206 protein-coding genes and 3 tRNA genes (2 of these 209 cut by a window edge) are annotated in these 230686 nt (G+C 40.9%); 92 read left to right on the forward strand and 117 right to left on the reverse strand.

All coding sequences use genetic code 11. From position 1 onward, the window contains the following. The 3 genes in view from RIC88_RS17980 to tpiA are tightly spaced (at most 53 nt apart) and all read right to left on the reverse strand, a layout consistent with a single transcriptional unit that may run on beyond the window. Window positions 1-2351: the beginning of a hypothetical protein gene (locus RIC88_RS17980; protein ID WP_350218954.1), read on the reverse strand. Its footprint begins 2587 nt before the window's first position; only the first 2351 of its 4938 coding nucleotides appear in the window; it begins with the start codon at window positions 2349-2351; its stop codon lies beyond the left edge, outside the window. A gap of 53 nt (window positions 2352-2404) precedes the next feature. After that, window positions 2405-3229: a 50S ribosomal protein L11 methyltransferase gene (gene prmA / locus RIC88_RS17985; protein ID WP_350218955.1), complete on the reverse strand. Its 825-nt coding sequence runs from the start codon at window positions 3227-3229 to the stop codon at window positions 2405-2407. Continuing rightward, complete coding sequence (gene tpiA, locus RIC88_RS17990) at window positions 3229-3993, reverse strand: triose-phosphate isomerase (protein WP_350218956.1); 765 nt, start codon at window positions 3991-3993, stop codon at window positions 3229-3231. The genes prmA and tpiA overlap by 1 nt, the downstream gene beginning before the upstream one ends. 67 nt (window positions 3994-4060) lie before the next feature. Between tpiA and RIC88_RS17995 the strand changes: the two genes are divergently transcribed. The 3 genes from RIC88_RS17995 (at window position 4061) to RIC88_RS18005 (ending at window position 6637) form a co-directional block, all read left to right on the forward strand. Then, window positions 4061-5443: a DUF5687 family protein gene (locus RIC88_RS17995; protein WP_350218957.1), complete on the forward strand. Its 1383-nt coding sequence runs from the start codon at window positions 4061-4063 to the stop codon at window positions 5441-5443. Continuing rightward, complete coding sequence (locus tag RIC88_RS18000; protein WP_350218958.1) at window positions 5440-6129, forward strand: ABC transporter ATP-binding protein; 690 nt, start codon at window positions 5440-5442, stop codon at window positions 6127-6129. Before RIC88_RS17995 ends, RIC88_RS18000 begins: the two co-directional genes overlap by 4 nt. Window positions 6130-6235: 106 nt before the next feature. Beyond that, entirely contained in the window at window positions 6236-6637 is a 402-nt protein-coding gene (locus RIC88_RS18005; RefSeq protein WP_350218959.1) for a tellurite resistance TerB family protein, read from the forward strand. Between the two features lie 7 nt (window positions 6638-6644). On the opposite strand, the gene uvrA is transcribed toward RIC88_RS18005, so the two are convergent. Further along, complete coding sequence (gene uvrA / locus RIC88_RS18010; RefSeq protein ID WP_350218960.1) at window positions 6645-9437, reverse strand: excinuclease ABC subunit UvrA; 2793 nt, start codon at window positions 9435-9437, stop codon at window positions 6645-6647. A gap of 178 nt (window positions 9438-9615) precedes the next feature. Here uvrA and RIC88_RS18015 point away from each other — a divergent pair, with 178 nt between their 5' ends. The 4 genes from RIC88_RS18015 to RIC88_RS18030 all read left to right on the forward strand — a co-directional run bounded on the left by RIC88_RS18015 (window position 9616) and on the right by RIC88_RS18030 (window position 12477). Further along, window positions 9616-10215 carry an RNA polymerase sigma factor gene (locus RIC88_RS18015; protein WP_089355120.1) on the forward strand — a complete coding sequence of 200 codons (600 nt, stop codon included), beginning with the start codon at window positions 9616-9618 and terminating at the stop codon, window positions 10213-10215. Then, the gene (locus RIC88_RS18020; RefSeq protein WP_350218961.1) at window positions 10190-10417 is read left to right on the forward strand and encodes an anti-sigma factor family protein; all 228 of its coding nucleotides are present in this window, start codon (window positions 10190-10192) and stop codon (window positions 10415-10417) included. Before RIC88_RS18015 ends, RIC88_RS18020 begins: the two co-directional genes overlap by 26 nt. A gap of 107 nt (window positions 10418-10524) precedes the next feature. Continuing rightward, a complete protein-coding gene (nth, locus tag RIC88_RS18025) occupies window positions 10525-11169 on the forward strand; it encodes an endonuclease III (protein WP_350218962.1) in 645 nt (214 codons plus the stop codon). A gap of 105 nt (window positions 11170-11274) precedes the next feature. Beyond that, window positions 11275-12477, forward strand: a complete 1203-nt coding sequence (locus RIC88_RS18030; protein ID WP_350218963.1) for a glycosyltransferase family 4 protein — start codon at window positions 11275-11277, stop codon at window positions 12475-12477. Between the two features lie 33 nt (window positions 12478-12510). Here the strand turns inward: RIC88_RS18030 and gldB are convergent, their stop codons facing one another. Then, the gene (gene gldB, locus RIC88_RS18035; protein ID WP_350218964.1) at window positions 12511-13491 is read right to left on the reverse strand and encodes a gliding motility lipoprotein GldB; all 981 of its coding nucleotides are present in this window, start codon (window positions 13489-13491) and stop codon (window positions 12511-12513) included. A gap of 97 nt (window positions 13492-13588) precedes the next feature. Between gldB and RIC88_RS18040 the strand changes: the two genes are divergently transcribed. From RIC88_RS18040 to RIC88_RS18065, 6 genes are all read left to right on the forward strand, one after another. Further along, window positions 13589-14203 carry a porin family protein gene (locus RIC88_RS18040; RefSeq protein WP_350218965.1) on the forward strand — a complete coding sequence of 205 codons (615 nt, stop codon included), beginning with the start codon at window positions 13589-13591 and terminating at the stop codon, window positions 14201-14203. Window positions 14204-14205: 2 nt separating this feature from the next. Next, entirely contained in the window at window positions 14206-14601 is a 396-nt protein-coding gene (locus RIC88_RS18045; RefSeq protein WP_350218966.1) for a hypothetical protein, read from the forward strand. Window positions 14602-14887: 286 nt separating this feature from the next. After that, window positions 14888-15796 carry a hypothetical protein gene (locus RIC88_RS18050; RefSeq protein ID WP_350218967.1) on the forward strand — a complete coding sequence of 303 codons (909 nt, stop codon included), beginning with the start codon at window positions 14888-14890 and terminating at the stop codon, window positions 15794-15796. Between the two features lie 192 nt (window positions 15797-15988). Beyond that, window positions 15989-17080 carry a hypothetical protein gene (locus RIC88_RS18055; RefSeq protein WP_350218968.1) on the forward strand — a complete coding sequence of 364 codons (1092 nt, stop codon included), beginning with the start codon at window positions 15989-15991 and terminating at the stop codon, window positions 17078-17080. Window positions 17081-17105: 25 nt separating this feature from the next. Continuing rightward, a complete protein-coding gene (locus RIC88_RS18060) occupies window positions 17106-20585 on the forward strand; it encodes a T9SS type A sorting domain-containing protein (protein WP_350218969.1) in 3480 nt (1159 codons plus the stop codon). Between the two features lie 176 nt (window positions 20586-20761). Further along, a complete protein-coding gene (locus RIC88_RS18065) occupies window positions 20762-31489 on the forward strand; it encodes an FG-GAP-like repeat-containing protein (RefSeq protein WP_350218970.1) in 10728 nt (3575 codons plus the stop codon). 46 nt (window positions 31490-31535) lie between these two features. On the opposite strand, the gene RIC88_RS18070 is transcribed toward RIC88_RS18065, so the two are convergent. Next, window positions 31536-33509: an alpha-ketoacid dehydrogenase subunit alpha/beta gene (locus tag RIC88_RS18070; protein WP_350218971.1), complete on the reverse strand. Its 1974-nt coding sequence runs from the start codon at window positions 33507-33509 to the stop codon at window positions 31536-31538. A gap of 33 nt (window positions 33510-33542) precedes the next feature. Further along, window positions 33543-34565, reverse strand: a complete 1023-nt coding sequence (locus tag RIC88_RS18075) for a radical SAM/SPASM domain-containing protein (RefSeq protein WP_350218972.1) — start codon at window positions 34563-34565, stop codon at window positions 33543-33545. Between the two features lie 27 nt (window positions 34566-34592). On the opposite strand from RIC88_RS18075, the gene RIC88_RS18080 reads away from it, so the two are divergent. Beyond that, window positions 34593-35792, forward strand: coding sequence for a lipoprotein N-acyltransferase Lnb domain-containing protein (locus tag RIC88_RS18080; RefSeq protein ID WP_350218973.1), 1200 nt, complete (start codon window positions 34593-34595; stop codon window positions 35790-35792). On the opposite strand, the gene RIC88_RS18085 is transcribed toward RIC88_RS18080, so the two are convergent. The 5 genes from RIC88_RS18085 to RIC88_RS18105 form a co-directional block, all read right to left on the reverse strand. Continuing rightward, the gene (locus tag RIC88_RS18085; protein WP_350218974.1) at window positions 35789-36070 is read right to left on the reverse strand and encodes a DUF427 domain-containing protein; all 282 of its coding nucleotides are present in this window, start codon (window positions 36068-36070) and stop codon (window positions 35789-35791) included. The two genes, RIC88_RS18080 and RIC88_RS18085, sit on opposite strands and share 4 nt — an antisense overlap. 45 nt (window positions 36071-36115) lie before the next feature. Beyond that, the gene (locus RIC88_RS18090; protein ID WP_350218975.1) at window positions 36116-37492 is read right to left on the reverse strand and encodes a sensor histidine kinase; all 1377 of its coding nucleotides are present in this window, start codon (window positions 37490-37492) and stop codon (window positions 36116-36118) included. 14 nt (window positions 37493-37506) lie between these two features. Further along, window positions 37507-38307 carry a hypothetical protein gene (locus tag RIC88_RS18095; RefSeq protein WP_350218976.1) on the reverse strand — a complete coding sequence of 267 codons (801 nt, stop codon included), beginning with the start codon at window positions 38305-38307 and terminating at the stop codon, window positions 37507-37509. A gap of 88 nt (window positions 38308-38395) precedes the next feature. Beyond that, window positions 38396-40642, reverse strand: a complete 2247-nt coding sequence (locus RIC88_RS18100) for a M1 family metallopeptidase (protein WP_350218977.1) — start codon at window positions 40640-40642, stop codon at window positions 38396-38398. A 24-nt stretch (window positions 40643-40666) separates the two neighbouring features. After that, window positions 40667-41254, reverse strand: a complete 588-nt coding sequence (locus RIC88_RS18105) for a HupE/UreJ family protein (protein ID WP_350218978.1) — start codon at window positions 41252-41254, stop codon at window positions 40667-40669. Between the two features lie 103 nt (window positions 41255-41357). On the opposite strand from RIC88_RS18105, the gene RIC88_RS18110 reads away from it, so the two are divergent. Then, entirely contained in the window at window positions 41358-41843 is a 486-nt protein-coding gene (locus tag RIC88_RS18110) for a DUF6702 family protein (RefSeq protein WP_350218979.1), read from the forward strand. A gap of 264 nt (window positions 41844-42107) precedes the next feature. Here RIC88_RS18110 and RIC88_RS18115 read toward each other — a convergent pair whose 3' ends face one another. The 3 genes from RIC88_RS18115 to RIC88_RS18125 form a co-directional block, all read right to left on the reverse strand. Beyond that, window positions 42108-42953, reverse strand: coding sequence for a DUF8428 domain-containing protein (locus RIC88_RS18115; protein WP_350218980.1), 846 nt, complete (start codon window positions 42951-42953; stop codon window positions 42108-42110). Between the two features lie 72 nt (window positions 42954-43025). Continuing rightward, a complete protein-coding gene (locus RIC88_RS18120) occupies window positions 43026-44387 on the reverse strand; it encodes a HAMP domain-containing sensor histidine kinase (RefSeq protein ID WP_350218981.1) in 1362 nt (453 codons plus the stop codon). Further along, a complete protein-coding gene (locus RIC88_RS18125) occupies window positions 44377-45063 on the reverse strand; it encodes a response regulator transcription factor (protein WP_350218982.1) in 687 nt (228 codons plus the stop codon). Before RIC88_RS18125 ends, RIC88_RS18120 begins: the two co-directional genes overlap by 11 nt. Window positions 45064-45176: 113 nt before the next feature. Between RIC88_RS18125 and RIC88_RS18130 the strand changes: the two genes are divergently transcribed. Next, on the forward strand, window positions 45177-46781 hold the full coding sequence (locus RIC88_RS18130; RefSeq protein ID WP_350218983.1) for a L,D-transpeptidase family protein: 1605 nt from the start codon (window positions 45177-45179) through the stop codon (window positions 46779-46781). A 6-nt stretch (window positions 46782-46787) separates the two neighbouring features. Then, window positions 46788-47705 (forward strand): hypothetical protein, encoded by a 918-nt coding sequence (locus RIC88_RS18135; protein WP_350218984.1) that lies wholly within the window; start codon window positions 46788-46790, stop codon window positions 47703-47705. 100 nt (window positions 47706-47805) lie between these two features. Here the strand turns inward: RIC88_RS18135 and RIC88_RS18140 are convergent, their stop codons facing one another. The 9 genes from RIC88_RS18140 to RIC88_RS18180 all read right to left on the reverse strand — a co-directional run bounded on the left by RIC88_RS18140 (window position 47806) and on the right by RIC88_RS18180 (window position 56680). Beyond that, entirely contained in the window at window positions 47806-48333 is a 528-nt protein-coding gene (locus RIC88_RS18140) for a ferritin (RefSeq protein ID WP_350218985.1), read from the reverse strand. A 45-nt stretch (window positions 48334-48378) separates the two neighbouring features. Next, window positions 48379-48714 carry a hypothetical protein gene (locus RIC88_RS18145; protein ID WP_350218986.1) on the reverse strand — a complete coding sequence of 112 codons (336 nt, stop codon included), beginning with the start codon at window positions 48712-48714 and terminating at the stop codon, window positions 48379-48381. Beyond that, on the reverse strand, window positions 48695-48880 hold the full coding sequence (locus RIC88_RS18150; protein ID WP_350218987.1) for a hypothetical protein: 186 nt from the start codon (window positions 48878-48880) through the stop codon (window positions 48695-48697). Before RIC88_RS18150 ends, RIC88_RS18145 begins: the two co-directional genes overlap by 20 nt. A 141-nt stretch (window positions 48881-49021) precedes the next feature. Next, window positions 49022-49474 carry a hypothetical protein gene (locus RIC88_RS18155; RefSeq protein ID WP_350218988.1) on the reverse strand — a complete coding sequence of 151 codons (453 nt, stop codon included), beginning with the start codon at window positions 49472-49474 and terminating at the stop codon, window positions 49022-49024. Continuing rightward, a complete protein-coding gene (locus RIC88_RS18160) occupies window positions 49471-51951 on the reverse strand; it encodes a TonB-dependent receptor domain-containing protein (RefSeq protein ID WP_350218989.1) in 2481 nt (826 codons plus the stop codon). Before RIC88_RS18160 ends, RIC88_RS18155 begins: the two co-directional genes overlap by 4 nt. Further along, window positions 51929-53347: an HTTM domain-containing protein gene (locus tag RIC88_RS18165; protein ID WP_350218990.1), complete on the reverse strand. Its 1419-nt coding sequence runs from the start codon at window positions 53345-53347 to the stop codon at window positions 51929-51931. Before RIC88_RS18165 ends, RIC88_RS18160 begins: the two co-directional genes overlap by 23 nt. Before the next feature lie 65 nt (window positions 53348-53412). Next, a complete protein-coding gene (locus RIC88_RS18170; protein ID WP_350218991.1) occupies window positions 53413-54534 on the reverse strand; it encodes an imelysin family protein in 1122 nt (373 codons plus the stop codon). A 59-nt stretch (window positions 54535-54593) separates the two neighbouring features. Beyond that, window positions 54594-55811, reverse strand: coding sequence for a DUF4856 domain-containing protein (locus tag RIC88_RS18175; RefSeq protein ID WP_350218992.1), 1218 nt, complete (start codon window positions 55809-55811; stop codon window positions 54594-54596). 236 nt (window positions 55812-56047) lie between these two features. Next, window positions 56048-56680: a response regulator transcription factor gene (locus tag RIC88_RS18180; RefSeq protein ID WP_350218993.1), complete on the reverse strand. Its 633-nt coding sequence runs from the start codon at window positions 56678-56680 to the stop codon at window positions 56048-56050. Window positions 56681-56805: 125 nt separating this feature from the next. Between RIC88_RS18180 and fumC the strand changes: the two genes are divergently transcribed. From fumC to RIC88_RS18210, 6 genes are all read left to right on the forward strand, one after another. Next, on the forward strand, window positions 56806-58209 hold the full coding sequence (fumC, locus tag RIC88_RS18185) for a class II fumarate hydratase (protein ID WP_350218994.1): 1404 nt from the start codon (window positions 56806-56808) through the stop codon (window positions 58207-58209). A 76-nt stretch (window positions 58210-58285) separates the two neighbouring features. Beyond that, window positions 58286-58900 carry an Ezrin/radixin/moesin family protein gene (locus tag RIC88_RS18190; protein ID WP_350218995.1) on the forward strand — a complete coding sequence of 205 codons (615 nt, stop codon included), beginning with the start codon at window positions 58286-58288 and terminating at the stop codon, window positions 58898-58900. A 76-nt stretch (window positions 58901-58976) separates the two neighbouring features. Then, on the forward strand, window positions 58977-59768 hold the full coding sequence (gene map / locus RIC88_RS18195) for a type I methionyl aminopeptidase (RefSeq protein WP_350218996.1): 792 nt from the start codon (window positions 58977-58979) through the stop codon (window positions 59766-59768). A 48-nt stretch (window positions 59769-59816) separates the two neighbouring features. Next, a complete protein-coding gene (locus RIC88_RS18200) occupies window positions 59817-61610 on the forward strand; it encodes a chloride channel protein (protein WP_350218997.1) in 1794 nt (597 codons plus the stop codon). A gap of 444 nt (window positions 61611-62054) precedes the next feature. Beyond that, a complete protein-coding gene (locus RIC88_RS18205) occupies window positions 62055-62483 on the forward strand; it encodes a TlpA family protein disulfide reductase (RefSeq protein WP_350218998.1) in 429 nt (142 codons plus the stop codon). A gap of 15 nt (window positions 62484-62498) precedes the next feature. Next, window positions 62499-63122 (forward strand): thioredoxin family protein, encoded by a 624-nt coding sequence (locus RIC88_RS18210; RefSeq protein WP_350218999.1) that lies wholly within the window; start codon window positions 62499-62501, stop codon window positions 63120-63122. 72 nt (window positions 63123-63194) lie between these two features. Here the strand turns inward: RIC88_RS18210 and hpf are convergent, their stop codons facing one another. The 4 genes from hpf to RIC88_RS18230 all read right to left on the reverse strand — a co-directional run bounded on the left by hpf (window position 63195) and on the right by RIC88_RS18230 (window position 65882). After that, the gene (gene hpf, locus RIC88_RS18215; RefSeq protein ID WP_350219000.1) at window positions 63195-63494 is read right to left on the reverse strand and encodes a ribosome hibernation-promoting factor, HPF/YfiA family; all 300 of its coding nucleotides are present in this window, start codon (window positions 63492-63494) and stop codon (window positions 63195-63197) included. Window positions 63495-63520: 26 nt separating this feature from the next. Further along, the gene (locus RIC88_RS18220; protein WP_350219001.1) at window positions 63521-64408 is read right to left on the reverse strand and encodes a phage lytic cycle repressor MrpR family protein; all 888 of its coding nucleotides are present in this window, start codon (window positions 64406-64408) and stop codon (window positions 63521-63523) included. Between the two features lie 63 nt (window positions 64409-64471). Next, a complete protein-coding gene (gene rpsU / locus RIC88_RS18225; RefSeq protein WP_350219002.1) occupies window positions 64472-64666 on the reverse strand; it encodes a 30S ribosomal protein S21 in 195 nt (64 codons plus the stop codon). A gap of 52 nt (window positions 64667-64718) precedes the next feature. Next, window positions 64719-65882 (reverse strand): acyl-CoA dehydrogenase family protein, encoded by a 1164-nt coding sequence (locus tag RIC88_RS18230; RefSeq protein ID WP_350219003.1) that lies wholly within the window; start codon window positions 65880-65882, stop codon window positions 64719-64721. A 130-nt stretch (window positions 65883-66012) separates the two neighbouring features. On the opposite strand from RIC88_RS18230, the gene RIC88_RS18235 reads away from it, so the two are divergent. Further along, window positions 66013-67323 (forward strand): UDP-glucose dehydrogenase family protein, encoded by a 1311-nt coding sequence (locus RIC88_RS18235; protein ID WP_350219004.1) that lies wholly within the window; start codon window positions 66013-66015, stop codon window positions 67321-67323. A 94-nt stretch (window positions 67324-67417) separates the two neighbouring features. Here RIC88_RS18235 and RIC88_RS18240 read toward each other — a convergent pair whose 3' ends face one another. Further along, window positions 67418-68161: a DUF547 domain-containing protein gene (locus RIC88_RS18240; RefSeq protein ID WP_350219005.1), complete on the reverse strand. Its 744-nt coding sequence runs from the start codon at window positions 68159-68161 to the stop codon at window positions 67418-67420. 170 nt (window positions 68162-68331) lie between these two features. Here RIC88_RS18240 and RIC88_RS18245 point away from each other — a divergent pair, with 170 nt between their 5' ends. The 3 genes from RIC88_RS18245 to RIC88_RS18255 are packed head-to-tail and all read left to right on the forward strand — an operon-like array spanning window position 68332 to window position 71989. Next, a complete protein-coding gene (locus RIC88_RS18245) occupies window positions 68332-69879 on the forward strand; it encodes a glycine--tRNA ligase (protein ID WP_350219006.1) in 1548 nt (515 codons plus the stop codon). A 1-nt stretch (window position 69880) separates the two neighbouring features. Then, a complete protein-coding gene (locus RIC88_RS18250; protein WP_350219007.1) occupies window positions 69881-70648 on the forward strand; it encodes a zinc-dependent peptidase in 768 nt (255 codons plus the stop codon). Window positions 70649-70657: 9 nt separating this feature from the next. Further along, on the forward strand, window positions 70658-71989 hold the full coding sequence (locus RIC88_RS18255; RefSeq protein WP_350219008.1) for a deoxyguanosinetriphosphate triphosphohydrolase: 1332 nt from the start codon (window positions 70658-70660) through the stop codon (window positions 71987-71989). Here the strand turns inward: RIC88_RS18255 and RIC88_RS18260 are convergent. From RIC88_RS18260 to RIC88_RS18290, 7 genes are all read right to left on the reverse strand, one after another. Beyond that, complete coding sequence (locus RIC88_RS18260; protein WP_350219009.1) at window positions 71986-72351, reverse strand: hypothetical protein; 366 nt, start codon at window positions 72349-72351, stop codon at window positions 71986-71988. The two genes, RIC88_RS18255 and RIC88_RS18260, sit on opposite strands and share 4 nt — an antisense overlap. 500 nt (window positions 72352-72851) lie before the next feature. Further along, window positions 72852-73844, reverse strand: a complete 993-nt coding sequence (locus RIC88_RS18265; protein WP_350219010.1) for an AAA family ATPase — start codon at window positions 73842-73844, stop codon at window positions 72852-72854. Between the two features lie 95 nt (window positions 73845-73939). Beyond that, window positions 73940-75259, reverse strand: a complete 1320-nt coding sequence (locus tag RIC88_RS18270; protein ID WP_350219011.1) for an NAD(P)/FAD-dependent oxidoreductase — start codon at window positions 75257-75259, stop codon at window positions 73940-73942. Window positions 75260-75310: 51 nt separating this feature from the next. After that, entirely contained in the window at window positions 75311-75907 is a 597-nt protein-coding gene (locus tag RIC88_RS18275; RefSeq protein WP_350219012.1) for a low molecular weight phosphatase family protein, read from the reverse strand. A 92-nt stretch (window positions 75908-75999) separates the two neighbouring features. Beyond that, window positions 76000-76419 carry an ArsI/CadI family heavy metal resistance metalloenzyme gene (locus RIC88_RS18280; protein WP_350219013.1) on the reverse strand — a complete coding sequence of 140 codons (420 nt, stop codon included), beginning with the start codon at window positions 76417-76419 and terminating at the stop codon, window positions 76000-76002. A gap of 67 nt (window positions 76420-76486) precedes the next feature. Then, window positions 76487-76810, reverse strand: a complete 324-nt coding sequence (locus tag RIC88_RS18285) for an ArsR/SmtB family transcription factor (RefSeq protein WP_350219014.1) — start codon at window positions 76808-76810, stop codon at window positions 76487-76489. Between the two features lie 9 nt (window positions 76811-76819). After that, entirely contained in the window at window positions 76820-77452 is a 633-nt protein-coding gene (locus RIC88_RS18290; protein ID WP_350219015.1) for an MIP/aquaporin family protein, read from the reverse strand. 59 nt (window positions 77453-77511) lie between these two features. Here RIC88_RS18290 and RIC88_RS18295 point away from each other — a divergent pair, with 59 nt between their 5' ends. The 4 genes from RIC88_RS18295 (at window position 77512) to RIC88_RS18310 (ending at window position 81095) form a co-directional block, all read left to right on the forward strand. Further along, the gene (locus RIC88_RS18295) at window positions 77512-78162 is read left to right on the forward strand and encodes a DUF4230 domain-containing protein (protein WP_350219016.1); all 651 of its coding nucleotides are present in this window, start codon (window positions 77512-77514) and stop codon (window positions 78160-78162) included. 65 nt (window positions 78163-78227) lie between these two features. Further along, window positions 78228-79043 carry a 1-acyl-sn-glycerol-3-phosphate acyltransferase gene (gene glsA / locus RIC88_RS18300; protein ID WP_350219017.1) on the forward strand — a complete coding sequence of 272 codons (816 nt, stop codon included), beginning with the start codon at window positions 78228-78230 and terminating at the stop codon, window positions 79041-79043. Between the two features lie 121 nt (window positions 79044-79164). Continuing rightward, window positions 79165-80091: a glycine N(alpha)-acyltransferase GlsB gene (gene glsB / locus RIC88_RS18305; protein WP_350219018.1), complete on the forward strand. Its 927-nt coding sequence runs from the start codon at window positions 79165-79167 to the stop codon at window positions 80089-80091. 107 nt (window positions 80092-80198) lie between these two features. After that, entirely contained in the window at window positions 80199-81095 is an 897-nt protein-coding gene (locus RIC88_RS18310; protein WP_350219019.1) for a coiled-coil domain-containing protein, read from the forward strand. 134 nt (window positions 81096-81229) lie between these two features. Here RIC88_RS18310 and RIC88_RS18315 read toward each other — a convergent pair whose 3' ends face one another. Then, window positions 81230-81820, reverse strand: coding sequence for a helix-turn-helix domain-containing protein (locus tag RIC88_RS18315; RefSeq protein ID WP_350219020.1), 591 nt, complete (start codon window positions 81818-81820; stop codon window positions 81230-81232). A gap of 150 nt (window positions 81821-81970) precedes the next feature. After that, complete coding sequence (locus RIC88_RS18320; RefSeq protein WP_350219021.1) at window positions 81971-82594, reverse strand: hypothetical protein; 624 nt, start codon at window positions 82592-82594, stop codon at window positions 81971-81973. A 340-nt stretch (window positions 82595-82934) separates the two neighbouring features. Between RIC88_RS18320 and RIC88_RS18325 the strand changes: the two genes are divergently transcribed. From RIC88_RS18325 to RIC88_RS18355, 7 genes are read left to right on the forward strand one after another with little or no spacing between them, the layout of a single operon-like run. Next, on the forward strand, window positions 82935-84251 hold the full coding sequence (locus tag RIC88_RS18325) for an aspartate aminotransferase family protein (RefSeq protein WP_350219022.1): 1317 nt from the start codon (window positions 82935-82937) through the stop codon (window positions 84249-84251). Beyond that, window positions 84251-85210 (forward strand): carbon-nitrogen hydrolase family protein, encoded by a 960-nt coding sequence (locus tag RIC88_RS18330; RefSeq protein WP_350219023.1) that lies wholly within the window; start codon window positions 84251-84253, stop codon window positions 85208-85210. Before RIC88_RS18325 ends, RIC88_RS18330 begins: the two co-directional genes overlap by 1 nt. 10 nt (window positions 85211-85220) lie before the next feature. Beyond that, a complete protein-coding gene (locus RIC88_RS18335; protein ID WP_350219024.1) occupies window positions 85221-85622 on the forward strand; it encodes a VOC family protein in 402 nt (133 codons plus the stop codon). Window positions 85623-85627: 5 nt separating this feature from the next. Beyond that, window positions 85628-88378 (forward strand): aminotransferase class I/II-fold pyridoxal phosphate-dependent enzyme, encoded by a 2751-nt coding sequence (locus RIC88_RS18340; protein WP_350219025.1) that lies wholly within the window; start codon window positions 85628-85630, stop codon window positions 88376-88378. A 24-nt stretch (window positions 88379-88402) separates the two neighbouring features. Then, window positions 88403-89989, forward strand: a complete 1587-nt coding sequence (locus RIC88_RS18345; protein ID WP_350219026.1) for a biotin carboxylase — start codon at window positions 88403-88405, stop codon at window positions 89987-89989. Between the two features lie 16 nt (window positions 89990-90005). Next, on the forward strand, window positions 90006-90704 hold the full coding sequence (locus RIC88_RS18350; protein WP_350219027.1) for a hypothetical protein: 699 nt from the start codon (window positions 90006-90008) through the stop codon (window positions 90702-90704). Window positions 90705-90708: 4 nt separating this feature from the next. Then, window positions 90709-92067, forward strand: coding sequence for an NAD-dependent succinate-semialdehyde dehydrogenase (locus RIC88_RS18355; protein WP_350219028.1), 1359 nt, complete (start codon window positions 90709-90711; stop codon window positions 92065-92067). A gap of 27 nt (window positions 92068-92094) precedes the next feature. On the opposite strand, the gene RIC88_RS18360 is transcribed toward RIC88_RS18355, so the two are convergent. From RIC88_RS18360 to RIC88_RS18370, 3 genes are all read right to left on the reverse strand, one after another. Continuing rightward, window positions 92095-93039 carry a mechanosensitive ion channel family protein gene (locus RIC88_RS18360; RefSeq protein WP_350219029.1) on the reverse strand — a complete coding sequence of 315 codons (945 nt, stop codon included), beginning with the start codon at window positions 93037-93039 and terminating at the stop codon, window positions 92095-92097. A gap of 2 nt (window positions 93040-93041) precedes the next feature. Continuing rightward, the gene (locus RIC88_RS18365) at window positions 93042-96002 is read right to left on the reverse strand and encodes an ATP-binding protein (protein ID WP_350219030.1); all 2961 of its coding nucleotides are present in this window, start codon (window positions 96000-96002) and stop codon (window positions 93042-93044) included. Window positions 96003-96125: 123 nt separating this feature from the next. Then, entirely contained in the window at window positions 96126-96566 is a 441-nt protein-coding gene (locus tag RIC88_RS18370) for a hypothetical protein (RefSeq protein WP_350219031.1), read from the reverse strand. A gap of 353 nt (window positions 96567-96919) precedes the next feature. Here RIC88_RS18370 and RIC88_RS18375 point away from each other — a divergent pair. The 3 genes from RIC88_RS18375 (at window position 96920) to RIC88_RS18385 (ending at window position 97642) form a co-directional block, all read left to right on the forward strand. Continuing rightward, window positions 96920-96992, forward strand: a tRNA-Gly gene (locus tag RIC88_RS18375). Between the two features lie 61 nt (window positions 96993-97053). Then, window positions 97054-97138 (forward strand) — tRNA-Leu (locus tag RIC88_RS18380). A 327-nt stretch (window positions 97139-97465) separates the two neighbouring features. After that, window positions 97466-97642, forward strand: a complete 177-nt coding sequence (locus RIC88_RS18385; RefSeq protein WP_350219032.1) for a hypothetical protein — start codon at window positions 97466-97468, stop codon at window positions 97640-97642. Here RIC88_RS18385 and mutS read toward each other — a convergent pair. After that, window positions 97639-100260: a DNA mismatch repair protein MutS gene (gene mutS, locus RIC88_RS18390; RefSeq protein WP_350219033.1), complete on the reverse strand. Its 2622-nt coding sequence runs from the start codon at window positions 100258-100260 to the stop codon at window positions 97639-97641. The genes RIC88_RS18385 and mutS overlap by 4 nt on opposite strands. Before the next feature lie 200 nt (window positions 100261-100460). Between mutS and RIC88_RS18395 the strand changes: the two genes are divergently transcribed. Both RIC88_RS18395 and RIC88_RS18400 read left to right on the forward strand, forming a co-directional pair. Further along, window positions 100461-101000: an RNA methyltransferase gene (locus tag RIC88_RS18395; protein WP_350219034.1), complete on the forward strand. Its 540-nt coding sequence runs from the start codon at window positions 100461-100463 to the stop codon at window positions 100998-101000. Between the two features lies 1 nt (window position 101001). Next, on the forward strand, window positions 101002-101187 hold the full coding sequence (locus tag RIC88_RS18400) for a DUF6702 family protein (protein ID WP_350219035.1): 186 nt from the start codon (window positions 101002-101004) through the stop codon (window positions 101185-101187). Here the strand turns inward: RIC88_RS18400 and RIC88_RS18405 are convergent. From RIC88_RS18405 to RIC88_RS18420, 4 genes are read right to left on the reverse strand one after another with little or no spacing between them, the layout of a single operon-like run. Then, complete coding sequence (locus RIC88_RS18405) at window positions 101184-101597, reverse strand: energy transducer TonB (RefSeq protein ID WP_350219036.1); 414 nt, start codon at window positions 101595-101597, stop codon at window positions 101184-101186. The genes RIC88_RS18400 and RIC88_RS18405 overlap by 4 nt on opposite strands. Window positions 101598-101610: 13 nt before the next feature. Continuing rightward, a complete protein-coding gene (locus tag RIC88_RS18410) occupies window positions 101611-102144 on the reverse strand; it encodes a 2'-5' RNA ligase family protein (RefSeq protein WP_350219037.1) in 534 nt (177 codons plus the stop codon). After that, window positions 102137-102937 (reverse strand): alpha/beta hydrolase, encoded by an 801-nt coding sequence (locus RIC88_RS18415; RefSeq protein WP_350219038.1) that lies wholly within the window; start codon window positions 102935-102937, stop codon window positions 102137-102139. The genes RIC88_RS18410 and RIC88_RS18415 overlap by 8 nt, the downstream gene beginning before the upstream one ends. After that, a complete protein-coding gene (locus tag RIC88_RS18420; RefSeq protein ID WP_350219039.1) occupies window positions 102934-103797 on the reverse strand; it encodes an alpha/beta hydrolase in 864 nt (287 codons plus the stop codon). The genes RIC88_RS18415 and RIC88_RS18420 overlap by 4 nt, the downstream gene beginning before the upstream one ends. 48 nt (window positions 103798-103845) lie before the next feature. Here RIC88_RS18420 and RIC88_RS18425 point away from each other — a divergent pair, with 48 nt between their 5' ends. After that, window positions 103846-106305, forward strand: a complete 2460-nt coding sequence (locus tag RIC88_RS18425; protein WP_350219040.1) for a zinc-dependent metalloprotease — start codon at window positions 103846-103848, stop codon at window positions 106303-106305. A 26-nt stretch (window positions 106306-106331) separates the two neighbouring features. Here the strand turns inward: RIC88_RS18425 and RIC88_RS18430 are convergent, their stop codons facing one another. Both RIC88_RS18430 and RIC88_RS18435 read right to left on the reverse strand, forming a co-directional pair. Beyond that, window positions 106332-106664, reverse strand: a complete 333-nt coding sequence (locus RIC88_RS18430) for a type II toxin-antitoxin system PemK/MazF family toxin (protein ID WP_350219041.1) — start codon at window positions 106662-106664, stop codon at window positions 106332-106334. Further along, the gene (locus RIC88_RS18435; RefSeq protein WP_350219042.1) at window positions 106651-106893 is read right to left on the reverse strand and encodes a ribbon-helix-helix protein, CopG family; all 243 of its coding nucleotides are present in this window, start codon (window positions 106891-106893) and stop codon (window positions 106651-106653) included. The genes RIC88_RS18430 and RIC88_RS18435 overlap by 14 nt, the downstream gene beginning before the upstream one ends. A 262-nt stretch (window positions 106894-107155) precedes the next feature. On the opposite strand from RIC88_RS18435, the gene RIC88_RS18440 reads away from it, so the two are divergent. Genes RIC88_RS18440 through yaaA form a run of 5 tightly spaced genes read left to right on the forward strand, consistent with a single transcriptional unit; the run spans window position 107156 to window position 112061 of the window. Further along, entirely contained in the window at window positions 107156-107980 is an 825-nt protein-coding gene (locus tag RIC88_RS18440) for a prephenate dehydratase (protein WP_350219043.1), read from the forward strand. Beyond that, entirely contained in the window at window positions 107973-109136 is a 1164-nt protein-coding gene (locus RIC88_RS18445) for a pyridoxal phosphate-dependent aminotransferase (RefSeq protein ID WP_350219044.1), read from the forward strand. Before RIC88_RS18440 ends, RIC88_RS18445 begins: the two co-directional genes overlap by 8 nt. Further along, a complete protein-coding gene (locus tag RIC88_RS18450; protein WP_350219045.1) occupies window positions 109133-110221 on the forward strand; it encodes a chorismate mutase in 1089 nt (362 codons plus the stop codon). The genes RIC88_RS18445 and RIC88_RS18450 overlap by 4 nt, the downstream gene beginning before the upstream one ends. 37 nt (window positions 110222-110258) lie before the next feature. Continuing rightward, the gene (locus RIC88_RS18455; RefSeq protein WP_350219046.1) at window positions 110259-111224 is read left to right on the forward strand and encodes a polyprenyl synthetase family protein; all 966 of its coding nucleotides are present in this window, start codon (window positions 110259-110261) and stop codon (window positions 111222-111224) included. 60 nt (window positions 111225-111284) lie between these two features. Beyond that, the gene (yaaA, locus tag RIC88_RS18460; protein WP_350219047.1) at window positions 111285-112061 is read left to right on the forward strand and encodes a peroxide stress protein YaaA; all 777 of its coding nucleotides are present in this window, start codon (window positions 111285-111287) and stop codon (window positions 112059-112061) included. Window positions 112062-112063: 2 nt separating this feature from the next. Here the strand turns inward: yaaA and RIC88_RS18465 are convergent, their stop codons facing one another. Together RIC88_RS18465 and RIC88_RS18470 are read right to left on the reverse strand one after the other, a co-directional pair. Further along, complete coding sequence (locus RIC88_RS18465; RefSeq protein WP_350219048.1) at window positions 112064-112564, reverse strand: dioxygenase family protein; 501 nt, start codon at window positions 112562-112564, stop codon at window positions 112064-112066. A 485-nt stretch (window positions 112565-113049) separates the two neighbouring features. Next, window positions 113050-113124, reverse strand: a tRNA-Pro gene (locus RIC88_RS18470). A 409-nt stretch (window positions 113125-113533) separates the two neighbouring features. On the opposite strand from RIC88_RS18470, the gene RIC88_RS18475 reads away from it, so the two are divergent. The 6 genes from RIC88_RS18475 to RIC88_RS18500 all read left to right on the forward strand — a co-directional run bounded on the left by RIC88_RS18475 (window position 113534) and on the right by RIC88_RS18500 (window position 118707). Continuing rightward, window positions 113534-114274, forward strand: coding sequence for a helix-turn-helix domain-containing protein (locus RIC88_RS18475; protein ID WP_350219049.1), 741 nt, complete (start codon window positions 113534-113536; stop codon window positions 114272-114274). A gap of 261 nt (window positions 114275-114535) precedes the next feature. After that, window positions 114536-115108, forward strand: coding sequence for a hypothetical protein (locus RIC88_RS18480; protein ID WP_350219050.1), 573 nt, complete (start codon window positions 114536-114538; stop codon window positions 115106-115108). Then, complete coding sequence (locus RIC88_RS18485; protein WP_350219051.1) at window positions 115095-116579, forward strand: ankyrin repeat domain-containing protein; 1485 nt, start codon at window positions 115095-115097, stop codon at window positions 116577-116579. The genes RIC88_RS18480 and RIC88_RS18485 overlap by 14 nt, the downstream gene beginning before the upstream one ends. A gap of 18 nt (window positions 116580-116597) precedes the next feature. Continuing rightward, a complete protein-coding gene (locus RIC88_RS18490) occupies window positions 116598-117590 on the forward strand; it encodes a cyclase family protein (RefSeq protein WP_350219052.1) in 993 nt (330 codons plus the stop codon). A gap of 9 nt (window positions 117591-117599) precedes the next feature. After that, window positions 117600-118016: a DoxX family protein gene (locus RIC88_RS18495; RefSeq protein WP_350219053.1), complete on the forward strand. Its 417-nt coding sequence runs from the start codon at window positions 117600-117602 to the stop codon at window positions 118014-118016. Window positions 118017-118023: 7 nt separating this feature from the next. Further along, a complete protein-coding gene (locus tag RIC88_RS18500) occupies window positions 118024-118707 on the forward strand; it encodes a hypothetical protein (protein WP_350219054.1) in 684 nt (227 codons plus the stop codon). Between the two features lie 217 nt (window positions 118708-118924). Here RIC88_RS18500 and RIC88_RS18505 read toward each other — a convergent pair whose 3' ends face one another. After that, complete coding sequence (locus RIC88_RS18505) at window positions 118925-119863, reverse strand: CPBP family intramembrane glutamic endopeptidase (RefSeq protein WP_350219055.1); 939 nt, start codon at window positions 119861-119863, stop codon at window positions 118925-118927. A gap of 61 nt (window positions 119864-119924) precedes the next feature. Between RIC88_RS18505 and RIC88_RS18510 the strand changes: the two genes are divergently transcribed. The 11 genes from RIC88_RS18510 to RIC88_RS18560 all read left to right on the forward strand — a co-directional run bounded on the left by RIC88_RS18510 (window position 119925) and on the right by RIC88_RS18560 (window position 129921). Beyond that, window positions 119925-120695: an NRDE family protein gene (locus tag RIC88_RS18510; RefSeq protein WP_350219056.1), complete on the forward strand. Its 771-nt coding sequence runs from the start codon at window positions 119925-119927 to the stop codon at window positions 120693-120695. After that, window positions 120692-121129, forward strand: a complete 438-nt coding sequence (locus RIC88_RS18515) for a PaaI family thioesterase (RefSeq protein WP_350219057.1) — start codon at window positions 120692-120694, stop codon at window positions 121127-121129. The genes RIC88_RS18510 and RIC88_RS18515 overlap by 4 nt, the downstream gene beginning before the upstream one ends. Before the next feature lie 87 nt (window positions 121130-121216). Beyond that, on the forward strand, window positions 121217-122416 hold the full coding sequence (locus RIC88_RS18520) for an Nramp family divalent metal transporter (RefSeq protein ID WP_350219058.1): 1200 nt from the start codon (window positions 121217-121219) through the stop codon (window positions 122414-122416). Between the two features lie 145 nt (window positions 122417-122561). Beyond that, window positions 122562-123299 (forward strand): 5-oxoprolinase subunit PxpA, encoded by a 738-nt coding sequence (pxpA, locus tag RIC88_RS18525; protein WP_350219059.1) that lies wholly within the window; start codon window positions 122562-122564, stop codon window positions 123297-123299. Continuing rightward, the gene (gene pxpB, locus RIC88_RS18530; protein WP_350219060.1) at window positions 123265-123954 is read left to right on the forward strand and encodes a 5-oxoprolinase subunit PxpB; all 690 of its coding nucleotides are present in this window, start codon (window positions 123265-123267) and stop codon (window positions 123952-123954) included. The genes pxpA and pxpB overlap by 35 nt, the downstream gene beginning before the upstream one ends. Then, complete coding sequence (locus tag RIC88_RS18535; RefSeq protein ID WP_350219061.1) at window positions 123942-124781, forward strand: 5-oxoprolinase subunit C family protein; 840 nt, start codon at window positions 123942-123944, stop codon at window positions 124779-124781. Before pxpB ends, RIC88_RS18535 begins: the two co-directional genes overlap by 13 nt. 353 nt (window positions 124782-125134) lie before the next feature. Continuing rightward, entirely contained in the window at window positions 125135-125836 is a 702-nt protein-coding gene (locus tag RIC88_RS18540; RefSeq protein WP_350219062.1) for a DUF4331 family protein, read from the forward strand. Window positions 125837-125863: 27 nt separating this feature from the next. Then, on the forward strand, window positions 125864-126424 hold the full coding sequence (locus RIC88_RS18545; protein WP_350219063.1) for a DUF4331 family protein: 561 nt from the start codon (window positions 125864-125866) through the stop codon (window positions 126422-126424). A 64-nt stretch (window positions 126425-126488) separates the two neighbouring features. After that, window positions 126489-127775, forward strand: a complete 1287-nt coding sequence (locus tag RIC88_RS18550; RefSeq protein ID WP_350219064.1) for a tetratricopeptide repeat protein — start codon at window positions 126489-126491, stop codon at window positions 127773-127775. A gap of 216 nt (window positions 127776-127991) precedes the next feature. Beyond that, window positions 127992-129107: a hypothetical protein gene (locus RIC88_RS18555; protein WP_350219065.1), complete on the forward strand. Its 1116-nt coding sequence runs from the start codon at window positions 127992-127994 to the stop codon at window positions 129105-129107. Continuing rightward, entirely contained in the window at window positions 129079-129921 is an 843-nt protein-coding gene (locus RIC88_RS18560; protein WP_350219066.1) for a tetratricopeptide repeat protein, read from the forward strand. Before RIC88_RS18555 ends, RIC88_RS18560 begins: the two co-directional genes overlap by 29 nt. Here RIC88_RS18560 and RIC88_RS18565 read toward each other — a convergent pair whose 3' ends face one another. Next, window positions 129922-130164 (reverse strand): hypothetical protein, encoded by a 243-nt coding sequence (locus RIC88_RS18565; protein WP_350219067.1) that lies wholly within the window; start codon window positions 130162-130164, stop codon window positions 129922-129924. A gap of 102 nt (window positions 130165-130266) precedes the next feature. On the opposite strand from RIC88_RS18565, the gene RIC88_RS18570 reads away from it, so the two are divergent. Both RIC88_RS18570 and RIC88_RS18575 read left to right on the forward strand, forming a co-directional pair. Next, the gene (locus tag RIC88_RS18570; RefSeq protein WP_350219068.1) at window positions 130267-130701 is read left to right on the forward strand and encodes a hypothetical protein; all 435 of its coding nucleotides are present in this window, start codon (window positions 130267-130269) and stop codon (window positions 130699-130701) included. 151 nt (window positions 130702-130852) lie between these two features. Beyond that, window positions 130853-134344, forward strand: coding sequence for a G8 domain-containing protein (locus RIC88_RS18575; RefSeq protein WP_350219069.1), 3492 nt, complete (start codon window positions 130853-130855; stop codon window positions 134342-134344). Between the two features lie 81 nt (window positions 134345-134425). Here the strand turns inward: RIC88_RS18575 and RIC88_RS18580 are convergent, their stop codons facing one another. Beyond that, a complete protein-coding gene (locus RIC88_RS18580; protein WP_350219070.1) occupies window positions 134426-134653 on the reverse strand; it encodes a hypothetical protein in 228 nt (75 codons plus the stop codon). 203 nt (window positions 134654-134856) lie between these two features. Between RIC88_RS18580 and RIC88_RS18585 the strand changes: the two genes are divergently transcribed. Continuing rightward, window positions 134857-135354, forward strand: a complete 498-nt coding sequence (locus RIC88_RS18585; RefSeq protein WP_350219071.1) for a hypothetical protein — start codon at window positions 134857-134859, stop codon at window positions 135352-135354. A gap of 150 nt (window positions 135355-135504) precedes the next feature. Here the strand turns inward: RIC88_RS18585 and RIC88_RS18590 are convergent, their stop codons facing one another. The 3 genes from RIC88_RS18590 to RIC88_RS18600 form a co-directional block, all read right to left on the reverse strand. Then, window positions 135505-136314 (reverse strand): anti-sigma factor, encoded by an 810-nt coding sequence (locus tag RIC88_RS18590; RefSeq protein WP_350219072.1) that lies wholly within the window; start codon window positions 136312-136314, stop codon window positions 135505-135507. Beyond that, window positions 136311-136865 (reverse strand): RNA polymerase sigma factor, encoded by a 555-nt coding sequence (locus tag RIC88_RS18595; RefSeq protein ID WP_350219073.1) that lies wholly within the window; start codon window positions 136863-136865, stop codon window positions 136311-136313. Before RIC88_RS18595 ends, RIC88_RS18590 begins: the two co-directional genes overlap by 4 nt. A gap of 146 nt (window positions 136866-137011) precedes the next feature. Next, the gene (locus tag RIC88_RS18600) at window positions 137012-138268 is read right to left on the reverse strand and encodes a DUF8457 domain-containing protein (protein ID WP_350219074.1); all 1257 of its coding nucleotides are present in this window, start codon (window positions 138266-138268) and stop codon (window positions 137012-137014) included. 19 nt (window positions 138269-138287) lie between these two features. Here RIC88_RS18600 and RIC88_RS18605 point away from each other — a divergent pair, with 19 nt between their 5' ends. The 6 genes from RIC88_RS18605 to chrA are packed head-to-tail and all read left to right on the forward strand — an operon-like array spanning window position 138288 to window position 144187. After that, on the forward strand, window positions 138288-138608 hold the full coding sequence (locus tag RIC88_RS18605) for a 2Fe-2S iron-sulfur cluster-binding protein (RefSeq protein ID WP_350219075.1): 321 nt from the start codon (window positions 138288-138290) through the stop codon (window positions 138606-138608). A gap of 1 nt (window position 138609) precedes the next feature. Next, window positions 138610-139197, forward strand: a complete 588-nt coding sequence (locus tag RIC88_RS18610) for a thymidine kinase (protein ID WP_350219076.1) — start codon at window positions 138610-138612, stop codon at window positions 139195-139197. Continuing rightward, window positions 139148-141310 carry a type IX secretion system anionic LPS delivery protein PorZ gene (porZ, locus tag RIC88_RS18615; RefSeq protein WP_350219077.1) on the forward strand — a complete coding sequence of 721 codons (2163 nt, stop codon included), beginning with the start codon at window positions 139148-139150 and terminating at the stop codon, window positions 141308-141310. Before RIC88_RS18610 ends, porZ begins: the two co-directional genes overlap by 50 nt. Then, a complete protein-coding gene (gene recO, locus RIC88_RS18620) occupies window positions 141310-141987 on the forward strand; it encodes a DNA repair protein RecO (protein ID WP_350219078.1) in 678 nt (225 codons plus the stop codon). Before porZ ends, recO begins: the two co-directional genes overlap by 1 nt. Window positions 141988-142038: 51 nt before the next feature. Continuing rightward, a complete protein-coding gene (locus RIC88_RS18625) occupies window positions 142039-143001 on the forward strand; it encodes an isopenicillin N synthase family dioxygenase (RefSeq protein ID WP_350219079.1) in 963 nt (320 codons plus the stop codon). A gap of 4 nt (window positions 143002-143005) precedes the next feature. Continuing rightward, the gene (gene chrA, locus RIC88_RS18630; protein ID WP_350219080.1) at window positions 143006-144187 is read left to right on the forward strand and encodes a chromate efflux transporter; all 1182 of its coding nucleotides are present in this window, start codon (window positions 143006-143008) and stop codon (window positions 144185-144187) included. 53 nt (window positions 144188-144240) lie between these two features. Here the strand turns inward: chrA and RIC88_RS18635 are convergent, their stop codons facing one another. The 10 genes from RIC88_RS18635 to RIC88_RS18680 all read right to left on the reverse strand — a co-directional run bounded on the left by RIC88_RS18635 (window position 144241) and on the right by RIC88_RS18680 (window position 153402). After that, window positions 144241-144768, reverse strand: coding sequence for an OmpH/Skp family outer membrane protein (locus RIC88_RS18635; RefSeq protein ID WP_350219081.1), 528 nt, complete (start codon window positions 144766-144768; stop codon window positions 144241-144243). Between the two features lie 69 nt (window positions 144769-144837). Next, on the reverse strand, window positions 144838-145371 hold the full coding sequence (locus RIC88_RS18640) for an OmpH/Skp family outer membrane protein (RefSeq protein ID WP_350219082.1): 534 nt from the start codon (window positions 145369-145371) through the stop codon (window positions 144838-144840). 24 nt (window positions 145372-145395) lie between these two features. Next, window positions 145396-148050, reverse strand: a complete 2655-nt coding sequence (locus tag RIC88_RS18645) for a BamA/OMP85 family outer membrane protein (RefSeq protein WP_350219083.1) — start codon at window positions 148048-148050, stop codon at window positions 145396-145398. Continuing rightward, window positions 148047-148781, reverse strand: a complete 735-nt coding sequence (gene uppS / locus RIC88_RS18650) for an undecaprenyl pyrophosphate synthase (RefSeq protein WP_350219084.1) — start codon at window positions 148779-148781, stop codon at window positions 148047-148049. Before uppS ends, RIC88_RS18645 begins: the two co-directional genes overlap by 4 nt. A 69-nt stretch (window positions 148782-148850) precedes the next feature. Next, the gene (porG, locus tag RIC88_RS18655) at window positions 148851-149588 is read right to left on the reverse strand and encodes a type IX secretion system protein PorG (RefSeq protein WP_350219085.1); all 738 of its coding nucleotides are present in this window, start codon (window positions 149586-149588) and stop codon (window positions 148851-148853) included. Beyond that, window positions 149545-150633, reverse strand: coding sequence for a hypothetical protein (locus RIC88_RS18660; protein WP_350219086.1), 1089 nt, complete (start codon window positions 150631-150633; stop codon window positions 149545-149547). The genes porG and RIC88_RS18660 overlap by 44 nt, the downstream gene beginning before the upstream one ends. A 157-nt stretch (window positions 150634-150790) precedes the next feature. After that, the gene (locus RIC88_RS18665) at window positions 150791-151684 is read right to left on the reverse strand and encodes an NAD kinase (protein WP_350219087.1); all 894 of its coding nucleotides are present in this window, start codon (window positions 151682-151684) and stop codon (window positions 150791-150793) included. 33 nt (window positions 151685-151717) lie between these two features. Then, window positions 151718-152380, reverse strand: coding sequence for a CBS domain-containing protein (locus tag RIC88_RS18670; protein WP_350219088.1), 663 nt, complete (start codon window positions 152378-152380; stop codon window positions 151718-151720). Window positions 152381-152396: 16 nt separating this feature from the next. Beyond that, window positions 152397-152951 (reverse strand): CvpA family protein, encoded by a 555-nt coding sequence (locus tag RIC88_RS18675; protein WP_350219089.1) that lies wholly within the window; start codon window positions 152949-152951, stop codon window positions 152397-152399. A 1-nt stretch (window position 152952) separates the two neighbouring features. Then, the gene (locus tag RIC88_RS18680) at window positions 152953-153402 is read right to left on the reverse strand and encodes a GatB/YqeY domain-containing protein (protein WP_350219090.1); all 450 of its coding nucleotides are present in this window, start codon (window positions 153400-153402) and stop codon (window positions 152953-152955) included. 52 nt (window positions 153403-153454) lie between these two features. On the opposite strand from RIC88_RS18680, the gene RIC88_RS18685 reads away from it, so the two are divergent. From RIC88_RS18685 to RIC88_RS18700, 4 genes are all read left to right on the forward strand, one after another. Continuing rightward, window positions 153455-154171, forward strand: coding sequence for a pyridoxine 5'-phosphate synthase (locus RIC88_RS18685; protein ID WP_350219091.1), 717 nt, complete (start codon window positions 153455-153457; stop codon window positions 154169-154171). A gap of 39 nt (window positions 154172-154210) precedes the next feature. Then, entirely contained in the window at window positions 154211-155560 is a 1350-nt protein-coding gene (locus RIC88_RS18690; RefSeq protein WP_350219092.1) for a DNA recombination protein RmuC, read from the forward strand. A 30-nt stretch (window positions 155561-155590) separates the two neighbouring features. After that, window positions 155591-155968, forward strand: a complete 378-nt coding sequence (locus RIC88_RS18695) for a co-chaperone GroES (RefSeq protein WP_350219093.1) — start codon at window positions 155591-155593, stop codon at window positions 155966-155968. A gap of 75 nt (window positions 155969-156043) precedes the next feature. Further along, window positions 156044-156880: a hypothetical protein gene (locus tag RIC88_RS18700; RefSeq protein WP_350219094.1), complete on the forward strand. Its 837-nt coding sequence runs from the start codon at window positions 156044-156046 to the stop codon at window positions 156878-156880. Here the strand turns inward: RIC88_RS18700 and RIC88_RS18705 are convergent. The 7 genes from RIC88_RS18705 to RIC88_RS18735 all read right to left on the reverse strand — a co-directional run bounded on the left by RIC88_RS18705 (window position 156837) and on the right by RIC88_RS18735 (window position 165338). Next, complete coding sequence (locus RIC88_RS18705; protein ID WP_350219095.1) at window positions 156837-157370, reverse strand: hypothetical protein; 534 nt, start codon at window positions 157368-157370, stop codon at window positions 156837-156839. The genes RIC88_RS18700 and RIC88_RS18705 overlap by 44 nt on opposite strands. Window positions 157371-157383: 13 nt before the next feature. Beyond that, the gene (hemB, locus tag RIC88_RS18710; protein ID WP_350219096.1) at window positions 157384-158352 is read right to left on the reverse strand and encodes a porphobilinogen synthase; all 969 of its coding nucleotides are present in this window, start codon (window positions 158350-158352) and stop codon (window positions 157384-157386) included. Next, window positions 158349-159383 (reverse strand): WD40/YVTN/BNR-like repeat-containing protein, encoded by a 1035-nt coding sequence (locus RIC88_RS18715; protein ID WP_350219097.1) that lies wholly within the window; start codon window positions 159381-159383, stop codon window positions 158349-158351. Before RIC88_RS18715 ends, hemB begins: the two co-directional genes overlap by 4 nt. Continuing rightward, complete coding sequence (locus tag RIC88_RS18720) at window positions 159380-160006, reverse strand: hypothetical protein (protein WP_350219098.1); 627 nt, start codon at window positions 160004-160006, stop codon at window positions 159380-159382. The genes RIC88_RS18715 and RIC88_RS18720 overlap by 4 nt, the downstream gene beginning before the upstream one ends. Before the next feature lie 172 nt (window positions 160007-160178). After that, complete coding sequence (locus tag RIC88_RS18725; protein ID WP_350219099.1) at window positions 160179-163406, reverse strand: S41 family peptidase; 3228 nt, start codon at window positions 163404-163406, stop codon at window positions 160179-160181. 388 nt (window positions 163407-163794) lie between these two features. Beyond that, window positions 163795-164580 carry a DUF6090 family protein gene (locus RIC88_RS18730; RefSeq protein ID WP_350219100.1) on the reverse strand — a complete coding sequence of 262 codons (786 nt, stop codon included), beginning with the start codon at window positions 164578-164580 and terminating at the stop codon, window positions 163795-163797. An 8-nt stretch (window positions 164581-164588) separates the two neighbouring features. Further along, the gene (locus tag RIC88_RS18735; RefSeq protein WP_350219101.1) at window positions 164589-165338 is read right to left on the reverse strand and encodes a DUF6090 family protein; all 750 of its coding nucleotides are present in this window, start codon (window positions 165336-165338) and stop codon (window positions 164589-164591) included. 191 nt (window positions 165339-165529) lie between these two features. Here RIC88_RS18735 and RIC88_RS18740 point away from each other — a divergent pair, with 191 nt between their 5' ends. Further along, complete coding sequence (locus RIC88_RS18740) at window positions 165530-166540, forward strand: hypothetical protein (protein WP_350219102.1); 1011 nt, start codon at window positions 165530-165532, stop codon at window positions 166538-166540. A gap of 1 nt (window position 166541) precedes the next feature. Next, entirely contained in the window at window positions 166542-167957 is a 1416-nt protein-coding gene (locus RIC88_RS18745; protein WP_350219103.1) for an MBOAT family O-acyltransferase, read from the forward strand. Window positions 167958-168152: 195 nt separating this feature from the next. Here the strand turns inward: RIC88_RS18745 and RIC88_RS18750 are convergent, their stop codons facing one another. The 20 genes from RIC88_RS18750 to RIC88_RS18845 all read right to left on the reverse strand — a co-directional run bounded on the left by RIC88_RS18750 (window position 168153) and on the right by RIC88_RS18845 (window position 187831). Then, window positions 168153-168911: a DUF6090 family protein gene (locus RIC88_RS18750; RefSeq protein WP_350219104.1), complete on the reverse strand. Its 759-nt coding sequence runs from the start codon at window positions 168909-168911 to the stop codon at window positions 168153-168155. A gap of 126 nt (window positions 168912-169037) precedes the next feature. Further along, window positions 169038-169733: a DUF6090 family protein gene (locus tag RIC88_RS18755; protein ID WP_350219105.1), complete on the reverse strand. Its 696-nt coding sequence runs from the start codon at window positions 169731-169733 to the stop codon at window positions 169038-169040. A gap of 35 nt (window positions 169734-169768) precedes the next feature. After that, window positions 169769-170530 (reverse strand): DUF6090 family protein, encoded by a 762-nt coding sequence (locus RIC88_RS18760; RefSeq protein ID WP_350219106.1) that lies wholly within the window; start codon window positions 170528-170530, stop codon window positions 169769-169771. Window positions 170531-170661: 131 nt separating this feature from the next. Next, window positions 170662-171390 carry a hypothetical protein gene (locus RIC88_RS18765; protein WP_350219107.1) on the reverse strand — a complete coding sequence of 243 codons (729 nt, stop codon included), beginning with the start codon at window positions 171388-171390 and terminating at the stop codon, window positions 170662-170664. Between the two features lie 148 nt (window positions 171391-171538). Further along, the gene (locus tag RIC88_RS18770; protein WP_350219108.1) at window positions 171539-172258 is read right to left on the reverse strand and encodes a hypothetical protein; all 720 of its coding nucleotides are present in this window, start codon (window positions 172256-172258) and stop codon (window positions 171539-171541) included. A 1-nt stretch (window position 172259) separates the two neighbouring features. Next, window positions 172260-172958 carry a DUF6090 family protein gene (locus RIC88_RS18775; protein ID WP_350219109.1) on the reverse strand — a complete coding sequence of 233 codons (699 nt, stop codon included), beginning with the start codon at window positions 172956-172958 and terminating at the stop codon, window positions 172260-172262. Beyond that, window positions 172958-173689 (reverse strand): hypothetical protein, encoded by a 732-nt coding sequence (locus RIC88_RS18780; RefSeq protein WP_350219110.1) that lies wholly within the window; start codon window positions 173687-173689, stop codon window positions 172958-172960. Before RIC88_RS18780 ends, RIC88_RS18775 begins: the two co-directional genes overlap by 1 nt. A 42-nt stretch (window positions 173690-173731) precedes the next feature. Then, on the reverse strand, window positions 173732-174433 hold the full coding sequence (locus RIC88_RS18785; RefSeq protein WP_350219111.1) for a DUF6090 family protein: 702 nt from the start codon (window positions 174431-174433) through the stop codon (window positions 173732-173734). A gap of 163 nt (window positions 174434-174596) precedes the next feature. Continuing rightward, window positions 174597-175064 (reverse strand): hypothetical protein, encoded by a 468-nt coding sequence (locus tag RIC88_RS18790; RefSeq protein WP_350219112.1) that lies wholly within the window; start codon window positions 175062-175064, stop codon window positions 174597-174599. Between the two features lie 279 nt (window positions 175065-175343). Further along, complete coding sequence (locus RIC88_RS18795; protein WP_350219113.1) at window positions 175344-175739, reverse strand: endonuclease domain-containing protein; 396 nt, start codon at window positions 175737-175739, stop codon at window positions 175344-175346. Between the two features lie 103 nt (window positions 175740-175842). Further along, window positions 175843-176646, reverse strand: coding sequence for an FKBP-type peptidyl-prolyl cis-trans isomerase (locus tag RIC88_RS18800; protein ID WP_350219114.1), 804 nt, complete (start codon window positions 176644-176646; stop codon window positions 175843-175845). Window positions 176647-176684: 38 nt separating this feature from the next. Further along, window positions 176685-178406 carry a hypothetical protein gene (locus RIC88_RS18805; RefSeq protein ID WP_350219115.1) on the reverse strand — a complete coding sequence of 574 codons (1722 nt, stop codon included), beginning with the start codon at window positions 178404-178406 and terminating at the stop codon, window positions 176685-176687. 152 nt (window positions 178407-178558) lie between these two features. After that, the gene (locus RIC88_RS18810) at window positions 178559-180403 is read right to left on the reverse strand and encodes an ion channel (RefSeq protein ID WP_350219116.1); all 1845 of its coding nucleotides are present in this window, start codon (window positions 180401-180403) and stop codon (window positions 178559-178561) included. Window positions 180404-180555: 152 nt separating this feature from the next. Further along, window positions 180556-182253, reverse strand: a complete 1698-nt coding sequence (locus RIC88_RS18815) for an ion channel (protein WP_350219117.1) — start codon at window positions 182251-182253, stop codon at window positions 180556-180558. 152 nt (window positions 182254-182405) lie between these two features. Beyond that, window positions 182406-184253 carry a potassium channel family protein gene (locus tag RIC88_RS18820; RefSeq protein ID WP_350219118.1) on the reverse strand — a complete coding sequence of 616 codons (1848 nt, stop codon included), beginning with the start codon at window positions 184251-184253 and terminating at the stop codon, window positions 182406-182408. A 40-nt stretch (window positions 184254-184293) separates the two neighbouring features. Continuing rightward, complete coding sequence (locus tag RIC88_RS18825; protein WP_350219119.1) at window positions 184294-185025, reverse strand: DUF6090 family protein; 732 nt, start codon at window positions 185023-185025, stop codon at window positions 184294-184296. Then, window positions 185022-185702: a hypothetical protein gene (locus RIC88_RS18830; RefSeq protein ID WP_350219120.1), complete on the reverse strand. Its 681-nt coding sequence runs from the start codon at window positions 185700-185702 to the stop codon at window positions 185022-185024. Before RIC88_RS18830 ends, RIC88_RS18825 begins: the two co-directional genes overlap by 4 nt. Beyond that, the gene (locus tag RIC88_RS18835) at window positions 185699-186433 is read right to left on the reverse strand and encodes a DUF6090 family protein (protein ID WP_350219121.1); all 735 of its coding nucleotides are present in this window, start codon (window positions 186431-186433) and stop codon (window positions 185699-185701) included. Before RIC88_RS18835 ends, RIC88_RS18830 begins: the two co-directional genes overlap by 4 nt. Before the next feature lie 65 nt (window positions 186434-186498). Next, window positions 186499-186975, reverse strand: coding sequence for a hypothetical protein (locus tag RIC88_RS18840; RefSeq protein WP_350219122.1), 477 nt, complete (start codon window positions 186973-186975; stop codon window positions 186499-186501). Window positions 186976-187072: 97 nt separating this feature from the next. Continuing rightward, a complete protein-coding gene (locus RIC88_RS18845; protein ID WP_350219123.1) occupies window positions 187073-187831 on the reverse strand; it encodes a DUF6090 family protein in 759 nt (252 codons plus the stop codon). A gap of 223 nt (window positions 187832-188054) precedes the next feature. On the opposite strand from RIC88_RS18845, the gene RIC88_RS18850 reads away from it, so the two are divergent. Next, on the forward strand, window positions 188055-191351 hold the full coding sequence (locus tag RIC88_RS18850; protein ID WP_350219124.1) for a WD40/YVTN/BNR-like repeat-containing protein: 3297 nt from the start codon (window positions 188055-188057) through the stop codon (window positions 191349-191351). Window positions 191352-191467: 116 nt separating this feature from the next. Here the strand turns inward: RIC88_RS18850 and RIC88_RS18855 are convergent, their stop codons facing one another. Together RIC88_RS18855 and RIC88_RS18860 are read right to left on the reverse strand one after the other, a co-directional pair. Next, the gene (locus RIC88_RS18855) at window positions 191468-191998 is read right to left on the reverse strand and encodes a cupin domain-containing protein (protein ID WP_350219125.1); all 531 of its coding nucleotides are present in this window, start codon (window positions 191996-191998) and stop codon (window positions 191468-191470) included. Window positions 191999-192145: 147 nt separating this feature from the next. Continuing rightward, window positions 192146-192475 carry a hypothetical protein gene (locus tag RIC88_RS18860; RefSeq protein ID WP_350219126.1) on the reverse strand — a complete coding sequence of 110 codons (330 nt, stop codon included), beginning with the start codon at window positions 192473-192475 and terminating at the stop codon, window positions 192146-192148. A 105-nt stretch (window positions 192476-192580) separates the two neighbouring features. Here RIC88_RS18860 and RIC88_RS18865 point away from each other — a divergent pair, with 105 nt between their 5' ends. Together RIC88_RS18865 and RIC88_RS18870 are read left to right on the forward strand one after the other, a co-directional pair. Beyond that, window positions 192581-193669, forward strand: coding sequence for an aminotransferase class V-fold PLP-dependent enzyme (locus RIC88_RS18865; protein WP_350219127.1), 1089 nt, complete (start codon window positions 192581-192583; stop codon window positions 193667-193669). Window positions 193670-193734: 65 nt separating this feature from the next. Then, complete coding sequence (locus RIC88_RS18870) at window positions 193735-196266, forward strand: TIR domain-containing protein (RefSeq protein WP_350219128.1); 2532 nt, start codon at window positions 193735-193737, stop codon at window positions 196264-196266. Here RIC88_RS18870 and bioA read toward each other — a convergent pair. The 14 genes from bioA to rocD form a co-directional block, all read right to left on the reverse strand. Next, window positions 196263-197546 (reverse strand): adenosylmethionine--8-amino-7-oxononanoate transaminase, encoded by a 1284-nt coding sequence (gene bioA / locus RIC88_RS18875; RefSeq protein WP_350219129.1) that lies wholly within the window; start codon window positions 197544-197546, stop codon window positions 196263-196265. The two genes, RIC88_RS18870 and bioA, sit on opposite strands and share 4 nt — an antisense overlap. Then, on the reverse strand, window positions 197543-197962 hold the full coding sequence (locus RIC88_RS18880) for a type II toxin-antitoxin system VapC family toxin (protein ID WP_350219130.1): 420 nt from the start codon (window positions 197960-197962) through the stop codon (window positions 197543-197545). Before RIC88_RS18880 ends, bioA begins: the two co-directional genes overlap by 4 nt. Continuing rightward, window positions 197955-198227, reverse strand: a complete 273-nt coding sequence (locus RIC88_RS18885) for a DUF6364 family protein (RefSeq protein ID WP_350219131.1) — start codon at window positions 198225-198227, stop codon at window positions 197955-197957. The genes RIC88_RS18880 and RIC88_RS18885 overlap by 8 nt, the downstream gene beginning before the upstream one ends. Window positions 198228-198259: 32 nt before the next feature. Further along, on the reverse strand, window positions 198260-198868 hold the full coding sequence (gene bioD, locus RIC88_RS18890) for a dethiobiotin synthase (RefSeq protein WP_350219132.1): 609 nt from the start codon (window positions 198866-198868) through the stop codon (window positions 198260-198262). A 63-nt stretch (window positions 198869-198931) separates the two neighbouring features. Then, window positions 198932-200035 (reverse strand): aminotransferase class I/II-fold pyridoxal phosphate-dependent enzyme, encoded by a 1104-nt coding sequence (locus tag RIC88_RS18895; protein WP_350219133.1) that lies wholly within the window; start codon window positions 200033-200035, stop codon window positions 198932-198934. A 26-nt stretch (window positions 200036-200061) separates the two neighbouring features. After that, complete coding sequence (gene bioB / locus RIC88_RS18900) at window positions 200062-201051, reverse strand: biotin synthase BioB (RefSeq protein WP_350219134.1); 990 nt, start codon at window positions 201049-201051, stop codon at window positions 200062-200064. 86 nt (window positions 201052-201137) lie between these two features. Beyond that, complete coding sequence (locus RIC88_RS18905; protein WP_350219135.1) at window positions 201138-202340, reverse strand: CHASE2 domain-containing protein; 1203 nt, start codon at window positions 202338-202340, stop codon at window positions 201138-201140. Beyond that, window positions 202337-203104 (reverse strand): hypothetical protein, encoded by a 768-nt coding sequence (locus tag RIC88_RS18910; RefSeq protein WP_350219136.1) that lies wholly within the window; start codon window positions 203102-203104, stop codon window positions 202337-202339. Before RIC88_RS18910 ends, RIC88_RS18905 begins: the two co-directional genes overlap by 4 nt. 68 nt (window positions 203105-203172) lie before the next feature. Continuing rightward, the gene (locus RIC88_RS18915) at window positions 203173-206361 is read right to left on the reverse strand and encodes a caspase family protein (protein WP_350219137.1); all 3189 of its coding nucleotides are present in this window, start codon (window positions 206359-206361) and stop codon (window positions 203173-203175) included. A gap of 65 nt (window positions 206362-206426) precedes the next feature. Next, window positions 206427-208337 (reverse strand): outer membrane protein assembly factor BamB family protein, encoded by a 1911-nt coding sequence (locus RIC88_RS18920; RefSeq protein WP_350219138.1) that lies wholly within the window; start codon window positions 208335-208337, stop codon window positions 206427-206429. A 120-nt stretch (window positions 208338-208457) separates the two neighbouring features. Then, on the reverse strand, window positions 208458-209075 hold the full coding sequence (locus tag RIC88_RS18925; RefSeq protein WP_350219139.1) for a response regulator: 618 nt from the start codon (window positions 209073-209075) through the stop codon (window positions 208458-208460). Between the two features lie 106 nt (window positions 209076-209181). Continuing rightward, window positions 209182-211122: a tetratricopeptide repeat-containing sensor histidine kinase gene (locus tag RIC88_RS18930; RefSeq protein ID WP_350219140.1), complete on the reverse strand. Its 1941-nt coding sequence runs from the start codon at window positions 211120-211122 to the stop codon at window positions 209182-209184. Between the two features lie 41 nt (window positions 211123-211163). Beyond that, window positions 211164-212948, reverse strand: coding sequence for a tetratricopeptide repeat-containing sensor histidine kinase (locus RIC88_RS18935; RefSeq protein WP_350219141.1), 1785 nt, complete (start codon window positions 212946-212948; stop codon window positions 211164-211166). 71 nt (window positions 212949-213019) lie between these two features. Beyond that, window positions 213020-214261 (reverse strand): ornithine--oxo-acid transaminase, encoded by a 1242-nt coding sequence (rocD, locus tag RIC88_RS18940; RefSeq protein WP_350219142.1) that lies wholly within the window; start codon window positions 214259-214261, stop codon window positions 213020-213022. 42 nt (window positions 214262-214303) lie between these two features. Between rocD and RIC88_RS18945 the strand changes: the two genes are divergently transcribed. The 6 genes from RIC88_RS18945 (at window position 214304) to ftsY (ending at window position 218025) form a co-directional block, all read left to right on the forward strand. Next, window positions 214304-214453: a C1orf53 family protein gene (locus RIC88_RS18945; protein ID WP_350219143.1), complete on the forward strand. Its 150-nt coding sequence runs from the start codon at window positions 214304-214306 to the stop codon at window positions 214451-214453. Between the two features lie 60 nt (window positions 214454-214513). After that, complete coding sequence (rpmB, locus tag RIC88_RS18950; protein ID WP_350219144.1) at window positions 214514-214753, forward strand: 50S ribosomal protein L28; 240 nt, start codon at window positions 214514-214516, stop codon at window positions 214751-214753. 144 nt (window positions 214754-214897) lie between these two features. Next, on the forward strand, window positions 214898-216556 hold the full coding sequence (locus RIC88_RS18955) for a M1 family metallopeptidase (protein ID WP_350219145.1): 1659 nt from the start codon (window positions 214898-214900) through the stop codon (window positions 216554-216556). Between the two features lie 87 nt (window positions 216557-216643). Next, window positions 216644-216826 carry a 50S ribosomal protein L33 gene (gene rpmG / locus RIC88_RS18960; RefSeq protein WP_350219146.1) on the forward strand — a complete coding sequence of 61 codons (183 nt, stop codon included), beginning with the start codon at window positions 216644-216646 and terminating at the stop codon, window positions 216824-216826. A 2-nt stretch (window positions 216827-216828) separates the two neighbouring features. Then, entirely contained in the window at window positions 216829-216978 is a 150-nt protein-coding gene (locus RIC88_RS18965) for a DUF4295 family protein (RefSeq protein WP_348279825.1), read from the forward strand. 93 nt (window positions 216979-217071) lie between these two features. Further along, entirely contained in the window at window positions 217072-218025 is a 954-nt protein-coding gene (ftsY, locus tag RIC88_RS18970; protein ID WP_350219147.1) for a signal recognition particle-docking protein FtsY, read from the forward strand. Here ftsY and RIC88_RS18975 read toward each other — a convergent pair. The 3 genes from RIC88_RS18975 to RIC88_RS18985 form a co-directional block, all read right to left on the reverse strand. After that, entirely contained in the window at window positions 218022-218375 is a 354-nt protein-coding gene (locus tag RIC88_RS18975; protein WP_350219148.1) for a LytR/AlgR family response regulator transcription factor, read from the reverse strand. The two genes, ftsY and RIC88_RS18975, sit on opposite strands and share 4 nt — an antisense overlap. 40 nt (window positions 218376-218415) lie before the next feature. Beyond that, window positions 218416-219603 (reverse strand): sensor histidine kinase, encoded by a 1188-nt coding sequence (locus RIC88_RS18980; protein WP_350219149.1) that lies wholly within the window; start codon window positions 219601-219603, stop codon window positions 218416-218418. A 65-nt stretch (window positions 219604-219668) separates the two neighbouring features. Continuing rightward, the gene (locus tag RIC88_RS18985; RefSeq protein WP_350219150.1) at window positions 219669-220307 is read right to left on the reverse strand and encodes a DUF6134 family protein; all 639 of its coding nucleotides are present in this window, start codon (window positions 220305-220307) and stop codon (window positions 219669-219671) included. 79 nt (window positions 220308-220386) lie between these two features. Between RIC88_RS18985 and RIC88_RS18990 the strand changes: the two genes are divergently transcribed. Beyond that, the gene (locus RIC88_RS18990; protein ID WP_350219151.1) at window positions 220387-221595 is read left to right on the forward strand and encodes a bifunctional alpha/beta hydrolase/OsmC family protein; all 1209 of its coding nucleotides are present in this window, start codon (window positions 220387-220389) and stop codon (window positions 221593-221595) included. Window positions 221596-221647: 52 nt separating this feature from the next. Here the strand turns inward: RIC88_RS18990 and RIC88_RS18995 are convergent, their stop codons facing one another. The 5 genes from RIC88_RS18995 to RIC88_RS19015 form a co-directional block, all read right to left on the reverse strand. Beyond that, window positions 221648-221956, reverse strand: a complete 309-nt coding sequence (locus RIC88_RS18995; RefSeq protein ID WP_350219152.1) for a hypothetical protein — start codon at window positions 221954-221956, stop codon at window positions 221648-221650. A gap of 72 nt (window positions 221957-222028) precedes the next feature. Then, complete coding sequence (locus RIC88_RS19000) at window positions 222029-222775, reverse strand: DUF1835 domain-containing protein (RefSeq protein ID WP_350219153.1); 747 nt, start codon at window positions 222773-222775, stop codon at window positions 222029-222031. A 3-nt stretch (window positions 222776-222778) separates the two neighbouring features. Further along, window positions 222779-223408 (reverse strand): lipoprotein signal peptidase, encoded by a 630-nt coding sequence (locus RIC88_RS19005; RefSeq protein WP_350219154.1) that lies wholly within the window; start codon window positions 223406-223408, stop codon window positions 222779-222781. Then, window positions 223408-226758 (reverse strand): isoleucine--tRNA ligase, encoded by a 3351-nt coding sequence (gene ileS / locus RIC88_RS19010; RefSeq protein WP_350219155.1) that lies wholly within the window; start codon window positions 226756-226758, stop codon window positions 223408-223410. The genes RIC88_RS19005 and ileS overlap by 1 nt, the downstream gene beginning before the upstream one ends. A 15-nt stretch (window positions 226759-226773) precedes the next feature. Then, on the reverse strand, window positions 226774-229095 hold the full coding sequence (locus tag RIC88_RS19015) for an efflux RND transporter permease subunit (RefSeq protein ID WP_350219156.1): 2322 nt from the start codon (window positions 229093-229095) through the stop codon (window positions 226774-226776). 213 nt (window positions 229096-229308) lie between these two features. Here RIC88_RS19015 and RIC88_RS19020 point away from each other — a divergent pair, with 213 nt between their 5' ends. Beyond that, on the forward strand, window positions 229309-230686 hold the 5' portion of the coding sequence (locus RIC88_RS19020) for a histidine kinase (protein ID WP_350219157.1). 554 nt of this gene lie beyond the right edge of the window; the window shows 1378 of its 1932 coding nt (coding positions 1-1378); its start codon is at window positions 229309-229311; its stop codon lies beyond the right edge, outside the window.

The raw sequence follows: 230686 nt of genomic DNA on the forward strand, positions 1-230686 counted from the left end.
TTGTTTTCCTTCACGCCAGACTTGTTGTCACTTGTATTGATGTGCAATGTTCCGGAGGTCTCTGTGAGTTCATTTTTTAGTGCAACTTGTTCAATGGCGCCAGTCCCTGTTGTATCACGGAGCGGAACAGTTAACCTCATGGAATCAATCCGTGGCATATTCACAATAAACTCTTCGTAATCGAACTGATGCCCGGCACCTTTGTACTGAAAATCGCCTGCATGGATCATTCCATCAAACTCAAGGTTTCTTCCTTTCAAAAGAGTAACAGTACTGTCTACCGGCTCGCCATATATTTTAAAGTCGGTGGTGAGGTAGAACCTATGTACTCCCCGCACTTTCAATTGTCCACTGTCAAGCACGATATGGGCATTTGAACCATTTTTTATTTTGGATGGAACCATGAGGTTATCGAAATCCACACCCTCTGCAGACGCGTCATAATAATGAAAGGCTTTAGGATAAAGTTTTAGCTTGCCGGTGGTGGCATTGTAGTCGGCAAACCCATACTGGGAAAGCACCTTGCCAGCACCTTTTGCAAACCGTTCGTCAATTTCATACTCTAACGCAAGTTCTCCCACATAAAACTCCTCAACGCCATATTTACGTGCATAAAAAACCGCGGCATTGATCGGGTGGAAGTCTAAGAACCGACCCAACTTCTGGTACCTGATCTGATCAAAGAAATCTTCGGATTCGAAAGTTGCCGGAAGCAGGTCTTTTCCGTTCATAATTTCCAGTTCGATAGAATCTTCTTCCATGTTCCATGTGATCAGATCCACATTCAGTGTCAGATCAAAGTAGGAGGATTTATAGGGTGTCAAGGTGGAGTTTCGGAGCACCATTAACTCACGGGTAAGGATGTCAAATTTTGCTTTTACAGCCTTATGAAAGATTGAGTCACTGCCATGAAGGATGGTCATGGATCCACTATTCATTGAGACCAGCGAATCCCCCAGGAAGAATTCCTTTGACTTTAGCACAACCGTATTGCCCTTGCCATCTAGTATTTTGAGTGTTCCAGGCTCTCTGGAAACAGATTTCCCGTAAAGGGTATTTCCTTTGATTTGTATGCCGCCAGTGTAGCTGAGCTGTTCGTCGTTAAGTTTCACTACATTGTCGGCATTGTTCGAGGTGAAAGTTGGGTAATTGCTTAATGCGCGTTTTTGTCGGGGTGTGCTTTTAAACTCAAACACCCCTTCAATTTTTCCCTCTCCTGTCAAATCACTGAATTGAAAAGAAGCATTTGGCGACCAAAAATCGGATCGATCCTTCTTTAAGTGGAATTGTTTCAGTTGAATAACCGCTCCTTTGAATTTACTATTCTGACCGGGCCAGTCTATTGATCCTTGCTCTCCGGCCAATGTTCTGTTTTTGAGGAGGAATGTCCCGTTTACACTTTTTATCCTCAATGAATCGTATGGAGTGGAGAGTACAACACGGGCATTTTTTATTTCGATAACAGGTCCCTCAGGCTCGGGATGGACATATTGATATTGTTTCAGAGTTAGGTAATTTGGAAGTGCTGGCGAGTAGCTTGGCCGTACTGCTTTTGGTTCTTCATAAGCAGGCTCCTCAGTTGCTTCACTTCCCCAGGAATTGCCCCAGCCTCCATCATCATTCCCCCATGAGTCATTGCTACTGCCCCATGCATCATCCGACGAATTATCTGCCCAGGGGTCATTGCTTGTGTCCCAGGAGTCGTTAGAATCGCCCCAGCTATCATTGTTTCCCCATGAGTCATTTCCCCAAGAATCTTCGGAGGTGTCTTCAACAATCACGGGCATTTCATCTTGTGTGATCAAAGCTCCAGTATCTTCTTCGATTATTGCCTCCTCGGGCTCAATGGCGATGTATTCGTCTAAAAGTTTGAATTCATACGATCCTTCTCCAGCCTTTACCGCAAGGTTTTTATCAAGACTCAGGTATCGGCGTGCGAAGTAAATGTTTAGGCCGAAAAGGAATTCTCTGTATTCAGATTTGCTGAGGGTATGCACCACCTGCTCATTGATCTCTAAAACCTTATCAAGCTGATCTCTTTTTAAATTTTCCTGTGCGACTGAATATGCCAGATAGGTGAAGAAGTGATAGAAATAAGGATAAAATTTATGTCCCTTTTTCTGCATTATAAGTGCGATTTTATGCACTTTATCTTGTTGTGCAGTAGTAAACTTTCCATCCCACGCATTTTGAAAATCGAAAGCGATTTTGTTGGCAGATTCAGTTCCAACAGCTCTTAGTTTGGCAATAGCTTGCGCCCGAAATTCCGTTTTGTTATCAGAAAATCGTTGAGCTTGCGCTGAAGTAATCAGCAGCGCAAATGCTAAAACGGAAAGTATGAGCGAGCGCATCAAGCGATAAAGATATTTATAAGTCCCCACTGTACAGCCAATTAACGACTGTTTTAGACGGATCGTTTTTCTAAGGCGAGCATTGCCCAATTATCTTTCGTCGTTGAGTGGATACTGGTTAAGCCATATTTTTTAGACTCTTTTTCCAGGTCGGCAATGTCTGCTTCATAAAACCCACTTAAGATTAACTGACCATTCTCCTTCAGCCTGTCCGAGTAATCGCCTATCTGACCCAGTAACACATTTTTATTAATGTTGGCAATGATGATGTCAAAATCGGAATTATCTACTTCTGTAATTTGACCTTTGATCAACGTAACGTCCTTCACGTTATTCAACGCAAAATTCTCCTCGCTATTTTCAATGCACCAATCATCGATATCAGTAGCGGTTAATGAAGAGGCTCCACGTTTTTTAGCCATGATAGCTAAAATGCCCGTGCCCGTTCCTACATCCAGCACTTTTTTGTTTGTATGGTCAAGCGTCATTTGATAGTCCAAAACCTGATAAGTGGTTGCATGGTGCCCGGTACCAAAAGACATCTTTGGGGTAACGATGATTTCGTATTCAAACTGAGGCTGAGGCTCATGAAAAGATGCCCGTACGATGCATTTATTTCCTACAATTATCGGGTCATAGTTCTTTTCCCATTCTTCGTTCCAGTTTATTTTCTCTTGCTCTTTCACTGTGAAAGAAACGTTGGGATATTGATCGAATAAGACCTGTACTTTTTCCGCATCAAATTGACCCTGTTCACAGCTTCCTTCAAACCCATCATCAAACTCCTGAAAAGAATCAAAACCTGCCTCGAAGAGTTCAGCGATTAGCACATCTGAGATCTCCGGATCACAGGTTGCCTTGATGGTGATAAATTCCATCAGTCGAAAGCTTTTACAATGTTGGTAAAGTCTCGCGACTTTAAACTCGCCCCACCAATCAAGCCTCCATCTACGTCCGGCTGGGAGAAAATTTCCCTGGCATTATCCGGTTTCACGCTACCTCCATATAAGATTGAAATGGAGTCTGCTACCTCTTGATCGTATTTTGCCGCAATTTGATTTCGGATAAACGCATGCATTTCTTGTGCTTGTTCAGCACTGGCGGTTTTTCCGGTACCAATCGCCCAAACAGGCTCATACGCAATGACCACTTTTCTAATCTCTTCTGCAGAAAGGCCAAACAATGCCTTTTCCACTTGCATAGTCACCAACTTTTCATGACCCCCAGCTTCACGAACTTCAAGTCGTTCGCCGCAACAAAAAATGGGAGTGAGGCTGTTTTCCAATACGAATTTTACTTTTTCAGCAAGTAGCTCATCCGTCTCACCAAAATATTCCCTTCGTTCACTGTGGCCGAGGATAACATGAGAAGCTCCACAGGAAACCAGCATGGCCGCAGAAACTTCTCCAGTGAATGCTCCGCTCTGATGTTGATGACAGTTTTGCGCACCAAGAAACACTTTCTTAGTCGACCCAATTAGATTGTGAATACCAGTGAGGTGAATGAATGGTGGAATCAGGATGACCTGAGCATCGTTTTGGACTTCATCCTCTACCATATGAATGACTTCTGAGGCTAGCTTTTTTCCCTCGGGAAGTGAGCAATTCATTTTCCAGTTTCCTGCTACAATTTTTTTTCTCATGTCAAGCGTAAGTAATTAGATTGCAATGATACAAAACCCAGTGTGTAACGACCGTTAAAATTTAGTAATGGACCTGTTCTATATTCGGCATCATTTTCAATCTATAAGAAGAAGTACGTCTTTTGACGGTGAGGTTTTTGCCTTCATTTTACTGTCCATTTTATTTGGTGGATCAGCTCTTTTTTCGTTCACCATGTTGGATGATTATGCCTTAGAGGCAAGCAGATTCTTTGATCAGGAGGAGGCGAATTATCATCTTTTTTTGATGCTTTATCTTTTCATTGATTTAGTAATCAGGCTGGTATTTAGACGACCCTTACCCAAACTGAAGTATTATGTGCTTTGGGGTGAAAGGTCTGTTCAGATAACCAATCAATATATGATTACCTCGCTGTTTGGCGTCATGCCTTTGGTGCTATTTATTACTTTGCTTGCTGTGGCCATCAAGGCATTTATCTGGTTGGGTTTTGCTGTGGGAATTACCATAATCTTATGGTGGTTAGCCAATCATTATATTGGTTTGATAACGCAATTTTCGAAGAAGTGGGTAAAAGGGATTATTAGCATCCTAATTCTATTTGCTCTACTGCTGCAATACTTGTCAATTGAAATAGCCTCTTCGGTAATCAGTTTTCCTTTAGCGATTACAGTATTAGTTGGGAGCATCGTACTGGCACGATCCCTGGTTCGATCCTCAATTGAAAGAAGAGAGATTGAGGACAAAAGCAGAACCGGAAGTTTTTTGGAATCCCTTCCTGTTCTCAGTTTTAAAAACCCGGTCTTTCAATTAGAATGGGCACTTATTGTAAGAAACAAACGCACGAGGAGCAATATTTTGCTTGGTTTGATAAGTGTATTGCTACTCCCATTTGTGATTGACAATGATTCTGAATGGATGGCAGTTACACTGGTTTATTTTATAACAACCGGATTTTTTATCATCCAACATGGCACCTACTCTTTAGGTTGGGAAGGCAGCTATTTTGATTTTCTATTAACCAACATTTCGCCAAAGCAATTTATTAAAACCCGATACCTTTTCTATGTTGGGACTTGCATTGTAGGATTTGTTTTCGCTTCCATTCCAACACTAATAAATGGATTAAACCTTCTGAATTTGTCAATGATTTTTCTTTATAATATTGGTGTGACCATTCCGATCACATTGTATCGGTCGACACTTAATGATACGAAGATTATTTTAACAGAAAATTCATTTATGAATTACAATGGAATGATGACCGGCCCCATCTTTGTAAGTAGTTTTTTGGTCATGCTCATACCACTTTTTATTTATGGAGTTGGACAACAGTTTATGGGGCTGAATGCCATCTACTTAATGGGGGGTGTTGGAATTGTGGGGCTAATTCTTTTTCAACCACTGACGGATCGAATTGCAAAAAAATATCACAGCCGAAAATATCATTTATCTCAAAGCTTTAAAGCATGATCAAAGTAAAAAACCTAAAGAAATCTTTTAACGGCGTTCCAGCTTTAAACATTGAATCTCTGGAGATTCATCCGGGTGAATGTATTGGAGTTGTTGGCAATAATGGGGCAGGAAAAACCACTTTCTTTAAATCTATGCTTGATCTGTTGAAGCCGGATGATGGATATGTGTCTGTAGAAGATGTACACGTGAATATCTCTGCTGATTGGCAAAACCATCTGAACGCGTTTATTGATGAGTCTTTTCTTATTGAGTTTTTGAAGCCAAAGGAGTACTTGTCCTTTATTCTGAAGATGAAAAATTCGCAATTTGATGTAGAGCAATTGCTTTCAAATTTTGCTGATTTTTCCAATAAGGATATAGAGAACAATAGGAAGTACATCCGTGATTTGTCAACAGGAACAAAAGTGCGGATTGGTGTTTTGTCTTTGCTTGCGGGCGACCCGAAATACATCGTCATGGATGAGCCTTTTGCACATCTTGACCCCACTTCTCAGGCAAAACTGCGAAAACTGATACGTGCTCAGAAAGAGCAAGGCAGATGTGTGATTGTGTCCAGTCACAATCTTCAGAATATAGCAGAATCGTGCGACAGAGTTATTTTAATTGAGGCAGGTCAGGTGAAGTACGATGTAGAGGTCAACGAAGAGAACATGAAAAAGCTTGGCGCATATTTTGACAGCTAGGGCTCTTTAATAGACACAGAAGTTGCGCTCATCGATTAGTCATTCACAGATTGATGTGAATTAATGAATTCTTATCAACTTGGGAGAAGATTAATCGATTGACCTAATGAAAGATGTTGTAAAATTCAGGGCGCTGGTGGGGATAGCGCAAGCAGATGGTGAGTTTGATGATTCTGAGAAAGAATTTATTCGTCATTTGGCTGATCTTGAAGGACTGACATTAAAAGAGCTGAAAGAAAACCTTAAGAATGCTGATAAAACAGGCAATCTTATCAAGGATTTGAGTTTTGATGATAAAGTGGATATCCTCATTTATACCGTCAAGCTCATGAAGATCGATGGGAAGGTATTGATGAGTGAAATAAAATTCAGCGAAAAGGTTGCAACGGCGCTTGGCTTTGAAGAAAAAGCGATCGGTTTTTTGTCAGGGATAATTGAAAGCAATCCTAATGTCACTCCAAATGTTGGTAGCATTAATCACCGAATGAGAAAGTACATGGTGGAGTAGCCAAATGCTATAATTTCTCTTTTAGGTACTTCGCCGTGTAATTATCCTTCAATTTCACTAAGTCTTCCGGCAATCCCGAGAAGCATACATGGCCTCCTTCTTCTCCACCTTCCGGACCCAGATCGATTATCCAGTCAGCATTTTTGATTACTTCAGTGTTGTGCTCAATGATCACCACCGAGTTACCCCCATCAACAAGTGCATTGATGGCGTCCAGTAGCTTTTTGATATCATGAAAGTGGAGGCCGGTTGTTGGCTCATCAAAGATGAAAAGGATGTGATCGGTGTTGTTTGTTTTGCTTCCTTTGGAAAGGAAAGAAGCAAGTTTCACCCGCTGTGCTTCCCCGCCACTTAAAGAGTTTGATCCCTGACCCAATTTCACATACCCAAGCCCAACATCAAAAAGTGGTTGCAGTTTATTAGTGATGGCGTTGTTTCCTTCGAAGAATTCAAGTGCTTCTTGAACGGATAAATTTAGTACATCGGCAATGTTTTTGTCGTTGTATTTGACTTCCAAAATCTCTTTTTTGAACCGCTTACCCCCACAGTTTTCACAGGTCAGGTGGAGGTCCGCCATAAACTGCATTTCAATCTTTACTGTACCTTCTCCTTCGCATACCTCACATCGTCCGCCATCTACATTGAAAGAGAAATGAGCAGGTTTGAAGTTGTTGGTTTTGGAAAGCGGCTGCTCTGAAAAAAGCTGACGAATTGCATCATAGGCCTTCACATAAGTTACCGGGTTCGAGCGGGAACTTTTCCCGATTGGGTTTTGATCTACAAATTCTACCTGCGTTATTTTTTTATAGTTGCCGGTCAGGTTTGAGAACTTTCCTGAGGCTTCACCGATTAAACCAAGCTGCTTCCCGATAGCAGGGTGAATGATCTTGCGAACAAGTGTGGACTTCCCCGAACCACTTACACCCGTAACAACTGTCAGCACCCCTAGTGGAATTTCCACGTCAATATTCTTGAGGTTATTCTCCCGCGCACCCTCGACTTGAACGGATGTTCTCCACGGTCTTCTTCTTTCCGGGACGGGAATCGTTTCTTTTCCTTGCAGGTATTTAGAGGTGTAAGAATTGGTCTCTCCATTCATATCGGAGGTCTTGCCCTGGAATACAAGCTCACCTCCAAACACTCCTGCATCCGGGCCAATGTCGATGATCTGATCTGCGGCTTCCATCACCTTCTCTTCGTGTTCTACCACAATCACTGTGTTGCCTACATCTCTCAATGTTTTTAGTACATCAATCAATCGATCAGTATCGCGAGGGTGAAGACCGATGCTTGGCTCATCCAAAATATACATGGAGCCAACCAACGCACTACCTAATGAGGTCGCCAATTTGATCCGTTGATATTCCCCACCCGAAAGAGTACTTGTCAATCGATTTAATGTCAGGTATCCAAGACCTACCTGATCGAGGTAGGAAAGTCGGTTTTTAATTTCTTCCAGTATTCGCTTGGCTACTTTTTCATCGTGCTTGCTCAGCTTTATTGAGTCAAAAAATGGACGGAGTTTGGTCACCGGCATCAACACTAAATCTGTGATGGATCGCTTATCAATCTTTACATAGCTGGCATCTTTCCTCAGCTTAGTTCCTCTGCAATCGGGACAGGTCGTTTTTCCTCTGTATCGGGAAAGCATTACCCGGTACTGAATCTTGTGAAGCTTCGATTCTAAATGAGCAAAGAACTTGTTGAGCCCTTCAAAATATTCATTGCCTGTCCAGAGGAGATCGTATTGCTCCTGAGTAAGCTCTGCTATTGGTCGGTGGATTGGAAAATCAAATCGGATTCCATCACGAAGTAAAGGCTCGGCCCACTTTTTCATGGTTTCTCCTTTCCATGGAGCAATGGCACCTTCGTAAACTGATAGGTTTCTATCAGGAATTACTAAGTCCGGGTCTATTCCTAAAACTCTACCAAAACCTTCGCATTTTCTACAGGCTCCATACGGATTATTGAAGCTGAAAAAATTAACCGATGGTTCCTCGAAGATGATTCCGTCTAATTCAAATCGGTCCGAAAAATTCTTTTTCCCTTTATCGACGATTGTTACAAAACAGTCGCCTTCTCCTTCGAAGAAGGCGGTTTGCACTGAGTCAGCCAAACGAAACTGAGTAGCTTCATCATTTTGAACTACGGCCCGATCAATGAGGATTTCAACATTTCCTTTTGGTGTCTCCTTGCTGTCCAGAACATCCTGAATGAACGCAACTTCTTTATCGATTAGCACCCGGTTATACCCTTTGCTCATCAGAATCTGAAATTCCTTTGTAAGAGACCGCTTGTTTTTTTGCTTGAGCGGAGTGGTGATCATCAATTTTGATCCTTCCTCATGAGAAAGGATATAATCAACGACATCTGTGACGCTATCTTTTTTTACTGCTTTGCCGGAAACAGGAGAAATGGTTTTGCCGATTCTGGCGAAGAGCAACTTGAGGTAGTCATAGATTTCAGTAGTGGTGCCAACTGTAGATCTCGGGTTTCTGGAAGAAACTTTCTGTTCAATCGCAATGGCCGGAGCTACCCCTTTGATATAGTCTACTTCGGGCTTTTCCATACGCCCTAAAAACTGTCGGGCGTAAGAGCTCAGGCTCTCCACATATTTTCTTTGCCCTTCTGCAAAAAGCGTGTCAAATGCCAAAGAAGACTTACCAGAACCCGATAATCCGGTGATCACCACTAGCTGATCGCGCGGTATTGCCACATCCAGATTTTTCAGGTTATTCACCCTTGCACCTTTGATGATGATGTATTCTTTGGGATCCAGATCGTCTATATTTCCAACCATTTTAGGGGTATGCTTGTCTATGAAACACTAACTAAAGAATTCGGTTTCACGACGCGCAAAAATAAGGTGCTTGTTTTTGTGAGTTGCGGAAATTTTATATTCTTGCCACTAAAATTATTTCTAACCCTAAACCCTACAATATGATATAGACCTCTACGTTAACAAACAGGTGAATTACATGAATAAGACAAGTTTGAACGATAGCGAATTGCTATCCCTCTACATTGGAGGAAACGAAGAGGCATTTGAGGAACTCCTCAATCGTCATAAAGACAGGGTTTTTACCACTATCTATTTAATTGTAAAAGACAGGTATACTGCCGAGGATCTCATGCAGGAGGTTTTCATTAAGGCAATACGTACCATCAAATCCGGCAGGTATAATGAGGAAGGAAAATTTCTTCCATGGATTCTTAGAATCGCTCATAACCTGTCCATAGACCACTTTCGAAAAGCGAAGCGCTATCCGATGATCGTGATGGAGGATGGAAGCAGCGTGTTTAATACGCTTGATTTCTCAGAGTCGTCTATTGAAGAAGAACATATCAAACAAGATACCTACAACCTTCTGAAAGCCTACATCAAAGATTTACCGGACTCACAACGTGAGGTGTTGGTTATGCGGCACTACATGAAAATGAGCTTCCAGGAAATTGCTGATGCAACTGATGTAAGTATCAATACGGCGCTAGGAAGGATGAGGTATGCTTTGATAAACTTGAGAAAAAAGTTTGAGCAAACCCAAAACGCGTATGACAAAAACCTTTACAGAAAATGATTTAGTAAGATTTCTATATGACGAGCTAAATGAGGACGAGCGATTGGAGATGAGAGAATCGCTGTGTGCTGACATGGAACTCCGAGCAAGACTGGATGAATTGGAAGAAGCAAAATCTGCTTTGGATGCTGTGACATTTAAAGCTCCGAGTGATGTTGTTTCCAGGATTCTTTACGCATCGAAAAACCTTCAGTCTATTTAGTGTAGAATAATATTCAGTGTCACACTGAGCTTGTCGAAGTGTCTATCACATAAAAAAGGTTTCGACAGGCTCAACCTGACAGTTTATTCTACTCTATTTTTGGTTATATGACCAAGAAGGAGCGGTACGAAGCATTCGTCAAATACTTTTCAGAATCTTATCCCCAACCGGAAACCGAGTTGCAATACTCCAATCCGTTTGAGCTACTTGTAGCAGTGGTGCTTAGCGCCCAGTGCACAGACGCAAGGATCAATAAAGTTACGCCTTCCTTATTCAGGGATTTTCCAACACCCGATCACATGGCAGCCAGTCACTTCGATGAGCTCTTTCCTTACATCCGCAGTGTTTCCTATCCGAACAATAAGACGAAGCACCTCCTTGCATTAAGTAAGAAGCTTGTGGAGGAATTCAACTCAGAAATTCCCACAACGATCAAAGAGCTAACTTCTCTTCAAGGTGTTGGACGGAAGACAGCCAATGTAATAGTGTCGGTGTTGTACAATCAACCGGCTATGGCAGTGGACACACATGTGTTTCGGGTTTCTAAAAGATTAGGCCTGGTCACGCAAACAGCCAAGACTCCATTGGAAGTTGAAAGGCAGCTTGTTAAACACATTCCGGAAGAATATATTTCAAGAGCACATCATTGGTTAATCCTTCATGGCAGATATGTATGCCTGGCCAGGAAACCTCAATGTGAGAAATGTGAGATCACACATTTCTGTAAGTACTTCGAGAAGGATTTTATCTGATTTCATCTTCAAACTCCATCAAAGAATACGTGTCAACGACACTAACGTTGTTTTCTTCGAAATCATAACTGATAATTCAGAAGAAGACGACAACTTTAAGGCGAGGTGAAAATTCTCTACGTCCACCAATATTTCAAAACTCCTGAAGAAGGGGGCTCCATCCGATCCTACTATCTGGCCAAAGGTCTGGTAGATGCCGGGCATGAAGTGACCATGATCACGGCTCATAATGCTGCCTATGAAGTAAAGAAGATAGATGGCATTGAAGTCCATTACTTGCCGGTGCTATACGATAATAGCTTTGGGTTCTTTCAACGCTTGTGGGCATTCTATCTTTTTGTAAGGTTTGCCCGTAAAGAAGCTAAAAGTCTCTCCAAACATGATCTGGCTTATGTAATGACCACTCCTCTAACAACAGGATTCATAGCGACCTATCTAAAGAAGGAATTAGATCTTCCTTACTATTTTGAGGTGGGAGACTTATGGCCGGAGGCACCTGTACAAATGGGGGTCATCAAAAATCGATTCGTAAAGAAGTGGCTGTACTCACTTGAAAAAAGATTCTACTTTGAAGCGGACAGGGTCATTGCTTTATCACCGGCTATTCGCAATTATATAGAGAGAGTGAGCCCAAACACCAAAGTGTATGTGATACCCAATATGGCTGACTGCTCTTTCTTTGATGCGGATTATAGCGTGGGTGACTTCAGCGAAAACAACAAGTTTCAAATCACCTATTGTGGTGCATTAGGAAAGGCGAATCAGCTGGAATATTTTATTGATGCCGCAAAGCAATCGAGAGAAGAAAACCTACCCGTTCATTTTAATATCATTGGATATGGTTCTGAGCTGAAGAAACTGAAGTCATTGAGTAAAAGACTTAAAAACGTATCGTTTTATCCACACTCCAGCAAACAGTGTGTAAAAAACCTGCTGGGGAAAAGCGATGCAGTATATGTTTCATTTATGGACGTAAAAGTGCTCGGAACAGGAAGCCCTAACAAGCTGTTTGATTCTCTTGCAGCAGGGAAGCTAACCATCATCAATTTTGATGGCTGGATTAAAAACCTGATCAGAAAGAACAAGTGTGGATTCCATCACAACCCATATTCTAAAACTGAGTTTGTGCGAAAAATCAAGGTTTTCTTAGAATCACCCGAGCTATTGGCGAAGTATCAACGAAACGGCCGGAAACTGGCGGAACTTTACTATGATAAAGACATTCAGATCACCAAGCTTTTAAAAATCCTCAACAATGAATACAAGTTTGAGGTGACAGATTCAGAGGTTTATATATTGACTGCATAACCCACCCCTAGCCCCTCCAAGGAGGGGAATAGATTAGCTGCTAGAAGGCTTGTATTTCGATTCAGTAAAGATCTTATTGAAGTCTGTTTCTGCCATGATTTGCTGGACGGTAGCTCCGGTTTTTTCTGCATAGGCATTTACAATTTGCCAGCCCAGCCACCTGCCAATTCGGCCCGGGCATTTTTCACCTATTTCATAAACATTTGGTCGCTCACCCAGAAACCGTTGCTTCATGGTGTGATCTGTCTCGTACAGCCATTCGTTTTGGACGAAGTTTGCCCAGATGATTTTGTCATTTTCAAATACATCTTCCCACTCTTTCTGGGTGTAACCAATTAGGATCCTTTCAGGTGTGCATGGAAGAATTTTGCTTAACAAATAGTATGATTTACCATAATCGATCATCTCAGCAAGCATGGCATCTCCTCTGCTGGTTGCAATAAATTGACTTGATATAAACTGTAGAATACTAGCTGACAGATGTTCGGTAGTATATCTGCTAAGGATGTAATCCGGGATTTGTTGCGGTTTGTAAGAAGCATTTTTTCCTATGAAGAAATCCATCCCTATCATAATGTGTTCATTAGAAATGAACAAATCATTGTATAGGCCGGTCACTGCTGTCTGAATTTTAGGAGTTGGCGCTGATGGGTAGTAAACTTTCAATCTACCTAGCCCATCCTCTAAAGTTTTAACTACCTGATCAAAGTTTTTGAATGCAGTTACTGATTCCTGATATAAAGTATCAATTGATGGATTCTGAATTAATCCAAACATCCGGTTTGCCAAAATGGAGTCAGCCGGGTATTGATCTGAGTGCAGAAAAAATTGAGCAAAATCAGAATGACCTTTAAGAAACGCCTCTATATCTTTTGATGAATTGCTTTCAAAGAGTTCTTGCTCAAGACGCTCAACCTCAAGTGAAACAGGTTTTGGCTGTACCGATTCACGACACGTTTGCCTTGTGCAGGAAACCAAGAAAACAACGCAAATAATTAGGAGGACTGCTCGCATACTATCTATTTTTGATGCCAAATTTAGACAGGCAATACCTGTTTTATACATTGCCTCTGGTTTTTGTCGCAATGTTCACCCAAACAACAATTAAAGAATGAAGAAATTACTTTTCTCACTCCTGATTCTTGCATCACTTGGTTCCATGGCTCAAGTTAAGCTGGGGCTAAAATTAGCACCAGTGGTTACAGCTAATCGGGCAAAGAACGATGCAAAAACAGTGGAAAATGATGGGTCGAAGATGAAATTTTCGATAGGATTAATAGCTGATAAGCCGTTATCAGAAACATATTTCTTGAGCTCGGGATTGATTTATCTTCCAAAACGTATGGCCTTCCAAAATGCTGACGGTACAATTGAGGATGAGTATAAGTTACAGTACTTGCAGATTCCAGTTACTTTAAAACTATTTACCAATGAAATTGCTCCTGATTTAAAAGGATATCTTCAGGTTGGGTCAGCTCTCGAAATAATGGTTTTTAATGAGGATCTAGATACAAATTCAACCATTGAAAAATTTACACCAATAGATATTCCTGTTATTCTTGGCGCTGGTATCGAGTTTAGGGCAGGTATTAATACCACATTGTTTGGAGGGTTTTCATATCAAAGAGGTCTGGTAAATGCTGTAAATGAAGCAGCAGTGGCAGAAGTAGAAGGCCTACAATTGAGAAGCACTGTTTTTTCAATAGATCTTGGGGTGAAGTTTTAACCATGGCGGGCTATCTATTATTGGCTAAATGGATAATAGTAGCATTTGGTTTATTTATCGTATTTGTAGGCTTATTAATGTTATTGGCCCCTGAAAGAGCCATTGCTGCACTTAAAAAAGCAGCCAGTACTAGCCTTATAAATTATTCAGAAATAACTTTGAGATTGATTCCTGCCGTTTCGCTAGTTCTGTATGCAGGTTTTTCGAGATATCCTGTTGTTTTCAACTACTTCGGATACTTTATGATAATAACATCCGCAGTACTTTATCTTATTCCCAGACGATTGCATCATCAATATGCTTTGTGGAATGCTTCATTACTCACACCAATGAAAGTTCGTCTTATATCACCCTTTAGTTTTCTACTTGGAGGGTACTTTATTTATGCTGTTCTTTAAAGCAGGACATCCTTAGAGCTGTCTGACGGTTCAAGTACCGATGGATAATGTATTGGCGTAATTCCCAACCGTCTTATTTAAAGTTTTTGATTACAGTATTTGCGATACTCATCATTTCGATTAGATTTACCTACTTAATCTAACTTAATCATTATGAACAAAATCAAATCGCTTTCAAAGCTTAAAAAAGGAATTTTGGTGGCCTGTCTAACCGCATGTTTTACTTTTGGATTTTCGCACAATGCGGAAGCAAAATTTTGGGGAAAGGTGACTGAATGCTATGACAATGAATTTAGTGAAGTATGTTGTACAGACACCTACAGGTTTTGGATTAAATGGAGCACTAAATGTGAATAATTTAAATAAAGGGTGCTTAATGGCACCCTTTTCAAATTTTATGAGATACATTTTTTCAACCATCATCTTATTTTTATCTATTGGCATATCAACAGCGCAAAAAAGGATTGTGATCGTTGACAGCCTAACCAAAATTCCTGTCCCTTATGCATCTATTGAGGTTGGTGCAGAGAAATTAACATCGGGGGTTACGGGAGTCATAGAGCTAAATCATACATCAGGGAAAATTGAAGTAATAAGTGATGGGTTTAATAAAATTGTAGGTCGCCTTGAATCAATAGGTGATTCAATTTTTTTACCTCCTAATGTAACCTATCTCGAAGAAGTTGTGGTTAACAGTAAATTAAAAAGAAAGCATTTTAAAACTGGATACTTGAAAGGTAGGGATATTCAATTCAAACTTAAAGATCAATATGAGATAGGTTGTTTTATACCCAATACAATTAATCGACATAGTCTATTCATAGAAAGCATTCAAGTTGATTTAGTAAATGGCAATAATGAAGGATCGTTTGAATTGCGCATATATAACGTAGAAAATGGATTACCTGATTCTATGACATATGCGATTTCTAATCTTTCAAAAAAAGATATGAAGAATGTAAGTATTGCCGATAAAATCTCCTTTTCCCAAAGTGGCGTTTTTATTTCAATCAAATTTAGTTCTAATGAAACTTCTAATACTCCTTTTATTTTATTGACTGATGAATATTACAGGTCTAAATCTTTTATAAGAGGTAATGTTTATGGGTTTGAATGGGTTGAGCTTGACCGGTTAAACTTTAGAAATGTTGCAGAATTAAATACGTGTATAAGTTTGACTTTAACAAACCATTAAATCGATCTAATATTGTGTAGGGCCTATTACATTATGGACATACTTCCTATTTGAGATAAAAAATACTAATCCAGCGTAATTTTTTAAATCATCAGGGATCTTGAGAAGATTTAAGATTTGTTTTGGGAAAAACAGGAGACTTGTGAGTCTTTATAAGTAAATTAATATGGTTTACCCAAAACCACTACACTTATGAAAACTCTCGCAACTTTATTTTTTTCGTTGATCCTATGCACAACTGGGTTGGCCCAATCGGTATGGATCGTTGATAACCGTCCGTCTACAGCAACGGGTGCGCATATTTTTGCTACGCCTGCTGAAGCTGTTACAGCAGCGACTGCAGGGGATATCATTCACATTATTCCGAGTAGTGTCACTTATGCGGATTTCACCATTACAAAAGATAACTTAACTGTATATGGAATAGGTTTTAACCCAAACAAGGAACAGCCGAATACTTCCAATGTCAATATTATCACAATCGGTACCGGTACGTCCGGGACACGAATTTCTGGGATGTCTGCTGGTGAAATTATAATTGGCAATGGTGACGGATCCATTTCAAATATCTTTATTGAGAACTGTCTTACCGACCGAATTACTATAACAGGAACTGGAGGTAACGGAGGAAAGATAGTAAGTAATGTGGTTATAAGAAATTGTATTATTGGGCGTGATTATACAGGTTTTGCTGCAGTTCTTGATCTTACCTTTGATGCTACCACTCCTTCATCAGTCTTGATTACTAATAATGTGATCATGGGGTCCTCTACTACCTCATCCGGAGGTTACGGATCTGTCAATACCCTAAATGCAATCATCAAGAATAATTTGTTTTTAGGAAATGATGTGAATGATTTTGCATTTAATCAAATATCTACTTCTACCATCTCAAACAACATCTTTTATGGACGAGCGCCCAGAACAGATGCCCTTACAGGAGATGTAACTAACAGTACTTTCAACAACAATATCTCATTTGGGAATACTGATAACAGCTTTGCTACAGGCACTGGTGTCGTGGAAAATGGGAGCATTTTCCTTGATCCTCAATTGTCTTTCAGCCCTGTTGATAATTGGGATTTTGCATTTGATCCTACTATTCCCGGAGGCTCACCAGCCGAAAACGCCGGAAACGATGCAACACATATTGGGATTACAGGAGGAACACTACCTTTCAGCACAACAGGAACGCCACTACCAATAATTCAGGTGTTAAACTTTCCTGAAATAATCAAGGAGGGGGATAATTTAAATGCGACCATAGAGGCAGAAGGAAACTAATTATTGATACCCAAATAAAATTATCATGGGTAATAATATTGCTAAATTATTTGCTCTGCTATTCCTGGTTCAAATCTCTGTTTCAAGAACCTATTCGCAGACTGTATATCCGGAGATTTATCAAATGGAGTATTTCTTTGATGTGGATCCAGGCTTTGGAAGTGCTACGGCAATAACCATTTCCACACCCTCCTCTCAGATCAGCTTGCCTTCCGAAATTTTAACGGATGCCGCGTCGCTTTCCACTGGCTTTCACGTTATTGGTGTTCGTGTTAGAAATGTAGCAGAAAACCCAACGTATGACGTGAATGGAGACGCAAGCGTCTTGCTAAAACCGTTTGAGAATATTGATATATCCCTACGTCCGAGTGACAGCCAATGGGGAATTACGGAAACGCGACTGATTTTCGTGGATGCTTCCCAAGCAGCTATTGTGAATGTGGATCAAATTGAATATTTCTTTGATACAGATCCGGGCGTAGGTTTAGCCACCCAAATAACAGCTTTTACAGCGGCTAATAACATATCAATTCCTTCTGAAAGTCTTAATTCCTCCGGACTCTCAACCGGTTTTCACATTCTTGGAATGCGCGCAAGAGCAGAAGGTGGAGATTGGGGGCTGACGGAAACAAGACTTGTGTTTATCGATCAATCTGATGTTGGGTCTTTGGTAAACATTGATCAGATAGAATATTTTTTTGATGTTGATCCGGGCGTTGGATTAGCAACACAAACCACAGCATTTACAGCAGCAAATAATATTTCCATACCTACCGAAAGCCTTAACTCTTCAGGACTTCCAACAGGTTTTCATTTGCTGGGAATGCGTGCAAGATCTGAAGGGGGTGCCTGGGGGACTACCGAAACGAGACTGGTTTTTATTGATCAATCCGATGTTGGTTCTTTGGTGAACATTGATCAGATAGAGTATTTTTTTGATGTGGATCCTGGGGTTGGATTAGCTACACAAACCACTGCATTTACAGCAGCAAATAATATTTCAATTCCCACTGAAAGTCTAAGTTCCTCTGGACTTTCTACAGGCTTTCATGTGCTGGGAATGCGGGCAAGAGCTGAAGGGGGCGCCTGGGGAACTACCGAAACAAGATTGGTATTTGTTGATCCATCAAATATCGGAGGAATTATTAATGTGAGTCAATTAGAATACTTCTTTGATGTTGATCCGGGTGTAGGTAGTGCGACTTCAATAACCTCTTTTACTCCGACTGATAATGTGTCAATTGTAGAATCATTGAATACTGCCAGTCTAGCCACAGGGTTTCACGTGTTGGGCATGAGAGGTCAAGCAGAAGGCGGAAACTGGGGGCTGACTGAAACACGGCTGATCTATGTAGATAAAAATGGAGCTGCAAGTGATATCGTAGCACTAGAATATTTTATTGACAATGATCCGGGTGTTGGATCTGCTGCCAATATTGTGGTAGCTACCCCCGGACTAAACATAATGGAAGATATTGTAGCTATGACTGACACTTTAGCCGTTGGGAATTATGAGATATTTTTCAGGGCTAAAAATCAGAATGACGTTTGGGGCATAACCGAATCCAGGCCTTTAGAGGTGAGCCCCAGTACATTTGAATCAACTCCTGCTACTTCTATTACCTCCACTTCTTTTGATGCGAATTGGGATCAGGGGCTTGATGTACTCAACTATGAAGTTGATGTTTCTGCACAAAGCGATTTCTCCTCCTATCTACCGGGTTTTGATAGCCTCGTCACAACAGAGACATCTGTCACCGTTGAGGATTTAGATTTTGGAACAAACTACTACTACCGGGTACGATTAAGAAACACGTCAGGCGTACTCTCGGAAAACTCTGACACGATCGCAGTTAAAACCATCATTGACACTGTAACTATAGCTGATTCAACCGCTCTAGTTCAAATATATAATGCGCTAGATGGGCCTAATTGGAACACGCCTGTAAACTGGGAAACTGCCAGATTAAGAGATTGGGATTTGGTCACCTTAGATGCTTCCACGCGAACACGGGTGGATCAGGTTGACTTAAATGGCCAGGGAGCATCTGGAGACATGCCTAATCCATTCACCGGTGAAGCTGTTGGTGGCCTTAACGCTATCTCAGCAATGAATTTACACAATAATCAGATTACCGGATTGATGGACTTTAGTACTACAAGTATTATCGACTTAGATGTTTCAACCAATAGGCTTGAGTTTGATGATTTGGAGCCATTAGTAGGAATTTCAAACCTGACCTATTCACCGCAACCGAATTTGTTTTTTGATGAAGATACCGGTGGGATACCAATTGAGCAGCCTCATTTATCAAATCCTTCATTGACAATATCTACCGGAGGTTCCACGAATGAATATTCTTTTTCAAGAAATGGACAGGCCATATCTCAAGGAACTGATTTTAATATCGTTGATGGGCAAGTTCAAATTGTAGCCATTGATTATGATAACATGGGTGAGTTTGCTGCTGAAGTAACAAACCCTCAACTTCCGGCTCTTACCCTACAAGTTGAGCCTCAAACTATTTGGGCTGTTGCCGATTTAGAAATGACGATCGTGGACGCAAACGACGATCCATTGGAAAATCCTGTTTCAGGGTATTTATTAGAAGCGATCAGACGTCAGCAAGGATTTGATACGTTGGAAGTTGCTACCAATGTTGCAAGTTCATTTACATTCCAGGATGTTGTTCTTGGGGATTATCTGTGTGGAATTGACCCAAGCAACAAAGAATTATTTATTCCGACTTACTTTGGTGATGAGGTTGAGTGGCAACTTGCAGATACATTGTTTTTCAGGGCCGGAAATTCAATCCAGGTACGAATGACAGAGGTACCGGAAGAACTGACCGAGGGGCCAGGGGTGCTTGATGTACTCATAGAGGAGGATTTTCCGGAGGAGGGAAGTCGTATTGATGCAAGAAGAAGAGCTGCTAAGAGAAAATGTGGCTTGAGGCGAAAGACAGGTGGGGGAAGAACCGGGCAAGACGATAATGATTTTGTGTTGGTGGCGTATGGTGAAACAGATGAAAATGGAGAGTTTAAGTTTGGATTCTTACCAGAGGGTGTTTATCGGTTTTTTGTGGAGTATCCGGGAATTCCATTAGATGATGCAGCTGAAGTTGAGTTTGAAGTTGGAGAGTTGGGGGTAAGTGATACAGAATTTAAACTGGAAGCATTTGTAAGCGAAGCAGGCATTGAGATAACCATAGATCGAGTTCTGGGATTAATCCTCGAATACTTCAAAGACCTTGAGGTCTATCCAAATCCAGTAATAGAAACGTTAAAAATAAGATACAGGCATCTTAAATCAGGAAGTGTAAACGCACAATTGGTAGATCTTAAGGGCAATGTTTTATGGCATGATAAAATGCAGCAAGGCTTTGATGGACAAAAGGAGATAGATGTATCTGGTCTTTCAAAAGGTATTTATCTTCTTCATATTTTTGACAATGAGGGTCGTGATGAAACTGTTGTCAGCTACCGAATAATTATAAACGAATAGCCCTCGAATTGTACTATCCTTTTTGCAGACATCTCATATTAAGGTGAACCCGCTCATCAAAAGGGTCAATTAATTGCTCAAAAAGTCCAATTTACGTATGAAATTACCCCTTTGTGGGTATTTGATTTAGGCAATGCTTCCGGTAAATTAGATAACAATATCTACCAACTATCACTATGCCGAGATTCACCACGCTGAGATTAAAGCGCTTCATTGGCTTTTCATCTCTTTTTCTTATTTCTTTTTTAGGGTATTCACAGCAAGATTCTCTTGCGCTTGTTGCTCTGTATGATTCAACCAATGGAGATGGTTGGAACAATAATACCAATTGGAAAACAGGGCCCATTCCTACCTGGTTTGGAGTCACTTATGGGGGAGGTAGAGTTACTAAACTAGAATTACCCTCCAATAATTTGACTGGAGGCTCATTGCCACCTTCGATTGGAGATCTGACAATGGCAACTACTATTGATCTGAACAATAACAACCTGATCGACCAAATTCCAGTAGAAATCGGAAACGCAATTGCTTTAGATACGCTGAACCTTTCGAATTCCGGGGTTAACGGAGTATTACCTTCAGAGATTGGCAACCTCGTCAATCTTACATATCTGGATCTTTCATTAAATAATTTAACTGACTCTTTACCTAATGAAATAACGAATCTAAGTGTACTCATTAATCTTCAATTACAAGGCAATCAAATTGACTGGTTACCTGATTTATCAATAATGTCAAGTTTATCAACGCTAGACATATCTTCGAATAATTTAGAATTTGACGACATTCTGCCACTTGTAGGTATTCCTTCAATTACCTACAGCCCGCAAGGCCAAATTGGAACCCAATTAGATACCGCGGTGGTGATTGGTGATACCTTCACGGTACAACGTCTGAGTCCGGGGGCAGGAAATATTTATCAATGGCAAAAAGATGATGTTGATATGCCGGGTGAAACATCCGAGATATTACAAATATTGAATTTTTCTTCAGGGGATTCAGCAAAATACAACCTGATAGTAACTAATGGAACTGCTCCGGCCCTGGCTTTATCAAGCAGGAATATAAATGTAATGGTCGAAGATACCACTTATTTTAAAGCCGTTCAGGTTAGCGCTTTTATTGGTCAGTCAGCAAATTTAGCCGTTGGCTGGGGAGATGTAAATAATGATGGTTTTGATGATTTAATTCCAACAGGATCAACTGGACTTTATTTGAATAATGGGAATGGTACTTTTTCAGTAGGAATTGGTGATTTAGTCACCAATGGAGGAGGTTTTGGGCCGACATCAGGTGACATTGATAATGATGGAGATATAGATGTTTTTGTGGCCAATGCGAGTAATCCACGACTTCACATCAATGATGGATCAGGAAACATGTCTTTATCTGGCGGAGGTGACCTTTCAACATTAACAGGTGACTTTCAGGATTATGTTTGGGGCGATTACGATAATGATGGTTTTATTGATCTATTCATTACTGCCGGATCAAATGTAGGTAGTGAGGTCAATTATCTAATGAGAAATAATGGTGATGGAACATTTTCAACCATATCTACAGGAGCGATTGCTACTGATTTAGAAGGATCGGTTAGTGCTTCTTGGTCAGATTACGATAATGATGGAGATATTGATCTCTACGTCTTAAATGCATCTGGTGTCACGCCAAATAGTTTATACCAAAATAATGGAGATGGATCCTTTACAAAGGTGGTGTCTAGCGAGCTCATCAATGACACCTTTGGATCTTTCAGTAGCAGTTGGGGTGACTATAATAATGACGGGTTCATGGATGTGTTTGTAACAAATAGCTTTAATGATCCGGTTTTATTTGAAAATAATGGAGCAGGTGATTTTATCAGAGTTGCGGGTGTAATTACGCTTGGGGACCCTTTTGGCAGTACCTGGGGAGATATAGATAATGATGGACTATTAGATTTATTAGTGTCAAGTTTCTCAAACACGAACCACCTATATCTTAATAATGGAGATGGAACTTTTACAGAAGCTATTGGAGGTTCCTTTTTAAGCTCCGGGGCACTGCCTCCTATGGCTTTTACTGACTATAATAATGACGGAAGATTAGATTTTGTCAATAGAAAAGGTGACTGGGTTCTTTATGAAAACACCCAGGAGGGGAATAATTACTTACAAGTAAAATTAGACGGAACTATTTCTAACCGATCAGGAATTGGTGCGAAGGTTAGAGTCAAAGCCGATATCGGCGGTCAGCCTACCTGGCAGTTAAGAGAAATCTCAGCCGGAACCGGGCTTTTTTCACAGAATAGTCTTACTGCTCATTTTGGAATGGGTGACGCTACCATTGCAGATTCTGTGATAGTTGAATGGCCATCCGGAGTTTTTCAAGAGATGACAAATGTCGGAATAAATCAACTCCTTAATATCATCGAACCTGACTTTGTTAACACCTCCGACTCCCTGGCTTTAGTAGCCATTTATGATTCACTTGGCGGGGGAAGTTGGAACGACACAACCAATTGGAAAATAGGTCCGGTTAATACCTGGGTTGGTGTAGTTGTTAGTGGAGATCGAGTAGTTAGGCTGGATTTGGCCGGGCAAAATTTGAATGGACAAATGCCGCCTGCTATTGGAGATCTCACTGCTCTAGAAGTACTGAATGTGGACAATAACTTCAGCCTGAGCGGACCAATTCCAGCAGAAATTAGCAATGCAGTGGCGTTGGATTCTTTAATTCTGTCTAATGCTCGATTCAACGATACAATCCCTATAGAGATAGGGAACCTTCCGAATCTAGTTTATCTGGATTTGAATAACAATTCCATTGCTGCAGTCCCACCTGAAATAACTAACCTAAGCATTTTAGATTATCTCGATTTAGGGAACAATCAGCTACAAGATCTTCCTGATCTCACCGCATTTAGTGGACTTTCATTTCTTGGATTAGCTGGAAATAATTTAACATTCGAGGATCTGGATGTTAATTCAGCTATTCCTGGGATTTCTTATTCTCCGCAAGATCCGATCGGCGTTGATAGTTTAGCTGCATTGGCTATCGGCGAATCAGGCACCTTAATCACTCAATTGCAAAATTATAATGGCAATAACAGCTATCAATGGTATAAAGATGCAACGCCTATTCCGGGTGAAACAGGTCCAACATTAACGGCCCCATCTTGGTCCGTGACAGATGAAGGAGTCTATTATCTGGAAGCAACCAATCCAGCGGTACCAGGTTTAACCCTGTCGTCTGGCAATTTTACCATTTTCACCAAAGAGCAAAGTCAGTTTACCTGGATCAACGACCCACTCTTTATTGAGGAAGGTCTTGCAAGTGCTGCATCGTATGGAGCTATAGTGAGTGATTATGATAACGATGGCTATGATGATCTTTTTACAATGAATCTGGATGGTATTCCAAGCTACTTGTACAGGAATCTGGGAGATGGAACCTTTGAACGAACGACTTCAGCCATTCCAAGTGGGGCGGATAATGGCGCGTATAGTTCTGCATGGGGCGATTACAACAATGATGGTTTCTTAGACTTATTTGTATCTGATTTTCAATTCAACAATTCTATTTCAGATGGGGTTGCTTCGATATATAGGAATAATGGAGACGGGACATTTACATCTATTTCGCTAGATGAATCAATTTTTGGATCCGCCTGGGGTGATGTTAATAATGATGGCCTTTTAGATGCTGCTGCTAATGTGAATGGAGATTCACTTTTCATATTTATGAATGTGGGGACAGATACATTGGTTAAACAAACTGCGGTTGCAGATTTATCTTTAACAAACGGAACAGTGGTACCATTTTTAGTTGACTTAAGTGGAGATGGCTATGTTGACTTATACATCACTGGAACGCCAAATCACCTTTATTTCAATGATGGAGCCGGTAATTTCATTGAGCAACCAACGAATGCTTTAATAACCACCACATTAGATGGTCCTTGGGGAGCTTCATTTGAAGATTTGGACAATGATGGAGATATTGATGCATTTATCCGATCCTATTTACCAAACGCGGATAGCTACATTTTTACAAATGACGGATCTGGTAATTTTACCGGTGCTACTTGCTTTGAAGTCTTTGGAGAATCTTGTAATCGTGGACGAGGAAGTGCCATTGCTGATATAAATAATGATGGATATGTGGATATCATTTTCAACGAAGGCTCTGGAACTGATACATTAGAAGTTTATTTTAACAATGCTAACGTTGGGTATACCCAATTAACCAATCAGAATTTTCTGGGTACAATATTCGCTCGAGGAATTCCAATATTCGATTATAATAATGACGGAGCGCTTGATATTTATTCATCAAGTAGTTTCCTAAATAGAGCAAACATGCTCTATGAAAACAATGGTAATGGAAACAATTGGCTAAAAGTCAAGCTGGAAGGAACTATATCTAATCGCTCAGCAGTAGGTGCACAAGTTTCGGTCTATACAGGAGGATTGCGTAATACCCGAAATGTAATTACAAACAGTGGGCTGCATTCTGGAGCAAGTAATTACTTACACTTTGGAATGGGAGGGAATGTCCAGGCGGATTCAATTGTGGTTAAATGGCCGTCTGGTCTGATAAATAGACTTAATAATGTTACGGCTAATCAGTTGGTTTATATTCTAGAGGAGTTGAAGGATCCAGTACTAGCCTCAGATTCATCTGCATTGGTCGCTCTATATAATGCTACCAATGGAGATTCCTGGGCTATCAATTCCAACTGGCTACAGCAAGGACAGTTTGTACAAGATTGGCATGGGGTAACAGTAGAAAATAATCGTGTAACAAGGATAGAATTGTACGCAAATAATTTGTTTGGGTCAATTCCACCAGAAATTGGAGACCTTGACTCATTAAGGTATTTGAATTTGGGCGATGAAGTTTTTGGAGGGAATAATATGAGTGGATCAATCCCTGATGAAATTGGGAATCTAAGTAATCTTGAATTTCTAGCTCTAGCCGGCAATCAACTTGCAGGCCCAATTCCGGAAGCAATAGGAAATCTATCTCAATTAAAGAAAATTGACTTTGCATTTAATCAACTGGAAGATCCAATACCTGATACGCTTAGCACCCTATCTAATTTGAGATATCTGGGGATTGCGTTCAATTCGTTCACCGATATACCATTATCCATTTATACTTTACCAGCTTTGGATACCTTATTAACCAGTGGTAACCAACTTGCAGGCCCAATTCCTCCTGAAATTGGTTCCATGAGTACCTTGAAGTTTTTGAATATTGGAGGCAACCTGTATGAAGGTCAATTGCCACCCGAATTTGGCAACCTCACACAACTACAAGGAATAAGAATCTGGGACATGCCAGGTATTACAGGTAACATTCCTCCTGAGTGGGCAGGCATGACAGCAATTGGAGAGTTCTCGCTTACTAACTTGTCTTTGAGCGGTACTATACCAGATTTTGTTGGAGATTTTGGAAATGCTTTCACTATCAACTTATGGGGGAATCAATTTTCGGGAGCTGTCCCAACAACGTTTTCAAATCTGTCTGCAGATGTTAGTCTTTTCGGAAACGCACTGACTTCTGTACCTACCTTGTCGAACCTTTTTTCATTGGATGTCAGAAAGAATAGGTTGCTGTTTGAGGATCTTGTTCCTAATGACTCCATTTCCATTCCTGATATTGCGGAACAGAATGAGCGCTACTTATTGGATGTGTCAGGGTCAATCACAGCGGGTGGAACAGTAACATTGACTGTTATTAACAGTACACTTGGGGACAATGAATTTCAATGGGTCAAAGATGGAGAGCTCTTAAGTGGTGAAAATGCACCTGCCTTAATATTGACAAGCCTTGATGGTTCTCACATTGGGGTTTACACCTGTTTGATCCAAAGACCGGGAGGGAATGGATCATATTCAGGTATTCCATCTGAAAGCGTAAGTATAGATATAAATGAAACCAGCAGACGATATGCTACAGCTGTTGATTCGGTAACCAGTGAAGCTAAGATTGTTGATTATCAAGCCATTGAGATACTAGGTTTACCAAATCGAGGATTTGATGACAATGATGATCCTAATGATGGTCAACTAGTTACTCTTGATGCCCAGGAACGTGGGTGGGCACCCGCCGCAGACGATACCGCTCCATTTATTGAAGTAAGTTTTGAGAATCCGACACCAATTAATTCGATCTGGCTATTTGGAAGTGCAGGGGTTTGGGTAGATGCATTAAATCCAACGACATCAGAATTCGAGCGAATTGTAAATTTTGTTCCTGGTGGAAATAACGGTAAAGAGACAGAGGTAAACTTCCCTACCACCAGCTATGGTGTTTCACAGCTAAGGATATACACTTCAACGGCTACTGGCAATACGGGCTTGGGCCCTTTCAGCTCTGTGGATGCCGTAGCTATAGGAGATAATGGATTAGAGATTTCTACTCCATATAATCTCTTTTTAAGTCAAAAAATAACAGAGACAATCTTCAATATTGGATGGAGTCATTACAATAATGATGACTCTACCAGTTTTTCAGTAGAACGATCAACAGACGGCACGAATTTTACGGAGGTAGCACTGATTGACGATGGTTTTAGTCGTCTTTCAGACAGGAGTGTTCCTATTGCAGACACCATTTATTATCGTGTCAGGGCCATTCGAGGAGCCATTGAATCTGAGTATTCTGAAGTTCTATTGATAGAAAACTGCCCAAGTGGCTTATCAGGGTTTCCTGTAGGTTCATGGACCGGGATAGCAGAAGAAGTAACGCCAATATTCAGTGTTTCAGGCTTTAGTGATAATGTACAAATCACTGATAATGGAAATGGAACATATACTATTGCTGACTTTATGGCCAATTATTTAGCTGATGGTTTTGGATTTACTGGACCAAATATTGGCACATTAAGTGAAGGATGCAATGGTCTTGATTTTCAAGGTGAATTAGTTGCAGGATGCGGTAATAATAGTGTCTTTTCGAATTTTGTTGAATTCTACCCAGCTTCCGATTCACTAATTATTGAGTTTACATGGGATTGTGGTGGAGATATTCGCTTAACATTTACTAAGAACGCTAGTGAGCCAGCTCAAGACCCTCCTTTTAATCTTTCTGTAAGTACTGTAAACAGTAACGCAGTGCAGCTTATGTGGCAGGATAATACATCGGAAGACCTATGGATCATTGAGAGATCAGAAAATGATAATTTGAATTATGTTATAATTGACGGTGTAAGCCCCAACCCTCAATCGGAGACAGGAGGGGCAGAGTATGAGACTTACCTAGACAATTCTGTTTTTCCAGGTACTACCTATTTTTATAGAATAGTTGCTCAGTCTGGCGGTCTTGATTCGGCTCCTTCTGAGGAAGTTTCCATTGACGTCATAAATCCATTGTTTAATATGTTAACAATCGGGCCAATTGTGAATGATCAACCATCAAACTCATATGCTGGATCATGGGGTGATTATGATGGGGATGGTGATCCTGATCTTTATGTTTCAAACTGGCATTCGGGTTTAGATCCGGCGATTGCAACAATGGAAAATTATCTTTATGAAAATGACGGTGGTGTTTTTAATAGAGCTTCACTATCTAATGAAATCACAGATTCTGAATTCATAAGTAGAGGTACTTATTGGGGGGATTTTGATAATGATGGGAACCTTGATGTTTTCATAAATGGAGAAGGATCAAGTAACTTCATTAATGATGCAAAAAGCTATTTGTTTTTCGGAAATGGCGCTGGTGGATTTGACACAAAACTTGAGTTTAGACCCCAAACATTCAATAGTACTCCGGCAGACATAAACAACGATGGATTATTAGATCTATTCATCACGGATATCGATATTATTCTTGAGAACCGAGGAGATAGGAATTTTGTGCCAATACGTGATGGATCTTCTATTATAAATGGAGACTTTTTCTCAAGTAGTTGGACAAACCTAACCCCGGATTTTAACAATGATGGTCTTCCGGATTTGGTCTCAAGTGGGAATCCTTTCATAGAAATTTATGAGAATAAAGGCGATTTTCTATATGAGAAAATTTATGAGGCAAACGATAACATAATCAGCGCAAGAGGAGCCACTTTTGGTGATTTTGATCACAATGGATATCTGGATATTGTAATAGCCGACCGGGCTCAAAGCAAGCTATTCCTTTTTGATGATACTGGGATATCTCAAATTCTAGATGACGGTGATTTCCTAGGTGAGGATATCACAGGACAGAGAGGATTAACCGTCATAGATTATGATAATGATGGCAATGAAGATTTACTTTGGGTTATTAACTCCGGCCAACCAGTGTTGTTTTCCGGGAACGGAGATGGCACATTTATCCGGGTGTCGGAATTTGAACAAATTTTTGCAAATACGACCATCTTTTCTTCAGTAAGTACAGCTGATTTTGATCAGGATGGATTTGTTGATGTGTTCATTTCCAGCACAGATGATTCAAGAAGTAATTCTCTTTATGCAAATAATGGAAGCAGTCTGAATAATTACCTCAGAGTAGATTTAGAAGGTACAGAATCGAATAGACTGGGTATTGGTTCACATATAAGAATTAAGCATGGTGGTCAGTGGTATATGAAGCAGGTTACCGGAGTGAATGGTCTATGGAGCTCAAATGAAATCACCACTCATTTTGGTGTAGGAAGTGCGACAACTATTGACTCTGTTGAAGTGAGATGGACATCAGGTAATGTGAATCAGTTTGCTGACATTGATGTAAATCAAACGATTTCATTTGTTGAAGATGTAACTCCACCAGTGGTTTCTGTGGACGTACTAGGTACTTCCATTAGTAGTCCTGAAATCACAGGAACTATTGATGATCTAAATGCAACGCTTGAACTAACAATTAACGGTAGTACATACATAGTATCAACATTCAATGCAGGCGACAGCACATGGTCACTACCTGCCGGAACCATTACGCCGGATCTAACTGATGGTGTGTATGATGTGCAAGCTGTAGCAACTGATGCAAATGGGAATGTCGGAGTAGATGACCTTGAGGGTGAGCTCACCATTACTCAATCCTTGAGAGCTTTGGTTGCCTCTAAACGCACTTCATCTTCTTTCCAGGCAAACTGGAGTGAGGCGTTGGATGTAGAAGAGTATCTATTGGATGTATCTTTAGATGCTGATTTTTCTACATTCCTTACCGGATTTGAAGACTTTTCCACAACAGAACGAAAAGCTGTGATTACGGGTCTTGATTTCAGCACGACCTACTACTATCGTGTGAGGTTCGTGAACACTGCTAGTGAAACATCGGATTATTCCAATGACACAACTGCAGTGACTAGGATAAAACCTGAGACTGTATCAGATTTCAATGCTTTAGAAGCTATCTATAACGCAACAAATGGTGAAAACTGGACCGATGACGGAGGATGGACAACTGAGCCAAGGCTTCAAAACTGGGACTTCATCACTTTAGAGGATCAGAGAGTTGCTGAAATCATAATTCCGGGTAATAACCTTACAGGAACATTCCCACTTACAGATTCTCTGACAAGGGTACGTTTTATTGATTTAGCTGACAATGCACTAACTGGAATAGAAGATCTTACAGGGTTGGATGCGCTTACTGATTTAGATGTCTCCCAAAATTTGTTTGAGTTTGATGACTTAGAAAAACTTCGGGAACTACCAAGTTTTACGTATAGCCCTCAAAAAACAAGACTTTCATTTAACGAAACCGAAGTAGCGGATTCCTTACTTGTCAGGGTTTTTAGTTATACCTCACTTTCCTATCATGTCGGTGGCGAATACAATACCTATGAATGGTTTAGAAACAAATCACTGATAGAAAACGGCAATGAATTTTTTGCTGCAGATACATTACTTGAAATACTTTCAATTGATTACAATAGTATGGGCAAGTTTGAAGCGGAAGTTCGAAATGATAGCTTGCCGGATCTTAGGATACCTGTTGATTCCATGTTTGTTTTTGCCGTTGCAGATTTAACCGTGGATGTTAATGACAATGACGGGGAGCTGATTCCTGAAGATGTAGATGGATATCTGTTGCTTACCACCCAGGTTGACAAAGGATTTGATACACTTAATATTGCCAAAAAGCAACCAAGTTCGTTTACGTTTAATGATGTAATTCTTGGAGATTACCTGGTATCAATTGATTCTGATCCAAGTAAATATATCCCTACATATTATTCAGATGCATTCGAGTGGATAGAGGCTGATACGGTTCTATTTAGAAAGGATAGTGCGTTTCAGGTTAGCATGACTGTAATTCCGGGTGAATTGAATGGTGTGGGTACGCTAGAGGTACTTATTGAAGAGGATTTTGGTGATGAAAATGGAAGAATTGATGCAAGACGAAGGGCAGCAAAAAGGAAGTGTGGACTTAGAAGAAAAACAGGAGGAGGAAGAACAGGTCAGGATAACGATCAGTATGAATTGATTGCCTACGGTGAAACTGATGAAAATGGAGAATTTAAATTTGGATTCTTACCAGAAGGTGAATACAGATTTTTTGTAGAATACCCGGGCATACCAATAGATGAATCCTCATTTGTTGAATTTATTGTGGGTGAGCAAGGAATCAGTGATACAGATTTTAAGCTTGAAGCTTTTGCAACAGCTGATGGAATTGAAGTTAAAATAGAACGAGTGCTTGGGTTTATATTCGAATACTTTAAGGATCTTGAGGTTTATCCTAATCCAGCGACAGACAGGATTAAGATTAGTTACAGGCATTTAACTAATAAAGAAGTTGCCGCACAACTTGTAGATTTATCAGGAAATGTTTTGTGGTCAAAAGAGATTAAAAGTGGTTATGATGGCTATCAAGAAGTAGATCTATCAAGGTTTAATGAAGGAATATATTTATTACATATTTATGATGAAAATGACCGTCATGGTACTGTTGTTAGCTATCGCATTATGATTAGAAGATAGAAAAAAACATAATTGATTTCTTAGTTATATGGAATTAGCACTTGGGTCAATACTCAAGTGCTTTTTTTGCTGTTGCCAGCAACCTTGAATTGGCTAGGAAATTTCTTTCCAAATCGGCCGCAAAGGGAACTGGTGTATCTAGGCTCGCCTCACGCATTACCGGGGCATCCAGATATTCAAAGCAGTGCTCTGAAATCCATGCAGCAATTTCACCACCAATACCTCCGGTTAGGCAGTCTTCGTGAAGCACAAGTACTCTTCCGGTTTTCTTAGCAGATGCTAAAACAGTTTCCTTATCCCAAGGAAGGAGTGTTCTTAAGTCTACGATTTCAATGGAAGCATCCAATTCATTCGCAATCTGATTGGCCCAATGCACGCCCATACCATATGTGATGATTGATAAGTCAGAACCCTCCTTGTTTACAATAGCCTTACCAACTTCTGTGGTGTAATATGCATCAGGAACATTGCCTGACAGGGATCGGTAAAGTGCTTTATGTTCAAAATACAAGTATGGATTTGGGTCCTCAATGGCAGCAGCTAACAAGCCTTTGGCGTCATGTGGATTTGAAGGATAAACAATCTTCAATCCCGGAGTATGGAAAAACCAGGCTTCATTGGATTGCGAGTGGAACGGTCCAGCGCCTACTCCTGCACCTGTTGGCATTCGTACGACCACATCAGCGTTTTGTCCCCAGCGGTAATGAATCTTTGCCAGGTTGTTGACGATCTGATTAAACCCTTCAGTAACGAAATCAGCGAATTGCATTTCGATAACGGCTTTCATTCCAGTGATACTTAAGCCAAGTCCTGTACCCACGATTGCTGCTTCGCAAAGGGGTGTATTTCTAATTCTTTCTTTACCGAATTGTTCCATGAACCCTTCGGTGATCTTGAACACACCACCATAATCGGCAATGTCCTGGCCCATGACGATTAATTCATCATGCTTCTCCAAGGATTGTCTTAGGCCGTCCGAAATGGCATCAACCAGTCGCTTTTCTGACTCCTTACCTTTTGGTTCAGTAATTTTTTGCTCATACGGAAAATAAACATCTGCTAGTTCAGTTTCGGTATTGGCTGTAATTGCATCTTCAGCGAAAGCCTCTTTCACAGCATCACTTATTTCTTTCTGAATCGATTTTCTGATTTCAGTGATTTGGTTATTTGTCGCAACTTTTTCTTTGATCAGGAAGCTTTCAAATGCTTTAACCGGATCTTTCTTAGCCCATTTTTCCATGAGCTCCTTTGGTACATATTTGGTACCTGAAGCTTCCTCATGACCTCTCATCCTAAAGGTTTTTGCTTCAAAAATGATCGGCCGTGGGTTTTTACGAATATCTTCTACAAGTGGCTCCAGCTCGTTTAAAACCTCCAAAATTGAATTTCCTTCTACACTATAAGCTTCCATACCATAAGCAGGTCCTTTCACTAAGAAGGAATCAAAGTTGAACTGTTCACGGCTTGGAGTGGAAAGGCCATAGCCATTATTCTCAATCACGAAAATGACAGGAAGGTTCCAAACAGATGCTACGTTTACCGCTTCATGAAAATCCCCTTCACTGGTTCCTCCATCACCGGTAAATACTAAGCTTACTTTTTCTTCTTTTCTCAATAAATGGGATAGGGCGATTCCATCAGCAATACCAAGCTGAGGTCCCAGGTGAGAGATCATCCCCACAATATTGTAATCCTGTGTTCCAAAGTGAAAGCTTCGATCACGTCCTTTGGTGAAGCCACTTAGTTTACCCTGAAATTGAGAGAATAGCTTCTGAAACGGAACTCCTCTTGTTGTGAAAACGCCAAGGTTTCGGTGCATAGGCAGGATGTATTCTTCCTTCTCCAGTGCAAGCGCCGCACCTACTGAAATCGCCTCCTGACCGATCCCTGAGAACCATTTACTGATTTTCCCTTGTCGAAGAAGAATCAACATTTTGTCTTCAATCAATCTTGGAGTTACCAATGCCTCATGGATTGCAAGGAGCTCTTCGTCGGTTCGGTCTTTTCGGTCAAATTTCATAAGTAGAGTGAATTGAAATGCGAAATAAGCACATCAGGCCCAAACCTTCAGCCCCTCAGTACAGTTTTTACAAATTTCTATCTCCGAGCGAGAGGTAAACAAGGCATTTCGAAAATTTTGGTAAGGTTTGGAATGCCAGATTTCTTCAAAAGATTTTTCAGCAATATTGCCCATACTATGATGCGCATCCTTGTCAAAACAGCAGGGAATGACCTGACCATCCCAGGTTATGACACATGATTGCCACATCTTCCAACACTTATTCTCGAGTGGGTTTTTGATAGAATAGGTGCCATCTTTATTGGACCGGTATCGGGAATATTTGTCAATGGATGGGATGAGGTCGCTTCCATTTTCATAATCATAGATTTGAGCTGTTTTAAAAGCCACTTTATCTACTCCATATTCTTTAGCTAGCTGTTTGATTTTAGGTATCTCATGCTCATTGGGTTTTACCACTAAAAACTGCCAGACAATTTTCGGGTTTTTAGATTTTAGGTTTCTTCTCCATTTCAAAATATTTTTTGTCCCTTCCAGCACCTTTGTGAGGTCTCCTTCTTTACGGTAAGATTCATAGGTTTCCTGTGAGGCTCCATCTATGGAGATGATCAATCGATTCAGTCCGGACTCGACTGTTTTTTTAGCATTTTCATCGTCCAGAAAATGAGCATTGGTGGAGGTGGTTGTGTAAACGTTGCGCTGATGAGCAATCTTGACCATATCCAGAAACTGAGGGTTTAAGTATGGCTCACCCTGAAAGTAAAAGGTGAGATACAATAAGTGATCACTTACGTCCTGCATGATTTTTTCGAACAATAAGACATCCAGTTTTCCAGTAGGACGTGTAAATGACCGCAACCCACTAGGACATTCAGGACATCTCAGATTACATGCCGTGGTTGGCTCAATCGCCATACTGATGGGCAAGCCGGAAATGTTGGTTTTTCCTCTTTTTGATGATCGCTGATAGCTCAGCCAGATTTTCCATGCGTTGGATACCCTTTTTGGCGTTAGTTTTGAAGCGATCGAGATGCTATCGTGCAGATTAATCAACATTTCAATAACAAAGTAAACACTTGGATCATGAGATTCGTATTTCTAGGCCTGCTTATTTTCCTTTCCTCAATTTGCCAAGCTCAATTCAAGCTTTCGGATGATGCTGAGATTGCAGTAGTAACATTCGGTCCTTATCAAGGAGAAGTATGGTCAGCTTTTGGACATAATGGCATACGAGTTATTGATCCCAAGTACAATGTTGATTGGTTTTATGATTATGGTTTGTACGACTTTAATCAGGAAAACTTCTTCTTAAACTTTGCCAAAGGGCTTTTAAAATACCGTGTTGGTGTAAGAAAATGGGAACATTCTTTTGCTTATCAAAAAAGCCTGGACAGGTATATAAAAGTCCAATATCTTAACCTGACGCAAGAAGAAAAGCAGAATGTTTTTGATTATTTGCAAAACAATGTAAAGCCTGAAAATGCGGAATATCTGTATAACTATGTATATGATAACTGCGCAACGAAAATCAGAGATGTCATTGACGAACTTTTTCCGGGTCGTGTAGCATTTGACCTTAGCTACAAGGAAGAGGATAAAACCATTCGGGATTTGATGGAAGATTATCTCGATTATCAACCATGGGGCGACTTAGGTATTGATGTGGGACTGGGTATTCAGGTAGATAAAGAAGCGAGCGCTACTGTGTATATGTTTCTTCCTGAATACATTCACAAAGGCTTTGCCGGCGCAACAATTTCCCGCGATAGTGTAATTGTTCCTTTAGTCAAGCAATCAGAAATTGCTTTTATGCCAGAGGATCAAAACCATACGAACAGGTTCTTTACCCCCTTCAATACTTTTGTGATTGTTTTCTTTGTCGTTGGGTTAATTACTCACCGAAATCTTAAATCAGGAAAGCGGACCAAGTGGGTTGATGTTCTCTTATTTTCAATTGTTGGTTTTGCAGGTTGGTGGGTTGTTTTTCTTTGGTTTGGAACCGAGCATTTATCGCAAGTGAACCTCAATATTTTGTGGGCTATTCCTTTTCACCTGCCTTTGATCTTTTTTGTAAGCAAAGAGAAGTATCGAAACTTCTTTAAGAAGTATTTTAAAGTACTGGCCTATTGGTATTGCTTGCTGCTTCTAGTTTGGGCTATCCTGCCACAACCGCTACATCAATCATTAGTGCCTTTGGTGCTGACAATGGTACTCAGGAGCTTTTACATCAGCTATGATTTGAGAAGGCCGAAAGTAGAGCAACCTGCGAATGACAAGGGTTAACCTTCTACCTTAACACCATTCCAGAAAGCCACATAGTTTTCTATGTTTTTAGCTAGCTCGCTAGCCTGTGGATAATACCAGGCAGCATCTTTGTTTTCTTCACCGTTCACTTCCAAAGTATAGTAGCTCGCCTGCCCCTTCCATGGGCAGTGTGTATGGGTATCGGTCTCTTTGAAAAACTCCTTTTTGATAGCAGATGGTGGGAAATAGTGATTTCCTTCCACAACTACGGTATCATCACTTTCGGCGACTACTTTACCATTCCATATTGCTTTCATACGATTGTCTTTTTACAATAATGGACTTTTAGGATGAAAGGTTTCTTACAAATTAGGTAAATGAATATCGAATGTCGTACCTATTCCTTTTTCAGAGCGAACTCCTATGTTTCCTTTCAGATGATCCACCGCATCTTTTACAAGATACAGACCTAACCCCGTTCCTTTTGACGATTGACTGGCTCGATAAAACATATCAAATATTTTAGGGAGATGTCGTTCATCAATTCCGGAACCATTATCAGAAATGGAGAATTCAAACCCGTTATCATTTCCAATTATTTGGACTGTAACCCTCGGGTCATCACCTTCCAGGTTATGATATTTGATCGAATTGGACAGGATATTCGTGAGGATGGTATGTAATCTGGCAGGATCCGTTCGAATAACAGAATTGCCCTCGCTTACGACTTCAAGCTCAGGGTTTTTTTCATTAGGATCAATCAAATGATCAAACTCCTTTTTGATCTCATCTTCCAGATTTAATTCTGCAACACTGAGATCTGTTTTTTGCCCCTTTCTGAGTGTAAGGATATCTCTTATCACATTGTCAACCTGACCTATCCTACTTTCAATTGCATCGTGATACTCATCTATTTTCTTTTGATCGTCTGTCAGCTTAATCATGGAAATTATACCTGATATAGTAGTCAATGGAGCTCTGAGGTCGTGAGAAGATCGGTATAGAAAAGTGTCAAGTTCGATGTTGGCCTTCTTGAGATTATGTTGTTCTATTTCCAAAACACTGATGATCATACCAAGCCCCATCAGGGATTGCAAAAAAAGTTCAAATGCCCCCATGAAAAAAGGCAGTTCTGCACCATATGGGATATTGTTTATTTCACAAAATGTGACAATAAAATAATTGAGCTGCATCATTCCATATAGGATAAATGAAAAGATGATGAAGCGGATTCCAATACCCGCTTTGCTAATTTTCTTGAGCATAAGCGCACAGGCAACAAAGACTCCTCCAGCCAGCAAGGATTTAATGCCCACCCGATAAAAAATGCGATAGTCTCCAGCATTTGGATCGTCATAATGCCTCATAACCAATAATATGCATATTGGTACAGCCAACGATAAGAAGATTCTCATGTGATTTTTGTTGACCCTGGTTGTTTGGCTAATTTCTTTGGTACCTGCATATAGCCAGGCTATTTGAAGGAAACTGGCATATAAAGTGGTGACCGAGACCAGAAGTCTGATTGGGTGCGTTAATGGAAGTAAAAATGCATTCGCAAGGGCAGCACACGAACCAATCATGGTTATGAGAAGGGCTAGCCAACTCATGGACCAATAGCGATAAAATTCGTTCTGGTATTGGCGATAAAACTTGCGCAAAATCAGCATAATCACCAGAGCCATTAAGCCCTGGATGGCATACTGAACTATGACAATCAAAACCGGCTGGGGAAGCATTTGTTTAAGGTATCTTAGTTTAACTGAAGTTGTTCAAACGTCCCTTCCGGTACCTCTTCTAACACTTCGATATTGGAGAGGTGATTTTTTCCCCTATTTCCAGAGAGCAAAATTTCTCCATATTTTTTATAATCTGTCCATGGGGTTATGAAACCAGGCTCCAGGGATGTAGAATCCGGATAATAAGCCCACTGCTTCACCAATTTTGAATCGGCATCTATCCAAACTTCATACACATTTTGTGGGGTAACCCCTACACCTTCAAATGCCAGGCTAACTACATCGGACAATTCCCCTGTTTTCGTGGTGTCTTCCCTTAAGTATTTTAATGTCACACCTGAATCTTTAAGTTTGAAAGGCATTACCAACCAATACGCATCATTCACCCACATCTCGTATCCCCTTTGCAAATAGATGTCCAATGAATCTGCAACTTCTTCACCAGCTTTCATGGCTTTTCCTTCTTTCGAGTTGATATTCATCAGGATGGTCAGGTCGTCCTTGGGAACTTCTATGCGCACATCTCCGGTCCATTTATCCCAGATATGATTTCTTCTTCCAAAGAAATTCCATTTGATGTATCGGGTGTTATCCCACGCTTTCCTCCCGCCCATCGCTTGCATGGTCTTATCTGCTAATAGTGTAGCTAGCAAGTCTGAACCCTCTTGGTCAAATCCTTCAGCAGGGGGGTTGTTGTACTCTACGAATTCGCCACCCGCTACTGCAGTAGAATCAGTACTTTCCGAAGAGGATGAGCCTGTAGAGCAAGAGGATAAAATGAAAATCCCTATAACGATTGATAACTGGTATTTCATGGTTGATTGAATGTTTTTCTAAATATATGAAATAAAAAAAGGAGACCGCCATGGTCTCCCTTTAGTTTAGGTTGGTTATGAGTGTTTTCTAGTCTTGTCCATCTTTAAACTGCTCAAACCGATCACCTTCATTTGATCTCGGATACACATTGTTATCCGTATATGCATCGGCAGTCATTTGATCAGGGTCAATCACAATCTTAGCCACTTCTTTGCTTTTCATAAAAACTTTTGTGACTTCTTTTTCATCGATCTTCCAGATTTCTGCCGGGATTTTTTCTAATTCTACAGTTCCGTCTACATAGGTCCATTGGATGATAACAGGTGTTACAAGGCCTCCCATATTCTTTAAAGTCAGCTCATAAAAATTCTTACCTTCGGCAGATTTTTTGATTTTGTCCTGATTCACCGACTCACGGTATTCACCAGTGTCTCCATTCCACTCCTGGAATACAAAGGGCTGTGGGTCTCTTCCAAAATCCTTTTTACCATCTTCTTTCCCATCAATGCCTTGTCCTGCACCTTTTATATTTCTGGTTTCCAAACTATTTTCTTCTGTTTGCATTTGAAACCACCTTACATTCGCAAGATTTATGTCTACATAGTCTGTACCATAGAACCATCCTCTCCAGAACCAATCTAAATCGATAGCAGAAGCATCTTCCATTGTTCGGAATAGATCTGCTGGTGTTGGGTGCTTAAATGCCCACCGTTGAGCATATGTTTTAAACGCTTTATCAAAAAGCTCGGGACCCATTACTGTTGTTCTTAGGAGATTTAAGGCTGTAGCGGGTTTTGCATAGGCATTGCTTCCAAACTGCCTGATCTGCTCGGAGTTTGTCATTATTGGCCTAACTAAACCATTTTCACCTCGCATGTAATCCACGATCTTGTGAGCTGGACCTCTTCGCGATGGATATTCATAGTCCAGGTAATTATCTGCAAACTCCTGCTCTGTCAGGTATTGAACAAATGTATTTAACCCTTCGTCCATCCAGGTCCACTGACGCTCATCGGAGTTGATGATCATTGGGAAAAAGTTATGCCCCACTTCATGAATAATCACAGAGATCATTCCATGTTTTGTACGGTCTGAGTATGTGCCATCAGGATTTGGACGTCCATAATTAAAGCAGATCATCGGATACTCCATGCCTTGCTCAGCAGTGTGTACTGAGATGGCCACCGGATAGGGATAATCGATGGTGAATTTAGAATAGGTTTTTAGTGTCTGGGCAACAGCAACTGTTGACCACTCTTCCCAAAGTGGATTTCCTTCTTTTGGATAGTAAGACATAGCCAATGGTTCATTGCCATTGCCAAGTTTTACCGCCATTGCATCCCAGATGAATTTTCTGGATGCACAGAAGGCATAGTCCCTTACATTTTCGGCTTTGAACCTCCATGTTTTGGTTCCGGAAGCTTTGGTCTTTTCATTCTTCTCTGCTTCTTTCTCCGTTACAATGATTACAGGCTTGTTATAGCTTTTCTTTGCTTGCTCAAACCGTTCCAACTGCTCTGTAGTAAGCACTTCTTTTGCGTTTTGCAAGGTGCCGGTTGCTCCGACGATAAAATCAGAAGGAACGGTTAGATCAACTTCATAATCGCCAAATGTTAGAGCGAATTCACCTCTACCTAGGAATTGCTTATTTTGCCACCCTTCATTGTCGATATACACGGCCATTCGAGGGAAAAATTGCGCAATGGTGTAGAGGTAGTTATCTTCTTCCTCAAAGTATTCCAACCCTGATCTTCCACCATCTTTCATCGTGTTGTTGATATTGTACATCCAGTCTATACTGAAAGTCATATTTTCACCTGATTTCAAAGGTTGAGCCAGATCAATACGCATCATGGTTTTGTTGATGATGTAGCTCATATCTTTGCCACCACTTTTCACGGATTTGATTTTGAATCCACCATCATAATCGGCATCTCCAGTCAGTCTAAATACAGCCAGGGCACTAAGTGAATCTTTCATATTGCTCTGACTGATCAGGGGGGAGTCAGAGTCATTCGCTCGCACATTTTGATCCAGCTGCACCCATAGGTATTCAAGGTTATCCGGGGAGTTGTTGTAGTAGGTAATTGTTTCGCTTCCGGTAATCGTCTGGTTGTTATCATCCAAGACGACTTTCATTTTATAGTCAGCTTTTTGCTGCCAATATTGATGGCCGGGAGCGCCGGAAGCAGTTCGATATACATTGGGTGTCGGTAGCATGGTGCCCAGCTGCTCAAACTTCTGCTCCCACTCTGTGTCTTTTTGTTTTCGATCTTGTGACATTGCCACTGTACTGACCAAAAACGCTACAATTAGTAGAATGCTATTCTTCATAGTTACGCTTAGTTAATAATTTTTCTAGTTCAAGTAATTTGTATCTAACATGAGCATTAGTGCAATTCCGCCTACTGCCGAGGAGATAATCATTTTCCAATCCTTGCGGCTTACGCCTCCAATTCCAACGAAAATGAAGCTAATGACCATGAATAATCCAACAACTATTATTTGACCTACTTCTAATCCTACATTAAAGGCAAAAAGCTGAAGGATAATTGTTTTGTTTGTTCCAAGAAGCGCTCTGAGATAATTGGAAAAACCAAGCCCGTGAATCAAACCGAAAAAGCCGGCATACCCGTAGTTCCGCCAGATTTTTCCTTCTGCGATTCTATCCTCTTTAGTGAAGAGGTTTGAAATGGCGGTAATCAAAATGGTAACCGGGATCAAAAACTCAATCAGTTCTGCATTGATCTTTATGATTCTCATGGTGGCAAGTGCAAGCGTGATACTATGACCTATGGTAAATGCTGTTACCAGTATCAGCACCTTTTTCCAGTCAGTAGACTGGTATAGCGCACAAAGAACAACTACAAAAAGGATATGGTCATAGCCCTTGACATCCAAAATATGGTCAAAGCCTAGTCCGTAATACAAGCCAAACTCACTCATGGGGTAGCGAATATAAATCATGGATCTGATCTCATGATTTGTTCAGCAAAGGTTTTGATGAGTGGTATTGATTGTAGGTATGCCATTTGCGTAGATTTGATGCATGATTACACTAGCACTCATCCTTTTTCAGTCGTATTTACACCCGTTTCACGTGAGTGTATCAGACATCAAATACAAGGAAGACCAGAAAGTGATTCAAATAAGTACACGTATTTTTCTGGATGATTTGGAGCTGGCCTTGCGAGCCTATACAGGAAATGGGAACCTTGATATAGTCGCCGAAGAAAGTTGGGATTTTGTGAATGAAAACCTGGAACGTTACCTACTCGACCGGATGAAGCTGTGGGATGAAAAAGAAAGAGCGTATGAGCTTAACTACATTGGGGCGGAAATTGAAGAGGATGTAATGTGGTGCTACATCGAGATTGAAAAAGTGAAGAAACTAAAGCAGGTAAAAGTCAGGAATAGCATCCTGCATGAAGTTTGGGGAGATCAGGAAAATCTGGTGCACTTTCGGGCCTTTGATGATGTGCATAGTGCGAGGTTGTTTGAAGGGAAGGATACGGAGGTGTTTGAATGGGAATGATTACTGAGGCTAAATCAGACCCTTATTGGGAGGCATTTGTAAATTCTGAACCATACCGGAATTAGAAAGAATATAAACCTGATTTAGACAATTGATAAAATACTTGTCGGTATTCAATTGATAGTAACTTCTTAATTTTAGATATTATCTTATCAATTTTGTATTTTCTACAATAATCGACATAAGTGTGGGATTTTGTGGGTAAAACAAAAAAGGCCAGGTAATAACCCCGGCCTATGCACCCCTAAATCATAGCTGATATAGCTATTTACCTAACCTGATTTGGGCAGATCCTACTTCATCATTGTCATGATACACTAAGATGGAGTAGATACCTTCTTTGAGTTTTTGTTCCGGCTGGAATTTTAACTCAATCCTTTTCTTACTCTTCAAAAGCATGCTTTTATCGGTAGACGCATAGTAAACCGGAGTTTCCGTCACGTTTACTGCCACTTTACCAGTAAGTTCCCTACCTGTTTGCTCTTTAACCACGAGTCGATAGTTAGAGTCCGAACCATAAGAAAGAGCATCAAAACTTACAGCCAACCTGCCCATTTTCTTAGCTCTAACTGTTAGTTTATCATTCTTTTTCTTCATCGGATCCATCCGATAGTTTTCAGTAGATAAAACATTATCTACGAATCGGTCATTTTCCGAATTATTCAGGCTAGCTATTAACTGGTTTGCCTTACTTAATTCACCAGATAATCGATCGTTCTCACTTGAAAGCTCAGCTATTCTTGCATTCAACTCTTGATTAAGCTTTTTGATGCTCTCAGATTCATTTTTGTAAACTGCAGTAGGCGTGTTTTTAGACATCTTCGCTAAAGCTTTTTCCTTCTCAGCTAATTTCGCTCTCATCTTTGCAAGATCCTTATCGAGGTTCTGATTTTTCCCCTGGTATGATGCCAATTGGGCTTTGAAGCTATTTATTTCTTTTTCCAATTTCATCTTTTCAGAAAGGGCCTTTTCAGACTTTAACTTCTCCCGATTCAACTGCCCTGATAAATCTTTACTCAACGAGATTTTCTCAAAAGCCACAAACATTGCAATGAGCAACAAAGCAGTAGAAACTATAGCTACTACTTTTGATTTACTTTCTGTTTTCATTTTCCGTTTCATTTAATGATGTAGTAAACGGACGTCCTATTAAAGCCTTCTTAAAATGAGATTAAAATCAAATTAAATTTTTCTCAGAAAAGTAAGCCTCATTCGAGTTCCGGGGTTTTCGTTCGTTACGTCTATCTGCGCATTGTGGAGGAGTATGATTTGCTTTACCAAAGCCAGTCCGATACCATATCCCATAAATTGAGACGATCTGCTGCCCCTGAAAAACGGATCAAAGATTTTGTCCTTTTCAGCCGGTTCAATGCCTATTCCCCTATCAATAATATCGATCGTAAGTTTGTTGGTGCCAATACCCAAAATTACTATTACCTTTTCCCCATTGGAATATTTGCATGCGTTTTCGATTATGTTGCTGATTGCAAGTACCAACATTTCCTCATTGCCATTCACAATAAAGTCATCCTCCGTTTCAGGGGTATTCTGGTACGTAATCTCAATGGGAGAATTCCGATCTTTTCTAACCTGATCCATTGCCATAAAGAGCACTTCATCAATACGAACCGTTTCAAGTTTTAATTCAGCTTCTGACGTAGAAAGCTGAAATAACCTCAATAATCCATTGGTTAGTTTTTTTAGCTTCAGCAGTTCTTCATTTACGGATTCAAGTACTTCCATGTACTCGTCTTTCGATCGTTCTTGCATCAATACAATCTCAATTTGCCCAAGGATGGTTGTGAGAGGCGTTCTAAGTTCGTGCGAGGCATAAGAAACGAATCCTTTCTGGGTTGTAAAAGCGTTTTCCAGCCGGTTGAGCATCCGATTAAAAGTGAGTGCCAGATAGGCCAACTCATCTTTCCCATTACCTTCATCCAGGCGACTGTTTAAGCTTCTTTCTGTTATGAGATTAACCTCTTCAATAATTTCATTGATCGGTTTAAACGCTTTGGAAATAAAGATCATTCCCGACATTACTACAATGATGAGGGAGATGGGAAATACGATCAAGAGCACAGTTCTTAAATATGAAAGCTTGCCTAGCCCATACCTATCGTATGCAGATGCAATGACAACAAAACGATCATATTCACTTATATATAGCGCTCCTACAAATTCTTTCGATTTTTCAGAAAATTCGATCTTCTCTTCCAATCTTACCCGATCTATCAATTGATGGTTTATACTATCATTGACAATGGATGGGTTGGAATAAACCAATTGATTGAGATAATCATAAACTACCACTTGCTCATCAGGTAGGGAGGCAGTGTTTTCGTCAATGATCCGGAGAAGCTGTTCATCAATTTCCTCTACATCCACCAGAAGCTTAGCGGTATTGATCGCTTTTTCATACAAACGATCATAAAATTGTTCTTTTCTAAAGTTGGCAGATAGCACATAAATGAGCAGAAATGCGAACAAATTGATCCCCGTAAGAATTAAAGTGAAAATGATCACCAGTCTGGTCTTAATCTTCATCCGGTTCCCTCAGTATATAACCCATCCCAATGACCGTATGAATTAGTTTAACCGATGCATCCTTATCAATCTTCTTTCGAAGGAAATTAACGTACACATCAATCACATTGGTACCCGTGTCAAAGTCCAGGTCCCACACTTTTTCCGCTATATCCGAACGTGAAATTACTTTACCCTTGTTTTGGATGAAGTATTCAAGAAGACCGTATTCCTTTGCCGTTAAATCTATTCTTCTATTCGCTCTCTTGGCCACTTTAGTGTCAAGGTTAAGCTCCAAATCCGCCACGGTAAGCAGCTTCTTATGTGTCGCCCCATCAGCCCTTTTCATTAGCACATTAAGTCTGGCCAGTAACTCACGAAATTCAAAAGGTTTTAGCAGATAATCATCAGCCCCCGATTCAAAGCCACTGATTTTATCTTCAATCGTACCCATTGCCGTAAGCATCAAAATGGGGGTATTACTATTCACTTCACGGATTTTTTTTGCTACTTCATAGCCGTTAATTCCCGGAAGATTTACATCTAAAATGATGGCGTTGTAAGATGTTGCCCTGGCCATTCTGCTTCCTATCGTACCATCGAAGGCCAATTCTACCTCAAACTGATTTTCTAAAAGACCTTGCTCTATAAGCCTGGCGACTTTCGCTTCATCTTCTACGATGAGGATTTTTTTCATCGATTTGCTAACATGATGAGCTTCAACGGAAAATGTTTGTGCATGTTGCTCAAAGAAGGTATAATGAAGTAAATAAATACCAATTCCATAGGAGGATGCTTACCTTTAAAGATATGAATCCATCTAAATTATTTATTATCCCTCTTTTACTGATTTTGTCAAGTTTATCCCCGGTAGATCAAGACGAATTGATCCGACAAAAAGTTGAAATGCTCACCGCCGGAATACCAGTGACGGTTGGTGATGATCCGATCTATTGCGGAACTGTTTTACCAAAATTTTACCAGGAGCGACAGTTCAAAAAAGCTTGGAGTGATAAAGAAGCAAAGGAATTGATCCAGACGATTTCAAATGCCAGTGAAGAAGGATTAAATCCGGGTGACTATCACCTGAAAATGCTACTGGAACTACAGGAAAAAGAAATGGACCAAATCATGAAGGCTGAGTTTGACCTATTGCTAACGGATGCCTTTTTACTGTACGCTTCTCATTTTCTCAATGGCAAAATAAACCCTGAAACAGTTGATAGTGAATGGCAGGCTATTCGACGGGAAGGTGATGCTAAACTGGTACTAGAAGAAGCTTTAGATAAAGGGAAGGTCAGAGAAGTGCTAAAGGACTTAGCTCCAAATCACATTGGATATAAAGGCCTGCGAAATGCCTTGAAAGAGTACCGCGCTATTGCTGACAAGAGAGGCTGGGAAATGATCCCGGCTGGTGAAACTTTAAAACCGGGAATGGTTGATAGTGTGAGAGTCCCTCTATTGATTGATCGCCTGAAAATTTCTTTAGATCTAAAGCAAACAGTTTCCGATCGTTATATCTATTCGGAGCAAGTAGCAGTAGCTGTTAAAAATTATCAGATCAGAAATGGACTGGAAACCGATGGGAACCTTGGTAAACTCACCACTTCATCATTGAACGTTCCAGTTGAAGAACGCATAAATCAAATAATTATAAATATGGAACGCTATCGCTGGGCGGCTGAAGAAATGGGTAGCCACTATGTGATAGTGAACATTGCAGACTATCAAATGCAGGTGTTCAGGGATAAGAAAAAGACCTTTGAAGAAAAGGTAATCGTTGGTAAGCCCTTTCGAAAAACCCCCGTATTTAGTAGCAAGATGTCATACATGGTATTGAACCCTACATGGACGATACCACCTACCATTCTTTTCAATGACATACTGCCTGAAACCAAAAAAGATCCGGGATATTTAGTAAATAAAAACATTCGGGTTTTAAGCGGGCAGGGTAGCAGCACGACGATCATTGATCCTTATACGATTGACTGGTCTTCTCTTTCAAAAGCTAACTTTCCGTACACGCTTCGTCAGGATTCAGGGCCCACCAACGCCCTCGGTGCAGTGAAGTTTATGTTTCCAAACAAGTACAACGTCTATATTCATGATACTCCAAGCCGCGAGTTGTTTAATAAAACTGATCGGGCATTTAGTTCCGGATGTATCCGATTGAACAACCCACTTCAATTTGCGAGCTATCTCATGCATGGACGGTCGGATTGGACATTTGAAAAAATTCAACAAATAGTAAAGGACGGAAAAGAGCAATCGGTCATGCTCAAAGAACCTCTAATGGTACATATTATGTATTTAACCTCATGGGTCAGCGAGGGTAAGGTACAATTTAGAAGTGACCTTTACGAAAGAGATCGTCATATCCTGAAAGCATTGGGAGATCCGCCTCCTACTATTTAAAAACCGATGAAAAAATATTTTCTCCTTGTATTCATTTTTTGTGCTATCCAGCAACTAAGTGCTTACTCTGACGAACGTGCTGGGTTTACTATTACAGTGAATGGAGAACTAAATCCCTACCGCATATTTTCTACTTTCATTATGCCGGGAGCAGAGGTCATAGTTAGTAGTACAGAAGCCATCACATTAAAAAGCAGCGAGGTTTCGATTAAATCAACCTCCTTTAATACCCGATGGAGAGCTACAGCTCCGAGCAAACCCGGGGCATATTCCATGGATGTAACCAATCAAGCGGGAAAGCTGATTAAAGTCAATGTGCTTGTGCTCACTCCACTATCTAAAATGAGTGGGGAATCTTTGAATGGGTATCGGATAGGGCAATATCCGGAACAACCTCTCAGAGGTAATCCGATTTACAATGCACCAAAAGGTTTATTTGAAGTCACGACTGAAAATCAAAACCTCATGCTTACTCCTCACTTTTCGGTTCGCCAATTTTTGTGCAAACAGGCAGGCGGTTATCCCAAATATATGATCGTTAGGGAGCGATTGCTTTTAAAATTGGAGTTCATGCTGGAGCGTGTAAACGAAAAAGGATATGCTATTGAAACGTTTGGGTTTATCAGTGGGTATCGCACACCATTTTATAATAAGTCCATCAAAAATGTTCAGTACAGTCGTCACGTATATGGCGGAGCTGCTGATATTTTCATTGATCAAAACAAAGACGGCAGTATGGATGACCTGAATAAGGATGGTAAAATTGATGAACAGGACGTTCGAATCTTTTATGATATCGTAGACAATGAGTACACAAAAGATCGCTATTCAGCCTTCGTTGGTGGGTTAGGCTTTTATCGCAAAAACAGTAATCACAATGGATTTATCCACGTGGATGTGAGGGGGAGTAAGGCAAGGTGGTAACAAAAAAAGCTTCCTGAGTAGGAAGCTTTACGTATCTCCATAATGTCTCCTTCGACAAGCCTGCCTACCGCAGGCAGGCTCAGGATGACATTTGTTTTTCTTACCCCTCGTCGTACTTGATCTCAAGGATACGCTCCTCGAACATTCCAAGAGCGATTTTATCCTCACCAAGCACATCAAATAATTCGAGTGCGCGTCTGGCTACATACTCTTCTTCAATCTGCTCCTGCACGAACCATCGCATGAATTCTTCCGTAGCAATGTCGTTGTATTTTCTGCATTCACCCACGATCTCATGAATCGCGTCAGAAACTGCGATCTCGTGCTCCAATGCTTTTTCGAAAACCTCTCTCAAAGATCCAAAGACATGCTGGCTTTCACCAACCGTTGGAGAAACAGCATCGCATTCCATGTCGCACAGGTAATGAAACAATTTCATTTGATGCTTCCGCTCTTCATCCGATTGCTGGAAGAAGAAGTCAGCGCTATTGTCATACCCTCTCACATCACACCATGCAGCCATTGCCAGATAAGCTGCGGATGAGTGTGCTTCCATTTTTATTTGTCTGTTTAGCACATCAACGATCTCGTCTTTCAATACGTGATGTCTTCTTAAGATATCTTTCATCTGAATTGTCTGTTTTCGGTTTTTGACTTCCTTTAATACAACTGATCAAAAGTTGAATACGTTCTTTCGTAGAATCCTTTGAACAGCACTATTAAGTGCTAAGGTATCGAACGTTCCGTTTAGAAGCTCTCTAAATTCCAGTATCTCACGGAGGGAAAGAAGCAAAAAACGATCACAGTGAGGAAGGTGCACAATCTCTACATCAGGAGCAGAGCTTTCCAGCAATTCCATGATATCAAAACCCATGATGCTCTTGCGGAACGCATATAAATCACACAGCTTAAATGCGATCTCTTCCTGATCGTACATCAGCAAAAACGAGTCTGTAAGCTCGCATTGGGTGATTGAGGCGCTTTTCGTTTTATAAATCTCTTCCTGCATTCTGGCACATTGCGTGTAATGTTGGACATGACTTGCAGTATTTCCCTTTCTTTTTCATGTACTTAAAACAGCACTCAGCTTTTAGCTTTTTACCCTTCTTTTTATTCTTTTGAAGGTGCTCTTCATAGAGTTTGGAAACCGGAAGCTGTAAAGGGATACTACTCATTCAATTAATCCTTATTTAGAATCTATCTAAATACAACGCAAACGTAAATCCAGTTCACCAATGTTCCAAGCTTATTTAGAATTATTCTAAAGACGACATCACGAGATAAGCATTGCAGAGCATTTTTTACTAAAAAAACTCTTAGTCCATTGAAAAATCCTGATTCCAAATCGAGGAATCATTGGGTGTGGTGATTTTGATGAAATTGTGCTTTGTGGTATTGTGGCACAGATTGCAGGAGCTGATCATTAGCTTGTAATTGTCTAAAAAGAGCACTTCGTCCTTTTGTCGAATGGCCTCCTCTACTTTGTTAATTTTTGGCAGCAACATTTGCGCTGTGAGATTACTAAGATTGTAGTCATCATGAATAACATCTCCCTCAATTAAATGCTCTGTCACCTCCTCCAGTTCATGGGTATAAAAGTCCGCCAATTCCCAGTTCTTATTAGTGCCTGCCAGCCAAAGCTTTTGTGAGAAGCGCTGATAATATCCCATGGTTTCGAGGACAGGGTAGTCTTCAACTTCCTTTTTCTCCTTTTTTTGAGAGCAGGAAAACAGAAATGCTGTCAGAAACAAGAGGTTTGCATATTTCATAACTTCAATTGCAGGGTTAAGTAATAATTTCTTGGCTCTGAGGGGATGATCCCCGGACCGGGATAGCCAGTCGCTCTTCGAGTAAAATACTTCTCATCCAATAAATTGTTTACTCCGGTTTCGATCTTGAAGCGATTAATGACATAGGAAAATGATAAGTCCATGATGCTGTAGGCCGGAATTTCTCCAATCAGCCCATTCCGATTGTTGTTCTCATCAGGAATTGGAGAGTTTTCTACATCCGTGTATTGTTCGGACAGATAGGTAAACTGAAAACTACCTAACAAATTCCTGTAGCCAAATCTTAAACCTGTTTTCATATTGACCTGAGGAATGAATTCTACTTTCTTACCAGCCACATTGTTGTCATCGGAATTTAAATATTCTGATTCTGTTAAAGCAGCATTCACAAACCAGTTCAATTTATATGTGTCTGTCGGAAGTTTAATCGTTTTAGCCAGGTTTACGTCAGCAAAAAATTCAAGACCTATAATGAGCGCATCTCCAATATTTCCCCGAACTCTTTTAGCCCGATCATCAAAAATAACCCCTATCCGATTTTTGTATAGCATGCTAAAGAGACCTACATCATAGGAAATTAATTCCTGCCATTTTCCACGAACACCCATATCAAATGTGTAGCCCTCCTCATCACTGATATTAGGGTCAATGGAAAAAGTTGGGTTCGTGATTCGGATATCGGAAAATGTCACGGATCGATAGTTCTCAGACACGTTTGCGTACAATTCAAAATTATCAGAAGGTGAGTAGCTAAGTCCTATTCCCAGTAATACAAAAGATCGTTCAAATGTGCGATTATCCGTACTATCTCCTAAAGGTGTCACATTACGAGCCAGATCAATATCCTCTACGTTGTAAGTTCCCCTGCTGGCCGTTCTAATGAACTCATATCGAAAACCTGGTGTGATTGAAAGACGGTCGTTGATGAAGAGTATATTTTCTCCGAAAATGGCCAGATTTCTATTCGGAAACTCAAAATCTGACTGATTTATATAATCGGGATTTACGCTGGTTGCAAAATCGAAATCAGCACCTGTGCCTCTGCTTCCCGGCCCCTGTCGACTCGTGTTATTGGCGTGATAATACTTGGAACCTAAAAGCAAAACCGCATCTTTTCTTCCAATTGCATAGCGGGTGAGGAAGCGCGCTTCTGCACCCCAATTTTGAAATTGCCCTTTGATCAAATCCCTGGAATACACATAGCTTCCATCGGACTCTTGTTCATCGTCCTGAGTGATGGGGTTGGCATTGAGTTCGCGTGGATCGCCTCTGAATCCAACCGCATTTCGCTCGGCATCCAGACCAAATAAAGTGAAGCTCAAATCGGTTCTTGTGGACAGTTTGTGTTCAAGCTTTAGCGCGTAAAGCTTCCAGTTTACTTCAAACCAATTCCGGGATCGGTTGCTGACCGTAAAGGCAGAATCTGATTGAAACCACGGATCGGTCAGCCCTCCAGGCTGCTGAGCCAGGTAATTCAGTGAGGTGAATTCCAACGTGGCAGATGTACGCTCCGAAAACGCATAGCCAAAGCTTCCAAAATAATTTTTAGAATCGAATCCTGCGTTGGGCCTGAATCCATCCCCGGATTTATAATTGAAATAGGTGTAATAAGAGAAATTACCCATAGTACCGCTCAGTGAGTTGAACGAATTGAACAATCCGAATGAACCTGCCGATTGCCGTGTTACCAACTCAATTGGCTTATCCGCTGGTTGCTTCATTTTGAAGTTGATCAGGCCACCAAATTGGGTTCCATACTGTAAGGATGCAGCCCCTCTTACCACTTGAATTTCACTAAGTGCTTCTGCCGGTGGAGTATAGTAGCTCTCTGGATATCCCAGCACATCGGCGCTGATGTCGTACCCATTTTGTCGGGTATTGAAATTGGACGTTCGGTTGGGGTCCAGTCCCCGCCCCCCAACATTCAGTTGCAATCCTGCATCGATGCTTTCATAGATGTTAAGCCCAACTACCTGTGAATAAATTTGCCGGGCGTTGTTAGTGGCTGCATTTCCTACCATCTGATCCAGCAGCACAACTTCTGATTTCTTTCCTGCATAAATGGCCGTTCCTTCTACAGGCTGAAGTCGATTCAATGCAAAAATTTCTTCCCGCTTTCGGCTGATCACTACCTCCGAAAGTTTTTGCTGAAAGACTTCCATTGGAATGGTGATTTCACGATCTCCATCCAGGACTATTTCACTTTCCAGCGTTTGATATTCCAGAGACATCACTACTATCTGATGATTCCCCGGCTCCAGGTTATGTATCTCAAAATATCCTGATCTGCTGGTATTGGTCAGCTGGCTGGAATTACGATCATAAACCTCCGCCTTGCTAATTGGATTTCCGCTTTCCGCATCAACGATGGTTCCGGATAAAGTGAACTGAGCCATCAGAGGGCCTGCCATTAAAGTCCATACAAATGCCAGCTTAAATCCCTTTAATCTCATCATTGAATGGAAGTATCCAGTTTTTGTGTTTGAAAGATTCTTTTTGGTTTGCCAAATCAACCGAAGGGTCGATGTATGGTTGGCTCCTGCGTCCATTTAATGCGACATAACTTTCCACATAGACCTCCACTTCCTTTCCCTGCGCAGCAAAATGATCGCGAAGATAGTGTGCATATTCCAGGATAAAATCCGGTTGAAATGACATTTGTTTCTCCTGAAAAGAGGTCAAAAAGTCATTGTTGTCAATGTAAAAAGTTTCATTGTTTGTCCGATCCACTATTTTGAAATTGGCATAACCTGCCTTTTCCATCAGCATCACCCGCCAGGAAAAGCGATAGCCTTCCTCAGTCCAGAATAACTCTCCCGGATATATCAGGTATCGCCAGGGAAGGAGAAGCTGGATGGTGAAGAAAATAGCGAGGATGGTCAGTTTCCATTTGGGGGTATTTGGTGTCTTATTCTTTGATGTCATCTTGAGAGAAGCGAAAGATCTATCCTCATCTTTAGAGCTCACTCCTTTTGAAAGAAGATTTCTCTTCGCCAACTGGCTGATCAAAATGACATTAAGAAATTTATTCATCCAATTTAAAATCCGCTCATGCATCCTCGCATCAAAAAAGATGAGTGCGCTTACGATCATGATGTATGGGAACATGCCGATTGGGAACAGTACTCGGGTGAGGACATGAAAGACAACCACCAAAACAAATGCAAGGAGTCTCGATCTTTTCCAAAGCAATAAGAAAGGAATGGTTAGATCATAGAGAGCTCCTCCCCAGCTAAATGCATAAATGACCCATTCCTGATGGAGTAAGTCTCCGAGGACCGGAATGTCGTACCGTCCGGGCAACCATATCTTCAACGGCATGGCTCGAAACAGCCAGTCCGAATTCAATTTGGCTAAGCCAGCATAGAAGTACACAATTCCTAACAGGAGTTTGATGCTATCGATACTCCATTTCGGAACTGATTCTGATGCTCCCTCTTTTTTAGCATCCCATGAAAAGTGTCGTTCAGCAGGCAAAAAGATCATCAGGAAGCTAAGCACACTTACAAAATAATAGTGATTGAGGTATGTAGTTTTATCCATCAGCTCAATGTAGGTAAAGCTGAGGAAGAACATCACAATGGCTATTCGATAGCGAAAGCCAACCGCAACCGCCAATGCAGACATACCACATAAGATGAACAGTACATAAGTGAAATCACCCAGTGGCTTCACCCACTCAAAACCGTAATAGGAAAAGAAGAAGGTCGGTTCTATGTATAGTTTTTCAATCCAACCATTCGCCCAAAACCGAATGATACTGATGACCATCATCAAGCCAAAGAAAATACGAAAGACTGCCAGTGGGGCAGCCTTTGTTGTTTGGTTTATATATGTTTGAATTGATGTCATTTGTTAGGGCCAATTGCCGGACTTGTTCCGGCATCTTCCGAATATCTCACAATAATGTAGGTGAGTTAATCACCATCGGCATCCACATAATCAACCCGAATGTTGAGTGCTTGAAGCATGTCCACCTTCATGTTAATGACATTCTTTTGGAGCTCATCGTATGCTTCTAGCATTAGCATATTGTCATTTTCAATCTGTAAAGAAAAATCAGCATCAAGTGCTTCAGCCTTGGTTTTTGCCAAATCAAATTGTGCATTAATCAATTCTCCAATATTCTCTCCTTCACTTACGCCCTGTGCAAAATCCAGATATGATTTTAGCCCCTCACCTTCTACTGCAAGGTTAGAATCCGGTGACTTTCCATTAAAAAATGCATTCATTGCATCCAATCCGGCCATGAAGAGCTCTTTTGATGTTCCACTGTAATAACCTTCCACTTTTTCAGGAGCAACAGTTCCGGTGAAAACGCCAGCCGGAATTCCGATTTTACCTGCTCTTAGATGCTTCTCGTAATAGAAGATGTAATCGTTTACCAGCTTGTTTACTGAAGAGGTTGCTTCTGAACCACTATTGTTAACAAAGGTGTCTCTATAGCCATTCTTCCAGTCATCCAATACTAATTGGGCAAGTGTCTCTAGACGATTCGTTAGATCCAGCAAAAAGATCTTAAATGGATGGTTTGCCATTTCCTGAGCATACAAATCCACTATGGCCTGATCAGTTTCACGAACTCCATAAATCAAATACTCAATTGCCGGGAAGCCCTGCTCATCCTGCTTGCTGATGTATGTCAGGTCATATTCTCCTGATTCAATGGTCTTAATTAGGTCCCCAGTGTTAGTCGGATAAATATTGGTGAAATTGATCAACGTGATAGCTTCCGCTTTTCCAATCTCAAACATTGCCACCTTTTGCCAGGCAAGGTTTGCATCAAGCCATGCACCTCTTAAAGAAGTCAAATTTTCAAGTGTCGGAGTAGTGGTGAAGATTTCAGCCTTTGCATTCAGCTCTCCTAAAGCAGAAACATACGATTCATAACCCGGGACAATGATATGATCTGCCCAGCTTTCCAACATGGCCTGGCGATCAAAATTGTCAGTTGCCGGCCCGTTTTCATCTTCGGAGCATCCGATTAGTATCAAGCCTGCAAGGGCAATCAAGCCAAAAATCACATATGTTTTCTTCATTCTTCCCAATTTTCTAAAACACTTAAAGGGAGTCTTTCAACTCCCTTATCATTCTTTTTTTAGCTCCCAGCTTCCTCCACAGTGAAGGAAAATTTAGCAGCAATGTCGTTTGAAATATCATCGAGTGTGGTTGTTGACACGTCCCAGAATCCATTTCCTGTCATCAAATCGTCCATCATTGCATTTACTTCCGCATTTGTGAAGTAAGGCGATTCGCTATTTGGCTGACGAGTAAACTGAAGACCGTATACAAACCCAAGACCTTCTGACAGACTATGAAAAACAGAAGCGTAATCCACCGTTTCCTGTTCCAGCCCAGCTTTTCCTTGCTGCAGGTAGTAAACCGCCCGAACAGCAACCACAGTTGATATTTTTTCTCGGATTATTTCAGCCTGGGCATCTCTTACCTCATAATCACCTGCAACAATTGCCGCTCGACCAAGCTTGAAGGCATTGTAGATTTCGTCAGCAATCCCAGCAAAATCTGCGTCTCCTTCAACTCTTCCAATGTATTTGTACAGGAAACTGTCATTCTCACCCAATGTTGCATTTGGATCTGCCTCGTTAGATGCTTTTGCATAAGCATAGCCATAGGCCTCATCCCACTTGTGCTCCATGTTGGTGTAAGATTTTCCTTCAGACAAGACTCCAGCATTATTATCAGGAACATTGTTACCTGCATCAAGTACCGAAGTACTCACATAATTGTTGACAATCTGATCGACGAACAATGCGCCAATCAATCCTTTAGCAAATGCCTGATTTAGCTCCAGGCCTTTACCATTTACGTAACGAACAGAGCTTCCACCTGCTTGTTGGATTTGACCAGCTACTCCCGCTTCTGCATCAACTTCCCAATTAGGAAATACCTCAGCAACTTGCTCAGCAATCCATCTGTCAAAATCAGCTTTAATCTTTGCTGAAAGTGGTGTGTTAGCTGAAAAGAAATCAGCAGATGCGGCGGTTTTGCTACGGACACTTTTATCAGAGGCATTTAGATCAGTATCTAAAAAATCATTCGCACCTTCTTCATGCGCAAACATTGCATCGATTGTAGCTTCTGAAAGTGTGGGGTCTCCAAGTGCCGAAGCAATCTCTTCCGCCATAAGGGTACGGGTGGTCTGACCACCGAAAGAGACGGTAGATTCCCCATCCCTGGTAAATGTGTAAGTGGCTGGCACATCGATAACGATTCTCGGATCGTCATCGCTTCCGCAACTAGTTGAGAATATTGTTATCCCGAGTAAAAGGGTAAAAATTTTAGTTTGTTTGATCATAATTATAAGCGTTGCAAAAATAAATTGTGTTGTCCTGTTTAGAATGATTCTAAACAATGCAAAATTGAGTTTGAGGCATATTTCTCGCAATCGCTATCGATGGGGAAATTTTATGTCACTAGTAGTAGTGAGTTGGCTAGCTATAGGTAGTGATTGTATCACTAGTGCTGGCTAACGATCTCGGCTATAGAACCTTAGTAAGCCGTTGATAGTTAAAAGTTGCTATCCCGAAATAATTAGTTTTTTACAATACCCGATTCTAAGGCATACACAATCAGTTCCGCCGGTGAATTCATATTCAGCTTGCGTAGAATATTCTTACGATGTGAGTTAATGGTATGAACGCTTAAATGCAGCTCTTCGGCAATTTGCGCAGTGGTTTTACCACGAGTAATGAGTTCAAGTACTTCGTACTCTCTTGGGGTAAGGTTTGTTGGCTCACAGTCCTCTACTTTTTCCGGGTTATCCACTACCAAATCCAAGATATTATTGCAGAAGAATCTATTGCCCTGGGCCACTGCCCTTAAGCCATTAATGATCTCCTCTTCGCTGCAATTTTTGGTAAGAATTCCCTTGATTCCCATGGTTAAAAGCTGCTGAATGGAATCCTTTGTTTGACTGTTGGAAATAACCAGGAAGCTACAGGCAGTATTTTCCTTGAGTTTCCTCAGCTTTGGTATCAGTTCCCGATCCTTGTCTGATATATCGATGACAATCAGGTTTGGCTTGAGTAATGTTGCCGCATCAATCAACTGATCCGGCGAATCAATCATTTTGACCAATTCAAATCCCGGCATTGCCTTGATAAGCGAAGTAATGCCCTGACGAGTCAAATACTGAAAATCTGCTAGGAGAACCGAAGTTGCCAATATTTCTTATTTAGAATAATTCTAAACAAAAGTATGTCAGGAAATTTGATTGCACAAAAAACACCACGCTATGAAATTCAAAAGCGATCTCACATGTTAGATTTGTACCAACAAAATTTTGAAACATGGAATACCGAATAGAACATGATACAATGGGCGAGGTGAAAGTACCTGCCGATAAATACTGGGGTGCTCAGACTCAACGATCCAGAGATAACTTTAAAATTGGTGGAGAAAAAAATCAAATGCCGATGGAGATCATCCATGCGTTTGCCATTTTGAAAAAATCTGCTGCGGAGACAAACATGGATTTGGGAGTTCTTACTAAGGAAAAAGCAGAGCTTATCGGGAAAGTATGTGACGAAATTTTGGACGGAAAGCTGGATGATCAATTTCCACTGGTTGTGTGGCAAACCGGATCAGGTACACAATCCAATATGAACTCAAATGAGGTAATCGCCAATCGGGCACACGTGCTAAATGGTGGGTCACTCTCGGACGACAAAAAGGTTATTCACCCAAATGATGATGTGAACAAAAGCCAAAGCTCGAATGATACTTTTCCTACTGCGATGCACATTGCGAGCTACAAGATGGTAGTGGAAAATACCATTCCAAAAGTGAAGAAGCTTCGTGATACGCTTCACAAAAAATCAGAAGCAAACATGGATGTGGTGAAAATCGGTCGCACGCATTTCATGGATGCAACGCCCTTGAGCTTAGGTCAGGAATTTTCCGGCTATGTTTCCCAACTGGACCATGGGCTAAAAGCACTTAACAATACACTCGATCACCTTTCCGAATTAGCCCTTGGTGGAACTGCGGTTGGAACCGGCTTGAACACCCCAGAGGGCTATGCTGAATTGGTAGCAGAGAAAATTGCTAAATATTCCGGAATGCCCATGCGAACTGCCGAAAATAAGTTTGAGGCACTTGCTGCTCATGATGCTATCGTGGAAACGCATGGGGCATTAAAACAACTGGCAGTTGCTCTAATGAAAATCGCCAATGATATCCGAATGTTATGCTCTGGTCCAAGAAGTGGAATTGGTGAAATCATCATCCCTGAAAATGAGCCGGGCTCATCTATCATGCCAGGAAAAGTAAATCCTACCCAATGTGAGGCGCTCACTATGGTATGTGCTCAGGTGCTTGGAAATGATGTTGCCATTGCTGCCGGAGGTATGACCGGACATTTTGAATTGAATGTTTTCAAACCGATGATGGTCTTCAATTTGCTCAATTCCGCCCGGTTGATAGGAGATGCATGTGAATCTTTCAATGATAATTGCGCAATTGGAATTGAGCCAAATCATGCAGTTATTCAGGAAAAATTGGAGAATTCCCTGATGTTGGTTACTGCTTTGAATACTCACATTGGATATGAAAATGCTGCTAAAATTGCCAAAAAGGCACATAAAGAAGGAACGACCCTTCGGAAGGCAGCCATTGAGCTGGGACTTGTTACGGATCAACAATTCACGGAATGGGTTAAGCCTGAAGATATGATTGGGTCGCTAAAAAGTTGATTCATTATCCATTATCAAGAGATTTTTGTACTTTAGTAACATTAATGATTGCAGAAAAAACCAATTTCACAGGAAGATGAAAAAATCAATATCACTTATCGCGCTGGCACTCTGCTGTGTATTTGCGTTTGAGGCTAACGCCCAAATGGACAAAAAAGAGAAAAAAGAGTGGAAGAAAAGGATTAAGAAATTAGAACCAGAGCAGTACAAGCAGCTACTGGATGAAAATAAGTCACTCAAGGGTCAGGTAACAAGCCTGAAAACTGAACTTGGAAACATTGATGACAGATTAGCTGAAAAAGATGAGCAAATCCTTACCTACCAATCTCAAATTGGAGATTTAAGAGAAGAGCTATCCAGACTTCAGAGCAAGCAGCCTGCAGATAATGTGGCATCAAAAAATACGGGCGGAAGCATTGATGAAAGTAAAGGAGTTGTTTTTAAAGTTCAACTTGGTGCTTTTAATCAAAAGGATTTGAAGAAATATGATAATTCCCCAAACTTCAGTGCCGAAGATGCTGACGGACTTCAGAAATATACCATTGGTGTATTTAGAGATTATTGGGAAGCAGACACTTTCAAAAAGTATCTAAGAGAAATGGGCGTGAAAGATGCATGGGTAGTTTCTTACAAAGATGGAGTTAGAGTACCAATTAAAGAGGTTCTGGAAGGCGTTACTAAGAAGTCATAATAGAAATTAAAGCGTTAAGAGCCCTGGTTCCTGATTAAAAAGGAACCAGGGCTTTTGTTTGTATTTTTGCAACCACATGATAAAACATAAAACACCGGAAGAAATTGAAATTATGAGGGAGAGTGCCCTTGTGGTTTCTAAAACTTTGGGACTCATGGCTGAAAAGATAGAGCCGGGTATTACACCTTTGGAGCTGGATAAAATCGCAGATGAATTTATCAGGGATAATGGAGGGGTGCCTGCATTTCTGGGTCTTTATGACTATCCAAAGTCAATAATTACTTCCGTAAATGAACAAGTGGTTCATGGAATCCCAACTGACAGGCCTCTTCAGGATGGAGATATTGTAGGAGTTGATATCGGAGTTTTGAAAAACGAATATTATGGCGATCATGCTTATACCTTCGCTGTGGGGGAAATCAAAGATGATGTCAAGAAGCTTTTACGTGTCACGAAAGAATGTCTGGATAAGGGAATCGAGCAACTTGTTGCAGGAAACCGAATAGGAGATTTAAGTTTTGCGATCCAACAGCATGCAGAAAAGCACGGATATGGAGTAGTGAGAGAATTAGTTGGGCATGGGCTAGGTAGAAAAATGCATGAGTCTCCTGAGGTACCAAATTTTGGTAAGCGTGGGAGAGGTAGCAAGATTCAGGAAGGGTTGGTGGTTGCCATTGAGCCAATGATTAATATGGGAACCAGAAGGGTGATCCAATTGAAGGATGGTTGGACGATCGTTACGGCTGACAAAAAGCCATCTGCACATTTTGAGCACGATGTTGCAGTTGTTAATGGTCAGCCTGAAGTTTTATCTACTTTTAAATACATAGAGGAGGCTTTAGAAAAGAAAAATGCTGTAATTGTTTAAGCCTTTCACAGCCTAATGCAAAGGCATACCTTTGCCATACTGTTAATAATGGCAAACCAAGAGAAAAGTACATTCAGCACGGTAATGATGAAGTTTCTGGTGTGGCGAATAAAGCACATCAGCGACAACAATTTTTTGCTGATTACTGCCGGTTTAATTGGAGTGTTTTCAGGACTTGCCGCAGTAATTCTCAAAAGTGCTGTTCACGCCATTATTCATTATCTGGAGCTAAACCTAAACCTTTTTAGCTTTAACTATTTATATCTGGGATATCCACTCATCGGTATTGTCCTTACGGTGTTTGTTGCCAAATACGTTTTTAAAGAAAATTTGGGACATGGAATCACTCAAATTCTCTACTCAATTTCTAAAAACTCCAGCATCATCCGGCGTACCAAGATGTATTCCCGAATGGTTACCAGTGCCATAACTGTTGGATTTGGCGGATCAGTCGGGTTGGAGGCACCAATAGTAGTGACTGGTTCAGCCATTGGATCCAACCTTGGTAGACTGTTTCACTTAGGATATAAAAACAGGACTGTGCTATTAGGCTGTGGTGCTGCAGGGGCTATATCTGCCATTTTTAATTCACCGGTCACAGGAGTAATCTTCGCAATGGAAGTGATACTTGTAGAGGTGAAAATAAGCAAGTTTATTCCTTTGCTCATTGCATCTGTCTGTGGTCAACTTGTCGCGCTGGTTTTGTTAGGAGAAGACATTCTTTTCTCTTTTAAGCTGACAGACAGTTTTGTTGCCAGAGAAACCGGATTTTATCTATTGTTTGGAGCAGTTTGCGGTATGATCTCATTGTACTTCACCCGGATCATGTACATTTTCGAGGGCAGTATTAAAAAACTGAAAAATGATTTTGGGCGCGCAGTAGTAGGTGGCCTTTCGCTGGCGCTGATAATCCTTACGTTCCCGCCGATTTACGGAGAGGGTTATAATACCATCAAAAGTCTACTCCAAGGTAATTCAGCTGATATTTTTCATCACAGCTTCTTTTATCAGCTTTCAGAGTATCAGGCTTCTTTAGTCATATTCTTATTTCTAATAATGCTGGTAAAACCGATGGCTACCGCACTAACTATTGGTGCAGGTGGTAGCGGCGGAATTTTTGCACCGTCACTATTCATGGGTGGCCTTACCGGGTACGTTTTTAGCTCTTCCACCAACTCGTTGCTGGGGACTTCATTAAGTACCAGCAACTTTACACTGGTAGGAATGTGTGGTGTGATGAGTGGTGTTTTGCACGCCCCACTAACGGCAATATTCTTAATTGCAGAAATAACCAGTGGATACATGCTTTTTGTCCCGCTGATGCTGGTTTCAGCGATTTCGTTTAGTACGATATCCTATTTTGAAAAACATAGTATTTACACTAAACGGCTGATAGAAACCGGTGATCTGATTCAATATGATAAAGATCAAATCGTGCTTAGCCTTATAGATCTCAAAAAAATAGTCGAGAAAGACCTGCTTATCATCAGTCCGGAATCTAACCTGGATGATTTAGTGAAACTGGTAATGAAGAGTAAACGAAACATCTTTCCCGTGGTTGATGAAAACAAGGAGCTTCAGGGCATTGTAACTTTGGATGATATTCGGGAAATGATGTTTGATGATGAATCACGGATGAATGTACTCATCAAAACCATCATGCAAAAACCGCCGGCAAGTCTTTCCCCTCACGAAAAAATGCAATCTGTAATGAACAAGTTTGAAGTCACACAAGCCTGGAATTTACCTGTCATAGACAATGGAAAATACGTTGGTTTTATCTCCAAGTCAAGGATTTTCAATGCCTACCGCAAAAAATTGATTCGGCAGACTGCTGAATAATTATCATGTGATAAAACTCTGATTTACAGTCAATTAATGCGTGATTGTTCTAGTTTATCAACAAATAAAAACAAAATCAACCTTTTACTAACATTCTGATTATCAGAATTTTAATTCCCTTGATATTCCCAGTGTGGATAACTTAGATGATTTGTGGATAACTTTTAAAAAATCATTTGGATAGCAAATTCTTTTGATAAACATTAATCATGGCACTTTTTCATCCAATCTAAACCACAAGTCTGGCAAAATGATACAAACATCCTTGCAAGGGGGCTTTTCAGAATTTGATAGATCTGTTTTCAAGTAAATCTCCAGATGCTATTTCTCGAATTAGTCCAAAAAACATTTAGACCGATTAAATAATGTTAAAAACCTGATTTCAGTAATTTCGTACTTCATATGGTGAAAAAGATAACAATAGCTTTTTGCGTCCTTTGTGCAATGCAACTTAAAGCACAGGAAGTAGAGGTTGTCAAGTTTACAGATCTTCAAAAGAAGATGCTATATACTGATGCTTCTTTAACCGTGTTTAATTTCTGGGCTACTTGGTGTGGGCCATGCATAAAAGAACTCCCTCATTTTGATGCGTTGGAAAGTGAAAACCAAAATGTAAAAGTTTATCTGGTGAGCATTGATTTTCAAAGCGAACTTGAGCGTGTAAAGAAATTTGTAATTAAAAGATCCCTGAAATCTGAGGTTCTTTTTCTGGATGAGAAAGACCCGGATGATTATATGGGTAAAGTGAGTCAGGATTGGTCAGGAGCTATTCCTGCAACGTTATTTGTCACAGACTTAGGTAAAACGTATTTCCATGAAAAAGCGTTTACAAAGGAAGAATTAGAGAAAACCGTTAAAAAATATTTGAATTAACTAATGTCCAGAACCATGAAACGAACATTTATTTTAATCCTTGGAGTTATGGCTGTGGTTGCCGTGCTTTTTATAAATGCATCTGAACCAGAAGCAGGCTATGGTGTGGGAGACTATGCTGCAGATTTCAAGCTCCCTAATACAAATGGTAAAATGGTTTCCATGTCAGATTACAACAGCGCAAAGGGATTTGTTATTATTTTCACTTGCAACACATGCCCTTATGCAAAGGCTTATGAATCCAGAATCATTGATCTGGATAAAGAGTATGCTGATAAAGGGTTTCCGGTTATAGCAATTAATCCAAATGATGTTTCCCAACAGCCGGGTGACTCAATGGATGAAATGAAGAAAAGGGCAAATAATAAAGGCTATACTTTTCCATATCTCAGAGATGACAGCCAGGAAGTAACCAAAGCATTTGGTGCATCCAAAACGCCACACGTTTACGTATTGAACAAAGAGTCAGCCGGTAAGTACAAAGTTGAATTCATCGGAGCAATTGATAACAGCCCTAATGATCCTACAGATGTCTCTGAGACATATGTGGAGGATGCAATCAACGCGATACTTGCTGGCAGTACCCCTGCGATTACTGAAAAACGAGCGATCGGATGTACGATCAAATGGAAAAGCTGAAAAAATTGACAATAATAAAGCCCTCACATTTATGAATGTGAGGGCCTTTTTTTGGTTTTATAGATTTACAGTTTAGTGCGCCAACACCTTCTCTTTGTGCTTTTTAAGTTGTCTTCTCAGCGCCTCAACAGCTGCATCGGCTCCAGCTTCAAAAGAGCGTGCTTTCTCCTTTGAGAAGAACTGGTTCTTTGGTCCATTCAGTTTAATCTCTACTATTTTATTCTCTTTAGAATCATCATTCTCAACCCTGAGAAAGACCTCCCCATCGATAATCCGATCATAAAAAGTCTCTAGTTTATCAACTTTCTTCTGAATGAAATCGAGCAGCTTACCGTCTGCGTCGAAGTGAATGGAATGCATCTGTAACTTCATGTCTGTCACTTTTAAAAGGTTATACATTAAGCTTTCGGGTGTGCCTGATCAAAGGCCGCCTTCAGCTTCTCTATTGAATTATGGGTATAAACCTGAGTAGCAGCAAGACTGGTGTGACCCAATAAATCTTTTACCGCATTCAAATCTGCCCCTTTATTTAATAAGTGTGTTGCAAAGGTGTGCCGCATAACATGCGGGCTCTTTTTGCTAAGAGTAGTTACCGCAGAAAGGTACATTTTTACCTTGCGGTAGATGAACATGGGATATAAGGGATCACCAGCATCTGTCACCAACAATTTATCCCCATTAATACCCATTTGGTTTTTTTGGCTTTGATAGATTCTTATTAATTGTATTAACGAATTTCCGATGGGTATGATGCGTTCTTTATTCCTTTTTCCCAGAACCCGAATCGTATTTTCGTAAAAATTAACATCTGTCTCTTTGAGCCCCTGCAGTTCTGCCAGACGAATACCTGTGGAATAAAGTAATTCGAGTAACAATTTATCCCGCTGACCTGAAAAATCATTCGAAAATTCGACACGATCCAAAAGGTTGGTAATCTCCTCTTCTTTAACAAAAGAAGGGAGCTCCTTTTTAGTCTTTAGTGGTTTTATTTGAGAGGTAGGGTTTAGCTCAATATATTCTCTCCCTAACAGGAACTTGTAAAAGGACTTGAGGGTAGCAATTTTTCTATTCACTGATTTTGCTGAAATCCCCTTATCCATTAGTGAAACTACCCAACCACGAATTTGCGGATGACGCACTTCAAGCAGGTCACTGATTTCAAAATCAGCTAGAATAAAATGTGAAAATTGTAGGAGATCTTTCTTGTAAGCTTGGACAGTGTGGGGACTGTAGCGTTTTTCAAAAGAAAGATATTTAAGGAAAGTCTCCACCATAAGCAGCATCATCCCAATATTTCGGGATGAATACTAAACTTATTAAAATCTTAGGTGAAGAAGAAGGAGATGAGGCTATTTATTTTCCTCGTCTCGAATTTGCTGAATGTACTTCGCTTTGATAACCTCTTCTCTTCTAGCAACTGAAGGCTTTTTGAAGTGAGTTCTTGATCTTAGCTCTCTAAGTACACCAGTTTTTTCGAATTTCTTCTTAAATCTTTTAAGTGCTCTGTCTATTGACTCGTTCTCTTTAACGTTGATTATTAACATTTCAGAATTTTTAATGGGCCGCAAATATAGCAGCTATTTTATATCAATACAATTATTGATTCAATAAGGTTCTTGAAATTACAACCTTTTGAATCTCAGATGTTCCTTCACCTATCGTACAAAGCTTAGCATCTCGATAGTACTTTTCTGCAGGATAGTCTTTTGTGTACCCATAACCACCAAAAATCTGAACTCCATCATTAGCTACTTCCACTGCGATTTCTGATGAGTATAACTTAGCCATTGCTGATTGTCTTGTAACATTCTCACCTTTATTCTTCAATTCAGCAGATTGGTATGTCAGCAATTTTGCGGCCTCTACTTTAACAGCCATGTCTGCCAGTTTAAAGGCGATTCCCTGGAAGTTGGAAATGGATTTTCCAAATTGCTCACGTTCCTTCGAGTATTTAGTGGCTGCATCTAAAGCACCTTCTGCAATCCCACATCCTAATGCAGCAATTGAGATTCGTCCTCCATCAAGCACTTTCAGCGCTTGAACAAATCCTTCGCCCACTTCACCAATTAAATTTTCTGCCGGGATTCTGCAATCTTCAAAAATCATTTCTGAAGTCTCAGATGCTCGCATTCCCAGTTTATCTTCTTTTCTACCCTGCTTAAATCCGGGGTTAGTTCTCTCCACTATAAAAGCGCTGGCATTTCTTGATTTTCCCGCTTCGCCCGTTCGTGCAATGACTACAGCAACATTTCCGGAATTCCCATGAGTAATGAAGTTCTTCGCACCATTTAAAACCCATTCATCTCCTTTTTTTTCAGCAACTGTTTTCATATTACCGGCATCTGAACCTGTATTTGGCTCTGTCAAACCCCAGGCACCAATCCAATCGCCTGTAGCAAGCTTTGGTAAATATTTTTTCTTCTGCTCTTCACTTCCGTGCTGAAGAATATGACCTGTACATAGTGAGTTATGAGCAGCCATAGAGAGTCCGATGGACCCATCAACTTTCGAAAGCTCAATGATCGCAGTAACATATTCGTGATATCCAAAGCCAGCACCGCCATATTCCTGAGGAACCAAAACACCAAGCAAACCTAACTCCCCCATTTTGCGAAAAACATCAATAGGGAATTCCTGAGACTCATCCCACTTCATTTTATGAGGTTCGATTTCTTTTTTACAAAAATCACGTACCATCTGGGCGATCATTTCTTTATTCTCGTTTGTGTTCTGGGGTTGAGTCATTGTTGCTGTTGACATATATTAAACGTTTGCTTAAAGGGAACGCAAAGTTACTAATCTTGTTTGTCTAAAAATATCTTCTGATAATTTTCAGGTAAGAAACAAGTTTTACTTTTGCGGCCTTATACATTCTGAAAATTAAATTAATATGAAAATAGCGGTTGTTGGGACAGGCTATGTAGGACTTGTAACAGGTACCTGCTTTGCGGAAACAGGGAATCATGTTACCTGTATTGATATCGATGAAAAAAAAGTCGAAAAGCTTAACAATAAACAGATTACCATTTACGAACCCGGGCTAGAAGCTCTCTTTGAGAGAAATATTCGTCAGGGTAGGCTTGAATTCACCACTAGCTTAAAAGAAGGTATCAAAGGAGCGCAAATAATCTTTCTTGCGCTACCAACACCTCCAGGGGAAGATGGATCTGCAGATCTTCAGTATGTGCTTAGGGTAGCAGAAGATTTGGGTCCAATGCTAGAAGATTTTACTGTGATCGTTGATAAAAGTACAGTACCTGTAGGCACAGCTGAAAAGGTGACCGCTAAAGTGAAAGCGGGTGCTAAAGTGGATTTTGAAGTTGTTTCTAACCCAGAATTCCTAAGAGAAGGTGTAGCAGTAGACGACTTCATGAAACCTGACCGAGTGGTGATTGGAGCAGAAGAACCGCGATCCATCAAACTAATGGAGAAGCTGTACGCTCCATTCGTGAGACAGGGGAATCCGATCATTTTCATGGATGTACGTTCAGCAGAACTTACAAAGTATGCTGCTAATTCATTCTTAGCAACGAAAATTACATTCATGAATGAGATTGCTAATCTGTGTGAGTTGATGGGAGCAGACGTAGATAAAGTAAGAAAGGGAATAGGCACGGATACACGAATTGGAAACAGGTTCTTGTTCGCTGGCATAGGCTATGGTGGAAGCTGTTTCCCAAAAGACGTTCAAGCATTAGCTAAATCTTCAACTGAGGTAGATTATGATTTCAAAATTCTGAACTCAGTAATGGATGTGAACGAAAATCAGAAGCAAAAGCTGATCAGCCCGTTGAAAAAATATTTCAATGGCTCACTGGAAGGTAAAACCATTGCGGTTTGGGGCCTGGCGTTTAAGCCATACACCGATGATATTCGAGAAGCTCCGGCACTTGAAAATATAAAGAAACTCTTAGGAATGGGTGCCAAAGTAAAAGCGTATGATCCTGAAGCAATGGACAATGTTAAAGATGTCTTTGGTGATGATATATATTTCGCTGAAGATCAATATGATGCAATTCAGGATGCTGATGCACTAATGATTATGACAGAATGGCCAATCTTCAGAACCCCTGAGTTTGAAAAAATTTCATTATTACTGAAAAACAAGGTGATTTTTGATGGAAGAAACCTTTACGATCTTTCGCAAATGGAAGAGCTGGGGTTCGAATACCATAGCATAGGTCGTAGAATAGTAAAGTAAGGATTCGAATACAAAATCAAAGCCCGGTCAGTGATCGGGCTTTTTTATTTCACAAAGCTCTGATAATTGGTTCGCTAAGATCGGTATGGCAAATCTATTTCTGCTCATTTAGTGCCCAGTCGTAATCCTTCCAATCAATATTTGCATTTGCATTGAGTTTCGTTGGAGAATACTTATTGATGTATTCTATCAAGGTTCCGTTATTGTTAAAATCCCCACCATACCAATTAAATAATTTAGAAAGAGTAGCCTGATTAGCACTCTTAAACTCATTTTTAGAAGGATTTGCTAAAAATTCTTTGGCTGCCTTTGTTAACTGAGCATCTAGATTTTCCGGAGTGTACGCTTGGTTCTGGAGCTTGGGACAAGATACTGCAGCACAAACAAGGGCAAAATGAATTCTCGGCTCGTCGAATTCTTTACGGATAATCCCATGCTCAATATTGTTCAGATCGTATTCCTCATCGCCTATATTAATAAATTTTATATCCCACGCGGTGCTGACAAAAGGTATTTTAATTGTAGAACCAAGGTCTTTTATGCTTTGAACCGGATAATGCTCTAAAATCAGCTCAAGTGTAAAAGCATTATACGCATTGATCCAATAGGCTAATTTCTGATCTTTGGTCCATGATTTTTCAGGAGCATTGCTTTCAAGCATGGTGAGGTAAGACTTCAGCTTTGTTCGATCCGCTTTCAGTCCCTTATAATCCACCATCCCTTTCTCATCAACATACTTTTGAAGTAAATCGTCAAAGGGTTTATGCGAAACTCCACTCTGAGCCAATACGCTAAAAGAAAATAATATTGTTAGAATATAGAGAGTTAAATTCTTCATTTCGATTCATTTTTAATGGCTAACAAACGTCTTTCTCAGTTGTTTGGATTCCATTCGCCGACTAAGTCAAGCAAGATGTACGCCAAAAGACATATCTTAATTTAAGTAGTTCTTACAAAAATCTAATCCTGCAAACCAAAAGATTGCCTGGAAATATATCTTTGCGGGCTATGAGCAATACACCTGACGGAGGATCTTTGAAAAGCATTGTTTCTCACTGCAAAGAGTACGGTTTTATTTACCCATCCAGCGACATCTATGATGGGCTTGCGGCTACCTATGACTATGGCCCTAATGGTTCGGAGCTGAAAAACAACATCAAAGAATACTGGTGGCAGGCTATGGTACGCATGCACGAAAATATTGTCGGAATTGATGCAGCCATATTCATGCACCCAACCACATGGAAAGCTTCAGGACATGTTGATGCGTTTAATGACCCACTGATTGATAATAAAGATTCCAAAAAGCGCTATCGAGCTGACGTTTTAGTTGAGGAATACATTGCCAAAATCGAAGGAAAGATTGAAAAAGAAGTGACCAAAGCTGCTAAACGGTTTGGTGATGACTTTGATGAATCGCAATTTGTATCTACACACCCTCGAGTAGTCGGTTATAAAGAGCAAATAACTTCAATCGAAAATCGATTGGGTAGTGCGCTGGGTTCAGGAGATCTGGCTGATGTAAAAGCACTTATTGAAGAACTTGAAATTGCTGATCCGGTTTCAGGCTCTAAAAACTGGACCGATGTACGTCAGTTCAACCTTATGTTCTCAACGGAAATGGGATCGTTAGCAGATGGGGCAGATAAGATCTATTTACGACCAGAAACGGCACAAGGCATTTTTGTGAATTACCTGAATGTGCAAAAAACAGCTCGAATGAAGCCTCCTTTTGGTATTGCTCAGATAGGTAAGGCATTCCGAAACGAAATTATTGCGAGGCAGTTCATTTTCCGTATGCGTGAATTTGAGCAAATGGAAATGCAGTTTTTTGTGAAGCCAGGAGAAGAGATGGAATGGTATGAGCATTGGAAAGAAAAGCGTATTAACTGGCATAAAGCTTTGGGATTAGATCAGGAGAATTATCGCTTCCACGATCATATCAATCTTGCACATTACGCAAATGCCGCGGCTGATATTGAGTTTAACTTCCCAATGGGATTCAAGGAGCTTGAAGGCATTCATTCTCGCACAGATTTTGACCTGAAAGCCCATGAAAAGCACTCAGGCAAGAAACTGCAATTCTTTGATCAAAATACCAATGAAAGCTACGTACCGTATGTTGTAGAAACTTCGCTTGGCTTAGACAGGATGTTTCTCGCAATCATGGCTTCCTCGTATACCGAAGAAAAATTAGAGGACGGAAGTGAAAGAACTGTTTTACGAATTCCACCGGCGCTTGCTCCAAATAAAGTGGCTATCCTTCCACTGGTAAATAAAGATGGTCTGCCTGAAAAAGCAGAGGAGATTCTAAATGAACTACGCTTCGACTTCTCATTCCAATATGATGCTAAAGATGCTATTGGAAGAAGGTACAGACGACAAGATGCAATTGGAACTCCATATTGCGTGACCATTGATCACCAAACATTGGAAGATAATACGGTCACAATCAGAGAGCGGGATAGTATGAGTCAGGAGCGGGTTTCTGTTCCTGAATTAATTAAAACACTTCATGATAAGGTGGATATGAAGCATCTATTGAAAAAAATCTAGTTTGGAATTATTACTCCTATTATTAATTCCGGTTATAGCAAGATGGATTATTCGCTTTAATCAAACAGGCAGTCTTTTCCCGGCCTTTTTCCTAAGTGCTAAACACAAAGATTTTTTGGTTCAGAATTTTGTCTATTATCAAAAACTGCCACCTAAATCGAAACAGATTTTTGAACGTAGGTTAGCACTTTTTATTAGCTCTAAAAAATTCATTCCAAGGCAAATGAACCATGTGACATGGGAGATGAAAGTGCTGATTTCTGCCTCTGCCATTCAGTTAACATTTGGTTTTCCAAAAGTAAACTTGAGCTGGTTTCGATACATCCTGATTTTCCCGGAAACCTTTTATAGCCAGGCAAACAAACAGCATCATAAAGGTGAGGTTAACCCAAAAGCAAAAACCATAGTGCTTTCCTGGAAATATTTTGTGGAGGGCTATCTGAAACCTGATGGACGAAATCTGGGGTTGCATGAAATGGCACATGCACTTCGGCTTGAAAACAGGATCATGAATGAAGAATACAACTTTCTCAATCACGAAGTTTTAGAGGAATGGGAAGTTCGTGCCAGGCGGACCATGGAAGAAATCAAGAATGGATCAGAAACATTCTTTAGAGAATACGGTAGCACTAATAATGAAGAGTTTTTCGCAGTAGCTGTTGAGAATTTCTTTGAACGGCCGGTTGAATTCTATTCAAAGCACCCAAAAACCTATCAAACACTCTGTCGATTGCTCCGACAAGACCCTGTTTTACTGGAAAACACCTAATTTTTCAAAATGAACTGGCTTCAACTCTTATCTCACAAACGCCCCGGCGAAACTAAAACGGTTGCGCATGATCAAACAAGAAGTCGATTCGAGCAGGATTATGATCGAATAATTTTCTCACATCCATTCAGAAAACTTCAGGATAAAACTCAGGTGTTCCCACTACCTGAAGATGATTTTGTTCATACCCGACTCACTCATAGCCTTGAGGTATCTGTTGTTGGCAGGTCTTTGGCAAAGAATGCCGGAACATTTCTATTGAAAAAATATCCTGAGCTGAGTAAGGCCGGCTATACGGAACAAGATTTTGGTGGTATTGTAGGGGCAGCATGCCTGGCTCACGATCTTGGAAATCCTCCTTTTGGACACTCGGGAGAAGACAGCATTTCGTCTTTTTTCCTGACCAATGAAAAGGGTCAATTCTATAAAGGAAAAGTGTCTGAAAAAGAATGGAAAGACCTCACCACCTTCGAAGGAAATGCTCAAGGGTTACGCATACTAAATAGCAAAGGAAATGGTGGATTAAAGCTAACCTATGCAACACTCGGAGCATTCACCAAATACCCTCTTTCTTCTTCATGTGAGAAAGAAAATGGCAGAAAAAGCCAAAAGAAATTCGGATACTATCAATGCAATGCAGACCTGTTCAACGAAATGGCTAGTGAAATGCAATTGGTTTCTGTGGGTAAAAATAAATGGTGCAGACATCCATTGGCCTTTCTGGTAGAGGCTGCAGATGACATCTGCTATCACATCATTGATCTGGAAGATGGTTGCCGGCTGGGTTTGGTTTCTTTTGAAGTGGTGAAAGAAATGTTAGCTGAAATTATCGGAGATTCTTATTCTGAAGAGAAGGTTCAAAAGATCAAATCCCAACATGAAAAACTGGGCACACTCCGTGCAATGGCCATTGGGCAACTGATTCAGGAATGCTCGGAAGCATTTATAGACAATGAAGAAAAAATGCTGGACGGTTCTTTCGATACCGATCTTACCAGCTTAATTCCATCAGCTCCGTCGATGAAAAAAATCATTGATTTATCTATTGAAAAAATTTACCGATCCAAATTGGTCCTGGAAAAGGAAGCAGGTGGATATGAGGTGATAGAAAATTTAATCGAATCGTTTGCAACAGCTGTCTATGCGGACAAGTTTGATAAGCCATTGCCAAAACATAAGTCCATTTTGAGATTACTGCCAGAAGAGTATGAAGTTCAGCTAGAAGAATCTAATTCTGTCTATGAAGCGTTGCAAATTGTCATTGATTTTGTCAGTGGACTCACTGATTCGCATGCTGTTCGTCTTTATAAAACGATCAAGGGCTACCGACTTCCGGTTTAGTTGTCCACAGACTTTCCGTCTTTATCCAATATTTCCCAATATAGAAGATAGCTGGCAGTGCTGTTTCTTTCCAATAGCGTAATAGAAGTAGAATATTTTCCTGGATTATCATCCACTTTAAATTTGAATACACCAAGCTTATCATTCAGGCTCACAAAATCATAATCCCACACTTCAACCTCATTCCATCCCTCATGGACATCTAATACCAGCCCTATTTCTTCCGTGTCCCCAGTATCCACTCTGTGATATCGTTCACCCTCCGGCCAAATTTTATGACCATCTTTTTTTAGATACATTTCGTCCTTATCAATTTCATCGGGGGTGGTGCACTGAACAGAGTTGATTCTGATTTTAGGCATGGGTGTAAGGTTTTGATAAAAAATATGTACTAACCCGTCATAATAGGTTGATGGATTTTAAAAATTTGAAATAACATGTGGAGCAATCTTCACCGGTTTTCCATGTATAAAATTAGGTGTTTTAAAGTTTAGACTTATAGGTGGTTTTCGATTATTGTCGGTTTCGCTAGACGCTTTATTCAGTGCTTACCCTGAGCATGGTGTCAATTCCTTTGTGCTTATTGCACTGTTGATGAGGAACTTGCCTTTAGATTCGTTAGCTCTTTCCAAAGTGGTTTGAAAATCACTCAGTCGTTACCCCAATCAGAATGATAAATAAGCTCTTGAGTAGATTTTCTGCTGGAAGATGGCCATTTTGTATGTTATACAACTAAAGCTTAAACCGTAGTTTTTCTGTGTCCCACTTTTTGCTTTCTGGAAAACGATTTTCCTTGCATTTCATATTTAAGTCGCATTTGCGTTTCAATACTTCAGTTACAAGACAACTTTAATATCACCTATTATTTCGAAATATTTACTTTGGATAGAATCGACTTGATGATATCGTGTGTATTTACTTCATCTGCCTCCGCTTCATAGTTGAGCAGGATTCTGTGATTCAACACATCATCGGCAATTTCCTTGATATCCTCTGGTAAAACATAATCACGCTGATTGAAGAATGCCATCGCTTTCGCTGCAAGGTTCAGGTTAATAGATGCCCTTGGTGAAGCTCCAAACTGGATGTATTGTGCCTCGTCTTTAAGTCCATAATCCATCGGGTTTCTGGTAGCAAACACCAACTCTATGATGTATTTCTCAATGGACTCTGAGATTGTCACCTGATTGATTTCCTGTCTGATGGAGAAAATATCTTCTTTGGTAAGAACGGTTTCCAGTTGAGTGTTGAAGCTCATGTTCGAGATTCTGCGCATCACTTCCATCTCATCAGTCTTGCTTAGGTAATCGATGTGTACTTTCAACATGAAACGATCGACCTGCGCTTCTGGTAATGGATAGGTTCCTTCCTGATCAATCGGGTTTTGAGTAGCCAATACCAGGAATGGTCTGTCCAGCTTATATGTAGTCTCTCCGATGGAAACGGTCTTTTCCTGCATCGCTTCTAATAGTGCCGACTGCACCTTCGCAGGGGATCGGTTGATCTCATCGGCCAAAATTAAATTGGCGAAAATGGGACCTTTTTTCACTTCAAACTCTGCTTTCTGCTGATTGTAGATCATAGTACCAACTAAGTCAGCAGGAAGTAAATCCGGTGTAAACTGAATTCGCTGGAAATCCAACTTCAAAACATCAGCAAGGGCATTGACGGTCAAAGTTTTGGCAAGGCCCGGCACACCCTCAAGCAGAATATGACCCTGAGTAAACAAACCGACCAACAATCGATTGACCATGTACTCCTGACCAATCACCACTTTACCTACTTCAGAAATTACTTTCTGGATTTTCTCCTGATGCTCTTTTTGAAGATCTTTATCTAGTACTTGCTCTTCCATGCTTTTTCCTTTTGAGTTTGGCTTGCAAAAATATTATTTGATTTGAAATAGAAAAGAACCATTTGAAGTATGGATGAATTATGGGATTTATGGTCTCATTCATCCTGCGAAGCTTTCCTACGCTGCTCCGCTGAAAATGTTCGAATGATCAAACGGGTTCCTTTGTCGTAGGTAAAGTAACTCCAAATCCAGTTGTTTAGTGTGATAAGCTTGTTCCTAAAGCCAATTAAGTAGAGAATATGCACAAACATCCAGATGAGCCAGGCAAAAAATCCTTTGAAATGCATGCCGCCTGGCATATCTACTACGGCCTTATTTCGACCGATGGTTGCCATTGAGCCTTTATCGAAATATTCGAATGGTTCCAGGTTTTTGCCTGAAAACAACCTTTTGAAATTTTTAGCTAAATGTGTGCCCTGCTGCATGGCCACTGGGGCCATCATTGGGTGACCATCCGGATAATCTTCGGTTTGCATCATCGCCACATCACCAATAGCGAATACCCTTTCTTGGCCTTTGGCACGGTTGAATTCATCCACTAAAATCCGGCCCTTTGTAAGACTTTCGGCATTTATCCCATTGATGATATTCCCCTTCACACCGGCTGCCCATATCACCGAATCGCTCTCCAGCTCACCTTCATTCAATTTCACGATTCCATTCTCAAATGACTTGACCATGGAATTTAACTTCACATTCACTCCGATTTTTTCCAGGGCTTTCAGCGCTTCTTTGCCTGACTTCTCGCTCATCCCATTGAGTAGTCTGTCCGAGCCTTCCACCAGATTGATTTGCATCATGCTAAAATCCAGGTCCGGATAATCTGACGGTAAAATATGATTCCGTAATTCGGCAAGTGCTCCGCTTACTTCCACACCGGTCGGACCGCCACCCACCACAGTGAAGTTCATCATCTTATCCAGCTTGTCTATGTCTTGTGTGAACTCTGCCTGTTCAAAAGTTTGCAAAATGTGACTCCTCAAATCAAGCGCATGGACAACCCGCTTTAATGGAAGTACTTTTTTCTGTAGCTCATCCTGACCAAAATAGTTGGTAACTGAACCATTGGCGATTACCAGATAGTCATATTTGAGGTTTCCGATTTTGGTTTGCACTTCCTGCTTTTCAAAATCCACTCCGGTCACTTTTACCATCCGAAAGATGTAATTGAAGTGTCCTTCAAAAGATTTTCGCAAAGGACCCGCAATGGAATCAGGCTCCAGTCCTGCTGTGGCTACCTGATAAAGCAATGGCTGGAACGTATGGAAATTATTCCGATCCAACATTACCACCTGGGCTTTTACCTTTTTGAGTGCTTTGGCTAGTTTAAGGCCTCCAAATCCGCCACCAATGATTACAATTCTGGGATGTTCGGTTTCCGGAACACTGAGCTTGAGATGGGTAGGTATCGCCATGAATATTTTGTTTGTTAAACAACACCGACACCCTTTAATAAATTCTGGAAATCAGTTTTTTATTTGAGAAAAAACATAATGCATTTCGGCAGCTATTTGAGCAGACCTTTCACCGTAAATCTTTTCCTCATTTCCGGTTCCATCCGACACTTTTGGGTCTTCGTAAATGAGTTTGATCCGGGCATCTGCCCCAAAGACAATCGGACACTCGGCATCCGCTTCTGAGCAGGTCATGATGGCTGCAAAACCCCGATTTGGATTGACTGGATCGTCAAACGTTTTGGAATAGCAAGTCATAGGATCGGCATTATCTGAATACCCAACTTTGTATGGAGGGTTTTCTCCTTGACCTTTTTGAATTTTGAAACCGGCTCGCTCGATGGCCGCAACTGCATTCGGGTGGAAAGCTGTGGCTTCCGTGCCTCCGGAATACGTCTGTACCTTCACTCCAAAATGGTAGGCCATCGTCTGAGCCCAAATCTGACTCAGGTGACTTCTACGCGAATTATGTGTGCAGATGAAGTTGAGCTTAGGCTCTTTTGCTGACTTTATATATTCGACAATTTCATTCAGGATGGATTTTCGCTCATCTGTGATTGTAACTGAGGTTGCTTGGTCTAGGTAGGATTTTATTGATGGGTAGATCATGAAAGGTTAAAAATAAATAGACTCTTAAAATTTAAATGAAAATAGGAGTGGATTAAAGAATCCACCCCTAGCCCCTCCAGAGAGGGGAATTTTCAGCAACAAGCTGCTGCCTGTTTTTCTGCATTTTGTTCCACATCGCCTAAGAAGTGATACACTTCCCATTCGTATCCGTCCGGATCGTTGACCCAGAATTTGTCCTGAATGGCATAGCAGCAGGCTGTTTCAGCTTCTTCCAGCTCTACCAACTTGTGGCCTCTCGCCAAGTTCAGCTTTTCATTAAGCTCCTCTTTGGTCTCAACCTGAATCCCGTAGTGACCCGAGGTGTTCACCTTCTCAGGATTTTGAATAAACGAAATGGTGAGTGCCGGAGCGTCCAGCTCATATTTGGCATAGTCGTCCTTCACTTTGGCCGCACTTTCGTTAAAGAATTTATCATAGAACGCCACTGTCTTACCAATGTCGCTGACAAATAAAGAGATGTGTGTTCGCGGAAATACTGTTTTTTGTTCCATTGTATTAGCAATTTAATTATTAAACATTTATATATCGTATTATTACGATGAATTAATTCAAATTTTTTTAACAGCAATTGGGATCGTAGCTATCCATTAGTCCCTGAAGTCGGCTTTTTACTTTATTCCATACTTCGGCATTGATGCAGTAGCACATGGAAGTACCCTCTACCGTACCAGCAATCAACCCCACACTTTTCAGTTCCTTCAAATGCTGCGAGATCGTCGCTTGTGCCAAACCTAACTCTTCAACCAAATCACTGTTGATGCACTGATTGGCTTTAATCAAATGCTCAATGATCGCAACCCGTGCAGGGTGAGCAAAAGCTTTGGCTACCAGTGCCAGCTCGTTTTGCTCAGAAGTAAATAAATCAGTTCGACTAACTCCCATATCGTAATATTACGATGAATAAATTAAACGGTTACGTTTTCTCGAAAAATATTTATAAATAAATGTGGCAATAGCTGATCCGACAAGCGGAGCTAACATATACATCCAGAAACCATCCCAGAAGTCGGCAACTATTGCAGGCCCCAACGATCGGGCGGGATTCATTGATGCTCCTGTATAGGGCCCGGCAAAATAAGCGGCTAAGCCTACAACTAATCCCACAAGTATTGCTATCACCGGAAGTTTCAACTCCTTGCCCACAAGCCAATGAATCGAATACATTAAAATGGCGGTAATGAACACCTCTATCAGACCTGCTTCCAGAATGGTCCCGGAAGCCTTTGTCTCACCATAGGTTGCATTTTCGGGAAATAAAAACCATAAAGCAACACCCGCAAATAGTCCGCCAAGCAACTGAAAGGGGATATAATGTAGAATGCTTTTCTGTTTAGTGAGAATATAAAAGCCTAGGCTCACGGCAGGATTGATATGAGCACCTGAAATTTTTCCGAAACACAAAATCATCAGGGTTACAATTAATCCAAAAGCGATGGAAATCCAGACGTGCGGAAGGCCAATGGTAATTGATCCCGCTCCCACAAAAACAAGACCGAACGTACCTGCCATTTCTGATAAATTCATTCTCATATCGCAATATTACGATTGATTATTGAAGGAAGAAAATTTCTTATCTTAAACCCATGATTAATCTGGTAAAACTGATTCTGAAAATTCTTCCCTGGTTATTGGTCGTTGGGCTGCTAAGTTGGATGCTGATTCAGGAGAAAATGAGCTTTTCTAAGGAACGAATCACTGAAATTGAGACCAACACCATCCTGACCAAAGTGGAGCAACTTGGCAAGATGGAGCTGGTGAAATATAATTTTCAGGAAGTCACCGAAATTAAAAAAATTACCAGCTCGATTGATTTCAAGCTCTTCAAATACAAACCTCTACCTGACTCGAAAGGCGTGCTGATCAGTCAGGGGAGTGCGGCTGGGTGCATAGACCTGACTAGGATTAAATCATCTGACATCCGGCCTGAGGGTGACACCCTCTATATCTCGCTTCCCAAACCTGAAATCTGCTATTTCAAAATTGATCTTGAAAAATCCAGACTTTATGACCTGCAAATGGACTATATGAGTCAGGAGGATCGAAGAAATTTTGTGCAGGAGCTATACAAGGTGGCTGAAAAGCAAATTCAAAAATCTGCGCTGGAATCCGGTATTTTGGAACAAACCAAAGAAAATGCACATTCCGTGTTGCGGCCCATGCTTGAGAGCATTTCTGACAAAACAATTATTTTGAGTTTTGAGTTGGAAGGAGACTTAATACTCTCGAATGATTAACTTCTTTTGCCCAAACACTCAAAGCAATTTATCATTGCTGAAACACTAGTTTGAAGGCACCCCTGATGGAGAAATTTGTAGAAGTTCGGAAGCTGATCGCTGAAAAGAATCCAACCTTATTAAAATGGTTGCCGGGCTTTGTGATCCGTTGGGTGGAGCGTATCATACATCAGGATCAGGTGAATGCTTTCATGGCTGCTAACAAAGATGCGGACGCATTTGAGTTTAGCAAGGCAGCTGTGAACCTCCTCAATCAAAAGCTGAGCATCAAAGGACTGGAAAACATTCCTCAACCTCCACAGAGCTGCATTTTTGTCGCCAATCACCCTTTTGGTGGCATGGATGCCATCACGATTATCCATCTCTTAAAAGACGTGCGCCCCGACATCACATTCATTGTGAATGACCTGCTGATGGCCGTTAGAAATCTGAAAGAAAAATTTGTGGGGGTGAATAAAGTGGGGCGTAGTGCTGCGGAATCTCTGCAAAAAGTAGAAGATCAGTTTGCATCAGATTCTGCAACTTTTCTATTTCCAGCCGGGCTTGTCAGCAGAAAGATCGATGGTGAGATCATGGATCTGGAGTGGAAGAAGACGTTTGTGACCAAAGCTAAAAAATACGGCAAACCTGTAGTGCCCGTGCATATAGACGGCAGGCTGACGAATCGTTTTTACCGACTGGCCAGCATCCGCAAGTTTTTAGGCATTAAATTGAATATTGAAATGTTCTTTCTGGTGGACGAGCTCTTTAAGCAGGAAGACAAGGAAGTGAATATTGTCATTGGAGCTCCTGTTTTACCAAACACGTTCACCCGGGACAAGACGGATTTGGAATGGGCACAGTGGATGAAGGGAGAAGTGTATAAATTAAAGGAGAATTGAAGAGCTGTTGGAAAGAAGTATAAAAAGTGCACGTCATCCCGAAGAATGAAGCGATCTTATAGTTATAACTAAATAAATCTTGAGATAGCCGCGCTTCGCTCGATATGACGGTTAAAATCAAATGAAGAATAAAGAAATCATACCACCTGTAGATCGTGACCTGTTAGAGAAGGAGCTCAATGAAGAGCGGTTTGTCAGGGATACGAACAAGGGGGGAAATAAAATTTACATTGTCAATCATCACAACTCTCCGAACACCATGCGAGAAATTGGGCGCTTGCGGGAAGTTTCCTTTCGCTATGCCGGAGGGGGAACCGGAGAAGAAGTAGATATTGACGAAGCAGATACCCGCGAACGATGTTACGAACAGCTGGTGGTCTACAGTCCGGAAGATCGGGAGATCATTGGGGGCTATCGGTTTATTACGGGTGAACGAGCTAAAAATCCGGACTCTGGTGATTTTGAACTTTCCACCGCCCACTATTTTGATTTTTCTGAAGAAATGAAAAAAGATTTTCTTCCCTACTCCATTGAGCTAGGGAGGTCGTGGGTGCAGCCCAACTATCAGCCGGGTATCAATCCACGGAAAGGATTGTTTGCGCTCATGAATATCTGGGATGGGCTGGGCTGCCTGGTGACCAATTACCCGGAGATCAAATATTTCTTTGGAAAGGTAACGATGTACACCAGCTACAACAAAGAAGCACGGGACATTCTGCTTTCGTTTATGGCGCACTACTTTCCCAACCGCATGAGTTTGTGTGAACCAAAACCGGAACTGAAGGCCGGGTTTAATGACTCGTTGTTCAAAGAACATTTCGCTACTGAAATGAACTACCAGGACGGATTCAAACTGCTACATAAACTGCTGAAAGAACGAGGTGAATTTGTGCCTCCACTGATTAATATCTACATGAGCCTATCCGACACCATGATGACGTTTGGTACCGCTCAAAATCCCGATTTCGGGGATGTGGAAGAGACCGCTATTCTGGTCACGATTTCGGACATTCACCCAGAGGTGATTGATCGGCATGTGAATTATTGAGAAAAGTTTTATTTAGTACTCAAATCCAAGAGGCATTCCAAAAAACGACAAAGATTGATAAGCAATTGTTTGTCATTATGTTCCACTAAAGAGTTAACTTCGATAGAATGGAAGTTGAAGAAATTAAAGATTCCGTTACAAAATGGATTAATGAAAAATTCAGAAACCCATATATAGCATCTGTTATTACTGTTTGGATTGGATTTAACAAAAAACTCCTATTCGCAATATTCAATTTTGATAGTTCATTTTCAACGACGCGAAGAATAGAATATGTGGATAAATTTTATGATCAATTTGATTGGTTCGTAGACGGGTTCGGATTCTATTTTGTCATACTATATTCATTGATTGGTGGGTATTTTTTCATGATAGCAATGAGTCTAATAAACTACACAGGAAGATGGGTGTACAAAAAAGTGAATGATTTTACTTCATCTAAGCAAGCAAGTTGGGAACCAACTAAATGGTATAAAGCTTCTGAGAAAGAATCTCTGATTAAGAAAAGTACTAACCTCAGTAAAGAGTTGGATTCGATAAACTTGAGCTATGATAGAGCTATGAATAAAATAAGTAGCCTCCAAGATGAACTTGACAATAAGGAGAAAAATACTAATAACTTAAAAGCAAAAATCAAACGACTTGAGGAAAGTAGTGAAAAAGTTGAAGTTCCAGAGGAGGTATTTGGAAAGGGTGCTTGGGTAAATGAATACCAAATTGACAAAAAGAGAAATGGATCTGAGGTATTCTTTGTAAAAGGGGATAACTATATTTTGAGAAATGAAAATGATCCTACATTCATTATCGATGATTTTCAACAGAATGGAAAACTTATTTCATTTGAGAAAAAAGCTGTGAAGGAAAATGATAATAGGCATACAATTAATTACTTAATAAAGCTCCCAGATAATTCTTTTGAGGGTTGGGAATTTAACGTAGGACAACCTAAACATGTCGGCAATAAGGTCCGCTATTATCAAAAAAGTCGTGTTGTTATGATGTGAATATTAACTCCCCTCAGGGTCACTCGCAGAGGACTCTGAGATCACACTATTGCCATTTTAATTGCATTATGGTGAATTGCAATTCATCCTTTTATGTCCACATGAGTTCTGTAATACGGCGGTTTGATGATTAATTATTTGAATAGGTCATCATATCGCAATTCCTTCTTCAAATACTTAATATAATCTATGACGCCTATATCTAATTTATTGGCTTGTTCATACGTTAAGAACTTTTCATTGTCTTCAATGAGCCAAGCCTGATCAACGTTGAAATGTTTAGCCAGAAGCAAACTATTTGAAATATTTGGAATCCTATCTCCTTCACACCAATGACTTATGATGGTAGAACTACATTGAAGGGATTTTGCTAATTTGACTGGGCTAGAATTATTATTCCAGAGTAGCCAGACTAGTCTTTCCTGGAATGAAGAGTGGAATGATTTAAGGATGTCTTCTTTTGAAGTAAATATCTCACCTGTTCCAAATTTCAACCACAAATAAGACACATTAAGATGAAATGCTAATTGTTGAATAACCCCTAATCTTGGATATGCCTTTCCTCTACAGTAGTATGAAATTTCAGGTTGGCTTACACTTATTAAAGTACTAAGTCTTAGCTGAGACATAGACCGTAAGGTCATGGCTTTTTTGATTCTTTCATCAAAAGCCTTCATTAATTCATGGCGTACTGAGTTCTTATACTTCTCGTAAGATTGTGGCATTTGACTAGTTGTCTGCTATAATAATGCCAAAACAGGAATTTTGAAAAAACGATTTACCGTCACTCAGAGTCACTCGCAGAGGAATCTGAGAGAATCGAAAATCTTACAGCCTAACCACCCGTCTTCAAAATTTGCTCCTCCAGTAGCCGCTTAATGACCACTTCCGTCACCTCGCTTTTTTATACCCTCAGAGTCACTCGCAGAGGACTCTGAGATCACACTTCGGAAATCAACAATTTTAACAATTCCCACCTCACCTTTTTCATAAAATCCAGCACTTGAATACGGATATCTTGTATAATCTTCCACCAAATTCCATTTTCCACTCACCGGATTATGATGCATATAATCAAGCACTTTGTTGATATTTTCATCCCCAACCACCTCTTTAGCATCAAATGACAATCGAAATACTTGATGCCTTTTACCTTTTACACGTTCATTTGCCTGAACTCCTTCTTCTAGTTTTCCCAGCATGGCTTCCTCTTTGAGTTTTTTGAGTTTTGAAACTACCTCATAGGCCATAAATCGCTTGCCATCTCCAAGCACTTGGTTAAGTCCCTTACAATCTGCAGTAACATATAATAAAAGATGAAGATGATTAGGCATCATTACATATCCACAAATGATTAGTCCACGACTAGAGAGTTGGTCTATCCAGCCAGGCAGATACGCATGAATCTCTGCCCTTTCTAGCAGAGGCAGCCATCTGTGACAAGTAAATGTGGTGAAATAGAATGTCTCCTTCTCTTCGTGAATACAATGCGTAGGCATAGTTTCAAATATATAAACGAACCAGTATTCCTCAGAGTCCGCCCTTCATCTCCATACCAGGGTGACTCTGAGGGGAGCAACTTCCTCTCCGAGTCACTCGCAGAGGACTCTGAGATCACAGGTATCCAACCCCCTCCTCACCCCATAAACACCCTCTTTCTGGTTTTTTTTGACTATATTAAGAGATATTCAATCCCAGCCTGAGTTTGCTCTTTGTTGTTGAATACGCAAGAAGGATATCCTTACTTTCAGTTATCTGAGTCATCATATTCGCCTTACTCTCCAACTCATTGTGACTTTAACATAATAACTCAGTCTAATTAGAATTAAATAAAAATTAATGTCTATAAACCTTACAAAGTCTCAAGCACTGCTTGAAAGAAGAAAGAATATCGTTGCTAATGGAGTTGGTGTGTTCAACACCGCCACCGTAAGTGAGGCGCATGGAGCCACGGTAATTGATGTGGATGGAAATGAGCTGATTGACTTTGCCGGTGGTATTGGCGTGGTGAACGCAGGACACTGCCCGGAACCAGTGGTAGCTGCCATCAGAGAGCAGGCAGGTAAATACCTTCATACCAGCTTCAATGTGGTGACGTATGAGCCCTACATCAAATTGTGTGAAGAGCTTGCTGAGATTTTGCCGCATGGCAAAAAGACGAAGGCGATGTTGGTAAGCACCGGAGCGGAAGCCGTGGAAAATGCTATCAAAATTGCTCGTCAGGCTACCAAACGACAGGGCGTATTGTGTTTTACAGATGCGTACCATGGCCGAACCATGATGGCCATGACGCTTACCAGCAAGATTGACTACAAAATCGATTGTGGTCCATTTTCACCGGAGGTTTACCGCATTCCCTTCCCAAATTTCTATAGATACAGCGAAGGCAAGTCCATGGATGAGTTTGTTGAGTGGAAGCTTAAAAGCCTGAAGGCTAGCGAAAAGAATCTGGTGGATCCAAAAAGCCTGGCGGCAGTTATTATCGAGCCTATCCAGGGCGAAGGTGGATTTAACCCCGTCCCTCAAAAATACATGGAGGGCCTACGAGCTTTCTGCGATGAACACGGCATCATGCTCATCATTGATGAAATACAAAGTGGTTTTGCCCGAACGGGCAACTGGGCCAGCTGGCAGAACTATGGCGTGACGCCTGATATCAGCACGTACGCCAAATCCATGGGATCGGGACTCCCGATTGCTGCGGTACTTGGCAGAGCAGAAGTGATGGATGCAGCAGCACCCGGCACGATTGGTGGCACCTATATCGGTAGCCCGATAAGTTGTGTGGCAGCCTCAGCTACCATTCAATACATGAAGGACATCAACCTGAATAAGCGCGGAGCTGAAATCGGCAAAATCATTACGGACAGGCTTGACGCTTTAAAGAAAAAATGTACGGACATTGGGGACGTCAGAGGTCAGGGCGCCATGATCGCCATTGAGTTTGTGAAAAACGGTGATCCAAGACAGCCAAATGGGGAACTGTGCGGTGCGATCGTAAAAGCATGTGCTGCCAGAGGGTTGATCATACTGAGTGCCGGCACCTACAAAAACGTCATTCGAATCCTTTCTCCGCTGGTTATTACCGACGAGCAGCTAAATGCAGGACTCGACATTTTAGAACAAGAAATATTAAACAATTCAAAAACGAAGTAATGAAACCATTCTCTATTGCAGGTATACAAATGAAGGTGTCAGCCACCTATTCCAACGTGGAAATGATGAAGCTGAAACTGGACATTACCATGAACCTTTATCCATGGATAGATATGGTGGTTTTTAGTGAGCTATGTGCTTTCGGCCCACTCACTCATACCGCTCAGGAAGTACCAGGATTGTTTGAGCAGGAAATGCAAAAAATGGCGAAAAAGTATGGAATCTGGCTGGTGCCCGGTTCCATTTTTGAAAAGCGGGTAGGTAAGATTTACAATACCGCTTCGGTCATTAATCCTGAGGGAGAGGTTGTCACCCGATACAGCAAAATGTTTCCTTTCTATCCATACGAGGTGGGTGTAACTCCAGGCGATCAATTTTGTGTCTTTGACGTGCCGGATGTTGGTCGTTTTGGCATTTCAATCTGCTACGATATGTGGTTTCCGGAAACCGTGAGAACACTGGCTGTAATGGGCGCAGAAGTTATTCTTCACCCAACCATGACAGGAACAATCGACCGAGATATTGAGCTTTCAATTGCCCGAGCCATGGCAACCGTGAATCAGTGCTTTTTCTTTGACGTGAATGGACTGGATACCGGTGGTAGTGGCCGATCTATTGTGTGCGGACCGGATGGCAGAGTACTCTATCAGGCAGGTAGCACAGAAGAGATTATACCGATCGAGCTTGATATTGAGCGAGTAAAACGAAGCAGAGAATTGGGAGTATTGAGGTTAGGTCAGCCACTGAAAAGTTTCAGAGATCACATTGGTGATTTTAGCATCTATCAGCAAGGGGCAAAACATCCATATTTAGAATCGCTCGGGCCGCTTATTAAGCCAACCAAACTGAACAAACTCACGGAGCTAAAGCAGAAAGAAAGCGACTTAAACCAAAGTGACCCGGCTTACAATGACCCAGCGATCGGATACAAAGGATTTAATACAAATTTTAACACCTAAACACAGATAAATGGGATCCACTTCATCTAAAAAATCAGGTAAGAAATTAAGACACTATGTCAATTGGTTTGAAATACCGGCATTGAACCTGCAACGGGCGGTCTCATTTTACAACCATATTTATGACATTGAAATGGAAACAACCGAATCGCCTGCTTATGCGATGGCCTTTTTTCCCGCCGACAATGGTATTGGAGGAGCTGTGGTGACGGGTGAAGGTTGTGTTCCAAGTGAAGTGGGTCCCCTGGTTTATCTCAACGGTGGCAAGGATTTGAGCCCGATTCTCAACAGGATTGAAGATGCCGGCGGGCGCATTGTGATGCCCAAAACACTAATAGACGAAGACTCTGGGTACTTCGCCCTTTTTATTGACTCAGAAGGAAATCGCCTCGCTTTACACTCTAAAAGCTGAGGTGAATGTCAACTCGTAAAAAACAAATAAGCGCACCGTATTACAGCATTGGTCAGCTGAGGCTCAACCACTGGAATTCTCTGAAAAATGAGTGTGTGGAACTGTCCCATTGTCGGAGAGGCTCAGCGAATGAAACCAGTCACAAAGAAAAGGTTCAAGAACTGCTTAAGAACCTGAAAACGGTAGAACAATATTTTGCTGTACCAGGCAAATTAGTAGTTGATAAACTGGCCAAATCACTGGCAAGAAGAGAGCACGAAGCATTGGCCAATACCGTGTCCCGGCTTACCCGACAGCTCGTGAGCGATGAGTACAGCGAAAACATATTTGCCCCAATTGATGATGATAGTGATGAACCGATAGTAGAAGAAAAGGGAGAGCAAATTGTAAGCAACAAAAGGAACTATTTCGAAGTACTTTTTCTGGAAGACTTAAGCACAGCGGATGAGGCTGCTTTGCATCTCAAGGTAAAAAGTTTACATGATCCCCATGAAGAGTTTAGCTACAACATTAACGTTCAGCACTCTTTTCAGGACGCCTTAATCGCGCTCTTTTTTAATCACAACATTCAGGCAGTAGTTATCCGATATGCTCCACCTTATCGTTCTTCAAATATTTCACCGTTAATCAAGCCATACATTCAAAATGTATTGAAGATCGATTTGAATTCCATTCCGGAATCGGATCTAGGTCCAAAGTTGGGGGAGCTGATCAAGCAATTCAGACCGGAGTTAGACACTTATTATGTCACTGACACAGCGCTCACTGACCTGAAGGATACAACCCTGCAGTTATTCCGCAGGATTTACTACCGAAAAGAAGATTTACAAGAACTGCATTTAGCTATCATTCGTGGCATCAGGGAGCGACATCAGACGCCCTTTTTTAGTGCGCTAAAAGAATACAGCCAAAAGCCTACCGGGATCTTTCACGCTATGCCTATTTCGCGAGGTAACTCAGTATTTAAGTCGCGATGGATAAAAGATTTCGGGGACTTTTATGGACGAAACATGTTCCTGGCCGAGACCTCTTCCACAACCGGAGGAATGGATTCATTGCTCCAGCCAACAGGGCCCTTGAAAAAGGCTCAGGAAATGGCGGCAAAAGCCTACCGAGCTCAAAAAACATACTTTGTTACGAACGGAACATCCACGGCTAATAAGATAGTGGTTCAGGCACTGGTGGAGCCAGGTGATCTGGTCATGATAGATCGGGATTGTCACAAATCTCATCATTACGGTTTGGTCTTGTCAGGAGCATATCCTGTCTATCTGGATTCATATCCCATTGAAAAATACTCCATGTATGGAGCAGTTCCTTTGGAGCAAATCCTGAATAAACTTCTGCAACTGAAGGCAGCAAGCAGGCTGGACAAAGTGAAAATGTTGCTCCTTACCAACTGCACTTTTGACGGGCTTGTTTACAACGTTCAGCGCGTGATGGAACGGGTTTTGGCTATCAAACCTGACATGGTTTTTCTTTGGGATGAAGCCTGGTTTGCTTTTGCTAGCTTCACCTATACGTACAAGCAGCGAACCGGTATGTTCACCGCAGAAAAACTGTACAGAAAATACCAAACTCCTGCCTATCGAAGACAATATCAAGAGCATGTCAAGGCACTAAAAGAAGGTGAAGAACCAACGCTTCCAAACCCGGACAAAGTGCGGATCAGAGTTTATGCTACGCAAAGCACACACAAAACGCTAAGCAGTTTTCGCCAAGGTTCCATGATCCATATATGGGATCAGGATTTTCGTAAAAAATCGGAGAGCACCTTTCTGGAGGCTTACATGACGCACACGTCTACCTCGCCCAACTATCAGATGCTGGCTTCTTTGGATGTAGGGAGAAGACAAGCTCAGTTTGAAGGCTATGAAATGGTGGAAAAAAGTGTGGAGCTAGCAATGGTTTTGAGAGCCAAAGTGATCGATAACCCGCAGCTCAGCAAGTATTTTGATGTGCTCACATTGAAAGATTTCATTCCTGATCAATACCGTGAAAGTGGGCTGGCTGAATACTACGACTCGGCTACCGGATGGAACCGAATGGAACAGGCCTGGGAGCAGGATGAGTTCATGCTGGATCCAACAAAGATTACACTTTTTATCGGGCGCACCGGAGTAGACGGGGATACGTTCAAAAACAAGTATCTGATGGATCAATACAACATTCAGATCAACAAGACCTCCCGAAACACGGTGCTCTTCATGACAAATATTGGCACCACCAGAGGTAGTGTGGCATACCTGACAAAAGTGCTTTTAAAGATTTCTAAGCAGTTGGACGATGAATACGGTTCGCTAAATAAACGGGAAAGTGAGATTGCCAGATTACGAATCAAATCGATGACGGAAGATCTGCCCCCTCTGCCTGATTTCAGCCGGTTCAATGCATCCTTTTTGGCTGTACCGGGAGTACCGGGTGGCAATCTACGAGCAGCTTATTTTCTTGCGTACAATGAAGAAAACTGCGAATACATCCCTATTCGATCTTGCATGGAAGCCATTCAAAATGGAAGGGAATTAGTCGCTTCTTCTTTCGTGATTCCTTACCCACCGGGCTTTCCGGTACTGGTGCCGGGACAGGTTGTGAGTGAGGAAATTATTCGATTCATGCTGGCACTGGACGTGAAAGAGATTCATGGATATCGTGCTGATCTGGGTCTTCGAATCTTCAGAGAAAGCGTCCTGAACCGTCAAAAAACAGCTACAGCGATGGGTGGAATGTCCATGGCTATGGCAAAAAAGAAAAAATAGAATAGGAACCCTAACGATAAAAATATGAGTGATAATACCAAAAAAACACAGCCTGCTAAAAAAGCTCCTGCAAAGAAAAAGCCGGCAGCCAAAAAAACTGTAGCTGCTAAAAAAGCAGGTGCAGTAAAGGTAACTTCCAAGAAGGCCGCAACTGCGGAACCAATCCTTAGTGGCATCCCTGACATTAGACGGTTTTTCTACAAAAATGAGACCCCTATCTATTTCATAAGCGCAACCAACTTCAACTTATTGGGTGCTGATGAGTGGATCAAGGGGTTCAAATTCATTTGTAACATTGAATGTTTTGATGGCCTGCATCCAAATGTGTTCTCACCAAAGAATGAAATGCCTCACGATGAATTTGAGAGCATCGAAGATATCAACAACTACCTGCTACAACATCCTGAAGTTCAATCGTACATTCAATCAAGAAAAAAAGGTGGTAAAGCCGGTAAAGTGCTTTTCTTAATGTTCAATGAGAAAACGGAAAAGCTTGCTAAAAAACTAGGCCTGGAGGTCATTTTTCCGTCCGCCAAGATGCGGACATTCATGGACAATAAGGTGAATACCAATCGTATTGCAGAAAAAGCAGGTGTGGCGTGTGTACCAAACGTTTTAACAAGGGTGAAAAGCTACAAGCATTTATGTGAGGTTTCAAAAAAATTGGGGAAAGACCTGGTAATCCAAACACCTTTCGGTGATTCCGGTCACACCACTTTTTTCATTTCCAATGAGGAAGAATATAAAAAATACGCTGAAGAAATTGAGCAGGAAGATGAAGTGAAAGTAATGAAGAGGATCAATTGCAGAGGCTCGGCAATTGAAGCATGCGTAACCAGGCATGGCACAATTGTGGCGCCACTGATGACTGAGTTGGTTGGGTTCAAAGAACTAACACCTTACAAAGGGGGATGGTGTGGAAATGAGATATTCCCGGAGGCATTCACTCCAGAAATCCGGAGAAATGCTTTGAAATATACCCAGCAGTTTGGTGAGCAATTGAGAAAGGAAGGTTACAAAGGATACTTTGAATTAGACTTTTTGATTGATCAGGATAATGGAGAAATCTATTTAGGTGAACTAAACCCACGAGTAACCGGAGCAAGCTCCATTACCAACCATGCTGTATTTGCACTGGCAGATGCACCACTTTATCTCTTCCACATTTTAGAATACATGGATGTGGACTATGAGCTTAATGTGAAAGCCATAAACGATCGTTGGGCTAAGCAAGAAAATATAGATACCTGGAGTCAACTGATTGTAAAACATACGGAAGACACCATTGAATATGTGACTGCTGCACCCGGTTCCGGCATCTGGCGCATGTTTGATAATGGCCATATTCAGTTTGATAGAATGGACACACACAGAAGAGCCGTGGAAAGTGAAAGTGAAGCATTCTTCCTTCGAATTACCAATAAAGGAGATTACCTCTACGATGGTGCCGATCTGGGAATTCTGGTATCAAGAGGTAGAATGATGACCAAAGACTTCAAATTGACAGCTCGTGCTAAAAACTGGATCACGGCCATTCGTTCTCAATACGCTTCTCAATTAATAGAAGATAAGAGAGAGCAACCTAATCTTATCGGAAGCCTGACTAAATAATCATATATCGCCCTACATGAATTTTAAATATCAAGTTGAGCTTCTCGAAATGAAGGAAGTGCATGAGCTGCCGAATGCATGGACTTCAAGTGACTTGGTCGGACTGCTAAATCACATTGACTTTGATGATGCAGACTCGATTACACCGGAAGAGCTGAGGGAAATGACAGGCATGGCTTTATCTGATTTTGATGTAGAGGAAGCCTCTGATAAGGTGCTGGAATTTCGGTTGGGTGACCGATTGAATAAAGGTCAGCGACAAAACCTGGTGGATGAACTTCAGGATGATCGGATATGGGAAGAATATTCAGATCTCGCCTATCACAAGGAGCTTTTCAATGTGTGCTGCATGCTTTATTGGGGATTTCCGAAGAAGTTCTCGGAACCGGATATTGTGAAAATAAAGCTTAAGATCATCTCTCAGAATAATGTTTCAGACGTCAATCTCAAAACATTAACTCCCTCTTTTGTGGCTCGATTGCTGAATGATGGAATGGATAATCACAACATTATCTATCGGCTTTTTGATGAACAAATCGCATCCAATAAGTTTGAAGAATCGGAGCATATTATTTGGGAACTGGAAGAAGATGGGTTCAATCCGGAAGATCGATCCAATACGATCACAATACATACTTCCTGGAATTGGGTGGATGAATTAAAAGGGGTTAAAAGTTATGAATCTACCGCGTTTTCAGACGGACAATTAAACTAACAAAATGGAATTTACGAGCATCAATCCCTACAACGGGGAGCAAGTAGGAAAATACACTTCACATACAAAAGAACAGACTCAAGCCATGCTTGAAAAGGCTCAAAAAGCTTTTGAAAGCTGGAGACATGTGCCCATAACTGAAAGAGCCAAGCTCATGTCCAAAGCTGGTCAGGTACTTCGTGACAATGTGGAAGAATATGCCAAAATGATCACGCTGGAGATGGGGAAGCCTATCTCTGAATCCAGAGCAGAAGTGAACAAGTGTGCATGGGTATGTGACTACTATGCAGAAAATACCGCTGATTTTCTTGCTGACGAGATCATCAAAACAGATGCACAGAAGAGCTTTGTAAAACATGAGCCGATTGGATGTGTGCTGGCTATCATGCCATGGAATTTTCCATTTTGGCAGGTCTTTCGATTTGCCGCTCCAACGTTGACCGCTGGAAATACGGGTATGTTGAAACATGCTCCAAATGTGTTTGGATGTGCTGAACAGATAGCAGGCGTTTTTCAGAAAGCTGGTTTTCCGGAAGGCGTTTTTCAAAACCTGATTGTTCATCACGACCAAACAGAAAGCATTATAGCTCATGATGCAATCAAAGCTGTGACACTAACCGGGAGTGAACGAGCAGGATCGTCTGTTGCAGAACTTGCCGGAAAATACCTCAAGAAATCCTTAATGGAGCTCGGTGGAAACAATGCCTTCATTGTGTGGGAAGATGCAGATATTGATAAGGCAGTAAAAACTGCCATCACCGCACGCATGATGAACTGTGGTCAAAGCTGCATCGCAGCAAAACGCTTCATTTTGGTAGGTAATGTGTATGATGAATTCGTTTCGAAATTTACCGAAGAGGTGAAAAAGTTGAATGCAGGAGACACAATGAACGAAGAAACGAAAATCGGGACACTGGCCAGAAAAGATCTGGCTGATCAACTGCAGGCGCAGGTCAAAAAATCCATTGAATCGGGAGCTGAGTTATTGTTTGGTGGCAAGCAGAATGAATGCTTTCATGAACCTACGGTTCTGGGGAATGTAACCCCCGGCATGCCAGCCTTTGACGAAGAAACTTTTGGGCCATTAGCTGCCATGATCAAGGCGAAGGACATAGAAGAAGCATTTGCGCTTTCAGAGCAGTCGAAATATGGACTGGGAGTAACTGTTTGTACTACCAATATTGAAAAAGCATTGGAGATGTCTGACAAGGTGAGCGATGGAGCCTATTTTATAAATGAACTCGTAAAATCAGATCCACGTCTGCCTTTCGGAGGCACCAAGCGATCCGGTTATGGTCGGGAGCTAGCCAAAGATGGCATGATGGAGTTTATGAATCGGAAAACGATCTATGTGAAGAGCTAAACAAAAAAGACCTGCAATTACAGAGGATCAAATTGGTTTATCCGTCTTCAAGATTTTCTCCTCCAGTAGTCGCTTAATCACCACTTCCGTCACCTCGCTTTTGAATTTAAATTCATCCCGGATATCCAGGACGTAAGCTTTGATTTTCATCAACAACACTGATTGTCTGTCTTTGAATTCATTACTAAATACAATGGTGATCGGCTTGTTCATGTACACATATTTGGAAACCTTGGCTGCCTGGCTGGCAATTTCCCGGGCAACTACCGTGTTTGCATCAATCGGCAGGTAAATTTCAGAAACAACCTGACAATTGGATTCTCCTGCATTGGCATTGGAGACTGAATTATTCATGATCTCACTATTGGGAATGGATACGAGGTTATCGTCAGGCGTCACCACCCGGGTGGACCGCAATCCAATCTCAACAACTTCTCCATAATACCCTCCAACTTCAATCTTATCTCCAACCATAAAAGGCCTGTCGAACAGAATCATTACGCCTCCAAAAATATTTTTGAGGATGTCTTGTGAAGCAAAGCCAATGGCCACTCCCACAGAAGCTGAAAACGCTAAAACAGTAGCGGCAGGAGGTTGAAAAATACCCACTACCACAATGAAAATAAGTCCGATCCAGCCCATGATTTTGACAACCGGAATATAGCTTTTGATGGTGATCCGGTAGTTGGTGCTACGCTCAGCAAATACTTCCAGAATTTTCGAAGTTACCCGTATGAAGATGTATCCGCCTATAAGGAAAATGATGGCCCAAACAATTTTAGAAATCGAAAATATTTCGCCAATCGGTGGAGGTCCTAAATCCTCCAGTGTTTCATTGGGTGAATCTGTCTGAGTGGTAAGCTGTATGGTCGAATCTCCTGGCAGCTTCACTTGAGCAGCATTGGTTGAATCGGACTGGGCAAACAGACCGAAGGTCATCATCCAAAAGCATAGCATGGCGATAATTCTCATCTTCAATGAATTAAATTTTTTGATCTCAGCATCAATACTGTGTTTCTATACACTATTGGGTTCACCAGAAAAACGGTCTCTTCTTTCATAACGATACCATCTTCGAGCAGTGCCAAAAGGTTAAGCTGGCTCATTGATTCCGAAATATTGAGCACTTCAGCCAATTGCTTTTCGGTGAGGCCGTCATGCAAAATGAGTGCATGAAGGGTATACACCTTATCCATGGATAGCACATTGATGAAATTGAGGTCCGGGTTTTTAAAGTGACTAATCGTGATAGTACTTTCATCTACCTCTTTGGTAGATAAGAGCCAGAAAATGAGTGCCAGACTAACATTGCTTTTAGCAAAAGCATTAAGTGCCTCGAAGTATTCTTTCTTCAATAAGCTTTGCTGATCCCGCGCTGAAAGTTTGAGGAATTTCTTTTCTACAGCCAGTTTCTCTGATGGCTCGAATTGGATATTAAAGCCACTGATGCGATTTCTTTTCCATACAATGTTCACAATTTCATCGTTAGACAGCTCGCCCATTTCAATGGCATAACTGAAATACTCATCTATATTGATTGCTTTACTGAGATACTTCCAGGCATAGATTGTGCAGGTTGTAATCCAAAAAACGCGCTCATAGGTTCGTGCCATTAATTCGAACAATAGTCTTAATGCCACAAACCCGTCGATCTTCCTGAGATAGAGACTTTGCAAATCTTCCAGCACAATGATCCTTTTTTGACCTTCATTTAGAAATTGGATGATTTCTTCCAGATTTTGGAAAGAATCATTTTTCAGAATGATCTTCATGAAATCGATCAAACTACTCTTTGTCGTGATATTATCTGTGGCAGAAAATCTTGTAATACTAAAAGGGTACTTTGAACGGCTGATCGCAAAATTCACAAAGGAAGTAAGGCCACCCCATTTTTCACCCAAAACAACCGTTCCGGCATACCGTCCCTTGTTCCAGTTCTCAAAGGCCTCATCCAACTTCTTCAGCTCATTTTCACGTCCTTCGAACAACTCAAGATCTTCCAGTGGTTCTATGCGATAGAGACGTCTGTAAATCAGGGGAAGACTGTTTATCGCACTCTGTGAGGAAAGTAGAAAATCGGATACCTCTTTTGTAATCTCAGGTTTTGATGCTGTAAGGATGAAGCTGTTGCTTATTTTACTCAGGAGCTTTTTTATTCGCTCCTGTGCATCCTTCCAGTGAATCACCAGTTTATTTTTTTGGGTGATTATTTTATCCTTTATCCCCTCCTTCAGTTCTGCAGCCTGCTGTGCTGCTTTTGCCTTGGCAATCCTTAAACGCAATTGAATGACATTTTCATTATCTGTCAATTCCAATATGCTCTCACAGAACGTGTTAATGATTGCTTCTACCTGATCAGCAGTTTTTTCAAGACTGCTGGTAAGCTGATCTTTAGAAGTTGTCAATCGGGTCAATGCTCTTTTGAGACCTTCGACGGCCAGCGCTTCAACTTCCTCTTCGGTTTTCCCTTCTTCTTCCAACGTCGCAATAGCCGCTCCCATGTTGAAGGTGATGATATTATCCAGATCAGAAATGCTACTCACTGTATCTTCCAATGACTGGAAAAGTTCTTTTTTAACTATTTCTAAATCTTCCTGTAAGCGATTTAATGTCTCGAAAGAGATCAATTCATAAGGCGAAATCCTCTTCAGCTCATCAGCCTTTAGTGCCGAATCATAACTATTAGACGGAACAATTACATGCTCATTATCCAATTCTTCAACGTGTTGCCGAACTTCAACTTCAAGCTTGTTGATGAGGTTGACAATGTTTTGGCTGGTGAGCTTATCACATAGTTCTGGAACCAAGTCCTGTCCCAGCTTTTTGCCAGCCTGGTAGTTGATATTCTTAAGTGTCTTGGAAAGGCTCCCATCTTCCTTAGTGCTAATTGACTTTTCAGCCTCAGAGATGAAATCCTGTATCAGTGCAATTTCAGGACTGATCTGCTCATCTAATTTTTTTAATTGCGAACTTTGAAATTCCGCCAGAAGCGCATGTGCTTTATTCTTTAAAATGTGGATGTCAAGGTCAAGCCGCCACTCTTCAAATAGAGCAAAAACGGTATTTTTCCATTCCTGATTATTTCTGTCCCACTTTTTACTCGATATACTATTGTAGGTCTTTATCGAAATATCAGAATACTTCCGGGCTGAAAGCTCAATGGTTCCCACCCGCTCAGCAGCATGCTGAAATTCTGAAGTTTTTGAATCAAGTACTGCATGAATGCCTTTTTCAACCTCGGCAAGAATAGATTTTGAACTCCTGGTAATCGATGATTTGATTTGGGTAGTAGTTTTTTGAACATCACCTTCTAACACCTCTTCTTCAAATTGTTTGATCAGCAGATATTGCTTACACAGTCCGATATAAAACTGATCTGTGACCGGGATTAGGTCCCTCAGCAGGCTACCACCAAAATAATACAGGGCCAGGTTTTTCAATGGAATCGAATGACCCCAATAAACAGGTGTTGTTCCTTTCTTTTTTGTCCGTTTTCGCCCAATGGTAGATAGCTTAAAGGCTAAAAGCTTTACTTTTTTTACATTCCTCCAGAAGAAACTATCTTCATCCAGTGGTGTAAATCGTTCACCAGGCTGTGTCTGATGAATTACCTCAGGCAATTGATCCAAAGAAGCCACCAAAGCCTCCTTTAACTCCTCATACGGTTCTTCTGAATCCTCCTTTTCTGGCGAATCCCATGATTTGCTCAACACATCGTAAACTTCTTCCTTGACACGCGAAATCACATCCGGTTGCATTCGCTCCCCTATTGGTAAAGCCTGAAAGGCATCCGCCAGGCCAAGAATTTCTTTCACCTGAGCGCTTTCACTTTTCAGCTCTTCCTTTAATACAGTCAGGAAATGATCCTTAAGCACTGATTCAACCTGCTGTCTGATAAGCGTGACATCTAAGTCTGTATATTTCCTTTTTTTCATTGAAACGGATGCGATATTAAATCGCTAAAAGGTGAACAATATACTCAACTAAACATGTGACAGGATTTCTATTGACCATGGTATGAAATAATAAATTGAGTGAAGATAGATTTCATCAATTTACTAAAGAGATTTCTTTTCTAATTGTTTACCAATTTTTAGAATCTTTTTATCCACTTCCTTTATGCTTGAAATCAATTTCTCGGACTTTTTAGTACTGAGGAATCGCTTGGAAACTGTGCCGTTCTTTCTGAATTCATGATAAACTGCGTCACCCAGTATAGAACAGAGCTCTTCTTTTTCCTTTGACAGCTGTTTGATCTCTTTCTCTCCTTGAAATTTCTCAACATAACTTTCTACCACCCCGGAAGCTTGTTCAAATTTGTCTGAGCCCTTTTCATAAAGCTCTTCTGCCTTCTCTTTGGCTTCTTCAAAAACTTCCGTAGAAATAGTAGCTAAAACTCTGGCTCCCTCACTGAGGTTTTCTTTAAACCCCTTAAAGAATGAGCTGAATTTTGATGCTGCCGGATTGTTTTCATTTTCATTACTCTCTTTTTTCTCCATTTCTATTTTTTATTTATTTCACGTGCTATCGTCTGATTCTCCTCTTAAAGCTTTTTGAATTTTAATTAGTGTTCCTAATGCCTAATGAACACCATGAATTGCCTTCTTGTTACAATTTAATTGCATTTACTATTACCATTTGAACTGTTATTTACGTTTTCCTGTGATTTGCAACTCGAAATTGATACTCAAAAACAACTCTCAAGTGTCCGTTCCTTCAAAACATCCGTAGTGCGTCCTGAGTGGAGCAAATGATCTTTAAAAAATAGTTAGGTAAAAAGAGCCGGATTTTCTTATTGTAATTTTCAATGGTTCATATAAATTTGCAGTCCTTTTCAAAGGAAGTAGGATAAGCGAGAGTAGCTCAGCTGGTAGAGCACAACCTTGCCAAGGTTGGGGTCGCGGGTTCGAATCCCGTCTCCCGCTCAAGGACACACAATGTCATGCCGCACTAGATGCGGCATCTTTTTTTGTGGTCACTTCACCTGCCTCGGTGGTGGAATTGGTAGACACGCAGGACTTAAAATCCTGTGACCATTGCGGTCGTGCGGGTTCAAGTCCCGCCCGAGGTACTAAAGCCTGATAATCATTGATTGTCAGGCTTTTTTGTTTTTTACACCCTCTCCACCCGCCACACCCTTCGATAAGCCCAGGGTGACACGCATACTTTAAAGACATTAATTCAAATTCCAACCACCTACAACTTCTTTCGATGAACCCACTCGCCATAATCGATGAATCAACCTTAATCATAGAAGTCCCAAATCGTGCAAAAATCAACTAGTAATTTTACGTAGTTGAATATCCAGATTTACACAGGAAGTAGGCGTCCGTGTATTTATCATCTTTGTATTGTCGATATGAGACAAAAAATACAAACCACTCTAAATAGTACGAATATGTTTAAGGAAGAAGTAGAAATGACCCTGGAATGTGCAGTGAAAGTAAGAAAGCACCTGGTTAGGATTCTTGAGAACAGAGCAGATTCCAGCTTAGAAGCCAAGCTTCAGTATGTGAACAGTCTGATCATGGACGCAAACTCCATGCAGAACGAAGTGTTGGCAGCTGTCGCTTAATTTCCTTTAAGCACCTCTTTCAACTCATTTAGCTTGAGCAACGCCTCTACAGGTGAGGTGGTGTTCACATCAATATTCCGAAGGATGTCCAGCATGCGCTCCATGCGAGGATCCGCTTCAAACAAATTCATCTGGAACTGTTTGTCCCGATAACTATCGGGAGGCAGTTCTTCTAGTTTCTGATGGTCTGAGTCCGTTAGCTTTTCCTTTTCCAGATGCTTTAATATCTCATTTGCCCGGATCACAATCTCATTCGGCATTCCGGCCATCTGTGCCACATGAATTCCAAAGCTGTGTTCGCTTCCACCTTCCACCAGCTTTCGCATAAAGATCACCTTGTTTTCCAGCTCTTTAACAGACACATTGAAATTCTTCACTCTTGGTAAGTCTTTCGCCAACTCATTCAACTCGTGATAGTGTGTCGCAAACAAGGTCTTGGCTTTTGCCTTCGGATGGTTGTGCAAATGCTCCACAATGGACCAGGCAATGGAAATACCATCGTACGTGCTTGTCCCCCGGCCGATCTCATCCATCAGTACCAGCGAACGATCGCTGAGGTTGTTCAAAATACTGGCAGTCTCTGTCATCTCCACCATGAATGTGGACTCCCCGCGTGAAAGATTATCCGAAGCTCCAACGCGCGTAAATACTTTATCCACCAACCCGATCTTCGCATAACCGGCAGGAACAAAAGATCCCATCTGCGCCATCAATGTGATAAGGGCTGTTTGTCTTAGCAATGCAGATTTACCGGCCATATTTGGTCCGGTGATGATCATCACCTGCTGCGATTCATTGTCGAGGTAAAGGTCATTGGTGATGTAATCCTCACCGTCCGGCAGGTTTCGTTCAATGACCGGATGCCGGCCTTCTTTGATGTCAATGACTTTTTCTTCCGAAATATTCGGTCGGCAGTTTTGATACGATTGAGCCTGCTCTGCAAAGCATGATAGGCAATCGAGCTGTGCGATCACGCGTGCATTTTGCTGGATCGCATCAATGTACGAGTGCGCAAAAGCTACCAGTTCGGTGTAGAGTTTTTGCTCCAGCACCTGAATCTTGGACTCTGCCCCCAGGATTTTTTCTTCGTACTGCTTTAGCTCTTCGGTGATGTACCGCTCTGCATTGACCAGCGTCTGTTTCCTGATCCACTCTTCCGGCACTTTGTCATTGTGAGCGTTGGACACCTCCAGGTAATAACCAAAGACTTTGTTGTAAGCGATTTTTAACGAGCTAATACCCGTACGCTCTACTTCCCGATCCCTTATTCCTGAAAGAAAATCTTTTCCGGAGGTGGAAATGGCTCTTAAATCATCCAGATCGGCATTTACGCCTGTTTGAATGACATTGCCCTGATGCAGTTGCAATGGTGCATCTTCTTTTAATTCTTCGATCAGCTTTTCAATGAGCTTTTCGCATGGGTTCAATAAATCATGAAAGGCATTGAATGACTTTTGTCCCTTCAGCAAATCCCTAACCGGCTGAACCTGAGATAAACTTTTTTTGAGTTGTAGTAGCTCTCTGGGATTGACGCGACTGGTAGCTACTTTCCCAACTAATCGCTCCAGATCTCCAATCTTTTCCAGGTGATCCCGAAGAGATGACTGCAGTTCATCTTCGGTGGTCAGCGTCTCCACCACGTCCAGTCGCTGGTCTATTTCCGGCTTACTTTTCAATGGCAATACCATCCATTTTCTTAGCAATCGGCCACCCATAGGAGTGAGCGTCTGATTGATGGTGTCGATGAGCGAGATGCCATCCGGCTGTGCTGACTGGATCAGCTCCAGGTTTCGAATGGTGAAGCGATCAAGCCACACGTATTTGTTTTCATCAATCCGCGAAATGGATTTGATGTGGTTGGTTTCCTTGTGCTCGGTTTCGTCGAGGTAATACAGGATAGCACCAGCAGCCAGAACGCCCTCCGTCAACTCTTCAATTCCATAACCCTTCAGGTTGGGTACATTGAAATGGGTGGTTAGCTTTTCATAGCCATAATCTTTGCTGAAGATCCAGTCCTCTAATGCAAACGAGGAGAAACTGGTACCGTATCTTTCACCATACCAATCCCGATTGGGTTTGGGGTAGATGATCTCCGATGGCTGAAACCCTCGTATGAGTTTGTCTACATAGTCTTCCGCACCGGCCGAAACCATAAACTCTCCCGTGGAAAGGTCAAGAAAAGCTACACCGCATTTTTCTTTGTGATAATAGACGGAAGCAAGGAAATTATTTTTCCGCTGATCCAATACATTGTCGTTGAGCGATAGCCCGGGAGTTACCAGCTCGGTCACGCCACGTTTTACAATTCCTTTGACAGATTTCGGATCTTCCAGCTGGTCGCAGATGGCTACCCGATAGCCGGCACGCACGAGCTTGGGCAGGTAATTGTCCATGGCATGGTGCGGAAATCCTGCCAGCTCCATTTCTTTTTGTGAGCCGTTCGCCCGCTTGGTCAGCACGATATCCAGCGTTTTGCTGGCCTTGACAGCATCTTCACCGAAGGTCTCATAAAAGTCACCCACTCTGAACAAAAGCAATGCGCCCGGATATTTGGTTTTGATGGCATTGTACTGCTTCATCAAGGGGGTTTCTTTCGCTTTCGTCTTGGTGCCTGCCATGCAGATCGTTCGGTTTAATTTTGAGGTTTCAAAAAGCAATATTAATGGTTAAGATCGATTAATGTTGACTTTGAAATGAGTCCATTTATCAATATGTCATCCTGAGGCACGAAGGATCTAACTAACAATAAAAAAAGATTCTTCACTGCGCCTGCCTTTGCCGGCAGGCAGGTTCAGAATGACATTGCTAACAATTTAGAATGCGAAAAATTAAGAACGAGGAGCTGAACCGACTATCGCCGGAGGAATTTAAGGAAGCAGAAAAAATACCGGCTGTTTTGGTGTTGGACGATGTGCGTAGTGCCATGAATGTAGGCTCGGCTTTTCGTACATCCGATGCTTTTCGTTTGGAGAAAATTTACCTGTGTGGTATTACAGCCCAACCTCCGCACCGGGAGATTAACAAGACGGCCCTCGGCGCTCAGGATTCGGTCGAATGGGAACACAAAGAAACCATTATCGAATGCGTTGATGATTTGAAAAAAGCAGGTTACCAGATCGTAGCTGTCGAACAAGCTGATGAAAGTACTTCTCTTCTTGATTTTCAGGTTGAAAAAAATGCAAAGTATGCTTTTGTGTTTGGCAATGAAGTTTTTGGGGTGAATGAGACTGTGGTGGAAGCAGCAGACACGGTCTTAGAAATCCCCCAATATGGCACCAAGCATTCACTGAATATCTCGGTAAGTATAGGAGTGGTGTTGTGGGATTTTGTGAGTAAAACATTTAGGGGGCTGAGATAGGGTGATTTGGTGCAATATGAAGATAGAGAAAGTAAAAAAACTGGAGCGAGTAAAAGTTTGGAACGGCATCTTGCATGAAGTGTGGGGTGATCAGGAAAACCTGGTGCACTTCCGCGCCTTTGAAAAAGTGCAAAGTGCAAGGTTGTTTAAAGAGGAGGATACGGAGGTTTTTGAGTGGGGTAATTAATTACTTTCTTTAGGTAGTTTAAATAAAATGTTTTGAATCAGGATTTGCCTAACAATTTCACCATCTTTTTTTGCTGGATTCCACGGAGAAGAACGGGCTATTGCCCTCATAGCTTCTTCGTCACATCCTGCTCCGATTCCCTTAACCACCTGCAGGTTAGTTAATTCACCATTTTTTTCCACAATCAGTTGAACAAAAACTCTTCCTTCAACTCCTTTTGTTAATGCCTGGTCTGGATAATTTAATTCAGATTTCAAAAAATCGTAAAAGTCTGTAAGCCCTCCAGGGTAGGTGGCAACTTCATCTACCAATGTGTAAACACCTGGATACTCGTTACTCATAGAGTCCAATTCTTGCGCAGAAGCTAGGGTTATTGTTACAATAAAAAAGAGGGAAAGTATTGCTTTCATCCTACAATCATAATTAAAATTCAACGATATTCCATTTCTTGCCATCATGCTTTAAAAGGGTGATTTGATTTACTCGAAACTTGAAACTCACCTCTCGCTCAACAAACTCCTTTTTCGCTTCGTAAAACATTCGCTTTTTCAGGTCGCGAAACCCAATGGTAACATGCGGATGAAACGGCCGGTCTTTGTAGTTGGCATTATCTAGTTTCAATTCCTTTTTGCAAATGTCTACTACCACTTTTTGTACCTGATTTAGCTTTTCATTTTCAATCACATTTACATAAACAACTCGTGGTTCAAAGAAGTCAAATCCTTTTAGCTCTACATGAATGGAATCTATGTTACTGTTCAGCTTTTCCATCACCTGTTTGAGCTCTTCGAATCGCTTGTCCTTCCATTTGAATGGCATGTGAAGCGTGATATGAGGTGGTGATCTTAAGGCATGTTTGCTTTCATATTTTTCAGCAACCTCATGTTTCAACTTGGTGATCTCATCCTGAATTTCTGTCGGGGGAACAACCGCTATGAAATAGAGTGACTCACTCATCATTCAATACGTTTTCCATTTCAGCCCAATAATCTTCGAATAGCGCCAAATCATTGTGGTGACCACCTTGAATGGAAATGAAAGTTGAATTTTCTTCAAATTCGGTTGCCAATCTTATTCCGGATTCATAGGGCACCACCTCGTCATCAGTCCCATGAAAAATGAAAATTGGAATCTGAGCATCGTTCAAATATTCATGGTTTGGAAATCGGTAACTCAAAAGCAAGGGAGTAGGATAAATTGGAAATAGACCTCTGGCTACTTCTAAAAGGCTGTAAAAAGGAGTCTCTAAGATGAGTTTTTGTGGTTGATTTTTTCCGGTTATGTAAGACGCAAAAGCAGAGCCGAGTGAGCGTCCGAACAGGATGATCCGATCTTCTTTTTCAAGTGTTTTTGCAAAAGTGTAAATCTCATCAGCATCTTTCAACATCGCTTTTTCTGATCGTTTGCCTGTGCTTTTGCCATAACCTCGATAATCCGTAATAAATACCTCATAGCCCATCTCTACAAAAGGATTTACGATCTCACCCCAACGAGCAAGATTCCCGGCATTTCCATGAAAATAGACAATTAGCCCTTTAGATTCAGGAAGGGTAAAATGAAGCGCATTAATCTCCGCTCCATCCTCCATTTTTAGGTTGTATTCTTCAAAATTCTGATCAAACGAATATTGATAGTCAGGATCCAATCGCTCAGGCAAAAAAATGAATTGATCTTGAAGGAGATGCAATGCCAGACCTCCAAATAGGTATACTGCCAGGAGAATGAAAACAAACACTTTAAGGCTGCTCACTGCTTATTTTTTCTGTTTCGTGTAAAGTTTAAACTGGATTTATCCGGGTCAATCGGTTTTAGTTCTGCTGAATTCAATGCTTCTTCCAGCATGCGATGATATTCCTCAAACGTGTGGAGGTTATTATGTCCACCACCTATAACGGAATACAAGCGTGTAATATTTGGTTTGATATTGGCGAGTGATAAGCTGGATTTATAAGGGATGAGCTTATCCTTTGTGCCATGGATGATTTTAATGGGGCACTCTACGTACTTAATCCATTTGTAGGTACGTAAAGGAAATTTTAATATCAGCGAAGCAGGCATAAATGGAATGTAGCGTTTGGCCATCTTTTGCATGCTATAGTAAGGAGATTCCAATACGAGCATGCGGGGGTTGTTATTACTTGCAAGTTTAGCAGCAAAACCGGATCCCATAGATCGACCATAGATGATTATGTATTTCTCTTTTACCTTACTCTTGAGTATATCATAAACTTTCTGCAAATCTCCCTTTATTTCTCTCTCAGACCTTCTGCCGGTACTTTTTCCAAACCCACGATAGTCTACCATTACCACATCAAAACCCAGTCGGTTGAAATCAATGGCAAACTTCCCCCAACCTTTGATAGATCGGGAATTACCCTTGAGGTACATGACTACTCCTTTTGGTTTCTCAACACTAAAGTGCACGCCATTGATCCGAACATCATCACCTATGTATAGGTTGTGCTCCTGCACGGTTTGTTCTTCATACTTGAATTGGAAGTCCGGCGGAAGCTTTTCGGGCTTGAACAAAAACTTCTCCTGTAAGAAATATGCCGCTACATTAACAATAACATAGATTGATACAATTATTAATATGATTGTGGTGATCAATGTTTTACTTTAATAGCTTGATAATTCGAACAGCATAAATATACAACAATGAGAACCTATCCTTTTCTGATCACTTTCTTATTAGCGATCATTTTCACCGGATGTCAATCATCTAACACTCCCGCAACCTCACAGTCCAAGGCACCATCAAACGGTATCGTTGAATTTACTTCAGGCATGCAAAAGCAGGAGGGCTTTTTCAATTTCTATTATGATGAAGAAGTAGGAAGAATGTTCCTGGAGGTAAGCAGCTTAGGTCAGGAATTTTTATATGTAAACTCCCTTGCTGCTGGAATTGGGTCTAATGATATAGGACTGGATAGGGGTCAGTTATGGGGTGAGCGTGTGGTAAAATTCGAAAAGCATGGCAATAAGCTCATGCTCATTCAGCCGAATCTTACCTATCGAGCAGTGAGCGAAAACCCGGATGAAGTAAAGTCAGTTGCAGAAGCATTTGCAACTTCTATTCTGGGAGGTTTTGAGATTAAAACAAAGAGTAACAATAGCTATTTAATTGATATTACAGACTTCCTTTTGAGAGATTCTCACTACGTTGCAGGCACATTAAGGAACAATGATCAGGGAAATTTTTCCTTGGATAAAGATCGTTCGGCCATCTACATGGATGGTACATTTAATTTTCCAAAAAATACGGAGTTTGAATCATTACTAACATTTAGTGGAGATGCTCAGGGTCGGTGGCTACAGTCTGTAACTCCAACACCAGATGAAGTAACTGTCCGGACACATCATTCATTCATTGAACTTCCTGATAACAATTACTCTCCACGGGTTTTTGATCCGCGTAGTGGATTTTTCTATATCTCCTATCAGGATTATGCCACTCCGATAGATCAGCCATTAGTTAAGCGTTTTATCGTTCGTCACAGGTTGGAGAAAAAAGATCCAAATGCTGCTGTCAGTGAACCTGTAGAGCCAATCATTTATTATGTTGATAGAGGAGCACCGGAACCCGTCCGTTCAGCACTTATTGAGGGAGCCAGTTGGTGGAACCAGGCGTTTGAAGCAGCCGGATATAAAGATGCTTTTCAGGTGAAAGTGATGCCGGAAGGAGCACACCCATTAGATGTGAGATACAATGTAATTCAGTGGGTTCATCGTTCGACCAGAGGGTGGAGTTACGGCGGAGGTGTCACCGATCCACGAACAGGGGAAATGATCAAAGGGCATGTAAGTCTGGGATCATTACGTGTGAGACAAGACTTTTTAATAGCCACGGGTCTATTACAACCGTATGAAAATGGAGATGAAACCCCAAATGCCATGACCGAAATGGCCCTAGCCAGATTGCGTCAGCTTTCTGCGCATGAGGTGGGTCATACCATTGGACTAGCTCACAATTTCGCTGCAAGCGTCAATGACAGAGCTTCAGTGATGGACTACCCTCACCCATATGTGAAGATGGATGATCAGGGGAACATAGACTTAAGTGAAGCTTATGATGATAAAATTGGAGCGTGGGATAAAATGACAATCACCTATGGATATAGCGATTTTCCGGAGGGCGAAAATGAGGAAAAGCTAAGTGCTATTTTGGATGAAGCTTTTGACAATGATCTGAGATATATCACGGATCAGGATGCTCGACCATCTAGTGGCTTACACCCGGAAGCACACTTATGGGACAATGGAACCAATGCGGCTGTCGAGTTGAATCGAATGATGAAAATCAGAAGAACGATCCTCGACAAGTTTTCCGAAAAAGCCATCAAAACCGGGATGCCCATGAGTTCTATTGAGGAAGCATTGGTACCGATGTATTTGTTTCATCGCTATCAGGTGGATGGCACCTCCAAACTGATCGGTGGACTGAATTATAGCTATGCCTTGAGAGGAGGCGATGAGGTAGTGACAGAGATGCTTTCTGCCGATGAGCAAATGGCAGCTCTAGAAGCATTGCTAAATACCGTGAAGGTGGAAAACCTGAAACTACCGGAGCAGTTACTTGGTCAAATTCCACCCCGAGCATTTGGTTACGGTCGTTCTCGTGAAACATTCCAGTCACGAACCGGACCGGCATTTGATTACCTGGCAGCAGTGGAGACTGCAGCAAGTTTGCCATTTGGTTTCATTTTCAATGCGGATCGATTTAATAGGCTTCTGACATATAAAGCCAGAGACGCAAAACAGCCCGGTGTAGATGCAGTATTAGATCGGGTTACGTCTGCAACATGGATGAGCCCTTCAACAACCGCTTTGGATCGAACGATTCAAAAAGTGGTGGAAATGGAAATGTTGAAACAGCTTATGGGACTTGCGGTTAGTGATCGAGCTTATGATGAGGTGAGAGCTAAAACGCTGGCAAAAATCAAAGAGATCAAATCATATGCTTCCGGCCGAACCAGTAGAAGTACCAATGATGACGGGACTTATTATCAATATGTAGTTTCTCAAATTGACCGTTTTCTAGAAGAGCCTGATGAATTCAAAATCCCTGATCCAATCAAAGCACCAGATGGCTCACCGATAGGGAGTTGTGATTTTTAAAGATTCCCGGATTGTTCCGGGAATCTTCAATACCTCAAAATATCCTGAACGGTAGTTTGAATCTGGATTAGTTCCTTTTTAGAGATAGAACCGATCTTTCTAACTAATCTATCTTTGGAAACCGATCTAATGTGAAAAACAAGGATCTCAGATTTTTCTGAAAGCTTGTTTTGTTTGTTGGGTTCAAGAACGGGATTGCCTTTGTATTCCTTTACTTTAGTTGTTAATGGGCATACGATAACAACTTTGAGGTTGGCATTTAAAAGGTTTCCGCTTGTGATAACAACCGGCCTAAATCCTGATTGTTCGCTTCCTTTGGTCGGATTTAGGTCAGCATACCAAATCTCACCCTGATTCATCAACGATTTGTTTTAGATAATCTTCCATACCTTCTTCTGCAATGCCCATGATGTCATCATCGTCACCCATAGATTTATAGGATTTAGCATATTCAGCTCTATTTAATTGATCCAGATAGATACGAATGGCACGTTCCATAATCTTGTTTTTAGGCATAGATAGCTCTTTGGCCTTTTCACCAAGGTTTTTCAGAAGATCGTCAGGTAAACTGCTTGTAAATGTTGCCATAATGTTTATAAAACATAAATATAAATCTATTTATGTTAAATAATTTCTTTTATGACTTGCATTTAAAAAATTTCTCACTTCTATTTACTCACATATGAACGCACAGGTATCATTTTACTTTAGCTACTATTTCTTTTATCCAGAGCGGATAATGGGGTGGCTATAGTATATCTGTTGTATAAGAAATTTTACAGAGGCCTCCCCAAAAGGGAGGCCTTTTTTATTGTCGGCAGGGCCGACTGCCAATGAAGAAGGTTAAAAAATGAAACGAATTGCGATCCAGGGATTAAAAGGCAGCTTTCATCATGAAGCTGCACTCCACCACTTCGGAGATCAAATCATGCTGAATGAATGTGAGACATTCAGAGGTGTGGTCAATCAAGTGCTTGAGAGCGTAGCGGACTTTGGGTTGATGGCCATTGAGAATTCGTTAGCCGGTTGCATCATTCCAAATTATGCATTGCTTCGTCAGGGTGGATTGACGATCTGTGGAGAGGTAATCCTTCAGGTCAAAATGAACCTGATGGTCTACAATGGAACAAGTATTTCAGACCTGAAAGAGGTCCAATCTCATCAGATGGCGATTCGTCAGTGCTCCAACTTTCTGGACAATCATGAAAGGTTGAGAGTAGTGGAATGCTTTGATACCGCAGGAAGTGCTCGCCACATTAAAGAAAACAAGTTGAGTCAGGTGGCGGCCATTGCAAGTTCACTGGCAGCCAAAACCTATGACCTAACCATTCTACAGAGTGGTATAGAAAACAAGGAAAGCTTCACGCGATTTCTCGTCTTAACCAAAGCACTAAACCAGGCTGAGAAAGAAACAGACAAAGCATCCATCTATTTGGAAACGAAGCATGAACCGGGCGCTTTAGCTAAAGTGCTTACGGCTGTCAGTGATCTGGGGGTTAACCTTAGCAAACTGCAATCACATCCGGTTTCAGGTTGGGAACGCACCTATGGTTTCTTCATGGATTTGGAATTCTCTGATTATGGCCAAAAAAGCAAGGTTTTTCATGAACTAGCAAGCCTGTCTGAGGTGATCGAAATTTTAGGGGTTTACAAAAAGGGTAAAATTTATGAATAATGTAGTTTCAGCACGTCGAATACAAGGTATTGGTGAATACTATTTCTCCAAGAAGCTTCAACAAATTGATGCCATTAGGAAGCAAGGAATGGAGGTGCTAAACCTGGGTATCGGAAGTCCGGATCTTCCACCGCACCCGTCTGTGATTGCAGAATTTAATAGTGCCATTCTTGAAAATGGCGCACACCAATATCAGAGCTACAAGGGACTTCCGGAGCTCAGGTCGGCCATCGCAAACTGGTACCAGCGGTTCTTTGACTGCCAATTTGATCCAGATAGCGAAGTTCTTCCACTGATTGGGTCAAAGGAAGGCATTACGCATATCTGTATGTCCTTACTGGATGAGGGAGATAGTGTTTTGATCCCGAACCCCGGATACCCTGCATACGAAACGGCTTCCAAAATGGCGGGTGCTAACATTATTCACTATGACTTGAAGGAGGAAAATCAATATCAACCAGATTTTGATGATTTGGAAGAAATGGATCTTGCTTCGATCAAAATCATGTGGGTGAATTATCCGCACATGCCTACCGGATCTTCAGGGTCAACCGAACTGTTTGATAAACTGATTCGCTTCACCCGAAAGCACAACATCGTGTTGATCAATGACAATCCCTATGCTTTCATTTTGACTGATCGTCCGATGAGTATCCTGTCAGCCTGCTCTCCAGATGATCACGTACTTGAATTGAACAGCTTGTCCAAGTCACATAATATGGCCGGATGGCGTGTGGGGATGCTGGTAGGAAACCAGGAGCTCATAGAAACAGTTTTAACTTTCAAGAGTCAGGTAGATTCTGGTCAGTTTAAGCCAATGCTAAAAGCAGCAATAAAGGCATTGACCTTAGATGAAAGTTGGTTTGATGCCTTAAATGAAGTGTATCGCTCAAGAAAGCACATGGTAAATAAAATTCTGGATGCTTTGAATTGCAGCTATCATACCAAATCCTCGGGCATGTTTGTTTGGGGCAGAATTCCTGATGCTGAAGTGGATGCGGAGCAATTTTCAGATATGCTTTTGGAACGGTATAAAATCTTTGTTCCACCTGGTTCCATTTTCGGATCCAATGGAAAAAGGTACATTCGCTTTTCACTTTGTAGTCCGGAAAGCGTGTGGAATGAAACACTAAACCGCCTAAACGAAACAAGATGAAGACATCACCGATAGCAATTTTTAAAGAAAAACGACCGGTTATCATTTCCGGCCCATGCAGTGCGGAAACCGAAGAGCAGGTCCTTGAAACCTGTACTACCATTGCAAAATCCGGGAAGGTGGATATCCTGCGAGCAGGCATTTGGAAACCGCGAACCCGCCCAAATAGTTTTGAAGGGGTGGGGGTCGAAGGTCTGCAGTGGCTGAAAAAAGCGAAAGAGGCAACAGGGTTGCCAACTGCAGTGGAGGTGGCAAACTTTAACCATGTCTTTGAAGCGCTAAAACAGGGAGTAGATATTCTATGGATTGGTGCTCGAACTACCGTAAACCCCTTTTCTGTGCAGGAAATAGCAGATGCACTGAAGGGAACCGATGCGACGGTGATGATCAAAAATCCGGTCCATGCGGATATTGAATTATGGACAGGAGCATTGGAACGATTACATGGTGCGGGTATTACCAAGCTGGGATTGATTCATCGAGGCTTTGCTCAATATGGAAACAGTGTTTATCGAAATGATCCGAAATGGCAGCTTGCCATTGAAATGAAGCGAAGGTTTCCGGAGATACCAATGGTTTGTGATCCGAGCCACATTTGTGGAAAAAGGGACTTGCTTCATGCCGTTTCGCAGCAGGCGCTGGACATGGATTTTGACGGGCTCATGTTGGAATCTCACATTGATCCGTCCAATGCTCTGAGTGACAGAGATCAGCAGTTGACGCCAAAGGATTTGGAGACCATCATTGATAATTTGGTGGTCAGGCGGCCCAACATCTCGGATGAAGATCTTTCTCAGAAACTGTCCATGCTAAGAAGTCAGATAGACCTTATAGATGATGATTTGATTAAACTGCTTGGCGAGCGCATGAAAGTGGCGGAAGAAATCGGCCTTGTGAAAAGAGAAAAGGGAATTACAATCCTTCAAACCAATAGATGGGAAGAAATCATTGACAAAGCATCAGCAAACGGTAAGCTGCAAGGCTTGTCTAAAAATTTTATGATTCGCTACCTCAACGCCATACACCAGGAATCCATTGAGCATCAAAACGAAGTAATGAATCGGACCGAGTTAGAGGAGGAATAAAACAACAGAATGCTTTTGTGGTTTTATCTTGCAGCCAATGAAAAATCTGCTGGAAAAAATTGACTCGTCGCTTGCCAATTTATCACTTGGTGACCATCCCCAAAACCTATACGACCCAATAAGATATATCCTGTCACTGGGTGGAAAGCGCCTCAGACCCATGTTGGTGTTGTTGGGATATGGATTGAAAAATGAAGATCTGGAGTCAATCATTGAGCCATCCCTTACGGTGGAGATTTTTCACAACTTCACATTGATGCATGATGACATTATGGACTTGGCTCCTATCCGAAGAGGAAAGCCTACCGTCCATGAAAAGTGGAACAATACGGTGGCCATACTCAGTGGAGATACCATGATGGTAAAAGCCTATGATCAGCTTTTGACTGGATCTCCCGAATCACTACAGGCGGCAATTCAAAAATTCAACAAATGTGCGGTGGAGGTGTGTGAGGGGCAGCAACTCGACATGAATTTCGAAGAATTTGAAACGGTTACTGAGGATCAGTACATCGAAATGATTCGATTAAAAACTGCAGTGCTGCTAGGTTTTAGTTTGGAATATGGAGGACTCTTAGCAGGCATGAGTGGCGACCAATTAGCGAAGCTGAATGCGATTGGTGAGAAAGCAGGAATAGGTTTTCAGCTGATGGACGATCTACTGGATGTATATGGGGATAAAGCCAAATTCGGCAAACAAGTTGGTGGAGATATTGCTTCAAACAAAAAGACCTATTTACTAATCAAGGCCCTCGAATTAGCTACTCCCGCTCAAAGAAAAGAGCTGGACAAATGGCTGTCCGCATCGGACTATGAGGTTGATGATAAGGTAAAAGCTGTAAAATCAATTTACGAAGAGATAGGCATTTTCGAATTGACACAAAAGAAAATGAACAGCTACTATGATGAAGCTTTTGCCCTGCTAAATGATTTGGCTGCAAGGACGGTAGGAAAGCAAAACCTGATTGACTTCTTTGAGAAACTGATGAAAAGGGAGCGATGAAACTCCCAAAATCATAAACTATCTTTAATTCTAGATGGTTGACTTCTAAAACACACAATTATGATCGCAGTAGTATCTCCGGCCAAAAATCTTGATTTTAAAACTCCTTATGAAGCGTCCCCCACTCAGCCTAGGTTGATGGAATGCACAAAGGAACTGATTGATGTTATGCGGAAAAAGTCAGTGGATGATGTCAGTGACTTGATGGGTATTAGCCGACAGTTGGCAGGACTGAATGTTCATCGCTTCAAAGAGTTTTCTCCGGCGCATACAGAGGAAAACGCCAAACCTGCCGCTCTTGCTTTTAATGGAGATGTGTATCAGGGATTGCAGGCAGAGACATTTGACGAAAAGAAAATGGATTTTGCTCAAAAGCATTTTCGAATACTATCCGGACTCTATGGATTACTTCGGCCACTCGACCTTATCCAACCATATCGCTTGGAGATGGGGACAAAGCTTGCATTTGATGATTACAAGACGCTGTATGAATACTGGGATCGAAAAATTCTGGATTTACTTGTTGATGATTTGAAAGCTCAGGGAGATGACATCTTATTAAATCTTGCTTCTAACGAATATTTTAAGTCCGTTGATAAAAAGGACATGCCTGCTCGGGTGATTGATGTTGAATTCAAGCACCTGAAGAATGGGAAGTACAAGATCATCTCTTTTTATGCGAAAAAGGCTCGCGGTTTGATGTCTAGGTTCATGATTGAGCACCAAATCACCAATCCAGAAGATTTAAGAGCTTTTGACTATGAAGGATACTACTTTGATGATGAGGCTTCTACGGAGAATAAGTTGGCCTTTAAAAGAGACGTTAAGAAGAAATGATCTTAATTTTTAGCCATATAAAGAATCACCAGTCCAGTTCGCTTACCGTTAATCTCATTCATTTCTTTTAGGTAAGCCTTATAGGTGTAGGGATTATCAAAATCATAGCGCTTACGGTAATAGTCTGCGAAGATCAGAGTAGAAGATGTATTTACATATCCTTCTGCTTTTACCATGTAATGGATGTGTTCACCTGTTGCTGAGTCATTATATCCTCTTGGGAAGATCGTTATGATTTTACCTTCACCATTTTCATCCGTGATGAGTGTTCCATTAATACGCGCATCTCTGGGGCGTTCGCTCTCATAATCCCCAATGTGATTGGTTTGATAGGTGAAAACTTCGGCATTCGGAATTGGTGTGTTCGTATTGGCGTCCAGTACTTTCAGGGCATATGTAAATGGAATACCCGGCTCATCATCTCGGATGATTTTGATCTCAGATTGAGAGAAGGAACGCTGAGATTCCAAAAGTAAAATAAATAGCAAAGCAGTCGATTTCATAGCAGTGGAAATTTCTTGAGTTTACGCACGATTATTAGTCAGGGTTGAACTTCCTTGAAGAAGGAAGTCGTGATAACTGGATTACTCATACCACACCCTTGCCGCACGACCCTTCGTGAATCTTCGTCGTACCTCTCGATTTCGAACCGTTTCGCTGGTTCTCATCCAAAAGTGTAATAAAAAAAGCCACCCAAAGGCGGCTTTACATGTCAGGTCTGCCCGACGAAATGGAATGAAGTCGGGATGACTGGATCGATCGGAGTGGCGTTCCACCCATCGACCTCCCGCAACCCTTCGGAGTGCTTGATTCTCATTGTGATGACTGGATTACTCATACCCACATCCCTGCCGCACGACCCTTCGTGAATCTTCGTCGTACCTCTCGATTTCGAACCGTTTCGCTGGTTCTCATCCAAAAGTGTAATAAAAAAAGCCACCCAAAGGCGGCTTAACATGTCAGGTCTGCCCGACGAAATGGAATGAAGTCGGGATGACTGGATTCGAACCAGCGACCTCCCGCACCCTAAGCGGGTACTCTAACCGGACTGAGCCACATCCCGAATGTGGGTTTAAATATAAGAAACGTTCTTGGCTAAATCTCGTTTAGAAAAACTTCTAAACCTTATTTCAGGTTTTCAGCTTGGCGAATAGTTTTAATAGATGCTTTTACGATTCGTATTATTTTTTCTTGCTCTGTTGGGAATTTTTACCTCCGGTTCCCTCTTTTTCCGTTCTCCCTATTTTCGAAACAGGACACTTTCAATCTTTATAATAGTATTTAGCTTTCAGGTTCTCAACTTTCTTTATGGGACAAGTGAGATAGTATACTTATATCCCCAGTTTGTTGGGCTTTATTTTTTCCCCAGCGGGTTTTTGTTTGGACCTCTCTTCTATCTGCATCTACTGTCTTTCCAAAAAAGGGAATCCTTTAAATGGAAGGATCTTACCCATTTTATTCCAGCATTAATTATGATCTTTCTTACGCGGGATATTTATCAGATGGAGGATGGTATAGCACGTATGGAATTAGTTGCTAACCAGTTTTTGAGCCGCTTTTTAATATACAATTATGCTATTGTTGTTCATGTGATTCTCTACGCTGGGATGAGTTTCCTAAAGTCTAGAAAGTTTATTGGTGGTCTGCAGCATTCTGAAAGACTTTACATTATAGGGATATCTGCCATCTATGTAATTAGCGGTATTACGCTTGGTCTTTATGTTGAGTATGCAAATAGCTGGAGAGATTTCTCGCCGTACTACCTAATGGTCTCAGTGTGTTTCCTAATCATTGGATTTTTGTTATACACCAACCCTAAGTTTTTGAGTGATTTAAGTAAAAAATACCTTAGCTCCAATTTGAACCGTGATGAAATGCAGTCCATTGTCTCAAAAATGGACCACCTGTTTGAAGATGAGAAAATCTATTTACTTAGAAATCTAACTCTTAGTCAGGTTGCCGAAAAGCTTGATATTCCTTCCTATAAAATCTCACAAACGCTTTCTACGCTTTCCGCATCCAATTTCAATGACTATGTAAACAAGCATAGGGTTAAGTATGCTAAAGGGCTTCTGAAAAGTCCTGATTTTCAACATTTCAAAATAGAAGCAATTGCGATTGACTCAGGCTTCAATAATAAAGTGACTTTTTACAAAGCCTTTGCGGGCGTTTACCAAATGACACCCTCCGCTTTTCGTAAAAGACATTCTTAAAAAAGGGTTAAATAAAATTAATCGTTACCCCTCCGTCCTTTTTTTTACGAAAAACGAGGTTAAAGCGCAATACTTTAGCCTCGGTTACTCAAAAGAGAAATCCAATTCTACGTTATTCTTTAGCGAAAAATCAGGGTTCTAATGTATGTATGAAGAGTATAGGGTTGGTACACTTCTCATAATCATAGTAGTGAGGGAACCTGGCAGGGGATGCGATGGATTTCTAGCATCTATTCCCTGCTTTTTATTAGACCTAACATCATGAAAAGAAAAATCTTAGCAATTACTGCGGCTACACTTCTGCTTTTTATTTGGAATGCTGTCTCTTGGATGGCATTACCCTTCCATTCTCAATCGCTCAACACCCTTCCGGATCAGGTTGTAAAATTTAAGGAGTTGAGCTCTATTCAACTGGAAGAAGGAGTTTACCATTACCCAGGTTTGCCTGATGATGATAGTCCGGAGGCTATTATGCGCCTTCAGCAAAAACTAAATGAAGGCCCGAGGATTCCACTGATGGTATACAAACCCGGACCTTCACCATTACTTAATCCGACTGACTTTTTGGTTAGCCTGCTACTCAATCTAGTCACGGTTGGAGTTGTATTTGGCATTTTGCTATCGTTGAAACCACATAGCCTAAAACAAACAATTGGAAGCTGCGTATTACTGGGATTTTTAATAGCTGTCATGTCTGATTTGACACTTATGAATTGGTACCGCCTACCATGGAGTTTCGTCTGGCCTGGGATTATTGATCATGTGGTAGGATTAGTTCTGGCCGGATGGATACTCCGCATCACCTATTTAAAAAAGTATTATGAGAAAAATTAAGATAATCTTCAGCATTGCCCTTTCTCTCACTATGTTAAAAGTGAGCGCCTCAAATGAAGCCAGATTGGACAGCTTATTACAAATAGCCATTCAATCAAATGATGCCCAAAAGGTCAAGCAACTTTTGGCTGAGGGAGCTGACCCGAATATGAAATTCAGTTCGGACTTAAAACCAACTCCACTGATGTATGCCAGTGCTTTTGCTGATGGGAAGATTCTTGATATGCTAATGGAGAAGGGGGTCTCATTGGATGAGATAGATATTAATGGTGACCCGGCCATCAATTGGGCTACCTATTATGGGCATGTAGGCAATATGCTAAAGTTAATCAGGGCTGGTGCAAATATTCAGCTAAAGAGCAAACACGGCGATGCGCTCGATGTAGCATTTAGACTATGGCATGCGGATTCGGTCATTGACGTTTTCAGGGGAACAGCGCTGGATGGTGAAACTTCGATTGAAGTGGAGCAATTAGTGAACGCCATTCGAAAAGGTGATCATACCAAAGTGAAAGCATTAATAAAAATGGGAATCAATCCTGATTCAAAAGATGGACTTGGGATGCCCCTCTTGCATCACGCGACGCGAAGGAATGATTCGGGGATGGTGCTGCTACTTTTAGAGAATGGAGCAAATACGGACATTTTCAACAGAGTTGGACAAACACCGCTTACAATAGCTGCGAGGTTTGGTTATTTAGATATTGCAGAGTTACTTATTGAAAATGGTGCTGAAGTAAATGCCACAGGAGAGAAATATCAACTAACTCCTCTAATTGGAGCGTCAGTTGGTGGAAATGTGAGCCTTATGAATAGGTTGATAGAGTCTGGGGCCACAATTGATCATAAGGATGTGGTCAATCAATGCACTGCGCTCCACTGGTCCATTTTCTACAATAATAATGAGGTTGCAAAAATTCTAATCAACTCAGGAGCTAGCTATACACTTAAATGCCTGGACAACTCTTACAGTGCATACACGCTCTCACTAGGTTATAAGAATGATGAACTGAAATCTTATATCGAACAGAAACGATTGACAGATAATCCGCTTATTGGCTCATGGAGCCTGAAAACAATCAACTACATCTATGCTGACACAACCTATAAGGTAGATGCGCATCAGGGAAGTTTGCTCGTGGGAGAAAGTAGGTATAGCATAATGTACAACCCATCTTGGAAAGCAAGAGTGCCGTTTGAGAATCTATCCAAACCAACTGATGATGAAATTCTGGCGGGATTTAGAAGCATCGTATTCAATAGCGGCCCTTATGAAATAGTGGACGATGTGATGCTGGCCATACCTGACATTGCAAAAGTTCCGGGTTTTGAGGGAGGGAAACAATACTATCGGTACAAAATTGAAGGGGATGGGATGAGCTTTAGAATGTATGATGAAACCTATCCAAGTGGCGAGAAGCCGGAGTGGTTTGGCAAAGTGGAAGTTGAATTCATTTTTAATAAGGAGTAAACACATAAGCCAGCTTTTATGAACAATATACGTATGAAGCACTCCATTTTACTCTTAGTGATCGCAGGTCTGCCATTCGCGTGTGAGAAATCAGCATCAGATGCTGGAGCAGAAACACAAAAACAGTTCAAGTGGCCTGAAATCAATAATGATGAAGATATCATTGCCATCTTACCTCAGATAACCAATTGGGGAAAGTGGGGACCTAATGATGAAAAAGGAACTTTGAATTACATCACTCAGGATAAAATTTTACAAGCATCAAAGCTCATCCAGTCTGGGAAAAGCATTTCACTCTCCAGACAGTCCAATTTAGCAACAACACCGGGAGTTCGGGAAGGATCATATCAAATGCAGAAGGGCAGGTATGGAAGTAGGGATTTTGTGGGTGCCGTATGGCACGGATTTGCGGTTACTCACCTTGATGGTTTGGCCCATGTGTTTGCGGACACTACACAGATGTATAATGGGTTTAGCATAGACAGCTTGCGCTCGGAAGGAGCAAAAGTGCTTGGTATAGAAAATTTTTCAGGAGGAATTGTGGGAAAAGGGGTGTTAATAGATGTACCAAATTATTTGGAGAGAGACCTTGAACCAGGTTTTGCGATAACTCCTGCTTTATTGGAAGAAGTGCTCGAAAGGCAAAAAACATTACTGAGTTCTGGAGATATTGTTTTTGTCCGAACCGGATTAGGCGAAAAAAATACCCGGGAAAGACGGGCAGGTCTTCACCCGGGTTGTATTGTATGGGCGCATAAAAATCAAATCACCTTACTGGGTGGCGATGGGGATAATGATGCGCATCCGATTGAAGGATTCGATCGTTATTCCAGCACATTTCACACAGTTGGAATTCCTTATCTCGGTTTACCACTCATCGATAATGCCAATTTGGAGGAACTGAGTTCACACTGTAAAGAGATAAACAGGTATCAGTTTTTTATCACAATAAATCCATGGAGAATAGAAGGAACCACTAGTTCTCCTGTGAATCCGGTTGCTATTTTTTAAAACAAAAAAATGATCAAAACACTCAATGAAAAACTGGAATCCATAGAAGGCTATGGCTTTCTTTTTCCACGATTAGCATTTGGTATCCATTTGCTTTATTACTCATGGTCATCTGTCACGTCTTTTGATGTATCAGGAGATGCCGAATGGCTGGAATCTATGGGAGTGCCATGGCCTTTTTTATCTGCGTGGGCATACTTGCTCTTTGAATTTTTTGGAGGGATATCACTGATTCTCGGTCTTAAGGTCAGGCTTTTCGCCATCCCTCTGATTGGAACTTTTTTGGTAGCCTATTTTATGGTTCACTCCTCTGATCCTTATCAGGATGCTTATCCAGCCTTACAAATGCTCGCCATGTCGTTCTTTTTTCTTTTTGCTGGATCAGGCAAGCTTTCCCTGGATAAATGGATTGATAATAACAGATAATAGGTGCATGAAGAATTATAGACTAATAGCTGCCTTTTTTGTCTTCATTCTACTTTTGGTTCCTATCGGTTTCAGGAGATACTTTGCTGCCCTTTTAGATGGGGAAATACAAAGTCATGTACTGCATTTTCATGTGATTGTAATGACTATATGGTGTTTGATGCTGATAGCTCAACCTATTTTAATTAATATAAAACAACACAATTTCCATCGGATGCTTGGCAAAGCATCTTATTGGCTTGTGCCTATTATCATCCTTTCCATTTGGCTTGTGATTCGTCATTCATTTTTCAGAATGGAGGAGCACTTAACATTAGAGGACAACCTGGCGCAGATTTTCTTCCCCTTTTCTCAGATGATTCTCTTTGGCGGATTTTATTCGCTGGCCATCTTGAACAAAACCAAGCCTCCAGTGCACATGAGATACATCATTGTGTCATCAGTGTCATTGTTAGGGCCAACCATTGGAAGAATCAACTTTAGCTCCGCAGGATTGGGAAGTATTGATATGGATTTGTGGGTTATGAATTTGACCTTGATCGGTTTTATCATTTATGATCAACTCAAAAAACTGAAAAGCCAGCCATACTATATAGGGCTGATGACTTATGCCCTGATGAATTGGGCATATTATTCATTTTCATCCACAGAACTGTGGCAGATAGCTGCAAGAAAATTATTGGTATTATGAAATCAATTGAATTACTAAAACTCTACTCAATCCTCATTAAAAATCTGATGATGGAGGAGCCACATGGATACAAAGCCAGGTAGACTGGCCACATATTCACGATGCTATTTTGGTAGGGGATAAGTTATTTATAACGGGAAAAGAGGGATTTTTCATGAATACCAACATGGGAATTAAGTAAAGTGATTTAGAAAGTGTGAAAAACAGAAACAAAGTTCTACTGATGCATCCAGCCAAATAACTCCATCAACCAGGCTACTCCGAGGTGAATGAATACACCTCCCCAAACATTTCGGCTGTAGTACGAAATAATACCTAAAACATAACCACCGAAAAGAGAACTGATGGTCTCACCAAGTGGCTTCCCAAAATGCAGAAACGCATAAGTTACAATCATGGGCAGCACCGCATAGCCACCAAGAGTTCTATGAAAAGCAAAAATCAAGAAGCCTCTAAAGATTAGTTCTACAGAAATGAAGCTACTACCGTAGCAGAGCTCATAAATCAGAACCAACCACCCTTCAGCCTGATCCGGGTTTTCTCGAAGATAGAGATTTGCACCAGATCCCCTGTACCTTGGATAGAAGTCCTGAATGTCACTCAAAAATGATCCAATCCCAATAAAAATTGCTGCTATACCTAGAAGGATTAAGTATGGTTTTGCATCGAACTTTTTCCAACTCAGCCCATAGTAATTCTTAGTTTCATCTTTCTCCAAAAAAGGATAAAGGATCAACATAGGGATAACCACCAATATAGTACTGGATGCCCAATGAACGCAGCGTATGACATAGTGGTACTCAATTGTTGGGACAAATTTTAGCCATTCATCAAATCCATAAAACGAACGATCCAAGGCTAGAAGGCCAAAACCAACCACGAATTTGACCCAATAGTTTTTGCTTTTGAGCCAATCCCTCTTTTTCCCAAATGCATAAAGGATAAGGCAAACGACAAAAAAAGGAGCTCCATGAAAAAGGAACATCCACAACCATTTGACAGGTTGTCCATTGTAGGAATCAATTACACCATCCTCAAAATCAAAACGATAGTTGAGAATGATGCAGACGGTGGTGAAAATCAGTATTGTCAGGTATAGTTTCCAATCGAAATGTGAATGGTGATAATCTTTGAGATACTGAAGAACTTTCTTCATCGGTCAGGTTAATGGGAATGAAAATCCTAAATTAGACTATTCAATCCAAAGCAGATCATTCATGTGTCTAATCGCATTCGCATACAAATCACATCCGAAATACAAATTTATCCTTGTCGCTAACCGGGATGAGTTTTATGCCCGCCCGACAGCCATAGCACACTGGTGGGAAGATCATCCGAAAATTTTGGGAGGTCGGGATTTAGAGGCATTAGGGACCTGGATGGCGATTAACAAGAATGGTCGGTTTGCCGCTGTTACAAATTTTCGAGATATCAAAAACATAAAGCCGGATGCACGATCGCGCGGAGACCTTCCGGTAAACTTTCTATTAGGTCAGGAGCGCCCCTCCGTTTATTCCCGGCATGTTCACGGCGCGGGCGAACAGTACAATGGATTTAACCTGATTACCCTGGATGAAGAAATCGCTCATGTGAGCAATTATGATGGAGATGCAAAATTGCTTGATCCTGGGGTGTATGGGTTGAGCAATGCACTTCTGAACACGCCCTGGCCAAAAGTGGAAAAAGCAAAGCGAAATTTTAATACCCTGATTCAGCAGCCATTCACGTCGGAGCAATTGATAGAAATGATGCAGGATACAGAGACTGCACCAGATGAAGAATTGCCAGAAACCGGACTTGACTATGAGCGCGAGAAAGCCGTGTCGGCCATGTGCATTCGAACTGCCGATTACGGAACCTGTTGCTCCACGGCTCTGACCATCGATTATGAAGGCAATGTGAGCTTTATGGAAAAAAGCTATCCTGTGGGAAACAGAAAGGAAGGAACAGCTTCTTTCAATTTCACCATTGATAAATCCATGGGATGAGCAGCGAACATTTTAGAAAACTTGAGCGGATGTACTTGTTAGCGAATGTGAATACCCTGCTTTTTGATACGACGACCGCTCACATTTCAAATGGGAAAGCAGAGATTGGTTTAACAGTGGTTCCCAAATATTTTCATGCACTCAATGCCATGCATGGGTCGGTCTATTTTAAGTTGTTGGATGATGCCGCATTCTTTTCTGTAAACTCAGTGGTAGAAGATTTTTTTGTGTTAACTAAATCTTTTGAAATCCATTTCAAACGACCGGTAACTGGAGGAAAAATTTTGGCAAAAGGAGAGCTGGTTTCTTCAAATGGAGAATTGTTTGTAGCCAAATCCGAACTGATGAATGAAACCGGAAAAGTAGTTGGATATGGTCATGGTGAGTTTGTAAAAAGTAAGGTGAAATTAACTCCAGATATTGGTTATGTATAGGCTACTCCATTCTCCTGAAATACCTGACAGTTCCCCCTTGATGGGCGGTCCGACGATTCGGCTAGGGGTGATTATCACGAATAGAAAATGAACTTTCTAAAAAAATATTTCGGTCCAAGCACACTGGTCACAGCCGCTTTCATTGGCCCTGGTACCCTCACAGTATGTACCATCTCAGGAGCAACCTTTGGTTACACATTATTGTGGGTGCTATTATTTGCCACCATAGCCACCATCATTCTACAGGAAATGACGGCCCGACTCGGACTGATCACCCAAAATGGACTGGGAGAAGCTATTCGATCTCAGATTGAAAATCCAGTTGCTAAAACCATAGCTATTGTCCTTGTCTTTACGGCAATCATCGTTGGAAATGCAGCCTACGAGGCTGGTAACATCTCTGGGGCGGTATTAGGAATTTCAGGAATATTCCAGTTTGATTTTCCGTGGGCGTTGGTCATTGGGATTTCCGCGTTTGGCGTTTTGTTTGTTGGAAAAGTTAAAATAATCGAGCGTATTCTTATTGGGCTGGTGATCCTGATGAGTTTGGTTTTTGTCATTACAGCTATTCTTGTTAAACCGGATTTTTCCGCCATCGTTAGCGGAATGTTCATTCCTTCTTTTACCGAAAAAAACCAGCTGGCTATTCTAGGCCTGATAGGTACTACCATCGTCCCATATAATTTGTTCCTGCATGCTTCCTCTGTAAGTCAGAAATGGAAGAGAGCTGAAGATTTGAAAGAATTACAAAAAGAGAACGGTGTAGCGATCGGTCTGGGCGGATTGATTTCAATGGCTATTGTGATTGCAAGTGCGGCTACAATCTTTGGCAAGGGGGTTTCCGGCATCAATGAAATGGCTATGCAGTTAGAGCCCATTTTAGGAAGTTGGGCTCGATATTTTCTTGCCATCGGTCTCTTTGCAGCAGGAATATCATCAGCCATTACTGCACCGCTTGCTGCTGCATACACTGCCAGGGGCATCTTTGGGTGGAATGTGGGTTTGAATAGCCTGAAATTTAGATCTGTCTGGATGTTTATTTTGGGAATAGGCACACTCTTTTCAATGCTGGGTTATAAACCTATTCAGGTGATTCAGGTAGCACAGGTCGCCAATGGAGTCCTGTTGCCGGTGATTGTTTTCTTCCTCATTTATCTCTGTAATAAAAAGTCGTTTTTAGATAAACATGTAAATAAAATCTGGCAAAATGCGCTTGCTGTTCTAGTGATTTTGGTTAGCCTGGTTGTGAGCTTTAGGAGCCTGAATAGTGTGTTTGGGCTTTTGTGATTCCGTCACTTCGACCGACCCAAGGAGGAAAAGTCTCCTTAATTTGAGCAAGCATTGTTTAGAGGAAGACCTCTCACTTTGGTTCGAAGTGACGTTTTCTATTTCCCACTTTGGAGGGGGTCAGGGGGAGGATTAAATTACACCTATGCTTACCATAGACCTCAATGCAGACCTGGGTGAACATCCGGGCGCAAATCTGGACGAGCAGATCATGCCTTACATTTCCTCCTGTAACATCGCGTGTGGGGGACACATCGGAGATGAAACATCAGTGAGGCAAACAGTCAGATTAGCTATTAAGCAAGGCGTGGCTATAGGTGCCCATCCATCCTACCCGGATCGATCAAATTTTGGCCGTAAAATCATGCTCATTCAACCACACGATCTGGCAGAAAGCATCAAAGAGCAAATAGGATTGGTAAAGAGAATTTGTGGGGAAGAAGGTACTGCGCTTCATCATGTCAAGCCACATGGAGCTTTGTACAATCAGGCTGCCAGCGACACTATTATCTCAAAATTGATTTTTGAAGTAATTAAAGAAGTAGCTCCCAATGTTTACTGGATGGGGCTGGCAAATTCTAAATCAGAAAAAATCGCTAAAGCCAATAAACACCCATTCATAGCCGAAGGGTTTGCCGACCGGAAATATGAACCGGACGGATCACTTCGCTCCAGATCTCTGGATGACGCAGTTTTATCCCCAGGACAGGTTATGAAGCAGGTGGAAGAATTGGCCATCAATCATAGAGTAAAGTCCGAAGATTGGATAGAACTGCACATTCAATCGATTTGCCTTCATGGAGATACCAAAGGAGCCGTAACTTTAGCCAAAGAAATCAATCAACACCTTGACAGTAAAGGCGTCCAAATTGCTTCAGTTTAATGGTATCTCCTGGAGAGTTTCGCTCCTGGGAGAACAGGTGATTTTATTGGAATGTGCCAAGGACACCAACATTGAGCAAATACACGAAAGTACATACCTGATTGAAGAAGTTCTCAATAAGAACTTAAAAGACATTGTTCCAGCCTATCATTCAATCGCTATTTTCACAGCCCTTTCTATCGAAGAGTTGATCCATTCACTGAATGGAAAAAAAGTATCTAGAAAAAGGGAAAGCAACTCTAATGGCATAATCGACTTGCCTATTTGTTATGAACTTGGGATGGATTTAGAAAGGGTGGCGCAGGCAAATAGCCTAACGAAGGAGCAGGTTATTGAAACACACTTGAAGAACACTTATCGTTCGCTCTTTGTCGGTTTTACGCCCGGTTTTATTTACGCGGATGGGTTGGATGAATCATTAGCATGCCCAAGATTGGAAAAGCCGAGGAATCGAATTCCGGATGGTTCGGTGGGGATAGCAGGCAGTCAGACAGGGATCTATTCACTATCCAGTCCGGGTGGATGGAATATCATTGGGCGAACGCCAGTCAAAGTTTTTGATAGCAGGCGTCAACCACCGATGCTTATCGATGTTGGTGTACACTATAGATTTCAGCGGATCACGAAAGAAGAATTTGAGTCATGGGAAAGCTGAAAGTGATTCAAACAGGGCCAATGACCACCGTCCAGGATTTTGGTCGATTTGGATACCGCCGATATGGCATCCCTCAGTCAGGAGCGATGGATAAGGAGTGGATGATAACAGCCAACCAAATGGTTGGAAACCCGGATCACTTTCCGGTGGTGGAGTTTGCTATTTCAGGGATTAAGATAGAAGCGCTGGAAGATACCTCGATAGCCATTTTAGGTGCACAAGTAAAATTGAATGACAAGGAATTAAGTGAATCATATGCTAAACTCTCTCAGGGAGATTTAATTGAAATCGCACCACCCGCACATGTTTATGCTTATATAGCTATTGGAGGGAAACTCCATACGAAAGAAGATTTTGGAAGCTATTCTACCTACATAAGAGCCGGGTTTGGAGGAATAAATGGGAGGGAGATCGGAAAGGGCGATTTACTGAAAACATCCGGTAGGACGGGCAAGAGGCAAGACATTTCACCACCGGAAAAAAGCCTTGAAAATCTAGTTGGAATCAACATTATGAAGGGCCCGGAGTGGGATCTTCTCAAAGAGTTGCCAAGCTTGATAACTTTCAAAGTAGATAGTTCAAGCGATCGCATGAGCGTTAGGTTGACTGGGGCAAAGCTGGATTGTGATTACCACGAAATTGCTTCATCTGCGGTCATCCCAGGCATTATTCAGCTCCCTCCTGATGGCCAGCCGATTGTTCTGATGAACGATTGCCAGACCACCGGTGGCTACCCAAGGATTGGCAAAGTGCTCAAGGAGGATATGGGAAAATTAGCCCAGCTTAAGCCGGGAAAAGAAATAAAGTTGGTGTTAGAGAATTCTTAGCAACTTATATAATCAGAGTGGTATTCCCTCAAATGTTTGTTTAGCCTAAAAATATTACATATTTGGAGAAGGCTAAATGACGTAGAGAGAAGTATTCCCTAATCACATTTTCATGATGCAGCTCGCAAGCGAGACCTCTACCTCATTTACACATTATGGAAGAAAAATCAGGTTTCAATCCAGACTTTGAAACATCCAGCAATCAAGAGTCTAATAAATACGAGTCAGGCTTGGGATTACTACTCCCTGCTCGTAACGACCACAAAAAACACAATTTCAGCTTTAATAAATCCAGTTGGCAGGATAGCCTCGTAGGTAGCTTAGATTTTAAAAACTATAAAAGTTTAAGCACTATGAGAAAATTAATATTATCACTGGGCCTTGTTATATCAGCAGCCCTTGTGATTATTTTGGTGGCCGCTGACCACATTGATGCACCGGCTGTCGGCTCACTATCTGATGGAAGTTCGGTGGAAGACATCACAGACTATTATGCTTTCGAAAGTCCATCCAATTCGGACAACTATGTGTTTGTCTGCAATGTGGCGGGACTTAGCTCGGAAACATCATTTAGTGATGATGTCATGTATGAGTTCAACATCGATTCCGATGGTGACAACATCGAAGATCAATTGATCCAGGTTTATTTTGAAAATGGTGAAGCCATGACCAATGGAGTGGTATCTGCTGATGGCCAAACAGGTTTAGAAAGCCAAATTGTTGCCGAAGGAAGCATGGATAATGTTCAATTATTCGCTGGTTTGAGAGATGATCCTTTTTTCATGGATTTTTTCCACTTCGTGGATATTGTAAATGGAGTAGGTGCTTCATTGAGTGACGACACCAACACCGGACAGTATGATCCTGAAAGAGACTCTGACCCTGATACGGAAGGTGTTCAGCCTTACCCTGCTGCTTTCAGATCCGATAACGAAGCAGTAGATGCTTTCGCAGGTACCAATGTACTTTCAGTAGTAGTAGAAGTACCTAAAAGTGCCATCGGCGATACCAATGGAAAATTCACTTCATGGGTAGAGGCGAAATCAAAAAAATAATTTGAGAATCAAATAAGAATAAAAATTATGAACAAGATAAAATCAATATTAGTAGCTCTTTCGATAGTTTCCATGATAGCGATTACAAGCTGTGGCAATGATGACGGAGATATTCAAGTAGAACCTGATACTTATATGACAGTAGATCAAATGGGACGTCCGGCGATCAATACGGTATTCAATTTCTTTGGATCAGCAGAAGTGAAAAATGGATATAACCAAACACTTCCTTCGAATGGGTCAGCAAACGCTACGGCATTTGCCGGAATACTTGATGCACTTCAAACGTATATTTTCCTTGATCCAAATGAGTTTGAAAACATCTTAGGTATAGGTAATGATGCCCTTGCAGGTGTTCTGGCTGTTGATGTTCTACAATCAGACAAGAATGCTGCAACCGCATATGGTACATTGAATGGACGTGCTCTTACTGATGATGTGGTAGATGTAACGCTGATTCTTGCATTTAGCGATCAATCTGACGCAGGAGCAGACAATCAGGTGAAAGATGGACTGATTTCGGACAATGTGGATTCGAATGATAAATCATTCAGCAATAGCTTCCCTTATTTGGCAAGCCCACACTGATCTATAACGTGATATGCGAGAGGGACTAGTCCCTCTCTATTTTTTATCTCTAAAACCAAAAGCTATGAAATCGATTTTACATCTATCAATCTTACTTTTTGCAATGGGCTGTAGCCAGCAATCGGCAGAGCCAATCAGCCAAAATGAAGATTATAACCGATACCTCTCATCTGCACTCGTGGATATAAATCCAATACTTGAAAAAGAAGCACTTTGGAAAAATAAAATAGAAGCAGAACCTAAAGGATTTACCTTCTATGAAAAACTGGGTGCTACCTACCATGAGCTATTTGAGAAAACGGGTGAAATTAGCTATCTGCATAAGGCCGACTCCACCTTTTTAAAAGCAGAAAAAATAGCGAAAGGACAATGGAAGGTTCCAAGTCTTCTAAGTCTTAGCAGTCTTTCCATAAAGAAACACGATTTTGAGTCTGCCGCTGCATATGCTGTGGAGGCCCGGGAGCTCACGGACGAAAAGTATGGAGCACTACTCATGCAATTCGACGCAGAAATGGAGCTAGGCAATTATAAGTTGGCGAACACTATTTTGAAAAAAACCAAGCGCATGGATTCCTTTGATTATTTGGTTCGCCTATCTAAATACAAAGACTATGAAGGAAATCTTGATTCAGCGATTTTTTACATGGAGGAAGCGCACAGCCTTATCAAGGATCATCAGGAAGAGCGTCTCCTTTGGGCCGCTGCTAACCTCGGTGACATGTATGGTCATGCCGGGCGTATCAACGATTCGTACCAAAAGTACCTGGAAGTTTTGAAGCTGGAACCAACGTATGATTATGCCCTGAAAGGTATTGCCTGGGTTGCTTATTCCCATGATGGAAAGACGGTAGAAGCGATCAATATTTTAGAAACTCTCCGAAAAAGATCTGCAATGCCGGATTATAACCTTCAACTGGCCGAACTATATAGTTTGGAAGGTCATGAAGATGCTGCAATGCGTCTGAAAGATCAATTTGTAGCAGAAGCAACCCGACCCGAATATCTGGGCATGTACAACAAATATTTGATTGAATTATATGCTGAAGATGGTGCTTTTGTTCAGGCGATTGAATTGGCAAAGGAAGAAATTTCAAAAAGACCCACTCCTGCCAGCTATGATTGGTTGGCATGGGCCATGCACTTGCAAGGCAAGACAGATGAGGCGGTAGCTATTTATAAGGCTAATGTTTGGGGCAAAACTTATGAGCCCGATGTGATTTATCACATGGGAGTAGTATATGACGCGGCGAATATGGAGGTGGGAAAAGTCCTGCTGGAGGAGTCCCTGGAAGCAAGCTATGAACTAGGTCCACGCACCACTCGTGACATCAGGAAAAGATTGGAGGGATAATTTTTTTGCAGTGGAATCCAAAGCAGATGATTACTTCGTAGCTAGAAGACACAATTATAGATCGTGTTGACGATTTATAGCTGGTTGGTGATAGATGCCCCGGTCATGAGGATGACCGGGGTTTTATATTTCCTAACAAAATGTTAATGATTCTCAAAAAGCGGATTTAAGATCATTCATTTTTGTATTTTGGCAAGTATTTCAAAATCACCTAAGTTGAAAAGACTAAGCATCCTAATTTTTATGCCCCTGCTTCTGGGGTGTAGCGAGCAATCAGAAAATCATCCGGTATTTAAATACTATCCACCTAAAGATGTGTTTGAGGAAGGTTTTGTAAGTAAATATTACCTCCACTACTATCCTAACAATCCTGACGCCTTTCCGGGCACGGAAATAGAATATACAAAGTATATAAAGCGAAACGATACTCTTTTCATGACCGAGGGATACAATGCCGGTTTTGAATTGATTAATAATCGTTTTTATAGCGTTGACGAAAATAAGTTGGCGGTTGTGAGTGGAATCAATTCCAGGAATGTGACGGATACCACCGAGCTAGAGCTTCTGAATAATAGCCACTCAGTCTGGGAAGGAGAAAAAGAGGAGCCGTATCAGCAGCAATACGAGTGGGATGGTGAAAAGTATATTTATACAGAAAATCAGCTAGCCGTGGCTGACACTATGATAATGGATAAGCCAGCTAAAGTATTTCGATATGACTGGAACTATCGGAAGGCCGATACAGATTCAATTTTAAATGAAGGATTGACGAACTCCTACTATGTTCAGGGTATTGGATTCTACGGAGCAGATACTAAGGGCTCTTCTTATAGACGACAGGTAGAGCTGATTGAACAAATGTCGCTGAAAGAATTTGAAAAACGAGCCAATCATGGAGAACATAGGGTTGGCTGGATTGACCCGAATCAAACAATCAGTGATGATTCAAATTTCAAAATTTGTGGACATGAAAGACGTATAGCTGACTATTATAATTCCACTCCGGACGGAAGGTATTTGCACAGCAAGCGAGCAATGCTTGATACTATTTATTCCAATCTTGACAAGGCCAAACTATTTGATCAAAGTGGCAGACTGGTATTCCGTTTCGTGGTGAACTGCGAAGGAAAAGCCGGACGGTTTGTGGCCGAGGGTTATGATTTAAATTATCAGCCGATGGAGTTTCATCAGGAGACCATCGATCATTTATACGGTATTCTGCAAAAACTTGAAGACTGGCGAACGGTAGTAATAAGAGACGAGGTGCGGGACGCCTATTTCTATATCACATTTAATATTGACAATGGCCAAATCATCGATATACTTCCTTAGTGCGCTCCTGATAGTTGGCACTTCCTGTACTCAGAGAGAATGGTACAAAAAGGAGCTTACAGAAGAGGAGAAAGAACAGTATGCTCCACAGATACGAAGCGGAGGGTTTTACTCCAATTATCAAGGAAGCGTGGGTGAACAGATGCACCAGAAGGAAGCGCTAGCTCTTGATTCTACTGATGCAGGAACCTGGAGGGAGTTGGGGACTGCACGTGTAAAAAGAGCTATCCTGGATGAAATGTACTATTTCTATGGTGAGGCTGTGGAGCGGCATCCCGAGAAATGGGCCGGGTTTCGCGGGTATCTATATCTCTATTTTTACCGTGACTATGAGCGTGCAATTGCAGATTTTAATCTGGGAGATGAAGTCAATGGACAAGTGGATTTCTCCCAGGGACAAAGTCACGATTACATGCGCGGCATTAGCTACTATGGATTGAAGGAATATGAGACCGCCCTTGATTTTCTCGATAGATACATTAATAAAGTCATAGAAGTAGAAGGTGAGTCCTGGGTGGATGTATACGCTATGCTATACAGAGGACTTTCCCTGATGCAGCTAAACAGATTCGATGATGCTATGGCGGAGTTTGACAGAGTACTAAAATATTACCCTCAACTCTCCGATGGTTTCTACCATAAAGCACGCATCTATGTAGCCAGGGGTCAGTTTGATTTGGCACTAAAAGAGCTGGAAAAAGCAGAGGTCAATTTCAAGAAAGGATATTTTCACCAGCGACCTTATGTAGAGGTTTTGGAGCAAATTTATTTGCAGGATATTGAGAAACTGAGGAAGGAGATTTCTACTAGTTAGTTAGTCCGATTTCTTCACCTTCTGATTTCCGGTAATCGCATCAATCATTTTAACGTAGCTGACTTTTTTCCCGGAGTGTATTGAAACGTAGAAAAACTGTAGGCCTTCCAGTTCTACTTTGCACTTGCCTAACTCATAACGAAGAGCCATTACCTCATCACCTTCCTGAATAAGATTTCCCTCCATATCGAATAGTTGTGGTGGTTGTTTTTCTTTCGGTTTCTTTTTGAAAAATTGGAGCATGGGCTGCAATAATAAGATGATTTACTGTTTTGATCCTTATCATAATATTACTTGGTTAAACCAGTGTTTAGTACTTTTCAGCACTAATTTCAAAAATCACCTATGTCTGTAATCAAAGAGATCTATGATGTAGCCAACGATGCGGCAGCACTAAAACAGAAGCGCGCTGCACTGAAGAGGGCCTTAAGAACAGAACTCAAACTCAATGATAAATTCCTGCAAGATGTGAAACTCAAGGATATAGATGATGCCCGTAGAATCGAGATGTTACAAATGTTGGAGATTGAAGAGTTATCAGCTGCTGTGAAACTTGAGATTCCCTACACGCTCCTTTCCCGAAAAAAGGTACAGGAAGAACTGGTTACTCGCTATAAGGTTAAGCCCATTCAAGGGTTTAGCATTGGTGAGCTCATCGAGCACCTCTACCTCATGACCTCATACCTAAAAAAAGATTATAAAAACCCTCGCATTCACCTAAACCTCAGGTTGATCAATATTTATAAATATAATCGGGTGTTGATTGAGCTGTTGAAGTAAGTTCCAATAATCGGAAAGATCACCCCATTGTGCTGAACTAAAATCCTAATAGCTGTTGAAGACTGGTTATTATCTGACTGTTAGATAATTAGGTTATATTTATTGTACTTTATCAAGTTTTGATTTCACAATACTTACCTGGTATACCTCAATGAAACTCACCATCTATGCGGTTCTTCTTGAGAAGAATTGCCGCACTACCCTAACAAGATTCCTAGCCTCAGCTATTTTGGTTCTGCTTGTGCCAGGTTTTATAGTTGCTCAAATTATTGCAAGGAATAATCCATCCAATCCGGTTTGGTCAGATCCCGATTCCTGGACTGGAAGCACTATTCCAGGACCTGGTGATGAGGTGGAAATCCCTGCCGAAGTGATTATTTATATTGATCAAGACGTAGAGGTAGAATCCATCATTGTACATGGTGAGCTAATTGCTAAGAATGATCAGGACATCTATTTGACTACCAATTATATTCTGGTATGGGGTGATGGAGCAAAGCTTATTTGGGGGACAGTGACTGATCCGTACACTGCCAAGGGGGTAATCACGCTTCGCGGAAATGACCCTGTACTTGATATTCACACTATCGGATCCAAGTTTATTGGTGCTATTGAAGAAGGGTCTATTATCATGCATGGGGAAGAAAGGCTTTCCTGGACACAACTATCGGCCACAGCAGATGCAGGATCAACGGATATTCAGGTGGTGGATGCCACCGATTGGAGAGTGGGAGATGAAATTATCATCGCTTCTACTGATTACAGTGCATTACAAGCTGAGATAAGGACCATTACGGAAGTAACCGGAGCAGGCAGAACAATTCACCTCGATGTGCCACTCGATACACTTCACTATGGTGAGATGCAGTATTATCATGGAGGCACTTTCGAACTAGACGAAAGAGCAGAGGTGGGCTTGCTTACACATAACATTCTTATCAGGGGAGAAGGAGCCGATGAACAGGGGTTTGGTGGCCACATTATAGTAAAGGATATGGGTTCCAGCGCTTATATCTCAGGGGTAGAGTTATATCATATGGGTCAAAAGGGGTTGCTGGGAAGATATCCTTTTCATTGGCACCATGCACATGACGTTACCGGGCAATATTTTAAAAATAGCAGTGTTCATCATTCTTTTAATCGGGTAATGACTGTTCATCATACTAGCAATGCACTCATCCAGGACATAGTGGCCTACGATCATATTGGCCATGGCTTTTTTATGGAAGCCGGAAGTGAGCGAGGCAATATATTCGATCACAACCTGGGCGTCCTCACACGAAAACCTGAATGGGATGAACGTGTGCAAAGACATGACCGGTTGGAAGATGATGATCATTCCAGGCACTTCCCTGCTACGTTTTGGATCACTAACCCGGACAATACGTTCATTAACAATGCAGCGGCTGGCTCGGAAGGCTCAGGCTTTTGGATGCTGGCTCTGGAATATGTAATTGGTGATCCAAGTTCCACTCTTGTTCCCGGAGATCTTCCAATTCGCGAATTTAGAAACAACAGAGGTCACTCCAATAATTTTACTAACCTGGCCATCGATGCAACGGTTTTTTGGGATGATGAAAATGGGAATGGTCAGGTAGATGTAGGTGAAGAATTTACCGGATACAAAGAATACAGACCGCCACTTCCACCAGGTACCACCCTCCTAGTAGAGGAGTTTACTTCATTTAAGGCTGGTTCTCGGGGCATTTGGACCCGGGCGGGTACCATGTATTTTGAAAATTGCAGGTTGGCAAACAGTCATTCCAATGCTTTTTTTTCATTCAATCAAATCTTGAGAAACTCGCTTATTGTTGGTCAATCTGCCAATGTAGGTGCGCCTAGAAAGAATCAGGAAGATATGTCGGTATCTTATTCACTACCTGTTTTAGAACTCGATCATACCGAAAGGAGGAATCTTTTGCATGGGCATATTCTTTACGACGGGCCATCTGGATTGGATAATGTACACTTTGCCGGCTTTGATAATGAGAATACGGTAGGCCTAGGCATCTTCGGAGCGCATCGAAAAAGCCCGGCTCATTGGTCGAGGGGGATCACGTGGGCGACCGGGACACCTCATGCTTCAAAAGTGGACTTTGATTTTTTTACTCATGTTGATCACAACTTCGCTTCAGGACTAATTGATTTTGATGGGTCGGTAACCGGAGTACCCAATTCCAGACTCGTGCCTCTTTTACAATGGAGCCAGGATTATGATGATGATCCGATGGCTATTAGAGACCAAGCATTTAATGCACAATTTGAATCTACGGATATGCTAGTAGCCGATTGGGATGCGGTAATCACACACGACCTGGATGTAGGCACCATGTTCATGAGACCTGATTGGGGAACGGCCGAGCGAACAGGAGTATACGGCACGCGATATCTCGGCATGCCTCAGGAATTTGAAAGAGACAATTACCCAGCAATGGTACTAGATGCTGGGAGAGATGATCACATCATGCAACCGGTGGTATTCACAAACAATGACATGGCCCAACGAACAGAAATGTATATCTGGCAGTTTCACAGAACGCCTCACCGAATGCCGTTTTATCTGCAATGGGCACGACAAGATCATCGGGTGATCTCGGCATTTACACACATGCCAAGTGAAGTGAATCTCGTTTATGAAGACGGAACCTCAGTTCCATATGCAACCGACATTTGGGACTTGGTGACCAATCCAGACGAACAGTATTTCATCCATGATAACATTCTTTACGTCCACCATAAAGCCACTGAGTATTTTGACGATGTGGATTTAAATGGATTAGACCATCAGTACAAAAGCCCAACTATGATGCTCTGTATGCCATCACACTGTACGTCTGGCTCTGGAGCAACAGATGAAGTGATCATTGCTGACTTTGAGACAGATGTATATGATAGAAGTACGCTTCGAGGTGAAGGCAAAGATACGCCTGAGCTTTATATAAGCGCTCGTGATCCAGGCTTTTGTAGTAGTACTCCCTGTGATAATCTAATTGGATTTAATCTGGTGACCGATGGGGATGCAACGGATGACTATGTGAGGTATACTACAGAACTCTACGAGCAGCCCTGGACACATTATAAATTTTTAAACCTTAAACTCGATGCACGTGCCGTAAATGTTATCCTGCAATCTGCCGTTGCTGAGATTGATTTGGGAACATATATACCTGTTGGGGGTGTGGTGTCCATTTCAATTCATGAATTACCCAAAGAAGATAGAGATATGATCACCGGTTTAGAATTGCGTTTTTATGAGTCTTCCTTGTCTTTTGCGCCGGCGGTAGATGAATATGAAGTTAAAATCAATGAAATTTCACTTTCAATTTTTGATCTTTATGGTGCAACAACCCCGGTAGTGTTAGGTGTGCATAACCCGTATCGGGGAGCTAATCGGCTTAGCATATTTCCTAATCCCAGTGAGGGTTGGTTTACGCTCACTGCGGATTTGTCAAAAAGAGGCCCGGTCGAGATAAATATCTATACCCTAGATGGACGTATCTTGTATAGTAAAAAAGCAAATGCTGTTGATGGCAAATGGTCACATGTCCTTTCAACGAAGGAACTTGCCTTGGAACAAGGCATTTATCAGGTAGTAGTAAGCAATGAGAAGCAGCAATTTTCGGGTCTGGTGGTGATCAAGTAAAAGGTAGTTATCGAGTGACAGCAGTATGCGAATGGTTATTGAGTCTTATTTTGGAATGTAAGAAAAGGGTCATTCCAATTTTCAGTAAAGCTGACTTATCTTACTAATGCTATGGAAGTAAAAGTCATTCATCGAAATTCTGGCCGGGCCTGCGAGTGTTGTAGCTCCTGGCTGAAGCACTGGGAACGCATCACCAAAGAGGATGTAGGGATATGCCGAACAAAAAGCTGCACCAATCCGGCCAAAGTAGGAGCTCATGTAAAGCGTAAAGCCGGGGACAACAGTTGGCGTATCGTACCACTGTGCCATGACTGCAACAAAAAATCTGACTGGATCACGTTGAATAAGAATACGAAAAGTGTGTCCGCTGAGCAAGGGTCTTGTCAGTAATGGTTTCAAAGACTTCACCTAAGGCTGAATAAACATATGACATTATTTATTATTTCTGGAGAATGTAGCTGTCAATAAATATGTACTTATTTACTAATTTCAGTCACATAAACTTTAATAAAATGAAAAAGATTCTGATTGCATCTCTGGTGCTATTTTGTTCGTACACTTCCCTTGCTCAAAACATGGTGGAGTTCAAAGTTGTAACCATTATTGAATCCATAGTCCCCGGTGGTCTTGGAAGGTCTCGAATCATAGAAACAGGTACTGAATTGAATGTAGATGATTACGCTGCAGATAGAACAGATGGTAAGAAAAGTAACATGGACTCTGATAGGAAGGACATTAAAGTAGACGAATTTAATGAAGCTTTACTCTTGAATTTTTACAGTCTTACAGGGATTAATTTTCAAAACATTGCTTCCAATGATGCCTTGATCACCTCCAAAATCAATAATCTTACAAAGTTAGGATGGGAGTTGGCATTTGTTGCCAGTGGAGTTGAAAGTGATGCAGGGACTAGCAAGGGTTTAGGAGGAGGACAAAGTGACGGGGATGGAATTTTTATCACCCGATTGTTTTTTAAAAGAATTATATCAACGGAATCTTCAGATAATTAACATTTAAAGAACTAGCATTGACCGGGATGAACTGTTGTTAATCGCTTTTGCAAAATCTCTAAGAGGGTTACTTTTAGTACCCTCTCTTTACGAATTCGTAGGGTTCCACTTTGACTAGGAATAGAAAACTGTCTTCAATTAAATGCCTGTCTAAACATTTCCCACCACCTGCATGGTCTCAAGCGATGGGTTTTCGCTACCACCACGAGGCTCAATGGTCACTGCGAAGGCTGCTGCTCCGGAAGTGATGTTTTTCATCTGTACCAAGAAGTTGCCGTTGTTTGGATCAAAGACCCCTGCATCCACGGGCTTACCATCAATTATGGCCCAAAGCTGGTATTGCTGATCTTGTGAAAGTTCTTTAAGGTTTTGAATACTTAAGTAAACATCTGCTGTTGCCTCGTTCCAGTATACGGTTGCTTGAGCCTCCGGTGAGTTGTCAGTTCCTGCCATCACCACTCGCTTGTAGGCTGTGTTGTTCATGATGGCAACAGCATCCTGGATATTATCCAGTTGCTGGTTCACCTGGTTATAATTTTCAGCAAACTGGGCATTTTGTGCTATTAAATCCGACAACCTACTTTCAGCACTTTGCCATTTCTTCCAGTAAGTAAAAGCCATCACCGCAGAACCAAGTGCTATAATTACTGAGGCTGCAGCAGCAAACTTCAGAATACCAAAGCTTCTATCAGGCTGCATTGGTACTACCGGTGTTTCTTTTTCTTTCTGTTTCTCAGCTCCACTTATTTTTTGCATTAGAGAGTCCTTGACTTCAGTCGGAGGTTTTATTGCGGTAGCAAATGCAAGTGTCTCCATAGAAAGCTCAATCTTGTTGAGCTCCTCCCTGATCTCAGGGTGCTTAGCGGCAGCCTGCTCCACCTCTGTGCGCTCAGCTTGCGAAAGCTGATCCATCACATAGGCTTCCAGTATGCCTGACGATATGTATTCTTCTATGTTCACTCTACTTGCAATACTTTTCTCATATTCTTCAACCCCATTCTCAGGCGTGTTTTTACCGTGCCGAGTGGAATATCAAATTCATCCGAAATTTCTGATTGGGTATAGCCTTTAAAATACACCATCTCTAAGATGAATTTTTCTTCATCCCGGAGGCTGGTAAGCGTCTCTTTCAAGCCAATGCCATCGACATTTAGGTGGTTTAATTTCGATCGCTCAATACCAGTTACGTAGGTTTCTATATTATCGGTTTTCCCAACCTTCTTCATTTCTTTCGATCGCAATTTATCGATCGCCAGATTACGGCTAATATTCACCATCCAGGTAAAGAATCGGCCTTTTGAAGCATCGTACTGTTCTATTTTATCCCAAAATTTCATAAAGGCATCCTGAAGCACTTCCTGTGCCACGTCTTCATCATTGACTATTCGGGAGATCGAACCATATATAGCTGCTGAATAATTTTCGTACAGATAGCTAAATGCGTCTGCCTGTTTTGCTCTTAGGCGTGTGACCAATTGGTCCTGATCTATTTGTTGGTTAGGCAAACTCATGTGCAAGGTTAAAAATAAAGGATAATTCTCGTCTTACTTTTCCCTAACTGGAATTATGTTCAATTGTTCTTTTTTTGAGGTGGTATAGCTTTTAAGAGTGTCACGGGAAGGGGCCGCTTGACTCCCTCAAAGTAAATGGGATCAAGTTACCTAAACCTTCTAAACAGCACCTTCAAAAACTCCTTTACTTCATCAGACTGCATGTCCCAGTCATTGTGCTTGGCATATCCCTGTACCAGAAATTCTACGGATTCATCGAAAGAATCAAATTCTTCCAGCTCGTAGAGGGCGTTTTCAAACTCGTTCTTATCGTTTAGGAAGAGTTCTTTGATGAACATATACCGATGATTGAGTGAGATCAATTCAAGGATACCACCTTCCTTAGAAGATTTTTCGTGATGCTCCGCCAGCGTTTCCTCTTCTTTTTCAAATTGCTTATTGATGGTTTCTTCCGGAAAATCATCTTCCCGATCATCGTCTTCCAGCATTACCGGAGTTCGCACTTCTTTTTTTGGTTCTTCCTCTTCTTCAGGCTCTGGTTCTTCAGGGCTTTCATCTTTAGCTTCCTCTTTCTCCTCTACCATGGTTTCAGCAGTATCGGAAGTATGATCATCCTGAATGTCTTCTTCAGCCATTGCTTCATCATCGGTGTTTATTTCTACACCTTCACTTTCTAACTGAACATCTGGAGCGGTGGTCTTTGTGGATTTTTTTTCTTCAACCAAATCCTCCTCTCCAGGAGCAAAAAGATCATCGTCATCGTCAAACTCATCCATTTCAGGATCGTCTGAGAAAACTTTTTCAAAAGTGATTTCCAATACCTGAGAGAGCAAAGCACACTCTTCGTTCACAGCTTCCGTGGTATCAAAATCGTCAAATTCTTCAGGGAGCTCATCGATCACGTCATCTATAGTAAGCCCTTTCATATCCGAAAGGAAGTTTTGTATTTCCTTTTTGTGGATTTTCAGGTATTTGACCGTACCCTCAACCGATTTCTCTTTGATGGTCTCTACACCGCGACTATCTAAGTCTATTTCCACATAGGCCTGTGGCATGGCTGCCAAATAAATAGTGTCTTTCACAGCATGATTGAGCAGTGTTTCAAATTTTTCCTGGTTGATTTCAATATGTTGAGACAGCACGTTCATGAACTGGATCATGGCTTGTCGCACCTCCTCATGTTTGTAATTGAAGAAAGGGCTTTCAAGTTTTTTTGTTTCCTCCTGCCAATACCTGAATAGCAACTTGATAACAAAGAAATTGACTTGCTTGGATGGTGTAGCCTTTAAGATTTCCTTTCCGGTAATAACCTCTTTCCCACCTTTGAAAAAATCGGCAGTTACTTTGGAAGCAAATTTCTCACAATAACCGTCTATAAAGTCTTCGTTTAGTTTCTTTTGCATTCTTGAAATTTGATAACGTATGCCAACAGTCGTAATAGCCAACCTACAAAGTAAATCTATTCATTGTGAGGATAAAAGGGAAAGTTTGCTTGATATTTTGCTATCTGCAACAGACTGGATGCATGCGTGTGGAGCTAAGGGAAGATGCACTACTTGTAAAGGTAGAATTCTTCATGGAATGGATAATCTCACGCTTCGTACTCGGCCTGAAGAGCAATATGCTAAATTGAATAAATTGCGGGACGATGAACGTTTGACTTGCCAGGCGCAAGTTATCGGAGATGTTACCTTAGAAGTGCCAAAGGAGACGCAATTGCCACATTTGACCTATTCAGAATAGAATGTTTGTAGAACCACATATTGGAAAAGGAACCTTACGCCGGGGAGGATGGATTGAGGTCGTATGCGGGTCCATGTTTTCCGGTAAAACAGAAGAATTGATTAGAAGGTTGAACCGGGCGATGCTTGCGAATCAGCATGTGGAGATTTTTAAGCCTGCAGTGGATAAGCGCTATGATAAGGTGAAAATTGTTTCACATAAAGATTCTTCAATTCCTTCTACCCCTGTAAATTTTGCGAATGACATTTTGTTAAGATCAGGAAACTGTGAGGTGGTAGGAATAGATGAGGCACAGTTTTTTGATGAAGAAATAGTGAAGGTGGCGAATGATTTAGCTAATCAGGGGAAAAGAGTGATTGTTGCCGGTCTTGATATGGATTTTAAGGGTAAACCTTTTAAACCGATGGATGCTTTGATGTCAATAGCGGAATACATTACTAAAGTTCATGCTGTTTGTATGAAGTGTGGAAATGTCGCATCTTACTCGCACCGACGTACTAAATCCAAGCAAACAATAGTTTTAGGAGAAAAGGATATTTATGAAGCGCTTTGCAGATCTTGCTTCTTTGAGGCAATGGGTACTAAGTAGCCTGATCCTGACATTGTCTGGAAGTCTCTTGGCACAGGACATTGCTATGGGGACCTGGCGTACCCATTTTAGCTATAGAAATGCAAAGCATTTGGCCGTCACGCCGGAGAAAATCTTTTGTGCTGCGGAAAATGGTTTTTTCTCCCGGGAGTTAAGTACCGGAGAGACCAGAAAACTATCTAAGATTGATGGACTTTCTGATGTTGGTATTTCCGCTCTGGCATACAATGAAAGTGCAAATGTTTTAGTTATTGGTTATCGTTCAGGTTTCATCGACTTTGTTTTTGAAGATCGAATTCTGTCTATTTCCGATTTGGCCACCAGCGATCTGGATATCAACAAAACCATCAATGATATTGCGTTTGGAACTAGCAAAACATATCTGGCCACAGATGTGGGAATCATAGTTGTGAACACAGCAGAAGCTGAGGTTAGTGATAACTTTGTTCAAATAGGAAGTGGTGGTAATCAGGTAGAAATTTCACAGATTCTTCTCGGAAATGAATCGCTCATTGTCAGAACGAGTGAAGGCATACAGTCCGGTGACTTTAATCGAAACCTACTTGATTTCAATAATTGGAACCGGTATGCTGGGAGTTCAGGATATGAAAACCTGACTTTAGTGAATAATGATATCTATGCTACATCAGGGACTGACCTATTAAATCTGAGTTCAACATGGAATGATACAGGGGTTGATTTACCATCAGGAACAAGTGGACTTTTTGCGGTGGGCGAAGTACTGATGACAATTGATGATTCAGGGGTAGTCTTCAGTTTCAATGGTGCTGTCTTCGAGCCGGTTTTTTCAACAACTGCATCAAATGCTAATGACATTGCGAAATCAGGAGATCAATTTTTCTTTGCTGACGGTATTCAAGGCTTGATTGATCAGGCCGGAAATGCTTTGTCCCCTGACGGGCCACTGGAGGATGATTTTTCAAACTTCCGCGTTATTCAAAATTCCCTCTACGGATTTCATGCTCCCTCTCCATTCTCCTATACTGGATCCACACAGAAACCATCTTTTTCAGTTTTTTCGGGAGGGGTATGGGAAGACAGAAGTATTGCAAATTTCACAAATGTCTCAGATGTCGCCAGATTCAATGGCAACTTTTACTTTGGCTCAATTGGAGATGGAATTTATGATGAACTGAAAAACACAATAATTCAGAATATTGGTGTGAGCGAATACGACACCATGATTACGGCACTTGCCGGAGGCGATAAGTTGTGGGTTTCTTCCTTTGGGAATCAGAGCCCTATACATCTTATGGATCAAGATGGTGAGTGGAGCTCATTTACCAGTGCACAATTATTTGATGATGAGTTTTTGACCATCGATCTTTCTGATCTTGGGGTTGGGTGGTTAGGGTCATCGTCTGGCACCATCACCGTTTTGGAGCCTGAAGAAATTAATGCAGACATCATCAGCACTTCTGATGGTTTGCCTTCTACATTTATTGATATTGACATCAGCATAGAAGACAATGCATGGGTGGCAACTTCAAGAGGACCAGCGCAATTTTTAAGTGCCTCATTCATTTTTGACGCTTCAGATGCTATACTCCCCATATTTGAAAACAGGGTACTCTTTGAAGGTGAACAGATTAATGCCGTAATGACTGATGGTGGAAACCGGATATGGTTTGGGACCAATAATGGTATCTGGATTTATGATGAAAACACCACCAATCAAGTCGCGGTTTTTAATACAGCCAATAGCCCGCTACCATCAGACACAATTATCCAGATGGAGTATAATGGCAGCAACGGAGAGGTATTTATTCAGACATATAGAGGAATGGTTTCTTTTCGCAGCTCATCATCTAACGGTAGCAGAGTACATAGAAATGTGAACATTTTCCCCAATCCTGTGCGACCGGAATATAGTGGGTTAGTGGGACTAACGGGCCTTGCGAGAAATGTGAGTGTAAAAGTGACAGATGTGAGTGGAAATTTGGTTACAGAACTTGAAGCAAATGGAGGGTCTGCTTCATGGGATTTGATGAACCAAAGAGGAGGTAAGGTTGCTACAGGTATTTACTTGTTTTTTAGCTCTTCCAGAGATGGTGTGGACACGTATGTTGGTAAAATTGCTGTAGTTCGCTGATGATAGTAAAATCGAAAGGGATCGTTCTCAGCTACATCAAGTATGGTGATACATCAATAATTGTAAGGGTTTTTACCGAAGAAAACGGCTATGGGTCTTACATTGTCAATTCAATCAGAAGTCAGAAGACAAAGAAAAGTATAGGTCACTTTCAGCCATTTTCAATTCTTGATTTGGTATTGTACGTGAAGGAGTCTCGGGACTTGCAACGCATTTCTGAGTTTAAAAGTCACTATCCACTTCATCACTTACATCATGATCCAATGAAGAGTGCCATCACGCTTTTTTTAAGTGAAGTGTTTTCAAAATTGCTGCAATCCGAACAGTCGCCAAACCCTCAGCTTTTTACCTTTGCTGAGGAGTCAATAAAAGCATTTGATGGCCTGAAAGAAAATGCGGCCAATTTTCACTTGCAATTCTTATTGAAGATAGGTCCGTTTCTTGGCTATGCTATTGATGAGATAGATAGGATGTATAGCTCAACAGATCGTTTAGCTCCATCATCGGATGAATTTCACCGGATGGAAAAATTGATGAATGAGCCATATGGCATCTCTTTGGGGATGTCAAGAAGTTCAAGAAATGAGGTGCTTGATGAGATACTTAATTACTATCAACATCATGCGCATATTGCAAAACCAAAATCTTTGGAAGTATTAAGAAGTATTTTGAATTGATTTTCAGTTCATTTTATTCTGAATTAAATTGTAGATACTAACCAACCTTATATGGCAGAGATATTATATGATAAAGTTCCCTCGCTTGATCTGGCGGATTTTACAAGCGGGACACCAGATCAGAAAAGGGATTTTGTAAAAACCCTTGGCAAGGCATATACAAATATTGGTTTTGTATCTATCAAAAATCATGGGCTGTCAGATGATCTCACCAAAAACTTATATCAGGCTGTTGAGAAATTTTTCCGTCTTCCGGATGAAGTAAAAAAGAAATATGAAAAGGAAGAGCTGGCCGGGCAGAGAGGCTATATCAGTAAAGGGCGAGAGAAGGCTAAGGGTAGAAATACGGGGGACTTAAAAGAATTTTTTCATGTGGGTCAGCCACCTCAAAACCAGCGACCAGATTATCCCGATAATATTTGGCCGAGCGAAGTGCCAGAATTAGAAAAATATACATCGGAAGCTTACCTGACCTTGCTACAGGCAGGTGTGCAGATGTTGAGGGCAATCGCACTTTTCCTGGAACTACCGGAAAACTATTTTGACGATAAAGTGAGAGCGGGGAATAGCATTCTTCGTCCCATCCACTATTTCCCTATTGAAGATCCGGATTCGCTTCCTCCGGATGCAGTAAGAGCTGCAGAGCACGGTGACATCAATTTGATTACCCTTTTGATGGGAGCCAGTGCTGATGGACTGCAAGTGCTTAGGAGAGATGGTAAATGGATTCCGATTACCGCACTCCCGGATCAAATCGTTGTGAATGTAGGAGATATGCTGGAGCGTCACACTAATGGCAAACTTAAGTCCACGATTCATCGTGTGGTGAATCCGCCTAGAGAGCTGATGCACACCTCCAGATTCTCCATTCCATTCTTTATGCATCCGGTCTCTGAAATGGACCTTTCTTGCTTAGAGAGTTGCATAACAGAAGAACAACCAAAATCTTTTGAAGATATTACTGCCGGGGAATTCTTAGATGAAAGGCTAAGGGAAATAGGACTGAAGTCTTAAGCCAATGTCCATTAGGCGTGTAAGAAATATCATCTTTCTAAAGGATGTCTCTGTCTTATCCCTCACCGCATTTGGCGGTCCTCAGGGTCATTTCGGAATGTTTTTGGATTTGCTAGTTGGCAAGCGAGCTTACCTAACAGAGGAAGACCTTATCGAATTGTATGCACTTTGTCAGATTCTTCCTGGGCCTACTTCGACCCAAACTATAACTGCCCTAGGTTTTAAAATTGGCGGTCCAAATCTCGCATATCTCACACTTCTGGTTTGGATGTTCCCGGCTTTTTGTATCATGACCGCACTTGCCATATTGGTTACCACGGCTCAAGACCTGGATTTTTCGCTTGATTTTTTAAGATTTATCGAGCCGATTGCGGTGGGAATAGTGGCCTATTCATCTTACAGGATATCTGTCACGGTTGTAAACACCAAGATTGGGGTTGGATTAATGATCCTGTCAGCTTTTGCCTCTTTTGCATTTAAATCTCCATATGCTTTTCCAGCGCTAATAATATTTGGTGGCCTGGCTACAACATGGAAGTATAAAAGGCAGCCGATAGAAGAAAAGGAACGCATAAAAATCAAATGGGCAAACCTAATATTATGGATTTCGGTACTAGTCTTTGCTGCGATTTTAGGGGGTGTCACACAATATCAGCCCATTAAATTATTTGAGAACTTTTACCGTAATGGAAGTATGATTTTTGGTGGTGGCCAGGTGCTGGTACCATTGCTTTATACGGAGTTTGTGGAGTTTAAAGAATACCTGACCTCACAAGAGTTTATATCTGGTTATGGGTTTGTACAGGCTATTCCCGGCCCAACTTTCTCCTTTAGTGCGTACGTTGGTGCATTGAGTGCCAGGGAATTTGGAGTTGGGGGACAAATTTTAGGAGCAAGTATGGCTAGCGCAGGTATTTTTCTCCCGGGGACATTTTTGATATTCTTCGTTATCCGATTCTGGGAGCAACTCAAAAAATATCGTTTGGTCAAAGCCTCCCTGGAGGGGATTACTGCCGTGAGTGCAGGGATGGTGATCGCTGCAGCTTTTTTGTTGTTTATGCCAATGGAGCAAAAAGCGATCAATTTTATTCTTCTTTTTGGCACATTAGGGATGATGCACTTTACTAAAATTCCAACACCACTCATTATTTTAGGTGGGCTTGTGTTTGGAATAGTGATCGCATAAAAAAACCCTTCCGGATGAACCGAAAGGGTTAAATCAATAATTTATGTCAGCCTTTAATTGCCGGCTGGCGGATCAATTCCTAATTTTTTCAATACAAGATTGGTTACATTGTCTTCTTCACGTGCGTAAAGAAGGATGCTTTGGCCACTTGCAGTCATATTAAATACGTGCGTGTATCCATTCTCTTTAGAAATCTGCTCGATAGCCGTTCCGATTTTTTCGAAAGCGGGCTGCAACAGTTGGTTTCTTTTCTGTACCATTCTGTTTTGTGCATCTGCTTCAAATTCCTGAATGGAAGTTTGCATTTCAATGATCTCACTTTCGATATCTATGCGTACATCTTCTGAATAGGTTTGAGCATTTTTCTGGTAATCCGCAACTTTCGTTTGATAATCCTTGTATTTGGCCTCAAGACGAGTAGATAGCTGCTTGTCATAAGCTGCCAGCTCACTTTCAATTTGTTTTGCTTCAGGCATCAGGCTCAACACATATTCTACGTTAGTGTAGCCTATTTTTAACTGCGCCATCACCCCAAATCCAATTACAGCAAGGGCAGTACTTAATAAAATTCTAGCTTTCATATCAATTAACTTTTCGTTTTATGGTTTGGGCTGTTGCCCGTTGGTTCAATTAGATTACAATTTTTGTGCTTAATTATTTCCCACACTTTGATTTTCTACCAATCCAAGGTCTTCTAATACAAAATCAGTGTAATCATGGATAGGATCAGTATATATCATCACCAAATCTCCTGATTTATCAAAAACAATTTGCAGTCGGTTATTTTTAGCGACCCTTTCAACGGCTTCAAATACCTGATCTTGCACTGGCTTTACCAGTTCTTTCTTCTTAAGGAAGTAAAGGCCATCAAAACCAAAAATCGATTGCTGGTACTCTTTTACTTCCTGCCACTTTCTCTCAATCTCAGCATTTCGTTCTTCCCACATTTCCTTGGTCAAAAGCACCTCTTCAGCCTTTAACTCCACTTCCATGGCTTCTACTTGCTGATAGAGTTGCTGGATTTCTACTTCCCAGCCCTTGGCAAGCTTTTCAATCTCCGCCTGAGCATCTTTATACTCTGGCATTTTTTCTAAAATATATTGGGTATCCACATACCCAAATTTTTGCGCAAATGTAACTGTGCTTAAAATCAGACCAAATAACAACAGCGATATCTTTTTCATGGTATTATAGTTTAGACACTATTATTAGCGAATCTGTTGGCCAATAGAGAAGTGGAACTGCGGACCGGCATTTTCAAGCGTTCCCGGCACCCGATCAAATCCATATGCCCAGTCAATTCCCATTAATCCAAACGCTGGCATAAAGATTCTAAGGCCTATACCTGCAGATTTTTTTATGTTGTATGGGTTAAACTCAGCAAATCGATCCCAGTTATTGCCCCCTTCAACAAATGTAAGTGCATAGATTGTAGCAGATTGAGCCAATGAAATTGGGTATCTGATCTCCATTACATACTTATTGAATAAGGTACCTCCTTCGATGTTGTTTTCCTGATCGAACGGAGTAATTGAGTTATTTGGATACCCTCTTAAACCAACAACATCAGTTCCGAGCAAGAAGTTTTGACCAGTCAAACCGTCACCCCCAAGCTGGAATCTTTCGAATGGACCAACTCCCGTTTTGCTGGTATATGTGCCCAAGTACCCAAAGTGAGCTCTGGCAGAAAGAACCAGTTTGCCGGTTAAGGTTAGGAAGTACTTACTATCAAAGTTCCACTTGTGATACTCCAGCCATTTATATCGATCCTCCGGAGCTGCATTTTCATAATCTAGATTTCTCCACAACGAGTAAGGAGGGGTGAATGATGCACTCAATGAGACACTTGATCCATTTCGCGGATACATTGGCTGGTTAATAGAGTTCCTCGCAAATGTTGTATTGAATGTAAAACTGTTTGCATCTCCTGTCTGGAAGCCTAAGGCTCTGCTTTGGAATTGGAAAAGATCATAGCGCTGATAGGATATTCCTGTGCTTACTGTAAAGAAATCATCCGGCCATTTTACCCTTCTTCCAAGTGATGCCGAAATCCCAGTCACTTTAAGCCATCCCACAGTTCTATCTATCCGTCTATCAATGGATCTTTGGATTGATTTACTGAAGCTCAATCCAAACGAATTCGGCTTTCTACCCCCAAGCCACGGCTCAACAAAACTAAATGAGTAGCTTTGAAAAGCTCTTCCGTTTGCCTGAAAGCGGAGTGAAAGACTCTGTCCGTCACCTACTGGCAAACCTCTCCAGTGTTCTGGTTTAGTAATATTCCTAACAGAAAAATTATTAAAAGTAAGTCCAAAAGTACCGACAAAGCCAAAGGCTCCACCCCATCCTCCAGAAAGCTCAATCTGGTCGTTTGACCTTTCCACCAACTGCCATTCGATATCAACCGTTTCATTAACGGGATCGGGAACTGGCACGGGGTTTACCTGTTCGGGATCAAAGTATCCCAGTTGTGAGAGCTCTCGTTGTGTTCTTATTAATTCTGCACGGCTAAATTTATCTCCCGGTTGTGTCCTTAGCTCACGCAAAATCACATGGTCATTGGTTTTGTCATTCCCACTTATTATTACTTTATCAATGGTGGCCTGGGCACCTTCATAAATCCTCATCTCAAGGTCTATTGAGTCCTGAGCAACTCCGATCTCAACTGGTGTGATGCTAAAAAACAAATAACCATCATCCATGTAAAGTGAGCTGATGTCTGCCCCGGTTGGATTGAAATTTAGCTTTTTGTTAACCAGGTCTAGATCGTAAACATCACCCTTTTTTATACCCAAAATCCTTTGAAGTTGCTCATCGGTATAAATAAAGTTCCCACTCCATGATATATCCCTGAAATAATATTTATCTCCTTCATCAACCGATACATTAATACTCATGTACTTATTAGAGATGTCATATGTGGTGTCAGCCACGATTTCAGCATCCCTATATCCTTTTGAATTGTAAAAACCAATCAGTAGGTCTTTGTCGGCTTCATAGTCTTCTTTTACAAATTTGGAAGACTTGAAGAAATTTAGGTTTACATGAGTAGCCATATATTCCCTAAATTCTTCCTTTGATACTTTTTCTGATCCTTTGATGAAGGTAATGAGGTTTGGAGGCCACATCAATTTCGCTGTATTTTCAATTATTTCGGTTGGTAGCGAGAACTTAGGAACCATCCCTGTGCTTTTAAACTTTGATCTAAGCTTTGCAGAGGTAAATTGTTCGTTACCTTCAAAACGGATATTTCTAATTTTTACCTTTTGACCCTGATCAATAACAATTTTTAAGTAGGCGCTATTTCTTAATATAGTGTCATTTTGCTGAAATACTCTTACATCAGCATTCAAAAAGCCCTTGCTTTCCATATACCTTTTGACAGCAAGCTCAGTGTTTTTAATTACCACATCGGTGAGCACTTTACCTTTTATTAACCCGATTTTATCCTCTATTTCGCCTTGCTTGGTTTTGTTCACACCTTCAATGATGTATTTTGTTAGTCTTGGTCGCTCAGTAAGTTCTATCACTAACCAAACTTTATCATCCTCAACTTTCGAAGCGTATATAGAAACGTTTCCTATGATTCCCTGATTCCAAAGCTTTTTAATTGCAGTGGTGATTTCATCGCCAGGCACTTTTATTTTGTCCCCGACCCGAAGACCGGAGAGAGAGATTAACGCATTGTTGTCCAGAAATTGGACGCCTCGCACCTCAATGTCGGCAATTTCATATTCCTTAGGACTGGAATAGTTGATTGAAACCCCATTGCCAGCATTATTTGGGTTTCTACCAAAAACCACCTGTGCATGTGTCTCGCAAAATGCTGCCAGGGTTAAAACTATAATTAGTATTTTCTTCATGCTTTCACTTGATCGCTCGTCTTTCCAAATCTTCTTTCCCTTCGTTGATAGGAAATTAATGCTTCGTATAAATCTTTCTTTCTAAAATCAGGCCACAGTACCTCTGTAAAATGTAATTCCGTGTAAGCCATCTGCCACAATAAAAAATTGCTAATCCTCATTTCACCACTTGTTCTTATTAACAAGTCCGGATTAGGAATACCTACAGTTGATAGATGACTATCTATATCAAAAGGTTCGATTTCAGTCTTGCCTTTTTCTAACAACGCATTCATTGCCTGAACTAAATCCCATTTCCCACTATAATTAAGTGCCAATACCAACGTCATTCCAGTATTTGTATGCGTCAGCTCAATGGCTTCTTTTAGTTTTGTCTGCGCTTTTTCGGGCAATGCAGATGTATCTCCTATGGTTGTCAGTTTAATATTATTCTTTTGAAGTGTAGGCAACTCATCTTTTATTGTATTGACTAAAAGATTCATAAGTCCATCTACTTCATACTTGGGTCTCTCCCAGTTCTCAGTTGAGAATGCATAAAGAGTAAGAAAACCAACTCCTAATTCGGCAGACCCTTCTGTTACGTTCCTTACTGCCTCTATAGCATTCTGGTGGCCAAAAATTCGTTTGACTCCTTGCTTCTGCGCCCACCGGCCATTCCCGTCCATTATCACTGCGATATGTTCCGGGATATTAGTACTTGATATTTGGTTTTTCAGTTCCTCCAACTCCATTTTCAAAAAGGCTACAAAAATGGGCTTTTTTTTACTTAAAGGGAATGTAAACCAATGATTTAACTTCTATTAACGAGAAAGAATTGATTGATTAGGTCTATAAGGGAAAGGACAAGGAACATTAAACAGGGTTATGCTGAAAGTTATTCCTGTAAAAAAGTACCAATCATCGTCTTTTGGGTTACCATATTGATAATCTTTTATCCTCTGGTCATTGTCTGAGATGCCGTCTAAATAGTCAAAAAAGGTTTTGCGTGCTCCTGCCTCGAGTCCGATGGTATACCTTTTTTGAAAAAGGTATTTAAACCCCACACCCATGGGAAGCACAGGTTGTATTTTTCCGACTCCTTCATTTTCCGGTGCATCACTGAAATTGATAAATCCAATTCCTCCAAAAATGTAAGGTGAGTAGTTTACCTGTGAGTCTTCGTTTTTAAAATCTAAAAAGTGATATTCAAATACGGAAGAAACTTCAATGACTGTCGAGTTAAACGAATGGGCTCTCTCTACAGCAAATGCGTCAATAGGGGTTTCAGAACCTCTTACTTTCCCTACGGTCAAAGCCAGTTTAACTGTAAAGATTTCTGAGAAATTCATACGGTAGAATCCTGTTCCTGCTAAAGATGAAGTGCTGAAGCTATAACCTCTCACTATATCTCCTGAATAATTCATAGTACCTAATCCTCCGCCAAACTCAATAAATTGTGATGTGGCCGTTAGGGAGACTAATATGAATACTGCTGATAAGGATTTTTTCAAAATATCATCTGTATTTCGCTCTTTTGCGCGTGGTTCCTCCCAAGACATAAGAGACTTTTATTTGTGTAATAAAAATCATGTCATTGTTATCTGGGTTACCCCTCTTGGAGCCAGCAATACCTGTACCAACGTTTCCTTCAATGTAGTAATTGTGAAATCCGGAGTTATTTATTATTCGAAGATTGGTTAAATCCCTTGCTTCACCTTTTGAGCTGAATGGAACAGATGCACGATCAGACATTATCCTTGCCAGGTCATCACTTCCAAATTGGTCGAGACTAACGTAATTGGTGCTCACATCATCAATGTAGTCTGTGAACAGGTACCTAAAGCCAAACTCTAGCCCTGCAGTTAGCTCTGTATTTGGTATCCGCATTTGTGCCCCTACTGCGACAGGAATAGCAAATTCAATATTTTTATAAGGCTCAACAATACCTAAATTTTGCCCCTCCGTTCCAAGTGGCTTTAGACTTACCCACTCTCCAGCTTGAGGTGCGGGGGTTGTCGCATTAATTCCTTCACTTTGATAATCGAAATTCGGAACCTTGCCCTTTGGCTGATGGTGGAATACAGCGGCACCTAGTGATAAATAAGCATTGAGAGGGAGTCGCTGATTAGGCCCACCGTAATTTGGAATCAAGAATATTTGCATCGCAACCCGAAATTCCTTTATATCATTCCTGAAACTAAGGTTTCTGGCATATCGTGGAAATCCATCTTCAGAACCAGGATCTGTGGCAAAATCATCCCCAAAAACCCTCACCCAGTTTAAACCTGCAGTCACTGCAATTGAGTGATGGAATTTATAACCACCATATAAGCCAAATCCGGGACGCGTAAACGATACATCGGTACTAGCTGCTTTATTTACTGGTGCAAGATCGCCAAAATAGTTACCAGCGTTTACATTGGCACCAACAAAGATATAGGGTTCAAATCTCCCGTATCCCCGCACTCCACCTTTGTAATGAGAGACTTTTTTGTTGGTCTTTTTTCTTGCCTTGTATTTATTTTTTCGTTGCGCTTCGGCATTATCCGCTAGCCCCAGCATGGCTATAGAAAGGATAATTACTAAAAGACTTTTGAGTTTCATATTTACTCTTTTAAAAACACAAAAATATGCTTTTGATTATTCTTGACGAGAAGAAGGCACTTAAACACTTAATTCTCAACGCATAAAAGTAACTAAAGAATGTACTACTTCATCTTAAAAAAAGACCTTTTCGCCAAAAAAATGGCTTAAATTAACTTTAGTTTCTTTTATCGAACCCCCATCCCAGTTTATTTCTGATAGTATCCGGAAAGTTTATACCCTCAATTCGGATAAGTTTTGCTTGAAATGGAGCCTTCTTTACAACAATATGTACGTCTTTTTCAACGGTCTCAGATCTTGAATCTAGAGAAATAAGGAAGCTTCTGTTTCTGGATTCAATTTCAAATCTTAATTCCGAATCGTCAGATACTATCAATGGGCGAACATTTAGGTTATGAGGACTTACCGGGGTAATGATAAAGTCTTTGGAATCAGGCATCATCAGTGGACCACCACAGCTCAATGAATATCCGGTGGATCCAGTTGGTGTTGCAACCATTAGTCCGTCGGCCCAATAGGTATTTAGATATTGATCATTAATATAGCATTTGACCATGATCATAGCAGAGGTATCTTTCCTTAGGATTGCACATTCATTTAGTGCATAGGTTTTGCCTTTAAATAGCTCCAAATCCGTTTCTAATGAAAGAAGAGCCCGGCTTTCTATTTCATAATTTCCCTTAAAAAGGAGGTAAAGTGATTCTTTGATATACTCTTTCGCGATTGACGCAAGAAAACCCAACCTACCCATATTGATTCCTAGGATTGGTACTTCACTTTTCCCCACCCAAAGAAGTGTTTCCAGAAAAGTACCGTCACCACCCAAGCTAAAGACGGCATCAAAGTCTGGTGTGAGTTCATCCGTAAGCTTTGATGTATCATCAATAAAGATGCTATTTCGACTTTGAAATATTTTAGTATACCAAATTTCTACACCTTCTTTATTCAGTCTGTCAATAATCTGTGTAAGGTATTTTTCGGAATCACTTTTTACGGTTAGGCCATGTAAGGCAACTTTTTTCATTGTCTTGATGTGTGATGTTTTTTCCATTGGATTAATTCGTCCGGGTTTTCAGGACTCATTTCATGGATCAAGAAATTTCATAAGCATGCCAAACCTGTCCTTTTCATCAAATGAATTATCTTCTGTATTAAATGATGACGTGACTTTATATCCACTTTTGGATAAACCAGTGGCAATTTGATTTACATCCTGGTGATTGATCCTTAAAACAATTTCAATCAATGATGGATCATCCAGATCAGGCTTCACATTCGCCCCCAAAACAGTAGAGCCATTCATTTCTACAATTCTGGAAATCTCAGCCAATGAGTAATCATTCAAACTGGTCTGCAGGGTTACAATTGCTCCCTGTGCATTAACTATTGCTGTTTTAGCAAATTCCTTTAAAATATCAGAGATCAATACAACTCCTTTAAATTCTTCATCGGAAAGAATAGCCACCATATCCATATGATGTTGGTTCTGGACTTTTAAAATGTCATAATAATGACTGGTGGCCTGAATGAAGCACGTGTGACCGATCATGGGGTATGCTCCCACCTCAGCGTGCATGATTTCTGAGTCATAGAGAAGTTCTTCAGAAACAAACCCTAACAATTTACTATCATGTACCACGGGCAGTTCTTTGACCCTAAACTCATCCATCCACTGCTTGGCACGGGCAATATCATCACTTGGCTTAAGTGGGGGCACCATGTAGTTTATGAGTTGTTCAGCTATCATCTTCAAAATAAATTTCCTATTTTGATATTAAAAGTGTCATAAAAGTGTCTTTATCCTTTGGTAAAGTATCCAGTGAATCAATTAAATCTTTGATGAACGGAAGAATCTCACCTAACCATCCAAATACCGTTGGACCTATTCCTACAATATAAGGAAAAATGATAGCATCTTTTGCATATCGTTCTGTCAAATCAACTCCAACAGATTCGAAAACCCAAAAAAGAATACTGAATATAAAGGCCCATTTAAATGCGCCTGCAAAAGCACCTATCAGATTGTCCACAGACCCAAAAATGGTCATATCGACCATGCTTTTGAGTGCTTTGGCTCCTGCTTTTATAGCTAAACTTAGCAGCAAAAAAAGTCCGATAAATACGAGAATTGCAGCGATTTCAAAATAACCGGTACCTCCAAAAAGACCGGTTGAAACGGGAATGGTAAGCTCCAAAGCCAGAAACAAGCCAATGAAAAAGGCCAAAAATGAGAGTGTTTCCACAATGAAACCCCTCGCATAGCCTTTTACAGCACCCACACCTAACAGGACCAAGAGGATAATATCAAGTGTACTCAATTTAGCTTAAGAGTTTTTTAGCTAACGTAGAAATTAGTTTTCCGTCTGCCTTTCCTGTAAGTTTTTTGGTAGCTGCCCCCATCACTTTGCCCATATCCTGAGGTCCGCTCGCTCCAACTTCTTCAATTACTTTTTTCACCTCCACTTCGACTTCTTCTTCAGATAGTTGTTTAGGCAAAAAACTCTCAATAACTGCTAACTCAGATTTTTCAGTTGCTGCCAAATCATCTCTTCCCTGCTGCTCGAATATTTCGATGGAATCTTTGCGCTGCTTAGCAGCCTTGGTCAATAGTTTCATTTCAGTATCTTCTGAAAGCTTGTCACCTCCGCCTTTTTCGGTTTCAGCCAAGAGGATTTGTGATTTTATAGCTCGCAATGCGCGAAGACGATCTTTGTCTTTAGCAAGCATAGCTGTTTTTATTTCCGATTCAATTGTGGTTTTTAAACTCATGGTAACATTGTTTTAGAATGAACAACTTTGCGAAGAAAAACATTCTTAAGCTATGACCCAACTAAGTGTTAACATCAACAAGTTTGCTACGCTCAGAAATGCGAGAGGAGGAGATAATCCAAATGTGGTTCAGATAGCGAAAGATTGTGAGCGATTTGGAGCTCAGGGCATCACCGTTCATCCACGCCCTGACGAGCGCCATATCACTAGGCAGGATGTCTATGATCTTAAGGATGTGGTGACCACCGAGTTCAATATTGAAGGTTATCCGGATGATCGGTTTATGAAAATCATTGAGGAAGTAAGACCTGCTCAGGCCACTCTCGTTCCTGATCCACCAAATGTATTGACCTCAAATGCCGGATGGGATACCATTAAGAATGAGAAAATGCTCACTGAGATTATTTTCCAACTCCAAAGCTGGGGAGTAAGAACTTCAATTTTTATTGAGCCGGAAAATAGGTTGATGGATGGAGCTAAAAAATGTGGAACTGACAGAGTAGAGCTATATACGGAGATGTATGCATCTGCCTATCATAAGGATAAAGCCAAAGCTATTGAAGCTTATAAAACTTCATCGAAGCATGCACATCACATTGGTCTGGAGCTCAATGCCGGGCATGATCTGGACCTAAAAAATTTAAAATATTTAAAGCAGCAAATTCCTTATCTTGAGGAAGTATCCATCGGTCACGCACTGGTTTGTGATGCGCTTTATTTTGGACTGGAAAATACGATTCAAATGTATTTAAGAGAACTTGATGTTTGATTTTGCTAAACATTTTAGTAAAATGATTATTTTTGATTAATGGAATTATCAAGCTTAATGTTTTTGGTTGTGGGTTTGGCCCTGGGAGTGCCTATGGGCTGGTTGCTATTTCGGGTAAGAAGCAGCTCGAATGTTCCTGAGAATGGAGAATTAAAGATTCAATTGAAGCTTGAAATGGAGCGTTCAAAAAAACTTGCTGAGGAACTACAGCAAATGAACAATGAACTGCGAAGTGAGCGGGAGGAAGTGATCCATTTGAACAATCAAAACTCAACCTTGAAGGCTAACTATCAAAACCTTCAAACACGTCTGGAAGAGCAAAAAGGCGAGTTGGGGCAACTGCAGGAAAAATTCACCACTGAGTTTAAAAACCTGGCAAACGAAATTTTTGAAGAGAAGAGCAAGAAATTTACCGATCAGAATAAGACTAATCTGCATGAATTATTGAGTCCGCTGGGTCAAAAACTGACTGAATTTGAGAAGAAGGTGGAGCAAACCAATAAAGAGAGCCTGGAAAGAAGCACAGCATTGCGAGAGCAAATCATCGGTTTACGTGAGCTTAATGATCGGATGACCAAAGAAGCTGAGAATCTTACGAAGGCGTTGAAAGGTGATGTGAAGATGCAAGGTAACTGGGGTGAGGTTATTCTTGAAAGAATCCTGGAGAAATCCGGGCTTGAAAAAGATAGAGAATACATCGTTCAGGAGACTCTTCATTCGGAAGCTGGTAGAAGGTTACGACCTGATGTCATCATCAAACTCCCTGACAACAAGAATCTGGTGATAGATGCTAAAATGTCATTGGTAGCCTACGAAAAATACATGAATGAGGAAGATGAGCTCATGAAAGAGCAGCATCTAAAAGATCATATCCTCTCAGTAAAAGCACATGTAAAAGGACTGGCTGAAAAGAACTATCATCAGTTATTCGATGGCGGATCTTTGGATTACGTCCTTATGTTCGTACCAATTGAATCCGCTTTTTCATTAGTGGTTCAACATGGAGGAGAATTGTATAATGATGCGCATGAAAAGAGCATCATCATAGTAAGTCCTGCCACTTTAATAGCAACACTTCGAACAGTTTCCAGTATTTGGAAACATGAGTATCAAAATAAAAATGCACTGGAGATTGCCCGTCAAGGAGGAGCACTTTATGACAAATTCAAGGCTTTTGTAGATGATCTGATCGAAGTTGGGAAATCACTGGATAAGTCAAAACAGCAATATGGGCAGGCCATGAACAAGCTTGTTGAAGGTAAAGACAACCTCATCCGTAAAACGGAGCGTCTAAAAGAGCTTGGCTCGAAGACTTCTAGATCGATGGATGAAAAATTGCTTCACAGAGCTGGGGCAAAAGACGAGGACGATAGTCCTGAGCTGTTTTAATATTTAATTTTACCTCTTAAATTTTTTGAGATGGAATTGACCTCAGATAACAAGCTGAAAAATATCATTATTGTTGGTGACCGGGTGCTCATTAAGCCAATGAAGGAAACTCAGAAAACGGCAAGCGGAATTTATTTACCTCCGGGTGTACAAGAAAAAGAAAGAGTACAGAGTGGCTACATTGTGAAGGCAGGCCCGGGATATCCGATTCCTCATTCTGTAGAGGAGGAAGACTGGAAGCCTGAAGATGAAAAAGTTAAATACATTCCGCTACAGGCAAAGGAAGGAGATTTGGCCATTTTCTTGCAGAAAGGTGCTTTTGAAGTACAATACAATAAGGAAAAATACTTTATTGTCCCTCAGTCATCCATTTTAATGCTTGAACGAGAGGAAGACCTATTTGATTAATTGCTTTTTTTTCAATTTTCTTAAGATAATATTTTGTTAATCTGTACTTTTAAAGAAGATTAACTGAATGAGAAGATGCGAGTTTTTGTTAGCCTTCTAATTCTATCGACCTATCTATACCTACCAGCACAGAACACCAGCGACTTACCCTTCCAGGTTTTGGTGGCCAAAGATGCGACTGTATATGGCTCTCCTGTAGAACCGCTTCAGATGGTAGATGATGTAACCTCGATAGAGGTAAAACAAGGTGGTTTTTTGAGCTTGGTTCATAAGGGAGGCACCACTTATGAGCACACCGAAAAGATATTTACATTTTACCTGAAGCCGCAGGCGCTGAAGGAAAGAAATGATCGGCCAAGATTGGAGCTTTTGTATATGGATTCTACGGTGTTGGATCCTACCAAAGTAATTACAGTGCTCTACCCTTCTTTTGACAGGTCTGGATATTTGGTATGGAATGAAAATGAGCCGTTTGATTTGTATTGGCATTTACATGATGAACCAGTATTGAATTATGTGTTAACCGTAAATGATAATTCCGGACCAAAGATTCAGGATTTTCGAACGAAGCTTCACAACTATACTTTGAAGCCTACAACTTACGGATTAAAAGATGGGGCTTTTAACTTTAAGATCAGTAGTACCTTTGCAGGAGAGACGATTGAATCAAAAACGTATACCGTTCAATTAAAACCAGGACCTGTTTATGAAAAGAAGGCGTCTGATTTAATACTTAAAGCACTTGAGCTAGAACTAAGTCCGGATTTAGCACTTCCAGTATGGCAGGAAGCACTGGGCAAGCCGAACGGCAAGTTTTTTAAGCCCCTTTTTGAAAAATTTCTGATTAGAAACACAGATATACTGACAGCTACCGGGCAAAATGTGCAGCAGCTTCTTTCGGAAGCAAGATAGATTCAGCTATAAGAACAAGTTGAGTTTTCCACTCTTTGGGTATTTCATCAAGAAAATAAATGTCAATTGAATTTTGGCCTATAGAATCTGCTTGTTCAAGAGTTGCAACAATATATTCTGTCTTTAGCCTATACATTGCTCCAGTTGCAGGATCAATGATTAAAAGCCCTATTCCTCCTCCGAAAATTATATTGCCAAAATACCATGCGTCAAGCCCAAATTTCACAGGAAATGTTTGGCTTTCATATCCTTCCTTTCTAAAGGTAACTTCATATTGAGCTTTCTTAAAGAAAGTTTGACCAGCCTTCAATAGAACATATGTTGGAGTTGTTCCATTATAAATTAAGTCTCCTTTTCTGTTAACTATAGTTACTTCACATTTATTTGGTTGGCTTGTTAGACTAATTGGATATTTGGATTTGCTCACAATGCTTGCACATCCAGACATTAAAAATAATAGGAGTATCTGAAAGAATTTTGACTTGAACATATTGGTAATGAGGTTATTTATTTAAAGATTTGGCTGCTTCTTTCGCAAAATAAGTGAGGATCATATCCGCTCCAGAACGCTTAATAGAAAGTAGCGATTCCATCATCACTTTATCTGCATCCAGCCACCCTTTTTCACCGGCCGCTTTAATCATTGCATACTCACCAGAAACATTGTAGGCTGCAATTGGAATATTAAAGTTTGCTTTTAATCGCTGGATGATATCCAAATAAGCAAGTGCCGGCTTCACCATCAACACATCTGCTCCTTCATTGAAATCTAGTTCAGCTTCGAGTATGGCTTCATTGCTATTAGCCGGATTCATCTGGTAAGTCTTTTTGTCTCCAAACTTTGGAGCAGAGTCCAGTGCATCTCTGAACGGACCATAGAATGCTGAAGCATATTTGGCGGTATAGCTCATGATACCCGTATCAGTATACCCTTGTTCATCCAACACGTTTCTTAAGTACCCCACACGAAAATCCATCATGTCAGAAGGCCCGATCATATCGATACCCGTATCCGCCTGAGCCAGAGCCATTTGTCCTAAAATATCTAGTGTCTCATCATTTAGAATCTTGCCATCTTCCACAATTCCATCATGTCCGTCACTGCTGTATGGATCCATTGCCACATCAGTGATAATTAGTGCCTCAGGAAATTCTCTTTTGATTTTGGTGAGTGTTTTTAGGTAGAAGAAATCGGGATCGTAACCGCGGGTTGCCGTCTTGTCTTTATACTTTTCATCAACAACTGGAAAGACATCAAATCCTTTGATACCCATCTTAAGACATGCTTCGATTTCCTTTAGCATCAAATCTTCTGATAGCCTAAAAATTCCAGGCATAGACTGCACCTCGGACTTCTTTTTATTCCCTTCTAAAAGAAAAAGTGGAAAGATGAAATCATTGGTCGTCAGGGTTGTCTCCTGAGCCAAATCTCGGATCGCTGCAGTAGCTCTGTTTCTTCTTGGTCGCCTCATGGCTGCAAAGATATTCGCAAAATCTTGCCATTGGTACCCGAAGCAAAACCGAAATCCTCTTTCATACTTAATGCCCAATAGTTGAGCGTATCTAAAGTCATCCAGGTTTGTCCCATATCGGATGTATAGTCAAGTCCTTTGGGTCCACATGCAAAAGCAAATGTCTGACCATCGACTTGTGTGATTGCGCTTCCGTAAAATGCACCAACTGTTTGTGGTTGTCCGGAAAGATTCCAGGTGGTCCCTCCATCTGAAGAAAAGGCACAATTATCGGTGTAATCATCGGTAATCATTAGATCACCACCCGTAACAACCCCCAGGTCGCCAACAAAAGATACCGATGTGTTTCCGGCGGCATCTCCTGAAACTAAAGGAGAATCTACTTCCTTCCATGATTGTCCATAATCTTCTGTGATTAGGAATCTACAATTGCCCCCGGCACCTGTTGCGATCCAGGCTTTTCCATTCTCCCCTGTGGTGACACACGTGCCACTTGCAGCAAAACCACCTTCGTCTTTTCCTGCTTCGGGCATGTTCGTAGAGTCTGCACGATTCCAACTTTTTCCTCCATTATCGGTAAGCAGAATGTATGGATAATTGTCGATGGCATCTCCATAAGCAATGCCTCGTTGATCATCCCAGAAATCGATACAATCAAGGAAGCCAAGAGAGTCCTGCATCACAAAGTTTTCTTCCCATTGATCAGGTGTTGTGAATGTGAAAATTTTGGAAAGTGGCCCTGATCCAGCGGTCATTAAAACAGCCTTTTCATTATTGAACCCATGTATATCTCTAAATTGAAGCGAATCACCTGTTGGATGATTAAACAACTCCCAGCTTTCTCCCCCATCTTTTGTGAGGACAAACGTTGCATCATGTCCACTGATCCAGGTGGTGTTTTCATCAACTATGCTAATGGCCTGTAAGAGTGATTCGGTGGGGCTATTAAGTGGTTTGATTGATGGCTCAAGCTGCCTGGTTGAACAATGAGTCAATAATAAAAGGGAGGTTAGGGCGGTAAAATATTTCATGCGAATTCAGGTTGATTTTGAATAGTTTTCCGGATAGCGCTGATCCACTTTTCAAATAGTCTTTGCTCTAAAGATTCTACAAATACTGCATGCTGTTTCCAATTGCCAAAAAACTTATCCATTTGCTGGATCATTTCCTCCAGGTGACCTTGTTCTTCCACTACGATCATGCGAACGCTGATTTTGCTTCCATTTGCTTTGAGCACTTCTTCATAAACCGGATACAGATCGTCGGCTCTAACTTCAATAGCGTATGTAACTAAAAGATAGGCCGCATACTTTAGCTCATTACCGGTAAAGCCCAATTCGTTCTTTAAATATCTACTGATCGCTGCATCCAGGGCGTGCAGATACTGAAAGCTTTGGATGGGGGCAAGGAGCTCATGAGATAGATAGGTTTTGCATCCTTCATATCCGGTCTTCTTGATTTGACTCTTCAAATAATAAGCATGTCGGGCTTCTTCTGCCGCATGCTTCAGCACAATTTCATCCACAAGGTGCTGATGCTCGGAAGCAGAAATTTTCCTTGCTCCAGTATTCTCCATCATGGAGAGGGAGTTCAGCCATTTCGCATGCAGTTCAGGTGAGGATACGATTTGGTTGATGAGTTCTTTTAAGTCCATGTAGCTTTTTTTGAATTGAGATTTCAAAGCTAGTGAGAGATGTTAATTCGATGGAAGCTTGCTACAAAAAATAGATTGTAAGGGGTCCGAGAGATGAAGTGCATTAGTTAAAAAACTTGAGATAATGAGAAGTATATGTAAAAAAGCTCCTTTCGGAGCTTTTGACTGTCTTTCAATCTTTATTCCACCCTTCTGGACGTTTCCATCTGACTGGTGCAGGTGGCTCAGGTTTCAAATGGAATTCCTCAGTTTCTAATAATTTCAGTGCTTCCTGAACGGCACGCTCCAGTTGTGGATCTTTTCCTTCCATTACCATTTTAGGAGTTTGAATGACCTCAATATCTGGAGCAACCCCTTCTCCTTCAACAGCCCAGTTTCCATTTTTATTATAGAATCCTCCACGTGGTGCAACCATTCGACCTCCATCAATAAATCGAGGAGTATCCCAGGTTCCAACCAATCCTCCCCAGGTTAACGTACCTACAAGTGGGCCAAGCTTCTTTTCCCTAAACATATAAGGAAGCAAATCACCTCCTGATCCAGCTCGCTCATTGATGATCATCACTTTTGGCCCCCAAATGCCCGCCATAGGAGTAGTCCAAGGGCGATTATCGTTTGCTTTACTATTAAAATAGCCAAAAGGTTCTCTTGCCATTACATCAATCATGTAATCTGCTGCAGAGCCTCCACCATTGTTACGTTCGTCAAGAATAACACCTTTCTTATCTTGTTGGGAGAAATAGTATCTATTGAAATTTGTAAAACCACCATTTCCAGTGTTGGGCAGGTAGACATAAGCGAGTTTACCGTCCGACATTTGGCTCACTTTTTTTCGGTTATTTTCTATCCAATCTATAGTTCTTAGCTGGTATTCATCGCGGATTGGTTTAACAAAGATATCTGTTCCTCCTGAGGCTGGCTGAGAGTTGATGGTTAAGCAAGTCGTTCGCTCAGCTGTTTGTTCCAATAATTGGTAGATGTTATCAGACGCGGTTAACTTCTGACCATTGATTGCCGTAATATAATCACCTTCCTTTACGGTTAATCCAGGGATACTTAATGGACCATTTATTCCTGGATTCCATCTTTCACCAGTGTAGATTTTACTGATTCGATAGAAATCGTTTTCGAGGTTAAAATCGCATCCAAGAAGACCAACAGGCACTCTGTCAATATCGGGCATATCACCACCTGAAACATAACTATGGCCTACTGCAACTTCACCACTTAGTATATCAACCATGTAATTGAGGTCAGTTCTGTGACGTACATCTTTGATCCATGGTGAATACCAACTGTAAACCTGATCCCATGGAGCACCATGCACATTGTCTACATACAAGAAGTCTCTCATATATCGCCAGCCTTCTCGAAAAATTTGCTGATACTCAGCTAAGGGTTCAATCTTAACTTGTGCGTTGGTATTGATCTTATCGTCACTAGAAGGTTTTTCTTCAGTATCTGAAATAGCCCAAGTACTCCCAGAACGGTGCAATATATACTCTCCATTAGAAGAACTTACAGCATGATTGATATTATCGGCGTACTCTGAAGCTTCCATTTTTTCTAAATCAAATTTGTGGATTTTAAGACCTGTTTCATTTGGAATAGCCTCAGTTATCAGTACGGAGTTTTGTTTGCCAGCCAAAAGAGCCGTGTAGTTTCGGCTTGGCATATCCAAAGCAATGATTCTATTGGATAACTCTTTTTTTGTGATCATCACACTTAAATCATCGTTTTTATCTTCTTTTTTGGAATCATCCTTTTTTGAATCTTCCTCATCGCTTTTTGGAAGTGTTGGTGAAGGGGTGTCTTCTGAGAGTATCAAGCAGTACAAACTTCTTGTTACTTGTGGATCATATGAGCTCATATCCAGCCACCCGGAGTTTAATCCATAGTTTGTGCTGGCTAGAAAGTAGAGATACTTTCCATTCTGATCCCAAACAGGCGAAATCGCATCAGCCATACCATCTGTCAGCTGCATTTTTTCGCCAGTCTCAATATTATGAGCAAAAACAGCTTTGAAGTGACTCTCCAATTGTTTTGCATATGTAATCCACTTGCTGTCAGGAGACCATACAGGATTCATAGCACGGTTAGGGTGCGCATATCTGTCGGTATCGATTTTAGATACTTTACCCGTTGAAAGTTCAATAGACCAGATGTTATAATCTGTGTCTGTGTAGGCAATATGTTTTCCATTTGGTGACCAGTCAGGTTGAAAATAGAAAGTTGGATTTTCCAGCGGAAAAGATTTCGGATCACCGCCGTATTGGTTCATGACCATTAATTGATATTCTCCACTTGCATCAGAAAACCAAGCCACCTGATCTCCTTTTGGAGACCAGGTAGGAAACCTATCTGCCACTCCAGGTGTATTGGAGATGTTTCGCCAGCTACCTTCTTCTTTTGGGAAAGTAAATATCTCACCTCGGTATTCGAAGATAGCCCGTTTTCCATTTGGTGATAAATTGGGGTTGCTTAGATTCTCTCCGGTCACCTCCTGCCATCTGGCACGAGCGAAATTCATATCACCAGAAACGTTGATGATTAATTGCTCTGAAATTCCCGATTTTGGGTTGAGTAAGTGAAGGTATCCACCCATTTCGTAGATAATTGCATCATTTGATGCATCCAGTGACTTAATGTCGAATTTTTTATGAAAAGTTATCTGCTTCTCTTCTTTTGAAACCGGATCGAAGGACCAGATATTGCTCAGAAAATCCCTTTCTGAGAGGTAGTAGATTTTACCGTCAAACCAGACAGGATCTAGATGCCGCTCATTGTCTGTTCTGGGCGTGCGAATAAGATCTTTAGTTTTCATATCAACAATCCAGATAGGTTGAGCTTGGCCGCCACGGTAGTTTCTCCATTCAGGATCCCAATAGGTGATAGGCTCATAAGCAACGAAACCTCCATCTGGGGAAAGTTCACCACTCGCTATTCTCGGAATCTCAAATTGCACTGGTAAGCCTCCATCCATTCCAACCTGATACCACTGGTTTAAACGGGTAGGATGTGCATTTCTATTGGATCTAAAAATTACTTTTCCGTCAGGTGTCCACCCTTGTACAATATCTGGGCTCGGATGATAGCTTAGTCTTTTTGGGGTACCACCCTCTGCTGGTATCACATACACATCTGTATTACCATCATATTGAGCTGAAAAAGCAATCCATTTTTCATCAGCTGAAAAATGCGGCATGGATTCATATCCTTCATTAGTTGTCATCCGAATAGCGTCTCCTCCATCACGCTTGACCTTCCATAGATCATTTGCGTAAACAAAGACAATATCACTGGAGGAAATAGTTGGTTGCCTGAGTAACTGAGTCCCCTGAGCTAGTATTGAAGTTGAAATGAGGGACCCTAATAGGAATAAAGTAAGATTTTTTTGCATGGTTAGGATATTTGATTGCCCTTTAAGATAGTCATTTCTAAGCGACTCGTCAATGAAGATTTGATGGAAGGAAGCTATTAATTCACTTAAATTCATTCTCATATAAGCATTAGATCAAATAATCTACCTCAATTATACAGTCATGGCTGAACTTAGTCTGATTCAGTTCATCAGTTCAACTCAATTGCGGCTTTAGCGCGTTGAGATAGTAATCTCGCTTCTACAAAGATTCCCGGTGCAATCCAGTTATTTAGACATCCCAATTACAACAAGCGCAATTTTCACCTACAGCATATTGTAGATAGGTAGTAATTTTATTTCCTGCCTTGGTTAGGCAGGTCATCATAAATTTTCGGTGAACTTTTCGAAGAAAGAGGAGCATAGGCGGTTAGTTTTGACATTTCAATTTAAGAGATTCCTCCATTGTGGAAATATCTGTACTCAGATTTTTATAGAGCATCTTTACCCGGGCTCCTGATCCAATAAAATAGACCGCATCGCTAATCAGTTCATCCCGGTACGATTGATCTGCTCTCACAAGTTTGACTAACTGATTTTTGTCAACCAAAGAAGAATCAATAGCCCCATCCACAAATGAGATCAATGGCCAACCGATTTTGGAATAACTCTCTGTATCATAAAAAAGCCGGACGGCCTGATCAGAGTTGATATCCACCACGTCCACTATTCCTTCAATATTTGAATAATAGGCCAATAGTTTTTCCTTGATTTCCTCATCCAACAATCCAATATTTCCACTTGATTTGATGTCATCAAAAGCAGATACACTTGGTTTGAACGTGAATGTCACAAGGGAAACAGAAGCAAGCATTTCGTTTGCGATTTCTCGCGGGTCCAATGCCTCTTTCTGTAGTAATCCCAAGAGTTTATTGCTGTGGTAAATACGTGTATCTGTTTCGTGAATAAGTCTTTCTAGCTGGTGTTGGTCCTGTCTCACATCTTCCAAAAGCTTACAGTAGTAGACATTTTTCTTATTCTGCAGTTTTCGGTTTTCATTGAGGTTATTCAGTTGTATTGCAATGAAAATCCCAATGACAACAAGAAATATCTCCCCAATAGCGTACAAGAGATAAGTGGTAAACTTGTTCCCTGCCTTGACGGCAGGCAGGTTCTGCATAAGCTTTCGTCGGATTTTGCGTAGGAGGAAGAGCATAGGCCAATTTATTCGAGCTGTGATTTAATAATTTCAAGGATACTTATGATCCGATCTCTCATGATTTCCGATTGCACATTGGCTACCGAGTGGAACGAAGCACATTCGGCTATGTGGTCTTCAAAATCCGGGTGATTCAGGATGTCCATTATTGATTCGGTGGACTTATCCTTGGCGATGGCCACACGAAGTGATGCATTCTTATCAATCAGATGTAGGTCAAACTGACCAGTTTCAAAATAGCTGTTGAGCAGAATTCTGAAAGAAGTTTCCTTGATCAAATAAGGAAAATAGCGCGTCTCTCTTATTTGTTTCCAGGCATCCTCCTCTTCTTTAACCTGAATGATTTCACTGGTCCATAGGCTAAGCATGGTCTTCAGGGTATCATTGGTCAAAAGCTGTAGTCGTCCGGCGCTTATCAGGTCGTTGACAATGGGATCAAACGTGGGAGCGGTGATCGTCTGCCCCAGAAAAAGCAGGGTGCTATCTGCATTTCGTTTTTCCGGATGATCCACATAATCCAGTAATCGCAAAACTCCGCTAATCGCATTGCTTCTTATCTGCATCTTCTCCTCTAGCTGAGCAAGATTGCTTTCAAATTCTGATTGCAATTGAATGAGCAACACTTCCTCTGCCTTTCTGTCTTTCCTGTCGTTGTTCCAGTTATTGATGCTTACCGCAATCAGAATCCCAATTACGACCAGCACAATTTCTCCGATGGCATACAATAGGTAGGTAGTGACTTTGTTTTTACTCATAAGCTTTCGGCGGATTTTGCGTAGGAGGAAGAGCATTGAAAAAATTGGGTAATTGGGTGAAAAAATGCATAAGATAGTCCTTCTTCGAAAGAATAGAAACAGGTCGTATTGTATGATTTCGCTTCGGTTGAAAATAGTTTTTCTTACTATCAGTGAATTACTTATCTTGTTCTAACTAACTAACCGCCATTGTGAATTCACTGCTTAACCGCTATGCATTTTTCATAGCCCTTTTCATAGCCGCAATGTTACTCCTGCCATACGAATGGTATTGGAAAAATATAGAGCATTACGCGAAAAGTCACAATCTAGAAAGTTTGGATCATTGGGCCGATCAAAGAACTAGTGTGTCTTCTTTGTCTGAGGAAGATGTGATCATACTTGGGTCATCTCGTGCTCATTTTGACATCAACATTCATTTGTGGGATTCGCTTGCCGGTAGAAGACCTTTGCAACTTGCCTATCCAGGAAGTTCACCTTACCACCCCATTGAGGATATTGTAAATAACACTGATTTTAATGGACTTCTGGTTATTGGGGTTGCACCCGGTTTATTTTTCACCACAGAAGATAGCTGGGGAGCTAGCAGGGGTAAAGCGTTTGTTGATCATTTTCATAAAAGAACCTATGCCCAGATATTTAATCAACAGATTTTTTATTTTATCGACCCTCATTTTTCATATATAGACGAGAATCTATCATATCGATATCTCATCGATCGCTTGCCATTCAAAAATCGAGATTCAATACGTCATCCTGACATCTGGCCGCCTATGGTCAGCATGGATAAGTACCGTAATATCAGAATGACGCATCGAATGGAAACAGATACCCTATTGCAAAGAAGACAGAAGGATATCTGGTTTAATCCAGACCCGCAAAATCGCGTGGAGGAAAAGCTGGATGAAGTAATGGATCACTACATTGGGCTTCTTAAAAAATTTAAGGAGAGAGGTGGAAAAGTCGCATTTATCAGAGCCCCTGTTGCAGGTTATTACCTTGAAATCGAGCCGAAGTTATTTCCAAGAAAAGATTACTGGGATAGACTCATTGAGGAGTGTAAATGTGTTGGATATCATTTTCAGGATCATCCAGTCACCAATAAGATGGAACCTCCCGAATGGTCTCATCTTAGCAGAAAGCAGTCCGATATCTATACAAAATTATTGGTTGAATTTTTACAGCAGGATGGCCTGATCTAATATGCTATTTAACTCCCTTGGATTTTTAGTCTTCTTTGCTATTGTTCTGGCACTCTATTATCTGGCGCCACTTTCATGGAAAGGCAAAAAAGTTATGTTGCTGCTTGCAAGCTATCTTTTTTATGGGCTCTGGAATCCACCCCTAATTGCGCTGCTGTGGATATCTACCATTATAGACTGGACAGCAGGTAATATGCTGATGAAAGTTGAGACCAAAGCTAAACGAAGGTTTTGGCTCATTCTCAGCATCTGTGTAAACCTGGGATTCCTATGTTTTTTCAAGTATGGTAATTTTCTGCTTGAAAACTTTCAATATGTTGTGGGTCTTTTCGGCATGGACTATACACCTCCAAAGTGGGATATCTTATTACCTATGGGGATATCATTCTATACCTTCCAGACTATGTCCTATACAATCGATTTGTATAATAGAAAGATTAAGCCGGCCAGAACATTTTTAGATTTTGCCCTTTACGTTACTTTTTTCCCACAGTTGGTGGCTGGACCAATCGTTCGATCTAATGATCTGGTTCCTCAATTTTATGAAGCTAAGAGAGCAACTGAAAAGATGTTTTTTCTTGGTCTGTTGCTATTAACCATTGGTTTGTTCGAAAAGACTGTTTTTGCGGATTCTATTTTTAGTCCTGTAGCAGATGAAGTATTTGGATCAAGCGATAAATTGATGGCACTGGATGCGTGGACTGGTGTATTGGCATTTTCCGGGCAGATATTTTTTGATTTTGCAGGGTACTCACTTTGTGCGATTGGGATCGCCATGATGCTCGGATTTCATTTACCTGACAATTTTAGATACCCGTATGGAAGTATAGGGTTTTCGGACCTTTGGCAAAGGTGGCATATTTCACTTTCCAGCTGGCTGAGAGACTATCTCTACGTCCCATTAGGAGGTAACAAGATAGGTGTAAAGCGCACCTATGTAAATCTGATGCTTACCATGCTCCTTGGAGGTTTATGGCATGGTGCTTCCTGGACATTTGTGCTATGGGGCTTTCTTCATGGGTTTTACTTAATTGTTGAGCGATTGCTTAGAGGTAGAATTAAAATAAACGGAACAAATACACTATTGAACGTTTTTTTGGCATTTCTTACGTTTACCTGTGTCAATATTACCTGGGTGTTTTTCAGGGCACGATCATTTGAGGAGGCCTGGAACCTGCTGAAATCGATGTTTTTCATTCAAGGATCAAAATCAATACTTATTACCAATCATTTAGTGCTGGTTTTAGGACTTATGAGTATCGTTTTTGTAACTCAGTTTGCTATGCGAAAGCAATCACTGGTTGGTGTAATTGAAAAAATGCCTAAATCAATGCTAATTCTTTTGTGGGCTTTAATGCTCTTCGGTTTAATGACTGTTCAGACCTCCGGCCAGCAATTTATCTACTTCCAATTTTAGCATAATGTGCAAAACCAGGATAGATAAAAAGTGATTACTAAAACTTCTGATCTGAATAAACTATTTCGACATTTTCTTTAAGAATCTTTAAGGAGTCGTTACTCTTTTTGAGCATCGCTATAACCCTGATTCCAGCGGTGAGTTTGATTTCTGCATAAGCTTTCGACGGATTTTTCGTAGGAGGAAGAGCATCAGTTAATCCTGGTTTAATTCATTTTCGATTTGAATGATTAGCTCATTGGATTTTTGCTTAAGTATATTTAGTAAGCTCAAAGCATCCGTATCTGCCCAATACCCGACCGCAGCATTGTTGATATATTGAAGTTTATTTTTTCTCAGCTCATCTGCTAATTGACTTTTAGTTTTTGTTGGAAAAAGGTGGGCGGTGATGGGGACATATTTCATGCCGTAGGTTTCGTTGATAAAGGCCATATCCAAAGCCAATGCCCAGTCAGAGTTGATGTTCATACGTTTCTGAACCTCCAGTACTTCAGCATAATGATGGATAATATGATCACGTAACTTGACATTCGAGATCACTTTAAGATTACCTGTATTTGAAAGATCATCGAAAGTGGAGCGGGACGAGCTGAATAAAGGGACAATACTTCCGTAGTTCATATATTCCTGTACGGCATAAAGAATTACCGAATCGCTGGCTGATTTGTCATTTAGTGCCGCACAGAATGTATCGATGGACTGCATTGCTACATTTAAATCCTCAATCAGTCTGGAGAAATTACCAATGTCCTGCTTGTTTTCAGCAATCAATCTTTTTAGGTAGCCTTCTTCCTCCGCCATTACTTTTCGCTGGTCGTTCCAACCGTCAATCTGTACCGCAATCAATATCCCAATCACCACCAATAGAATCTCACCAATGGCATAAAATAGATAGCTGGTAACTTTATTTTGAGCTAAGAGTTTACGACGGATTTTTCGGAGGAGGAAGAGCATGTTCCGATTTGTTGATTAGGCGATTGGTAGATTTATTGGATTGAAGATAATGAATTCTAACTCACCCCTGAATTTCTTCAGAAATTCCTTCCCCTCTCTAATATTAGAGAGGGGTTAGAGCATGTGTCAGTCAATACAGGTTTTCAATTCCAAACAACCAATTCGATCACGAATGCGCTCGTAATGATCTTTGAACTCGTCAATGCCTATAGCAAACTTGTGATTGGCATTACTCCAAAATTGCAGGCTTGCGATAGCTTCTGGATCTTCTCTCATACGATGGTAATCCAAGGTCAGAAACTCGTCACTGTCTCTGGTCTCTCGATCAATCAGATAGGGTCGAAAGACGCTTACATCCTCTACGGACATGCTTCTCCAGTATTCAAGTGCCTGAGCCGCAATGATCTGCATGCTAGCTGCTTCATCTAGCATTTCTCTCAGCTTTACATCATTTATAATGCTCATTGCTCCAGAAGATACCAACTCAGTGTAGGCCGAATTTTTTAGCATCCATCCTCCTATAAAATAGGGTGCGAAAGGGATCTCCAGTTCTTCATCTTGAGGGAAACCTTCAGACAACAGATATGCAATAGAATCTAATTTTTTTGAATGCTCTTGATATTCCTCAATTTGGGCATCCAAGGCCTCTACATTCCATTGAGATTCTTCTTTTATTCGAGACATGAAGACCTGCTCTTTTTCCATGTTGATTCTCCTTTGATTCCAATTATTGATACTCACTGCAATCAAGATTCCAATCACCACAAGAAAAATCTCTCCTATGGCATAGAGCAGGTAGGTAGTGACTTTATTTTTTTCCATAAGCTTTCGGCGGATTTGGCGGAGCAGGAAGAGCATTATCTTATTTCAATTTCACGATTAATCAATGATATAACCTCCTCTGATTTTAACTGAATCTCTTGGTATCTTTCTATGAACTTCATGGACATTGCTTTGATGATACCAACACCGTTTCGGTAAGCAGTACTCTGCATCAAATTATGAAAATCATCTGTAGTTAACCCGGCTTCCTCGACCGTCATATCCCCATCATAGATAGGCCTTAACAGATCTAAATTTACTTCCTGAAGCATCGGCTTTGAGATGTATTCTCTATAATCAAACGTTTCATGTGCTACACTACCATCATTTTCATTGTACAAATTCTGAAGCTCCAGAAGAAGTACCTTTGTTGAATCATTCGATATGATGTTCAGGTTTCCTGAGCTAGACAATTCCATAAAAGTGGTGTTCACAGGCACAAATTGCCACTCAAAAATCATTACCCGTACGCTTTTGCTCAAGTCAGACAAGTCAGCTTCTTTTTCTTTTCGCATTTGCTGCAGAATGACTTCACAAGCTTTCAATTTTTCCTTTCTGAAATCCACGACTGATCTGAGCAATTTAATGTCTTTTTCAAGATCTAGTTTAATGTTTTTTAGGTACTTCAATTCTAATTCCCTGCCCTTAATTCGTTCATTTAAATTGTTGATGCTAACCGCGATCAAAATTCCAATGACAACAAGAAAGATCTCTCCAATGGCATAGAGCAGGTAACTGGTTACCTTATTTTTTTTTGAGAGTAGTTTTCGGCGGATTTTGCGGAGGAGGAAGAGCATGTTACGATTTGATGATTAGGCGATTGGTGGATTTAATCGATTGAAGATAATGAATGAAACCTGTCATTCCGAACGAAGTGAGGAATCTTTACATCCATACCCTTAACTTCTTCTTCTGTTTTTAGTGGGTATTAAAATCGATGCTGTTCAAGTTGTTCCAGCATTTGGTTGATCGACGCTATGCCCTCCTTATACAGGCTTTTTTGTGTGTCAGACTGATATTGACGTGCGATGATTAATGTCTCAAGTGTCCGGTCTGAAAGTAAGGATTTTGTGTCGATTTCAGGGGCGGGTCTGGGGTCATCTTTGTATTGCTCACTGGAAAAGCTGAAGGTATTGGATTGGCTCCATAAGTAGGCGTATTTATCAAAAATCAAGGGCTCATATTTATCGCGTATGAAGTTGTTGGAAATATTTTCTCTGGCGATGATTTTCTCCGTCAGTGAGTAATATTCTCGGATTTTTTGCTGCAATTCATTTTCAAAAAGTGTGAGACCGCCGGAATTATCAAGGGCATTAAATCCCGTTTTGTTGGGAGAAAAATTGTACTCAAGTATGAGTGAGACGATGTAGTTGCTTGTGTTCGAATCAATCGGTTCCAGTGTTTTAAACTGGCGAAACAGACGGATGCAGGAGTTAATGTTAGCATCCATTTGGTCATTCAACTCTTTTAGATCAACCAGGTCCGCTTTCATGTCCTGAATCAGGACTTGTTTGTGTACTTCGGCCGTATTTTCAAGCTTTCTATTTTCATTCCAGGTGTTAAGCATAAAAGCGCCGAGAATACCTATGGTGATTACCAGAATCTCAAGGATGTATTCCGGCCATTTTTGGGAGAGGGTTTGAACTATTCTTTTCATTTTATTGGCGGTGAGCCTGCCAGCTGCAGGCAGGGATGCGTTTCATTGTAAAATTATTTTTGTCAGTCTGAGCTTGTCGAAGACGACATTGGACAATTCGTCACCCTTCGATCCTTCGAGGGTCTCTGATGACTCTGGGATATTCTTTTCATCGATCAATCCGGTTTAGTTCTTGATTCAATGCATGGATCATTGATTTTACAGAATTATTAAGATTTGTATAGAAGAATTCTATATATGAGTTTGTGCGATTGCGCTGTGTTTTAATAAAGTACAGGTATTTTGTGTCTTTTTTCAGGGCTTCAAAATCTATGGGAATCATCTCTCCCTGAAATGAATCTCCCTGAAAGTTCCAACTGGATTCGAATCGGTCGGGAATTAGATGCCTCAAGTTATAGTGGATGTGTTCCAGTTCTTCTGTTTCGCCCTGAATGAAGAACTCGTACTGGGAATCATAGAGGTTAATTAATTGAGACCTCACTGAATCATTACTAATGATATCCAGGCCCTTTGACTTCAACGTTTCGAAGGTACTTGTAGAATGAACAAAATGCATCGGGAGGAGTGTGTAGTTAAAATAGGAAGCCAAGGAGTCATGATAGGGAAGATTCTGTTCAAAAGCGGTTAGTATAATATCAAGCGATCTTAGGCTTTGATTCAATTCGCTCATGTTGAATTGAATTTCCAAAAGGTCTTTCGTTAATTCCGCTTTACAACCCTTCAGAATTTCCAGTTCTTCCTTTTTTCGGGCGTTTTTATCTCCCCAATTATTCAAAGCAAAAGCACCCCAAATACTAATAGTAATCACTAAAATTTCGAGTGTATATTCCGGCCATTTTTGGGCGAGGGTGGTAAAGATTCTTTTCATCTTATTTCGAATTGATATTGATTTTAGCGGACAGGAGATCCCGGGTCTCAATTGTCTTCTGAAGAATTAAATTATGCAAGGAGATGATTGAATTCATGTCTGCAGCCAAAGTGGTTATCACATTCTTGAACTCATCATTACCTTTCAGTAATTCAAAATCATTGGGAATTTTTTCAAGGGGTGTTACTCCTCCTCTTAGGTGTTTGAAATAAATTCTGCTCGACTCAATGTACATCGCATTTTGATGTTCTCCGGCAGCTTTGAAATGGCCGTAGTACTGGTCGTATAACTCAATAACCTTATTCCTAACCTCCAGGTCTGAAATTACATTGAAACCCATCGACTTAATAGATTCGTAGGCCAAGCGCTGTGGATCAAAGCTTGCTGATCGATTCGAATATCCAAAATATACCTTCAAACTGTCGTGGTATACAGACTCTTCTGAATCCAGAATTTCTATTAAAACATTTAGTCTTGCATAGATCGTGGAATCAAAAGCAATGACTCGTTTCATCTGATCTACATTTTCACCTAAATCGTGATGCATTGCGACGAGGAGCTCATGCTCGGTTTTTCTTGCCTTTGAAGCTTCATTCCAGTTGTTCAAGGCAAAAGCCCCAAGAATACCTATGGTAATCACCAGAATTTCAAGGAGATACTCGGGCCATTTTTGGGAGAGGGTGGTAAATATGCGTTTCATTAGTTTCTTTTTTCTAGGATTTCCAGCGACTCTTTAATGTTTCTGATAGCCAACCCCATCAGGTAGTCTCGGGTTACAGCCAATCGCTGGCGTTCTTGAATTTTATATTTTAAGGCCCCATCTTTTTGGGCTAGTTCAAAAAAATCCTGGTACATAGCTACACTCCAATCCGTCGAGTCTACGGGGTTGTCAAGAAAAACGGCCTGGTACTGGTAAGATATATGCCTATTGATCTCATGACTCAGGTCGTATTCTTGTTCGATGATCTGGTCTATGCGCGGAGGGAAATAATTGTATATCCTCGAAAGGTTAACTAACAGTTTCTTATTCTTTATTAAACCTAAAGAACCTTCATTGATCATGGAACGATAGATGTCATCCTTCAAATCGAAAAACTGCGAATAGGTGAACATATATATGGAAAGAGAAACAAAGTTGTTTTTCTTGTATGCTTCTGCACTATCGTAGGTTAGCCGATTCCAATTATCCAATAATTGCCTATAGAATTCGATATGCTCTTGATTCATATTCAAATTAAGTTCGGCGAATCTTTCGGCCTCCTTCAGTTCTTCATAGAGGAACTCGGTAAGCTTTTGGGTCTTAATCTCCTCTTTTCGGGATTCATTCCAGTTGTTCAAAGCAAAAGCACCTAAAATACCAATGGTAATCACCAGGATTTCCAGGAGGTATTCGGGCCATTTTTGAGAGAGGGTATTTTTTATTCTTTTCATATTATCAGTGGTGAGCCTGCCTGCCGCAGGCAGGGATGCGTTTCATTGGTCAATTTCTTGTATCAATAATTCTTCAAGGTGTTTCAACGACCGATTCATGGCCTTAAAATATGAAAGTTCATGTCTTCTGTTACCTTGGTTTGTTTTTAGAAAGTGCACAACTTCAGGTGTTCGTTTTAACTGTTCAAAATCTCTTGGAATCAAACGACTCCCCTCCTCTGATATCTCCTCGGAGGATTCAAAATGTTCAATTAAAAAAGGTACGACATGTTCATTGTGAAAAGCATGCTGCCTATTCTCAAAAGTAGCCAGTAGCTCCACCTGTATTTCGTACACAAATGTTAGTTTCTCCTGCAATTCTGGATTATTCAGGTTATGCAATCCATAGGTTTTGGTGTTCTCATAGGCATTGCGAAAAAGAATCACTTTTAACCATCCAAAAGCATTGGCAAGACGGTAGGTTGTAGAGTCATCCATTCGCTTGTCTTTTTCAATCATTTCCAATAAAAAACCTACATCATTGATTCTATTTTCAGTTTGATTAATGATCCAATTGGTATGTGAGACACCTGTTTGTATAGAGGTTTTAAGTTCAGTCAGAAGTCCAATTTTGTATTCATTTTCCTTACGCGTTTCATTCCAATTATTCAAGGCAAAAGCTCCAAGAATACCGATGGTAATCACCAATATCTCGAGGAGGTATTCTGGCCATTTTTCTTTTAGGGTGGTGAATATGCGTTTCATGGGCAGTGCGTCATTCCGGTTTTCGAAGTTTTACGAAGAAATATCGGAATCTCACTTTTGGTTAGTGATCTAATTTAATGAGATTCCTGAATTCCACTACGCTCCATCAGGAATGACATTACTTTGGATGGCCATTTTTGGGAGAGGGTGGTTAGTATTCTTTTCATTTCATGTCTAACTCATTCCTTAGTGCAGTAAGGAGATTCTTTAGGTAAAACATATAACTATTTTGGTATAAGTGCGCCAATTCCTTATTCACTCCTTTTGAATTTCTAAGGTGGACTGATGTCTCAGGATCCGACCGAAATCCCTCCCAGTCTATATGATAACCGGATAAAGAATCTGCCGAAACCCAATCGCTTCTTACCTTCCAATATTCAGTCATTATGGAAGCATCAAAATATTGATTTTTATGCTCATTGTATTTGGCCTTTATTTCCCGACTTTCATAAAAAAGGAAGTTTTTTAACCCTTCAAGTCTTCCACAGTAAGCACTCATACTATTTTTGAGAGAATCACTTTGGATAATCCCTAGCTGCCCGGAAGAAACCACTTCATCGTAAGTAGGTGAGTTACTTTCGAACCATAAGAATCTACCATTGAAGAAAACGCAGCTGATTACAGAGTCCATATTTGGTGTTGGGTTATCCAAATTATCAAGTAGGTATTCGGCTCGAGCTGCGTGCCCGTCGTTTAACTGAATCTTCCTGACCAGATCCAAACTGTCGTTTAATATTTCATTATAAAGTCGATTAAGAATATTCGCCTCTCTTGATCTGTCTTTTCTGTTTTCATTTCAATTATTCAAGGCAAAAGCACCAAGAATACCAATGGTGATAACCAGGATTTCGAGGAGGTATTCCGGCCATTTCTGAGCGAGGGTGGTTAGGATGCGTTTCATCAGGAGTAATTAATTCCCCTCCCTGGAGGGGTTAGGGGTGGGTTTGTTATCAGCTATCCAATAAATAATCTGTTCCAAAACCCAGTTTATATTTCTTTTAATGTCAATATCGTCAAATCGTAAAAAATTAACACCTATAGACTCAAGTCTTTTCTGGCGTACCAAATCCTTTGCCGGCTGATCATCGTGATAATGACTTTCTCCATCGATTTCAATTGCCAGCATTAAATCTTTACAATAAAAATCCACAATATATTCGTCAATTGGAATTTGACGACTAAATCGAAAGCCTAATTGCTTCTGCTTCAGTACATTCCAAAGTAATACCTCAGAAAAAGTCATGTCCATTCTGAGTTTTTTAGCTAGAGGAACTAGTCGAGGGTTATATGGGATTATTTTTCGCATGATGGTTGGCAATGACTTTCTTGGGATTAATTACCCACCCCTTAATCCCCTCCAAGGAGGGGAATTGTGAGACCATTTTATTTCAGCTTAATGAATATGCGTTTCATTTAGAAGGGTTTTCCAGACCTTCAAGCATGGTTTTCCAATACTCCTCCTCAGGATCCATGTTTATAACCTCCTTCACACGTGAGATGGCTCTGGCAGTATCACCTTGTTGGAGGATAGCCACCAACTGATTGTACCAGTCTCCCTGCTTTTCACCCTTAGATGTGGCCATTTCTTCAAAAGCAATAGCGATTTGCTCCAGTTCTTTATATCGCTCACTTGCAGTAATCAACTGATAAAGACTTCTTTTGGAGCTCATATGATATTGTTCACTCAACCCTGAGTTTACCATATTTCGATAGCCCTCAATCATGTCCTCAGCTGTGCCATTTTCAAAAATGGGATAGAGGGTATCACTCAACATTTTCTTAGGCTCGGAAACGCTCACTAATTCGTATCGGTCATATACCAGCGTGGCATTCGGGGGTATCACATCACCGGCACCTTCATCTCCGTAGGCCAGTGAGTCGGGCAGAATGGCTACTACATTATCACCTTCGCGCATTATGTAGGCCATTTCCTCAAATCCTTTGATCACACCATCTACTCCGATGATGAACGAGAACAATGAGTCTTCGTCTGAATAGGACGTCCAGACCACACTGTCGTCTACCATGAGGCTTAATTTGGTGTCCAGCTTAGCACCTTTTTCAACTTCACGACCATCCCCTTTTTTCAGGTAATAGTACTGAAGCCCGCTGGCTGTTTGTATGGTGTCATTGAGAGTCAGGTCATTGGATTGCTCTGATTTGCCAGAACACGCGCAGACAAGCGCAAGAATAATTAAGCGTGTAAGTTTCATGATGGGTTAGTTTTAATTTCAATATCGTAAATTTTTGATCAATTCAATATTTGTCCAATTAAACTCACCAAGAAAATACTGAGCAGAAACCACCCGACAAATCCCTGAACAATCGCTACGTACCTGGCCAACCCTCTGGTAGGAATTTCACCGAATCCCAGGGTGGAAAAGGCATTCAAACTCAGCGTGATGGCATTGAGGCATCTGACCAGAAAGATCCATACCAAATAAAACATGAGGTAAAGACCTATGACGAAACTCGTCAGTGCTTTCTTTCCTGCAGGCAGCTCTGCCCATTCACCGTTTAAAATTTCTGTCCTTCGAAGCACGCCACGCGTAAAATTGAAGCGGGAAACCGAGAACTGATACAGGGGTTTACTCAACCACTGAAAGTAAACCGGCAGACGTTTTTCACTGCTGCTGATGAACGCATGAAACTCCTCGTAATCCTTGAATTCGTCCTTGGTTTCTTTTTCAAATAAATCTGCCAGGCCGTCTCTGGACGTAAAGTAGCTGCCCAGGTACCTAAGTCGCTTCATGAGCTTGCGGTTGTCGGTTGCGTTCCAGGTACTCGGGAAAAAGAAATAGAAAACACTGAATGCCAGCACCACCTGAAAGAAGATGAAAATGGCCTTGGCCGGCCGGGTGCCATAATCACTGAATGCCCGAGTGAAGCGATTGATTTGCCAGTCGAAGTAATTCTGGAAATTCGGATTATCCGCATAAATAAGTTTGGACTGTGCGGTCTGTTTATCCCGCATTTCGATATAAGCAGCATTGTACGAGCGCATTTCACCTCGGGATTTATAAATATTAAGGAGCTTGGTATAGGAACCCGTCAGCTGGTCCATCCATGAAAAATTCTTCAACTCCTCATTGCTCTCCCCTTTAATCGGCGTAAACCTTAAACTGTCACCGTCTGAGGAATATGCACTGGCTAATTCTAAGCAAAGCTTATTTTTCAATGAATCGAACGGGATATATGTGCTTTCATTTGGGAATTGGGTGTTGGTTACGTCCAGGTACTTCAGAGAAACTCCCTGCATAAAAAAGGAATTAGAAATGGTCATTTTGGCCAATGATAAACCTACTTCGAATTCCGTGCTGTCAATGGAAATTTGCTTGAAAACGGAGGTTTCTCCCAGCACAACGAATTTCATTCGGCTTTTGATAAAAAACAGCGAAGGATTTTCAGAATCTGAAGAAATTTGAATGGTACCCCTTGAAATGCATTCATCGAATATGAAAGGAGTCGGTGCTCTTGGGTTATTGATGTTCACAAAAGAATTAAAAGTACACTCCACGAAAACGAAAAAAAACCGTGTTTCAATGACTCGAATCTGAAGCAACTCATCAAAAACACAATTATCAAATCCAAACCGGTGGTTCTCCAGATTATAGATTATCAGAGATTTGGAAAACCGAAGATTTCTTAAAAGTGTCCCATTCGAAAAAGAGGGATTATCATGAGACCTGAAGCGAATTCGATTGAGCACCAGGTGCTTATCAATTGTCAGCAAATCCGCGCGATCTTTACCTCCTCTATCAGATGCATTTTGATTCTCTTTATAGGAAATCAGTTCAGCATCCTTTTCAAAATCTATACGGATTTCGATGTAGTTCGCTCGGTAGATACTGTCTGGTGTATTCTGAATCTCCTCAATCCAGTCGGTCAGGGACGGGATAACGCGATATTCTTCGTCCTGGGCGTGGCATACAAGTCCCAGTGACAGCAATGCAAGCAAGGCGGTTATTCTCATGTGATCAGGTTAGTGTCTTGAAATTACCTGAAAATAGGGAGAAGGGCAATACCATGTCTGAACCACAGATTTGGCAGATTATGGGATTACACGGATTCAGATAGGGTTGAAATCAGCGGATATCCGCTAATCCGTGTCATCATTGTTTCAGACTAGTTGAGCAGCTGACTGATTAAACTCACACTGAAAATCGTCAGCATAAACCACCCAATAAACCCCTGAACAATCGCCAGATACCTTGGTAAACCCTTGATCGGGATCTCTCCGAAACCAAGCGTGGTGAAGGTGTTGATGGAGAGCATGACGGCATTGAGGACTTTGATGAAGAGGTCGTAGATCAGGGCGATGATAAATGCGCCGATAACCAGTGCTGATTTAAAGAACCGACCTTTCTCCGGTACTTCGCTCCACTTACCGTTGAGCACATCGATCTTGGACAGAAACCAACCCGAAAGTCGAGAGCCTGAAACAGACCATTTATATAGCGGAAGAGCTGTTGCATAGAAGAACCTCGGAGCGGTCTTGCCTTGCTGCTCCAGGTAATCTCTAAACTCATGAAAGGGAAGTAATTCTTTTTCTTTTTCTTCCTGATACACCTCACTGGCTCCTTCGTTTCGATTCAGATATTTCAGGAAAAATCGATACCGATCCATAATACGAGTACGCCCGTGAGCATCCCAGGAGTTAGGGAAGAACAGGTAAATCGCGGCGAAGAAAGCAATGACATAAACTGCAAAGACGATGGCTTTAGATGGCTTAGTGCCATAATCTGAAAAGACTTTCAAGAATTGATTGATCTTCCACTGGAAGAACGTGTCGAAATTTGGGTTTTGTTCGTACAGAAGTGCCAATTTCCGAGTCTCCAAATCTTTTAATTCAATAAATATCTTGTTAGCATCTTGGGTGTTGTGATTGCCCTTAAAATAGCTGTAGAATCTTCCCAGATCTCTTGCCTGATCGATATAATAGTTTTCATTTTCAAAAAGATAATGATCCAGGAATCCGGCCAACTTTGTAGAGTCCATCATCAGCTTCACATAAACTTCATCATCGCGGTGCATATCTTCATGCGTATCATTGAGATAAAACAACCAAGCCATAGCTGGAAGCATTTTTCCTTGAAATTGAGATAGGTTTAGTTCTGCATCAGCACTTTTAGGTGGGTGTAGAAAAACCGTATTCTTAAATACATTTTGCCTGATATCTGGTATGCCTCTGTCGCTTGAATCGAGGATTAATACAACAGACTCATTGAAATTATTCTTGAAGAGCATGAGAGACGCTCCTGTGGTTTTAATTTCAACGAAAGAATTTGAATGAAATGTATTTTGTATTAGATACAACTTACCGAACTCATAAGTATTCAGTTCTAAGCCGATATTAGTTTTATTATTGGGGTAGAAATCATTTCCAAAAATATATACGTTAGTTTCCAGGTCTCCGTCCTGAAAATTGCAATTCACGAAGAAGTTGGTGCCATTCCGAAATGAGGAATTGTTGAGGCGGATGTAATCTCTAATCTTGTGTTTCTTTTCAATTTCTGGAACATTCTGGCAACTAAAACCACCCATTCGAATCTTGAACAAGTCTTCAAAACGACAACCATCGATTTGAATGGCTGCCATATTTAACAATTCTACTTTTCTTTTAAACCAGATCCGATTTATCACACCAAATATGGTATCACCCTGTTGGCGAAAAACCTGATTTTCAAAGTGAACATTATCCAACACAATGGGAATATCGATAATCAGCGTATCTTCTCGTATCGGCTCCTCCTTTCGACCAACCACGCTTATCATGGCAAAATCACGATCAGTCTTTTTATTTACTTTTATAAGCGCATTCTCTAATCGAAAAACCGAGTCTGTTTCACCTTGGATCATTTCGAAAAGTTCATGATAGGAATAGGTGGCGTATGTGATTTCATCCCCATCCTGACAGTAAGCCGAGAAGCTAAATATGAAGAATACAAGAAGATGGACGGAATGGCGCATGGTGATCAGGTTAGTGTCTTGAATTTACCAGAAAATAGGGAAAAGGGCAATTGATGTCTGAACCACGGATTATGCAGATTATGGGATTGCGCGGATTCAGATGAGGTTAAAATCAGCGTTTATCGTCAAATCCGTGTCATCAGTGTTTCAGACTAATTAAGCAACTGACTAATCAAACTCACACTAAAAATCGTCAACATAAACCACCCGATAAACCCTTGAATAATTGCTAGATATCTAGGCAGTCCCTTAATCGGAATCTCACCAAAACCGAGTGTAGTGAAGGTGTTTATGGAGAGCATGACCGCATTTAGAACTTTTATGAAGAGATCGTAGATCAGGGCGATGATAAATGCGCCTATGACCAGTGCTGATTTAAAGAACCTACCTTTCTCCGGCAACTCGCTCCATTTACCGTTGAGGACATCAATCTTAGAGAGAAACCACTCTGAGAGTTGTGATCCTGAGACCGACCATTTGTAAAGCGGAAGAGCTGTGGCATAGAAGAATTTCGGAGCGGTCTTACCTTGCTGCTCCAGGTAATCTCTAAACTCATGAAAGGGAAGTAATTCTTTTTGCTTTTCCTCTTGATAGACCTCACTGGCTCCTTCGTTTCGATTTAGGTATTTCAGGAAGAAACGATACCGGTCCATGATGCGGGTTCGGCCATGGGCGTCCCAGGAGTTGGGGAAGAAGAGGTAGATGAATGCGAAGAAGATGATAACATAGAAAGAAAAAATGATCGCTCTGGCAGGCTCTGTTCCATAAGCAGAAAAGACCTTCAGAAACTGATTGATCTTCCAGGTGAAAAAGCCTTTGAAAGTTGGATTGTTTTCATATTGATGGGCAAGGTGCCGGGTTTCAAGATTCTTCATTTCTACAAAGCAAGCGCCATAGCTCTGACGATCTCCTCGGTCCTGATAACCACTCAGTAAGAGTTTATAGGAAGCGATTAAGTTGTCATATACTTCGCTAAGCGCAAAATCCATGCTGTCCGTTGCGAAATATTTTTTTCTGTTCGGATTTGCCATCGAAATAGGGAGAACAAACAGTTTTCCGCTCACCTGATCAAAGGGTATGTAGGTATTATTTGATGGAAATTGAGCACCAGAAACTTCTATCGAATCTATCTGATTCCTTACCAAATGAACGGACGCATCAAACAGTGAGTTTTGCAGAGATATTTCGGATAGCCTGGAATCTCTTATGTGCAACTGAGAGAACTTACTCCAGCCCAAGCCGGCCCGATATATATCACTATTTTCCACAATCAATCCAGGCAAACTAGGGGTTCGGGTAAATTGAATATGTTCGTTGATCTTAGAGTCCTTAATTGTCACATATATTTCATCCTGTATGTCAAAGAAGCCAACCCAGGATTTGAAGTGGCAGGAAATGAAATTGAAATAAGAGGACCTTTTCTGATTCTGAATACCAACACGTTTCTCAAAAACCAGATTGTAGGCGTGCAGGACAAGACTTTGGTAATTCTGAATCCTGAACCTCTTTTTAAATCTAATGTTCTTTAGTCTATAGTTGCCTGTTAGATAACTCCCATTATGACTACCAGAGGCATTATCAATTTTCAACCCGTTGATTTCTAAAGGTTTATAAACTGTTGCAGCTATTGCTTCAACCGTATCATGGGATACCAAATAATTTTCAGCTATCAGTGAGTCTTTCTCGCCATCAATAATGACCTTGATGTTTTCAACTTGATAAATCGAATCGGGCCAGTTGTTAATTTCCTCAATCCAGTCGGTCAGGGATGGGATAATGCGATATTCTTCGTCCTGGGCATGGCACACAAGTCCCAGTGACAGCAATGCGAGCAAGGCGGTAACTCTCATAGTGATCAGGTTAGTGTCTTGAAATTACCGGAAAATGGGGAAAAGGGCAATACCATGTCTGAACCACAGATTTGGCAGATTATGGGATTACACCGATTCAGATAGGGTTAAAATCCGCGTTTATCCCCTAATCCGGTCATCAGCGTTTCAGACTAATTAAGCAACTGACTAATCAAACTCACACTAAAAATTGTCAGCATAAACCACCCGATAAACCCTTGAATAATCGCCAGATACCTGGGCAGTCCCTTGATCGGGATCTCTCCAAAACCTAATGTAGTGAAGGTATTAATGGAGAGCATTACGGCATTGAGGACTTTGATGAAGAGGTCGTAGAGCAGGGCAATGATGAAAGCTCCGATGACTAATACAGATTTAAAGAATCTTCCTTTTTCAGGCACTTCACTCCACTTGCCATTGAGCACATCAATTTTGGATAAAAACCACCCTGAGAGCCGTGAGCCGGAAACTGACCATTTGTACAGCGGCAAAGCGGTGGCATAGAAAAACTTAGGCGCTGTTTTGCCTTCTCTTTCCAAGACTTCTCTGAATTCATGAAAAGGCATGAGCTCTTTTTCTTTTTCTTCCTGATACACCTCACTAGCTCCTTCGTTTCGGTTCAGGTATTTCAGGAAAAACCGATACCTATCCATGATGCGTGTGCGGCCATGACTATCCCATGAGTTGGGGAAGAAGAGGTAGATGAGCGCAAAGAAGGCTATGACGTAAACGGCAAAGACGATGGCTTTTGCTGGCTCGGTTCCATAGTCTACAAAGAGCTTTAGGAACTGATTGATCTTCCATTTGAAATACGTTTTGAAAGTGGGGTTTTGTCCATAGAGATAGGCCAGTCTCTTCGTTTCAAGATCTTTGAGATCAATGAAAACTGCATTGGCCTGTTCTGTATCGTATTTGGCTTTGAAGTGCTCACGCAACCTTCCCCTGATGGACATCTCGCCTAAAAATGCATCAGCATTTACAATGCGGACCGAATCATAATATTGTTGCAAAAAGACCTTTTTGTATATGTTAGCCTGTACATAGGCCTGATCTTTCGCCTCCAGAGCATTTATGTATGGACCAAAACCATTCGTAGAAATCATCCGTCCCTTCAATTGACTCCAATCTATAAATGCAGATGGCGGAATGTCAAGGGTCAGATTGAACCGCATGAAATTGTCGAATGAATTACGGGTAAACTGAATCCTTTCCAGCCCATAAAATTCGCTCAGATCAACCATCACATAACTTAAAAAGCGGTTGTTCTGAATGCTAGCCCATTGCGCACTTTGAATTGAAACGTCATTAGGGGCAATACTCCATACCGTATTGTCAGTGATAGAGATCCGAAAGCAGTTTTCCACCCAAATACTAAAAGCATAATTCCCTTTATGATCTTCAATATGAATTTCGTTAGATTCGACATTGACCCTGCTTCTATTATCCTTTTCCACCCATCCGGAAAAAACATTGAAATCTTTTCCCACCCTATTGTTTCGAAATTCCAATCGTGGTTCTGTCAGTTCCAGCCTTAATGGCTCAGGCATCTTAAAGTCCCTTGTAATTACCCTGAAATGGTTATTAATGGCCGAATTGTAGATACGAAGGGAGACAGATTGTTGAATATCCATCATGCCGTCAAACCGGCATTTGTACCAAACCCCGCCTAAAGCATTGACGAGTTCTCCGTTCAGGCTGTCCATTGTCAAGGTATGGTCGAAATGTACATTTTCAAGCATCACATACTTATCGATCCGGATCGTATCAACCGGCTGCTTTGTCCATACCGAATCTTTGGATTTATAAAAGATCTTAAATCGTTGATCGGTTTTCGGATTAAATTCAATGATCGCATCCGAATACTCAAAAAGTGTATCCTTTTCCTGCTGAATCATCTGAAGAAACTCCGAATAGGAATGTCGTTTAAATTCGATTTCCTTCTGGGAATAAGCAGAAAGCATGAGCGTAAACAACAAGCAGCAAGCAAGCAGGTATTTCATCGGCGGTTAGGTTGGTTAGCTTAAGATAATCAGGAAATTACTATTTGTCTAATTCCTCATCTACCTGAGACTTCAACTCCGATGCTCTTTTATGTAAAGCTCTGAAGACCTGAATACTTCGCGTTTGAGATTGAGCGATTGCCGGGAGCCATGCAACGAAAGCTTTGTTCCCAATCATACGATCATAAACTGGTAGCGCGTCTTCCAGGGTGAAATCTGTTTCAAATGAGAAACTACCAACTGCGATTTGTTGCTCCGGAGAAAGAATTCCATACCTTTTGTTTAAATACTGTAGCTGTATGTCCTGACTGATGAAATCATACTGTTTACGGTTTTCGATTTCGTCATAATAGACAGCAAGTGCATTTCGAATCTCAATGTTGGAGATAGCAGACAATCGTCCGCTTGATTTTATTTCCTCGAATGTGTGATCGGATATACTGGGCTTATTGGTGTACCCGGCATATTCTATGGAAGTGATGAAGTAATGTGGGTTTTCTTCCAACAACATTGGATTTTCTACAACCTTCATCAAAAACTCCGTACATTCCTTTCTGGCTATCACCGATTTCAATGAAACATCTATTTCCTCGATATCCTTGGTCAGGTCATCACTGAGTCGTTCAAGGAATTGCCGTTCAAGTTGTGCTTCTTTCCGGTTCTCATTCCAATTGTTCAACGCAAAAGCGCCGAGAATACCAATCGTAATCACCAGAATTTCGAGAAGATACTCTGGCCATTTTTCCTTTAGTGTGATGAAGATTCGTTTCATTGATTCAGCTCTGTTTCTATTTTTTCTTGCAACTCACGATTATTCTCAAGAAACCTCCTGAGTGCGGCAAGGGTTTGTGTATTGTTGTCCTTGGCGCCAATAAGCTCTGTTTGAAGTGCGGTAAAGAATTCATCACTTCTTTCTTTAGGTTGGGCTTTTGTGAGCCATTCGAAGTTTTTAATGTAAGTCCGAACGAAGGGAATTAAATGAACATTAAATTGACTTTCGACATCCAACAATCCCGATTGAGTTCGATTTTGGGTATACTCATAATACTTGGAAATATCGTTTTTCAACTCATTGTTAGATATTGAAATGCTTGAGGTTTTTAATGTTTCATATGCATTATCAATTGGGTAGTACTTGTAGAAGTTGATGAAAAGTGCAAGATGTTTGGAGAGTGTATCTTCATTCATGTTTTGTAAGTCGCCACTCCTCATGTAAGAAATGCTTTTTACTGAATTGCTTAACTGCGTTTCTGCATTTAATAGTTGGGATCTGTCTTCTTTTAAATTATCCAGAATTTCATATAGCATTCTTTGTTCGTCAGCTTTCTGCTTTCTATTTTCATTCCAGTTGTTTAGCGTAAAAGCTCCCAGGATTCCAATGGTTATCACCAGAATTTCTAAGAGATATTCAGGCCATTTTTGGGAGAGGGTTTGGAATATTCGTTTCATTGATTTGAAATTTCTTGTTCAATCGTTTTGATAATCTTATTTCCCAGCTCAATGATTGCTTTTCCATCCCTTACATTAAAAGCTAGGTTCGCTTTTCGATGTGCCAGCACATCAAGGAAGCGCCGATCGGTAAAAAGTCCTTTATAATTACTTGGAAAGTAATCAGAAGATAGATTTCCATGAATTTTACTGAAAGCCCAGTTTTTGTAGAGGTTATTGGCCAGGACGTACTCGGAAAGAACTTCTGTTGTAAGTGACATTTGGTTTTCAATGCGATCTTGCTCTTCCAGCATTTCGGCCACCAGCCATGGCCATTTTATCAAAGTTTCTTTGAGGTCACTATTCGAAAGATTAACGATTCCTCCGGAACTAAAGAGCATATCCAGACTACTAAATTCATTATTGAAACGATATGAAATATAGAGGTAGCTCAATAGACTATCCAGTTCGCTATCTCGATTCTCGTACTCTTTATTTTCAATTCTCAGATAGAGGGTATCAATGACTTGCAGGATGTTTGACCTTACTTCCTGAATGGTTTTTATCTCATCAACGCGTGTTTCAAAGTCGCTTCTAAGATTGGTCAGTAGTTCTATTTCTTGTTTTCTTGTCTTTCTATTCTCATTCCAATTATTCAATGCAAAAGCCCCCAAAATACCGATGGTGATAACCAGAATTTCTAAGAGGTATTCAGGCCATTTTTGGGAGAGAGTATTTATTATTCTTTTCATATTATCGGTGGTGAGCCTGCCTGCCGCAGGCAGGGATGCGTTTCATAGACATTAAATAAAATTAATTACAGATCTTTAATTGTTTTTAAGCCAGCACTTTTATCGGATGCCTCCAGAAAATTTCTGAAATCCTCAGAGAAAGCACCTCTTCGAACTGCCCACCACTCCTGGACACCATTTTTATGAAAGTAGGATGTTACGATGACTTTATGGCTTAACCACAAGTCATCATCAAAAACACCAATCCTGTTCTGGTAAAACATGTTTTCATTTTGTCGGAAGTACTGAATAAAAAGGTAGTTGGAAGTACGTTTGCCAGTCTCGTCTAGCTCATTCCAGGATTCCGAAGCTTCCTCAAACAGCTTCCCAAGCTCTTCGTTTTCTGCGAGCATCCGAATGAACTCGATGTTGGTATTGTTAATCACATCATTGGATGTTGCTCGTACGGTCTGCGTGTTCACATGGGTCTCATACCCGAGAAATACCAGGGAAATGATTAAACCTATTGTCCCAATGGAGTTGGCTATTTTTTCAAATTTCATGCTATTAATTTTCTAATCGTTCTAATACCTATGACAATCATGAGTATCTCGAGCAGATATTCAGGCCACTTTTGTGAGAGGGTGGATAAGATGCGTTTCAAGATTCTATTTTCTCTTTAAGTAGAGAGATTGTTCGCTCTATTCGCGTTTTCAATGCCAAACTTTGTTCTATCGCCCCTTGATTCATCACCACTCCATGAGATACTATACTTTCAAGTTGCTTGTTCTCGAGTATTTCATGGACGTTGGGAGGGGTCCTGGATTTTTTCATTGGTTGGAACTCTACAACCTCTCGATCAAGTAGCCAATCTGTGTGAATATTTTCAATTTCCCAGAATTTACTTTGAACATCACGCTCAATCCCCATTTCCATAAGTAAGCTTAGAAATTGACCATACACTCTTCCTTGCCACATCAACTCCATTTCTCTTAATGCTGCAAGGTCAGAGCTCCAGTTGGACACTAGCCTGTTAAGTTCTTGATCCGATATCAAATTGATTTTGCCGGAGTTGCTCAAATCATTTTTGATTGGGTCGAATGTGACGTCTATACTCTGAACCGAAATATGTATTAACAACGTATCCAGATTAGCTTGTTGCTTATCCATGGCATTTAGGACAAAAAAACCAGAATTTACGCAGGCTCGATGGAGTTCAATCTTTTGATTTAGCTGTTTTAAGTTTGATTCATAGTCAAGTAGAAGTTGTTGGTAGAGTTCTTGCGCTTCCTGTTGACTTTTCCGATCCTCATTCCAATTATTCAATGCAAATGCACCAAGAATACCAATGGTAATCACTAGGATTTCCAGGAGGTATTCTGGCCATTTCTGAGAGAGGGTGGATAAGATGCGTTTCATAGGCGGTGCGTCATTCCGGCCTGCCTGCGGTAGACAGGTTTCTTCAGCGTTGTGCAGAAATACCGGAATCTCTTTTCGGTTAGTGACCTAATTTAATGAGATTCCATGAACTCGGTTATCACTACCATCAGAAAAGACGTTCGTGATTGCCATTCGTGTAATCGCGTCTATCAATTTCTCCGTTTTTCCTTACCTTTCTTTATCCGATTAACCTAAATATCCTATGTTACGAAAATCAATTTTTTACCCTGCCTTGTTATTCATTCTAACCTTTTCTGGCATCACTGTCCACGCTCAGAAAAAAGAACAAGAAAAGAAACCTCCTGTTTATGATGTGGCTTGGAACAGTTTATCCTTCCGTTCCATCGGTCCGGCTTTTACCTCCGGACGAATAGCCGATTTTGCTGTCAACCCTGACAATCCGAGTGAATTTTATGTGGGCACTGCGGCAGGCGGAGTATGGAAAACAACCAACCGGGGACTCAGCTTTGACCCAATCTTTGACGACCAGGGCTCTTACTCCATTGGCGTGGTAGAGATGGATCCAAATAACCACAATGTGGTATGGGTTGGAACCGGTGAAAACAACAATCAGCGAAGTGTCTCCTATGGGGATGGCATATACAAAAGCGTGGATGGCGGAAAAAGCTGGGAGCATAAGGGCTTGAAAAATTCAGAGCACATCGGAATGATTGCCATTGATCCAACCAATTCTAATGTAGTCTATGTGGCTGCCACCGGACCCGTATGGAGTGCAGGGGGTGATCGGGGACTGTATAAGACCACCGATGGGGGTGAAAACTGGGAGAAGATTCTGGATATTAGCGAGCATACCGGAATTCATGAGGTACATCTCGATCCCAGAAACTCTAACGTCATTTATGCCGTGGCACACCAACGAAGACGCCATGTCTTCACCTACATCAGTGGTGGGCCAGAATCGTCGGTCTATAAATCGACAGATGGAGGAAAGAACTTTAGAAAGATCACAAAGGGGTTACCCGGGGGTGATTTAGGTAGAATAGGACTGGACATCTCACCTGCCAATCCGGATGTGATCTATGCAGTAGTAGAGGCACAAGAAGATAAAGGAGGATTTTATCGATCCACGGATCTTGGGGAATCATGGGAGCGACGCAGTGACTATTCTAGCAGTGGGAACTACTACCAGGAAGTCATCGCTGATCCCGTAGATGTGGATCTTGTGTATGTGATGAACACGTTTGCCGGTGTTTCTGAAGACGGTGGAAAAACCTTTGAGAATGTGGGTGAGAAAAATAAGCACATCGACAATCATGCGCTATGGATTGACCCTAATAACAATAATTACCTGCTCAATGGAAATGATGGTGGTGTTTATGAATCCTGGGACCGAGGAAAAACCTGGCGATTCTTCCCCAACCTACCGGTGACACAGTTTTATAAGCTAGGCGTAAGTACAGATTACCCGTTTTACTATGTGTACGGTGGTACGCAAGACAACTTTACAATAGGAGGCCCTTCTCAAACAACGGAGACCACAGGTATAACCAACCGAAACTGGTTTGTGACGACATTAGGTGATGGTTTTGAGCCACATGTGGATCCTAAAAATCCGGATATTATTTACAGTCAGTCGCAATACGGCAACCTGTCGCGTTTTGACCGGAAGACCGGACAGACCCAGAACATTGTGCCTCAGCCACCGGATGGGGATTACTCTTACAACTGGAACTGGGACGCTCCCTTGCTGATCAGCAACCACGATAACAAACGATTGTACTATGCATCAGATCGGGTTCATCGAAGTGATGACAGAGGTCAAAGCTGGAGAGAAGTCAGTGGTGACCTGACCAGACAAATGGACCGAAACAAATTGGAGGTCATGGGCAAAGTATGGCCAATGGATGCTGTGGCTAAAAACGTATCCACGACACCATTTGGGAACATTGTTGCGATCGCTGAGTCATCATTGGATGAAAACCTGCTTTTTGCAGGGACAGACGATGGCTTGGTGCACATCTCATCAGATGGGGGTGAAAACTGGACGAAGTACAGCTCATTTCCGGGAGTTCCTGATATGACGTATGTCAATGAAATCATTGCTTCAGCACACGATAAGAACACCGTTTATGTAGCTTTCAATAATCACAAACGAGGAGATTTTAAGCCTTACCTATTGAAGAGTACCAATCTGGGGAGCAGCTGGGCATCCATAAATGCCAACCTTCCGGAAAGGGGATCGGTTTATGCCATTGAAGAAGATCCGGAAGCGCCCAACTTGCTTTTTGTGGGTACTGAATTTGGTTGTTACGCTACCCTGGATGGGGGGAAATACTGGAAAGAGTTATCGAAAGGGTTGCCAACTATTGCGGTTCGTGATATTAATATTCAGGAGAGAGAAAAAGATTTGGTGCTGGGGACTTTTGGGAGAGGCTTTTATATCATGGATGACTATTCAGCCCTGCGCGAATTGTCGAATGAGTTGCTGGAAAAAGAAGCACATATTTTTTCTGTTTCTGAAGCATTGCAGTATGAGCCATACAGTCCTATTGCAGCGAGTAAAACCATCTCCTGGTTAGGACCAAAGGGATTTCAGGGAGAAACTTATTACCTCGGTGAAAATCCTCCGTTTGGGGCTGCATTTACCTACTATCTAAAAGAAAAATATGAAACTCTTGAAGATAAACGAGAAAAAGAGGAAGGCGAGAAAAGGAAAGACGGACAGACCGTTTATTATCCAAGCTATGAACAACTTCAGGCTGAGAAAGACGAGGAAAAGCCCTTCTTAATTTTTACTATAAAAGATGCGAATGGGGAATTCGTAAACGAAATAAGAAGCAGCGCATCAGATGGAATTAACCGGGTGCACTGGGATTTGAAATATCCTGCGATAGATGAAGTAAAAACGAACTTAGCGGATCCAACGAAAAACCTTTCTTCTGGCATTATGGTACTTCCTGGAACTTATACTGTGGAGTTGGCAAAAAGCATCAATGGAGAGGTAACAAAGCTGGTGGAGCCGGTTTCCTTTGAAGTGAAAACGCTGGATAATCAAACGGTTCCCATTTCTGATCCGGCTGCCATGTTGGCCTTTCACCAGCAGCTAATGAAGTTATCTAAATCAGCCAATGGAGCGAGAAGTACATATAATCAATTACAGGAGGCATTGAAGTATTATCAGGCTGCTGCACGAGTTGTGAAGAGTGCTTCTTTGAACGAAAAGCTGGATATGCTGGAAGAAAAGCTTGAGAAGATTCAAATTGCGATGTTTGGAGATTCGATCAAGGAGCAGTTGGAAATTGACCAGGCTCCTTCATTAAGTAACCGAGTAAACACGGCGATCTACACGGGCACTTCCAGTTTCTCCGATCCTACCGGTACGTCAAAGCAGGTAAAGCAGATAGCTGAAAAATACCTGGATCCTGTGATTGCAAGTTTGAAGCAGATTATGAATGAAGACGTGCCGGCCATCAATGCGGAGCTGGATGCAAATCAGGCTCCATGGACGCCCGGGAGGATTATTGAGATTAAAGATTAATTAGAAATAGCAGGTTTAGGGTCTGCTGCTCTATTTTTTTGTAGTGATTCATGCAGGTATTCCGGCCATTTTTGTGAGAGGGTGGTGAGCCTGCCTGCCGCAGGCAGTGATTCGTTTCATTGTTTCATTTCAATAATTAAAAATTCGGCGGTTGTTTCACCTATGTTCAGAACCTCATGCACACTCACTTTGTCCTTGGAGAATTTGCTGCCTGTGGGCACCTCTACCTCACGTGTACCCGTGGAATCGGTGATTCGGAACCTGCCTCCAGCTATCGTGTATCCGATGTGTGGATCATGGTAATGTCTTTCATGGCCGACACCTGGTGGGAAGGTACACTTCAATACTCTTACCTCATCATTCTCTTCGAAAACCTCACAAACGGATGCGCCATTCCATCCGGCTTCCAAAGGATCGGGGAGATCGGAAATGGTGATGTCCTGATTTTCAGCCTCTGACTTATTTTCAGTGTTATTGCAGGAGTAAACAGACAGGAAGAGCACGAAAATTAGACAATGGAAAACAGGATTTTTAAAGTTGATAATTGGCATTTGATGATCTATTTCTTTTGAAAATTTCCAGAAAATATTAAGGCCATTTTTGAGAGCGTGGTGAGCCTGCCTTTGGCAGGCAGGGATGCGTTTCATGATTGGATTGAAATTGTCAGTCTGAGCCTGTCGAAGACGACATTGGTTATACAATTACACTTCGATCCTTCGAGAGCCTCAGGATGACTCAGTGTAACAGTGGGCCCCTATTTCAAGGAGAATGGGAAAGGTTCTTTTCATTTGGTATCAGCTTATTTCATAATTCAAGATGTAAGAAGCCTCACCTTTCAGGTTGCTCATCATTTCCGAGTAGCTGCCCGGCTGATCGATTTTAAAAATGAATGACCCTAAGATTTCATTGCTTCCAATAAAGTCGTATTCCCATAGGTCGATAGTACTTTTTCCGGGCGTTACATTGAAGCTGAGTCCGATGCTGGCTTCTTCATCAGTATCAATGGGATAAAACTTTTGCTTTATTGGCCAGATTTTTTTGTCGTGCACCTTTAGGTAAATCTCATCTTTGTCGGTTTCATCGGTTTGCATACAGGTGATTGAAACCAATTTTAGTTTAAGCATGGACGGAATGGGTTTGGTTAAATATGCTGAATTTACACAATTTCCAGAGTATGATTTAGATAGAGGCGTTTGAAAAGCCCGGATTTTTGATTCAAACTTGCTAACATGATCTACCTCAACAATGCAGGTACCACCTGGCCCAAACCCGAATCGGTAAACCAAGCAATCGCCCGATTTAATGAACTTCCTCCGGATCAGTGGCTAGCTGTTTTTGAAGAAGGAATCCAAACAGTCACAAACTTTTTTGGCATCTCACATCCAGATAGGTTTTTGTTTACTCAAAGCTGTACCCAGGCACTGACTACAGCTTTTAGTGATTTTGCCTGGCAACCAGGAGATCGCTTAATTATAAGCACGATGGAGCATCATGCGCTATCTCGATGGTTTTACAAACTTCAGCAAGAGCGGGGAGTGGAGGGAGTGATTATTCCCCGGGGAGAAGACAGTCCGTTTGATCTGGAGCTATTTGAACACGAACTCAAGAAAGGAGCACGCATGGTGGCAATTTCCATGGCGAGCAATGTGAGTGGAGAGATTCTTCCTTTTGAAGATATTGTAAGACTATCCAAACAATATGATGCTTTCTGCTTGTTGGATGGAGCACAAACGGCAGGTATTATTCCGATAGATATTGCTGATCTGGATCCCGATATTTTTGTTTTTGCTGGACATAAAGGGCCGTATGGAACGCAAGGAATCGGAGGTTTATACATATCCGAACGAGTCCCGATGGCATGTCCAAGTGCGGCTTGTGAAATCACTCCGGGATCAAAAACATCATCCGCTTTTCCAACGTACTGTGATGCCGGCTCTGCACCTATGATGACCATAGCCGGTTTGACAGCCGGGATAAAATGGATGGAAAGCAAGGGATGGGATCAACTAATAACGCATCGACAGAGGCTGGTGTCCCAATTAAGGAGCGGACTTGCATCCATGGAGAGCATTGAGGTGATTGGTAGCCAGACCTATGGTAGATATACAGCAGCAGTCTCCATCAGAAGTGCTTCTCTCTCCATCAGTGAACTGAAAGAAACCCTGTGGAGCGATCATGAAATCCTGGGGAGCGCGGGATTCCAATGTGCACCGCTGGCACATGAAGCACTAGGTACACATCAAACAGGTACCTTTCGATTAAGCGTAGGGCCAATGAATACGGAGGAGGAGGTGGAGATTTTGTTGAAGGCTTTTTAAAAACCTAAAAACCGTTTTGGAAGAAAAATTTTAACTGTTAGATTTATTTATTAATAAATCGATCCATGCCAAAAAAAGTTTTCATTTCATATTCTCATAAAGATGAGGAAATTAAGAAGAGGCTAGTAAATCATTTCAGTGGTTTAGTTAGAAAAGAACTTATTAAAATATGGGATGATAGAAGTGTGTTGATTGGGGAAAAATGGAATCAAACCATAACCAAAAATCTTGAAAATTCAGATATCATATTGTTTCTTATAAGTCCTGATTTTCTAGCATCAGAATATATAAATGAAATAGAAATAAAGAAAACAATCAAGAGACATCAGAATAATGAAGCCCTAATTATTCCAATATTCATCAGAGCTTGTGATTTCGAGTCAAGCGTTTTGTCACCATTTCAGGGAGCACCTAGAGATATGGGGTTCGTTTCATCAGCGCAAAATGAAGATGAAGCATTAATAAGTATAGTTAAGGAAGTTAAAAATCTCTTAGACAGCTTTAATGAACGTTTAATTAAACCTGAGACTATCTCTAGAATAACGCAAGATTCTTGTGACACTCCACCAGACATCAATAAATGGGTAGGAAGAGAGGATGAGTTGAAGTTTCTACTTGAAACAGAGTTTAAAGTAGTTTTCATAACTGGTTTTGGTGGACAAGGTAAATCTGCCTTAGCATCTAAATATGTAAAGGAGTCCCAACGAATTGGAAAATATCAGATTTGGGACTGGAGAGACTTCAAAGAGGAAAATTATAGACTAAGAACTAAGATTGTTCAGATAATTGAAAGGTTTTCGGAGAAGAAGATTTCCTTTGACTCCAAGGAAATCGAAATCAATGAACTGATTGATGTTTTGTTCGACACAATTTCTTCAAAGAAAATTTTATTTGTATTTGACAATATTGACTCGTATGTAGATTACGAAAACTTTATGCCGAATGATGACTTGAGGGTTCTAATTGACAAGTCATTAAATTATAATCATAAATCCCGTTTCGTTTTTACTTGTAGGCCATTCATTAAAAAAGCTGAAGTTAATTTTTTTCAATTGAGGTTAATTGGCCTAAAGAGAGAAAGTGCTATTGATTTGTTGAAAGCGTACAAAATCCCAGTATCAAAGCACAAAAGAGATAATTTATTTAAAGACTTATTTCTTTTAACAAAAGGGCATCCTCTTTGGCTACACCTATTAGCTGCACAGGCAACAAGAGGAATTGACAAATTAGAAAAATTTATCACTGACATTGAAAGTCATACTGAATTTTCCGAGGATAATATTAGTAAGATTCTTTCTGATCAAATAATCGACAAACTGTGGCTAACATTAAATGACAATCAAAAAAAATTATTAAGGTGTATTTCTGAATTGGTTAGATCTGAGGAAACAAGTGCGATTTACAGAATGATGCAGAGTGAGATGAGTTGGAACAAATTTTCAAAGTCACTTAAAGCTTTGAAGCTATTAAATCTAATTGAATCAAAAACAAGGGAAAATGGACATGAAGAAATTGAGCTTCACCCTTTAGTAAAGAGTTTTATAATAAGTAAATATCCAAGTGGTGAGAGGAATAAGTTCATTTCAATAATCATTGATTACTATAATCAGATAACAATTCTTTTGAAAGAGAGGATTAGTGGTAATGAAGAGTTGTCATTTTATGAAAACTGGCTCAGTAAAGTGGAGTTAGCAATTAATAAAAATGACTTTGAAAATGCATTAATCTACATGTATGAAATTCAAGAATCAGTATTAACAGCCGGTTATGTAGAGGAATATGTGAGAATTTCTAAGCTCCTATTTTCGAGAATTGATTTTTCAAAACACATTAAAAATGAAACCCCGTATTTTAAGTATGAATTAGAACAATTTGCAGATGTATTAAGTCAGACTTCTGATTTTGAATTGGCAAGAAAAGTTATTGATAAATATGAATCTGAAATTAAGGGGAAAGGGAAAGATTATATACTTCTATGCAAAATGTGGTGCAGATTTTATTGGAACTCAAACGACTTTGGAAAAGCGATAGAATGGGGTGAAAAAGCCTCATCTATAAGTAAAGAAGCTGGTGTTGAATCAGATGATCATACTTTGAATCTAGCAAAAAGAGATTCAAAAGAGGAAAATAGGGTAAAGGAAGCTCTAACATATTTTCTAAGAGGAAGCGAACTTGATGCAATTGTCTATTCTAATGTTGAATTGTCATCTTTATCAGCCCACTATTATGGTAATATAGGGAGGTGTTTGTTTATTCTAGGTGATAGAGATAAAGCTAAACAATGTTATTGTAGATCATACCTTTTGTGTTATGTGGAGGAACATTCAGACAGATTCAATAATAGAGGTTTTATTGCATATTGGATTGGACAGCTGTTTCATAGGTTAGATGAATATAAAGTGGCTTATCTTTTCTTTCGAAATTCTATACACTATTGGGATAAACATAATCCCAATAAAGCAAAACAAGTTCATAAAGAACTAGAAGCTATTGAAGGAGAACTATCTGATTTAGAAGAATTGAAAAAAATGGATATCAGTTTGATTGAAAAATATTGCCAAGAAAAGTGTCACGATCAAATAGAATTAAATCATTAAGAAATTTTCATTATGAATTGATGTATAACTCTTATTAGTACGTTTAAATCCTCTTCCTTTATCACATAAGGAGGCATGATATAAATCAAATTTCTAAACGGCCGAATCCAGACACCATTTTCCACAAAGAATTTCAGTGCTTTTGGCACATCCACCGGCTCCTTCATTTCCACTACTCCAATCGCACCAAGTACACGTACGTCTTTTACATTTAAGGCATTTCCGAGTGGGAGTAATTCTCTTTTTAATTGCTTTTCAATAGCCAGGGTTCTATCCTGCCAATTGGATGAAAGCAAAAGCTCCAGACTTTTGTTTGCGATGGCACAGGCAAGTGGATTTCCCATAAATGTTGGTCCATGCATGAACACTCCTGCCTCCCCGTTGCAAATCGTTTCTGCCACATGCGGAGTTGTCAAAGTAGCTGCCAGTGTCATGTAGCCACCTGTTAATGCCTTACCCACACACATGATATCAGGTGTAATGGCAGCATGTTCACATGCAAAAAGTTTCCCAGTCCGTCCAAATCCTGTGGCAATTTCATCAGCAATCAAAAGCATGTCATGCTCGTCGCAGAGCTGTCGGATTTTCTTTAGATAGTCGGGTGAGTAAAACCACATGCCCCCGGCTCCCTGAACAATAGGCTCAAGGATGAATGCTGCACACTTGTCACTATTGAGTCGGAAGAATTGCTCGAGTTGGCCCAGTTCTTCATCCGCATACTTTTCCTCAAATCGCTTTTTCGGTTGATCTACAAAAAAGTGTTTAGGCAGAAATTCGGCAAATAAATGATGCATGCCACCTTCCGGGTCACACACCGACATGGCCCCTGTGGTATCTCCATGGTAGCCGTTTCGGATGGTCATGAATTTACTTTTTCCGGTATTCCCTTTTGCATGCTGGTATTGGATAGCCATTTTCATTGCTACCTCAACAGATACAGACCCTGAGTCTGCCAGAAAGACTTTTTCCAATCCTGCCGGCGTAATTTCCACCAGCTTTTGGCAAAGCTTGATAGCCGGTTCGTGGGTGATGCCTCCAAACATCACATGAGACATTTTAGATAGCTGATCATTGGCGGCAGCATTCAGTTCAGGAACATTATATCCATGGATGGCTGTCCACCAACTGGACATCCCATCAATCAGCTCTCTGCCGTCTGCAAGTTTTAACCTCACACCGGAAGCTGACTCCACCGGATAGGTGGGCAATGGATTCGTTAGTGAGGTATATGGATGCCAAATGTGGTTTTGATCGAAGGCTAGGTCTTTCTGATTTATCATGAAATGATTTCTAAAAATTCACTTGGGGTATAAACCGGTACTAATGAAACATGGGGCACAAAATCCTTTTTATTTCTGGTGATAAAGTAGTCTACTTCATGATTAAGTGCTGTGTAGTATTGGCAAGCATCTTCTTTGTCTTTGAATGAGGACTTAATTGCTCTCAAAAGCAGCTGTTTTTCGGAAGAAAGAATATTGCATTTAGAAATTATCAATGAAAGAGCCTTTTCAGGATTTTTTATGGGAAGTGACTCGTAAACCAAATAAATCAATGTGTATACACTGCCCTCAGAAAGATAAAGCTGAACATCATTTTCATTAGAATATTGAATGAGTTTTATTGAAGTATCATAATAGGGAGCTCTTTTGGTAATAATATCAACCACAACATTGGTGTCAAGAAAAATATTAACCATGCTTCTTTTTTAAATGCTCAACAATTAATTCTTTATCACTCTGCTCATTCGGTTCAGTGTAGGGTTGGTTTTCTAAAAACTCAATAAGCTCTTCTCCAGCAATTTGTTCCTTACTTTTATTTTTAGATTTTAATTTTTCTTTGAATACATCTTCAAATAGCCTTGAAACAGACACCCCTTGCTGCTTGGCTTTCTTCTTAGCTAGTTGGATAATATCCTTTCTTACGGTTAATGTAAGTTTTGTTTTTTTATCTCTAGTTTTCATTTATACGTGTTTTTATAAAGATACGTGCTTTTTCAAATAAAAGTTAGCTTGGCGGCATATTTTTCGATCATTTTAGAAGTTATTTTCTCTTCTGTCTCGATCTCCAATATACACTTTGCATTGGATCGCTTTATGATCACCTCATAGGTGGATTGATTTTTTTCTCCATTGAAAATGATGCCCATTAAAGGGATATTTTGACTCTTTAGTGCATAAAGTGAAAGTAGTGTGTGATTGATACTTCCCAGGTAGTAATCAGCAACTAAAATGACTGGTAAACCGGTCGAAGCGACCCAGTCTATGTTGAGGAAGTCTGTCCGCATCGGCACCATCAGGCCGCCAGCTAATTCAATAATTAACGAGTTGTTGGTTGTTGGTATTTGAAGTCCAGACTCCTCAATTGTTACATTATCAATTGCAGCTGCTGCATGTGGCGACATGGGTTGGGTTAACCTGTATGCCTCCGGGTGGATAATGGTTTCCGGCGACCATCTTTTGACTTTATTCGAGTCGGTGTTTTCCAGATCTCCTGCTTGCACTGGTTTCCAGTAGTCTGCTTTCAATGCTTTGCATAAGATTGCTGAGGCCACTGTTTTTCCAGTGTCTGTGCCTATGCCTGCTACGATGATTTTTTGGTTCATAGAAATGCGTCATACTGAGCTTGTCGAAGTATAAGACACATTTCGACAGGCTCAATGTGACAATTAGTTTAATGTCTTGAAAAGCAAATCTATCTCCTCTTTGGTATTGTAGGAGTGGAGGCAGAAACGAATGCGTTCTTTCCCTTCTGCCACGCTCGGTTTTCTGATAGGAAGGGCGTTGATACCGGCTTCTTTTAATTTTTCAGCCAGATCTATGACCTCTTTATTTCCAGGCACAATGAGCGACTGAATTTGCGATTCTGAATCTAGCCACTGACCATTTGATTCCTTTCTTTTTTGCACAAAATATTCCACGTTTTCCTTGAGTTCATTCCGGTCAGCATCATATTTGGGTAAGTGGTTGTATATCGCTGCTATACTTGCGAAATGATGATTGGAAGGTGCTGTTGAGAAAATCATGGATCGTGAAAAGTTGATCTGATAATCTTTTAGCCACTTTGGCCCCACAACAGCTGCCCCATGAATACCGGGTGCTTTTCCGAAAGTCATAATCCGTGCAAAAACCTGATCTTGCAATCCAAGACTTTGAACCAAGCCTTCTCCATCCTCTCCATAGATTCCGAATGCATGTGCTTCATCCACGATAAGGAGTGCTTCATGTTTATGGCATAAATCCGCCACTTCTTTCAAGGGACAGATATCTCCATCCATGCTATACACGGATTCCACCAATACAATTGTCTGACCTTCAGCCTTTTTTAATTTATCCGCAAAGTCATCCGGGTCATTGTGCTTGAACCGAACCTTTTTTGCATGACCTAATCGTACGCCATCAATCAGGCTTGCGTGTATAAGCGCATCACAAATGATGGTATTTTCTTTGGTGGCAAGGCTGGAGATCAACCCAAGATTGGCCATGTATCCGGAAGCATATATTAAGGCACTTTCAGCCTTGTGGAATTTAGCGATTTCCTTTTCTACCTCTTCTGCGTATTCGCTATTGCCACCAAGTAGACGTGATCCGGTAGCTCCGTTTAGTTTTGGTGCATTTCTGCATTCTTCCTCAATAGCCAGGCTTAGGCTTTGTGATTGAGCAAGCCCCAGATAGTCGTTGGTATAGAAATCGATTCCTTCCGGGGGGAGCGGAAGGGTGCGCAACAGGTGTTGCTTTTTTCGTTCTTCGAGTGCTTTTTGATAGCTGTTCATCACCCCCTAGCCCCCTCAAGGGGGAATTATGCCTCGACTTCAGTTTCTTTTTTGACTTCTTTAAATGCTTCTCTTGGCTGTAATCCCAGCAGATCAAACATTTCCTTGTCGTCATTGAAGTCCGGATTAGGAGTAGTCAGTAATTTGTCACCTGCGAAAATCGAATTTGCTCCGGCCATGAAACACAGCGCTTGCTCGGTCAGGCTCATGCCTTCTCTTCCGGCTGAAAGCCTTACCACAGAGGCCGGCATAACTAATCGTGCAGTGGCGATCATGCGAATCAACTCATGAGCTGCAACTCTTGGCTGCTGAGCAAGTGGTGTTCCTTCTACCGGTACCAATGCATTTACTGGAACGGATTCTGGATGAACTTCCATGTTAGCCAGTGTCAAAAGCATTCCCATTCGGTCTTCCGCAGATTCCCCCATGCCAATAATGCCTCCCGAACAAACGGTAATTTTCGCCTTTCGCACATTATCAATTGTTTTTAAACGATCGTCATATTCACGCGTGCTGATGATGTCATCATAGAATGCTTCGGAGGTATCAATGTTGTGATTGTAAGCATAGAGTCCTGCATCAGCTAATCTTTTTGCCTGCTCTTCAGACACCATTCCCAGTGTGCAGCAAACCTCCATATCCATGCTGTTCACGGTTTTCACCATGTCAAGGACTTTGTCAAAATCTCTATTATCTCTCACCTCTCTCCAAGCCGCACCCAAGCACATTCTGGAAGCACCATTTGCCTTCGCATTTTCTGCCTGTGCACGTACTTCATCCACCTCCATCAGCTTATGAACCTTGATGTCAGTATGGTAGCGAGCAGCTTGTGGACAGTAGGCGCAATCTTCGGGACACCCACCGGTTTTGATGGAGATCAAGCTGCTGACCTGTACCTCCTTTGGGTCATGGTATTTTCGATGCATGGTTGCTGCCTCAAAAACCAGTTCCATCAATGGTCGATTATAGATATCAGCTATTTCTTCGAGTGTCCAGTTGTGTCTTACGTCTGCCATAAATCGTGATTGAGTTGAGTATGCAATTATAGGCAAGGCAAAGGAATAAAAAACCCCGATCCCGAATGTTCGGAACCAGGGCTCAGTCATGAATTAGTCTCACCAGAATTCATGATTTTTTTTAAAACTTTTCGTTTACTATAAATTAGAATGCCTGCAATTCGATCAATGATATAAAAGGCAATGGCAATAAAGAAAACGTTGATGTGGATGTTAAAAATCCAATAGGTAGTGAGTGATAGCGCTGTTAGGAGTAGAAAATAACTGGCAAAGCCGGCAATGTATTTTGTGAATTTCTTACTTGTGATTTTATTGATTCTATTTTCAATGACATCTCCCTCTACAAATGCGAGGTAGCTTAAGTATCCGTATGCGATAGCCATGAAAAGCAAAAACCACACGTTTAAAATGGTGTCTTCCTCCTGAATCGTTAAAAGTGCATTGAGCAAAATCAGTGGACCTGAAGTTATTTCCAGCACGGTTTCATGCATGTCATTTTCAAAAAAGTCTCCAATGACCACAATTTTATTGGCGGTGAATTCCTGGATGTCTTCATCGGTGAGGTAAAGTAATTCACCTAGACTAACGGGGTTGAAACCAGCCTCCGCATCATAGATGTCCTTCTGGAGAATACGATAGTTCATGATGAAGTTGTTCATCGTCCACTTAGAACCAACCTTGACAAATGGCCCAAGTTTTTTACTATTCTGCCGACTTAACTTTTCATGAACTTTGAGTGGTAACAACTTAGCCGTATCGTTATAGATAAGTTGGTACTTATATACCCCATCAAAAGCACTTCCAATCAAGTAATCGGAAATCCCATAGTCAACTTCATTGAAGATGGGCTTTTCGAGGCTTCCTTCTTCATTGATATGTGCGGAGAGGATTACATTTTCTAATTGATTTAACTGAGTGGCAAGTGCTTGATCATGGGCAGAAGAATCCACAAAGTGAATATCGGTGATGATGTATTTGGGCTTATCAGCAGCGTTATGGATTATCTCAAAAAGTAGCGCCAGTTTTTGGCGATCAGTGATTGCCTGATTGCCGACAGGAAATCCAAACTCATCATATCGATCAATTAACTGTAAATCATACGAAGTATTAATTAATGCAAAGTCTTCTGAATCCGGACGCTCTCGATTTGCAAAATTTAAGGCTGTAGTACTCCATATTAAGAACTTTTCATCACTGGCCAACCATGGCAGCTTCATAAGATAAAAAGTGAATGCCATCATTATCAATGTATTGATGACGATGAGTAATATGAGAAGTGACTTTTTCAAAGTCCGGATATTGCTTTGTTTAATTGTTCCTCAGAGCACTTGCCATACATTGTGTTAATTAATTCTAACACAGCAGTTTCTTTGTCCTCCGGAAATTGATCAATCATTGATTTCAAAACTTCATCGGAGACATAAGTGACATCCATATTTGTTAGAAAGGTGGATGATTGGTCATCTGCGTTGTAGTAGAAAAGTTTTGATTCAGTAGCCAAATTGGGATCAACCGGCTGACCATCAATTGAATAAAAATCTGTAAGGTTAAAAATTAGGATTTCACCATCGTTATCGAGCCTTTTATTTATGGTCTCTCCGTTATATTGATATTGTGCATAGAAGAATCTATTATCATTCATAGGGAAAGCTGTTGCTGAGACGCTAGTTCTGTATGAGTTGCCTAATAGAGCAATTGTCCCTTCATCAAAATGCTTTTGAAAATCAAGGGCATTGTTGATTGAACCTGCCCGAGTACTCAACCTCCCTCTTACCGGTGACAGGACTGAAGCCAGGGCATAGATCGCATCGATTTGAGTGGAGGAAGAACTGTTTTTCTGAATAACAAAGCGACCTCTCGAAGAACTCAAAACAGCTGCTCTTGCATCAGCGCTTTCAAATTTTAGGTTAGCACCTTCTGATATTTTGGCTCCTTTTGTGAGGTAGGACTCTGACTGGGTATCATAAATTTTTCCGATGGTGTGAATGACGGTATAGGATTGACTTTGGCCTTGAAAGGCAATCAGAACTAATAAGATGAGTGCGTGTTTCATGTGTATGTTATTTGCTTTCAACGGTCACATGGAATTCGTCCCGAATGCTCGGGGTTCATTTCATGGGCTTAATAAACCTTAAAATCGTTTCTAATATTTTCTTCTCGTGAGGTAGGAACCTGTTTGCCGTTGCTCAATAAGATTACCTGCTCCCCTACATATTGCCTAATTTCCGATACCCGATAGTCACGGTCTCTATTGATGTCAGCACGTCTGGTAGAAAATCCCTGAATCAGGCAGCTGGTAAATAAACCGTTCTTGGAGTTCACTCCCTCAGCGGCAAACTCAGTACCTCCGGCTGCAGATATGACCGTCGCTCCGGTTCCTTTTCGCATGTCGCTAAAAAGTGCTTTGGATAACTCCAGCGTATTGTCCAGCCCAAAGCTATTTTCTTTCAATTTGACGAGTGATCCTGCGGAGCGAAAGGCTACTGAACCCACGGAGCTAATGGATTCTTCAGCTTCTTCAATGTCATCCTCATCCAATTCTCCCGCATGGCACGTATCCATCATCAGGAGTTTGTTTCTGCATTTGATCCCATCAATCAATGCTTGTAATTGCTCGTAAGACAGCCCACCACTTGATGGATTGTTAAAATCCATGTTGTGGGTAGCGAAATAATAGGTGTAATCTTTATCCAACACGCCATGCCCGGCGATGAAGATCATGACAACATCATCAACTTTGGCCTGCTCTACAAAACTTCGAATGGCCTGAATATTTGCATCAGTAGCTTCCTGATCGACAATGAGTTTTTCAAATACATTTTCATATTCAGATGAGCCTTTCATTGTAGTGATAATATCTGCTGCATCCTTGGCCGCAAAGGCAAGGTTGTGTTGGGATTGCTGATAATGAGATACCCCAATGGAAACCAGATACAGATCCGGTTTGTCAAAATCTGTGGTAAGCTGTACTTCGAAAGTCTCAGGCAAAGACTCCAATCCATTGCTATTAATAGCAGTGACTTTGATTTCATTTAAGCCTTTGCCTAACTCGATTGTGATATCCTTAGTAAGGGAAGGGGTAGGAGAAATTGAAATACCTTTTGACCCGAACGCAGGGACATCATTTACATAGACCTGTAGTCGATTTATTGTTTGCTTCTGGTCACTTGCTTTGACTGAAAATGACAGTATCTTTTGATTCGTTTCTAATGGAATAGCGAGAATGTCAACATCTACTTTTGGTAGTTCATTTGAAGCTGAGAGATCAGCCTGACTAAATCCCAATCGTTTCAATCGCTTATTATAAGCAGCTTCGTATGAAGCGATGAGCTTTTCCGGTGCATAGCCTAATGTTTTAGCAATAATGTCCGGGCGATTATATTTAAGTTCCAGTTGTTCAAATGGCAAGACATTATTCCCCTCTTTAAAAGCGATTGCTTTCGCTGCATTTTTCGAAGAAGTATAATTGAAATCAGGCGTGTAAGCGATAAAACCACTTTCACCAATGAGTGCCATACTCATAGTTTTCTTACCTTCTTTCAGGTCATACATCGCTATCTCGCCCGTTTCATTAGTCGTGATAGCAAACCGTGAGTCCATGCTAAATACTGCATCGGTGATTACACCTTGCTGGGTGTCATCCACAATTTTCTGAGATCCTTTTTTAATTGTCACATCATAGCCTTCAAAAGAAATAGAATAGTCGCCCCTCGAGTATTTATCTTCTAATGTGCGATAGTCTTCTTTATACTTTTTACTCTTAAAGTCACTAATAGACCATTCATTTAAGTCGTCAGTATCGGTGAGTGCCCAGATTTTACCTTCATCTTCAGGGTTGAATTTCACCCAAACAATGTTGTCTTTTTTCTCTTTCAATGTTTTGTAGAGACGCCCGGTACTGAAATTCCAGATTTTCATAAAGGAGGTGTTCACAGCGGTGGTGGCCATGTACTTTCCATCTTTGGAAACATCGATGTGGTTAATATCAGAAGATCGATCAAAGGTTCTGACCAAAGTGCCTGTGGTGATGTCCCACATAGTCATATCCCGATCCAGTGAACCAACTAAAATGTGTTTTCCATCCGGCATCACATCCACTGCCAGCGCAGGCTGAACATAACCTTCCATGTCCCGGATTTTTCGTCCGGTTTCATAGTCCCAAAGCTTAAGCTGTCGCTTTTGATCTGATGTGACAATGGTTCGGTAATCCGGAGATAGTGCAAGCCAGTTGGTGTTTTTGGTAATGTTTTTAATTTCTTTAGCAACAGGCGGTACATAGTTTATAGCCTCCTTATTTCCCGGTTCGGGGAAATCAGCATTTTCAATATCATAGACCTTGATGGACCGTTCTTCGTTTACAATGACTTTGGTTTGATCCTGGCTCAAAACGGCTACCCCGCGAGGATTATTGATCTGCCATCTGATCGGTTTAGACACCTCACCAAAAGAGTTTCGATCATCACTGAGTTCGACTAGTGAAACACTGGCGCTACCGGTTTCTTCTTCATCTCCTTTCTCTGCAAGGAATGGGACAAAGACATTTTGAGAGAATAGAATTCTTTGCCCATCATTGGTAAATTCCATATTGGAATAGGTCATCACAAAAATGGTGGTAGACTCTTTGCCTATTCGTCCATTGGCTACATTTCCGATCACTGCAAAACCTGTCATCACCGCTTTGGTATAAGCCAAAGCTGCTCCGGATCCTTTCACATTATCCAACGCATCGGCAAGGATTTTTCCCTGGTTTGGATCTACCAGTTTAACTTCCACGCCATTGTTTTTACCACCGCCAGTTACAATTCTGTCTCCGGAAGGTGAGATTGCCAGGTTCATAATGGGTGCAGTAAACCCTGTAATTGTTTTTATGGAGTCACCACCTGTATTCCAGAGTTTCAGTTTTTCATCGTCACCTCCTGATATAATGGTCGTTGCATCTTTTGAAAGTTTTGCTGTATTGGCCGAGCCATCATGTGCTTGTATTTTGGTTTTTATTTCACCTGTGATTGCATCCCACAAAATGATGATACCACCCTGATCTGCACTCACCAGTAACTTTCCATCTTGAGATAGCTGGATAGAATTAACAGGAGCTCCATGCGCATTGAAAGTATTGACATCAATCCCGGTTTGCACATCCCACATTTTGATGGACTTGTCATCGCTGGCGGAATAGACATATTTACCGGTTGGCGAATATTGAACCATGTTGATCCCTGCGGTATGCCCCTGTCGGATGATCAGCTCACTTTGCTGTGAGAGAGCAGTGCAGGAAATGAGAATGGATAGAAGTGCTAAAATGGTTTTCATGGCAGTGGAGACTTTAGAATAAAAAGCGATCAGTCGTGAGGACTGATCGCTAACCTTACTGAACATTAGAAACTATAACTAATGATTTGTTTTTTGTCTGATTTGAAGAAGACCTGACCGGAAACCTGATCATAATCATAAAGCGGCTCTTTATCTCCTAAAAGAAGTGTACCTAGCTCATCACCTGTTCTTCGGTCTATTTTCACTAAGCCTGAGCTTTTACCTTGACCGCCTTCGCCCACACGTGTAAGGATCATTCTAATGTCCCCTTTGCTCACACTAGCACTAAATTTCTTCTTGGCTTCTGCACCAACCATCCCTGCAGCATTGTACAGATCTTGCGCTTGCTGAGCGTACATTTTGCTATAATAATCGTTTGAACCGTATCTGGAATAAGCTGATACTTGTGCTGACTTCATTTGCGATGCTGCTCCCATGGCCATGACAGAAGCTTGAGCAGCACGTAAAGCAATTTTGGCCGCAAGACTTAGGCCGGGAGCTTCCCAGTATTTATCGAATCTTACAGATCCGTCCGGCTCTAACATTACCATGTTATTATCGTCCATAAAAAGGTAGCCTCCTGCTACTAATTCTACACCAGTAGGAGAAGCATCATCCCCTTCAAACTTCTTAGAAAGACCTTTATGCAGCACTTTGTAATCCCCAGTTAAAAGATCTACCTCGAAAAGATCACCTTCAATCAACATTATTTCCTTAGTCAAGACTGGCTTGTATCTCAAAGATGGTACTTCCAGCATTCCTTTTTTGTCCCAGATTAGTTCACCATCATATTGGATATAGCCTAATCTCCCTTTAATGTCAGTGTACATTACACCAGTCGCGGCTATCTGATCAATATTGATTCCTTTTATTTTTTGATCCCATATTACAGACCCGTCTTTTCTATTAAGCAAAAGAAGCTGTTTGTCTTTTGATGTTGCCAGTATTCCTTTATCACCCAGATCCACCACATATCCATCTATCTTTTTCACCTCCCATTTCATGCTTCCGTTCTTAAGATCGTACATGGTAAACCATTTGTCATCAATCACAACCACACCATCACTCATGGCAGACATGGTCGGAACTACTTTTAATTTAAGCTCTTGTTCCCATAATTTTTTGCCTGACTTCATGTCCAGTGCCGAGAGTGAACCACTGTTATTCTTTTTCTCGAAAAAATATCCGTTGGAGAAATCCAGACTTAAGTCAAAGCTTTCAAATGTTTGATTCTTTTCACTTGTGTTATACTTCCACTTAACAGCGCCTGTTTTAGGATTTAGTTTTGCTATTTGAGTAGTACCCGGTAGGACTATATCCCCATCGTCAAGCAATGCCGGAAAGCCATTCACAGCAATTTCTTCATTGACCCAGATGATTTTCTGAGAAAGGAGGTCAACCATTTTAGTTATTGTGATCATAGGCTTTCCTTTTTGCATATAGTCAATATAGCTGGTGGATATAATCACCATTCTCAGATCTGAAATGTACCCTGTACCATCATAATTGAAAGTGGCCATCTCACCAACGAGAGGAACCTTTGTAATAGGCATTTCTGCGATTTTTGGACTTATTACCTCTTCTCCGGTTTGTATGTTGATAATAGCGTATTGCTTAAATACACCGTCAGAGAACTTTAGCTCTACGTAATCAGAAACTTCTGGGAATTCATCGTCGCTCAGTACTCGCAGAAAGTTTTCGAATGCATACTTGGGCTCTACTTTTTTCCCATCAGACCCCTTCATTTTTTTAGCTTGCTCAAAGGCTTCACTGCTCCAAAGAATATTGCCGTCTCGGCTATCTATACCATGGAGTGTAAAATCTTTGGTGCCTACAAGCAAGATTCCACTTTCGGTGATGCTGTTCCATTCTACTTCACTATCAAAATCAAGTTGCCACAGGGCATCTTGTGCTTTTGTTGGGCTCAATGCAATAAGTAGCATTAGACCTAAAATTAGTTTTATTGTGTTTTTCATGTCAGATCGAAGTTTTATTCGCGGTTAATTTTTACTAAATCAAAGTTTAGCGAATATGATCTTCCATGAAATCCACTCGAGAGGGGATATTTATATACCGTGAAACCCGTAGATGGAGAATTAAATCAGATTGTTTGCGTAGGCGAATTTGATTAGGCCTACCAGGTTGTTGGTTCTGGTTTTCCGAAATATATTTTTCCGATGTGTTTCTACTGTTCGCTCACTGATGAAGAGTTCCTCTGCCATTTGCTTGTTGGTGTATTCTTTTGCGATGAGCTTTAGAATTTCACGCTCTCGATCGGTCAAAAGTTTTTGTTCATCAAGGCCATTCAGGCCTTTCATAAGCATGGAGTTCACATCAGAACTCAGATATACCTTACCATTTTTTACTGCACGAACGGCATTCACCAATTCTTCATGAGAATCTTTTTTCAAGATATAACCGTTCACACCTTCTTTAAGGATTTCCTTTATGAGATGGGCTTCATCGTGCATACTGAGCACGATTATTTTAGTATCAGAATATTTTTGTTTGACTCGCCGCACCAGTGTCAATCCATCGTCATCCGGAAGGTTATAATCGGTGATGAGTAGGTCGACACTTTTTCGCGTGAATTCATCGAGGGTTTCCTTAACTGAGCCAGCAGTACCAACGATTTGCAAGTCATCTTCAGCCGATAGAATTTTAATTAATCCACCCAATAAGATGGCGTGATCGTCGGTTAGAAATATTTTCATTTTGGCAGGTTTATCTCTGCCAATGAAAGATAGCAAATTCATTGGTTTTCCCTTCTTGGCCCTCAATAATTAATAAGCCAAAGAAGCTGAACGAACGTGTGCAATGCTATACCGCCTCCACGGTATTTTGCTCTACCTCTTTCTGAAATTGGACTTGAACAGGCACGTTGATGATTAGCGAATTGCCTTTGGTTTCTGGATGAGTCTCAAGCTCCAATTCACCTTTAATGAGGTTAGCACGTGTATTCAGATTCTTCCAGCCATTTCCTTCACCAGAGGTTAGCAGGCTTCTATCAAAGCCTGCTCCATCATCCTCAATGAGTAGTGTTATTTCATCCTCATCTTTGGTTATTTGGAGCGTCACTTTGGTTGCATCGGAGTACTTCAGAATATTGTTGATCCACTCTTGAGAAATACGATAAAGAGATATTTCTTGAAGCTCGGTGAGCCTTTGATCAAGTCCAAACATATGTAGTTCTATACTTAGGTTTCCGACCTGATTGACTCTCTCAACAAATTCTTTCAGTGCACTTTCCAATCCATTTTTAATCAGGGTTTGGGGCATCAGATCGAAGCATATATTTTTTAGTTCCCCATACATTTCATCAATTACCTTAGCAGACTCCTCAAATACTTTTTGACGTTCATTGGGCTTAGCTCTATCTTTCAGTTGTTTCAAATTCATGTTAAGAATGGATATCATTTGCCCAAAACCGTCATGGAGGTCTCGCGCGTATCGCGAACGTTCTTTTTCCTGAGAGGAAATGGTGGCATTAATTTCAGCTTCCCTGGCTTCAATTTGTGCTTCCTGAAGCTTCAAGAGCTGTTTTTTTCTTAATCTACTGCGTTGTAGCAATGCGATCGATACGATGAGAATAATCGCAATAACAGATGCAAGCAGCAAAATTTGATTTCGCTGAATGACCGCTTTTTGTTCATCAATTTCAGCATTTTGTAAAGCTATTTGCTGTTCTTTTTTCTCGGTTTCAAATCGTGTTTCCAGAAACTGAATCTGACGTTGCTTGTCCAGGTCATAGAGGGAATCTTTGACAGCATAGTATTCTTTCAAGTAGTGCAATGATTGCGTAAGCTCGTTAGCTATTTCAAACATTAGATGTTTTTGCTGGAGAACATCGAGAATCTTTTCTGCGTCATTAATTTCATATGAAATCTTTTCTGCTTCATTCAAGAGGAGGTTTGCTTGGCTAAAATCTCCCCTTTTGTAAGCGATGGTACCCAGGTTCGTTTTTACAGTTGCAATACCATATCGAAAGTTGTCACGTTCGTTTTTTTGTAAATTGATCAAAAAGTGTTCCTCTGCTTCATCGAGAAGACCAAGCTTCATGAGGGAGTTGCCCATATTGTTATGCGTTCGGGTAATCTCCCTATCTGAAGTTAGATGTGGTGCTAGAGGAAGTATTTTTTTGTAGAATTCAACCGCCTTGTCGGACCTGCCCATATCATCATAGTTGATTGCAGTTATTCCCCAAATCATTGCCTGAATATTTGCATCGTTTTCGGAGTAATTATTAAATAAGTTTTGGGCTTGGTTACATACTCTGATTCCCTCATCATATTCACCGATATCGTGAAATACAATTCCACGCCTGGCCATTGACCAGATCATCATAGAGGTATCATTTATAGCGTAAAATTCATCGTAAGCTTTTTGAGCTTGTAGTAAAGCGATATCATAGAATCCGGCAATGAGATTGTTCATGCACAAGGAAAAATAGGTTTCACCCAACCATTCATGATTTTTTAATCTCACAAATATTTCAATTGCTTTATCGCCGTGAGAGAAGGCCGTTGAGAAATCATCAGCAGCCCAAAAGACTTTTTTAAGGTAATAATGAGCTTTGCCTTTACTAAAAAGAGAAACACTGGAACTGTCCGAGACGGTGTATAATAATGGAGCTAATGCTTGATCGTATTGATTCGATCGAGCAAAAGCGATTCCTTTTGAAAAGAGGGTTGAGTCTTGTGGCTGAGAAAAACTTAGATAACCCAGACAAATACCCACTGCGATAAAGATTAGACGATGCATAGCAAATTCTATTTGGCTATAATACCGGAAATTTCGATTAATCATGCAGGAGCACCTACCTGTTGATCCATTTCAATTTTTGCCGGAGCATTTACTATTAAAACATTTCCCCTTTTACCTTTTTCGGTTTCCAGCTCCAATTCCCCTTTAATAAGGTTTGTTCGGGTATTTAGATTTTTCCAGCCATTTCCTTTACCATTTGTTAGCAAGCTTTTGTCAAATCCGGAACCATTATCCTCTATCAGCAGTGTTATCTCCTCCTCATCTTTTGTTACCTGGAGTGTTATCTTTTCTGCATCCGAATATTTCAAAACATTATTGATCCATTCCTGGGAGATGCGATAAAGTGAAATTTCTTGCAGCTCCGTCAATCGTTGATCTACACCAAACACATTCAGTTCTATGCTTATTTTCCCGGTTTGGTTGATTCTTTCAATAAATTCCTTGAGAGCACTTTCTAATCCGTTTTTGATCAAAGTTTGCGGCATGAGATCGAAGCAGATATTTTTAAGTTCCCCATACATTTCATCTATTACTTTTGTGGACTCTTCAAATACCTTTTGACGCTGGTTAGGTTTGGCTCCATCTTTCAGATTTTTTAAATTCATGTTTAAAATTGAGATCATCTGTCCGAACCCATCGTGGAGGTCTCTCGCATATCGAGATCGCTCTTTTTCTTGCGATGAAATGGCTGCTCTGATTTCTGCTTCACGCGCCATCCTTTTGTGTTCTTCTACTAATTTTCCAGCTTTCAGTTTAGTCTTATGTCTATTTTGGATGAAGAGAAGTGTCAGTAAAAAAACGCCTGCCCCCGCACCAATAAGCTGAAAATTTTTTTGCTTAATCTCAGCTTTTTGTGTTTGAATTTCAGCTTCTTTTTTTTCGCTTTGGTATTTGGTTTCTAGCTCTGCTACTTGTTTACTTCTACGCTCGTTGAAAAGACTATCTTTAAGTGATACATGACTTTTGAAATAAGCCAACGCATTTTTGTAATCTCCTCGCTGCTCTTGAACAAGAGAGATCATGGAAAGCACATATTGTTCGAAATCTGTGTATGAAACTTTCCGAGCAATCTCAAGCGCCTCCAAAAAATAAGCTTCTGCCTGATCATATTCACCAAGTTCCAGAAACATCTCACCGATGTTGTTTTTTACAATTCCATAGCCAGCTTCATCTCCAATAAGCCGCTTGTAAACGGAAGCTAATTCAAAATAATATTGAGCACTATCAATTTTATTCAGCTTGGTGTAAGCCATTCCAAGATTATCATAGTTGTAACTGAGGCCAATGGTATCCCCAACTGCTGATTTGACATCAGTAGATCTTAGGTAGTAGTTCAGAGATTCCTTAAATTTTTCTTGTTGAAATAAAAGTACCCCAATGTTGTTTAGACTGTTTCCGATACCTATTGAATCACCCCTAGCTATTGCATAATGTAATCCTTGAGCGAAATAGTCTTTAGCAAGATCAAAGTTTCCTTGCTTTTTCTGGAGGGTGCCAATCAGATTTAAAATTTCGGAAGGTTTAGATTTAGAATCGAGGCTGATAAATATATCCAATGAGGTTTGATAGCTCGCTAATGCACTATCGAAAGAACCCAGACAATAGTGGGTGTACCCTAGCTCCAGGAAAGCTTGTGCCTTTAGCTGGTTATCAGGCATAGCAGCAAGTTTGGTTTGAGGGATGAATGCCAGCGCACTGTCACAATCAGTTTTGCGAATTTCTGCTATTTTTTCAAGAAGAGGCAGATCAATAGTTTGGGCGGGAAGCCCACAAACAATGAAAAGAAAAAACATTTGAATTGAGGCAAAACAGGTCGGTTTCATTCACTAAAAATAAAAAAGCGGAGGTCTTTATCAGACATCCGCTTTCGGTGTTTTCGATTAATAAGAAGTTTTTACTTCTCAAATTCCAGTATCGTCTTTTCAATGATATCACAACAATCGTGTAGCTGCTCTTCAGTCATCACCAATGGGGGTGCAAAGCGGATAATATTTCCGTGCGTCGGCTTAGCAAGTAAACCATTATCTCTAAGCTTTATGCAAATATCCCATGCGGTAGAGCTTTCTTCATCGTCATTGATCACAATTGCATTTAGCAAGCCTTTGCCTCTTACCAGCTTAACCAGGTCCGATTTCTCAATCATTTTATTCATCCGATCTCTGAATACCTCTCCGAGTCTCTGTGCATTTTCAGCTAACTTTTCATCTTTCACCACGGTTAGTGCTGCAATCGCCACCTTGGCCCCAACAGGATTACCACCAAAAGTAGACCCGTGCTGACCAGGCTTGATGACTTCCATCACCCGATCGTCAGCCAACACTGCAGATACAGGATAGACTCCTCCTGAAATTGCTTTACCTAGAATTAGTACATCAGGCTTCACATCTTCATGATCAACAGCCAGCATTTTTCCTGTTCGTGCAATACCAGTTTGCACTTCATCTGCAATGAAAAGCACATTATTTTTTTCACATATCTCTTTAGCCTTTCTGAGATAGCCATCATCAGGAACCATTACTCCGGCTTCACCCTGGATTGGTTCTACTAGGAAACCAGCAATATTTTCTCCCTGCATAGCTCGCTCAAGCTCATTCAAATCATTATAAGGAATTCGAATGAAGCCAGGCGTATATGGGCCAAAATTTTTGTTAGCTACCGGATCGTTTGAGAAAGATACAATGGTGGTGGTTCTTCCATGGAAGTTGTTATCGCAAACGATTATTTGGGCCTTGTTTTCATCAATACCCTTTTTTTCGTATGCCCATTTTCTACAGATTTTAATGGCTGTTTCAACGGCCTCCGCCCCGGTGTTCATTGGGAGCACTTTATCAAAACCAAAGTACTCGGTTATGAATTTTTCATAAGGCCCAAGTACATCATTATAAAAAGCTCTGGACGTCAGGGTTAAAGTTTGAGCCTGATGTGTCATTGCACCAACAATTGCAGGATGACAATGACCCTGATTGACAGCAGAATAGGCAGATAGAAAATCATAATACTGCTTTCCTTCAACGTCCCAAACGTGCACACCATCTCCTTTCGCTAATACTACCGGCAATGGATGGTAATTATGCGCTCCATGTTTGCCTTCCAGTCTTATTAGGTCTTCACTCGTCCGTGTCTTATTTTCTATCATAATTTTGCTGTTTAATTTGGGAACACAAGAATAATAATTTAAGTGCTGAAAGGAGATACTGAATCTGAAGATTACTATATAAATGGTGATGGCTTATTGGTTTTCACTAAGGAGTACCACCTGAAGCGCGGCTATTGTTGTGGAAACGGTTGTTTACACTGCCCATATAATCATGAAAATGTTAAACAATAGTTTGCATATTGGATTGAAATCCCGATATTTGCACTCCATTTTTGAAAACGGGATAGAAAGATGTCAAAAGTTTGCGATATAACCGGTAAAAGACCACAAGTAGGAAACAACGTTTCTCACGCTAATAACAAAACCAAAAGAAGATTCAATCCGAATCTTCAAAAGAAGCGTTTCTACCTTCCAGAGGAAGATAAGTGGATCACGTTGAAGGTTTCTACTTCAGCTTTAAGAACAATCAACAAAAACGGCATCACCTCTGTGCTCAAAAAAGCAAGGGCAAACGGCATGGTGATCAAGTAATTTGTTTGAAAAGAAATTGGAACCCTGGCCAAACCAGGGTTTTTTTATGCCTTTTATCCTACTAATTTACCATGTATTGGATAGTCGTTATTTTAAAGTATTCCCCATTACTATATTTAGTCGCCTAATTAAATTCGGAAAAGAATGAAGGAAATTTTAGTGGCTTATTTGATATTAGCAAGCCTTTCCGGCATAGGTCAGACAGCTATTTTTGATAAAGCTGAGTCCTTCAGCAGACAGGATTCCCTTAGAGGATCCATTACTCCAGAAAGATCTTGGTGGGATCTTCAATACTATGATTTATATGTGTCAGTTGATGCTGAAAATAAATTCATATCAGGTGTCAATACAGTTACATATGAGGTTCTAGAAGAGCATAATGTCATGCAAATTGACCTCCAAGAACCAATGAAAGTCATACGAGCAACTCAAGCAAAGAAAGAGCTAGAAATAATCAAGGAGGGAAATGCTCACTTTATACAACTACCAGAACAAAAGAAAGGTCAAAAATCAAGTGTTAAAATTTATTTTGAAGGTAATCCTAGAGAAGCTATTCGAGCTCCATGGGATGGTGGCTATTCTTGGAAAAAGGACGATAATGGAAATCATTTTATTGCCACATCTAATCAAGGAATTGGTGCCAGTTTATGGTGGCCGTGTAAAGATCATATGTATGATGAGCCTGATAATGGGATGACTCTGAGTATTGAAGTGCCTGAGAAACTAACAGCGGTTGGAAATGGTAGATTGGATAAAATAGAGAAAAACAAAAATGGCACGAAGACTTTTGTTTGGAAGGTTGTGAACCCTATCAACAATTATGGGGTAAATGTTAATATCGGAGACTATGTAAATATTTCATCAAAGTATGAGGGAGAAAAAGGAAAGCTAGATGTTGATTACTGGGTATTAAGCTATAATAAGGAAAAGGCAAAAGAGCACTTTAAAGATGGATTTAGAACGCTAGAGGCATTTGAGTATTGGTTTGGTCCTTATCCTTTTTATGAAGATAGCTATAAGCTCGTTGAAGTTCCGTATTTAGGCATGGAGCATCAAAGCTCGGTGACCTATGGTAATCAATACAAGAAAGGATATTTAGGTCGTGACTTAAGTGGAACTGGATGGGGACTAAAGTGGGATTATATCATCATTCATGAAACCGGTCACGAATGGTTTGCTAATAATATTACTTATAAGGATGCAGCTGATATGTGGATTCATGAAGGATTTACAACTTATTCAGAAAGTTTGTTCATAGAGTATTTTTATGGAAATGAAGCTGCATCAGCATATACTCAAGGATTAAGGCTCGGTATTCAAAATAGTGAACCTTTGATAGGTAATTATGGAGTAAATGATGAGGGGTCAAGAGACGTGTATTCTAAAGGAAATAACTTGCTGCATACTCTTAGGCAGGTAGTCAATGATGATGAGAAGTGGAGAGCGATTTTAAGGGGACTTAATCAAAAGTTTTATCACCAAACAGTATCCACCAAGGATGTGGAAGATTATATATCTGAACAAGCAGGAGTAAATCTGGATAACGTATTTGATCAGTATTTACGAGATATACGAGTACCTGTTTTCGAATATGCAATAGCAGAAAGCAAATTGTATTACAGATGGACTAACTGTATTGAATCCTTTGACATGCCAATTAAGGTTTTAAATGGTGATAATGAGGTATCTCTTAGTCCTAAATCTTCCTTTCAAATGATCGACATAACTGATAAAAGCATATCTATAAGCAATGATTATTATATCTATAAAAATGAAGTAGTGATTGATCGAATACAAGATTGAAATATAGAAAGATTAATTGCCTGAATGTTTCATTAAAAACTTTAAATTCTCTACATTTGCACTCCTTTTTGGAAAAGACAAAATACAATGGCGAAGAAAGGTAATAGAGTTCAGGTAATTCTTGAGTGCACAGAGCACAAAAATAGTGGTCTTGCTGGTACCAGCAGATACATCACTACCAAGAACAGAAAAAACACTCCTGATCGGATTCAGTTGAAAAAATACAATCCGATCATGAGGAAGTATACAGTACACAAAGAAATTAAGTAACCATGGCAAAGAAAGTAGTAGCAACCCTTAAGCAACCTGGTGGAGCGAAATACGCTAAGGTGATCAAAGCGATTAAAGGAGACAATGGGTCTTACAGTTACCGAGAAGAGATGGTACTCGAAGGTGATGTGAAAGACACATTGGCGAAATAAGAAATTAAATCCTAAAAGAAGGAAGAGGCCGCTCCGACGCACACGTCAGGGTGGCTTTTTTTATATTCACCCCTTCATCCTAATCAGTAAGCAATGGGTATAAAAAGTTTTTTCTCCAAAGACAAGAAGGAGTCACTCGATAAGGGTCTTGAGAAGTCAAAGCAAAACTTCTTTACTAAGCTCAATAAAGCTGTAGTAGGCAAGTCTACGGTTGATGTAGATGTACTTGATGAACTTGAAGAAGTCCTCATTACATCTGATGTTGGAGTAGAAACCACTGTAAAGATTATCGATCGGATAGAAGATCGCGTGGCTAAAGACAAATACCTAAACACGTCTGAACTTAATAAGATTTTAAGGGAAGAGATAGCTGGACTTCTATCAGAAAATAACACAAAAGATCTAATTGATTTTGATTTGCCACCTACAGAAGGGCCTTATGTGATTTTGGTTGTTGGTGTAAATGGTGTTGGAAAAACCACTACCATTGGCAAGCTTGCTGCACAATTCAAAGCTTTGGGGAAAAGTGTTATTCTTGGGGCGGCTGATACCTTTCGAGCGGCTGCTGTAGATCAACTGATTATGTGGGGAGAGCGAGTGGGTGTACCTGTTGTTTCAAAAGGGATGAATACAGATCCGGCAGCTGTTGCATTTGAAGCGGCGAAAAGAGGGAAAGAAGAAAATGCTGATGTAGTAATAATCGATACCGCTGGTCGTCTGCACACAAAAGTGAACCTGATGAATGAGCTTTCAAAGATTAAAAACGTAGTTCAAAAATTTATTCCGGAAGCGCCTCACGATGTAATGTTGGTGCTGGATGGAAGCACCGGTCAAAATGCTTTTATCCAGGCCAAAGAATTCACCAAAGCCACAGAGGTTACTTCACTTGCAATTACCAAACTGGATGGAACAGCAAAAGGAGGAGTAGTTATTGGAATCTCTGATCAATTTAAAATCCCTGTAAAATACATTGGAGTGGGAGAAAAGGTGGAAGACCTTCAGGTCTTCAACAAGACTGAGTTTGTAGATTCGTTCTTTAAAAATTAGTCGTGCATTACCTCAAGAATTGTTTTTTTTAGTAGCTCCTTATTGAGCTGAACTTTCCTGATGTACCTGTCTATCTTGATCTGCTTCACTTTAGCCGGCTGATTGACATGCGCAGAAATCATAATTACCTTAGGCTTTTTGTCTAGGGAATCTAAAGCCTCAAATCCATCCAGATATGGCATCTCCAAATCAAGCAACAATACATCTGGTTTTTCTTTCACCACTTTCATGATCCCGTTTACAGGGTTTTGAAAAATACCAATAAGCTCCATTCCTTCGTACTCCCAAAAATAAGCTTTCAGTGACTGTAAGAAGAGTGGGTCATCATCAATGGCAATACATGTGATCATCAACGTAGGTTAGGAGTTGTCTGGCGAAATTACCCCTAAATTACTTACCTATTGAAAAGATAAACTTTGATCCTTTGCCCATTTCTGATTCAACTCTTACAGACCCAGCCATGTTTGTGACCAGTCGTTTTACAGTAGCCAGACCAATACCATGACCTTTTTCTTCATTGCCTAGAACCTTGTACAGATCAAATATCTTTTCTTTTTCTTTTTTTTCAATTCCGGGACCATTGTCTGAAAGACTAAATTCATATTCCGAATCATTTTCACTAAAGCCAATTTCAATCTCTGTATGGTCTTTATCATTGTGTTTATGGGAATTAGTAATGAGATTGATGAAAATTTGTTGCAGAGCGGTCTTGTTTGTAAAAATCAAATTCCCTTCACTGAACGAATACGATATTTTACCGGACTCCCCGATTAACTCAAATATGTCAGGAATGAATTTATCCAGGAAAATGATCTCGCGTTTATCATGAAGGAGGTACGAGTTTTTGCTGACCTCTAAAATATCATTGATCATTTCAGATAGATTTTGAGAAGATCGGTTGATCAATGTAAGCAATTCAAGGACACCTTCTTCAAGGTTATCCCCATACTTAACTTGAATGAGGTTTGATGCTGAGGTGATATTATTTAGTGGTGACTTGATATCGTGAGCGGCGATACTTGCGAATTTCTCCAATTCTTTATTTCTGATCTTTAGCTCCTGGGTATGTAAATCCAATTGCTGTCTGGTCCTGTGAAGCAAAAACAAATCAATAATGATTGAAGAGAGTGTTTTTAAGGAATTTAGTTGGTTTTCTGTCAGAACCTTAGGAACCATATCAATCACACAGATTGATCCTACAGGATAGCCATCGGGGGTAGTTAGAGCTATACCTGCATAAAATTTGGCATGCGGGTCACCTGCTACAAAGGGGTTATCCGCAAACCGTTCATCTTTTCTAAGATCCGGAACTACAAGGATTTGATTAGGCTGGGTAATGGTATGAGCGCAAAAACCAATTTCACGCGAAACTTCAGCAACGTCTATTCCAAAGTTTGATTTGTACCACTGTCGCTTTTCATCAACCAAAGTGATTTGAGAAATGGGTGTTTCACAAATTTCAGATGCCAGTTTAGTGATATCATCATATTCTTTTTCTGGCAAAGTATCGAGTATGGAAAGCTCCTTTAGGGCCTCCAATCTTTTATGCTCACTTGCGGGAATACTGGGTTTGGACATATTGCTGTTGATTATAGCTAAACCACATACGTAAAAACCAACCAAAAAATTTCAGGACGGAGGATTCAATCTACTACAGGTGAGTTCCCGCTGACAATTTTCTTTTGTTTTACAGCCTGCAAGGATTCTGGGGTCATTTGAAAATAGAATTTTGCAAAGTCTCGGGATACTTTTACTTCTGAGCAAATGCCATTGGTATAGGTATAAAGATTGATGCCATCAGGAGATTCCATCTCGTATTGATGTTCACCTACCTTTGTGAAAGTCAGATAGTTTCCAAACTGTGGTGAAAAAACCTTCTGGCCATCTTTTGGTTCTTCATAGTAAATCGTCGCAACGGAGTATTTAATGGTCTCGTGGAGCGTAGTTCTTGTTCCATCCAGATCTAAAGTATATTTCTCACCATCAAACCAAATAGTTGACTTTTTTTGTGTAGATCCATTCAATTGATTGTGAGTGTATTCTTTAATCAACCGACCGTATTTGTACTCGCTTGTTGACTCGTAATCTACTGTGAATGAGAAAAGTATTCTAAAAGTAACTTTACTGTCAATCTCATATTTTACCTGGTTTTCAGACAGCATTCTTTTCACACTCATGTCCCCCAATTTCTTACTACCCTTGATTACTTCATAATGCAAAGTCTGACCAGCGGCCACCTGGCAGACAATCAATAAGAATAGTATGGTAAGCGTTCTCTTCACTGCATAGAAATCATTAGCTTAATGACACAAATGGTTTCAAATTGTTTCCGCTTCAAGATAAATTAAAAACATCCAACTCATGCGATTTAAAAAAGTTAGTTTTAAAAATTCCGATGGACAGGAACTTTCAGGAAAAATAGACTTTCCATTGATAGGAAAACCAAAAGCTTTTGTGCTTTTTGCGCATTGTTTTACCTGCTCTAAAAACCTGAAATCTGTTGAACACATAAGTCAGGCATTTACACAACAAGGAATGGCGGTGTTAAGGTTTGATTTTACCGGGTTGGGACAAAGCAAAGGAGATTTTGCGGACACTAATTTTTCCTCCAATCTTTCTGATCTGGAAGATGCGTACGAATTTTTAGCGGAAAATTATGAAGCACCTCAAATCATGGTTGGCCATTCGTTAGGGGGGGCTGCAGTTTTACATGTCGCCGGAGCACTTGATAAAGTAAAAGCGGTTGCAACGATTGGAGCTCCATCAACCCCAGACCATGTGGCGCATCTACTTGATAGTGGAAAAGAGGACCTTGAAGAGAAAGGAGAGGCGGAAGTGAACATTGGTGGTCGAAAATTTAAAATGAAGAAGCAATTTCTGGATGATATTGAAAGTAAGAAAAGTGATGAGGTTATTAAGAACTTAGCCAAGTCATTACTTATCCTTCATTCACCACAGGATCAAATTGTTGGGATCAATAATGCCCAGGAAATCTATCAGGAGGCAATGCACCCTAAAAGCTTTATCACCTTGGATGGTGCTGATCACCTCATGATGAAAGAAGCTGATGCAAAGTATGCCGGAGCGATGATTGCAAGTTGGTCTAGCAGATATATCGATGTGAAAGATCAAGAAGAAGCTCCTGAAGGAGAAGTTTGGACAAGGGTAGGAGAAAAAGGCTTTACAACGGAAGTGATAGCTGGCCGTCATCAACTGATAGCTGATGAACCACCAAGTGTAGGTGGAGCAGATGAAGGTCCAACACCTTATGGTTATCTACTATCCGGTTTAGGAGCTTGTACCGCTATGACCTTAAGAATGTATGCGGACCACAAGAAAATTGACTTACAAGAAGTTGAAGTGAAATTAACTCATGATAAAATTCACCAGCAGGATGGAGAGAATAGTGAAAGCTCAAAAGGAAAGATTGATCAAATCAAGCGGAAGATAAAACTAACGGGAGACTTAACTGATGATCAACGAAAACGTTTGATTGAGATTGCAGACAGATGTCCTGTGCATAAGACCCTGGAAGGAAAGCCTGAGATTTTGACAGAGGAAGTAGTTTAGGCTATAAAACAAAAAAGCCAGCTGCTAGAGTTGGCTTCATGAGTTATATTTTTCATTCAAAGTCATCGTCTTCTCCATCATATTTATCTTCATATTCATCCCTGATGTCGTCTCTTAGATTACCCTCATCATCATAGTCATCATCATCCGCGATCAACTCTTTGGCTTCAGCTACGGTCATTTTTACAAGGTAGTATCGGTCTTCAGTTTCAAAAGGTAGCCCACTTTGATACTCGCCATCTTTGTTCACAAATTTGATTAAGTGCTCCTTAAAACCGTATGGATACGCAAGCTTGATTTGCTCTTGTATCTCTACATCAAGGTTTTCAAAGGCTTTAAGTACACGAGGCTTATTATTCATGGGACTAATCTAAAAATTAATCGCAGAAAATTACAAATGAGCTCAATTTTTTGAACATTTCTTGAAGACTTTTTAGAGATACGTCTTCAATACTTTCTCATGAAGTCTTTTCACCTGTAAATCTCCATACCCATAAATTGGGACTCTTTGGCAAAATTCACGGAATATGACACCAAAGTCGGTGGTAGATTTTTCTTGGATGATATCCAAAATAGTTTGTTCCGGACGACCGATAGTCCCATCGAGAGAAAATCGCTCTACATGAGCGTTTACAGCTTCTTTTACAAATGGATATTCCTCGTGAATTTGAACGGAAAGCTTCAATAAACGCTCGATTCCATTCTTTCGATAGTTAAACCATAGCAAGGCAAACTGATTGATATTAACAGGCGTAAGGGTTCGTTTCTTTTTGAAGGCATTAATCAATCCCTCTTTATCCAACCCCCCAAAACCAAACTGTAAGGAAGAACCTTCCGGTCGTACTAAATTGACTTGAACTTTTTTGGAATAGAGGAGGCTGCAGACAAACCAAAAATTAACCTGGCAAAAGAGGTCATCTTCAAACCACAGATTAATTTCACCTTCATCAAGATTGGCAATTTTGCTTATTTGAGGAATGACTTCATTCTTATACTTTCCTTCGGTATCACCGAAAGTTTCATTTATGAAGTTGGCTCTTATTTTGAAAAAGGAGTCCAACGAATCACCATGGACCGGTCCATCCACTAAACATTCTTTCATCACAATGACGTCACCTATCAGATCCGTTGGGAATTGATCTTTTAACGCATCACCGTTGAGAATGTGATATGTGTTCAAGGCCTAGGTTTCTTGTGTTCCCAGTTCGGATTTTGTTTCGCTCTCTTCTTGTTCCTTCTTGAAATATCTTTTCTGGAAAGCAATGATAAAACAGATAGCGACAAAAATGGAGGCATCTGCAATGTTGAAAACAGGCCATAATGCTATATAATCACCGCCAATAATAGGAATCCAGTTTGGTAAATAGCCCTCCCAGATGTCTATGTAGAACATATCTATCACCTGACCATGAAACCATGCAGTTGGCGCATCAAACGGTGCATTGTCAAACCAAATTCCGTAAAAAACCGAATCAATCAGATTACCGATAGCTCCTCCAAGGATCAATGAAATGCAGATGATCAGGCCGGAGTTTGCCTCTTTTTGTATAAGTGAATAGAGATAGTACCCGATTGCCATCATGGCACCAATTCTGAAAACGGTAAGTATTAGCTTACCATATTCAAAGTTCAGCTTCATACCAAACGCCATTCCCGGATTGGTGAGGTAGTGAAGTTTGAACCATTGACCAAAAATCATAATTTGACCCTGCGTTCCCATGTCCATGTTATAATAGACCACCAACTTTACGATCTGATCAATGATGATTACGACAAGGGCAATTAGAAAATATTTTATGATCTGATTTCTCATCAATTTGCTACTTCAATTTGTACGTCTATTTCTATCCCGTCAATATCAAATTTCTCAGCACCACTTGCTTCTTTAGACTCTAAAGAAACGGCCTGAGTTTCAATTTTTATATACTCGGAAAAGTCGATCAGAGCAGCACTCATCATTGCATCAGTGGTTTTGTAACTCACCGCAATTTTGTCCTGTACTTCCAGACCTTTGTCTTTCCTGAGATTCTGAATTCGATTTACCATGTCCCGGCTAAGTCCTTCTTTTTTCAAATCATCAGAAATGGTGATGTCAAGTGCTACTGTCAAATTTCCTTCCGATGCTACCAGCCATCCCGGTATATCTTGTGAGGTGATCTCTACATCCTCCAGTGAAAGTGTAATCTTTTCACCTTCTATGGCTATCTCAAATGCATTGTCTCGTTCAATGGCAGCTATTTCATCTTTCCCAAACCCATTAATAATTGCTGAAATAGCTTTCATTTTTGGTCCATAGGCTTGTCCTAGCTTTCGGAAATTAGGTTTGATATTTTTCACCAAAATACCGGATGCGTCATCCACATATTCTACCTCTTTCACATTGATCTCCGTTTTGATCAATTCTTCCACCGCCTCAATTCTTTCTTTCACTTCCGACTTAAGAATTGGAATAAGCACCTTTTGCAGAGGCTGCCTTACTTTGATTTTCTCTTTTTTCCTTAACGAATGAACCAATGAAGAAATGCTTTGTGCGTAGTGCATACTTTCGGTCAATGCCTGATCAATCTTACTTTCGTCTGCCTTTGCAAGCAATGTCAAATGAACAGATTCCGATATTCCTTCTGTTCCTGATGACAGGTTTTTGTATAACCAATCGGCATAAAACGGAGCGATAGGGCTCATCAATTGAGCCGTGGTTGACAGGCACTCATATAGTGTTTCATACGCTGCTTTTTTATCAGCATTTAGCTCACTTCTCCAGAACCGTTTCCTTGACAAACGGACATACCAGTTTGATAACTGATCATTCACGAAATCCTGAATAGCACGAGCAGCCTTTGTTGGTTCATAATCCTCATAGAATGATGTGACATCCTTAATAAGGATTTGCAACTCAGAGATAATCCAACGATCAAATCTAGGTCGATCTGCAACCGGGGTTGAATTCTTTTCATCCATCTGGAATTTGTCCAGATTGGCATAAAGGGCGAAAAATGAGTAGGTATTGGTGAGCGTTCCAAAGAACTTTCTTTGAACCTCAGCGATACCATCCAAATCAAATTTTAGATTGTCCCAGGGATTTGCATTGGCGATCATATACCACCTGGTAGGATCTGCACCGTATTGTTCAAGTGTTTCAAACGGATTGATCGCATTGCCAAGTCTTTTAGACATTTTATTACCGTTCTTATCAAGCACCAACCCATTTGCGATCACGTTTTTATAAGCAACTGAGTCATTAAGAAGAACTGCTATCGCATGAAGTGTGAAGAACCAACCACGCGTTTGATCTACTCCTTCAGCAATGAAATCAGCCGGATAGTTTGCTTTAAAGGTTTCGTCATTCTCGAATGGGTAATGCCATTGTGCATACGGCATAGCACCTGAATCAAACCAAACATCTATCAGATCCGATTCACGTGTCATTTTTTGACCTGAATCACTTACTAAAAAGACATCATCTACATATGGTCTGTGCAAGTCAAAATCTTCCGGAAGGTCAGCACTCATAAAGCCTGCTTCAGCAGCTTTGTGCACTTCTTTTTGAAGCTCTTCAATGCTGCCAATACATTTCATCTCTGTACGATCTTCGGTAACCCAAATCGGGAGAGGCGTACCCCAGAACCGAGACCTACTTAGATTCCAGTCAACCAAATTTTCAAGCCAGTTTCCAAACCTACCTGTTCCGGTAGATTCCGGCTTCCAGTTGATGGTTTTGTTAAGGTCAACCAAACGATCCTTCAGAGCGGTGGTTTTGATAAACCATGAATCTAACGGGTAGTAAAGAACCGGTTTGTCTGTTCTCCAGCAATGTGGGTAGGAGTGTTCGTACTTTTCTACCTTAAAAGCTTTATTATCTTCCTTAAGCTTGATTGCAATGAGGACATCAGTCGGCTTGAAATCAGGGTCGTTTCTTTCTTTGTCAGAGTAGTACTCTTCTTTCACAAACTTCCCTGCAAAATCTGTCACTTCCTGAACAAATCTTCCTTGCTTATCTACCAAAGGAACATCCTGATCTTTTTCGTCCTTCACCATAACCGAAGGAACACCGGCTTGCTGTGTAACCCGAAAGTCATCAGCACCAAAAACAGACGCAGTGTGAACAACTCCGGTACCATCTTCTGTGGAAACAAAATCTCCGGGAATGATGCGGAATGCCTTTTCTTCTAATTCAGTATTCGTGACATACGGCATCAATTGCTCGTAGCGGACTTCAAGGATTTCAGATCCTTTAAATTCTTTCGAAACTTCAAAAGGAATAAGCTTATCACCCGGCTTGTAATCTTCAAGTGCCAGATCTTTCGCTTTTTCTGAAAAGAATTTTCCAACCAGGTCCTTGGCCAAAATGACTGAAACAGGCTCGAAAGAGTATTGATTGAAAGTCTTAACTTTTACGTATGTGATTTTCTCTCCGATGGCAAGTGCGCAATTAGATGGAAGTGTCCATGGCGTGGTGGTCCAGGCTATGATTCTCACATCTTCATCTCCGTCAAAAAGGAATGCGGATCGATCATCTTTCTTTATTTTGAACTGAGCCACGACAGAGGTGTCTTTCACATCTCTGTACGTCCCGGGCTGATTCAATTCATGTGAGCTTAATCCGGTTCCGGCAGCAGGCGAATATGGTTGAACGGTGTAACCTTTGTAAAGCAAGCCTTTATCAAAAAGACGTTTCAACAAGTTCCATACTGACTCGATGTACTCTTTTTCGAAGGTCACATACGGATTGTCCAGATCTACCCAGTAGCCCATTTGCCTGGTGAGATCGTCCCACTGACCTTTAAACTTCATTACTGCCTCACGGCATTTGGCATTGTACTCCTCAACCGAAATCTTCTTCCCAATGTCATCCTTGGTAATGCCTAATTCTTTTTCTACCTGAAGCTCAACAGGAAGGCCATGAGTATCCCATCCACCTTTTCGCTTCACCTGATAGCCTTGGAGGGTTTTGTATCGGCAGAAAATATCTTTTACGGTTCGGGCCATTACGTGGTGTATCCCGGGTGTGCCATTAGCTGACGGAGGGCCCTCATAGAATGTGAAGGTATCCTTGCCTTCACGGGTACTTACTGATTGGTCGAAAATATTATTCTCCTCCCAAAACTTGAGGATATCGTTCGCGATTTCCGAATAGCTGACTTTCTTAAATTCAGGGTACTTCACTGTCCGTAAAAAATTCTAATTAGTTTTCTTTTTTTTCTTCTTCTTTTTTGGATTTCCATCCTCGTCAATCCCCTCGGCAAGCTCTGGCACACTATCAATAAGTGGATGACTCGACTTACTCCGCTTTCCACTATCAAATTGGAGGATTAAGGCAGGCAACACTACTACATTCGTAATCATTGCAAAAAACAATGTGATGGAGGTGAGTTTTCCTAATGCGATTGTTCCACCAAACTCAGAAAGAACGAATATGATGAACCCAAAAAACAGTATGATAGATGTGTAGATCATGCTAGATCCCGTCTCCCTTATACTCTTACTTATCGCTTTTGAAACGTTGAATTTATTCGCGAAAAGCTCTTGCCGGTACTTAGCCAAAAAGTGGATAGAGTCATCGACCGAAATACCAAATACAATACTAAAAATTAATGCGGTACTGGGTTTAAGTGGGATTCCAAAATAACCCATGATTCCGGCAGTAACAAGAAGTGGGATTACGTTAGGAATGATTGAAATGATGATCATTTTCAAGTTTCTAAAAAGCAATCCCATGATCAATGCGATAATGAAAAATGCGATGACCATAGATGTAAGAAGATTCTCGATCAAAAACTTGTTGCCTTTGATGAACATCAAAGTTGTCCCTGTAACGTTCACATCCATTTTAGAATCAGCAAAAATGGAATCTATTTTAGGAGCAATCACCCCGTTTACCAAAGAGTCTAGCCTGCTTGATCCTATGTCTGCAATCTTCAATGATACCCGAACATATCGTCCAGTGGAATCAATGAATGATTGGGATAATTCTTCCGTTTCACCTTCACTCAGATAGCGCATGATAAACGCCATATCTCGATTCGTAGGTAGTGAATAGAATGCAGGGCTTTGATTATAAAATGCTTGTCTGGCGGCTTTAGCAAAGCTTACTACCGAAACAGGCTGAGAGATGTAATCGATAGATGAAATGAATGTTTCAAACTCATCAATCTTTTTCAAGTTTCTCAGGTTTTGAACCCCTTTCTTAGCACCTGTATCCACAATAACTTCCAGCGGCATGATTCCACTAAAATTGTTTTCGAAGAACTGCAGATCTTTTTTTAAAGGGCTATTCTCAGGGATATCATCAACCATATAAGAGACAGCTTTGATTTTACTTAATCCATAAGCGGATACAATTGCCACACCTATGGTCACTATGAAAATTGCAGGTCTTAATTTGTGAACGATCACATCAAGCCACTGAATGATCGAATCCAGCATCTTGAATTTTAAGTGCTTCAAATGCTTTTGAGTTGGTGGCTTGTAAAGAGAGAATACTCCGGGAATTAGAATAATACTGACCACAAAGGTGGCCATGATATTAATACCAGCCACAATACCAAATTCAACCAGTACATTGATTTGAGTGGTGGCTAATACGAAGAAACCAACAGCTGTAGTGAGGTTGGTAATGAAAGTCACTACACCAATCTTTCTTATAATGCGACTAAGTGCTTTCATCTGATCACCATGCTGACTAAACTCATGGTGATACCTGTTGAGCATGTACACACTGTTAGGTATCCCGATTACAACAATAATTGGAGGTATAAGACCGGTGAGTAATGTAATCTTATATTCAAGCAATGCCAGCGTACCCATTACCCAAACCACTACTACTCCGATGATTATCAGTGGGAAGAAAACTGCTTTGAATGATCGAAAGAAAAGAAATAGAATGATACCGGTAACAACCAATGAAAGGGCCAGGAACATGTTTAGCTCTGCCTTTACTTTGCTGGTAGTGATGGATCTTGAATAGGGAAGTCCTGCAAAATGCACGTCTACTCCACTCTCTTCCTCAAACTTTTGACCAGCATCAATAATTTCATTTACGAGCGCATCACGGTTCTTCGAGTTAAGTACATCCTTTTGAATGGTAATCAGAATAAGCGTTGCTCCGTTATCAGCATTTATTAATTGTCCACTATAGAACTGAAGGCTTGCCGCCCCTCTCAAAAGGCTATCCAACTCTTCTTGATTGTCAGGAATGTTCTCGAAGACAGGCCTCAGCTCAAAAGCCCTTTTTTGGGTGTTCTTCTCAAGTTTCTGAAGATTCGGGAGCCCTAAAACGTTTCGAATTCCTTCTTTTGCTTCAAGGTCAAATGTTAGCTTGCTAAACTTTTTAAAAGTTTCAAGTTCGTAAATGGCACTATCCTGAACGCCCAGCGCCATGATGTTTCCATCCTCCCCGAACGTCTTTCTAAATTGCCTAAAGTAGACCATGTCCGGGTCTTTCTCAGGGACGATGTTCGCCAGATCATATGACCATTTGATGTTTTGAGACTGGTACCCCATAAAGACAGTCACTAAAGCTAATAGGACCATCAGCGTGACGCGAAAACGGAGGATTGTATGAGCGAGTTTAGACCACATAATAAAATAGTGCGCAAAGGTAATTAGATAAGGCTTAGGGGCAAGATTTTCAGGGAGTTATCACCTGACTAATTGTTGAGTCTGGATGTAGATAGTGCTAATTTGGTAAATTGTTCAAATTTTCTAATAAAGCGAATGAGACCCATTCTTGTAATTACATTATTTGCTATACTCTTTACTGTCAATTCACAGGAGACCAACGTCCTTCTTGAAAAAATCAATCTTCGGGAAATGAATGATCTGGATTCTATTAGTTGGTATTTTTTGACAGCCATGAAAATTGCCAATGAAAATGATGATTTATCGCTTCGCAATAAGGCCCTTATTAGAAAGGCAGGCATTGAACTATTTCTTTTTCGCTACAATGAGGCGGATAGCTTGATTCAAATGGTCTCACCACCGCTGGAGGTGACTGACCGAGTAGAATTACACCGAATCAGAGGGAATATTTTAAATGAACAAGATCAAAATGATGAATCATTAAAAGAATTTTATAAGGCACTTGATCTAACCAAAAAACATGGTTTAACCAAATTCGAGCCGCAAATATACTTTGACCTGGCGGCAGTGGTTAGGAAAAATAGTGACCTGCAAACAGCAACCAAATATTATCGATCCGCATTAAAACAAGCTGCCGAGCTCAACAATATTGACCTTGAAGTCAGAGCGAATATTCAAATGTGCAAGGTCTACAATGGGTGGATCGTGCTAGATCTGGACTCATCAGTTTATTACGGTGAAAAAGCAATAGCACTTGCTAAGAAAGAAAACTATGAGTATGGCTATGCTCTTGCGCTCTCGATCGCACCGGCTCCTTTTATCAGGGTTGGGCAAAATCAAAGAGGAATTAGATTATCGAAAGAAGCATTGAGCTATGCTGAGAAGTACAATTTTCCTTTGATTACAAGATATTACCTTATAGCGAATCAGGGATTTGCATTCAAGAACCTGAAGATGTATGATTCGGCCCTTTTCTATATGAAAGAAGCCGGCAAATTAAGGTCCGGTAGTCTGGATTATCCAAGGTTGAAATACGAGGTGTTAAAGGCGCAGGGAAAATACAAAGAGGCACTTGCTGCCCTGGAATACTATTCACAAAAAACAGATTCAACTCAACGAAGTAGGAGTATATCTAAGCTATCATCCATGCAGGCTAGATATGAGACAAACTTGAAAGAAGAAGAGCTTAAAGCTGAAAGGCAATTAACAAGTCTTCAACAAACCAAGCTGGATCAGCAGCGCTATTTAATTTTTGGGATGATAGTTATTGTGCTTCTATTAATACTGGCTCTTGCACTTGTTTACCGTCAAAGAAAGCTGAAAAAACAAAAAACGCTCTCAGATCTCGAGTTGGCAGAAACACAAAAACTTCTTGATTTAGAGCGTCAATATAGGGCGTCAGAGCTGAAAGCTTTACGTTCACAAATGAATCCACATTTTGTCTTCAATGCATTGAATTCTATTCAGGAATATATCATGACAAATGAAAGGAGACTTGCTGGAGAATATCTTG

It is taken from the genome of Ekhidna sp. (assembly GCF_040220215.1).
GTDB lineage: Bacteria > Bacteroidota > Bacteroidia > Cytophagales > Cyclobacteriaceae > Ekhidna.

Excerpts from the sequence above, each read along its gene's own strand:
- RIC88_RS18925 (WP_350219139.1), bottom strand. The coding sequence starts at position 209,075 with ATGAAAATATTTCTAACCGACGATCACGCCATCTTATTGGGTGGATTA.
- RIC88_RS18550 (WP_350219064.1), top strand. The coding sequence starts at position 126,489 with ATGAAATCGATTTTACATCTATCAATCTTACTTTTTGCAATGGGCTGT.
- RIC88_RS18605 (WP_350219075.1), top strand. The coding sequence starts at position 138,288 with ATGCCAACAGTCGTAATAGCCAACCTACAAAGTAAATCTATTCATTGT.
- RIC88_RS18975 (WP_350219148.1), bottom strand. The coding sequence starts at position 218,375 with ATGATCACATGTATTGCCATTGATGATGACCCACTCTTCTTACAGTCA.
- RIC88_RS18560 (WP_350219066.1), top strand. The coding sequence starts at position 129,079 with ATGGCCAAATCATCGATATACTTCCTTAGTGCGCTCCTGATAGTTGGC.
- RIC88_RS18850 (WP_350219124.1), top strand. The coding sequence starts at position 188,055 with ATGTTACGAAAATCAATTTTTTACCCTGCCTTGTTATTCATTCTAACC.
- RIC88_RS18205 (WP_350218998.1), top strand. The coding sequence starts at position 62,055 with ATGCAACTTAAAGCACAGGAAGTAGAGGTTGTCAAGTTTACAGATCTT.
- RIC88_RS18080 (WP_350218973.1), top strand. The coding sequence starts at position 34,593 with ATGAGATTCGTATTTCTAGGCCTGCTTATTTTCCTTTCCTCAATTTGC.
- RIC88_RS18330 (WP_350219023.1), top strand. The coding sequence starts at position 84,251 with ATGAAACCATTCTCTATTGCAGGTATACAAATGAAGGTGTCAGCCACC.
- RIC88_RS18220 (WP_350219001.1), bottom strand. The coding sequence starts at position 64,408 with ATGATGCTGCTTATGGTGGAGACTTTCCTTAAATATCTTTCTTTTGAA.
- RIC88_RS18145 (WP_350218986.1), bottom strand. The coding sequence starts at position 48,714 with ATGCAGGAAGAGATTTATAAAACGAAAAGCGCCTCAATCACCCAATGC.
- RIC88_RS18440 (WP_350219043.1), top strand. The coding sequence starts at position 107,156 with ATGAAACGAATTGCGATCCAGGGATTAAAAGGCAGCTTTCATCATGAA.
- RIC88_RS18295 (WP_350219016.1), top strand. The coding sequence starts at position 77,512 with ATGATTAATCTGGTAAAACTGATTCTGAAAATTCTTCCCTGGTTATTG.
- rpmG (WP_350219146.1), top strand. The coding sequence starts at position 216,644 with ATGGCGAAGAAAGGTAATAGAGTTCAGGTAATTCTTGAGTGCACAGAG.
- RIC88_RS18475 (WP_350219049.1), top strand. The coding sequence starts at position 113,534 with ATGATCTTTCTTACGCGGGATATTTATCAGATGGAGGATGGTATAGCA.
- porZ (WP_350219077.1), top strand. The coding sequence starts at position 139,148 with ATGAAGCGCTTTGCAGATCTTGCTTCTTTGAGGCAATGGGTACTAAGT.
- RIC88_RS18095 (WP_350218976.1), bottom strand. The coding sequence starts at position 38,307 with ATGAAATACCAGTTATCAATCGTTATAGGGATTTTCATTTTATCCTCT.
- glsB (WP_350219018.1), top strand. The coding sequence starts at position 79,165 with ATGAAGAATAAAGAAATCATACCACCTGTAGATCGTGACCTGTTAGAG.
- uppS (WP_350219084.1), bottom strand. The coding sequence starts at position 148,781 with ATGGAGTTGGAGGAACTGAAAAACCAAATATCAAGTACTAATATCCCG.
- RIC88_RS18645 (WP_350219083.1), bottom strand. The coding sequence starts at position 148,050 with ATGAAGAAAATACTAATTATAGTTTTAACCCTGGCAGCATTTTGCGAG.
- nth (WP_350218962.1), top strand. The coding sequence starts at position 10,525 with ATGACCAAGAAGGAGCGGTACGAAGCATTCGTCAAATACTTTTCAGAA.
- RIC88_RS18885 (WP_350219131.1), bottom strand. The coding sequence starts at position 198,227 with ATGAAAACTAGAGATAAAAAAACAAAACTTACATTAACCGTAAGAAAG.
- RIC88_RS18835 (WP_350219121.1), bottom strand. The coding sequence starts at position 186,433 with ATGAAAAGAATAATAAATACTCTCTCCCAAAAATGGCCTGAATACCTC.
- RIC88_RS18845 (WP_350219123.1), bottom strand. The coding sequence starts at position 187,831 with ATGAAACGCATCTTATCCACCCTCTCTCAGAAATGGCCAGAATACCTC.
- RIC88_RS18270 (WP_350219011.1), bottom strand. The coding sequence starts at position 75,259 with ATGGCGATACCTACCCATCTCAAGCTCAGTGTTCCGGAAACCGAACAT.
- RIC88_RS18150 (WP_350218987.1), bottom strand. The coding sequence starts at position 48,880 with ATGAGTAGTATCCCTTTACAGCTTCCGGTTTCCAAACTCTATGAAGAG.
- rocD (WP_350219142.1), bottom strand. The coding sequence starts at position 214,261 with ATGATAGAAAATAAGACACGGACGAGTGAAGACCTAATAAGACTGGAA.
- RIC88_RS18090 (WP_350218975.1), bottom strand. The coding sequence starts at position 37,492 with ATGCTTCCCCAGCCGGTTTTGATTGTCATAGTTCAGTATGCCATCCAG.
- RIC88_RS18345 (WP_350219026.1), top strand. The coding sequence starts at position 88,403 with ATGAGTGATAATACCAAAAAAACACAGCCTGCTAAAAAAGCTCCTGCA.
- RIC88_RS18820 (WP_350219118.1), bottom strand. The coding sequence starts at position 184,253 with ATGAAATACCTGCTTGCTTGCTGCTTGTTGTTTACGCTCATGCTTTCT.
- RIC88_RS18075 (WP_350218972.1), bottom strand. The coding sequence starts at position 34,565 with ATGTTGATTAATCTGCACGATAGCATCTCGATCGCTTCAAAACTAACG.
- RIC88_RS18495 (WP_350219053.1), top strand. The coding sequence starts at position 117,600 with ATGATCAAAACACTCAATGAAAAACTGGAATCCATAGAAGGCTATGGC.
- RIC88_RS18870 (WP_350219128.1), top strand. The coding sequence starts at position 193,735 with ATGCCAAAAAAAGTTTTCATTTCATATTCTCATAAAGATGAGGAAATT.
- RIC88_RS18230 (WP_350219003.1), bottom strand. The coding sequence starts at position 65,882 with ATGTCAACAGCAACAATGACTCAACCCCAGAACACAAACGAGAATAAA.
- RIC88_RS18155 (WP_350218988.1), bottom strand. The coding sequence starts at position 49,474 with ATGAAATATGCAAACCTCTTGTTTCTGACAGCATTTCTGTTTTCCTGC.
- RIC88_RS17995 (WP_350218957.1), top strand. The coding sequence starts at position 4,061 with ATGGACCTGTTCTATATTCGGCATCATTTTCAATCTATAAGAAGAAGT.
- RIC88_RS18335 (WP_350219024.1), top strand. The coding sequence starts at position 85,221 with ATGGGATCCACTTCATCTAAAAAATCAGGTAAGAAATTAAGACACTAT.
- RIC88_RS18085 (WP_350218974.1), bottom strand. The coding sequence starts at position 36,070 with ATGAAAGCAATATGGAATGGTAAAGTAGTCGCCGAAAGTGATGATACC.
- RIC88_RS18865 (WP_350219127.1), top strand. The coding sequence starts at position 192,581 with ATGATCTACCTCAACAATGCAGGTACCACCTGGCCCAAACCCGAATCG.
- RIC88_RS18930 (WP_350219140.1), bottom strand. The coding sequence starts at position 211,122 with ATGCATCGTCTAATCTTTATCGCAGTGGGTATTTGTCTGGGTTATCTA.
- RIC88_RS18520 (WP_350219058.1), top strand. The coding sequence starts at position 121,217 with ATGAACTTTCTAAAAAAATATTTCGGTCCAAGCACACTGGTCACAGCC.
- RIC88_RS18290 (WP_350219015.1), bottom strand. The coding sequence starts at position 77,452 with ATGAATTTATCAGAAATGGCAGGTACGTTCGGTCTTGTTTTTGTGGGA.
- RIC88_RS18340 (WP_350219025.1), top strand. The coding sequence starts at position 85,628 with ATGTCAACTCGTAAAAAACAAATAAGCGCACCGTATTACAGCATTGGT.
- RIC88_RS18065 (WP_350218970.1), top strand. The coding sequence starts at position 20,762 with ATGCCGAGATTCACCACGCTGAGATTAAAGCGCTTCATTGGCTTTTCA.
- RIC88_RS18165 (WP_350218990.1), bottom strand. The coding sequence starts at position 53,347 with ATGACATCAATTCAAACATATATAAACCAAACAACAAAGGCTGCCCCA.
- hemB (WP_350219096.1), bottom strand. The coding sequence starts at position 158,352 with ATGAGGCGACCAAGAAGAAACAGAGCTACTGCAGCGATCCGAGATTTG.
- RIC88_RS18540 (WP_350219062.1), top strand. The coding sequence starts at position 125,135 with ATGAGAAAATTAATATTATCACTGGGCCTTGTTATATCAGCAGCCCTT.
- RIC88_RS18140 (WP_350218985.1), bottom strand. The coding sequence starts at position 48,333 with ATGAAAGATATCTTAAGAAGACATCACGTATTGAAAGACGAGATCGTT.
- yaaA (WP_350219047.1), top strand. The coding sequence starts at position 111,285 with ATGATCGCAGTAGTATCTCCGGCCAAAAATCTTGATTTTAAAACTCCT.
- RIC88_RS18450 (WP_350219045.1), top strand. The coding sequence starts at position 109,133 with ATGAAGACATCACCGATAGCAATTTTTAAAGAAAAACGACCGGTTATC.
- RIC88_RS18255 (WP_350219008.1), top strand. The coding sequence starts at position 70,658 with ATGAACTGGCTTCAACTCTTATCTCACAAACGCCCCGGCGAAACTAAA.
- RIC88_RS18160 (WP_350218989.1), bottom strand. The coding sequence starts at position 51,951 with ATGATGAGATTAAAGGGATTTAAGCTGGCATTTGTATGGACTTTAATG.
- RIC88_RS18755 (WP_350219105.1), bottom strand. The coding sequence starts at position 169,733 with ATGGAAAAAAATAAAGTCACTACCTACCTGCTCTATGCCATAGGAGAG.
- RIC88_RS18410 (WP_350219037.1), bottom strand. The coding sequence starts at position 102,144 with ATGAGTGAGTCACTCTATTTCATAGCGGTTGTTCCCCCGACAGAAATT.
- RIC88_RS18515 (WP_350219057.1), top strand. The coding sequence starts at position 120,692 with ATGAGCAGCGAACATTTTAGAAAACTTGAGCGGATGTACTTGTTAGCG.
- recO (WP_350219078.1), top strand. The coding sequence starts at position 141,310 with ATGATAGTAAAATCGAAAGGGATCGTTCTCAGCTACATCAAGTATGGT.
- RIC88_RS18110 (WP_350218979.1), top strand. The coding sequence starts at position 41,358 with ATGATTACACTAGCACTCATCCTTTTTCAGTCGTATTTACACCCGTTT.
- RIC88_RS18625 (WP_350219079.1), top strand. The coding sequence starts at position 142,039 with ATGGCAGAGATATTATATGATAAAGTTCCCTCGCTTGATCTGGCGGAT.
- RIC88_RS18130 (WP_350218983.1), top strand. The coding sequence starts at position 45,177 with ATGAATCCATCTAAATTATTTATTATCCCTCTTTTACTGATTTTGTCA.
- ftsY (WP_350219147.1), top strand. The coding sequence starts at position 217,072 with ATGGGTATAAAAAGTTTTTTCTCCAAAGACAAGAAGGAGTCACTCGAT.
- porG (WP_350219085.1), bottom strand. The coding sequence starts at position 149,588 with ATGTCTTGGGAGGAACCACGCGCAAAAGAGCGAAATACAGATGATATT.
- RIC88_RS18425 (WP_350219040.1), top strand. The coding sequence starts at position 103,846 with ATGAGAACCTATCCTTTTCTGATCACTTTCTTATTAGCGATCATTTTC.
- bioD (WP_350219132.1), bottom strand. The coding sequence starts at position 198,868 with ATGAACCAAAAAATCATCGTAGCAGGCATAGGCACAGACACTGGAAAA.
- RIC88_RS18880 (WP_350219130.1), bottom strand. The coding sequence starts at position 197,962 with ATGGTTAATATTTTTCTTGACACCAATGTTGTGGTTGATATTATTACC.
- RIC88_RS18190 (WP_350218995.1), top strand. The coding sequence starts at position 58,286 with ATGAAAAAATCAATATCACTTATCGCGCTGGCACTCTGCTGTGTATTT.
- RIC88_RS18610 (WP_350219076.1), top strand. The coding sequence starts at position 138,610 with ATGTTTGTAGAACCACATATTGGAAAAGGAACCTTACGCCGGGGAGGA.
- RIC88_RS18505 (WP_350219055.1), bottom strand. The coding sequence starts at position 119,863 with ATGAAGAAAGTTCTTCAGTATCTCAAAGATTATCACCATTCACATTTC.
- RIC88_RS18775 (WP_350219109.1), bottom strand. The coding sequence starts at position 172,958 with ATGAAACGCATATTTACCACCCTCTCCCAAAAATGGCCCGAGTATCTC.
- RIC88_RS18370 (WP_350219031.1), bottom strand. The coding sequence starts at position 96,566 with ATGGAGAAAAAAGAGAGTAATGAAAATGAAAACAATCCGGCAGCATCA.
- RIC88_RS18965 (WP_348279825.1), top strand. The coding sequence starts at position 216,829 with ATGGCAAAGAAAGTAGTAGCAACCCTTAAGCAACCTGGTGGAGCGAAA.
- RIC88_RS18125 (WP_350218982.1), bottom strand. The coding sequence starts at position 45,063 with ATGAAAAAAATCCTCATCGTAGAAGATGAAGCGAAAGTCGCCAGGCTT.
- RIC88_RS18800 (WP_350219114.1), bottom strand. The coding sequence starts at position 176,646 with ATGAAACTTACACGCTTAATTATTCTTGCGCTTGTCTGCGCGTGTTCT.
- RIC88_RS18235 (WP_350219004.1), top strand. The coding sequence starts at position 66,013 with ATGAAAATAGCGGTTGTTGGGACAGGCTATGTAGGACTTGTAACAGGT.
- RIC88_RS18720 (WP_350219098.1), bottom strand. The coding sequence starts at position 160,006 with ATGGACTTAAAAGAACTCATCAACCAAATCGTATCCTCACCTGAACTG.
- RIC88_RS18570 (WP_350219068.1), top strand. The coding sequence starts at position 130,267 with ATGTCTGTAATCAAAGAGATCTATGATGTAGCCAACGATGCGGCAGCA.
- RIC88_RS18705 (WP_350219095.1), bottom strand. The coding sequence starts at position 157,370 with ATGTTCAAGTCAAAATTCTTTCAGATACTCCTATTATTTTTAATGTCT.
- tpiA (WP_350218956.1), bottom strand. The coding sequence starts at position 3,993 with ATGAGAAAAAAAATTGTAGCAGGAAACTGGAAAATGAATTGCTCACTT.
- RIC88_RS18805 (WP_350219115.1), bottom strand. The coding sequence starts at position 178,406 with ATGAGAATAACCGCCTTGCTTGCATTGCTGTCACTGGGACTTGTATGC.
- RIC88_RS18455 (WP_350219046.1), top strand. The coding sequence starts at position 110,259 with ATGAAAAATCTGCTGGAAAAAATTGACTCGTCGCTTGCCAATTTATCA.
- RIC88_RS18260 (WP_350219009.1), bottom strand. The coding sequence starts at position 72,351 with ATGCCTAAAATCAGAATCAACTCTGTTCAGTGCACCACCCCCGATGAA.
- RIC88_RS18020 (WP_350218961.1), top strand. The coding sequence starts at position 10,190 with ATGACAAAAACCTTTACAGAAAATGATTTAGTAAGATTTCTATATGAC.
- RIC88_RS18115 (WP_350218980.1), bottom strand. The coding sequence starts at position 42,953 with ATGAAAACAGAAAGTAAATCAAAAGTAGTAGCTATAGTTTCTACTGCT.
- RIC88_RS18480 (WP_350219050.1), top strand. The coding sequence starts at position 114,536 with ATGAAAAGAAAAATCTTAGCAATTACTGCGGCTACACTTCTGCTTTTT.
- RIC88_RS18585 (WP_350219071.1), top strand. The coding sequence starts at position 134,857 with ATGAAAAAGATTCTGATTGCATCTCTGGTGCTATTTTGTTCGTACACT.
- RIC88_RS18790 (WP_350219112.1), bottom strand. The coding sequence starts at position 175,064 with ATGGACTCTGTAATCAGCTGCGTTTTCTTCAATGGTAGATTCTTATGG.
- RIC88_RS18320 (WP_350219021.1), bottom strand. The coding sequence starts at position 82,594 with ATGCCTACGCATTGTATTCACGAAGAGAAGGAGACATTCTATTTCACC.
- RIC88_RS18670 (WP_350219088.1), bottom strand. The coding sequence starts at position 152,380 with ATGATAGCTGAACAACTCATAAACTACATGGTGCCCCCACTTAAGCCA.
- RIC88_RS18855 (WP_350219125.1), bottom strand. The coding sequence starts at position 191,998 with ATGAAACGCATCCCTGCCTGCCAAAGGCAGGCTCACCACGCTCTCAAA.
- RIC88_RS18640 (WP_350219082.1), bottom strand. The coding sequence starts at position 145,371 with ATGAAAAAGATATCGCTGTTGTTATTTGGTCTGATTTTAAGCACAGTT.
- RIC88_RS18825 (WP_350219119.1), bottom strand. The coding sequence starts at position 185,025 with ATGAAACGAATCTTCATCACACTAAAGGAAAAATGGCCAGAGTATCTT.
- RIC88_RS18500 (WP_350219054.1), top strand. The coding sequence starts at position 118,024 with ATGAAGAATTATAGACTAATAGCTGCCTTTTTTGTCTTCATTCTACTT.
- bioA (WP_350219129.1), bottom strand. The coding sequence starts at position 197,546 with ATGATAAATCAGAAAGACCTAGCCTTCGATCAAAACCACATTTGGCAT.
- RIC88_RS18765 (WP_350219107.1), bottom strand. The coding sequence starts at position 171,390 with ATGAAAAGAATAGTTCAAACCCTCTCCCAAAAATGGCCGGAATACATC.
- RIC88_RS18830 (WP_350219120.1), bottom strand. The coding sequence starts at position 185,702 with ATGAAACGAATATTCCAAACCCTCTCCCAAAAATGGCCTGAATATCTC.
- RIC88_RS18760 (WP_350219106.1), bottom strand. The coding sequence starts at position 170,530 with ATGCTCTTCCTCCTCCGCAAAATCCGCCGAAAACTACTCTCAAAAAAA.
- RIC88_RS18310 (WP_350219019.1), top strand. The coding sequence starts at position 80,199 with ATGGAAGTTGAAGAAATTAAAGATTCCGTTACAAAATGGATTAATGAA.
- RIC88_RS18750 (WP_350219104.1), bottom strand. The coding sequence starts at position 168,911 with ATGCTCTTCCTCCTCCGAAAAATCCGTCGTAAACTCTTAGCTCAAAAT.
- RIC88_RS18785 (WP_350219111.1), bottom strand. The coding sequence starts at position 174,433 with ATGAAACGCATATTCACCACCCTAAAAGAAAAATGGCCAGAATACCTC.
- RIC88_RS19005 (WP_350219154.1), bottom strand. The coding sequence starts at position 223,408 with ATGAGAAATCAGATCATAAAATATTTTCTAATTGCCCTTGTCGTAATC.
- RIC88_RS18100 (WP_350218977.1), bottom strand. The coding sequence starts at position 40,642 with ATGAAGAATAGCATTCTACTAATTGTAGCGTTTTTGGTCAGTACAGTG.
- RIC88_RS18995 (WP_350219152.1), bottom strand. The coding sequence starts at position 221,956 with ATGAATAATAAGCCTCGTGTACTTAAAGCCTTTGAAAACCTTGATGTA.
- RIC88_RS18285 (WP_350219014.1), bottom strand. The coding sequence starts at position 76,810 with ATGGGAGTTAGTCGAACTGATTTATTTACTTCTGAGCAAAACGAGCTG.
- RIC88_RS18980 (WP_350219149.1), bottom strand. The coding sequence starts at position 219,603 with ATGTCCAAACCCAGTATTCCCGCAAGTGAGCATAAAAGATTGGAGGCC.
- RIC88_RS18465 (WP_350219048.1), bottom strand. The coding sequence starts at position 112,564 with ATGAAATCGACTGCTTTGCTATTTATTTTACTTTTGGAATCTCAGCGT.
- uvrA (WP_350218960.1), bottom strand. The coding sequence starts at position 9,437 with ATGGTTGGAAATATAGACGATCTGGATCCCAAAGAATACATCATCATC.
- chrA (WP_350219080.1), top strand. The coding sequence starts at position 143,006 with ATGTCCATTAGGCGTGTAAGAAATATCATCTTTCTAAAGGATGTCTCT.
- RIC88_RS19015 (WP_350219156.1), bottom strand. The coding sequence starts at position 229,095 with ATGGGGTACCAGTCTCAAAACATCAAATGGTCATATGATCTGGCGAAC.
- RIC88_RS18535 (WP_350219061.1), top strand. The coding sequence starts at position 123,942 with ATGGGAAAGCTGAAAGTGATTCAAACAGGGCCAATGACCACCGTCCAG.
- RIC88_RS18810 (WP_350219116.1), bottom strand. The coding sequence starts at position 180,403 with ATGCGCCATTCCGTCCATCTTCTTGTATTCTTCATATTTAGCTTCTCG.
- RIC88_RS18955 (WP_350219145.1), top strand. The coding sequence starts at position 214,898 with ATGAAGGAAATTTTAGTGGCTTATTTGATATTAGCAAGCCTTTCCGGC.
- RIC88_RS18105 (WP_350218978.1), bottom strand. The coding sequence starts at position 41,254 with ATGAGTGAGTTTGGCTTGTATTACGGACTAGGCTTTGACCATATTTTG.
- RIC88_RS18240 (WP_350219005.1), bottom strand. The coding sequence starts at position 68,161 with ATGAAGAATTTAACTCTCTATATTCTAACAATATTATTTTCTTTTAGC.
- RIC88_RS18120 (WP_350218981.1), bottom strand. The coding sequence starts at position 44,387 with ATGAAGATTAAGACCAGACTGGTGATCATTTTCACTTTAATTCTTACG.
- prmA (WP_350218955.1), bottom strand. The coding sequence starts at position 3,229 with ATGGAATTTATCACCATCAAGGCAACCTGTGATCCGGAGATCTCAGAT.
- RIC88_RS18485 (WP_350219051.1), top strand. The coding sequence starts at position 115,095 with ATGAGAAAAATTAAGATAATCTTCAGCATTGCCCTTTCTCTCACTATG.
- RIC88_RS18665 (WP_350219087.1), bottom strand. The coding sequence starts at position 151,684 with ATGGAAAAAACATCACACATCAAGACAATGAAAAAAGTTGCCTTACAT.
- RIC88_RS18355 (WP_350219028.1), top strand. The coding sequence starts at position 90,709 with ATGGAATTTACGAGCATCAATCCCTACAACGGGGAGCAAGTAGGAAAA.
- RIC88_RS18015 (WP_089355120.1), top strand. The coding sequence starts at position 9,616 with ATGAATAAGACAAGTTTGAACGATAGCGAATTGCTATCCCTCTACATT.
- RIC88_RS18005 (WP_350218959.1), top strand. The coding sequence starts at position 6,236 with ATGAAAGATGTTGTAAAATTCAGGGCGCTGGTGGGGATAGCGCAAGCA.
- RIC88_RS18050 (WP_350218967.1), top strand. The coding sequence starts at position 14,888 with ATGAATTTAGTGAAGTATGTTGTACAGACACCTACAGGTTTTGGATTA.
- map (WP_350218996.1), top strand. The coding sequence starts at position 58,977 with ATGATAAAACATAAAACACCGGAAGAAATTGAAATTATGAGGGAGAGT.
- RIC88_RS18635 (WP_350219081.1), bottom strand. The coding sequence starts at position 144,768 with ATGAAAGCTAGAATTTTATTAAGTACTGCCCTTGCTGTAATTGGATTT.
- RIC88_RS18070 (WP_350218971.1), bottom strand. The coding sequence starts at position 33,509 with ATGAAATTTGACCGAAAAGACCGAACCGACGAAGAGCTCCTTGCAATC.
- RIC88_RS18200 (WP_350218997.1), top strand. The coding sequence starts at position 59,817 with ATGGCAAACCAAGAGAAAAGTACATTCAGCACGGTAATGATGAAGTTT.
- RIC88_RS18660 (WP_350219086.1), bottom strand. The coding sequence starts at position 150,633 with ATGAAACTCAAAAGTCTTTTAGTAATTATCCTTTCTATAGCCATGCTG.
- RIC88_RS18840 (WP_350219122.1), bottom strand. The coding sequence starts at position 186,975 with ATGAAATTTGAAAAAATAGCCAACTCCATTGGGACAATAGGTTTAATC.
- RIC88_RS18265 (WP_350219010.1), bottom strand. The coding sequence starts at position 73,844 with ATGGAAGAGCAAGTACTAGATAAAGATCTTCAAAAAGAGCATCAGGAG.
- pxpA (WP_350219059.1), top strand. The coding sequence starts at position 122,562 with ATGCTTACCATAGACCTCAATGCAGACCTGGGTGAACATCCGGGCGCA.
- RIC88_RS18935 (WP_350219141.1), bottom strand. The coding sequence starts at position 212,948 with ATGAAACCGACCTGTTTTGCCTCAATTCAAATGTTTTTTCTTTTCATT.
- fumC (WP_350218994.1), top strand. The coding sequence starts at position 56,806 with ATGGAATACCGAATAGAACATGATACAATGGGCGAGGTGAAAGTACCT.
- RIC88_RS18580 (WP_350219070.1), bottom strand. The coding sequence starts at position 134,653 with ATGGCACAGTGGTACGATACGCCAACTGTTGTCCCCGGCTTTACGCTT.
- RIC88_RS18735 (WP_350219101.1), bottom strand. The coding sequence starts at position 165,338 with ATGAGTAAAAACAAAGTCACTACCTACCTATTGTATGCCATCGGAGAA.
- RIC88_RS18350 (WP_350219027.1), top strand. The coding sequence starts at position 90,006 with ATGAATTTTAAATATCAAGTTGAGCTTCTCGAAATGAAGGAAGTGCAT.
- RIC88_RS18745 (WP_350219103.1), top strand. The coding sequence starts at position 166,542 with ATGCTATTTAACTCCCTTGGATTTTTAGTCTTCTTTGCTATTGTTCTG.
- RIC88_RS18895 (WP_350219133.1), bottom strand. The coding sequence starts at position 200,035 with ATGAACAGCTATCAAAAAGCACTCGAAGAACGAAAAAAGCAACACCTG.
- RIC88_RS18490 (WP_350219052.1), top strand. The coding sequence starts at position 116,598 with ATGAACAATATACGTATGAAGCACTCCATTTTACTCTTAGTGATCGCA.
- RIC88_RS18385 (WP_350219032.1), top strand. The coding sequence starts at position 97,466 with ATGTTTAAGGAAGAAGTAGAAATGACCCTGGAATGTGCAGTGAAAGTA.
- RIC88_RS18680 (WP_350219090.1), bottom strand. The coding sequence starts at position 153,402 with ATGAGTTTAAAAACCACAATTGAATCGGAAATAAAAACAGCTATGCTT.
- RIC88_RS18395 (WP_350219034.1), top strand. The coding sequence starts at position 100,461 with ATGCGAAAAATTAAGAACGAGGAGCTGAACCGACTATCGCCGGAGGAA.
- RIC88_RS18545 (WP_350219063.1), top strand. The coding sequence starts at position 125,864 with ATGAACAAGATAAAATCAATATTAGTAGCTCTTTCGATAGTTTCCATG.
- RIC88_RS18990 (WP_350219151.1), top strand. The coding sequence starts at position 220,387 with ATGCGATTTAAAAAAGTTAGTTTTAAAAATTCCGATGGACAGGAACTT.
- RIC88_RS18730 (WP_350219100.1), bottom strand. The coding sequence starts at position 164,580 with ATGCTCTTCCTCCTACGCAAAATCCGACGAAAGCTTATGCAGAACCTG.
- RIC88_RS18430 (WP_350219041.1), bottom strand. The coding sequence starts at position 106,664 with ATGAATCAGGGTGAGATTTGGTATGCTGACCTAAATCCGACCAAAGGA.
- RIC88_RS18445 (WP_350219044.1), top strand. The coding sequence starts at position 107,973 with ATGAATAATGTAGTTTCAGCACGTCGAATACAAGGTATTGGTGAATAC.
- RIC88_RS18360 (WP_350219029.1), bottom strand. The coding sequence starts at position 93,039 with ATGAGAATTATCGCCATGCTATGCTTTTGGATGATGACCTTCGGTCTG.
- RIC88_RS18565 (WP_350219067.1), bottom strand. The coding sequence starts at position 130,164 with ATGCTCCAATTTTTCAAAAAGAAACCGAAAGAAAAACAACCACCACAA.
- RIC88_RS18060 (WP_350218969.1), top strand. The coding sequence starts at position 17,106 with ATGGGTAATAATATTGCTAAATTATTTGCTCTGCTATTCCTGGTTCAA.
- RIC88_RS18595 (WP_350219073.1), bottom strand. The coding sequence starts at position 136,865 with ATGAGTTTGCCTAACCAACAAATAGATCAGGACCAATTGGTCACACGC.
- RIC88_RS18040 (WP_350218965.1), top strand. The coding sequence starts at position 13,589 with ATGAAGAAATTACTTTTCTCACTCCTGATTCTTGCATCACTTGGTTCC.
- RIC88_RS18000 (WP_350218958.1), top strand. The coding sequence starts at position 5,440 with ATGATCAAAGTAAAAAACCTAAAGAAATCTTTTAACGGCGTTCCAGCT.
- RIC88_RS18715 (WP_350219097.1), bottom strand. The coding sequence starts at position 159,383 with ATGAAATATTTTACCGCCCTAACCTCCCTTTTATTATTGACTCATTGT.
- gldB (WP_350218964.1), bottom strand. The coding sequence starts at position 13,491 with ATGCGAGCAGTCCTCCTAATTATTTGCGTTGTTTTCTTGGTTTCCTGC.
- RIC88_RS18170 (WP_350218991.1), bottom strand. The coding sequence starts at position 54,534 with ATGAAGAAAACATATGTGATTTTTGGCTTGATTGCCCTTGCAGGCTTG.
- RIC88_RS18910 (WP_350219136.1), bottom strand. The coding sequence starts at position 203,104 with ATGAAACACGCACTCATCTTATTAGTTCTGATTGCCTTTCAAGGCCAA.
- mutS (WP_350219033.1), bottom strand. The coding sequence starts at position 100,260 with ATGGCAGGCACCAAGACGAAAGCGAAAGAAACCCCCTTGATGAAGCAG.
- bioB (WP_350219134.1), bottom strand. The coding sequence starts at position 201,051 with ATGGCAGACGTAAGACACAACTGGACACTCGAAGAAATAGCTGATATC.
- RIC88_RS18245 (WP_350219006.1), top strand. The coding sequence starts at position 68,332 with ATGAGCAATACACCTGACGGAGGATCTTTGAAAAGCATTGTTTCTCAC.
- RIC88_RS18510 (WP_350219056.1), top strand. The coding sequence starts at position 119,925 with ATGTGTCTAATCGCATTCGCATACAAATCACATCCGAAATACAAATTT.
- RIC88_RS18315 (WP_350219020.1), bottom strand. The coding sequence starts at position 81,820 with ATGCCACAATCTTACGAGAAGTATAAGAACTCAGTACGCCATGAATTA.
- RIC88_RS18045 (WP_350218966.1), top strand. The coding sequence starts at position 14,206 with ATGGCGGGCTATCTATTATTGGCTAAATGGATAATAGTAGCATTTGGT.
- RIC88_RS18915 (WP_350219137.1), bottom strand. The coding sequence starts at position 206,361 with ATGAAAACCATTTTAGCACTTCTATCCATTCTCATTTCCTGCACTGCT.
- RIC88_RS18860 (WP_350219126.1), bottom strand. The coding sequence starts at position 192,475 with ATGCTTAAACTAAAATTGGTTTCAATCACCTGTATGCAAACCGATGAA.
- RIC88_RS18405 (WP_350219036.1), bottom strand. The coding sequence starts at position 101,597 with ATGAAAGCAATACTTTCCCTCTTTTTTATTGTAACAATAACCCTAGCT.
- RIC88_RS18575 (WP_350219069.1), top strand. The coding sequence starts at position 130,853 with ATGAAACTCACCATCTATGCGGTTCTTCTTGAGAAGAATTGCCGCACT.
- rpmB (WP_350219144.1), top strand. The coding sequence starts at position 214,514 with ATGTCAAAAGTTTGCGATATAACCGGTAAAAGACCACAAGTAGGAAAC.
- hpf (WP_350219000.1), bottom strand. The coding sequence starts at position 63,494 with ATGAAGTTACAGATGCATTCCATTCACTTCGACGCAGACGGTAAGCTG.
- RIC88_RS18770 (WP_350219108.1), bottom strand. The coding sequence starts at position 172,258 with ATGAAAAGAATCTTTACCACCCTCGCCCAAAAATGGCCGGAATATACA.
- RIC88_RS18275 (WP_350219012.1), bottom strand. The coding sequence starts at position 75,907 with ATGATCTACCCATCAATAAAATCCTACCTAGACCAAGCAACCTCAGTT.
- RIC88_RS18210 (WP_350218999.1), top strand. The coding sequence starts at position 62,499 with ATGAAACGAACATTTATTTTAATCCTTGGAGTTATGGCTGTGGTTGCC.
- RIC88_RS18600 (WP_350219074.1), bottom strand. The coding sequence starts at position 138,268 with ATGCAAAAGAAACTAAACGAAGACTTTATAGACGGTTATTGTGAGAAA.
- rpsU (WP_350219002.1), bottom strand. The coding sequence starts at position 64,666 with ATGTTAATAATCAACGTTAAAGAGAACGAGTCAATAGACAGAGCACTT.
- RIC88_RS18365 (WP_350219030.1), bottom strand. The coding sequence starts at position 96,002 with ATGAAAAAAAGGAAATATACAGACTTAGATGTCACGCTTATCAGACAG.
- RIC88_RS18135 (WP_350218984.1), top strand. The coding sequence starts at position 46,788 with ATGAAAAAATATTTTCTCCTTGTATTCATTTTTTGTGCTATCCAGCAA.
- RIC88_RS18325 (WP_350219022.1), top strand. The coding sequence starts at position 82,935 with ATGTCTATAAACCTTACAAAGTCTCAAGCACTGCTTGAAAGAAGAAAG.
- RIC88_RS18780 (WP_350219110.1), bottom strand. The coding sequence starts at position 173,689 with ATGAAAAGAATAAAAAATACCCTCTCTCAAAAATGGCCCGAATACCTC.
- RIC88_RS18280 (WP_350219013.1), bottom strand. The coding sequence starts at position 76,419 with ATGGAACAAAAAACAGTATTTCCGCGAACACACATCTCTTTATTTGTC.
- RIC88_RS18920 (WP_350219138.1), bottom strand. The coding sequence starts at position 208,337 with ATGAAAAACACAATAAAACTAATTTTAGGTCTAATGCTACTTATTGCA.
- RIC88_RS18795 (WP_350219113.1), bottom strand. The coding sequence starts at position 175,739 with ATGCGAAAAATAATCCCATATAACCCTCGACTAGTTCCTCTAGCTAAA.
- RIC88_RS18685 (WP_350219091.1), top strand. The coding sequence starts at position 153,455 with ATGACCCAACTAAGTGTTAACATCAACAAGTTTGCTACGCTCAGAAAT.
- RIC88_RS18175 (WP_350218992.1), bottom strand. The coding sequence starts at position 55,811 with ATGATCAAACAAACTAAAATTTTTACCCTTTTACTCGGGATAACAATA.
- RIC88_RS18695 (WP_350219093.1), top strand. The coding sequence starts at position 155,591 with ATGGAATTGACCTCAGATAACAAGCTGAAAAATATCATTATTGTTGGT.
- RIC88_RS18435 (WP_350219042.1), bottom strand. The coding sequence starts at position 106,893 with ATGGCAACATTTACAAGCAGTTTACCTGACGATCTTCTGAAAAACCTT.
- glsA (WP_350219017.1), top strand. The coding sequence starts at position 78,228 with ATGGAGAAATTTGTAGAAGTTCGGAAGCTGATCGCTGAAAAGAATCCA.
- RIC88_RS18700 (WP_350219094.1), top strand. The coding sequence starts at position 156,044 with ATGCGAGTTTTTGTTAGCCTTCTAATTCTATCGACCTATCTATACCTA.
- RIC88_RS18815 (WP_350219117.1), bottom strand. The coding sequence starts at position 182,253 with ATGAGAGTTACCGCCTTGCTCGCATTGCTGTCACTGGGACTTGTGTGC.
- RIC88_RS18725 (WP_350219099.1), bottom strand. The coding sequence starts at position 163,406 with ATGCAAAAAAATCTTACTTTATTCCTATTAGGGTCCCTCATTTCAACT.
- RIC88_RS18690 (WP_350219092.1), top strand. The coding sequence starts at position 154,211 with ATGGAATTATCAAGCTTAATGTTTTTGGTTGTGGGTTTGGCCCTGGGA.
- RIC88_RS18055 (WP_350218968.1), top strand. The coding sequence starts at position 15,989 with ATGAAAACTCTCGCAACTTTATTTTTTTCGTTGATCCTATGCACAACT.